The following is a 230,686-nucleotide window of genomic DNA, read 5'->3' on the forward strand; positions in this document are numbered from 1 at the left end:
CCGGAAAACTGTCGGCAATAATCCGTGATCGCCTCAATTCGTTGGCTGGTGTTTTCAGAGTGTTTTATTTTCCACAAAGGAAAGCGTATTTCGGCTGGTTGTTTGCCAATGTTATTAAACACTTCGTTCAGTACTGCTTTCATACCTTCTGAACAATGGGTGTCAAACCATGTTAATTCTTTTGCACGGGGCTCCGTTTTCCTGGGTTCTACGACATAATCCACTTTAATATTCTGTTTGGCTTCGGCCTCAGGAATAGAGAGTGTGTGAAGCCCGGTATATTTGTCCCTGACCAGGGCAAAGGGTAACTCGGGTTCCAGACGCAGTGCCACAATATAGTCGTCTGGCGTCATGCTGGGCAATGCATGATGACTGTTGCCCGGTTTTAAGTCGAGGGCCCCCATCGTCTGACCCTTGGCTACTGTCACTGGCTGGTTCTGCTTTAACAGGGTCGGCCTGAGTATTTCGACCCCCAGCGTGCGGTTATCACTAAGATCGATTCGTTTGACATCACCCTCGACGGTCACATGAATATCTTTGGCCCAATAACGATACATGTGGCAAGGAACATTCCTGGTATTAAAAACTATATAATCGTAATGGTGTTGTACTTCCTGATGGTCTTCGTCAGTGTTCCGGTCTAATGCCTCTGTCTCTTTCTCGATGACTTCCGGATTGTATTGTCCGGCTTTGTTATCAGCGTCAACAGCCAAGGCTTCGTTAATATGGTCCAGCGTATCCTTCAACCGGTGCCAGAACGCAGGCCAACATTGAACTGCATTGGCGTTCCATGCCGCTATTTGCCGATCAGCTTCCTTGAGACAAGGCTCGTAAGCCGATAATTTCAGCATTTGTTCCTGTGCTTGCCAAAGATGAAATACTTGGTTGGCGTCCACGCCCGTCTTGTGAAACTCACGAGCAAACCAGCAATGCTGCCAGCGTCGGTATATTGACTGGGTGAGCATATTGTCTGACTTGTCTGGCTTCAGGGAAAGACCGGATGCCTGCCACCGGGCCTGGGCCACCCTCCTGATGATTTCTGTTTTGGCTGCCTCTTCGCTTAATTGAGTGTTAATACAAATTTCATGGTTTTTTTCATCCGTACTGTTGCGATGACTGAGTCGTATCAACCACGGGCGTCCTATCTTAGGTACTGTTTCGTTGAGCCAGTGGCACAAATCAGGAGCCAGCGCCCCTTCAGCCATGGCAAGCGTTGATAACCCGGGCAGTTCCTCCAGCGACAGGTTGGCGGCCATCAGATAAAGCCGGTAGTGCTGATTGAGGCATTGATGAAGGCTATCTTCAGAAAAATCGCGCCCTCTGGTAACAGCTTTTGCGACATTCTGTAAATCAAGGCTGGTGGGCTGTAACGGCAGGTTTTTCCGTTTCAGGTCAGCCCTCAATCGACAATGTAGCTGAGCCAGCTTTTCAGCCGCAAATTTCCCTTCCGTGGTCTGTGGCAACACTTTTTCGGCAATGGTCTGCAATTCGGTTGGGTTATACTGGCGGATCGGTAAATGTCTGAAACGACCTTTCAGCGCCGGTGATAAGGGTTTTCGCCCGCTGTATTCAGGTGGGTTGATGGTGGCGAAAAGGTGAAAACCCGGATGAGCGTCACCGGCCAGAATATCGTTTAACTCACCTTCCAGATGCTGGCTGTCGATCAGATTCATTTCCGAAATGACCAGGATACCGCCATCGACTTTTGCCTTCTGGATCGCTTCACACACTTTGTCCCAGGAACAATCACAGGCATTCAGGAGAAAAACTTCCGGCATGGACTCTCCCTGTTGCTTAGCCTGCTTTCTGACGCTTTCAATCACCAGGTTCAGCGTGGCATCTTTACCCCGTCCAGCCGGGCCTTCAATCAGCGTTGCCTGACGACCGCCGTGTTTTCTGTTGTGATGATAAGCCTGCTGACTGCGGCTTAAATCCTGCCCAAGCTGCTGCACCAGTTCACAGACTGCCGATCCGGAGGTATCAAACTCAGGCCGGATTTCTTTGCTGAATGTACTGAAGGCCTGCTGAATAGCTGGCAGGGTGTAGTTGTGAACTCTGTCGCGCAGAGTGTTGTCCGGGTGGTAACGGGCAGCAAACCAGATTTCCAGTGCCAGCTGTGTATCCTGATGAGTCTCGGTGATTTCGGGACCCAGTACATCCCGAAAACTTTGCTGGATCAAACTGTTTATTTGCTGAGGGGTAACATTGTCACCTTCGGGCAGCGCACGATCCAGATACCAGCCCACCCAGCTGCAGATATCCGTTAAATCCCTCGGGGTAAACTCATGGTCTGGCAAGAGTTCCGGATAATATTGCCAGAGTGTCATCACACTCTCGGTAGCACTTTTTACAATGTCGTTTATTGGTTGCCCTGACAGATGCCGTTGTAACTGATTGACGAGAGCCGGTTCCACCACTCTGTCCCGAAGGAATGCCCGGTCTAACCGAGGGTAGTAAGTCCCGGGCAATTTCTCTTTCAGGGCCGGGTCCATTTGGCGTCCGGAGTAATGATCGGGGTTGCCGGTGAGAATCACCCGGTGTTTTTCGCTGACCTTGACAGGATGACCATTCACATAGATGCAGGGTTCCGGTTCCCATAAGCCGTTCAGTGACGCCAGCAGTCCGACCTGGGCCAGGTTAGCCTCATCCAGCACCAGAGTGATGTAGTTACCTCCAACATAGCCATTGTCTTTATCGGGTTCGGTCTTGGCCCATTCCATCAATGTCCGGTTTTGTTGCGCCATAGAGCGGTCGCCATCGGCGTGTTGTTGCCACTGCCAGCGTTTCATCAGGGTCTGTTCGCTGTCAGAAGGTCCGATGGAAATGACTGAAGCTTGTCCTGAAGCCCTGGCTATTTTGGCAGAAAAGTAACTTTTTCCGGTGCCGGTTTCTCCCTGCAGAAAGATAACGGGAGAGTCGCTAAGCCGGTCATGGAGTCGGGATAAGCGACGGCTTTCACGATCCTTTTGATTCATCTCACCGTGATAAAGATCCCGGGCCAGTGCTGACAGGGGCTCATCAGCGGAACCCGCCCATTTGAGTGATTCAGACAGTCGATGTTCTATGCGTTCTGCCTCAGAATTCGCTGTTCTGGCAATATGAAAACAATCACTGGCGAGGCCGTGGATGGCATCGGCTCGGGTCTGCCCTGATGACAAAGCTAACTGCCAGCCAGAAGCCAGTGCATCCTGCAAACGTTTAATCTGTCTTGCTGGTCTGATGGCTAAGGATTGCCAGGGCTCTGCTGCCGCCAGATCGACTTTCAACTGGTACGCTATAGCATCTCGTTGTTCTTCAGCTGCATGGGCCACGATCATGGCACAGAACCTGTTGAGAAGGTCTTCGTTACCCCATAGTGGAAATGGGCTTCCATAGGACAGTTGTAATTCTCCATTAAATACTGCCGGGTCAAAGGCTCGGGCCAGTGCCCAAAAGTTGTGTTCTACAACCGTTCTATCCAACTGCGAGACACTATTGAGGATGCCATTCAAGTGATCCGGGTCTACCGAGGCGGCTTGATCCGGCTTCCTGTGAGCATCAGGTGTTTTATCCGGTAACAAGTGCCAACAAGCCACTTTCATAAAATCCCGCACGGGCCGATGCTGACGGGTGCCATGAGTGATAACGCTATCAATGGCCTTGCGCCAGTGGCAGGGCAGGATTTGTGGGGACTGGTCCACCTTTTGTGCCCGCCGGGCGGCCAGTATCAGGTTATTCAACAAACCTTCGGTCACTTCAGGCAGAGGGTTACAAAGGTCTTCAGGTACGGTTTTAAATGCCTCGTAAAGTTCATTAAGTGCTCGTTTTGGTAGTTCATTCCGAGGGATTTCATGTCTGCGGGCATTGATGTCCCAGAGGTTGATTACAGGGCACGGCTTACCCGCAGCAACCAATGAAGTGAATACTGAAGATGGGGTTTTCGCAGACCCAGGCCAGAGCATTGTGACATGAGCGTGCGGGAAGGCCTGTAACTGGCCATTGACCAACAGCGGTTGCCCGACAACCAGGGGTTCCAGGAGCTGCTGAAGACCTGGATTAGTTTCCAGCCCCCGAAATACCACCGGTTTGCCAGCGATCAATGCCTCCTGCAACTGACTCAGACGTCGTCCGAAATGCGCCTTTTGTTCCGAGGTAATATGGATATTATCAAATAGCTGGCTGAAGCCAGTCTGTTCATTGACCTGAATGACCAGAGGGGTTTGTGGCTGATGATTAATCCAATGACTGGCCTGGGCATGTTGCTGATAAGTGAAGGTATTAAAGGTGGCGTGACCTGTGACTTTTTTATGTGGGTTGGACAGAAAGCGCCCATCGTTTTCTGCCAATCCCAGGGCTTTCGGCTGCCGTCTTGAATGGGCCACCTGGAGTCGGGGCTCCAGACCGGTGGTCTCGCGAAGGGTTTGCAATGAACCCAGCAAATGAAACCAGAGAGCTTCAGTAAGTGGAGACGTTACGGTGACGACACCCCCCGCCCTGATCTGTTCCAACAGGCAGGTGTTAGGGATTGCATAGCCTTCAGGCGTAATGGCAATGGGGCTCAGCCATTCTGTGATATTCCCCTGGTTAATGATGATCGGGTTTTCTGCGGCGTGCTCTTTAGGCTGGCTTTGGAACAGCGAATGAAGCTCGTCCTTCCCCACCGGCATCTGATAAAACTGAACATCGTCGGGTAACGGACAGACTTCCCCATTGCTCTCAAAGCACTGTTGCGCCAGCATCTGTCGTATGGTCTGTTCAAAGGTCAGATTCTGCCAGTCGGCGCCTTTCAGTATCACCCGTTGTCCGGATGTCAACTGTTCAAGCCTGCCAGGAATGTGCTGGATTCGCCCCTGTTGATCGACACCGGGACCACCCAGCAGTAACTGCCGCCAGTTGTTGTGCAAGTGGCAGTCAATAACAACAGTAGTGTCGTCGTCCATAGCATTTTCGGCACTGGGGAATTCAGGCAATAGCGGGGGAGCTCCGTCAATGTCCATCGATGGGTCGTTGCCAGTCTCAGCCTGGAACTGCCAGCTATTGCCCGGTCGGTTAATTCGCCGCCAGAAATCAGCTCCCGGTGCGCCGACCGCGGGCGCGTCGTCACACTGGCCTACCGCTGCCAGCTGTGCAGGGGCTGCCAGAACCAGCAGAGAAACATGCTCTCCCAGAGGGCGTTTCTTCTGGCTGACCTTGTCGTATAGACAGGGGTTATCCGGGTCCAGCAGATCGTTAAATTTTGGCAGATCCTCACTGGTGAGTTTTCGGATATCTATCACCAGGGTCAATGGCAGTGAACCTTCAAAGAGCTTGCCTGGGCGCAAAGCGTGGCGACCATTGTCGGCAATGGTCAACCGGCTCACCAGGTTAGCCTGTGCAAGGTCATCGGGTTGGGAAATAAGCGTGACATCGCGATTTTTATCGCGGGTCTGGTCAGCCAAAAGCTGTCGAACCTTATCATCACTGGCGACAAAACGGAAATCGAAGGCGTGAGGGTTATTTTGGAGCGGGGAATCCGTTAAGGATACGGCTCTCGCCCTGTCAGGTGTCATAATCTGAGATGACGATAGATTCAGTTGGTAAGCGAAACCAGAGCAGACAGCTTCAACTTTTGGCGGTAAATCTAAATCCAGCCTTGGCCTCTTGGCTGGCATGCCAGTATAAGACGGGTTACTATCACGCGCGCCACGATCAGGCATGCTACCAGCCGGAACGGGTTTGTTAATTTCTCCAACCATCTGACCATCCACTGTTAATCTCCCTATTAGCATCTGAAGGACTGAATTGAAACTCTTTTGTAATGAGACTTTCAGAGCCCGGGAAAGTTCAATTTGGATATTGGTCCGTTGCCATTGTGGGGAGTCAACGGTCTCGAAAAACTCATCAGGAGCTAACGGTTATCAGCTGTCCAATGAGTCAGACTTCAGGTGCATGGGCCACGATCATGGCACAGAGCCTGAATACAGTTCAAATCGTAAACTCACCATCAATATTCATGAAAGGACAACCAAAGCCAACGAATGAACTAGCCAAAAAACCAGCAACATGAGAAGCAGCAATGTAGCCATAAGTTTCAAAAGCTATAGGCACACCGTAAAAGCAAATAGCCCCACCAAAGAACGCGAGAGGTCTTAAGTCAGCCAGGCTATTTCCCAATCCAAAAAAAGCTCCAGATACAATAGCTGTATGTACACCAGCAGCCAAAGCAGTCATGACATTATCAGTCCCAGCCAAGCCACGGCCAACATTAATAATGCCATAGGAACCAATAAGAGTTGCCGCAGTTAGAGCAGAGGCAGCAGCACCGACAATAGTATTAGTAACGATTCTGACTACCCGATCACGCAAAAAAGGAGCAGAAAAAGATAACGGCATTTTAGACCTGCAAACAGGACAGGTCATGGATTGCTCAAACCATCTGACAATACATTTTCTTCCAAAGACATGAGTTTCATGACACGGGAGAACTACTTTATCATTACATCGAAGAGCTTCATTATCATCAAAAGATCTGTAACAGATTAGACACTCATCCACAACACCTATTGTCATAAAGTAAACTCCACCCTTGTTAATAGTTAATAATGAGATAAAAAACCGGCAAAGAAGTTCCCCAAATTTTATAACTCACCCTGTGAAAAGCTATTACGATGCCATTCAAGTATGATGGGACTTTCAAAGGCCGGGAAAGTTCAATTTGGATACTGGCTGGTTGCTATTGTGGGAAGTCAACGGTCTCGAAAACAAACGTTTATCAGGTATCCAATGATTCACACAACGAATTCAAATTCACAGTGTTCAAAAACTCTTCGGCAATGGTTGTCAGCTCGTCGGATTTGAGCACCAGAGCGTCACTGGCATTGAGTGCCTGCCGTAAGTAAGAATTCTCAATAGATTTCTCAAAACTATCAGGACCTATGATTCTGGACATCATTGCATACAGTTCATGGGGTGAAGATGGATCATGAGCGCCATAGTCCTTATGAGGGTTAGCATGTATGGAAATATTGCCCCAACAATGTGTTAAACGACCACCTTTTGAGTGTGTCACTCCATACAGGTAATGACTGAAGGCCTGCTCAATCGCCTCGCAGCATTTCATATGTAAATCACAGAAAGACAAATAGTCCCTCGGTGACAACTTAAGGGACTTTATAATGGGCTGGTACTTGCTTTCGATATCATGCTTTTTTTGCTTACGTTCTTCTTGAGTCAGGCATTGCTCATCCAATGCCTTCAGAGCGTCCCGGAGTTGTTTTTCCATCGCCTCATATTGCTTGTATTGTTCCCATAACCGCTTCAAGTCCGGGCTATTCTCTGCTTTTACTTCCATCAGGGCTCTGTGTTTTTTATTGAAGACTGTGACTCCCCACGAAGGCCGCCCCAGGGTAATCACCGGACGGTGGTTTGCGTTGACCGAGGTTAACTGCATAAATGCAGGTTCTTGCAGCAACATTCGTTCTATATTCGGAACTCCCTCAGGTACGTCTGTCCAGTTGTAGTCCAGGATTGAGCGGGCAATTTTATCTTCAAGGAATCGCGAAAACCCACCATGAGAATGAGTGACTAACAGGGCACTATTTTCTTCCCTCATGAAAAGCTCATAACTTAACTGCCATCTCTGGCTGATTTTTTCCCCGGACAACACAGTCCGATACCACTTTTTCAGGCAATTAGTGGCTTGAGCCTTCAGTTCATCGATGTCTCTCAGGCGCATTAATAACTGATAATGTTCATCGGCTCCCATAATCGCGTTATCATAAACCGGCACTGGGTCCAGCCAACCCGATGCCAGGGCCTCACGGGCAAAGTGAATAACCGATGGTTTGGCCAAGTGACTGTTTTTCAGTATTTTTACCATTGAACACGACCATTCGAGATGGCTTGCATTGGTGTGATTAATCATTATTGGATGGAGTAACTTAAGTTGTTTGGTGACCTGATCTTCATCGCTGTTGGACAATATTTGCACGACTGCCTCTGACATCGAATTGCGGTGAGGGTGGTTGCCAGAGCGCTCAGTACGAACCAACTCCCTCATTTGATACTGATGTGCCTGTCTCGACGTTATAACTGAGACGCCCATGGAAAAACTGGCTAAATCTTTTTCTTTCCAAAGGTTCTTTACAATGTTGAAAGGATGTAGATCTTTGTTTGCCAATGCCCCGAATGTCTCAATGGCTTTGTTCAGTGCTTCAAGGTTGATGCCAATGGCTTTAGACAGAGCTTGCTGTTGTGTTAAATCAGCTTCTTTCAGAAGACTCTTCAGGAGTTTCTTAATCTTGTTTGACTGAGTATTAAGATCAATGCCCCTGCTGATGGGCTGGAATTCAGATTTGATTTCTGTTACCCGTGCAGGCCCCCCGCCCAAATTTGCTGACTTCCAGGTTTGGCCCCCATCTTCGGAATACTCAGCAAAGCTGTGGATAAAGTTTGTTATGCTCCGACATGGAATCCCAAAATAACGACAAAAAGCGACAAAAACAGGTGTACGATGTTTACAGTAACCTTGCCGCTGTGTTACCAGAAAGTGAAAGAAATTTTCGTCTCTCTCTGGTTTGGTTTTACCGGAAAACTGTTTGCAATAGTCCTTGATCGCCTCAATGCGTTGCGACCTGTTTTCAGCCTTTATGATTTTCAGCAAAGGCACCTGTATTTCCGTTGGCTGCTGCTCGATGTTTTCAAACAGTTTGTCCAGTACGGCTTTCATCCCTTCTGAACAGCGGGTGTCAAAACCTGCTGGTTGGACTTTTTGGCCCGGTTCCCTGGACTCTACGACATAGGCAACCTTTATACTCTGGTTGGTTCTGTCCCCGGTAATAAACAGTTTGTGCAGCCCGGTATATCGATCCCTGACCAGGGTGTATGGCCAATCAGGTTCTATGCGCAAGGCCACGATATAGTCGTCAGGCGTCAGGCTTGGCAATGCACATTGACCGTACTTTAATTGCATCTCAAAGGTTGCCAGGGTTTGATTTTTAGCTAATGTCACTGGCTGGTCATGCTCTGGTAACAGCTCAGGTGTGAGCAGTTCCATCCCCTGAAGGTACTTATCACCAATTTCGATCCTCTTGATATTGCCCCCAGCCGTTACAAATATATCCTGTACTCTAAGTCGATACATCTGGGAAGGAAGTTTCTCCGTTTTAAAAACTTTATAATCCCTAAGTTTTGACCCCGCCAGAGAGTCGTAGTTCGTTATCTGGTCCAATGCCCTGGTCTTTTTCTCTTCGACTTCCGGATCGTATTGTTCAAAAGCACTATCAGCTGATGCTTCCTTAATAAATTCGTACAGCGAATGGTTCGGCAGATTACTTATCTCATGCCAGAACGCTGGCCACCATTGAACTGCCTTGGCGTTCCATAACCTTATTCGCTTATCGGCCTCCTGAAGATAAGGCAGGGAAGCCGGCGTCTTCAGTGCCTGCTCCTCTTCTTTCGTCATGGAGAATACACTATTGGCGTCCACGCCTGTCTGGCCAAACTCACGATTAAACCAGCTTTTCTGCCAGTGTCGGTACAGTGCCCGGGTGAGAACATTGTCAGACTCATCCGGCCTTAGGGAAAGTCCGGACGCCTGCCATTGGGCCTGAGCGACCCTTTTGATGATTTCTGTTTTGGCATCCTCTTTACTCGGGTCAGCCTTAAAACAAATTTCATGGTTTTTTTCATCAATGCTGTTGTTATCACTGCTTCGTATCAACCAGGGACGACCAATGTCCGGTAACGTTTCGTTGAACCAACGGCTCAGTTTATCAGCAAGGACTCCTTCGCCCATGGCGGAACCGGATGACTTTGGCAGTTTCTGCAACGATATTTTGGCTGCCATCAGATAAAGCCGGTAGTGCTGATTGAGGTATTGATGAAGTGTTTTTTCGGTAAAATCACCCCCTCTGTCAACCGCCCTGGCGACATTCTGTAAGTCAAGGCTGGTGGGCTGCAACGGCAGGTTTTTCCGTTGCAGGTAAGCCCTTAAACGACAATGTTTCTCAGTCAGCTGTTTAGCCGCGTTTTTTCCTTGCGGGGTCTGAGGCAACACTTTATCGGCAATGGTCTGCAATTCTTTCTGGTTATACTGCCGGATCGGCAAATGTCGGAAACGTCCTTTTAGCGCCGGTGACAAGGTTTTTCGCCCGCTGTATTCAGGCGGGTTGACGGTAGCAAACAGGTGGAAGCCCGGATGGGCGTCACCGGCCAGAATATCGTTCAACTCACCTTCCAGATGCTGGCTGTCGATCAGATTCATTTCCGAAATAACTACGATGCCGCCCTCTACTTTTGCTTTCTGGATAGCCTCACACAGTCTGTCCCAGGAACAATCACAGGCATTCAGGGGAAAGACTTCCGGCATGGATTCTCCCCGTTGCCTGGCCTGCTGTCTGACACTTTCAATCATCAGGTTCAGCGTGGCATCTTTACCCCGCCCGGCCGGACCTTCAATCAGCGTTGCCTGACGACCGCCGTGTTTTATGTCGTGATGATAAGCCTGCTGAGCGCGGCTTAAATCCTGTCCCAGCCCTTGTACCAGTTGAATGACTGCCGATCCGGAGGTATCAAACTCGGGTCGGATTTCTTTGGTCAATGTTCTGAAGTCCTGCAGCATATCGGGCAGGGTGTGGTTATGAACTTTGTCGCGCAGGGTGTTGTCCGGGTGGTAACGGGCTGCAAACCAGATTTCCAATGCCAAGAGGGCATCCTGGTGAGTCTCGCTGATTTCGGGACCCAGTAGATCCCGGAAACTTTGCTGGATCAAACTGTTGATTTGCTCAGGAGTCACACTGCCAACTGCGGGCTGCGCACGACCAAGATACCAGCCCACCCAACTGCAGATATCGGTTAAATCCCTGGGAGTAAACTCATGCTCGGGCAACAGCTCCTGGTAATATTGCCAGAGTGCCATCACACTCTTGGTGGCAATGTGTGCAATGTCGTTTATTTGATGCCGTTGTAACTGATTGAGTAGGGCTGGTTCGACCACTCTGTCCCGAAGGAAAGCCTGATCCAGACGTGGGTAGTAAGCCCTGGGCAATTTCTCTTTCAGGGCCGGGTCCATTTGGCGCCCGGCGTAATGATCGGGGTTGCCGGTGAGAATCACCCGGTGTTTTTCGCTGACCCTGACAGGATGTCCATTCACATAGATGCAGGGTTGCGGCTCCCATAAGCCATTCAATGACGCCAGCAATCCGGCTTGGGTCAGGTTGGCTTCATCCAGAATCAGGGTGATATATTTTCCTCCAACATTGTCGGAAGGGGTACTGGCCCATTCCATCAGCGCCCGGTTTTGCTGCTCCATAGAACGGTCGCCATCGGCGTGTTTTTGCCACTGCCAGCGTTTCATCAGTGTCTGTTCACTGTCAGAAGGTCCAAGAGAAATGATTGAAGCCTGTCCGGAAGCCTCTGCCATCCGGGCGGAAAAATAGCTTTTCCCGGTGCCGGTTTCCCCCTGCAGGAATAGGACGGGAGAGTCCGCAAAGCGTTCATGGAGTCGGGATAATCGACGGCTTTCACGATCCTGCTGACTCATCTCGCCGTAATAAAGATCCCGGGCCAGTGCTGACAGGGGCATATCAGAGGAACCTTGCCATTGCAGTGATTCAGACAGTCGATGTTCTATGCGCTCAATACCTGCTGCCTCAGAATTCGCTATTTTGGCACTATGAAAACAATCGGTGGCCAGAGAGTGAATGACATCGGATCGGGTCTGCTCTGATGGCACATATAACTGCCAGCCAGACGTCAGTGCATCCTGCAAACGTTTAATCTGCCGTGTTGGTCTTATGGTTAACGGATGATATGGCCTGACTTTCGACTCTGTGACTTCCAACTGATACGCCATTGCAGGTCGTTGTTTTTCAGGCGTATGGGCCAGAATCATGTTACAGAGCCTGTCCAGGGCTTCTTTTTCACTATGTTTTGGAAATGGTCTTTTATAGGACAGTTGTAGTCCTTCAAATGGTTGTTCCGCAGAGAACGAAAATTGCCCGTCGTTAAAGAATGCCGGGTCAAAGGCTCTGGCCAGTTGCCACAGGTTCTGCTGCAAAAATGCTCTATCCAAGCGCTGGGAGCTATTGATGATGGCATTTAACCGGTCCGGGTCTACCCAGGCGGCTTGATGCTTATCCGGTTTCTCATGAGCATGCGGCAGTAGCTGCCAACAGGCCACCTTGACAAAATCACGCACTGACGGATTCTGTCTGGCACCATGGGTGATGACGCTGTCGATGGCTTTGCGCCAGTGCCGAGGCAGGAGCTGTGGAGACCGGTCAACCTGCTGTGTCCGCCGGGCAGCCTGTATCAGGTTATTTAACAGCCCTTCGGTCATTTCAGGCAAAGGGTTACAAAGGTCGTCAGGTACGGTTTTAAACGCTTTGTAGAGTTCATGAAGCGCTTTTTCTGGTAGCTCAGTCCGGGGGATACCATGTTTGGAGGCAGTGATAGTCCAAAGATCGACTTCAGGACACGGACTGCCCGTGGCAACCATTGAACGAAATATGGGAGATGGGCTTTCTGTAAACTCAGGCCAGAGAATTGTGATATGAGCCTTTGGGTACTCCTGTAATTGGCCATTGACCAACAGAGTTTGCTCAACAAACAGGGATTCCAACTGTTGCTGAACTGTTGGATTGCTTTCCAGCCCCCGGAAGACAACCGGCTTGCCAGCGATTAATGCCTCCTGCAATTCACTTTGGTGACGTCCAAAATACGCCTTTTGTTCCGAGGTGATACGGATATTATCAAACAACTGGCTGCAACGGGTCTGCCCATTGACCTGAATGACCAAAGGAGCTTCCTCTTGATGATTGAGCCAATAACTTGCCTCAGCAGGTTGCTGATAAGTGACGGTATTGATGGTATTAAGGGTGGCGTGATGACTAATTTTTTCTTGTAGTCCGGACAGTGATGTGTGCTCATCTTTTTTTGTCAATCCCAGGGCTTTTGGCTGCTTGATTGGATGAGCTACCTGAAGTTGCGGCTTCAGGCCTGTGGTCTCGCGAATAGTCTGCAACGAACCCAGCAAACGAAACCAAAGAACTTCAGTGAGTGGAGAGGTTACGGTGACCGTATCACCTGCCTGAACTTGTTCCAACAGGGAGGTATTAGGGACTGCATAGCCTTCCGGGGCAATGGCAATCGGGTTCAGCCAATCGCTGATATTACTCTGGTTGATGATGATCGGATTTCCTGGTGCATCACCAGAGCAGGACAGACTTTGGAACAGTGAATAAAGCTCGTCCTTCCCTACCGGCGTCTGATAAAACTGAACATTGTTGGGTAACTGACAGATCTTCCCGTTGCTTTCAAAACATTGTTGCGTCAGCATCTGACGAATCGTCTGTTCAAAGGCCAGGTCCTGCCAGTTGGCTCCTTTCAAAATCACACGTTGTCCGGCTCGCAGAGACTCAAGTTTGCCGGGGATGTGCTGGATTTGCCCTTGTTGATTCACGCCAGGACCGCCCAGTAGCAACTGTCGCCAGTGACTGTGTAAGTGGCAGTCGATAAGAACGGTATTGTCGTCATCCATAGCACTTTCGGCAGAGGGGAGTTCAGCCAATAACGGAGGAACCTTGTCGATCTCCGCTGGGTCGTCGCCGGTCTGTGCGTCGAACTGCCAGGTATTGCCCGGTCGATTGATTCGCCGCCAGAAATCAGCGCCCGGAGCGCCGACCGCAGGTGCCTCGTCATGTTGGCCAACCGAGGCCAATTGTCCAGGGGCCGCCAGGACCAGCAGAGAAACATGCGCTCCCAGGGGGCGTTTCTTCCGGCTGACTTTGTCATAAAGGCAGGGGTTATCCGGGTCCAGCAGATCGTTAAATTTTGGCAGATCCTCGCTGGTGAGTTTTCGGATATCCATCACCAGGGTCAATGGCTGCGATCCTTCAAAGAGCTTGCCTGAGCGCAAAGTGTGGCGACCATCGCCGGAAATGCTCAAGCGGCTCACCAGGTTAGCTTGTGAGAGGTCATTGGGGTGGGAAATAAGGGTAACATCGCGATTTTCATCGCAGGTCTGGGCAACTAAAAGTTGTCGAATCTCATCATCACTGGTGACAAAACGAAAATCGAAGGCATGAGCGGCCTTTTGGAGCGGGGAATCTGTTGAGGATACCCTTCTCGCCTTGTCAGGCAAAGCAATGGCAGGTGACGATAGGCTGAGTTGGGCTGTTACGTCACAGACCTCTGCTACCGAAGGTGAATCCTGTCTTGCTTTTTTGGCTGGCACGCTGCGATCAGGCTCTGCGCTCTTAAAAAAAGGCCTCTTTATTTTCCCATCAATCCGACCATCCATAGTCAATCTCTCTCCCTACTGCTATTTGAAGGACTGCATTGAAATTAATTGTTTGATGATTGGACTTTAGAACGGGCTTAAAGTTCCATTTGGAGAATTATTCGTTGCCATTGAGGGAAGTCACGAACCTCGAAAAAATCACCATGACCAAACCATGATCAGGTATCCAGTGACTCGTAAATCGAATTCAAATTCACGCTGCTCAAAAACTCTCTGGCAATGGTTGTCAGCTCATCGGATTTGAGCACCAGCGCATGACTGGCGTAACATGCCTCCTGCAAGTAGTCAGCCTGAAGCGATTTCTGAAACTCGCAAGAGCTTTCAATGACAGTCATCATGGCATGGAGCTCTTCCGGTGAGGATGGGTCATGAGCGCCGTAGTTGTTTTCCTCCGAGTATCCATATACTCGGGCATTACCCCAGCAATAGGTTAAGCAACCGCCTTTCGAGTGTGTTATTCCATAAAGATAATGACTGAAGGCTTGCCGAAGAGCTTCCCTGCATTTGTTTTTTAAATTTCTCACTTTTATGTTCCACTCAGGCGCCCCGACGATAATCACCGGAAGGTGGTTAGCCTTGCCCGGGATGAACTTTGGGAATGCAGGATGATGCACCAGCATTCGTTCTATATTCGGAATGCCCTCAGGTTCGTCCGTCCAGGCTTTCTGCATAGATAAGCTGAGAATGTTCTTTTCCAGAGATGGCGAGAAACCATCATGGCCATGAGTGACAAAAAAGCTATTAGCATTGACTGCCTGGAAGCTTCTATAAGGCATCCGCCATATCTGGCTATTGTTTCCTCTGGACAAAAATTGCTTATACCACTTTTTCAGGCAGTGGCTGGCTTTAACCTTGAGTTCATCAACAGCGTGCAGAATCACCAGTAGCTGATGGTGTTCATGGGCCTCTATAATATGGCCTGCATAGCTCGGCAGTGGATCCAGCCAACCCAGTGACAGGGCTTCCCGGGCAAAGTGAATCACCGAAGGTTTGGCCAGGTTACTGTTTTGCAGAATATGCACTGTTGAACTCAACCACTCGAGAGGGTTTGCGCCACCCTGAACAACCGCTCTTGAGTGCAATAACTTGAGTTGTTCAGTGACCTGACCTCCATCACTGTCAGACAGGATTTGTCGGACAGCCTCCGACATCGGTTTATATTTCTGTCCACTGTCGTCATAGACATCACCCACCATTTGCATCTCACCAGCGCCCAATGCTTTTGTCTCCAGTGATTCCAATATTGAGGACTCCAATATTGAGACACCCATGGAAAATCCCGTTAAATCTTTTCTTCCCCAAAGGTTCTTTACCATTTCGAGAGTGCTTAGATGGATTTCTGGCAATTCACAGTCTGTCTTGAGGGTTTGGTTCAGTTCCTCAAGATTCATACCAAAGGCTTCAGCCAGAGTTTGCTGTTGTGCTAAATCAGCACCTTCCAGGAGCCCCTGCAAGATATCCCTGGTCTTTCTTAACTCAGTGCCAGAACCACCGACCCTTTTTGTCAGCTGAAAACCAGAGGAGACTTCTTTTGCCTCGAAGGGTGCCCCGCCCAAATCCACTGACTTCCAGGTTTGGCCTCCATCCATGGAGCACTCTGCAAAGGCGTGGATACGGTTAGTGATTTGCCGACATGGAATCCCGAAGTAACGACAAAAAGCGATAAAAACAGGCACACGATGACGACAGCTACCCTGCCGCTCTGTTACCAGGAATTGAAAGAAGTTTTCATTCTCTTCTGGTATTGCAGTACCGGAAAACTCCAGACAATAGTCTCTGATCGCCTCAATGCGTTGCGTTGTTTTTGTAGCGTTTTTTATTCTCTGCAAAGGTACCTGTACTTTGGATGGTTGTTGATTAATATGCGTTAACACTTCCTTCAGTACTTGTTCCATACCTTCTGAACAGCGGGCGTCAAAACGTCCTGATGCTTCTGACCGTGCTTCTGCAGCAGATGTTTTTTCGCCCGGTTCCCGGTGTTCTACGATATAAGCAAATTGAATGTTCTGACTGGCTTCGGCCTCTGCAACAGACAGCGTATGAAGCCCGGTATATCGGTCCCTGACCAGGGTAAATCGTAATTCGGGCTCTGTGCGCAGGGCCACGATATAGTCGTCAGGCGTCAGGCTGGGTAAGGCATATCGACTATTGTTTGATGACATCTCAAAGGTTGCCAGCGTTTGGTTTCTGGCTAATGTCACTGGCTGGTCACGCCCTGGTAAACGCGCCGGTAAAAGGACTTCGGCCCCCTGCAGTTGTTGATCATTAATACTGATCTTTTTGACATCGCCCTCAGCAGACACGCAAATATCTTCTGCCCACCATCGATAAATCCCGGGGAAATGGTTCGGCCTGTCAAAAATAATTTGATATTCACGTTGTGGCTCCCCCTCGTTCTCGTAGTTCGTTATCTGGTCCAATGCCGGAGCCTTTTTCTCGTGGGCTTCCGGTATGTACTTTTCAGGTGCCTTATCACTGCCAGTAAAAACGGATGTCTGGTTGATAAAATCGCCTACCAGATGGTTCAGCAGGTCACTGATCTGATGCCAGAACGCCGGCCACCATTGGACTTTATCGGCTTTCCACGCCTTTATCCGTTGATCAACCGCCTGAAGATAGGGCTGGTTAGTCAACATTTTCAGCGTTTGTTGCTGTTCTTCCGTCAGGGGAAATACGCTGTTAGCGTCCACGCCCGTCCGGCCAAAATCACCAGCAAACCAGCGTTGCTGCCAGTGCCGGTAAAGTGCCCCGGTGAGAATATCGTCCGACTCGTCCGGCTTCAGGGAAAGACCGGATGATTGCCACCTGGCCTGAGCCACCTCCCTGATGATCTCCGTTTTTGCTTGCTCTTCAGTTGGACAAGCCTTAAAACGAATTTCATGGTGTTTTTCATCAATAGCGCTGCGATCACTGCGTCGTATTAACCACGGCCGATCAATGCCCGATACCGTTTCATTGAACCAATGGCAAAGTCCGGAATCAAATTCACTTTTCCCCATGGCAATAGCCGAAGACTCGGGCAGTTCCTCCAGCGCCAGGTTGACGGCCATCAGATAAAGCCGGTAGTGCTGATTAAGACATTGATGAACGGCTTTTTCGGTAAAATCGCCTCCTCTGAAGACAGCCCTGGCAACATTCTGTAAATCAAGGCTGGTGGGCTGCAAGGGCAGGTTTTTCTGTTGCAGGTGAGCCCTTAAAAGACAATGTTTTTCTGTTAGCTTGTTGGCGACGAATGTCCCTTCTGAGGACTTTGGCAACACTTTTTCGGCAATGGTCTGCAATTCGGTCGGGTTATACTGTCGGATCGGCAAATGTCGAAAACGTCCTTTCAGCGCTGGTGATAAGGGTTTTCGCCCGCTGTACTCAGGTGGGTTGATGGTGGCAAACAGGTGGAAACCCGGATAGGCGTCACCAGCCAGAATATCGTTTAACTCGCCTTCCAGATGCTGGCTATCGATCAGATTCATTTCCGAAATCACCACGATGGCGCCCTGGATTCTTGCCGTCTGGATCTTTTCACACAGTTTCTCCCAGGAACAATCACAGGCATTCAGGAGCAAGACTTCCGGCATGGATTCTTGCTGTTGTTTAGCCTGCCGTTTGACGCTTTCAATCACTAGGTTGAGAGTGACATCCTTGCCCCGACCCGCCGGGCCTTGAATCAGGGTCGCCTGACGGCCGTCGTGTTTTCTGTCGTGATGATAAGCTTGCTGACAGCGGCTTAAATCCTGCCAAAGCCGTTGCACCAGATCAATGACTGCCGATCCGCAGGTATCAAACTCAGGTCGGATTTCTTTGGTCAGTGTTCTGAAGCCCTGCAGCATATCTGGCAGGGTGTGGTTATGAACCCTGTCGCGTAGGGTATGGTCCGGGTGGTAGCGGGCAGCAAACCAGATTTCCAGTGCCGAGAGGGCATCCTGCTGAGTCTCGTTGATTTCGGGACCCAACACATCCCGAAAACTTTGTTGGATCAAACTGTTCACTTGCTCGCAGCTGGCACTTTCGTCTTCGGATAACACACGATCCAGATACCAACCCACCCAGCTGCAGATGTCGGTTAAATCCCTGGGGGTAAACTCATGGTCTGGCAACAGCTCCTGATAATATTGCCAGAGTGCCATCACACTCTTGGTGGCACTGTGGGCAATGTCGTTTATTTGATGCCGTTGCAACTGATTGAGCAAAGCTGGTTCCACTACTCTGTCTCGAAGGAAAGCCTGATCCAGGCGTGGGTAATAAGCTCTGGGCAGTTTCTCTTTCAGGGCCGGGTCCATTTGGCGCCCGGTGTAATGATCCGGGTTGCCGGTGAGAATCACCCGGTGTTTTTCGCTGACCCTGACAGGATGACCATTCACATAGATGCAGGGTTGCGGTTCCCATAAGCCGTTCAATGATGCCAGTAATCCGGTTTTGGTCAGGTTAGCCTCATCCAGAACCAGGGTGATGTATTCTCCGTCTTTTTTGTCAGGTTCGGTATTGGCCCATTCCATCAACGCCCGGTTTTGCTGCACCATAGAGCGGTCGCCGTCGGCGTGTTGTTGCCACTGCCAGCGTTTCATCAGGGTCTGTTCGCTATCAGAAGGTCCAAGGGAAATGACTGAAGCTTGTCCCGAAGCCCTGGCCATTTTGGCAGAAAAGTAACTTTTCCCGGTGCCGGTTTCTCCCTGCAGTAATATAACGGGAGAATCCTTAAGCCGGTCGTGGAGTCGGGACAATCGACGGCTTTCACGATCCCGCTGACTCATCTCGCCGTGATAAAGATCCAGGGCCAGTGCTGACCAGGACGTATCAGCGGAACCTCGCCATTTCAGTGATTCAGCCAGCCGATGTTCAATGCGTTCAATGCCTTCTGCCTCAGAATTCGCTGTTCTGGCTATATGAAAACAATCGCTGGCTAGCGCGTGAATGACATCGGATCGCGTCTGCACTAATGGCAAAAGTAACTGCCAGCCAGAAGCCAGTGCATCTTGCAAACGTCTAATTTGTCTTGATGGCCTGATGGCCAACGGTGGATGTTGTTTCGCTGTCTCCGGATCGACTTTCAACTGATACGCCATGGCCTGACGATGCTCCTCAGGCCCGTGGGCCACGATCAGGGCGCAGAGTTTGTCGAGAGCTTCTTTTTTACCCCACCTTGGAAGTGGATTTTCATAGGATAGTAGTAACCCTTTAGATTTAGTGCCCTTGAAAATTGTCGGGTCAGTGGCTCTGGCCAGTGGCCACAGGTTCTGCTCCAAAAACGCTCTATCTAACTGCGGGGCACTGTTGATGATGGCCGTTATCTGATCCGGGTCTACCGAGGGAGGGTGATCCTTATTCGGCTTCTTATCCGGTAACAAATACCAGCAAGCCACTTTCATAAAGTCCCTGACGAGCGGATTCTGCCGGGTGCCATGGGTGATGACGCTATTAACGGCCCTGCGCCAGTGGCGGGGTAAAAGCGTTGAGGACTGATCAACCTGTTGTGCCCGACGGGCAGCCAGTATCAGGTTATTCAACAACTCTTCGGTCATTTCAGGCAGAGGATTACAAAGGCCGGCAGGGACGGTTTTAAACGCTTGGTAAAGTTTATTAAGCGCTTGTTTAGGCAGCTCAGCCCGGGGGATTTCATGCCTGTCGGCATTGATAGCCCAGAGATCAACCTCAGGACAGGGTTTACCCTTGGCGACCAGCGAATGCAAGACCGGAGACGTACTTTTCGCAGACTCAGGCCAGAGTAAGGTGACATCAGCCTGTGGGTAGGCTTGCAATTGACCGTTCACCAACAGAGGTTGCCCAATAACCAGTGGCTCCAGAAGCTGCTGAAGCCTTGGATTACGCTCGAGTCCCCGGAATACAACCGGTTTGCCAGCGGTCAATGCCTCCTGCAATTTACTCTGACGTCGTCCAAAATGCGCCTGTTGTTCCGAGGTGATATGGGTATTATCAAATAGCTGGCTGAAGCCGGTCTGTTCGCTGACCTGAATGACCAAAGGGGATCTCTGCTGATTATTTAGCCAATGACTTGTTTGGGCATGTCGCCGATAAGTGACGGCATTGAAGGTAGCGTGATCTGTGATTGGATGTTCATCGCTTTCTGCCAATCCAAGTGCTTTTGGCTGCCGTCTTGAATCAGCCACCTGAAGTCGGGGCTCCAGATCTGTCGTCTCGCAAATCGTCTGCAGTGAACCCAGCAAACGAAACCAGAGTGCCTCAGTGAGGGGGGACGTTACGGTGACTACACCACCTGCCCGAATTTGTTCCAACAGACAGGTATTTGGGACTGAATAGCCTCCAGGGGTAATGGCAATCGGGCTAAGCCACTCCCTGATATTATTCTGGTTAATGATGATCGGGTTTCCTGGTGTTTGCTCTTTATCATCTTCTTTATTGTTCGAATGAGACAGACTTTGGAACAGTGAATGAAGCTCTTCATTCCCTAACGGCATCCGATAAAACTGAACATCGTCGGGTAATGGACAGATCTTCCCGTTGCTCTCAAAGCACTGTTGCTGGAGCATCTGTCGAACCGTCTGCTCGAAGGCCAGATCCTGCCAGTCGGCCCCTTTCAGAATCACCCGTTGTCCGGCCTTCAATAACTCAAGCTTGCCGGGGATGTGTCGGATTCGCCCTTGTTGGTCCACTCCAGGGCCACCCAGCAGCAACTGCCGGCAGTTGGTGTGCAAGTGGCAGTTAATAAGAAGGGTATTTTCGTCATCCGTAGCACCTTCAGCAGCCGGGAGTTCAGCCAATACCTGAACCTCGTTGATATCCATCAATGAGGCATTGCCGGTCTTTTCGTTGAGCTGCCAGGTATTGCCCGGTCGATTAATTCGCCGCCAGAAATCAGCGCCCGGTGCGTCGGCCGCCGGAGCGCCGACCGCCGGTGCCTCTTCATGCTGGCCAACCGATGCCAACTGTGCGCGATCTGCCAGAACCAGCAGAGCAACATGCTTGCCCAGAGGACGTTTTTTCTGGCTGACTTTGTCGTATAGACAGGGATTATCCGGGTCCAGCAGATCGTTCAATTTGGGCAGTTCTTCGCCGGTAAGCTTTCGGATATCGATCACCAGGGTCAATGGCTGCGAGCCTTCAAAAAGCTTGCCTGAATGCAGAGTGTGGCGACCATCACCGGACAGGCTCAACCGGCTCACCAGATTAGCCTGTAAGAGGTCATCAGGATGGGAAATAAGAGAGACATCCCGGCCTTCATCACAGGTCTGGGTGATTAAAAGCTGTCGAACCTCATCATCATTGGCGACAAAACGAAAATCGAAGGAATAAGGGGACTTTAGCAGCGAGGAGTCCGTTAAGGATACAGTTCTTGCTTTGTCAGGCAATATCTCCGAAGATGGCGATATCTTCAGTTTGGATTCTATTTCGGAGCAGATTCCTACACCCTTTTCCTTCGACGACAAATCCCGCGTTGCTCTCTTGGCTGTTACACGACTATCAGGCTCTTGACTCTCAAGAACCGGTTTGGGTAGTTTCCCATCAATCCGGGCATCCATAGTCCATCTCTCTCCTGACATCTGAAAGACTGTATTTAAAATGTTTTAAGTACTCAGGCATACGGAATCGAATATTTCTGGCTTATTGGGCAGGTGCTCTGCAAGGCGCAACGACGGGAACATAGGAGGCTGACCGAGAATAGTCTGCCCTACGCGGCAACTGCTCCTGCGTTGCTCTAGCTCCTGCATCCATGCAGTCGTGTGGCGGCAGCAAATTGGTCTGAAAATCCGCTTTTGTTCGTCAAATAGCTCGCTATTCTCCTCACAAAACCGAATTTTCATCCTCAATTTTCTGCCCTCCTCGCTACGGGCGCTATTCTCGGTCAGCCTCCTAGCAAGCTATGTGACCAGAGTTGCAACACAGCACGACTGCATGGATGCAGGAGCTAGAGCAACGCAGGAGCAGTTGCCGCGAGTGCCTGAACAATGAGTCAGAAAATATGATTTCGTATGGTTGAGTACTTATGATATGACCTTCGAAGTGGACGAAAGTTTCATTCGGAAATTTAGTCTTGGCTATTGAAGATGCCGGAGCGGTGACTCAAAACGTGAATGTCACCGGTTTCCGGATTCTTTGTGAGAAGTGGGAAAACGGTCTTGTAAGCTTTGTTCTTGGTTAAATAATATTTCTTCAGTGCAGTTGATTAATAAATAAATCGCAACTACTTTAGAGTGCATATTGATTGAATGTTTGTACAATTGAACGTAAAAAAGAACAGTAGTACTTACAGTGGATATCTTTTTAGTACTGGGATATTGAAGGATTAATGACTCTTAGAACGTTAAATTTCGGGTATTGAAAATGCACTTTTAGCAGCATGGCATCAGGAAAAACTGAACAAAAATTATTCGAATTTTATAGTATGGAAAATGGATTAACACTCAATTTTATAACTGGCTATGAAATCATTAGTATTTTTCTCATCCTTATTCTTGGTTGCTTTGCACTTTCAAGCTTTTGGTTCTACTTCTCTTCATTATCAGGCAGCTCTTATTCCGGGTTTTACTGGAAAATTATTTTCTCCAATACTTCCTCTTGAAAGAGATAGCGCTGAAAAAACGCTATTGAATGCTTTTAAGAAAAAAGTTATAGCGAATCTTAAAGACTGGAAAGACCCCTTTCTTGAAAGCAAGACAAATAAAGTGACAAAAGAGTACCAGGAACTTGATCGCAAAAAAAGTACAGGTCTTTCTAAAAAAGAAAAGGATAACTTTTACCAGTTGGTCTATGACAAAAATGAGGCTGGCAATAGTGCTCATGTCTTGAGTGCTTTTTTATCTTTATTAATTGATACTGCTAACAATGTTTCTTTGAGAGGTAATACAGATGATATACACGGAATTGTCAGCCTCGGTAATTCAAATGAAAACGGAGCAGCGGGTGGCAAAGGTGATCGGTTGCCTGAAAAAAACGGAAGATCGGCCAAGGATCAAAGCCAAGAAGCATCAATGCAATTTAAACCAGGCAAGCGCAAGAGGAAAAAGGAAAAAGAACTTGATTTTGAGGTGCTGGACTTATCACCTCGAGATGCAGCCAAGCACTTCCTGAATACCGTTAATCAACTTGCGAGGGAACATAATATATCCATCAAAAGAATAATCGGGAATAATAAGTGTAAGGGTTCTGGTTATATATATTTCAGCGATGGTAGTTACATTACTAGCAGTGCGAATGTTGAAGAGATATTTGTAGATTTTATATTATTTACGGAAGGGTTGTTAAGAGATCAGAAGTTTGTTTATAGTGATGATGCCGATAAATATCGTTCCGGTCAAAAGATTACTAATAACCAAGTTGAACTAATAGATTCAACTTTTTCAGAAATGTTTGCTCGGAAAGATAAACAGTTGTCAGATAGAAATCATTCATATCGTCGCTATTATCTTCGTGAATTACTATCCGATTACCTTTATGAGAATTACAGAGGCTTTGGTGATGTTGATGGCTATCAGGCAGTTGGGCATGCGACATTTCCATTCTTTGAAAAGATGCTTTTTGGGGAAGGCTATTTTTCAGAATTTGCTGGTTTTATGAGTTTTACTGATCAATATAAGGTAGAAATTATTACAGAGTTAAATAAGAGTTTCAGCTTTATAGATTGCAAGAATGAAATTATCGCTGTCCTTAGAGGTAATGACAAACTCAGAATGGCTTTTAATGAAGAGGTCATGGCGGGGGAGTTTAATAGACGCTGGTTAGATATTCTTGATGATATGTTTCAAGAAAAACCAGACTCAGTCGGACAGGCTCTTCTACCTGATAATCCCATTAATCTCAAATTTGGTGAAGAGTTGGAATATGATTTGGTTTCTAAAGAAGAAGATCAATGGGGCGGGCCAAGTTACTATTATCTTACGAAAGTAGATAAATATATGAAAAAATTAGGAGCCAATAAGGAAACTGCTTATGATCCTAAGAGGTACACTTTTGATGGTCATTTCTATGTAGCCCCTTTTGTAGATTTTAAAAAATGGCTTGAGGTGAATTGTACGCCTTACCATGATGGTGACGCTGGTGCGGAAAAATGCTTTAAAAAAGTATTTAAAGTCGTTGACTTAATGATTAAAGATGGCTTTATAGATCATGCCTCCGGTCACAAGCATGTAGATGCACTCTCTGCTACCCATGGCAACCCCGGCGTTCTACTGGAATTACAGAGGGAGATTGAGAGCAATCCTTATCTAACCAGAGCATTCGGTAATAATGACCGAATTGTTAAAAAAGATGAGGGTCAATGGTACAAATTGTTTTCTGACTATGCTGCTTTGAGAAGCCTGGCAATTGAACGGATGAATTGGATGATTGCTACGTACAATGAGAAGTTGGCTGGTGTAAATTATGGAGAGGGGAGTGCTTATTGGCTAACGGATTCAGAGAAATTGGAAAAGCTTAAACAGTTCTCAAAATTATACAGTCATTTTGTGCAATTGGCGCCTTTGCAAAAAATGTTTGGTGCAGTTGGTAATGTGTTTTTAGATAAATATATGGCTGTATCTTTGTTGCACATTCCAGGAACTGAGATAATTGATCCTTATGGCACAATAGAGTTTCGCTTTTTCCGTTGTCCAGAAAGTATGCAGGAATTAAAATTGATTAATCAGTTTTTAAAAGCCTTGTTCGAATATATCCATGAGCGTCGAATGCGAAATGAGCCGATTGAGTCTGTACCTGACGACATTAAAGCCAGCAAAGATTACACTCCTGAAGAAGTTCTTCATCATACTGTTGAATACTTGCAAAAACTGGGACTGAACCCCGCTGACTATCAAAGCTTTCTGAATAAAGTATCCAAGGATATGTGATCATAAAATGGCGGGTTTGATAGCCCAGCGCAGTTATTATCGGCTCGACCCGTGCGATGGTTTCGATACACACTGGGTGACCGATTAATGACAAGAGAGCCTGTGGTTGTTGATACTCCCTGTTTTTACTTGTTGCTAATCGAAGCTGGTCATCCTCTCGCAGCCCTAACCTCTATGCAAGCTTCCTGATAATGCGAAATGTTAGCTTTTTTTGGAGTACAGCCACCACATTCAAGTAATGATTGGCATTTTATTCTAAGCTCTCCCCTGCGCCAGTTAATGCGATCCGGGAATGTCTGGGCATACCTGGTGTTCAATTATCGTAACCGCAGCAGGACCATTTTAAGTACGACAGCTTCCCAGTATCTAAGTACCAGGCCTGTTGGTCTCGCATATTCTGGCGAGTGGATTTTTTCATCCTTCAAGGCGTAACGACGGGCGCGTAGCCATAGCTATGCAACCAGAGTTGGAACGCAAAAGGATGGAGAAAGCCGCCGTCCAGAATATGCGAAACCAACTGGTTAGGTACTTATATTGGGTATCTTTTAATGGGTCATGGAGTGGAAGTTGTTGAGTATAAAAACCGGTATATCTTTCTTGTGCTTGGCCTGGCTATTTCTGGCCGTGTTCTGTGCGTATTCTACTGATTTGTACGGTGATACCATTCCAGATAGCTCATCTTATTGTACACAGTTTTCTGTTCCCGGTGTCTCTGTAAGTTTTTCGTTTAACCTCGAAGATGTCGGGGCTGCGGCGGTTGTGCAGCTGGCGGTATCGTCTGCAATCGTGTTATCAGCGTTAGTTTGTCAGGGTCATGCCGTGCCCTGTAGTTCGGTTATCTATCCTCTTTTGCAGGTTTACATTATTTCGGCTGGTCTGCTGCACCGTTTTCTTTTGATTGATGCTTTCAGGCAATGGGCTTCGTGGCTTGTATTTTCTGGTTCGCAGTGGAACCCCGTGAGAATACCCGATTCTGCCACTGCTGAGGCTGGCACCTTGAATCCGGTGCTTGGCTACTCGACTCTGGCAGAAGCTGATCCAAACTATCAGCTACGGCACGATAATTTTGCCAGCCTGCACAGCCTTGTGGCCTATGTTACCGAGCTTAATAAGCAGATCACACCCGGTCAGTCGGTCGTGAAAAGTCGTGATGGAAAAGCCCAACTGCAGGTTGTGCAACAGGATACCACTGCAACTGTATTCTCGATCATTCTACCCAACAGTGACAACACGACCAGCACTTATCAGGTGGGGAGTAATCAGGGCATTTTCTGGATAAAAAAATTTAATGACATCAATGTAGAGCGGTATCAACAGGTTGTTTGGAGCGAACCGAAAGAAGGAAGTACTACTGCTTGTTTAACCGCCCAGCTTATTGCTCCAGAGAAAGCAAATGAGTCTGGCTTGCAACTCGCACTAAGGGTGCCATCCTGGCTGACTCACCGGCTTCTGGCGGTCAGCACTGAAAAGACTATAGCTAAGTTCAGCCGGTTGTTTCTGAATTGGTATTGGTCGGCTTATTTAATGTCTGAACCGGTGAAGGCTATGATGTCCCGGCGACATCAAAAACCAGGCTTGCAAGGGCTGTCTCCTGTGGTTCCTGCCTGCTACTCCGACAATCAGCATTGTTTTGGCTGGATGACCACGCAAGGTTTTTCTGCTGGTGTTGTTCCACAGTCACATATGATGGATGCACCTGCAGAGGAAAATAGTTTTTCCAGCAGCGGAGAAAGCTTCACTCTCAACAAACCTGAAGAAAGGGAGCCAGAGGGTTCCGGGGTGGGTGAGGGTGAGGGAGCCGAAGGTGGAAAAGATAAGGACAAAGGTGAAGGCTCCCCATTTTCTGAAAAGCCACGTTTGTCACCCGTCGCGTTACCTGAGAGTCTTCTGTGGCAGGCGACAGAGCAGTTTTTTTTAAACAGTGGATTGAGTGTGGGGCAGTCACCCGAAGTCGATCTTCAGGATGCCTACGACTTAATGCGCAAGATGAGCCATGCAGGCATGCTGCAGGTTTTACCTGTTGAAGGTCAGCCGATGAAAGACTGGGCAATGGTTGTGAGTAAGCGTCTTGCTCGTTATATCAATCACCCCATAAGTCCAGCAGGTGATACAGATCAGCCTGCTTTTTCTGATCACAGTCGTAGTCGTTATGATGAGTATGTTGTACCCATGACGCAAGATATGTTTAATCGTGTCGTTGATAGCCTTGATAAATATGACCAGTTTGCTCAGACTATTATTAATCTGCGCGATGGCCTCAAGGATATTATCGAAGCCTTTTGTGTAGAGAAAGAAACGGGTAGCTGCTTGTATGGAGGAGAGTCTGTAAGAGCGTACATAACCAAATACGGGTTTGGACATCAGCTTAAATTCAAGGATAACGAGCCTGTTACGGATGATATTGATGTGCTGCTTGGGTACGACAAAGTAGACGATTTAAAACAGTGGCTGGACACAAAACTGGTTGGTTTTAAAGTATCAGAACCCCGTAAAAAAATGTTGTTTTCTTTTCCCGGACAGAGGCCTGATCCTGAAGCCTATAACCTGTATGTGTTTGATTTCGAGGTTGATAGCGGGTCAATCAACGCCTTCCTCCCAAGCCTGGATGTCGCTATGGCGATTCCTGGATCAAAGGCGACTTTTCAGTCAGAGGAACTGGTTATTTATGAGAGCATCGTCAGGGGGCTAAACGCTGATGCCTTGGTTCGCAATACCTCTGTTCGTAAGCAGGGCAAGCATTGGGACCGTGCCCTCTATTTGAAATCGGTTTTTTCACAGAATTATTTCTTCAGTATGCTTTTAGACGACATAGATCGGCAGACAGGTGAATTACCATTACAGCCAACTCACAGGAGTACTCATTCCAAGTCAGCCACGATTGAAGTGATGAAGGAGCGCATTGATGAACTGACCTGTGAATTAAATAATAAGGAACAACAATTAAAAATTTTGAAACAAAAAGTTTTGGATGCTTTAAAAGCTAATGAAATCAGTCTTGCCAAAAAGGAAGAGGAGCGAAAGCAATTATTTCATGAATTTCAGCAGAAGCTGGCGAAGGAAGGTAAAGAGATAGCTGACAGGAAGTCTGCTAATAAGAAAATGAGTGAAAAAATATTGTTATTAAATAAACTGAATAAAAGCTATGAGGAAAAAAATGTAAATCTTGATAAAGAAATAAAAAGTCTTGAGCAACAACTAAAAAAAATAAAGCAAGATCTGGTTCAAGCTCAAGATAAAAGAAAGGGGATTGATAGGTATAAAGAAAAAATCAGTCAGCTTGATCTTGAAGTACTCAATATTAAAAAAAAGTTGGAAGTATCAAATATCAGGTGTGACGAATTTCAGGCAGATAATGAAAGGCTTAAAAAAGAAGTTTCAGAGTATAAAAAAACACATGAAAAATGCCTTGAAGTCGATAATGAAACCTCGAAAAATTTAAAAAATCCAATTAATAATGTTAGCCACCGACTAGACCAGAATAATAAGCTAACCGGCAAAAAAAACAGACGTAAAGCTAAATTAAAAAGCTCAGAACGATATGAGTATGAACCGACTAAAAGGTCATGGCTCAGAGCTTTTTTGGTAGGTATTTCAGTTTTTATAGGCTACAAGCTAAGCGGTTACGTGGCGCGACAATACATGCAGGAGTCCGGTAGTGATGGCATAGAAAATCCTTGCCTTAATTTAGATGATTACACAGGATTAAATAGGTATATACTGCAGACATTGTGCGATCTCGATAAAAATTACAGAGTTGTTGATTATCAGATTTTCTCGTTCATTCGTAAAAAAGCAGCTTTTGAATTTATGAATAAAAAAACTTTCTTCGAGAACCAAAGAGCACAAAAAATACAGAAGGGAAGCAAGGTTATATTAGCTCATGCCAGGTACTACCTGCTATCTCAAATGACAACAAAGCAACTGCTGCAGGTTGTAGGTGGCATCAGAGCTGGCAAGGAATCGGTGGGTGATAAACTTTTATTGAATGAAATTATCCCTGGTGTTGTTGATTATTGTGGCTTGATGCCTGATAAAAAATGGCAGTACGACTGTGGTCGTATGGCAGTGCAAAGAATGCTTTCTAAGCAATTTGAGAATGAGTATTATGTTGTTGTCAATGGAAGAAGAGATATCAAACTTGGAGATTCACACAGGGTTATCAATTTCCTTCCTGTGTGGGACATAACTTCAGAAAAACTGCGCTGGTACGATGTTTGGCCCTATCGTCTTGACAACGAAGGATATGCCATTCTGGGCAATATAGCTGAAAAACAAAATGCTGTATTTTTACTGTCAGAATGCAAAAATAGAAATATTAAAAAAGAAATTAAGTTAAAAGTATTCTCTAATTATAAGTGGCACGACAAAGTTTTTAAATGTGCTGTGAAAACTGAAATAAGTGCGAATCTTGATGCAGTCTTCTGGTGGAATCATTATTATCCGGAGGCGCATCGCAGTACAGCTGGTTGTGATGATGGACATGGGCCGTACTACGGGGCATGGACATATATCGATAAGTAGTTACCCGGAGCTGTCACGCCAGCTTCTGAGCCTGGGCAAAACTGGGCCGACTTTTGCCCTGCTACCACTCAAGCAGTTTTTCGGGCTTCTGTTTTAGCTTTCTCGCCAGATCAGCAGGAACCATCCCGGCACGTTCCCGCGCCCAATGGACAATCTCCGCAGAAAAAATAAGACACCCATAAGAAAAAAAATAAGACACCCATAAAAATAAAAACAAGACATTCAAAAATTGTATTCCCAAAAAGGATCAGAAAATCTATCTTCAAGTAGCGTATCATCGAACTACACATTGCCATCCAACGAACAGAGGCTGTTCAAGCCATAATTCAGACAATGCAAATTCATTCCGACATGAGTCGAAGAGAGATAAAGAGAGGGTCTTTGACGTCTTAACTGACTTCTACGCTAACCTATCATATACAAACGACTACAGACATTTAAACCTCGAAGCCACTTCTGTCCGGCTTCAATTGCATAAGCCTTCATCGCCTCCAGACGGCCAACTGCCCGATAAAAACGATTATTCCATTGCATGGTTTTCAGCCACTCATCCGGATCAATTTCCAGTCTTTGAAGAATAGGAGGGGTACACGACGGGATGGAACCTTTCTTGTCTGTCCTGACAATGCGGCCACTCCAGTCAACCAGTTCCAGATAGTCGTGAAGAAGGTAGGGAAGGGCAACGTCCGCTTCCTGTCCCTGCAAACAGAAAGGTTTCAGGGTCAGCGGCTGTTTTTTAGTCTCAGAATGTTTAACCTGCTCCACTCGTTCCTGAATCGACGTGTAGTTCGACTCTTCCGGTATTTCTGCCTTTCCTGCCCGAATCGGATTCAAGTCAACATAGGCCATGCAGGTCAGTAACGCTGCTTCGTCCAGCAATGCCTGGCTTTTAAAGCGACCTTCCCAGAAGCGTCCTTTACACTCATCTTCTTTATTGGCCTCACGAGCAAGATGTTCATTCAGGCAGCGCATAAACCAGCTGATATCCGTTAAACGACGCCGGTATTCCTCAGCATATTCATCAATACGGGCCAATTCAGCGCTGCCCAGTTTGTCAGCGGCCAGATGCCTTTGCACCAGAGGTGGACCTCTGAACAAGGTCGTCCAACGATGCAGCACTTCATTCCGTGACCAGCTCCTGGCAGATGACTGATTGATGTGCAAAACCACATGATAATGATTCGACATGACAGCGTAAGCGCAAACTTCGATAGCAAAGACTGCAACCAGTTCCTGAAGTTTATCCACCACCCATTGGCGGCGATGCTCGTAGTTCTTGCCAGTCAGGTGGTTCTCTCCACAGAGGTAAGCCTGACGAACACATCTTGCCATGCAGTGGTAATAAGGCGTTGAGCCGGGGTCAATCAGAGTATTGCGGGCCTGAGCCATGAACTCACCTGTCTGGGTAAAAAATCAGTGGTGGGTGAAAAAGTAGACCAGGTGGATGGGAAAGCAAATTTATGGGTGTCTTTTTTTCTCTTTTTTTTTTCTCTTTTTTCTTCTCGCCAGATCAGCAGGAGCCATCCCGGCACGCTCCCGGGCCCAATGGACGATCTCCGGATTGATCATGGCTTCGTTCATTATTGGCGTCCATCGTGTAATGGTTGGAACGGTATCATTATGAATATTTCATCGGTAGGTGTTATTAGAGGTTGACTGCCAACCTCCAAAACAGATCTCAAGCACACTCTGGTTGTTTAAGTAATCTTTACCTAAAAATCCACACTCAGGAAATCTCCACCAAATCCCCCTTAGCCTCCAGCCAGCTCTTGCGATCGCCAGCCCGTTTTTTGGCCAGTAGCATGTCCATCTCTTCATGGGTCAGCTCAAAGTCTTCCAGCGTTAACTGAACCAAACGACGAGTGTCGGCAGACATGGTGGTTTCACGAAGCTGTAACGGGTTCATTTCACCCAGACCCTTGAAACGCTGTACGTTGACTTTGCCCCGTTTCTTTTCGGCCCTGATTCGTTCCAGAACGCCTTCTTTTTCTGCTTCATCGAGAGCGTAGTAAACTTCTTTGGCGACATCGATTCGGTAAAGGGGAGGCATGGCTACATAGATATGTCCCTGTTCTACCAAAGCTCTGAAGTGTTGTACAAACAGTGCACAGAGTAGCGTGGCAATGTGCAGACCATCAGAGTCGGCATCCGCCAGGATGCAGATTTTACCGTAGCGCAGACCGTCGAGTTTGTCTGAACCCGGGTCAACGCCCAGGGCTACAGAAATATCATGAATTTCACGAGAGGCCAGTACTTCGCTCGAATCCACTTCCCAGGTGTTCAGGATTTTACCGCGCAGTGGCAGAATCGCCTGATATTCACGATCCCTGGCCTGTTTTGCAGAGCCCCCTGCAGAATCACCCTCGACCAGGAACAATTCGGTGTAATTCAAATCCTGGCTTGAACAGTCTGCCAGCTTTCCGGGCAGGGCAGGTCCCTGAGTGATTTTTTTACGGGCTACTTTTTTGGACTTGCGCATCCGCTTCTGGGCGTTATTGATGCACAGTTCTGCCAGCAGCTCACCCTCTGCATGGTGCTGGTTGAGCCAGAGACTGAAAGCATCTTTGGCAACGCCGGAAATAAAGGTAGCGCATTCTCTTGAGGACAGACGTTCTTTGGTTTGACCTGAGAATTGCGGGTCAGCCAGTTTGGCTGAGAGAACGTAGGAGCAGTTTTCCCAGATATCGTCCGGGCCCAGTTTGATGCTTTTAGGTAAGAGGTTACGGAATTCACAGAATTCGCGAATCGCTTCCAGCAAGCCGGTTCTTAAACCATTGACGTGTGTCCCGCCCAGGGGAGTTGGAATCAGGTTGACGTAACTTTCTGTCAGCAATTCACCACCTTCAGGAAGCCATTGTACTGCCCAGTCTACCGCTTCTTTTTCACCCTGCAGTGAACCTGTGAAAGGTTCCTGTGGCAGGGTTTCGTATTCCCGGGTCGAACCTTTCAGGTAGTCGGTGAGGCCATCTTCGTAGTACCACTCATCGGTATCGCCGGTGTGGTGATCGACAAACTCGATGTTCAGGCCGGGGCAGAGTACGGCTTTGGCACGCAGTACGTGCTTGAGTTTGTTGACCGAGAATTTGGCTGAATCAAAGTAGCTGGCATCGGGCCAGAAACGAACTGTCGTGCCGGTATTGCGACGTCCACAGGTGTCGATCTCGTGCAGATCCTGGTCTTTGTAGCCATCCCTGAAGGTAATCAGGGAGACTTTTGCATCTCTGCGAACAGTGACTTCAAGACGTGTCGACAGTGCGTTAACAACCGATACCCCCACTCCGTGCAGACCACCAGAGAACTGGTAGTTCTTGTTGGAGAATTTACCACCGGCGTGCAGCCGGGTCAGGATCAGCTCTATGCCGGTTATTCCGTGTTCCGGATGAATATCCGTGGGCATACCCCGGCCATCATCAGTGACTTCCAGAGAGTTATCCTTGTGCAGGATAACCTTGATCTTGCTGGCAAACCCGGCCAGCGCCTCGTCGACACTGTTGTCGATGATTTCCTGAGCCAAATGGTTGGGCCGGGTTGTGTCTGTGTACATGCCCGGACGTTTGCGAACCGGGTCCAGGCCACTGAGTACCTCAATGGCTTCCGCTGTATAGTCGTTACGCATGAAATCCTTGTTGGGTCTGATTGCGCGTTAACTCATAAGTGTACCTAAAGCCTTGGCGTTAGTCAGTGTTGAGAGCACCTTATCATTGTTATGGGTATTTGTTCTCGGGATTTTAGTTCAGGGAAGACCTTTTTTATTTTGATGAAAGGGTCATGGATTGCGGTGTGGTCGGGCTGAACTCGAACGTAGGGTCAGGGTGCCTGTTTTCCCATAGCCAGAGCAGTAAAAGCAATAGCAGAGCCAGGAAGCTGGCACCGGCTAGCAGTTGGAAGCAGGCATCCCAGCCGTAGAGGTCGAGTACTTTTCCAAGTAACAGGTTGGCGGAAGTGGCTCCGAAAATATAGCCAAAGAGACCACAGAAACCGGCCGCAGTGGCTGCAAAGGGCAAAGGTACCAGATCAATAATATGAACGTGTACCAGCATGACCGGGCCGTAGATTAAAAAGCCGGTGGAGATCAGCGAGAGTACGGCGTGAGTGGTGTCGCCCGGTGGTGAGTTCCAGTATGCAATGACCGAAATGAGTACCAGTGCCATAAAAAGTGCATTCATGGGAGCACGCTTGCCTTTGAAGTGCTTATCGCTCACGTAGCCGCAAATAAGGGTTCCGGGAATAGCGGCGTACTCAAAAGCGAAGAAAGCCCAGCTGGAGGCGTTGAAGCTAAAGCCTTTGGTTTCTGTCAGGTAGACTGGAGCCCAATCAATAACACCGTAACGAATGAAATAAGTGCAGGCGTTCACGACGGCCAGAATCCAGAGCGGTGGCAGAGTCAGGCAATGCTGGCTGAACAGCTGAAGCGTTCGGACAAAGGACGTCTTGTGTCGTTCTATCTCCAGTTCTTCCGGCAATTCCGCAGAAGGCGACGGTAGCTGACATTGAGAAGGTCTGTCCCGTAAGAGCAGATACCCCAGTATGGCAATAATGATGGCTATAAAAGCTGGAACGAAGAACTTGCTTTGCCAGCTACCGAAGAGTGTTACTGCCAATATGGCAATGGGCCCCAGCAGGCCGCAGCCGACATTATGCGACAGGTTCCAAATGCTCATGGCTGTGCCACGCTCTTGCCTGACGAACCAGTGAGCAATCAGTTTGGCACTGCATGGCCATCCTGAACCCTGTATACAGCCATTGAGGGCCAGGGTGATCACTATCATTATCAGCGGGAACTGAAGCAATGGTGAAAAGCCAAGAACCAGAGAGAGTATCGCCGAGCCCAGAAGGCACAAAGGCATTAACTTACGGACATCAATACGGTCTGCCAGATATCCCATGGCCAGATTGCTGATTCCATAACTGAGGGCCAGCGCTGATAGCGCCATTCCGAGTTCAGATTTGCTGTAGCCTTCTGAAATCAGGTCGGGCATGACCATGACAAAGTTTTTCCGAACCAGGTAATAGGCCGAATAAGATAGAAAAGCCCCGAGCAGAATCTGCAATCTTAATCTTGAATAGCGTTCGTGCTGCTCTTTGGAGTAGCCATCAGGGACAACAGAGCATTTAAGGAAAGATCTCATGAAAACTTCCATGAACTTTTAAGAAAAAGTGGAACACGTCAGGATAGAAGGGGCCGAAAAAACAAAGGTGGCAGTGTTTTTACGGAAAAAAAATCTTTTACCAGCGGAGGAGACGAAAGATTATCTTTGTCGTTCATCTGTTCAGACTCAAAGTCAACTTAGGGAATAATGTAGCACCATTCAGAAAAAACGCCTGTCGAATTAAAGTCTTATAAGGGTGATGTCATGAAAACCAGATATAAGACCACTGTGGTTGAGCAGGGAGGCTGCGTCAATGCAGCCTTATCTTAATGAGGGCTCAGTCACGTTCGCGAAGGTGAACAAACCAGTAGCTCAGACCTACCATGACACCACCACCAATAATGTTGCCGATGGTTGCAGGGATGATATTCATGACAATCATGTTGAAGGCAGTGATATTGCTGAAAGAGTCAGCACTATAGCCTGTGGCTGCCCAGAATTCAGGCGCGGCAATGTTTTTGATCAGCAAGCCCATAGGCAGCAGGAACATGTTGGCAATGGAGTGCTCAAATCCGGCTGCCAGGAAGCAGGCGACGGGTAATGTGCAAGCGAGCATTTTTCCGGCTGCAGAACGTGCGCTCAGAGTCATCCAGTAAGTGAGACAGACAACAAGATTACAGAGGATACCCAGCATCATGGCCTGAATGAAATTGTGACCCATTTTGGCATTGGCAATGTACATGTAGTTGATGCCTACCTCACCATGAGCGCCCTGGTATTGACTCACTCCCATGAGCATGACCACCATGAAAAAGGCACCGGTCATGTTACCGAAGTAGACCAGTGTCCAGTTCCTGGTGATCTGGGCTATGTTGAGACGACGGGTGGCGCGACCCATCAGCAACAGGGTATTACTGGTAAACAGTTCGGCTCCACAGAGTACGACCATCATCAGACCCATGCTGAAAGTCAGTCCACCGACCAGCTTGGTCATACCATAGGGCAGGCCCTCTGTTCCTGTGGTGACGATGGTGTAAAACATGCCCGCCAGAGAGATAAAAATACCGGCCAGAACGGCAAGGACAAAGGTCACTTCAGGGTGCTTTTGAGTTTTACCCACAGCGGCGTCTTCTGCCAGACGGGCAATTTCAGAAGGAGGTACGCAGCCAGATTGTGGGTTGTTGTCGGTTTGCATGTCGGGGTCCAGAAGGGAAAGAACGGCCAAACTTAATGACCATGAGCGATTGAAGCTATTTCTCGTAAAGCTATTTCTCGTAAAACTATTTCGAGTAAAACTATTTCTCGTCACCCATCGTTGATGAAAATGGTGAGAAGTTTTTTCATTAAGAAAAGATAGTTTATCAATATGGGAGTCAGATGATCAGAAGGAGAATTCGTGAGTTGCTTTCAGGATTCACTCGTTGAATGGTTGACTTGCTTCGGCTTTTCCGGAGAGGATAGGGGAAAGATCCCTGTTCCAAATCGTGATTCCCGGAGAAAGGATAATGAACGGCGGTCCTTCAATCTTCGCAGTCTGCATCATGCTTTCCGTAAATACTCTGGCAGATGATGCCGACTTTATCCCTGTAGAAACCGGCGGTGAGGTTTTGAGCAGCCAACAACCAGCAAGCAGCCACACTTTTGGTCTTCGTGCTTATTCGTTGATCGGTGATGGTCTTTCTGTTCCCGATACTCACAGCTCTGCTTCAAAAAACGGTCTGTTGATTGATTACTACCCCTTTGAAAGTGGCTTCAGGGTCTCTGCAGGAGCATTTTCGGGCGACTCGAAGAAACTGGGGAAGGCCTATTTTTCTGGTGAAGGGCAGCAAGCCTATGTCGGTGTCGGTTGGAAAAAACTTCTTGATGATGCAAAACGAGTCGATCTCAGTGTTGACTTAGGTACTTTTCTGGACACAGGGCCTGAAGCGGTAGAGAGCACTGTTTCGGAGTCTACAGCCAACACGTTATTGCAACGTACCAGGTCTGACAGTAGAGATCAGCCTGTCATCAGTCTGGGGATTGAATTCAGGTTCTGAAATGCAGTGAAAGCATCTGGCTTTCTGTTTTTTAATGGCTTGTAAAAAAACCGTCTGAACGGTTCCAGACGGTTTTTTTACGAAGCTTAAAGAGTCGTTGCTGTTTTTATAGTCTCTTTGGGTTCTTCGGCCAATGCAGAGGGCTTTTTCTTGTCCCGGGTAGCATTTATATGAATGCCCTTAAGAACATTAAGAGCCTGGCTTAACTGATAATCTTGCTCGGCCAGAGAACCCGACTCGTCCTTCTGCTTGTCTTTGAGCTGTTTGCTTTTCTTGTGTTTGCCTTTTTCAGTCTTTTTATTGCCGTTGGTAAGATGACCCTGCAAGTCCGCCTCCTTGTAATCGGATACGTCTTCTTCAGGTGTCACTTTAGCCCTTGGTACAAAAATATCAGGCTTTATACCCTCGGCCTGAATTGAACGACCATTGGGCGTGTAATAGAGAGCCGTAGTAAGTTTCAGACCTTTCTCTTTATTATTTCTCAGAGGTAGTACGGTTTGAACGGAGCCTTTGCCGAAAGATTCGGTGCCGACCAGAACGGCTCTGTGATGGTCTTGCAGGGCTCCAGCGACGATTTCAGAAGCCGATGCTGAACCACCATTGATCAGCACTACCAGGGGCATACCTTCGGAAGGATCATCTTTGCTGGCTTTAAAGCTGAGCTGAGAGTTGGGGATATTTCCTTTGGTGTAGACGATCAGTCCTTCTTTGATAAAGGCGTCTACAACTCCCACTGCTGACTGAAGAACTCCGCCGGGGTTATTTCGAAGATCCAGTACCAGACCTTTCAGTTTCCCGTTCTGAGATTTTTTGAGTTTGTTAAGGTGTTCAACCAGCTCCTTGTCAGACTCAGACTGGAACTGGCTCAGGCGAATGTAACCATAGCCATCCTCCAGAACCCGGGACTTGACACTCTGTACTTTGATGATGTCGCGTTTGACAACCAGGTTAATGGGTTTGGGCGCCCCTTCACGAACTATCGTTAACTTGATAGGCTCTCCGGGCTTGCCACGCATCTTATCGACAGACTCCATCAGAGTCATACCTTTCACGGAAGTGTCATCCAGCTTGATGATCAGGTCGCCTGCCTTTACACCGGCTTTCTGGGCCGGGGTGTCATCAATAGGAGCGATGACCTTGATAAAACCATTTTCCATTCCGACTTCGATACCCAGTCCGCCAAACTTGCCGGAGGTATTGATTTCAAGTTCTTTAAATTCGTCTGGTTTCAGGTAAGAGGAATGGGGGTCCAGGCCTGAAACCATACCCTGGATGGCATTATCCAGAAGCGTCTTGTCATCTATATCTTCAACATAGGCACTTTTGATAAGTTGCAGGGCCTCGGTGAAGGTACGCAATTCTTCCAGTGGCAGTGCGCCTTTCTTCTCTTCCTTTGCCGCTTTGTCATCGGCTTCTGACTCGGCGGGTTCAACCGCTGCCGGGGCGGGCTTATCTCCCCGGTCAACAGGGGCTGACCAGCCTTGCAGGGCAAACCCGGATGCCAATGCCAGCACAGCGGCTTTTATCCATTGTGGCATCGGCTGCCGGGAAGTAGAAAAAGATGTTGTCATGAATTCTCCCTGCACATTTATGGTGAAAATGCCGCTATTTCTGATCCTGCGGCAATGTTCGTGGTTTGGATGGTCCGGCATCCCGGTGGTCCGGCATCCCGGTGGTCCGGCATTCCGGTGGTCCGGCATTCTGGTGGTCCGATTCCGGTGGCCGACATCCCGGTGGCCGACATCCCGGTGGTCCGGTACTGAAGTATAGGCAGCTTTATTTAACAGACTGCGCTGTGCACTGTCTTTCAAGCTTCAGGTTCAGCCGGAAAAATAAGGGATAAGAAAACCCAAAGCTCTCTGTTTTATCGGTTCAACCCACCGTTTCTGCAATCTTTTATGGGACGATTTTTTATGATTCCTCTGTTACAATTTTGATAACCATGGAACTGGATTCTGCGGTTTTCCCCTGTGTCGGATTTCCAGATAGACTCCGGGTTCGTTCTGCCCCCCTGACTGACCGCTGAGTGCCAGTTCCTCTCCGGCCAGAACTGTCTCACCTTCTTTCTTCAGTAGCCATTGGTTGTGTGCGTAAAGCGACAGGTAGTGATTACCATGGTCTACAATAATCAGCTGACCGTAACCTCTTAGCCAGTTAGAAAAAATGACAGTGCCGTCGTGTATGGCATTGACTTTGGTTCCGGCTTTTACCGAAATAAGAATCCCCTTCCAGCGAATTCGAGTATCTGGTCGCTGCTGGTTGAAACCGTACAAAACCCGACCTTTAACCGGCCAGGAAAGTTTTCCCCTGGACTGCTGAATAGGAGAACTGGCTGGTTTTCTGGCAGCCAGTTGGGCCAGAAGTGCCTGCAGCTGTTGCTTTTGTCGATTGAGGGAGTCCAGCTCCCGGTCATTGCTTTTGAATTGATCATTGATTCTGGAAATTAACTGCTTCCGGTCATTTCTGGATTTAATCAACCGGTCCTGTTTTTGGGTAAGGTCCGCTTGCTGTTTTTCCAGTCTGTCGTTCAGAGCCTGCTGCTGTTGTCTGTTGTCTTCTATGTCGGTCAGCGTTTTCTCGAAAGCTTCGATAGCCTCCAGCTGAGCTTTCTGAAGATGCTTCAGGTAGGTCAGGTGTCTGGATACTTCTTCCGGATCTTCCTGATTCAATAGTAACTTCAGCCGATTGTCGCGGCTGGCAAAATAAATGGAGCGTACACTGTTGGCGATGCGACTTTTTTCTTTATTTTTCTGCGCCGTCAGAGCCTGCTGACGGCTTTCGAGCTTTTTTATGTCGGCTTGCCCCTGCTCAAGAGCTTTTTCTATTTTACGAATAGAGTTTTGCAGCTGGCTTATTTCTGTTTCGGTAGATTGCAAGTGCCTCTCGGCAGATGAGCGTTCGTTGTTGAGCTTGTCCAGCAGCTTTTTCAGATGTTTAATGTCCCCGTTGATCGCCTCCAGCTGAGTCTGGGGTGATTCTTTTTCCACGGATTCTGCGTGGGCCGTTCCGCTGTTCATAAAATTGAACAGAGTCAGGACTACGGCGAACATCAGGTTTGCAGCCGTGATTCTCATACTCAAATGCCATTGATTTTTTTAGTAGATGTTTCAGTATGCCCTGAATGATCGGGCTTTCACATACTTATATGCAGGTTGCTTCCGATTTGTTTTCCGCTCCCTGTAACGTGTTATGCTGTTTCAAAAGCAGAAAGACGGCATAACCCATCTGGGAATACTGTGCAGGTAAACGACGATTTTATGAGATTTACTTTTCTCGGAACCTCGGCAGGGTCTCCTACCGCAGACAGAAATGTGACCGCAATGGCCCTGGCTCTGGATGAAAGTCGAGACTGGTATCTGGTTGATTGTGGTGAAGGAACTCAGCAGCGACTGTTGATAAAGAGCCCTCAGCAGATAGAAAGCCCTCAGCGAACAAAGAACCGTTACACGCTGTCCAATCTTGCAGGTATTTTCATTACCCACGTTCATGGTGACCATATTTTTGGATTGCCAGGCTTGATCACCAGTGCCAGTATGCAGGGCAGGAGAGCCCCCTTAACAATCTGTGCACCAGAAGGCGTGGAAAGTTTTGTCAGACACTCACTCAAATGTGCTGCCGTTCGCAATATGCCCTTTGAACTGAATTTTATTCGCAGTGATCAATCGGGTTTTCACTTTCAGGATAAGAATTTTAAAGTGACTTCCCATGAGCTGTCCCATCGCGTTCCCAGCTATGCCTATCGCTTCGCAGAGAAGCCTGTTATTCAATCAATGGATCAGGACAAACTGGAAGCGTTGGGCGTGCCAAGGGGAGCGCTTTGGGGTGCATTGCAAAATGGCAATAGTGTCACCTCACCGGATGGCAGGGTTATTCATCCTCGAGATGTAAGGCAGCCGCCCCGGTCAGGCAGGGTGGCTATTATTGGTGGCGATAATGACCAGCCTGATCTGCTGATAGACGCCATGAAAGGTGTTGATGTGCTGGTGCATGAAGCCACCTTTACGGAACCTGTTCTGAAAAAAGTCGGACCCCAATATATGCACAGTACCGCCAGAATGGTGGGTGAAGCAGCGGAAAAAGGTGGAGTCAGTCATATCATCCTGACTCACATCAGTGGTCGTTATCGAAAACATGCGTCTGACTTTGCCTCATCGGTTGAAGCACTCAGAAGCGAAGCTCAATCGGTTTTCAGTGGGCAGATTGAGTTGGCTGAAGATTTTGCCTGTTGGGCTTTGGACAGGGAAAGAAAACTGACTCGAATGGAATAACGCGGAAGAGCTTTATAGCACCTCTCCCGCTTATCGGTCTCAGTGATTAGCCTGACGGAGTGAGTGCATAACCCTCAGGGCCCCAGCCGCTATCAATTGATCAGTCTCCTGCTTGTTGATGTAGGAGTAAGTCAGCCCCCATTCCTTAAAGCGTTCTCTGAATAAGGCATTGACAAAATCAATCTCGTTGATTTCGGCGTACTCTCCCAGAAAGTAAACATGGGGCGGATTGGATTTTCCCTTTTCTTCCGCTTTGGCGATCATGCCTGCAGCACGTTTCTGGATCTCTCTCAGAGTGGGTTCCATGGTGGCTTTCATATGGTCAACATACCACTCTTTGAGAGCCACTGGTGCTTCTGAATCCTGTAGTCTGAGTAACAGGATTCTATGGCCCAGCTCATTTTTTCTCTTGCGTTGGGAATAGCGGTCAAAGAACTCAGAGGTTGATGCCTCTGAATCAATATTTTGCTTCAGATAGAAGTAGGCAGCGATCTTGTCTGCTTGCAGTTTCAGCTCTTCCATACAGGTTTTTGTTCCTTCAAGACAAGCATATGCATCTGAAGTAATCTCCTGGAACTGTTGGTCAGACTTGTATTCTTCCCATCGTTTCATCTTTGCCCGACATGTCTGTAAATTGTCTTTGCAATCTGTTTCGGTATTGATAAAAAACTCGTCACTGGCGAAGGCGCCAATGCTGTGAACGCTGCCACTGGGAATGGATTTGGGGGGCTTGCGTGGCTTGGGAACCCTCATTACTGGCATCTTGAAACTATCTCTGAAATCCTCTTTGCTATCTCTATAGAACATTTTCATATCAACGGTTTTTAAGGTTCCCTGCTCCATGGAGCACACCAGATCGTAGGTGGTTTTAAAAACGAACAGCTCATCTTCAGCGTTCATCAGTTTCATAGCTTCCCCGATCAATGCGGTATCGCGGGTAGTCCTGATGTCTGTCAGAGCTATTCCGCTATCCTGAAAGGTTTCCTTAATGGCAGTTTCTGCCTGTTTCTGAATGTCGATAACATCTTGTGGGTTAAAGAAGATGTGTAGTACATCTCCTTCTTTGGCCGTGGCGGCATCAAGGCCAGCCACTGCATAGAGGAACGAAGCGGGTGTTTTTGCAGGATTTATCCCCTTTTGGGCCAATACCGGCTTCTGCTCTGCAAGCATTTCCCGGGCCATTTTTCTGGCCACAGCCACGGCGTTTCGGGAGGGGTCATAATCACCGCTCTTCATGTCGGTGCGGGTTCGTTTGGAAGCAATGTTCCCAACATGATCCAGATACGCTTCGTCGATACTCATGTCCCGCTTGATCGAGACCAGAACTCTGGGTTTGTCATTGTCCAGACGCTGAACCAGATACATTTCGGCACGGGAATTCAAGCTCCAGAGTACATAGACCAGCTCTTCCTGAGCCTGGAGGATGGCACTGAAGCTTATGGAAAACAGGGCCACGAACAGAATAGGTACTTTTCTGATAATCATGAATTACTCCTTACAAATTCATAAAGACTCAAAGTTTAGACAGGAATTTCAGGCTTTTAGTTCCTTTGTTGTCGATATTCTTGTTTTATCAATACCTATGGTGTTAAGTCTGAAGTCGGGCAGGTTCGTGGTACAACCCATCGGGGGGGGGGTAGTGAACAAAAGCATTAAGACTCAGATTATGGGCTCTGGACAGGGAAAGAAAACTGACTCAAATGGAATAACGCGGAAGGGCGTTATAGCACCTCTCCCGCTTATCGGGCTCAGCGATTAGCCTGACGGAGTGAGTCGATAATCCTCAGAGCTCCAGCCGCTATCAATTGATCAGTCTCCTGCTTGTTGATGTAAGAGTACTTCAGCCCCAAATTCTCAAGGAACTCTCTGAACAAGGCATTGACAAAATCAATCTCGATGATTTCGGCGTACTCCCCAAGAAAGTAGACATTGGGCGGATTGGATATTCCCTTTTCTGCCGCTTTGGCAATCATGTTTGCAGCGCGTTTCTTTATCTGTCTCAGAGTGGGTATCATGTTGTCTTTCATTTGAGCAACATACCACATTTTGAGAGCTGTTGGCGCTTTTGCATCCTGCAGTCTGAGCATCAGGATTTTGTAGCCCAGCTCATTATTTCTCTTGCGTTGCGAATAGCGGTCAAAGAACTCAGTGTCTGACGCCTCTGGATCAATTTGTTGTTTCAGATACTGGCGGCTTAGTATCAGTCGCTGTTCTATCAGACAGGCCTTTAAATCGGTGTCGCAGGCAGATAATTCTGAATCCATCTCCCGGTACTGTTGGAGAGAGATAGATTCTTCTGATTGTGCCAGTTTCTCTTTCCATTGTGTCTGCTTTGCCTTACATGCCGTATAAGTGTCTTCGCAATATGTTGTTTCGGCATTGGCAAAAAACTCGTCACTGGCGAAGGCCCCGATACTGTGAACGCTGCCACTTGGAAGGGGCAGTTTGGCAGCGATCATTGGCATGCTAAGGGTTTTAGCGGCACGCTCTATGTCATCCCTGTACAGCATTTTCATATCAACGGTTTTTAACTCGCCCTGTTCCATAGAACACAACACATCGTGGGTGGTTTTAAAAACGAACAGCTCATCTTCTGCGTTCATCAGTTTCATAGCTTCCCCGATCAATGCGGTATGGTGGGTAGTCCTGATGTCTGTCAGAGCTATTCCGCTACTCCGAAAGGTTTCCTTAATGGCTTTTTCTGCATGTTCCTGAACGACGATAACATCCTGTGGGTCATAGAAGACCTGCAGTAAATCTCCTTCTTTGGACGTGGCGGCATCAAAGCCAGCCACAGCATAGAGGAGCGAAGCGGGTGTTTTTGCAGGGTCTATCCCCTTTTGGGCCAATACCGGCTTCTGCTGTGCAAGCATTTCCCGAGCCATTTTTCTGGCCACAGCCACAGCGTTTCTAGAGGGGTCATAATTACCGCTCTCCATGTCGCTGCGGGTTCGTTTGGAAGCAATGTTTCCATCATGGTCCAGATACGCATCGTCGATGCTCATGTCCCGCTTGATCGAGACCAGAATTCTGGGTTTGTCATTGTCCAGACGCTGAACCAGATACATTTCGGCACGGGAATCCAGGCTCCAGAGTACATAGACCAGCTCTTCCTGAGCCTGGAGGATGGCACTGAAGCTTATGGATAACACGGCCACGAACAAAATAGTCACTTTCCTGATAATCATGAGTTACTCCTTATAAAATTGTTAAAGACTCGAAGATTGGACAGGAGTTTCAGGCTTTTAGTTCCGCTGTTGTCGACATTCTTGTTTTATGGTTTTAAGTCTTAAGTCGGGCAGGTTCGTGGTACAATGGCTTCCTTTCGCCGTAAGAATACTGAAAAGGCAGGCTTGTGGCGTCAGCTTGAGCGATGTGAATCGCTTACACCTGTTTCACCCAAAGTGAATAATTCAATGTCCGAATATACAAGTGTCGAAGAGCGCGTAAGTGGATGACTGTGCAGAATTCGTTTCAGCCGGTAGCCAGTTTTCCGACGGCCTGATAGCACTCATCATCACTGTTTTCCATTTCCCAAATATCCAGAGCATTTTGCATTCCGAGCCATACATCTACAGAGGTACCCAGAGCAATAGCCAGGCGCTTAGCCATATCCTTGCTGCATGGTATTCGTTCGTTCACGAAAGCGGATAAATGCTTTCTGGAAACATTCAGAACTTTTGCCGCTTCAGTGACCGAAAGATTCAAAGGCTCAAGCACATCCATTTTTACAATCTGTCCGGGATGGGTCGGCTTTCTGCTTCTGATTCTCTTGGACATAATTTCTTCCTCAGTGGTACTGCTCATAATCAACTCTGATTGCATCCTGCCCTTCAAACTCAAAGGTGATGCACCAAGGCCCGTTTACATGGACCAAGCGATTAAGACTCAGATTATGGGCTTTGGACAGGGAAAGAAAACTAACTCAAATGGAATAACGCGGAAGAGCTTTATAGCACCTCTCCCGCTTATCGGGCTTAGTGATTAGCCTGACGGAGTGAGTCGATAATCCTCAGAGCTCCAGCCACTATCAATTGATCAGTCTCCTGCTTGTTGATGTAGGAGTATGTCAGCCCCAAATTCTCAAGGAACTCTCTGAACAAGGCATTGACAAAATTAATCTCGATGATTTCGGCGTACTCCCCAAGAAAGTAGACATTGGGCGGATTGGATTTTCCCTTTTCTGCCGCTTTGGCAATCATGCTTGTAGCAAGTTTCTCTATCTGACTCAGAGTGGGTATCATGTTGTCTTTCATTTGATCAACGTACCACATTTTGAGAGCTGTTGGCGCTTCTGCATCCTGCAGTCTGAGCATCAGGATTTTGTAGCCCAGCTCATTATTTCTCTTGCGTTGCGAATAGCGGTCAAAGAACTCAGTGTCTGACGCCTCTGGATCAATGTGTAGTTTTAGATACTTGTGGCCTAGCAGCAGATCCACTTCTCCCAGACAGGTCTCTACATCGGCGTCGCAGGCAGATAATTCTGAATCCATCTCCTGATACTGTTGGGGAGAGATAGGTTCTTCCGATTGTGCCAGTTTCTCTTTCCATTGTGCCAGTTTCTCTTTCCATTGTGTCTGCTTTGCCTTACATGCCGTTAGAGTGTCTTTGCAAGATGTTATTGTTGTTTCGGTATTGGCAAAAAGCTCGTCACTGGCGAAGGCCCCGATGCTGTGAACGCTGCCACTGGGAACGGGTTTGGGAATCATCATTGGCATGCCAGGGGTTTCAGCGGCACGCTCCAAGTCATCACTGTACAGCATTTTCATATCGAGGGCTTCTAACTCGCCCTGCTCCATAGAACAGACCACATCGTAGGTGGTTTTAAAAACGAACAGCTCATCTTCTGCGTTCATCAGTTTCATAGCTTCCCCGATCAATGCGGTATGGTAGGTAGTCCTGATGTCTGTCAGAGCTATTCCGCTACTCTGAAAGGTTTCCTTAATGGCTTTTTCTGCATGTTCCTGAACGACGATAGCATCCTGTGGGTCATAGAAGATGTGTCGTAGATCTCCTTCTTTGGCCGTAGCGGCATCAAAGCCAGCCACTGCATAGAGGAACGAAATGGGTGTTTTTGCAGGGTCTATCCCCTTTTGGGCCAATACCGGCTTCTGCTCTGCAAGCATTTCCCGGGCCATTTTTCTGGCCACAGCCACAGCGTTTCGGGAGGGGTCATAATCCCCCCTCATCATGTCGGTGCGGCTTCGTTTGTAAGCAATGTTCCCAACATGGTCCAGATACGCATCGTCGATGTACATGTCCCGCTTGATCGAGACCAGAACTCTGGGTTTTTCATTGTCCAGACGCTGAACCAGATACATTTCGGCACGGGAATCCAGGCTCCAGAGTACATAGACCAGCTCTTCCTGAGCCTGGAGGATGGCACTGAAGCTTATGGAAAACAGGGCCACGAACAAAATAGGCACTTTCCTGATAATCATGAGTTACTCCTTATAAAATTGTTAAAGACTCGAAGTTTTGACAGGAGTTTCAGGCTTTTAGTTCCGCTGTTGTCGACATTCTTGTTTTATGGTTTTAAGTCTGAAGTCGGGCAGGTTCGTGGTACAATGGCTTCCTTTCGCCGTAAGAATACTGAAAAGGCAGGCTTGTGGCGTCAGCTTGAGCGATGTGAATCGCTTACACCTGTTTCACCCAAAGTGAATAATTCAATGTCCGAATATACAAGTGTCGAAGAGCGCGTAAGCTATGGTATTGGCCGTCAAATGGGCGACCAGCTGGCTAGCAATCCTGTTGAAGGTCTGTCCATCGATGCCGTTCTGGCCGGTCTGGCTGACTCCCTGAATGGGGCTCCAAGTGCCGTTGAGCATTCTGCTCTGCAGGAAGCGTTCAATGAAATGCATCAGCGCATCCAGGCCAGGGAAGCCGAGAAAGCCAAGGAGCTGTCTGCTGAGGGTGAAAAGTTCCTGGCTGAAAATGCCAAGCGTGAGGAGGTTAGTGTTACTGAATCAGGCCTGCAGTACGAAGTGCTGGTAGCCGGTGATGAGAATGGCGAAAAGCCGGGACCCAACTCCACTGTTCGCACTCACTATCATGGTACTTTGCTCAACGGTTCTGTGTTTGACAGTTCTGTTGATCGCGGTGAGCCTATCGAATTCCCCGTTAACGGCGTTATTGCAGGCTGGACAGAAGCCCTGCAGCTGATGACCGTCGGCTCCAAATGGAAACTGTTTATTCCATACAATCTGGCTTACGGTGCCCAGGGTGCAGGTGGTGCTATTGGCCCTTATGCAACTCTGGTCTTTGAAGTTGAGCTGCTGGCTGTCTCCTGACAACAGCTCTGGACTGGCAGCGTCCTGCTCCCAGTCCTGTTTTGCCAATATTCTGGAAGCATCAGCCCACCAGCGACTTACCGGTCATCTCTTCAGGTTGCTCGAGACCCATCAGGTCCAGCAGGGTAGGGGCAATGTCAGATAAAATACCGTCTTTCAAGTCAATGGCTTTGGGTCCAAAGTAAACGAGAGGGACCAGCTCGCAGGTGTGGGCTGTGTGAGCCTGACCGGTTTTAGGGTTAACCATCTGCTCAGCGTTACCGTGGTCGGCGGTAATCAGACACTGACCACCGGTTTCATCCAGCGCGGCAATAACTCTGCCAATGGCTTGATCGACGGCTTCCACAGCTTTCACAGCGGCATCAAAAACGCCGGTATGACCCACCATGTCGCAGTTAGCGTAATTGCAGACAATCAGGTCATGCTTGCCGCTCTTGATTTCAGCGACCAGTTTTTCAGTCACTTCCGGAGCGCTCATTTCAGGCTTGAGGTCGTAGGTGGCTACTTTGGGTGAAGCAACCAGAACTCTTTCTTCTCCTTTGTAAGGCTCTTCCCTGCCGCCACTGAAGAAGAAGGTGACGTGGGCATATTTTTCAGTCTCGGCAATACGCAGCTGTGTTTTACCCAGCTTTTCTATGTATTCACCCAAAGTATTAGGGAGTTCTGACGGTGGGTAGGCACAGATCGTATCGATGTTGGCAGCATACTGAGTCAGCATCACGAATCCGGCCATTGCGGGCTGTTTGGAGCGTGGGAAACCGTCAAAATCTTTTTCTACAAAGGCGCGGGTGATTTCACGGGCCCTGTCGGCACGGAAGTTCATGAACAGAACCGCATCACCGTCATTGATGGTGGCCGGGCTTTCACCAAGGGTGGTAGCTTTTACAAATTCGTCGTTCTCATCACGCTCATAAGCCGCATGCAGTCCTTCTACAGCAGTTTTGGCAGAAAAGTCTGCTTTGCCCAGAGTCATCAGGTCATAGGCTTCCCGGACTCGTTCCCAGCGGTTATCACGATCCATTGCGTAATAGCGACCGATCAGGCTGGCCACTCTGCCAATACCTTTTTCCTTCAGGAGAGCGTCGGCTTTTGCCAGAGAAGCTTCGGCGCTGCGTGGTGGCGTATCGCGGCCATCCAGAAATGCGTGAACATAGACTTCTTTGGCGCCTCGTTTGGCAGCCAGTTCCACCATGGCGTTGATATGATCTTCGTGACTGTGAACACCGCCAGGAGATAACAGTCCCATGATGTGAACCGCTTTTCCTGCTGAGACAGCTTTGTCGATAGTGTCTGTAAATGCTTTATTCTCGAAGAAGTCACCGTCCTTAATGGACTTTGTAATACGGGTAAAGTCCTGATAAACCACCCGACCGGCACCGAGGTTCATGTGGCCGACTTCGCTGTTACCCATCTGACCATCGGGCAGGCCCACATCCATACCGGAGCCTGAGACAAAACTGAAAGGATGCTCCTTCTGGAGTCGGTCCATGACCGGTGTATTGGCAGCCAGGATAGCGTTGGAATCAGGTTCTTTTCGGTAACCGTAACCATCGAGGATGATCAGGGCGGTGGTTTTGCGCTTGTCAGTCATGGATCAAACCTTGGGCATAAAGGCCAAAATGGTGGTCAAAATAGTGTCTTTGAAATACTGCTTTTGCGAACATTGCAGCTATTCTCAGAAACCGGGTTGAGCAGCATTTTTGGCTCAGGACTGTTTTGAGAGGTGAAGGCCATGAATTCTACCTGCTTTACGGCTGGTTTCCAGAGACAGATAGATAGAAATTCACAATTTGCAGAATAGAACAATTGTTTTCGCCAAAGCCTGATTTTCTCTGCTTTCAGAGGGGTATACATAACCTGTTATGCTGACATTTACTAGCGAGCACTTTTAGTTCACACAGTCGTAACTCTATTTAGCAGCCTGTATACTTGTCGCCTCAAGGAAAATAATTACGAAAACTGGCGCGGTTCTCTCCTTAAATAGAGAGACAGTAAGCTGTTTTCCCCTCGTTAAGGCATATTAGTACTGGTTCGGTATGGAACAGATTATTGAATTTATAGGCAACCACCCTCTGCTGGTGGGTTCTCTGGTGGCTTTGGTGTGTGCACTGCTCTTTACCGAGATGCGTAAGGGCGGACAGAGCGTCGGTTCTCAGGAAGTGACTCAGCTGATTAACCACCAGGGGGCTATAGTACTTGACGTCAGGGAAAAAACCGACTTTAGCAAAGGTCATATCGTTGATGCCGTGAGCATGCCCTATGGCAAAGTGGCTGAGCGTATCGGCGAGCTGAACAAACACAAAGACAAGCCGATTGTTATCGTCGATGCCATGGGGCAGCATGCTGGTACCGTTGGCAAGCAATTGAAAGACGCCGGGTTTGAGCAGGTTGTCCGACTGAAAGGTGGTATTGGCACCTGGACGGCCGATAGTCTCCCTCTGGTTAAGAAGTAGATTAACAGAGAATGATTCACTCCCGGATAGACGAGTGAATCATTGTCAGCAACAATGGAAAACAGATGGCTCAGGTTACCCTTTATATTTCTGCTTATTGCCCCTTTTGCCATCAGGCGCTCAGGCTGCTGGACAGCAAAGGGGTCAGCTACCAGACTATCAGCGTCGACGGTAAGCCCGATGTCCGTCAGGAAATGACACGCAAGGCAGGTGCGCGCACAGTTCCCCAGATATGGATCGGAGACACCCACGTGGGGGGTTGTGATGACCTGTATGCTCTGGAATCTGCTGGCAGACTGGACGACTTGCTGAAGTAAAATGGACTCGTATCCTGAAGCTTCATGGGATCGAGCCCGTTTTTGAAAGTAGCTGGTTACCAGACTTGATACTGGTATTTTTATCCCCACTAATAAGTGGGAAGCGAATTTAGAACCGATGTTTTTAAGGAAAAGATAATGGCTGAGAATCAGCAGCAAGATCAGGCGCAGTTTGCGCTGCAGCGTATTTACGTAAAGGACCTGTCCTTTGAATCGCCAAAGTCTCCGGAAATGTTTCAGGCGCAGTGGCAGCCAGAAGTTAAGCTGGATCTGAACACCACTAACCGTCTGCTGCACGATGACATGTATGAAGTCGTGCTGTCTCTGACCATTACTGTCCAGAACGGCACTGAAGAAGAGAAAGAAACGGCTTTCCTGGCTGAAGTTCAGCAGGCGGGAGTTTTCCTCATCAAAGGATTGGGTGATGAGGAATTGCACCGCACTCTGGGTGCTTTCTGCCCGAACATTCTGTTTCCATACGCACGTGAAGCCATTGATAACCTGGTTCTGCGTGGCAGCTTCCCTCCGCTGATGCTGGCACCTGTCAATTTTGACGCCCTCTACCTGCAGGCGCGTGAACAGCAGGAAGCTACCGTTAACTGACGGACTGATAGCTTATAAATAGATAGCTCATAAATAGATAGCTCATAAATAGATAGCTCATAAATAGAGTGTGCCGGGCGTTGACCGGCACACTCTTCTCTCACTCACCCCCAATAAATTCCAGCTGCTTCCAGGCCTCGTAAACCATAACGGCCACAGTATTGGATAAGTTCAGGCTTCTGCTTTCAGGCAACATCGGTAAACGCAGTACCTGATCCTTTGGCAGGCTATTCAAAATATCGGCTGGCAGGCCTCTGGTTTCCGGGCCGAACATCAAGGCATCTCCGGGTTCAAAGGCATGTTTCGAGTAGCGGGTGGTACCTTTGGTGCTCAAAGCCAGAACTCTTTTGGGTTTCACTGTTTGAAGAAAGTCCTGATAGTGATCATGAATCTGCAAATTGGCGTACTCATGGTAATCCAGCCCGGCCCTTTTCAGACGCTGATCATCAAGATCAAAACCCAAAGGCCTGATCAGATGCAGGCGAAAACCTGTATTGGCACAGAGTCGGATGATATTCCCTGTATTGGGAGGAATTTCTGGCTGGTAGAGAACGATATCAAGCATGCTGGAGGGAACTGATTCAGTACATCGAGGTGGAATTATAAGGCTTTTAGCTTGGGTTGTGAGTGAATCTATACCCATCACTACATCTTTAAAGGCGATGGATACAGAAACGGTTGTTAACCTTTCAGACAGAAGCCTGAGCCAGACCTGAGATCAGAACCATGGTTAACAGGAGAGCAACAATGTTACAGCTGCGTCCGACGCTACATTGTTTTTCATCGCAGCGGCATTGGTCGTAAGGTGACAGATTCATCTTCAGAAGCCTCTTTAAATTTCCTGAGGGTTTGCTGATACACGCTTCGAATACTGCTCTGCCTTGGAAGCTACACAATTTAATACTAGTAAAGCTTGTCAGGGCCGAAAGAAAATTTCTTGCCCCAATAAATCTGTCGGGATAATACTATTTTTTCAGGGGTTTTTCAGGATTATCTTGATGGCTGTTGCTTTTCTGGCGTGTTCGATGAAATGTATGCTCAATCCATCTCACCTCACCCCGGAGGAAGTGCGGACTTAGGTTTCATCTTTCGAAGCGTAATATTCAGCAACCTTTTCATGGGTAGCAGTCAGTGCCTGAAGAGTGCCGCTCCACATCAGATTGGAGACACCTCCCATGGCCGTTGCATAAGCTAACTGGGCAACAAAAACCTTAGGGTTTTTAGCGGCAGTAGCAGCCAGTTGTCTGAAAATTTCCTGATGGGTTTTGCCCAGTATCCGGCCATTGGCGTGGGTTTTGAGAATATTATTGATAAAACCCACTGTTGCACCCACACCAAACTGTGTTGCCCTCATTTCAAAATCACCAAGCTTCCCTTCATCCCGTCGTTTTACCTGCTGCCTGTCCATTGAATCCATCGAAAACATCAGCAGAGCGGAAAGGCAATTGCTTGTAACTCCTCGAAAATGCGATGTTAGCGTTCTTTTGAAGCCTCGTTGCAGAATAGTTTTAGATTCCTGAGCTTTTTTTACATTGCGATCTCTCATCTGCTGTTTAATTTGCATCGCTGCAAAAGGCTGGCTGGCTACTGTCATTAGTGTGGCAGTAGTGCCGTTGACTGCAAAATTAGCTTTACCCTGGGTGCCTTCAGGCAGCTCCATTGTAGAAGACACGCCATAAAGCAATTGCGCAGATATTGTTCGAACCGTATCGGCAATCGCGTAACGAGTAACAGTGCGGGCAATGGCTGGAGCCCAGCCGGCCGTAGATAAAGCCGCTGTCAACTTAGGCAGCTGACCGGTTTGCTGTGACTGAACCAGTGGCCTGAGTAAGGAGGAAGTCGCAGGTGTGTTCAATACAGCAGGAAGCAGCATATTGTTTTTAGCAAACTTACTTACGTACAAAGGTAAAGGAGCACCCTTCAACAGGCTTTCAGGAGCCAGCTCTGTTTTTCGGCTTACAAGAGATGTTTCACTGCCTGTTTCTGCGTTACTGGCGTCAGGAAGGTACTTTGACGATTCAATGTCAGCAGAGGGCTTGTTTTCAGGTGAGACAGTACTCAGGCCCGGTTGTTGCTGTGTGGTGGTTAGTGGATCCATTATCGACTCCCTTTAAATAAATCATATTCATTCTGAGTTCCTCGCTGGGAAAAAGTTCATTTTATAGTGTGTTTGTGCTCATCTTCCTCACTTACCGCGAAGGACAATCTCAAGTCCGACAGGCTGCCAGCTGCTTGGTAGCAGAAATCAGATCACCGTAAGCTCGTTTGGCGTCTTGTGCGTTCAACCCAACAAAAGAATAGAAAGCTGAATCGCCAGAATGTAGTAATATGTGTTAATTATTAACACAAATGGTGCGGAGCTATGGCAAGAACAACATCGGTAACATTAGGCCAGCATTACGAAGACTTCATCAATGATCTTATAGAAAAGGGTCGTTTTCAGTCTGTTAGTGAGGCGGTTAGGGCAGCGCTCAGGGTCTTTGAAAAAGAAGAGCAAGAATATGAAGCCAGGTTACAGGTTCTGAAGGACAAAATAGAAGCCGGTCGTAACAGCCCGATTGTAAAAGACTTTGATATGGATCGTTTGCTTGATGAATTAAACGGGAGGCGTGATGTCGGGTAGTTACACTGTTCGCCAGAGAGCAAAAGACGATGTAATGAGCATCTGGTTTTATACATTGGAGCGCTGGGGGACTGAACAGGCCAACAGGTATCTGCGTAAAATCAGGGACAAGTTTGAATAGCTGGCTGAGAACCCCAGAGCGGGCACACAGAGAAAAGACGTAGACCCTGAACTGTATGCTACACCGGTAGGGATGCACATCGTTCTTTACGATATTGTTAATAACCAGCCTGACATTGTGGCGGTTATTCACCAGTCTGCAGACATAAAACGCAAACTGCGGGAATAAGAATAAATATTTAACAAAACGACTGCGGGTGTTTTTTTGCTTTAACAACTAACATTCAAAAGTCGGCTTCATACAGTTTTTTTATGCCCGAAAAAAGGTGAGTCATGGAAGACATTGCTCACATTCTCAATCTCTCAGGTGGCAAGGATTCAACTGCACTGGCGTCACTGGCAAAGGAACGACTGTAAGCAGGAGCGATTAGTAACGTTCAGCTGTTTTTGCGGATACAGGCAACGAGCATCAGGACACTTACGATTAAGTTGACGACCTGAAAACAAATCTTTATCTAAAAAAATCTGCTCAAAGTTTAAAATATAAATTTATATTGATGAATCCGCTTACATTTGTGCGGGAAGTACCTGTTTTCAAAATCTTTGAATATGAGGTGTTGACATGGATCAATATATCTCCAATAGATGTTTTTGTGAGCAATTATTTATGTTAGCCTTATCGGAAAATACGTACATTAGTCAGCCTTGGGCTAACTAAAGCGTGTAGAGAAAATAAGAAGTATCGGTTTCAGGTAAAGTCAGTCATAAGAATAATAAAAAGACAGTGGTTGTTTAGTTCTTTTTGTCATTCTCCATGTCTGCCTTGATGTTCCGAAAGAAGCCTGAAAAGTGGCTTCGAGATCAGGTGTCGGAAAACACCTGAAGCTTTGAAGAAAAATAGACAACGGACTAGTTCTAGATATTGGAGAAAGTGATGGAATTTAAAAAAGTAGCTGTGGCTTTAGCACTGTCTGCAGGGCTGGCCTCTTTTGGGCTTCAGGCTGCAACCAATCCCGGGAGTCCAAGTGACACTACCTCTTCTGGTGATTTTGATATAACTCTATACAACAGTACCCAGATTCAGATATACGGCCTTGATGATGTTGAGATCGTAGATACTGGAACTGCAGATGCTACTGGTACTACGCCAGTTTGTGTGGCTGCTAATGTCGATAATTTCAATATTTCAATGAGTTCTACAAGCGCGTTTAATCTTACCAATGCTGGTGGAGCTTCTAATATTCCCTACACACTGACTTTGCAAGATAGTGGTGGAACAGCAATTGCTGACGGCGTTTGGGGCGTAGGTCAAAACTCTAATGGCGAGCAAAGTTCAACTGATTTGGCAAGAACAACTGGTAATTTCGCTGATGTGGCTTCAGGATGTTCTGGCTCTTATAGCATTCTTGTAACTCCTGACTACACTGGTGCTGCTGATGGTTTATATGCCGATACAGTTACTGTAGAAGTAGCTCCAATTTAATCTCAAATAAGCCAGCGAAGTTGTCTCCGGTATCTTCGCTGGCTCTCCAAAAAAAATAAAAAACAGCCGTGAGTAATAGCCCTGAGCCAACCCACGGTAGAAGAATCAGAGCAGTACAAAAAGGACTTTCCCGGGTCATGACTAGGCGGAAATGCATTGACATTCTATGTATTGCATTGCCCATGGTTTTTATTTTTTCGAAAGCTGTGGCCAGTCAGCCGCTTTTCCTTGCCCAGAATAAAGTCCCCGAAGGTTTTGAGACGCTCAGCGAGCCCCAGCAGTCGCTGATGGATATCTATTATGGCAACCGCTATCTAACTTCCCAGCTGGCCACCTTTCAACCCGGTAAAATTACCCTTTCCAATGTTAATGAAGTGGTTCGCCTGATTGGTTCGGTGAATGATCCTGCTTTTTTGACGACAGCTTTATCGGGCGAGTTGAATACCCATGCCGAGGCGATCTGTCCGCCCAATGTCACGAAGGATTGTGGTGTTCTTAATCCTCCCATTGCCGGTGTGATTTTTGATGAGTCCCGCTTCCGGGTCGATGTGTTTGTTAATCCCCGCTTTCTGTTAACCCGGGCTGCAGATGTCAGAAAATATTTGCCGCCATCCGATGCAGGCTTTGCCATGATGCAGAACTTTTCGGCAGCGGCCACGGGTAACACTGAAGACGCTAATGGCAATGACTACACTCTGAATGGTCTGACACTGTTGTCTTATTATGAAAACAGTGTGCTGTGGAGCTGGGACTATTCAAAGTCACAGCAGTTCTCGGTCAATCAGCTATATGGTCAGAGGGAGTATGAAGGTTTTGAATACAATCTTGGCTTGCTCTCAAGTCAGGGGTTTGGCCTGAATTTCACGTCCGACCAGCCCCTTGTGGGAGCCCGCTTTCAGAGTTCTGATAATACCCGGAACGACACCGATTTCAGCGGTGGTATGCCGGTTGAAATCTTTATGCCCCTCAGAGGCAGGGTTGAAATCAGAAAAGATGGACGACTGATTGCCTCTTATTTCCACGAAGCGGGTCTTCAGGCTCTGGATACCACTAATTTTCCCAGTGGTGCCTACGATATAGAAATCAGTATTCTGGATGAACAGGGTAACCTGCAGTCTCAGGAAACCCGTTTCTTTTCAAAACAGTACCAAATACCCCCTGAAGGTGAATGGCAGCTCTTTGCCGAAACAGGGCGTGTGATGACATCGGTTTTTGATGGCGCCCTGCCTCAAAGTACCGAGCAGTGGCTGACCCGGGCCGGTGTGAGTCGGAGAATTTTTGATACTATGGCAGGTACTCTCTCTGCTGCCGCTACTCTGGACACTGCATTGCTTGAGCTGGGTCTGTTTAACCTGGGGTATCGTTATGAGTTATCACCGTCGGTGATGGTAGCAGATAACGGCAGCTATGGTATGACCCTGACTGGCAGAACCTGGTTGGGCGACGTCTCTCTCAACGGCAGTTATCGCCGACTCTGGAGAGATGACAGTGAAGAGGAAAACACGGATCGCCCGGCACTGATCGGTGATGCTTTTGAGCAAAGCAGTTTTTCTGTTTCTGCACCCCTCTGGAGAGGTAACGCCAATTACCGATTCAGCAGCAACAGAAATAATAGCGACGGTAGAACAGAAACCCACGGAGTGAGTTACACCGCTAACGTTTTCAGAACACTGGATTACGACACCAGTGCGACCTTCAGTTTGAGTGAATCAGAAGGTAACACGGTAGCTCTGTTCAGTTTTGAGTGGCGATTCCGTCAGGACCGTTGGAATTTCCGGGTTAACCCCCGGGCTGAGGTTCAAGACAATAACGGTGTTAGAGACAGAACAGAAAAAATGAGGCTGTCAGCCTCCTGGGACGATGGTGATCTTTTTGATGGCCAGTTGACTTCCAGTGTCTCCGCAGAAGCGGGCAGCGGCGAACGCAGACTCGATGGTACTTTGCAGTATGGTAACCGGTTTGGCAGAGCGGCATTGTCGGTAAACCACAGTTCAACAGAAGCTAACCGGATTACTAACTATAACGGCAGTTTCAGTACCAGCTTCCTGACCGATGGCAATGTTGTTGCCATGGGGGGAGAGCAAAGAGCTGAAAGTGCTCTGGTGGTCAATCTGGAAGGTCGTGAAGGCGACGTTTTTGATGTGAGAATTGATGGCCAGAGAAGAGGTTATGCCGTGGCGGGCAGACCGTCGGTGATCACACTGTCGCCTTTTGAACAATATACCGTTACCCTGTCGCCTTCAGGAGATACCCTTTACAGTTTTGATGAGCGGGAGCGCCGTTTTACCCTGTATCCGGGAAACGTGGTGACACTGGACTATGAAGCTATCCCCCTGCAACTGCTCTTTGGTCGTCTGTTAATGAATGGTGAACCTCTGGACAGAGCCCGGATAACCGGAGGGCTTTATCCTTCCAGCTCAGACGACATTGGCATGTTCCAGATAGAAGCTCGCTCAGATATTAACGAATTGAGGATTGAGCTGGAGAATGGTTGGCAATGCTCAGTGCCCGTGGAACCGGATGATGAGCAATACATACTTAGAATGGGAACCGTTGATCTTGCCGAGTCTGATTGTGTTCCCGAGCTGGAAGGTCAGTTGGCCATTGGCAAACGGGAGGATTCCTGAAGAGGATTTTCAGGAAGAAATAGGTAAAACAATAATGGTGTGTTGCCATGTTAGGGTCATTGATTACAAGAAGGTCTGTTGTATAAAGGCCCAAGGTTGTTGATATTGATGTATTTCACCAAGGTGTTTTTTGCGGTACTGATAGTCTTCTCGTCAGGGGCACGAGCTTTCTTTGATTTTTCTGGTTATGTCGCTGATCCGCTTAACGTCTCCTCAGGAAATGTAAACCCCACCTACACTTTTACAGTCTCATTCAGTGCATATTGTAGATCGGGCTGCGTGGGTCAGGATTATCGGTTGGCTCTTTCTGATTCTGATCCCGGCAGCCAGAGCCCTTCGAGCAATGTTCCTGACAGCTATCAGGCGGATGAGTTGACAGAGTTTTTGGTCAGTGCTCAATATAGTCAGCTGGGAAATCAGGGGAGTTTGGTGCCCGGAGAATGGACACACTCTGAAAGCTCTTCCTCATTTTTCGAGACCACTACCAACGGCTCAGTAACGGGCTCGTTTACTTTTACCTTTAATCAGAGTCGACTGCAACAGCTTGAGGCTGGCACATACGACTTTAGCTTTTATATTGCCGGCGAAGATATGTACCAAACACGCCATTTGGACAGTATTCTGGTGACTATTCCAATCGTTGTACCCGAGCTAGTGCAAATATCAGGTCTTGAAGATGTCGCTCTGGATACTAATGACCTGTCTGGTAATAATCTGGATGCTCAATTTGGTGTCTGTGTATTCAGTAATACCGGTGGCGTCTCTATAGACTTCGATAGCAGCAGTAACTCGGGCGGTAACTTTATGCTGAGCAAACAGGGACAATGTGTGAACTCATCGGATTGCGTTGATTATCGTATGAGGGTCAGGACCTCCAGCCAAGACTGGCGGAACTATCGCAGGCAGGGGCAACGACCTAACAAGGTCTGGACTGCCAGTGCTCAGCAGGATTGCGGCGGTCAGGATAACATGACATTGCTGGTCAGAATCAATCAGGGGGCTCTTAATAATATCGATTCTGGTGTTTATAGCGATACCATGACGGTTACAGTCAGGGCACGATAAAAATAACTATGGATATTGTTTTCTGATGATATACGTCAGATGGATACTTGCGCTAATTACACTGACATTAGCTAATACGGCTTCAGGCTTTTTCGTTTTTGGCCAGCAGCAATATACTGCGCCGCCTGTTGTCTGGACCGGTGGCGATGTTGATATCGATCTGCCTATTCAGTTGCGGTCGTGCAATGGTATCGGTACTGGATCAAGTTTTCTCCGCTGTGGCTGGTTTCGACAAGCTGAAGATTACACTATTGAAGCGACTGATTTTGATTTCATTGCTTCAGGGAGTGTCCCTTCTATAGAAATGTCCCGGGTGATCTTTGAGCAGGGGAGCAATTCATTGTTGCTAAAAGATGGCAGCAATGTTCCTGATACGGGTTCGACATTTTTAGATCCGGGGACTTGGAGGCAGGTAGATGGGAACGTATCGGTTACGGTGAATGCTATCGAGTTACAGGGTCGTCAACCCGGAAATTATCAGGCTGTAATAAAGCTCACAGGCATGGAGAGCGGTGGTTTTATACCTTATACCGATAACAGCGATCTTATCTTTGATCTGAACATTCCTGATCGCATCCAGATCAGCGGCCTGAGCGACCTGGCGCTCACTGACCAGAGTCTTCAGGGTGATATAGATTTTTGTGTTTACACTCAAAGTGGATCTGACTTCACTGTCCGGGCTACCGGGCTGAATAATGATTTTCTTTTATCGGGTCAGGTGGGTTATCAGTTAAGAGTAGGGCAAGGAGGCTCTATGGAAACTCTGGTGCCGGGAGTGGATGGGCAGCCCTGGAACGGTTCCACTCAGCAGTATTGTGGCGGCGGCTCCAATATGGATCTTGAGGTTACAGTACCTCCATCGGAAATATCCGGACTTCAGCCCGGCGTTTATAAAGATACGGTAACGGTGACAGTGTCGGTTCAATAAGTTAAAACGTCTTTCTTTGCTGCCATTGAACAAACCTTACGTGACTTCGGTGTCGTTGCCGGGGGATTTTCAATGTCTAGCTCTTTCGCGGTCAGAGTCGTTTGATATCATCAATATTATAACAATGACGTTTTTTGTACTGGCCTCAGCATAGCTTTCTTTGGCAATACAACACTTCCCAATGATTGAGGTAAACGACTTAGTTTAAGTCATGTCCGAATCTTTTGAGCCCACCTGTGTTTTTATTTGTTTGCTACACTGTCGCAATCAAAGCTTGAAAAGAGGCACTGAGGTCGGGGTGCCACAAAGTACTTGAAGCGCAGAAACAAGACAGATCACGAACTGGCTAGATAAAGGAGAAGGTAATGGAGTTAAAGAAGTAGCTATGATTGTCGCTTTCTCTGCAGGACTGGTCTCATCGGGGCTTCAGGCGGCTGTAAACCCAGCGGGGCCCGCTGCAGACTCATCTACCGGCAACTTCGAGATCGTCTATAGAAGGAAGGTTCAAATACAACTCTTTGGTCTGGAAGACGTTGTTTTTGATAAATCCTCTGCTTCTATGGGTGATCTCAAAGGTTCAACCCCTTCTTGTGTTGATTCTAACATTGAACGTTACGAAGTCAGTCTGGATAGCAGGAATGATTTCAAATTGACTGCAAGGCGTGGTCCAAGATCAAACGAGATCCCTTATTCACTAACTTATTCTCAGAAAAAGGGTGCAAAAGATCAGGTTTGGGGGCAAGGCAATCTGGGGCCAGGTGTTGCAGCAGGTGATTTTGCAAGAGATGGTCCTATTGATAGTAAGACTTGCGACCCCGCTCTGGACTCTAAAATTACTGTGGATATTAAAGAAGCTGATTACACCGGTAAACCTGAAGGCGTGTATTCAGACACAGTTACAGTGGTGGTTTCATCTATATAATCCCTATTAGCCAACGAAGTTAACTCCGCTATCTTTGCTAACGGGGGAAAAATATAAAAGTGGCTTTAAGTAAGACCCCTGAGCCAACCCACTGCATAGATTTCCAACGTCATTTGTCGTTCTGGCCTGAGCAGAATAGTTCCTTGCGAAATATCAGATTGGCGAATGATTAAAATAAACGACAAAGGTTAATTCATGGTCGGCATTTTTTGAGCCCATCTGCGTTTCTATATCTCTGCTACAATGTCCAAGGTCGATCCTGAAAGGGGGTTTCGAAGTCTGAGTGTCGCGAAGAGCACCTGTAGCATAGAAGGAAAACAGGATACGTACTAGGTTAGATTAAGGAGGAAGAGATGAAGTTAAAGAAGTTGTCACAGCCGTTGTGCTATCTTCAGGGCTGGCCTTTCCCGAGATCAAGGCAGCTGAAAACCCAACAGGGCCTACCGCAGACTCGTCAACCGGCAAATTCGACATCGTTCTTAGAAATAATGTTCAAATGCAGCTCTTTGGTTTGGAGGACGTAACTTTCAATGCCGCCTCTGGCGGTGATCTCAAAGGTTCTACTCCTTCTTGCGTTAATTCAAACGTTGAGCGATACCAAGTCAGCTTGGAAAGCAGCAATGATTTCGCATTGATGGCAGGATCGGGTACGACAACGGGCAATATCCCTTATTTGTTAACCTATTCTCAGGAGCTGGGTGCAAAAGATCAGGTCTGGGGGGCTGGCCACTTGGGGTCAGGTGCTACTGCGGGAGATTTTCAAAGAGATGGCCCTATACTTACTGATCTCATTTGCAGTGTTGTAGACTCTAAAATTACTGTGGACATTAAAGAAGTGAATTACACCGGTAAACCTGAAGGCGTTTATACAGACACAGTTACAGTGGTGGTTTCATCAATCTAGTCACAAATTGTCGCGAATTGGCCTCGATATCTTCACTGGCTTTCCAGATAATATTTAAAGCGGCTGTGGTTAAAGTCCTGTGCCGACACGCATTAGGATTGCTGCGGTCTGTTGTTGTTCTGGCTCGAGCAGAATTGCACATTGCGAAAAAACACATTAGCCGAAGATGAAGATTAAGTTAAACGACAGACTTAAGTGATATTGGCACCTGTTGAGCACGTGTTCTTCTGTATGTCTGCTATACTTTCCACCTGATTAGAGTTTGGGCTGAGGCTCGAATGTCTGAGGTGTCATAAAACTCCCTAAACATAGAAGCAAAACAGTTTACAAACTGATTAGGTAAAGGAGAAATAGATGAAATTAAAGAAGTAATTGTGGCTGCTGTTCTATCAATAGGATTGGCCACTTATGGGCTTCATGCGGCTGAAAACCCAACAGGACCCACAGCAGACTCGTCTACCGGCAAGTTTGACATCATTCTCAGAAACGATGTTTTAATAAAGCTTTTTGGTTTGGAAGACGTAACTTTCAATACCGTTTCTGCCACTACCGGTGATCTCACCGGTTTCACTCCCTCTTGTGTTGATTCAAACGTTGAAAAATACGAAGTCAGTCTGACGAGCAGCAATTCCTTCGCATTATCGCCGGGGTCGGGTGCAGCAATAGGTAATATCCCTTACACTTTGACCTATTCTCAGAAAAGGGGTGCGGCAGATCAGGTCTGGGGAGAAGGCCACTTGGCGTCAGGTGTTGCAGCGGGTGAATTTGCAAGAGATGGCATCATTGGTGGTGACACTTGTGACGCGGCTCTGGACTCTAAAATTACTGTAGACATTAAAGAAGCGGATTATAAAGGTAAAAGTGTAGGTGTTTATTCAGATACAGTGACAGTGACAGTTTCATCTATCTAATTCCCAGATACCCAGCGGAGTTGACTCGGGTATTTTCGCTGGCTTTCCAAAATATATAAGTCGCTGTGAGTAAGCGTCCTGCGCGAACCCCATGGTATAGATTTTCATTTTCTTAAGCACCAGAGCATCAACAAAAGGATTGTTCCGGGCCATGATAAGGTGGAAATGCATTGACATTTTGTGTATTGCATTGCCCATGGTTTTTATCTGCTCGAAAGCTATGGCCAGTCAGACGTTATTTCTTGCCCAGAATAAAGTCCCAGCGGGTTTTGAGACGCTGAGTGAGCCCCAGAATTCAGTAGTAGATATCTATTATGGTAAGCGCTATTTAACTTCCCAGCTGGCCACCTTCCAACCCGGTAAAATTGCCCTATCTAATGTTAATGAAGTGGTTCGTCTGATCGGTTCGGTGAATGATCCTGCTTTTTTGGCTTCGGCTTTATCGGGCGAGCTCAATACCCATACTGAGGCAATCTGTCCGCCCAATGTCACCAGGGATTGCGGTGTTCTTAATCCTCCCGTTGCCGGTGTGATTTTTGATGAATCCCGCTTCCGGGTCGATGTTTTTGTGAATCCCCGCTTCCTGTTAACTCGAGGTGCGGATGTCAGAAAATACCTGCCGCCTTCCGACTCTGGTTTTGCCATGATGCAAAACTTTGCAGCAGTAGCCACCGGTACATCTGATGACGTTAATAGCAGTGACTACACTTTATATGGTCTGACGCTGTTGTCCTATTACGAAAACAATGTTCTGTGGAGTTGGGACTATTCAAAGTCTCAAGACTTCTCGGTCAATCAGCTTTACGGCCAGAGGGACTTTGAAGGCCTTGAATACGATTTTGGCTTGCTTTCGAGTCAGGGGTTTGGCTTAAATTTCACGTCCGATCAGCGCCTTGTCGGAGCTCGCTTTCAAAGTTCTGATAACACCAGAGACGATACCGATTTTAGTGGTGGCATGCCCGTTGAAATCTTTATGCCGACGAGGGGTAGGGTTGAAGTCAGAAAAGATGGACGACTGATTGCATCTTATTTCCTTGAAGCCGGTCTTCAAGCTCTTAATACTACCACTTTTCCGTCGGGTGCCTATGATATAGACATTCGGATTCTGGATGAGCAGGGCAACCTTGAGTCTCAGGAAACCCGTTTCTTTGCTAAGCAGTTTCAACTGCCCCCTGAAGGTGAATGGCTGCTTTTTGCTGAGACGGGACGTGTAATGACATCCGTTTTTGATGGGGTATTTCCTGATAGTACCCAGCAGTGGTTGACCCGGGCCGGTGTCAGTCGAAGAATTCTTGATACTGTGGCGGTTACTCTCTCTGGCGCTGCTACCTTAGACACTTCATTGCTTGAGCTGGGTCTGTTTCATCTGGGCTATCGTTATCAGTTATCACCTTCGGTGATGCTGGCGGATAACGGAAGCTATGGTATGACACTGATTGGACAGGCCTGGCTGGGCAACGTCTCCCTGTATGGCAACTATCGTCGACTCTGGAGAGATGATAATGAAGTGGACAATGCTGATCGCCCAGCACTGATTGGTGATGCTTTTGAGCAAAGCAGTTTTTCTGTTTCTGTACCCCTCTGGAGAGGTAGCGCCAATTATCGATTCAGCAGCAACAGAAATAATAACAGTGACAGAACGGAAACCCACGGAATAAGTTACACCGCCACTGTTTTCAGAACGCTGGATTGCGATACAAACGTTACTTTCAGTTTTAGTGAGTCGCAAGGCAACTCCGTGGCTCTGTTGAGTTTGGAGTGGCGATTGCGTCAGGATCGATGGACTTTCCGGGTTAACCCCCGGGCTGAAGTTCAAAACACTGACGGCACAGAAGACAGAACAGAAAAATTGAGGCTTTCAACAACCTGGGATGATGGTGATCTTTATGATGGTCAACTGATTTCCACTGTCACCGCAGAAGCCGGCAGCGGTGAACGCAGACTCGATGGTGTTTTGCAATACGGCAACCGGTTTGGCAAAGCCGCATTGACAGTTAACCATAGCTCAACAGAGGATAACCAGGTTACTAACTATAACGGCAGTTTCAGTACCAGCTTCCTGACCGATGGCAATGTTGTGGCTATGGGAGGAGAGCAGTTGGCAGAGAGTGCTCTGGTGGTCAATCTGGAAGGTCGTGAAGGCGACGTGTTTGATGTAACCATTGATGGTCATAAAAGGGGTTATGCCGTAGCGGACAGACCTTCGGTGATCCCGCTGGCGCCTTTTGAGCAATATACCGTTACCCTGTCGCCTTCAGGGGATACCCTTTACAGCTTTGATGAGCGTGAGCGCCGGGTCACCCTGTATCCCGGAAATGTCGTGACACTCGACTATAAGGCTATCCCCCTGAAACTGCTCTTTGGTCGTTTGTTAATGAAGGGTGAGCCTCTGGACAGAGCCCGGATTATCGGAGGACTTTATCCCTCCAGCACTGACGATATTGGCATGTTCCAGATAGAAGCCCGTTCAGATATTCATGAGTTGAGGGTTGAACTGGAGAATGGTTTGCAATGCACAGTGCCCGTTGAAACGGATGATAAGCAATACATACTAAGAATGGGAACCGTGGATCTTTCCGAGTATGACTGCGTTCCCAAGCTGTCAGGCAGTTGACCAATGGCGAACAGGACAGCGGCTGAGCATCAGTAATACTCGGTCATACGGAGATATTATGATGGTTAGAGTTAAGGTCCAGTCAAGATAAGAACAGATGTTGTTTTCTTATGATATGTCTCAGAGGAATACTTGTGCTAATTGCACTGACATTAGCTAACACAGCTTCAGGTTTTTTCGTTTTTGGTCAGCCGCAATATGTTGCGCTGCCTGTTACCTGGACCGGTGGAGATGTTGATATCGACCTGCCTTTGCAGCTGCAGTCGTGCAATGGCACCGGTCTTGGGCCACGCTTTCCTCGTTGTGGCTGGTATCGGCGAGCTGAAGATTACACCATTGAAGCTACCGATTTTGATTTCGTCTCTTCAGGGAGCGCTCCTTCTATAGAAATGTCTCGTGTGGTCTTTGAGCAGGGGATAAATTCATTGTTGCTAAAAGATGGCAGTAATATTCCGGATACGAGTTCGACATTCCTGACTCCAAGGACTTGGAGACAGGTAGGAGGGAAAGTATCGGTTAAGGTGAATGCGATTGATTTAGAAGGGCGTCAACCCGGAAGTTATAAGGCGACATTAAAGCTCAAAGGTATGGAAAGTGGTGGTTTAATCCCTTACACAGATAATAGTGACCTTGTCTTTGATGTGAAAATTCCTGATCGTATCCAGATCAGTGGCTTGAAAGACATGTCACTCAGTGACAAGAGTCTTAAGGGGGATATGGACTTTTGTGTTTACACTCAAAGTGGATCTGACTTCAAGGTCAGAGCGATGGGACTCAGCAGTACTTTTCTACTATCAGGTCGGGTGGGCTATCAGTTAAGAGTAGGGCAGGGGGGCTCTCTGGAAACCCTGACGCCGGGAGTGGATGGGCAGCCCTGGAAAGGTTCTACTCAGCAGTATTGTGGCGGTGGCTCCAATATGAATCTTGAGGTAACCGTACCTCCATCAGAAGTATCAGGACTTGAGCCCGGCATCTATAAAGATACGGTAACGGTAACAGTAACCGTTCTGTAAGTTAGAACTTTTTCCTTTCCTCTGTGCTGCCATTGAACAAACCGTATTCCACTTGGGTTTTGCTGCTGGGAATTTTCAATGTCCAACTCTGACCAGCATACAGTCGTTTAATCTCATCAATATCAGAACACTGACGTTTGCCTTTCTGGTCTGAGCAAAATTGTCCATTGCGCAATACCACATTAACGTTGCCACTGTTGGTGAAAGTGATTGAGTCTTTCTCTCGTCTGGCTGTCACTTTGTATTCCGGATTTTCCGGGCGAACAAAGACCAGAGCCTGGTAGGCAATCAGCAGTTTAATGGCATTCTGGGTGGCTTCCAGATCACCGACGACGGGTTTGAAGGTTACTCTGTAGACTGACTCAATTGTTTTTGGTGTCTCAAGGCTGACCAGTCGAACGGTTTTTCGACTGTTGGGGGCGACAATGGTTTTCTGTGGCGTGCTGAGTAATTTCAGCTCGGAAGGGTCGGTAATACGAACCCTTTCTTCCTGTTTGGTGCCGGGATTAACGACTTTGTAGACCTCAGTCTGCAGATACAGGTTTTCCTTATCCGGATTGGTAACGACTATGTCCTGACGAGGGGATTTGTTCGGCTCGAAATAAACAATCATTTTATCCAGTGACATGGCGCCGAAAGCATTGAGGGTTATAGCCAGAGGTGCCAAAGCCAATAATATCGATAGACGACAAAGTTTAAGCCACGACCGCATCTGTTGGGCTCTTGTGTTTCTGTAATCTGATCCAGTCACTGAAGTGATCTCTTTTTCATCACGACTGGTTCCCGGTTTTGACCCAGTGGGTCTAAAAGCACGGGAACCAGAGTTTGAATATCAGGCAATAGTCTTCGGCCTTCATTCTACGGGTACTATCGCCTGTGGTAAACAGCCTTTGATAAAGCGTCTTATTCGGCATTGATGATCAAGTTTAGCTCACCTTCAAGAGGCTGCTGAGCCACATCTTGAGGTAGTTTCACCATAAAACCCGTTTCACTGTTATTACAGTCTGAGCTGCGTGGCAGTGCATTGATCGGGTTACTGTTCTGTCCACTGTTAAGGGCCTGGGCTTCGCGATTAGAAGACCAGAGGTCGACTTCATAGTTATAGGAACTTTGATCATTTCTGAGCGCATAGGAGCCACCTGTTCCTGAACCTTCTGTGACAACAGAGTACTGATTAATTCCCGTACCCTTGATGCAAATAGGCTCCACCTCATTGAATTTAGCAACAGTTGATGTTGCGTCATTGAGGTTGGCAGCGTTTGAATTCGTGTCATCCGTTTGTGATGTGGAGGGAGTTGCTATGGAGGCTTGCAAGTTAGGCTTTATAACCAGGCGAATACCGAAAGAACCTGTGGATGTTTTTCCAATATTGCCCTGCTGCGCAGAATAACTCGAAGACGTGATGAGAATAACTAATGAGGCGACTAAGCCTCTGCAGACCATTGCTGAGAGTTTCATATTACACCTACTTCCTGTCTGGTGTTACCTAAGTGGAGTATAGAAATTCTCAGAGACTTGTTTGGCAGGACAGTTTATCGGGTAGTAGCGGAAGATATTCGGGCATGTTGATGTGTCCAATGGAGGGATACCGTCAGAGAAACGGCTCCCCCCGATTCCATAAGCGTTATTCTGTCAAAGCTTTGTCGGACATTTCCAGCTCTTTTATTTTACGGGTGAGAGTGTTTCTGCCCCAGCCTAGTAGCTCGGAAGCATCTCTTTTTCGACCTCCTGTGTGTTGCAGAGCTGATTCAATCATGATCTTTTCAAAAGCCGGGATAGCTTTGTCCAGAATGCCGCTGTGTCCTGCTGCAAGCTCTCTGTCTGCCCAGAGACGAAGCTGCTGCTCCCAGTTGCCTGACTGGGGAGTGACCGGGCCACTGTCGGGCTGGCTCAACAGTTCAGGTGGAAGGTCAGAGATCAGTACTTCCCGGCCTGAAGCCATCACCGTCAGCCAGCGACAAGTGTTCTCTAGCTGTCTGACATTACCGGGCCATTCCAGACTGGCAATAAATTTCGCTGTTTCCTGGGTGAGTACTTTGGGCTCAACGTTCAGTTCTTTGGCGGCCCTGTCCAGGAAATGTCTGGCCAGAACAGGGATATCTTCTGAGCGTTCTCTGAGTCTTGGCAGGTGAACACGAATCACATTGAGTCGATGGAATAAGTCTTCACGAAATGAGCCTTCCTCAACTAGTTTTTCGAGATTCTGGTGAGTGGCTGCAATAATGCGGACATCGACTTTTACCGGAGTATGACCACCCACCCGATAGAACTCACCGTCTGCAAGTACCCGAAGTAGACGGGTTTGTGTTTCTGCGGGCATATCTCCTATTTCGTCAAGAAACAGTGTGCCGTTCTGAGACTGTTCAAAGCGCCCCTTGCGCATGGCACCGGCACCGGTGAATGCCCCTTTTTCATGGCCAAAGAGTTCTGATTCAATCAGGTCCCTGGGTATGGCTGCCATATTCAGGGCAATAAAAGGATTATTGGCTCTGGGGCTGTGCTTGTGCAGTGCCTGGGCAACCAGTTCTTTACCTGTGCCAGATTCACCATTGATGAGTACAGTAATATTGGACTGCGATAGCCTGCCAATGGCACGGAAGACTTCCTGCATGGCAGGTGCCTCACCGATAATCTCTGTACCGTTATCAACCGCCTCAATCACCTGTTCTGTCTTTTTCTGGCAGCTGTGCTCAATGGCACGTTTGGCCAATGAAACGGCATCGTCTATATCAAAGGGTTTGGGAAGATATTCAAAAGCGCCACCCTGATAGGAGGAGACAGCGCTTTCAAGATCTGAGTGGGCGGTCATAATGATGACAGGCAGATCCGGGTAGGTTTCGTGAACTTCCTTGAGGAATTCCAGCCCATTGGTACCGGGCATTCTGACATCGCTGATTATGGCTTCAGGCTGAGAGTATTGCAGTTCCCGCAGAGCCTTGTCGGCAGAGTCAAACACATCGACTGCGATCTGCTCTCCGGCCAGTGCCTTTTCTAGCACCCAGCGGATAGAGCGATCATCATCAATAATCCAGACTTTAGAGTCCATACTCATTAATTACTCCTGTTGTTTATCCGCTGAAGACTGTCTGATGTAAGACGGTTGGGATGAAGGCTGATTAATCGTTAGCGGGAGATAGACGTGAAAGCATGTCTGCCCCGGTTTACTGTCACATTCAATTAACCCCTGATGCTGGCTGATAATGTACTGGGCCATGGGTAGCCCGAGGCCGGTTCCTTCTGCTCTGCCACTAATCATGGGGTAAAAAATATTTTCCTTAAGGTGCTCAGGAATACCGGGACCATTGTCAATAATGGATAGACGACAAACGAGCTTCCGTCGTTGATTGCCAATCGTGAACTGTCTGGATATACGGCTTTGAATGGCTATTTGACCATCACTTAAAGGCATGTGCTGTTCTATGGCCTGCATGGCGTTACGCACCAGGTTGAGAATGGCTTGAATCAGCCGCTCCCTGTCAGCAGGAAGATCAGGAATACTGGGATCATAATCTTTCACAATAGACAGCTGACCACCGGTCTCTGCATGTATCAGCTGGATAACCCTTTCCAGCACCTCGTGAATATTCAGACTGTTCATGCTCGGGGGTTTGATGGGGCCGAGCATCTGGTCAACCAGGTCTCTGAGTCTATCCGCTTCCTCAATGATGATCTGTGTGAACTCACTGAGTTCTTTGTCATCCAGTTGTTTATCCAATAGTTGGGCTGCGCCTCTTATACCTCCCAGTGGATTCTTGATTTCATGAGCGAGTCCACGGGCGAGAATACGTGAGGTTTCCTGCTTGGCAATCAGAGATTCTTCACGAGTGATGCGTTGCAACCTGTCTCTTGGGTGAATCTCTACCAGCAGGCAGGCGTGCTGGTTTTCCACGGGAGTAATCGTGTAATCAACCAGTACTGGGGCTCCATGAATCACTATTTCTGACTCTCTGCGGGTAAATTGCTGGTTCTGCTCCAGGGCTCGCTGCAGGTCTTTCATCATGGAGCCATGGTCAAGCGACTGCGGCGGGGGCAATTGCAGACCGCTCTTTTCGCTGATATCCAGGAGTGCTTCAGCAGCATGGTTGATGAAGGAGACACGAAGCTCCTGATCCAGAGCAATAATGGCCGTGTTTAGATTTTCCAGTACAAATTCATTGATCACCGACTGACACCCGGATAAGTGGTGGTTGTTATTTCATGGTCTGGTAAAACATTACGCAAGAATTGAACCAACTGTTGCCAATCTCTTTCAGTGTGTGACCTTTTTGCATCAGGTCGCACTACTGAAAAGAGTCGAGAGGCTCCGAATTATAAGTCAGTTTATCAAAGCGCACTAACATAGTGCGATCAGTAGTTTCAGAGGGCTGGTGTTGGAACCGGTGTGGGAGGTCTGAAAACCGTTCTCTGCACATGCACAGTGCTTTTGGCGGTTTTTAAGGTTTTGCCTTTAGGGTCAAGAATGGTCACTGACAGCTGGTGAGTACCTCGATCGACATTTTTCAGCTTGAATTGAGGGTTTCTCTGGGGGGGGCCCTGCTGAACGCCATCAACTGACAAGGACAAAGTGTGACCTTTTACCAGTCTTGGTTTCAGGCTGACTTTAACGGTGAAGTTGCCATTATCTCTGACGGTTGAATCATTGGCAGGTTCGGTAATCGTGAAGACTGGATAAATGCCCTCTTTATGGTTATTCAACGGCTTGATGGACGAGCGACCTGTTGTCTGGGTAGAGGGTATGCTGGTAATGGGAGTGAGTTCTACCGGCTCAGCCTTTTCACGGGCGCCAGGGCTGTCAGTGAATGTGACATTGCCATTCTTGTCGACCGTTTTATAAATTTCAGAGGCTTGTCCAGGCAGGGGTAGGGCCAGCAATAACATAAATATTATTCTTTTCATGGTGATCTAAGGCTGATTCCGGGTTCTCCTAGAGTACTGTAGAGCGCACCTGTTTGCATCCGTGCGGTCAAGAAAGGACAAAAAAAGGCGATGAAAGGACTTTAAAGCGAGTATTGGGGATATGAAATAGAGGGGACTTGAATAACAGCCGGAGTGCTATCTGTGGCGATAGACACTCCAGCATTTGGGCTTTTGATAACAGGAGTAGTAGTTACTGCCCTATTCGTTTACACACTGTAGTAGAGATCGAACTCAGCAGGATGAGTGGTCTGGCTTACCTGTACACACTCTTCTTTCTTCAGTTCGATGTAAGCGTCGATCATGTCGTCAGTGAATACACCGCCGGTAGTCAGGAATTCACGGTCGGCATCCAGAGCGGCCAGAGCTTCTTCGAAGCTTTCTGCAACGGTCGGGATTTCAGCCGCTTCTTCTGCAGGCAGGTCGTAAAGATCCTTGTCAGCAGCGTCGCCAGGGTGGATCTTGTTCTTGATGCCGTCCAGGCCAGCCATCAACAGAGCAGCAAACGCCAGGTATGGGTTAGCTGTTGGGTCAGGGAAGCGAACTTCTACACGACGGGCCTTGGGGCTGTTTACGTAAGGAATACGGATGGAAGCAGAACGGTTACGGGCAGAGTAAGCCAGCATAACAGGTGCTTCAAAGCCCGGGATCAGTCGCTTGTAGGAGTTGGTGGAAGCATTGGCAAAAGCGTTAATCGCTTTAGCGTGTTTAATGACACCACCAATGTAGTACAAAGCGTTTTCGCTCAGACCGGCATAGCCATCGCCAGCAAACAGGTTTTCACCATCTTTGCTCAGGGACATGTGAACGTGCATACCGCTGCCGTTATCACCCACCAGAGGCTTGGGCATGAAGGTGGCAGTTTTACCGTAAGCGTGAGCAACATTGTGTACGGCGTATTTCAGGATCTGAACTTCATCAGCCTTGGCTACCATGGTGTTGAATTTAACACCGATTTCACACTGGCCCGCAGTACCTACTTCGTGGTGATGTACTTCAACGCCTAGGCCCTGAGCTTCCATCGCTGTGCACATGGCAGCACGAATATCGTGCAGTGAATCGACGGGAGGAACCGGGAAGTAACCGCCTTTAACTTTTGGTCGGTGGCCGATATTGCCACCTTCGAAAGACTTGCTGGAAGACCAGGCCGCTTCTTCAGAGTTGATTTGGTATGAAGCACCGGAAATGTCAACGTTCCACTTAACATCGTCAAATACGAAGAATTCCGGCTCCGGACCAAAGAAAGCCGTGTCAGCAATACCAGTAGACTTCAGGTACTCTTCAGCACGCTTGGCAACAGAACGTGGGTCACGCTCGTAGCCCTGCATGGTTGAAGGCTCGATGATGTCGCAACGAATGTTCAGAGTAGTTTCGTCAGTAAAAGGATCGATGACTGAGCTGTTGTCATCAGGCATCAGGATCATGTCGGATTCATTGATGCCTTTCCAGCCAGCAATGGAGGAACCGTCGAACATTTTACCCAGCTCGAAGAATTCGGCATCGACTTCGCCGACCGGCAGGGAAACATGCTGTTCTTTACCACGGGTATCGGTAAAACGAAGGTCAACCCATTTTACATCGTGATCCTTGATCAAATTCAGGGTCTTGGACATTTATTATTCCTCCAAAGGACTATAGCTCTCGTTGAGCACCGCAGGTCGATTGTAGGAGCCTGACCGAGAATAGACTGCCCTACTGCGGCGACAGCAAATTGGTCTGAAAATCCGCTTTTGTTCGTCAAATAGCTCGCTATTCTCCTCACAAAACCGAATTTTCATCCTCAATTTTCTGCCGTCCTCGCTACGGGCGCTACCCTCGGTCAGGCTCCTAGGAGGCCGACCGAGAATAGACTGCCCTACTGCGGCGACAGCAAATTGGTCTGAAAATCCGCTTTTGTTCGTCAAATAGCTCGCTATTCTCCTCACAAAACCGAATTTTCATCCTCAATTTTCTGCCGTCCTCGCTACGGGCGCTACCCTCGGTCAGGCTCCTAGAGACTTGTCAATCGTTATGGCGGTTTACCAACATTTAGTCGTATTGTGCCGCATTGGCGGCTGTGCCGACACCGTCTCAGCAATTGCTGTGCCAGTATCGAAAACCGGTTGATTTTGCTGAGTTCTAAAACGTGAACATGCCTGAGTATAAGCCGAATGCAGGTGGTTGCACCGAAAAGAATCTCATTAAATCGAATAAGTGCACAAAAAAAGTGCGCCAGACTTTGAGAGTGTTTCGGTTTGGTGCATTTGCCCGTTAAATATCCGCAAAACCATTCCCAGGCGGTGCCCAGTGTAGCGTGAATCTGCAGGGACTACTAACAACCATGTGGCCTTTACGAGGTGTCTAAGCGAATTGTCTGCTACCAGCCGGGGTTACCGGTGTCTGGGAGTCTTCTGTATAATCGTGTGGATTCGTTTCTTAATTTTCCTAACTGGCATCTGGACCGGGTTCTCTTCCTGACTTGTAGTGGCACTTTTCTGTGGTGACATTTTTCCGATGGGAGAGCACCGGACATACAATTCTATGAAGTTCATCATCAAGCTGTTTCCTGAAATTACCATTAAGACGCCTCCGGTGAGAAAGCGTTTTATTAAGCAGCTGCGCAAGAATATTCGTACCATTCTCAAACGGGTTGATGAAGACATTGAGGTGGCTGGCACCTGGGATTTTATCGAGCTGGCCACTGGTCATGATGATTCTCAGCTGGTGGCTCAGGTCTCCGATCTGTTGAGCCATATTCCCGGTATAGCGTACTGGCAACAGGTGGTTGAGTATCCGCTGACTGACCTGGATGACATTATGCATAATGCTCTGGCAGTGAATCGTGAATTGCTGGCCGGGAAAACCTTCCGGGTTACCTGTCAACGCTCAGGTAAACATGACTTTCAGTCTATTGATGTGGAGCGATACGTGGGTGGTGGCCTGAATGCCCGAACTGAAGCGGCGGGTGTCAAGCTCAAAAATCCGGACGTTGTCGTAAAAATTGAGATCAGGGGCGACCGTTATTTCCTGGTCACGAACCGTGGTAATGGGTTGGGTGGCTACCCACTGGGCTCTATGGAGCCCGTATTATCGCTAATCTCTGGTGGCTTTGACTCGACAGTTTCAAGTTTCCTGACCATGAAACGGGGTATCAGAACCCACTTCTGTTTCTTCAATCTGGGTGGCCATGCCCATGAGCTGGCGGTGAAAGAGGTGGCTTATTATCTCTGGAGCCGCTTTGGCTCGTCCCATAACGTCAACTTTGTTACGGTTCCTTTTGAAGGGGTTGTCGAAGAGATTCTGACCAAGGTAGATAACTCCCAGATGGGTGTTGTTCTCAAGCGGATGATGTTGAGAGCTGCAACCCGGGTCGCAAAAGAGATGTATGTTGAAGCCGTAGTCACCGGAGAAGCCGTTGCCCAGGTTTCCAGCCAGACACTCACCAACCTGGCGGTTATTGATTCGGCTACCGATCATCTGGTCTTGCGTCCGCTTATTGCCATGGATAAGCAGGACATCATTGATATCTCAGTCAGGATCGGTTCAGAGGAATTGGTAAAAAATATTCCCGAGTATTGTGCGGTGATCTCGAAAAATCCGACCACCAGGGCCAAGCCGGAAAAAATTGCAGCGCAAGAAGCCCGTTTTGATTTCTCCATTCTGGATGCGGCGGTTGTCGATCGTCGTAAGGTTTCCGTTTCTGATATCATTGCCGATGACCTGACCCGTGAAGAAGTTGAGGTGTTCGAGACCGCAGAACAAGACGACATTGTTGTTGATATCCGCCATCCGGATGAAGAAGAGATCAAGCCTTTTGATCTCAATGACCGAGAAGTGCTGACGATTCCTTTCTATCAGCTCAGGACAAAATTTGCTGAACTGGATAAAGATAAGCACTACCTGCTCTACTGCGAAAAAGGGGTGATGAGTCAGTTGCACGCCATGCACCTTCGTGACGAAGGGCATGAGAATGTCGGCGTCTACAACCCAGGGAAAAAGTAACCGATAAGATGATGAAAATTGCCATGATTGCCGCCGTTGCCAAAAACCATGCCATCGGCATCAATAATAAAATGCCCTGGTACTTGCCCGGAGATCTCCGCTATTTCAAGGCTGTCACCATGGGCAAGCCTGTAATTATGGGACGCAAGACGTTTGATTCACTGCGCAAGCCTCTGCCGGGTCGTACCAATATTGTCATTACCCGTGACAAAGACTGGCATCATGAAGGGGTCAGGGTGGTGCACAGTCTTGAGGATGCCATTTCTTTGGCGGAAGATGTATCCATGATCAATGGCAATGAAGAAATCATGGTGATTGGTGGTGAGCAGATTTATCGTCAGGCCCTGGACAGAGCTGATCGGCTTTATCTGACCAAAGTCTTCAAATCGTTTGATGGTGACGCATTTTTTCCGGAAATCGATGACAGTGAATGGGATATTACCGCCAGGGAAGATCAGGTCTCTGAAGATGAGCAGGCTCTGGAGTTCAGTTATCAGGTGCTCGATCGCAAGTCCGTCTGAGGTCTTGGTCTCCCTGCCGTATAAGCCAGCTAAATCAAGTTGGCTTTTCTTATTTACAGCTGTTTTTAGTCAGTACAAGCGTAAAACAAAACCACAGCAGCCCTGAGGCGGCTATAGTTTAAATATTGTTGCTTTTGTATTTTTTAATCATCTTATCTAATAAAAAACGTTTCGATTCATCATCTATTTCTCAGGGATTGAGAGGCATGCCATCAGAGATCAGGAACCAAAGAGGTTCTCCTCTCTCTGCTACAGAGCGAAAAGAGACCGTTAGAACTTCAGAAGATTCCAGCCTGGGTCAGATTGATTACGGTCGGTGGCGGGGTCGCTTTGTTTTCTCGCGCATAGGCGGTTTTATCAAGCGTCTATTTGGCGGAGGTCCCTCAGCAGCAAAGGCACTCAGGGTTTACGACTCATTCCGTTATGCTGCCCACGAAGAACTCTCTTCTCCTATCCAGCGCAGTCTGCGTGACTACCATATTGCCTGTGCCATGGCCTATCACCATGTTTGTGTGCTGGGTGAAGAGAAAAAAGGTGAAGCAATGAAACTGGTGCTGTCAGGGGGCAGTGAAAAAATCAGTGAACAGGTTCTCACTGAAGTCAGAAAAACCGTTTCTTGTTCTACCGTTGAGTTGACTTATAAATACCTTGCAGAAGATCGAACTCTGCCCGTTGGCTTTTTGAAAAGGGCTCTGATACCGGACTTAATTCAGAGCACCGTGAGAGACTTCAATGTGGATGCTGACACAGCGGAAGCTACGATTGTCAAACTGGCACAGGATACAGGGCTGCTCAACGATACGGATATCACCTTTGAACGTATTCTTGAAATCAAGAATGCGCTGCGCTGGCGGTTTGCACCAGAGACTCGCACACCGGTCGAGCAGTTACCGGGCAGAAGAGGTAAAGGTCCCGTCAGCAGGTTTGACCCTTCTATTCCTGCAGCAACTCCTCCCGGACTTGAAAGACCCAAAGCGACTCGTTACCACCTGGATAAAGTCGACAGGACCCATATTCAGAATGTTGTAGATAAAGGGGGGGGTATCAAGCTAAAGAATACGGATACCCGTGACAGGATCAAACGCCATTTTCTCAGGAATAAAAGGTACTTTAGTCTTAATTCTGCTGCCATAGTGGTCAGTACCGTGCTGATAGGTCTGGTGTCAGGGGGGATTGCCGCTGCAGCGGCTCTATTCAGTTATATTGCCTGGTACGGTGTATGGAGTGGTGGTACAGAGCTGATTCGGATGACCAAAGCGATCAGGGCTTTACAGAGGGCAGAAGCATCCGCTGATTACAAACTGGAGGTGAATGATCTGGGTGTCTTGTCAGAGATGGATGACAAGAAATTTCGGGTCTTCCTGAAAAGCCTGAGATACATCTGCAGTCATGAAACCTTAACCCGCATCTTCACTGCCTATTCTGCGCTGGAAAAAGACGCTCAGATGAGATTGGAGATGGAAAGAGAGAAAGATGAGAGCAATCTTGAAGCCGTGATACGTCTGGAGGAAGGCAAAGCTCGATACCTGTATCGCAGACGCAACCTGCAAGATGCTTTCAAACTTTACAGACGTTTCTACACAGCAGCCGTCAGCGACGTTGAGAGAATGGATCAAGAGTGGGAGCCGGTTCTGGATCAGCTGTGGAACGGTAAATTCAAAAACATGGACCCGGAGAAAAGAGAACGCTTGTTCAGCCATGCGGCCAATGATCCTCGAGTGATTGGCAAGTCATATCATTTCAAGACCAAGCAGACGGGATGGCTGCAAAAAGTGTTCCCGAAAATGACCGATGATTTAACCAGTGACGGCTCTATTGCTTCCAAAGAGGCTGTGGAAGAGCTGGAGCGGATACTGGCAGAAGAAATGCCCGATATAGAGCTGAGCGAAGAAGAAAAGAGTCGCTTTAACACTCACGCCGACAGGGTGGCCAATGCCCTGATACTGGCTGAGAATGGCGTCAGAAGTTATTTGAATGTCTGGTTGAAGGGAGCCATTAAATCAACCATGCTCCATGGCTTTAAAGTGGTCTGGCATGCTTCTGAAAGGAGACCAGCATTGGAAATCTCACCTCACGTGCCCAAGCCCACTGTGGATGGATTAATTATCTTTGGTTTTTTCTTTCTGGCAGATCTTTTTGTTGATCGTTACAACGAGGCAGTCAATAAAGAGCGATTTGAACGCATTACCGGAAAGAAGACAGGCAAAAGTATGGTCTGGGATTGGCAGGGTCAGAGAAAAAGAACCGGACGGGAAGAAATGAATACCATGAGAAGGTTGGCTAAAGATCAGCTGGAAGACTTTGTTGATCGTATGCTGAAACTGCATGATTCCCATAAAGACATTATGAAAGAAGTCAGGCTCCAACAGCAGCTGAGCCAGGTTAACCCTGGCTCTCCCATGTTTGATCATATGGATGATCGGGAGGCAGCTGTGTTAATTCTACGACGGCAATATCACCATCAAATCATTTCTGAAATGATGATGGGAGCTATTGGTAAATACTATGAGAGCGTTATGACCAAAACCGCTTCCTGGGATCAGAAAATGAGCCATATTATTCCCCCACAGACCCCTATTTGAGCGCAATAAGCTTTTCTATGCCTCAAAGCTTCTTGACCAGAACTTTGGATTGTCTCTCCTCATTGTACTGATTGCGCTTCTCCATAGGCAAAGACTTCTGGGTGGATTCAGAAAAACCTCGTTCCAGAAACCAATGGCTGGTCTGGGTCGTTAATACAAACAGCGTATCCATTCCCTGTTGGGCAGCCTGTTCTTCTATAGCACTGAGAAGAAGGTCGCCTCGGTTTTTCTTCTGGTAATCAGGGTGTACGACGAGACAGGCCAGCTCCGCGACCTTTTCTCCCGAAAACAAATGGATAGCTGCACAACCAATAATCATGCCGTCCAGGGAAATGACCCGGAACAGCCGAATCTCACGCTCCAGCTCTTTTCTTGAACGCCTTCTGAGGATGCCTTTTTGTTCCAGAGGCCTGATAAGCGCCAGGATTCCCCCCACATCCTCAATGCTGGCCACACGAATTTCTTCATAACGATCACGAGAAACCATCGTGCCAGATCCATCACGGGTAAAAAGCTCCATTAGCAGAGAACCGTCCTGCTCGAAGCTGATCAGCTGTGAGCGTTCCACACCACCGTGACAGGCGGTAATGGCTGAGGAAAGCAGTCTTCTGTCCTCCCCATGAAGGTGCTTGAGGACTTTTTCAGCTTCCTGGGGGGAAAGACGGCTGATCTGTTGCCCCTGCTGATCCTTTACACCTTCAAACCTTGAGTACAAAAGTAGTTTTTCGGCTTCAAGGTGGATGGCTGTGTGGGTAGCGACTTCTTCCACCTCCATGTTGAAAAGCTCGCCAGTCGGTGAATGACCGAGGCAGGAGAGAAGAACTATGTAGCCACTGTCGAGCTGCTGCTGGATTGCTTCTTTATCTATTTTGCGAATAGCACCGGTGTGGAGAAAATTCTGCCCATCGATCACACCCAGAGGTTTTGCAGTGACGAAATTGCCACTAATAACTCGAATGCTGGCCCCGTGCATGGGAGAGTTAACCAGACCGAGTGAAAGCTTGGATTCAATTCGTGCGCGAAGATTACCCACAGCGTCCATCACGCATTCAAGGCACTGACGATCCGTAATCCGTATTTCGTTGTGAAATCTGGACTCAAGGCCTCTGGCTCTGAGACGCTCCTCGATCTGAGGTCGGGCACCGTGGACAAGAACCAGTCGAACGCCCAGGCTGTTGAGCAGGGCAATATCGTTGATGATATTGTTCAGATTAAGGCTTGCCAGAGCCTCACCGCCCAGAGTAATGACAAACGTTTTGCCGTGGTGGGCATGAATGTAGGGCGAACTCTGGCGGAAAAATTTTACGTAGTTCTTGTTCAAGTTCATGGCTGTTTGTTTATCTTCATTCTGATGTTACGTTGCTGAATCAAACTCAATAGTGATAGCGTAAACTGGCTATCAAAATAGAATCGTCTTCAAACTTGTATACAACCCTGTGCTCATCATTGATGCGTCTTGACCAATAACCTGATAGTCCATGTTTTAGCGGCTCTGGCTTCCCGGTTCCTTCATAGGGCGTTCTCTTGATTTCTTTAATTAATGAATTGACCCGTTTAGCAATTTTTTTATCTGTTTTTTGCCAGTAAAGGTAATCTTCCCACGCTCGTTCTGAGAAAGTGAGCTTCATTCTATGAGCTCTCTTTCAGTACCTTTTCCACTTTCTAACTCAGCAATAGACTCAAGCAAACGGCGAGCATTTTTCGGGCTGCGCAGTAAATATGCTGTCTCTTGCAGTGATTTATAGTCTTCCATTGACATCATAACGACGGGTTGTTCCCCTTTTCTGGTAATAATGACCGGAGCATGATCGGAACACACCTGTTGCATGGTTTTTGCCAGATTATTTCTTGCTGATGTATAACTAATCGTATCCATAGTTCACCTATATCGTACATGTTCATTATTCTGTACAATAAGTTAGCGCAGCATAACGAATTTATCCAGTCGATTCGTTTCGCTGAAGGCTGATAGAAGGGTTAATCAGAGGCAGAATTGCCGTATCAGAGATCTCAGTAGCTCAATGGTTGGATGAATTCTGTCCATAGAAAGGTATTCATCAGGTTGATGAGCCTGATCGATATCACCCGGACCCAGCACGACTGTATCCATCCCCATTCGGCTGAAGAAAGGCGCTTCCGTAGTGAAAGCAACGGATTTCGCTGAATAGCCGGTTAGATTTTCACAGCTTTTCAGCAGGGGAGAGTCGGCAGAGCCTGCAAATGGATCAATACTCTCGTGAATAGCGTCCAGAGAAAGTTTTACATTATCGGCTCTGGCGATGGGGAGAAGACGCTGTTTCAGGCTTTCTCTCAGCTCCCGGCTGTCCATACCAGGCAGAAGGCGCACGTCGAAGTCCAGATCACAGTGGCCACAGATTCTGTTAGGGTTGTCGCCACCATGAATGCAACCGAGGTTGATGGTAGGGGTAGGCACAGCAAATCCGGGATTATTGTATTTACCGGCCAGTTCTTCCCGGAACGCCATGATTTCAGTGATTACTTTATGGGCTGTTTCCATGGCATTCCTGCCAAGGGCCGGGTTGCTCGAATGACCGGACTGTCCGAGAATCCGAATGCGTTCCATCATGATACCTTTATGCATATAGACTGGTTGCATACCGGTAGGCTCACCCACCACCGCATAACGCCCCCTGGGTTTACCTGCAGCAGCCAGGGCCCGGGCACCACTCATGGAGGATTCTTCGTCTGCTGTTGCCAGAATAATCAAGGGGGCCTTCAGAGGCACTTTCAGATAATCTTTTACTGCTTCCATGACGAGACCAAAGAATCCCTTCATATCGCAGATGCCCAGACCGTAAAACCGGTTATCGGATTCATTGAGTGAGAAAGGGTCGAATTGCCAGAGATTTTCATTGTATGGCACGGTATCGGTATGGCCTGCCAGAACTAATCCACCAGGACCTGAGCCCAGAGTGGCAATCAGGTTGGCTTTCAGCGGTGCTTCCGGAATGGGTATGATCTCACAGCAAAAGCCCATGGTTTCAAGCCAGCCTGCCAGTTCATGAATCACCTGCATATTGCCCATATCCAGCTCAGGCTGTGTGGAACTGACAGAGGGAATCTCTATCAACCGCGACAGGACTGCTTTCAGATCAGGTTGCTGGATTCCAGACATTATCAGGCCCCAGGTTCTAATTGTTGGAAAATTGGATAGGCATAAATCAAATCTGCCAGATCATCTGACTGTCAACCTTCCAGTGCCGAAATTAACAGCCTTTTTCAGCATGATAACAGCCCTGCCTCGGGATAGGTACGAGAGACTGAAACGAAAATGCTGGAAGAGGGTGCGTAGAAGAGCCCTCTAGTTAACCAAAAATAAGCCTCAAAATATGGAAGAAGACGATAGCAAGGAAGGCACCGGCGGGCAGTGTGATTAACCAGGACATAAAAATAGTGCCGATGACTCTCAAGTTAAGTGCACCAATTCCTCTGGCAAGGCCAACCCCTAACACGGCACCCACCAGAGTGTGTGTGGTGGAAATAGGAAGCCCGGTCCCTGAGGCCAGAACGACGGTGGTCGCTGCTGCCAGTTCTGCTGCAAAACCTCTGCTGGGGGTTAGCTCAGTAATCGCTGTGCCTATGGTCGCCATGACTCTATATCCATAGGTAGCCAGACCCACCACTATGCCTCCAGCCCCCAGAAGCAAAACCCAGCTTGGCATGGCTGCCTTGCCTGCGATTTCTCCGCCACTGAGAACAATACTGGCCACTGCTGCCAGAGGACCTACTGCATTGGCAACATCGTTGGAACCGTGGGCAAAAGCCATCGAGCAGGCGGTGAAGATCATCATTACGCCAAAGACTCGCTCGACACTGGAGAAATGGAAAGCTTTGTCGGCCTGTGCATCTTCCTTGATTTTGGAAAGCGCTATTTTTCCGGCCAGCATGACCAGCAGGCCAATCAGTAGCGAGATCAGGCTGCTTTCCTGATAATCCAGCGGCAGGCCAATATGCTTGAGCCCCTTAGTCAGGGTCACCATAGCCATCATGAAGCCAACCAGAAACATATAAATGGGCACGTAAACTTTGGCATTTCTAAAAGGGTTGTCGGTATCCAGTATTAGTTTCTGGACGCTCATGAAAATCATGAAAGAAATAAAGCCGGACATGATGGGAGAGACGATCCAGCTGGCTACGATTGAGCTGACTTTCCCCCAGTTCACGGCATCTGCCGAGACGTTGACAACGGCAAAACCGACAATTGCCCCGACAATAGAGTGTGTTGTCGACACAGGCCAGCCATAATGGGTGGCAACTAACAGCCAGGTGCCCGCAGCCAGCAGGGCTGCCATCATTCCGTAAACCAGCAGCTGTGGATGCTCCAGCAGTAATGGCATGTCGGGATCGATGATCCCTTTTCTGATCGTATCGGTAACCGATCCACCGGCCAGGTAGGCACCCATAAACTCCAGGCAGACAGCAATGACAATGGCCTGTCTGATGGTCAGAGCTTTGGAACCGACCGAGGTTCCCATGGCGTTGGCGACATCATTTGCTCCCACGCCCCAGGCCATGAAAAAGCCAAAGAGGCAGGCGAGAATCAGCAGTATCGTTCCATACTCAGCGATAATGCTCATGGATGTTATTTCCAATCATTAGAGTTAACGGGCAAGCAGCAATTGAAGATAACTGCCAACTCTTGAGGCGCGATCTGCCAGGTCACCGACCCAGTCGATAATTTTGTAGAGAAAAATGACTTCCACAGGGGGGAGGTCCTTTTCCAGTTTGAACAGAATTTTTCTGACTTCAATCTGGTGCTTGTCGGTATCGCTTTCTATCTGGTCGAGCTCTTCAATGAGCTCTTCCACCAGATTGACTTCTCTTCCCCTGAAGCCTGTTTCCAGCAGTTCATCCAGTTCATCCATGGCCCTGACTGCTTGCGCTGAAGTGGCAATGGAGCGTTTCAGGTAGTCCATAAAAGCCTCCCTCATCTCCTGGGGGATCATCATTTGTCTGCCCAGCACAATGCCGGCAATATCCTTGGTCCTGTTTGCTACTTTATCTTGCACCGTCACTATCTCCAGAAGATCATTTCTGGGCACTGGCAAAAACAGGCTTTTGGGAAGGGAGAGTCGAACGTTCTTTTTGATGAGATCAGCCTCGTGCTCCAGCTCTACGATGGTTTGCTGAATACTTTCAACTTCCAGCCAGTCGCCATCAAATGCTGCTTTGAAAAATGGTTCCAGCTGTATGGCACATTCGTGTGCCTTGGCTATGTGTTTTTGTATCGGACCAATAGGAGATCGGCCAAATACACTCGATAGTAGATTGCTGGTTGGCATAGTCGCAGACCTGTCGGATTAAATTTCTAGGGGTCAGACTCCTCGTCGTTTGCGGCGAACGACTTACAGAACTAACATCGCATCCCGTTCCCTGGAAGAGGGCGGCTGACCAAAAATTATAGGAGCTGGCTGAAAATTATGCATTGAAACGCCACCTGCACTGGAAGTGCTGTGGCCATTCTGACGCTCATTTTTCATAACAAGCCCTTGTTGTTACAGGTAAAATGACCCTTTTAAGCCGTCGGTCAGATAACCCATGAATACTGAAACAGAGTTAAAGTTGTCGCTGCCAAAAGAGCAGATACCTCTTCTTAAGACACTGACTTTCTGGAAAAAGTTCGCCAGCTCGTCACCTGAAACCTTTCATTTGGGCAATACCTACTTTGACACGGCCTCTCTGACACTAAATCAGGCTCGGGTTGCCTTGCGTATCAGAGAGAAAAATGGTCAGCTTTTTCAAACGCTTAAAACCAAAGGTGAGAGTCTTGACGGACTGACTCGCCGGGGGGAGTGGGAGTGGTCAATAGAGCGACCGGAACTGGATATGGAAGGGTTAAAAAAAGTCTGGCCAGAATCATTGGGAGCTTTTCCTCCAGAGTCCCTGATACCGCTTTTCTCGACCGATTTTGATCGTACCTGCTGGCTGGTGGAGTGGTCTGAGCCAGATGCCAGGGTTGAAGTTGCTCTGGATTACGGGTTTGTCCGCTCAGGAGATGAGAGCAGTGTCATCTGTGAGTTGGAGCTCGAGCTGGTGAAGGGTGATGAAAATGCACTGCAAATGATTGCCGATGAACTGGCAAAAACCATTGATTTGAAGCCTGCAGACAAGAGCAAGGCCGAGAGAGGATTTGAACTGCTTCAGATCTTCAGGAATCCAGCCAGCACTAGCACGGTTGCCAGCCCAGTAAAAGCCTGAAGCAGGGTGGCCAGGGTGAATGACTTAAAGCCTGTGGCCGGGCTGATTCCTGAAAACTGGGTGACTACCCAGAAATAGCTGTCATTGGCATGGGTAACCATCATGGAGCCACATCCCGCCGACAAAAAGGTCAACAGTCGACCATTTTGGGAGTCCAGACCCAAGCCAGGCAGCAAGGGGTCCATCATCGAAGCCGCACTGATTAAGGCCACGGTGCTAGAACCCTGGGCGGTTTTGAAGAGAGCGGCTACGAGAAAAGGCAAAATCAGTCCAAGGCTCTCTGGCAGTCCTTGAGCAATTCTGGCTATATGTCCGGTCTGAGCCAGCATTCCCGCAAGCGCCCCACCGGCTGTAATGATCAAGATAATCATCGCGCATGAGTGAATACTCTCACTGAACATCTCAGTCAGTCCGGTCTTACAGTGTCGAATCAAAGGCAGGCTGGCCAGCAAACCCAGGAACAGAGCATTGGCAGGTTGTGAAAGGAAAGCAGTCCAGCTTTGCTCTTTATTGCCTGTTTGAAAGTTAGCCATGGACATCAGTAGCAAAGGCAGAAGGATAGGGATAATCGCTGTCCAGACATTCTTTTGATGAGCAGGGGGGGATTGAGGAGGGTCACTGACCACTTGGCTCTCATCATTCAGCCAGCGGGTGACCCATTTACCCCAGAGAATAGCTACAAAAGTGACCAGGAGAGCCACTCCCAGCGCCCAGGGAATTGTCAGGCTCGGAGATATTTCCAAAATCAGGGTTGCCGCTGCGGGCCCGGGTGTGGGAGGGACCAGAGAATGGGTTGCAAACAGGCCTCCACCCAGAGCAACGCTGAGAGAGATCGGGTTGCACTGCACTCTCCGGGCAATAGACTGCCTGATACTGTTGAGCAGGATAAATCCAGAGTCACAGTAAACGGGAATAGAAATAATATATCCGGCTATACCCATGGCTAACGCAGGAAAGCGCCTGGCGATAGAGAGAATCAGCTTCTCTGCGAGAAGGACGGCTCCGCCCGACTTCTCCAGAATATTTCCCAGTAATCCCCCAAAAATGATGAGCAGAGCGACGTCGCCGAACGTCTTGCCCATATCACGGGATATGAGGGGAGTCAGTTCAGAGATCGGCAGGCCTGAAAAAAAACCTGTGGCGTAAGCACTGAGCAGCAAGACGATGAATGGCGAAAACCTGAGACGACCAATCAATATCAGAATGAGGGCTGTCAGTGAAAGGATGAACAGAAAACTATGCAGTATTGATGGGGCCACAGCGGAGTGTCTTGAGAGAATGGTATTGAGTAAAAGTCAGTATAGAGGGGAATGGGTCACCTCGTATCCAGAAAGCCATTTATAACAGACATCAGTCGCGGTTTATTCTGGCGATATACTTAGTTGAGCCATTGCTGAATTGAACTTCTGCTTAAAAGCCTGAATTTTCTTATAGGCATAAGCTGACGGTTTAGTGGAGAATAGCGAGATGGAAAGCTTTTCAAGGTAAAAGGAAACGACAGTGTCCAGTGTCCGTGAGCCGAAGTCAAACGCCAATAAATTCAGGGCCTCACTCAACAACAGAGAACTCCTTCTGGATCTGCAGACAGTGGTCTCTGATCTGATTCAGACGGGTCGGATCAGGCAATCGGAAGCCAATGAAATATTGGCTCGTCATCGAAATGCTGATCAACTTAAGCTTCACCCTCTGGAGTACATTGCCTCACAGGATCTGAAGGACGCCCGCAGTGGCGGCTCTCTCGATCTCGATACCCTGATGCATTGGTTGGCAGATCTGTCAGGCCAGGAGTATTTTCACATTGACCCTCTGAAAATTGATGCTACTGCCATTACTCCGGTCATGTCTCACGCTTATGCCATACGTCATCAGATTCTGGCAGTAGAAGTCTCGGCTGACGAGCTCGTGATCGCTTCAGCACAGCCGTGGCACATTGGCTGGGAGGATAATCTCAGACATATTAACCGCAAGGAAATCCGGCGGGTGGTCGCCAATCCAACCGATATTCGAAGATACACTTCGGAATTTTATCGACTGGCAAAGTCTGTCCTGGGTGCTAATGAACACAACGGCGTCCAGTCCACTCAGTTGAACAGCTTTGAGCAGATGCTTGAGCTGGGCAATATGAAGGCTCCGGACGCCAATGACCAGCACATAGTTAATATTGTCGACTGGTTGCTCCAGTATGCCTTTGAACAAAGGGCCAGTGATATTCATGTTGAGCCCAGACGAGAGCAGACTCACCTGCGTTTTCGAATTGATGGGGTGCTACACCTGATCTACCAGATGCCTGCCAAGGTGGCGGCTGCCGTAACCAGTCGCCTTAAGATTCTGGGTCGTATGAATGTGGCAGAGAAAAGAAAGCCACAGGATGGCCGACTTAAAACCCGCAACCCGGATGGCAATGAAGTTGAACTGCGACTTTCAACCCTGCCGACCGCCTTCGGGGAAAAGCTGGTGATGCGGATTTTTGATCCGGATGTTCTGGTCAAGGGATTTGGCGAGTTGGGTTTTTCCAGAGAAGACGAACGTCGCTGGACTCATATGACCGCGCAGCCCAACGGGATTGTTCTGGTCACGGGCCCTACTGGTTCAGGTAAAACTACTACGCTCTATTCGACGCTGAAAAGTCTGGCTTCTGATCAGGTGAATGTTTGTACTATTGAAGATCCTATTGAAATGGTGGAGTCCAGCTTCAATCAGATGCAGGTTCAGCATAATATTGATCTGACATTTGCCAGCGGCCTGCGTGCGCTGCTTCGTCAGGATCCGGATATCATTATGGTGGGTGAGATTCGGGATTTGGAAACCGCTGAAATGGCGATTCAGGCGGCGCTGACCGGGCATCTGGTGCTTTCCACTTTACACACCAACGACGCGCCGTCTGCCATAACCCGTCTGCTGGAACTCGGTGTTCCCCACTATCTGATCAAAGCAACGGTTCTGGGAGTTATGGCACAGAGGTTGGTCAGAACACTGTGTCCTTCTTGCAAACAGCCTGTAAAACTCGATAAGTCTGGTTGGAAATCCCTGACTCGTCCCTGGACAGCCCCCGCGCCTTCGCAGATCTTTCAACCTGTGGGTTGTCTGGAATGCAGGGATACCGGATACAGGGGGCGAGCGGGTGTTTATGAGTTAATGCCTATGTCTCAATCTCTTAAGGACATGCTGGCAGAGACTTCTGATATAGAAAGCCTTCGTCGTCAATCCATCAAAGAAGGTATGTACAGTCTTCGCCTTTCCGGAGCTCAGAAAGTAGCAACAGGATTAACAACCATCGAAGAAGTGATGAGAGTGACACCAGACCAGCAGCATTGATTGACTCAGCTTTAAGAAGAAATGGTTGCAGTCTCCCACTGACTATTCGATATTAATATGTGAAGTGGCAGTGGAACAGTCAGATAATAATGAAAACACTTATCCTTACAGGCTTGCTGCTATTACCCTTTGCAATACAAGCGCAGAAGGTAATGGAACTGAAGCCTGCCGAAAAACCCCAATCATTTGTTGAGCAGATGCAGCAGAATTTTGATCCGGCTGTGGCTGATCTCGTGCTGGAGTCTTATTTGAACAGCCTGCTCAAGGCTAACGCAATTAAAGGTGGAGCCAGAAACTCATCCATAGAGTATTCTGTAAGAGCCAACCGGGAAGGGGAGTTGGTGGTGACTCGGCATCAGCAACTGGAGCGGGGGCTGGTCCGAAACAATAACACCCTGACAGTGTTCGGCGTTGGCCATACTTTGGAGTCAGACTGTTCCAGTATTGAGCAGCGTTGCTGGATTTTATATCCCGATAAGGATGAACGTTGGGTTGAAATAGAATATGCACCCAAAGCCGTGAAGGAACTGGCTAAAGGAATGGGGTTACTGATTAAGGAGCTGCAAAGGTAATTTCAGGCGGCAGACCTTGAAACACAGAGACTAAGCATCTCTTTTGCGTGGTTGAGTGTGGACTCGGTCATTTCTACACCGCCCAACATTCGGGCCACCTCTTTAACACGACAATCGCCTTTCAGGCCGACGATCTCAGTGGAGGTTTTAGCATTGCGAACCTTCTTGCTGACATGCAAATGCTGATGCCCCTGGGATGCTACCTGAGGCTGGTGGGTGACACAAATTACCTGACTTCTTTCTCCCAGCTCCCTGAGCATGGCTCCGACAATTTCTGCGGTGCCACCGCCAATGCCGACATCCACTTCGTCAAAGATCATGCTGGGAATGTGAGAGGTTTGAGCGGTTATCACCTGAATGGCCAGACTGATTCTCGATAGTTCACCACCAGAGGCCACTTTAGCCAGTGCTCTGGGTGGTTGACCCGGGTTAGTCGTCACCAGGAATTCGACCTCTTCAGCACCATTGGCTGAGAGCATGCTGCCCTCTATCGGTGTCAGGGCAATGATGAACTCTCCGTGGGGCAGGCCGAGCAAAGCCATGCGTCTAGTGATTTTTTTTTCAAGTTGTCTGGCAGCAGACTGACGTTTTCTGGAGAGTTTTTCGCATTGGTTCTGAAACTCGGATTTTAGTTCGATCAGCTTTTGTTGTAATGCTTCAACCCGTTCATCGCTGAACTGGATGCTCTCCAGCTCAGAGCCAAGCGTGCTTTGCTTTTCCAATAACGCTTCGGGTTGAACCCTGTGCTTTCTCGCAAGGTCGTAAATAGCACTGAGGCGTTCATCCACATCCCGCATTCTGGCGGGATCGGCATCAAAATGATCGATAAAGTGATTGATTTCTCCTACCGCTTCCTCGACCTGAATTTGGGCAGAGGACATCATTTCAATTGTGTTGTTGATGGCTGGGTGATCTATTTGCAGATCGCTCAGGCGCTGCAGGCAGGTGGAGAGTTTCTGGAGAATGTTACCTGCCTCGTTGTCTGAGCAGATAGCATTGATTTCGTGACACACGGAAAGAGTGCCTTCAGCATGGGATAACTGTTTGAGTTCCTGCTCAAGTTGTTCCAGCTCTCCTTCCTGAAGCGATAGCTGTTCCAGCTCCTGAAGCTGATAGCTGAGCAGTTGCACTCGTTCATCCTGCTCCCTGCGATTATGGCTGAGAGTGGTCAGTTCATCATGTGTCTGGTTGAACTGATGGGCAGTGCGAGCCACTTCGGAGGCCAGTTTTTGTATGTCGGCATAATCATCCAGAAGCAGTCGATGGTTGCTTTTTTTCAGTAACGACTGGCTTTCATGCTGGCCATGGATATCAATTAACCGTTCACCAATGGCCCGAAGATCCGCAAGGGGAGAAAGAGTCCCATTGATATAGGCACGGGACCGTCCCTCTTTGGTAATGACTCTTCGGAGAATGCACTCATCATCACTGGCCAGATCTTTTTCTTGCAGCCATGCTTTTGCCGCAGTGCACTGGCTGATATCAAAAGAAGCGTGAATCTCAGCTTTGTCAGTACCCTGACGAACACAGTGACTATCGGTTCTGTCACCCGTTGCCAGACCGAGAGCATCCAGCATGATGGACTTACCGGCACCGGTCTCGCCGGTAATGACAGTCATTCCACAATGGATGTCCAGATCCAGCTGGTCAACGATGGCGAAGTTGCTGATGGACAGTTGGGTCAGCATGATAAATACCCGCTACTGTAGCTTTACTGTTTATATATACAGTAACCTGAAGTGTGCGATTCGTAAAGTCAGAGCTGAAAAAATCCACTGATCCTGAACTGAATGAGATGGGGGGGCGTTGTGATTTTGTTTTGCGGCCCGGTGTTTTGCGAAATGATCGCTTGCGTTAAAAAAACTGTTTTTCAGGTCTTGAATCCGGAATTCGTGACCCAATATACGTTTCATCTAAATGATTGCCTCCCGGTCGGAGATTCTGGAATGACAGTAGAAAGCAGCAAACCTGAAGAGCAGGTAACGGAAGAAGCCACAGAGCAGCAGGCAGAAGAAAGCCTGCTGAACGAAGAGGGTGGTGTTGAACTCGACAGTGAAGGTAATCTGACCGACGGCCTTGAGAGTCAGCTGGAAGCACTCAACGAAGAACTTGCCAGGGCGAAAGATCAGACTCTGCGTACTGCTGCTGAAATGCAGAACATTAAGCGTCGTGCCGAGCAGGATGTTGAAAAGGCTCACAAATTTGCTCTGGAAAAATTTGTTGACGCACTGATTCCAGTGGTTGATAGCCTGGAAAAAGGCATTGAAAGTGCCGAACAGGCAGAAGGGTCTCACGAAGCCCTGGTAGAAGGTATGAAGCTGACTCTGAAGCAGTTCCTGGATGCATTGGGACGCTTCGCGGTAGTTCAGGAAGACCCCAGTGGTCAGCCTTTTGACCCGAACTTCCATCAGGCCATGTCGATGGTTCCGAATCCCGATGTTGAAGCCAACACCGTGATTGATGTTTTCCAGAAAGGATACAAGCTGAATGGTCGTTTGATTCGTCCGGCTATGGTTGTTGTTTCCAAATAAGTGATTTTGCTGAGGAATATTCAAAAAAGAATATTTCAACAGCCTTGAAATCAAATCGATTGATCCCATATTGATTTCAAAGGCCAAAAACAGCTGCTCACCAGACACTGGCAAGCAGCCCTCAGCTGAAGAATTAAAGAATTGAACTAAAGAATTTCGTCCTGGAATCAGGGCAATGGAGAGATTGAACAATGGGTAAAATAATCGGTATTGATCTGGGTACCACTAACTCTTGTGTATCTATTCTGGATGGTGAAAAAGCCAAGGTTCTGGAAAATGCTGAAGGCGGTCGTACAACGCCTTCTATCATCGCCTTCACTGACGATGGTGAGACTCTGGTAGGTCAGCCAGCCAAGCGTCAGGCCGTTACCAATCCTGACAATACCCTGTTTGCCATCAAGCGTCTGATTGGCCGTCGTTTCAAAGACGATGTGGTTCAGAAAGACATCCAGATGGTTCCTTACAAGATTGTTGAAGCTGACAATGGCGACGCCTGGGTTGAAGTTAAAGGTGACAAAAAAGCGCCGCCTCAGATTTCTGCTGAAATCCTGAAGAAAATGAAGAAGACCGCTGAAGACTACCTGGGCGAGTCTGTTACTGAAGCGGTGGTTACCGTACCTGCATACTTCAACGATGCTCAGCGTCAGGCAACCAAAGATGCTGGCCGTATTGCCGGTCTGGATGTCAAGCGTATCATTAACGAGCCAACTGCTGCTGCTCTGGCCTACGGCATGGACAAGAGGCAGGGTGACCAGACCATCGCTGTATACGACCTGGGTGGTGGTACTTTTGATATCTCAATCATCGAGATTGCCGATGTTGACGGCGAGCACCAGTTCGAAGTACTGGCCACCAACGGTGACACTTTCCTGGGTGGCGAAGACTTTGACATGCGTTTGATCGATTACCTGGCAGAAGAGTTCAAAAAAGACCAGGGTATCGACCTTAAAGGTGACCCTCTGGCCATGCAGCGTCTGAAAGAAGCTGCTGAAAAAGCCAAGATTGAGCTGTCTTCTGCTCAGCAGACTGATGTTAACCTGCCTTACATCACTGCCGATGCAACCGGTCCTAAACATCTGAACGTTAAAGTCACCCGCTCTAAACTGGAGTCTCTGGTTGAAGACCTGGTTCAGCGTTCTCTGGAGCCATGTCGTCTGGCGGTTAAGGACTCCGACCTGGATCTGTCTGACATCGACGAAGTCATTCTGGTGGGTGGTCAAACCCGTATGCCAATGGTTCAGGAAAAAGTTGCTGCTTTCTTCGGCAAGGAACCTCGTAAAGATGTGAACCCTGACGAAGCGGTAGCCATGGGTGCATCCATCCAGGGTGCGGTTCTGGCGGGTGACGTTAAAGACGTGCTGCTGCTGGACGTCACTCCACTGACTCTGGGTATCGAAACCATGGGTGGAGTTATGACTGCCCTGATTGAAAAGAACACCACGATTCCGACCAAGAAGTCTCAGGTGTTCTCTACTGCTGATGACAACCAGAGTGCTGTAACCATTCACGTTTGTCAGGGTGAGCGCAAGCAGGCTTCTGCCAACAAGTCTCTGGGACGTTTTGACCTGTCTGACATTCCACCGGCTCCACGTGGCATGCCTCAGATTGAAGTCAGCTTCGACCTGGATGCCAACGGTATCCTGAATGTTTCTGCCAAGGACAAGGCTACTGGCAAAGAGCAGTCCATTGTGATCAAGGCTTCTTCCGGCCTGTCTGACGATGAAATTGATCAAATGGTTCAGGACGCTGAAGCTAACGCGGCTGAAGACAAGAAGTTTGAAGAGCTGGCGGCTGTCCGTAATACGGGCGATGGTCTGGTACATGCTACCCGCAAGACTCTGGAAGAAGCCGGTGATAAGGCCACTGAAGAAGAGAAGAGTGCGATCAACGAAGCTCTGACTGCTCTGGAAGAAGCGCTGAAGGGTGACGACAAGGATCTGATTGAAGAGAAGTCCAAGGCACTCTCTGAAGCTTCTTCCGGTCTGGTTCAGAAGATGTACGCTGAAGCCCAGCAGCCGGGTGCTGAGAGTGCTCAGGAAGCTGAATCTTCTTCCGCTGCTGCGGACGACGCCGTAGATGCCGAGTTCGAAGAAGTGAAAGATGACAAGAAGTAAACCCATTCCGCGCTGCGGTATGAGTTGATTTGGCGGCGCGGGAGCTTTCTCCCGCGCTCTTGTGTTTAAGAGGCTGTCTGAAAAGTTTCGCTGATTTTCCAAACAGTCTCTGATTCAATAAATCGGGATCGATCCCGATGTATGAAAGCGATTTGGATTATTTCGGTCAGGTGATCTGACGGAACCTGACCACAGGGTGTTACTGATGGCAAAACGTGATTTTTACGAAGTACTGGGCGTAGAAAAGGGGGCCTCTGACAAGGAGATCAAGAAGGCCTACCGCCGCATGGCTATGAAGTTCCACCCTGACCGTAACCCTGATGACAAAGAGGCAGAAGAGAATTTCAAGGAAGTAAACGAGGCTTTCGAAATCCTCTCTGATGATCAGAAGCGTGCCGCCTACGACCAATACGGTCACGCCGGTGTCGATCCCAATATGGGCGGCAGTGGAGCTGGCGGCTTCGGTGGAGCTGGCGGTTTCGGTGACGTCTTCGGTGATGTTTTTGGAGACATCTTTGGTGGCGGCGGCCACTCCCGCAGCTCTGTTCAGCGAGGTGCTGATCTGCGCTACCAGCTGGAGCTGAGTCTGGAAGAAGCGGTTAAGGGGACTACCAAGAAAATCAAGATTCCTTCCCTGGTAGTCTGTCAGTCCTGCGACGGTTCTGGTGCCAGGAAAGGCACTTCTCCGGTTACCTGTACCACCTGTGGAGGCATGGGTCAGGTGCGTATGCAGCAGGGTTTCTTCTCTGTTCAGCAAACCTGTCCTGATTGTCACGGCACCGGCAAGATGATAAAAGACCCTTGTCGTGAGTGTCATGGTGAAGGTCGGGTTCAGGAATATAAGACTCTGTCTGTAAAAATTCCTGCCGGCGTCGATACCGGTGACCGTATTCGTCTGGCTGGTGAAGGTGAAGCGGGCGTCAATGGTGGTCCAGCCGGTGATCTCTACGTTCAGGTCAGCGTAGCAGACCATCGGATCTTCCAGCGTGATGGCAAGCACCTCTACTGTGAAGTGCCTATTACCTTTGTTGATGCAGCCCTCGGTGGCGAACTGGAAGTTCCGACCCTCGACGGCCGGGTAAAACTCAAGATTCCAAAAGAAACCCAGACTGGCAAGTTGTTCCGTCTGCGCGATAAAGGTGTCACACCGGTGCGTGGCGGTAGTCGTGGAGACCTGATGTGTCGTGTTGTGGTAGAAACGCCGGTGCATCTGACTGAACGCCAGAAAGAGCTGATGGAAGAGTTGAAGGAAACCTTTGCTGCCGAAGGTGAGCATCGTCAGTCGCCTAAGAAAACCTCTTTCTTTGAAGGGGTTAAAAAGTTCTTCGACGATATGGGCAAGTGATCGGTCAGTCAGAATGGAAAATAAAAAAAGTGGCTTCAGTGCCACTTTTTTTATGTCCAGCGTTGTTCAATTAATGCGTAGGCTTACAGAAATATTTATCGTACTCGGTAAGAAAGTATTGATGATTGAAGTACTTTGTGGTCATGGCTCCCAGCGCTTCGTTTCTGTCTCTGAACGGGTTTTTGTAAGCTAGTTCTTTCTGTTCCAGAAAATCCCGGTAATCAGAGTTTGGAGTATCGGCATCATTGTCGAAGTTTGTTATATCAATGTAGGAGAAAATCAGGCGATCTTCTTCTGCAATAACGACAGTATTCCAGGCATGTGTTTTGTAGGGTGAAAACAATGCCCTGGTCAGGTAAACATTTGCCAGTACGTCAGGAAACAGCTGTTTCAGTTGGGCAAAAACAACCATTCCCAGTACCGTGTATTTATCACAGTCGCCAATCTCCCTTCGCCAATATTCAGCGATTGAACACTCCTCCGGGAAAGTCATTGCCAGCTCGCCTTCATCCACAGTCTCGTAGTGAAGCTTTTGTGAAACAATATGAGCTGTCAGATAGAGCAAATTATAGATCGTTGGTTTTTTTACATAGTTAGCTATGTTTTCAACGTACTTGAAAATTTCCGCCTGGTCGTCTGTCGAAAAAAGGTTCATGCTGTTATAAACATGTATTGAGTTAAGCTGGGAAAATAAATCTTTTGGTAGAGGGATGGGCTCTTTCTTACTCTGGTAGCCCGCCAGATTACCGATGTACTCAAATTCAAGATGATTAGCGGGGTATACACTGCAGGTTGGCTGGTCTGAGATTAGAGAAGGGTAAGTGTCCAGGTCAATGCCATGGAAGTAGAGGGAAGTTGCATCACTCAGCGTTATGTTTTTGCTCATGGCTTCATGAATAAAAGCTGTAGGCACTTTTGAAGAGTAGAGTTTTTTTAATTCAAAGGGTGTGCGGGCGAGCCCGATGTATCTGGGCAGGTCTTTTGTTGTTAAGCCTTTTTCGAATGTTTCATGAAAATCTCTCTGTTCAGTATCCGTAGCGATATACAAGCCGTTCTTGTTTAGGGAGTCTGCAAGATTGGGAGGTATTCCATGTTTAACATAAGCGATAATAGACCTGGCACGATAAACACCTGCCTCGATGTAGCTGTTAGCCGTTTGGGGAGTTAGTCCTGCCTCGAGAATATCTGCAATAAAAAATGGTTTGGAAATGACTCTGGGATGAAACATTGCGGCAACGCCCGGAGTAATGTTGAAGTGAGTATAATAGTAAATAATGTCTGGACTGATTGTTGGGGCATCTTGAGCAAAAAGAAGGACTTCTTCTGGCGTGGTTCCTACTTCTATGAGGCTCTCAATATCATAATCGACTAGCCCGGCGTTCAAGAAAGCCTGTTTTTTTTGTTCTGTAATATCAGCTTCGGCGCAGAAGCTCGTCGTTATGAGCAGCGCAGTTGTCAGTATTATGGCACGTTTTGCAATGTTCATAGGCGTACTCCTTTACTGGCAGATTTAATGGTCCTCTATTTATTAGAGTTTCTGGAGAGCGAGAAGTTCCCCCAGGGGTATAGATGATTTACAGGTAAAGCCGACCTTGCAGGCTCCTGGTTTGACGCCCAGCCTACTTCGATTGCGTCGTACAGAAGTATTCTTCGTATTTGCTAAGAAAGTTTCGCATCTCGAAGTACTCTGGGTACATTGCTCCCAGTTCTTCATTTTTGTTTCTGAGTGGGCTCGGGATGCAGCCAGCTGCCTCATACAGATTGTGCAAGGCGTCATGCAGTTGTATAAGAAACTGAAGAATAAGGCGCAGAACATTGGAATCAGTGTCGTATCTTATGATGTCAATGTACGTAACAATCAGGTGATTCTCTTCTGCAATGACGACGGTATTCCAGGAATGTCTTTTGTATGTCGAAAACCATTCCTTGCTTAGGTAAACATTGGTCAGTACGTCAGGAAACAGTTGTTTTAGTTGGGCAAAAACAACCGCACCCAATGCCATATATTTATCACAGTCACCCATGCCCCTTCGCCAATATTCAGCTATTGAACAGCCTTCCGGGAAGGTAAGACTCAGCTCGCCATCCACTAATGCGTAGTGAAGCTTGTCTGAAACAATTTTTGCGGTCAGGTAGAGCAAACTATAGATCGTGGGGGTTTTTACATCTTTTGCAGCCTTTTCAACGTACTTGAAAATTTCCGCTTGATCGTCTGTTGAAAAGTGGTACATATCGTATTGGATATATATGGAATTTAGCTCGGAAAATAGAGCTTTTGGTAGAGGAATGGGCTCTTTTTTACTCTGGTAGTTTACAAGATTACCCAAGTGTTCAAATTTAAGATGAGAAATGGGATACACAGTGCAGGTATTTTGGTCAGAGATTAAAGACGGGTAGGTGTCCAAGTCAATGCTGAGAAAGTAAAGAGACATTGCATCATACAGTTTTATACCCTTACTTTTAGCTTCATGAAGAAAATCTGGGGGCACTTTGGAAAAGTAGAGATCTTGTAACTGATCGATTGATGTGGTGAGCCCTCTGTATTTAGACAGGTTTTCTGCCGTTATCCACTGTTTAAATTCATCTTGAATAGGGATACGATCACTGCTCATGATTACGAAAAAGAGGTTTTTGTATAGAGAATTTGCAAGATCAGGGGATATTCGTTTTTTGGCGTACCCGATGATAAAGAAGGCCGCATTAATGCCGACGTCGAGGTAGCTATTTGCCGTTTGGGGGCTTAACCCTGCCCGTAGAACCTTATCTATAAAAAACGAATCACTGGCCACTTCAGGACGAAATGATGCAACGACTTCCGGAGTAATGTTGCGCCGTGTAAAACTGTGAATGTCATACGGGCTGACCATTGGGGCTTTTTGAGAAAAAAGAAAGACTTCTTCTGCCGTAGTCCCCACCTCTGTAAGGTACTCAATATCATAACCGGCCAGTGCGTCTTTCAGGCAATGTCCTTCTTGTTCTGTAATATCAGCGTCGGCACTAAAACTCATCAATATGAGTAATGCAGAGATCAGTTTGATGGCATTTGTAATGTACATTGGCATACTCCTTTATTGCCGGGTTTCAGTTATCCGGAAGATTACTTTCTAATACTTCCAACATCATGTTGTTATCAGGATGCAATGCCTTTTTTTGTAATTCTCTGGCCAGTTCATAAAAACTATCTCCTGGCTTAGTTGTTTGAGACATATAATCAAGCATTATTTCACTTGATTTATCACAGACGTACTGGCAAAACTCGGGTAATCTACCTTTGTCTAATAACCGGGTAAAGTAACTTTGCCGATCATCAACTGAGAGATCAGTGTATTCATGGATTTTTGAGGTATCCGTTCCATTAAAAAAATGCGGAATTAACGTTGGGATTAGCCCAGGATATCTCAGGATATCGTCGGTGACTGCTCTGCATATCTTATCGAGTTCTAAATGGGCATTCTCAGGGTCATACCAGAAATCATGTTTATTTTTTCTGTCACATAATTCTATTTGCTCTTTGCTCATTGTTAACAGAGCCGATTTAACCTCTTGCATAAGGAATGGATTTAAATGGAATGCACTATTAGCTACTTTCCAGCGGCCTAATAGTTTCGGGTTGCCTGTTTTTGGTACTCTATGACCACATCTGCCCAGTCCAAGGTAGGGTTTATTTAAGCATTGTGCAATATTAGCGGTGCTGGCTCCCGGTGCATAAATGGGGATGTTGGAAAAATAACAAACCAACTCAAACAGTCGCTTCGGTAAAAAAGTAAATTCAAATACGGTGACCTTATCTATAAGTGATTTCTCAGTGGTAAAGTCCAGGGAGTAATTAGTTGAAAACTGTATATTACCAGTATCACTGAGTTCTTTTTTTCCTTTCTCAGACAGACTGATATTCTCGCTGTGTGGTGCAATAATAATGATAGGCTTATCACCAAAACACGCTTTAGCAGCATTTGTGTAATTGTAATACTCATGTTTTAACATTCCCCAAGCATGATAAGAAAGGGCTAAATATATTTTATTTTCTTTGGCCGATTGCAATAATTCGGTAAAAAATTGAGCTAATTTTTCAGTATCATAACCTTGTATTACTGGCTTTTGTAAGCTGTTAGCTATATCCCTTTTCATTAACTCTGGTGTTGACGTATCTTTATTGACCTCGTACGGATAAATGGGTAGATGATTTTCTCGGTTTTTCAGGGGTATTTCCTTCGTACATTCAGTGAACCATCTATAGTTAGTTATTTGAAATAATGGAGCTTTTGTTGATGTTTTATACGAGTCCCAAACGGTGTAAATTTGTAGTGTGTTTTTTGATAAAAGATGGGTTGGTATTGTCTGTTCTATGATGTATGGAATACCAAATATTTTATCTGGTCTTATTTTTGGTGACGATAATTTGTGATCCCCGTGAATGATAGACTCATCAATGTCACGCGCAGGTAAACCAGAAAGAAGATTTGGTAATTTGTTGCTAAGAGTAGGTTCATAGCCAGAAAAGCGAACCAGATTTAAAGTGCCAGGGGAAAGTCTGACAAAATTCCTTAAGAATTCTATATACAGGTTTAAATTTCCATAGCCCTGAGTGGGGGAGCTAGCTTCTACCAGAAAAACTATTTCTTTAACTTTCCCAGCTTTACTTTGCAAAGAGGTGATTCTATTCATAGATGATGCATGAATCGGTATCTGCCTGAAAAAATCCTGAAGAAAAGATATCCATTGCTTGTCCTTTGGTATCAAACAACCAACTTGTTGGAGATCACTACTTTCGATAATAGAAGACTCTTTAGTGTTTTTTAACTTTTTTGGAAGTACCTCTGCGGACGAACTTTCACAAGCTGTTCTTTTTTCATCATGCCAGGTAATTCCTTCATTAGTTGAAACATAATAATGCTCCAGTTTAGTCGGGGGCTCAGGAAAAGATTTTTCCAAGGTATTTTCCGGTTTGTGTACTTGGTTTATGGCAGAAGTTGCACAAACATCATTCTTAAAGATTTTGTTTATATTATGGTGTTCCTGACTGGCAAAGGTATCAGTAGTAGTCTGGTCACCATCTTCTACTTTAATTGTTTTTTCTTGTGTTAACAGTTCACTGGTAAGTCTGGGCTGAACTGGAAAATGACTATTAATCATAATGAACCTCCGAACCAATTTCCCGTTACTGGCTGAGAAAGCGTGAATAGGTGTATTTCGCTCTGTCGTGTTGATAACTGTCCAATTAGCCAGAAATATACGATTCCATACGGCCAACTACTTAGCATTGAATGGGTGAGTCCTTTGTATTTAGGTTCTAAGCTCCAGTTTAAATGCGTCATGAAGGTCGGTCCATTCAAAGTCAGTGATTGTACTAAAGCCGTTTCGTTTTAAGGTGCCTGCAATATCTGCCGTGGTCTCCACCTCTATGTGGCGGCCAATATCATAATTGGCCAACGAGGCGTTCAGGAAGCGTTCTTTTTCTTGTTCTGTAATATCAGCGTTGACACAAAAACTCATCGTTATGAGTAATACAGATATCAGCTTGATGGCATGGCTTGTAATGTTCATTGGCGTAATCCTTTACTATCGGGTTCAATAGTCCATGGAACTTAGAGTCTCGGGAGAGTGATTAGTTCCCCCAGGAGGGAAATATAGTAGCGTTACAGGTAAAGAAGCCGGAAAAGATTGGGGGGATTTTCTCAGCTCATCTATCATTCATCTGTCTGAGCAGTTGTTATGTCCGGATTGCTCTGATCGTGTGGACAGAAATATTTCTTGTATTCGCTAAGAAAGTATTCCTTGTTGAAGTTCTCGGGGTACATCGCTCCCAAGGCTTCGTTTTTGTTTCTGTATGGATTCGGGGTGTAGCCAGCTGCCTCACGCAGATTCTCAAGAACTTCATACAGTTGTAGATAAAACCGATAAATAAGCTTTAGATAATAGTAATCTCCGGGGTCGTAGTTTGTTATGTCAATGTAGCTGAATATCAGGCGATCTTCTTCTGCAATGACGACGGTATTCCAGGAATGTCTGTTGTATTTTGCAAACAGTTCATTGATTAGGTAAACATTTGCCATTACGTCAGGAAACAATTGTTTCAGTTGAGCAAAAACAACCGTTCCCAATGCCGAGTATTTATCACAGTCGCCAATTCCCCTTCGCCAATATTCAGCTATTGAACAATCTATCGGGAAAGTCTGCTCCAGTTCTCCTTCATCCACTAATTCGTAGTGAAGCTTTTCAGAAACAATCTCCGCTGTCAGGTAGAGTAAATTATAGATCGTTGGGTTTTTTACACGTTTGGCTTTGTTTTCAACGTACTTGAAAATCTCTTCCTGATCGTCGGTTGAAAAATGTCCCATAAATTCTTGCGTAAAATCCCTGCCAGAAAATACTGTGTTAAGCCGGAAAAATAAAGCTTTTGGTAGAGGAATAGGCTCTTTTTTGCTCTGGTAGCCCGCAAGATTACCAAGGTGTTCAAACTCAAGATGGGTTGTGGGATATGCTGTGCAGGTCCGTTCGTCAGAGATTAGAGATGGATAGGTGTCCAGGTCAATGCCACGGAAGTAAAGAGATTTTGCATCTTCCGTGTCCAGGGTTATATCCATACTCAGGATTCTATGAAGAAAATCAGTAGGTACTTTTGAAACGTAGAGTCTTTTTAATTCATTGGTTGTTGAGGCGAGTCCCTTGTATCTGGGCAGATCTTCCATGGTTAGCCCCTTTTCCATTGTTTCTTGAAGCCAAACCTTCGAATAGTCAGAGTCAGTGTAGAAATAGTAGCCACTTTTGTATAAGGCGCCTGCAAGATCAGGAGCTATTCCATTTTTGAAGTAACTGGTCAAAATGTTGGCCTGATCAACGCCGACTTCTAGGTAGCTATTTGCCTTTTGGGGGCTTAACCCTGCCTGTAGAATTTTATCTATAAAAGCCGGTTCACCAGCCACTTCAGGATGAAACGATGCAACGACTTCCGGAGTAATGTTGCGCCGGGTAAAACGGTGAATGTCATACGGGCTGATCATTGGGGCTTTTTGAGAAAAAAGAAAGACTTCTTCTGCCGTGGTTCCCACCGCTGTGAGGCGCTCAATATCATAACCGGCCAGTGCGTCGTTCAGGCAATGTTCTTCTTGTTCTGTAATATCAGCGTTGACACAAAAACTCATCGTTATGAGTAATGCAAATATCAGCTTGATGGCATGGCTTGAAATGTTCATTGGCGTAATCCTCTACTCTCGGGCTCAATAGTCCATAGAACTTAGAGTCTCGGGAGAGTGATTAGTTCCACCGGGAGAGAAATATAGAAGAATTACGGGTAAAGAAGCCGGGAGAGATTACAAGCAGCAGGCTCTGCCCGGAATGCTACGTGGGGGTGCCGCTTTATTCGCAGTGGGGGGCCTGACCATTCGCCTACTCTCTTCAGTCTCCGTTCAATTCAGCCCTTTTTGGCTATTCCATAGGCTTCTGTCAGTATTTCATCAGTCTTGCAGTCAAGGCTCGGATTCCTTTTTATGTGCTGCTCGTTATCATACTTTGATCTTCCTTTGGGGCACCATTCCCGCAGCAGGTGTGCTATACCGTTTTTAGCAACGCTGGCGAAAAATCAAACGGGTTCGAGGGCAGGAAGAAGTTAACCGGAGAAAATTATGTCTCAACAACGAGTCTTAATGGCAATTCTTGTATTGAATGGATCTATTGCCACAACACTCAGGAAGACGCTTGAAAAGGATTGTACCAGGCTTTACCAGAATCACTTCGGCAAACATTACAAGCTCTTTCCGATCTGGGTGGAAGTGCCGCGTTCACAGGCTTTTTTAGCAGCTCGCCCGAGCAATGCGACCACCATTTCCATTGGCGTGGAAAACGATCTTCCCAACGACATTCGTCATGCATTTATGAGTGAATTCAGTGAACTTTGGATGAACTATACCGGGTGCAATAAAAACGAGATCATGCTGACGGCGATGGATTTTCAGGCACAACAAGATTTATTGAAGCTGACTCAGACCCGAATCCGTCCCTCCAGAAGACCTCTGGTTACACTTCAGATGTTGGGCCGATTGGCAAAGTCGAAAATCATTACACGACACTTTTCCACGTCCATTAACTTTTAAACCTTAGCCCGCAGGAGAACAGCCATGCCCCTGTACAATGTTTCAACCCCGGGTGCGGTAGAGATGTCAAAAAGACAACCCTTGTCAAAACTCATTATGGATACCCACTGTGGTTTAACGAGTGCTCCTGAGAGTCTTGTAAATGTGCTCTTTAATCAAAATATTCCATTGCAAAAAGGTATTGCCATTCACGTACAAGCTAACGTCCGCAAAGGCAGGACATCAGACGTCAACGACCGACTTAGTCTGGAAATGCAGAATAATATTGCTGATTTTTTTGGGATCGATGTTTCCGGGGTATCAGTAACCCTGTTTGAAGTGCCAGCATCCTGGGTGATGGAAGGCGGTGAGTTGTTACCAGAACCCGGAGAAGAAGCTTCTTGTGAATGGCTTCAAAAAGATCTCAAAGAATGCGAAGAGAAGAAAAAGCATGCTACTTTGGAAACGATGACATAGGTACTTTGTATCTGGACAGTTGCTCTGTCGATAGCCCTTGTTCGAATGCAGCTTGAAACGTTCAAGGGCATGCTCCTTTCCTGTCAGGTTTAATAGCTCGCTGGAGAATGGAGTTTCGGGAGAGCCTGTAGTTCCCCCAAGAGAAATATAAAACAGTTACAGCAAAATAAGCCGGGAAAGAGTGGGGAGATTTTTACCGCTCATCTATTCTTCATGTACGGCTAAGTGACTGCTTTTGTCGTGTTAATAACATTCAAAAAACATTTTTTGCGGGTAGCTTGAGCAGTGATGAAACTACCTTTGGTGTTAAAATCCGAGCCTGGCCTTTATTCAGGTTTTGCTGCATCAATATTATTCTATTCGTTGTGCAACTGCTTTTTGACGACAGGATCTCCCAACTGGGTCAGTGCGGCTCTGTTTCTGATTTTGTTCGTTGTTATGCTCTGGTCTTCCTTCGGCGTGGTTCGCCATGCTGATGGTCTGGCTGAACAGTTGGGTGAGCCATACGGCACTCTGATATTGACCCTGTCAGTGATCAGTATCGAAGTCATTGTGATTTCAGCCGTGATGCTCACCGGAAGTCATAATCCAACGCTGGGTCGGGATGTGATGTTTTCTGTCCTGATGATTGTACTGAATGGATTGGTCGGGCTGTCGCTGCTTCTGGGAGGGGTCAGACATGTTGAGCAGACGTTTAATTTGCAGGGAGCCAACTCCTTTCTGGGAATTCTTGTTCCTCTCTCTGTGCTGGGTTTGATTCTGCCGAATTTTACAGAATCAACGTCCATAGGTACTTTCTCCCTTGAGCAAATAGTCTTTCTTGTTGTTATGAATGTTGTCCTCTACCTGGCTTTTCTGGGAATGCAGGCCATGAGACACCGGCACTATTTTGTGGGTGACAATGAGGGTTCTGATCACAGTGATGAAAAGAGGTTGTCTGTCCCGTCACATACCCTGCTTTTGCTCTGCTACATGGTTCCCATTGTTTTGCTGTCGAAGAAGCTGGCAGTGATTGTGGATTATGGGATTTCTGAACTGGGAGCACCCACAGACCTGGGCGGAATGATTGTGGCAATTCTGGTGCTGTCGCCGGAAGGGATGGCGGCGATCAAAGCAGCAAGAGCTAATAATCTTCAGCGCTCTATCAATATTTGTCTGGGGTCGGCTCTGGCCACTATAGGTATGACCATACCTGCCGTGCTACTGATCGGGGTTCTGACCTCCAAAATCATTGTTCTGGGTTTGAACAATGTCGATGCACTATTGCTGGTTCTGACGCTGCTGGTTTCCATCGTGAACTTTTCTTCAGGTAAAAGTAACCTGTTCCAGGGGGTGACTCATCTGACACTGTTTTTCTGCTACATTATTCTGATTTTTGACTGATCCTGGTTCATAAGCACTCAACCATACGAAATCATATTTTCTGACTTATTGTTCAGGCACTCGCGGCAACTGCTCCTGCGTTGCTCTAGCTCCTGCATCCATGCAGTCGTGATGCGTTGCAATTCTGGTCACATAGCTTGCTATGTTTCCGTCGTTGCGCCTTGCAGAGCACCTGCCCAATAAGCCAGAAATATTCGATTCCGTACGGCTGAGTACTTAACTGCTTTTCTTTTCGATTCATTGGCTCTTGATCTCTCATAAGAAAACCGGTTCAGAAATGCCCTGAATTCAGGTGTTTTTTGGAAGAAAAATATTGTCTTTTTATAAATGTTGTGTTTGAATGCGAAAAATTTGCATTAGATTTGTTGAGGCAGCTGGCGTGCCCCCGAGACTCCTTATAAAAGTCGGATAAAAAAAGCGAGACGGTGATTCAATTTACCTCTCGCTTTTTTTGAGCGTGCTCTCTAAGGAAACAGGGTTATAACATTGCTGTCTTGCGTACTTCACCCATCAGGTTTTACCCTTGCTGACCTGATTGGGAACAGGTCGAACAGCCTTAAGCGTAGAAAATCATTTTGCCCATGAATAAGATGATTTTCATGAGGTGAATGTGGGAGGAATCATTGACTAAGTCAGCCGTACTGGCTCTGGAAGACGGAAGTCTTTTTCGGGGCATTGCCATTGGATCCGACGGAGAGACCAGTGGTGAGGTCGTTTTCAATACAGCCATGACTGGCTATCAGGAAATACTCACCGATCCTTCTTATTCTCGTCAAATTGTGACTCTCACCTACCCCCATATTGGTAATACCGGCATTACTCCCATAGACGAAGAGTCTACTGAAATTCATGCCGCTGGCCTTGTTATCCGTGATCTTCCTCTTCTCGCCAGCAACTGGCGGAACAGGATGCCTCTTGATGAGTACCTTCGTACTAATCAAATCGTAGCCATTGCTGATATTGATACCCGTCGCCTGACTCGTATCCTGCGAGAGAAGGGTGCCCAGAATGGTTGTATCCTGGTGGCCGATGAAAACGGTCATATTGATGAAGCGGCAGCTTTGGAAAAGGCTCGGGCATTCCCCGGCCTGAAAGGTATGGACCTTGCCAGAGAGGTGACAGTTTCGGAGTCTTATGAATGGAAAGAAGGTGTCTGGTCTCTGGAGTCCGATGATCACCAGACTGTTGATGAGCAGCCCTTCCACGTTGTGGCTTATGATTTTGGTGTCAAGCGCAACATACTCAGAATGCTGGCCCAGCGTGGTTGTCGTTTGACGGTTGTGCCCGCTGAAACTCCTGCACAAGAGGTTCTGGCCATGAACCCGGACGGTGTTTTCCTGTCCAACGGTCCTGGTGATCCGGAGCCCTGTGATTATGCCATCAAGGCCATTCAGGATATTCTGGCAACCCGTATCCCGGTCTTTGGTATCTGTCTGGGTCATCAGCTGCTGGGTTTGGCCAGTGGTGCTGCCACCATAAAGATGAAGTTTGGACACCACGGGGCCAACCATCCAGTGCAGGATCTGGATTCCGGTGTCGTAATGATTACCAGTCAGAATCACGGTTTTGCCGTGGCTGAAGAGAATCTGCCTGAAAATATCCGGGTCACTCACAAATCCCTGTTTGATAGCAGTCTTCAGGGTATTGAGCTGACAGACCGGCCCGCCTTCAGTTTCCAGGGACACCCTGAAGCCAGCCCGGGGCCGCATGATGTCGCAGTGCTGTTTGACCGGTTTATCACTATGCTGGAAAAGCACACAGCCGCTTCCAAATCCTGATCAGGTCGCTTGAAAGAGAGACATACAGTACAGACTCAACAGGCTTTCGTGAGCGAAGAACTCCGCAAGCCTGAGACAAGTTACGAGAGCAACGATGCCGAAACGTACAGATATTGAAAGCATCCTGATCCTGGGTGCGGGTCCTATCATCATCGGTCAGGCCTGTGAATTTGACTATTCCGGAGCCCAGGCCTGTAAAGCCCTCAAAGAAGAGGGTTATCGTGTCATTCTGGTGAACTCTAACCCGGCCACCATCATGACCGACCCCAGTATGGCAGACGCGACTTACATTGAACCCATTCGCTGGGAAACCGTCGCCAAGATCATTGAGAAAGAACGTCCGGATGCGGTACTGCCTACCATGGGCGGTCAGACCGCTCTGAACTGTGCCCTGGATCTGTTCCATAAGGGCGTTCTGGAAAAATATAATGTCCAGATGATCGGCGCCAGCCGTGATGCCATCGATAAGGCTGAAGATCGTGAAATGTTTGACAGGGCAATGAAGAACATTGGTCTGGAAACACCTCGTTCCGGCATTGCTCACACCATGGAAGAAGCTCAGGCTGTGCTGGATCAGGTGGGCTTCCCCTGTATTATCCGTCCTTCTTTCACTATGGGTGGATCCGGTGGTGGCATTGCTTATAACAAGGATGAATTTGAAGAGATCTGCAAGCGTGGTCTGGATTTGTCACCCACCAGTGAGCTATTGATCGATGAATCCCTGATTGGCTGGAAAGAGTATGAGATGGAAGTGGTCCGTGACCGTAATGACAACTGCATCATTGTCTGCTCTATCGAGAACTTTGACCCAATGGGCGTTCACACCGGCGACTCGATCACAGTCGCTCCTTCCCAGACGCTGACCGATAAAGAATATCAGATCATGCGTAATGCCTCTGTTGCTGTGCTGCGAGAGATTGGCGTTGAAACCGGTGGTTCCAATGTTCAGTTCGGTATTTGCCCGGACACCGGCCGTATGGTCGTAATCGAGATGAACCCCCGGGTATCCCGTTCTTCCGCTCTGGCTTCCAAAGCGACTGGCTTCCCCATTGCCAAAGTGGCCGCCAAGTTGGCCGTAGGGTATACCCTGGATGAACTGCGAAACGAAATTACCGGTGGTGTGGTCCCGGCTTCTTTCGAGCCTACCATCGATTACGTCGTTACCAAGATTCCCCGTTTTGCTTTTGAAAAATTCCCTCAGGCTGACGACCGCCTCACTACCCAGATGAAATCGGTGGGTGAGGTCATGGCTATTGGTCGTACTTTCCAGGAGTCCATGCAAAAAGCCCTTCGTGGTCTGGAAACCGGAGTTACTGGTTTCAATCCAATGCTGGATGTTTCTGATGAAGGTGCTATCGACAAGATCAAGGCAGAGCTGGTTGTTCCAAAAGCGGATCGACCTTACTACGTGGCAGATGCTTTTCGTGCCGGTATGACACGTGAGGAAGTCTTTAACAGCTGCATGATCGATCATTGGTTCCTTGTCCAGATTGAAGACATTGTTAAAGAAGAGCAAAACCTGGTTGGTAAAGATCTGTCTGCACTGGATGCCGACACTCTGTTCAGACTCAAGCGCAAGGGTTTCAGTGATGCACGTCTGGCTGAAGTGATGGCCGTCGCTGAAACAGAAGTGCGTAACCATCGTCGTCAGCTGAACATAAAGCCGGTATTCAAACGTGTGGACACCTGTGCGGCCGAGTTTGCCTCCACGACAGCTTACATGTACTCCACCTACGAGGAAGAGTGTGAAGCTGTGCCAACCGATAATGAAAAGATCATGGTTATCGGTGGTGGTCCAAACCGTATCGGTCAGGGTATCGAATTCGATTATTGCTGTGTGCATGCCGCCATGGCTGCCCGTGAAGACGGTTACGAAACCATCATGGTTAACTGTAACCCCGAAACGGTTTCTACAGACTATGACACTTCTGACCGACTGTACTTTGAGCCAGTTACTCTGGAAGACGTTCTCGCCATTATTGATGTTGAAAAGCCCAAGGGTGTGATTGTTCACTACGGTGGTCAGACTCCTCTTAAGCTGGCTCGTGCTCTGGAAGCTGAGGGTGTGCCAATTATCGGTACCAGTCCGGACGCAATTGACCGTGCCGAAGACCGTGAACGTTTCCAGGGCATGATCCAGAAGCTGGGTCTGCTGCAGCCTGCAAACGCTACCGTGCGCAGTGCTGAAGAAGCTGTAACTAAAGCCAAGGAAATTGGTTATCCGCTGGTTGTGCGTCCGTCTTACGTCCTGGGTGGTCGTGCCATGGAAATCGTGGCAGGCGAAGATGAACTTCAAAAGTACATGAAGGAAGCCGTTCAGGTTTCCAATGACAGTCCGGTACTGCTGGACCTGTTCCTGAGCCGTGCCGTAGAGGTGGATGTCGATGCAGTATGCGACGGCGAGCGTGTGGTCATTGGTGCCATCATGCAACACATTGAGCAGGCAGGTATTCACTCGGGTGATTCCGGTTGCTCTCTGCCTCCCTACAGTCTGAGTCCCCGTATCCAGAACAAGATCCGTGGGCAGGTGAAAGCCATGGCTATGGAACTGGGTGTTGTTGGTCTGATGAATGTTCAGATGGCGTTGCAGGACGGTGAACTCTATGTGATCGAGGTTAACCCTCGTGCATCCCGTACAGTGCCTTTTGTGTCCAAGTGCATTGGTCACTCCCTGGCCAAGATTGCCGCTCGTGTCATGATGGGCAAGACTCTGGAAGAGCTGGAGTTTACCAAAGAGATCGTGCCTCCATACTTCTGCGTGAAAGAAGCCATCTTCCCATTCAACAAGTTCCCGGGTGTGGACCCGATTCTTGGCCCTGAAATGAAGTCTACTGGAGAAGTGATGGGTGTTGGTGCTTCTTTCCCTGAAGCCTATTACAAGGCTCAGCTGGCTGAAAATATGGCACTGCCGGAAGGTGGCCGTGTCATCATCAGTGTCCGTGATCAGGACAAGCCCATGGTGCCTGGTATCGCCCGTCTGTTAATGGATACCGGTTTTGAACTGGTGGCTACCAGTGGTACTGCCCAGGTGATCGAAGATGCCGGTCTGCCCGTGACCCGGGTCAAAAAGGTGATGGAAGGTCGACCAAATATGGTGGACAGCATCGTCAATGGTGATATAGCCTTTGTGGTCAATACTACCGAAGGTCGTCAGGCCATTGCAGACTCCTATAAAATTCGCCGATCTTCCCTGACCAATAAGGTTCTCTACACCACTACCATGGCAGGTGCGGAAGCCATTGCCCGGGCCATTGCTTTTGGTTCGGAGAAAACAGTCAGAAGACTTCAGGATTTACACGAAGGTAAGACTGGATGAATCGATATCCAATGACAGTGGAGGGCGAAAAAGCTCTCCGAGAAGAGTTGGCTCAACTGAAAACCGTGGAAAGACCACGCATTTCCCAGGCAATTGCCGAGGCCCGGGAATTGGGGGACTTGAAAGAGAACGCTGAATATCACGCAGCCCGTGAACAGCAGAGTTTTACTGAGGGTCGTATTAACGATATTGAGGGCAAGTTATCCAACGCTCAGGTTATCGATATTACTACGATCAAGAAAACCGGTAAGGTTGTCTTTGGTACTACGGTTGTACTGGTTAATCTGGATACGGACGATGAAGTTGAGTACAAGATCGTGGGTGATGATGAAGCAGAGATCAAGGATAACAAGATTTCTGTAAACTCACCGATTGCCCGTGCCCTGGTTGGTAAAGAAGAAGGTGACGTGGTGGTTGTGAATACACCATCTGGCAATGTTGAATATGAGATCGATGAGGTTAAGCACATCTGAAGATCTCGATTCTCTGCATGGGTCAAGGCCTGTGCAGAGAAGCTGGTTTCCCCCTCTGCGCTCCCTGAAGCTCTCATCCTCTGTGTATAAGTACCTGGCCAGTGGGTTTTCATAGCTATGTCAGCATAACTGACATGCCTGTTAGTGACCTTTCCTGCCATTGATTGCATTCTTGTGTCCAGAAAAACAATACAACAAGGATTCATGGAGGGAGTGTTATGATGAATTTTCTGGAAACAGGCTCAGTGCCATTCAGTAAGAAAACGATTGCCGTAAAATTGGAGCAATTTGGAAGCGCTGTCTCCAAGCTTGGACGCCATACGGTCGGTAAGCTCAAAAACGCTTATGGCCATATGAAGAGCGGCGACTTTTCGCACACCCACTACTCTGAGCAAAGCTCAATCAGCTCAGACGGCACCATACAGGTTTCAGAGCGTGCTATTGCCAGACCGCCTTCAGAAAGAGGTGTTATCAGGCCGGTTTCAAAACCTGCCCAGTCGGGCAGTGACAATGGCAACGATCTGGCAACCAGACTTGAGAGTCTCAAAAGTGACTGCTCTCGGGCACATTCCGGGCAGGATCTGGTGGCTATGAAGCAGAAAACCACAGATCTGCTAAACGATGCCAGAAAAAAGCTTCAGGATCATCCAGAGGCGGGCAAAATTCTTGAGAAACTGAACACAGCGGCCAATCTGCTTGATGCGTCATCTGCAGCTGATAACCATGTCCACGAGGCTGCCAACAGTCTTCAGAAGGTGTTGCTGGACATTAAATTTGATGAATTGGGCCAGCTACGCAATCGACATCAGCAGATGATCCAAATAGAAAAAGATGTTGCTGATGTGTGCAGGATGATGCATACACTGCAAGATCTGGTTCATAAACAGGGTGAGGAAGTGAGCCGGATTGAAGATAATATCACTCGAAGCAGTGAGAATGTCAAAGATGCCGGGGATTCTCTGGATTCAGCGCAAAAGTCCGCTAAAAAAGCTCGTAAACTGAAGATTGTTTTAGGTATTGTGCTTGCCGTTGTCGGCATCACCCTTCTGGCCTGCTTGCTCTGATTGACACTCAGAACTTGAAGGTGTGAGATGATCAGCTGCTCACACCTTCAAATTCTCCAGTTTCATAACGGTAAGAGTATCGAATATTTGACTGATAAGTCTTCTCTCATTTCTCTGAATAGCTCTTGTGGAACCTTATCCTTGAGCGGGCTCAAAAGCTTTTATTGCTTCAATAGTTCAAAGCACCTTCAGGACACTGCTGCTGCCACGAATAACATCAACGAAATCAGGCTTTTCCTTTGACTGATATTGCAACATTCTTTCTTCGACTTCCGATAAATAATCAGAGGTCAGAGTTATGTCTATACTGTTGGCTTTGAATTCGGTGTATTTGTAAAGTGAAGACAGTCAGAAGCGTACTTTTTTATTTTTAAAATAATCCGATACCTCATGTCAGCTTTGCTATCTTGTAGCTGAAAATTCAAAATTTTTGGAAACTTGGATTATGAGAAAAATAGCTGCCTTGATATTTTCATTACTTTGTGTTGAATCTGCCCTTTCTGATGAAATTTCAGTTCACTGGTTATACAGTTGGATGCCTTTTACATATACGGTACCAGAAGGAAGTGTTGGTATTTTTTTCAGAGGTGGATTTTATAAGGAGGTTTATGAGCCGGGAATACACAGATTATTCACATGGCCTGTTACCAAAGGAATGCGAATAAATGTAAGACCACAGATAGATATTATTGAGGATATAGCATGTGGTACTATGGACGGTCTCACAATCCATTTTCCTAGAATTGCCGTTTATAATCAGCTCCATAAAGAAGAGGTATTAAATATTGTCTCAAATTTTGGAGAAGATTATGATCATTACTTAATAACAGAACCTACAATTCAGGCTGTAACAGAGCTGTGTACGACTATGACAGCACAGGAAATATATATTGATAAGTTTCCTACTATAAACGATTTTTTGTTACAACATCTGGTTGAAGAGCAAGCAAAAAGTAATTCTAAATTAAAAATAAATAAAGTAGTTGTTTCTAAGCCCGTTCTTCCGGGAAACATAAGAAAAAACTACGAAGTTATTGTGGAAGAGAAAAGCAAGCTTGTAGCTGTTTCACAAATTCAAGCCAGGAAATTAAAGGAAGCTGAAACCGAACAATTGGGACGGTCAAAAAAGGCTCAAACAGATAAAATGGTAGCTGAAATAGAGAATGAAAAAAAACTTGCTGAAGAAAAAAATAAAATGGAATTAGAGAAGATTCGAGTGGCTGTTAGAATTCATCAGTTACGTGAAGACGCTGAAGCAGAAGCGCTTATACTCAGGCAAAAGGGTGAAGCTGAAGCCTATGTAATACAAGTTAGTGGTGAAGCTCGTGCCAATGCTACGCTGCAAGAAGCAATAGCCAATGAAAGGCTCATTACACCTTTATATGTTGATCTAAAACAGGCAGAGGCATTTTGGAGAAATAACAACTCTAAACTGATATATTTTGGCGAAAATATTCCTAAAACTGTATATCCAAGCTTTATCGACTCAGAAGAAGTAAGAAAGTTTGCAAATTAACGCAAGTATCTTTTAGAGTCAGCTAACGCTGGCAGACGGGGTGGAGAGCGAAATGAGCTACCCATTTACTAACTTCGAAGCCCTGTCAGCTTGGACAAGGTTGATTGATACACAGAACTTGCAGATATCCTTTTCTTTGCTCTTTTCTGGTTATGGATTTTGCCAATTTAAGCCTTACTGGCAACATCAATGCTTATGCAACTTTTAAATGCTGTAGAGCTGCAGGGAATATGATCATGAAAATCGGTAAAGCTGCAGAACTGATGATTTTCCAAGTAGTAGAGTATTGAATATGAAAAAACATTACTTCTTTTTTTTTGCTCTATGTTTTTGTCATGTCGCACTTTCAAATGAACGGTTTATAAACCCCAAGCTTGTATATAAATCTGGTTGGCTTGAATTCAATATTCCTGAATGGATCAATTTTCTTGATTATGAAGGTGGAAAAAAAGTTCAAACGAGTGAGGGGCGCACATTTTATATTGCAAACAAAGATGGCTGGCAGTCTAATTTTGGCCGAATGGTTAAAGTTTTCTTAAGAAATGAAATTGAATTGAACAAAGGGTTGCTTTATTTAACTGGTTCTGAAATGAGTGCAGGTGTTTTTGAAAATTTTAAAGACTGGATACAAGGTAAGAATGCTATTTGTACATGCAGTAACCCAGCTTGCGAAGCGGGATTTACAACAACAGTTCCGGATAGAACCTACCGTTCGACTATTAAAGTAAACAATGAAATGACTTACTCAATAACATTTATTATCGAAAATAATGCACTTACCCTGACAGTTGTGGATGATACGGCGCCTTCAAATAGTGTGAAAATAATATACGAATGCGCAGTCAATTCAAGCAGTTAACCTATTGAGTCAGTTTATGGGGACAGGTGATGCCGGATTCATTGTCAGGTGGCATGTATCTTGAGGTAGTTCACAAGGATTCTATTATCTTATTGATATATTAAACAAGGGAACTTTTTACAAGAGTTTTGGTCAAAGGATGTATGATCAAAGAAATTGAAAGGATGCTAATCCATGAAAAATAAAGCTTACTTATTATTATTTCTTTCTCTGGCGTTCTCACGTTATTCATACCCGTGTCTTGTAAGTGATAATTACAAAGGCTACAGGTCAGAGGCCATTTGTACTGAGGAACCTCTGTCTATCGAAGAAAAAGCTAAAAAGATTCTGGCTAATATCGAAAAACGTCCATTGAAACAGAAGAAAATAAACGCCTCCATAAAATCAGCTTACTTAGAGATCAGATCTTTGACCAATAGGCTAAGTAATGGCAAATCTACAGAAAGGTTATTTTTAGTTGTACGCGATCAAAATAGAACGTTTTCAAAGGATATAACTGAGTATTCACTCGTACTCTTTAATGATGGGATGGTCCTGTTCCCGAATGCATATGATCTTATGCATGTAATGGAAGATTCAGGATTTTCAATTTCATATATTAATAAAATTAAAGATAAATTAAAGAATAAGCATTTGACAATGGCTTTTCCAGAAGTCCTTTCAGATCTTGGCATTCCTATGGATCAAATTTTTATAAAAGATGGATTTTCAAAGTATATATCGAGAATTAAAGTAATGATTGACGCTTCTAAAAAAGAAGCATCGCTTTCTGGAATGTTGCATAGGAATACGCCTCATGTTATTGCTTTATTGCGATGTCATTTTCCTGATATCAAACAACTACATTTGGATATAATACCCGGTACTAATAACGCGGTTTTTGTGTACGAAGCAGCTTTACTTGTACGTTATTTCTCTTTAGACACATACATAGGAAAAGACAGTCAGGTTTATTCTGGGGGTGTTATATTGTTTTTCTCAGGTGCGAAGAAATTTTTTCACAGTGGAGCAATATTAAAAGATCACGGTTGGCAGGCAAAAATTATTGAACAGGGTCAACCTGGGAGTGAATTTAGTGACCAACAATTAATGCTCAACGATTTAAGAGAAACTCTTGGTTACCCTGTTTTGCTTAAGGAATTGACAAAAAGTTTAACACCTGACGTCTTTCATCGATTTACACCTGATGAGTTATCATCTATGGGGGCTGTTCTCGTTAATGATGAGCTTTGAGGCATAAACCTTCAAATCGCCGGTTGACGAAATGTAATGATTTTCTCAGGATAAATAGACATAGGTTTACTAGCTAAGTTAACCATCTCGTGTTCTACTTTAGGTCGGTCATTGCAACACACATAATCAAAGATATATGATCAAAATTAAAAGGATGTTTACCTATGAAAAATAAAACTTACTTATTATTAATTCTTTCTCTGGCGTTCTCAAGTTATTCATACCCGTGTCTTGTAAGTGATAACTACAAAGGCTACAGGTCAGAGGCCATTTGTACTAAGGAACCTCTGTCTATCGAAGAAAAAGCTAAAAAGATTCTGTCCAATATCGAAAAACGCCCATTGAAAGAGAAGAAAATAAACGCCTCTATAAAATCATCTTTCTTAGAGATTAGATCTTTGTCCAAAAGGCTAAGTAATGGCAAATCTACAGAAAGATTATTTGTAGTCGTGCGTGATCAAAATAGAACGTTTTCAAAAGATATAACTGAGTATTCAGCTGTAGTCTTTAATGATGGATTGATCGTGTTCCCAGATGTTTATGATCTTATTCTTGTAATGAAAGATTCAGGATTTTCAAGCTCATATATTAATAAGCTCGAAGATAAATTAAAGAATAAGCATTTGGCAATGGCTTTTCCAGAAGTCCTTTCAGAACTTGGCATTCCTATGGATCAAGTTTTTATAAAAAATAGATTTTCAAAGTATTTATCGAGAATTAGAGTAAAGGTAGATGCTTCTGAAAAAGTAGCATCGCTTTCTGGAAAACTGCATAAGAATACACCTCATCTTATTGCCTTATTGCGACAATATTTTCCTGTTATCGAACAATTGTATTTAGATAAAATACCCGGAACTAACGACGCAGTTTTTGTGTTCGAGGCAGCTTTACTTGTTCGATATTTCTCTTTAGATACATACATAGGAAAAGACAGTCTCGTTTATTCTGGCGGGGTAATATTGTTTTTGTCAGGTGCAAACAAATTTTTTCACAGTGGAGCAATATTAGAAGATCACGGTTGGCAGGCAGATACTATTGAACAGGGCCAACCAGGAAGTGAATTTAGTGACCAGCAATTAATGTTCAACGATTTAAGAGAAACTCTTGGTTACCCCGTTTTGCTAAAGGAATTGACAAAAAATTTAACACCTAAAGACTTTCATCGATTCACACCTGATGAGTTATCATCTATGGGGGCTGTTCTCGTCGATGATAAGCTTTGAAGCATAAACCTTTAAAGCGCTAGTTGCCGAACGTAATGATTTTCTCGAGATAAAATGGACATGTAGCAAAGTTGTCCATCTCGTGTTCTACTGGAGGCCTGTCATTTAAGATCAAAACTATTAACTCTCTGCGGCTCTGATTATCTGCATAAATTTTATTCTGTCTTGATCATTATAAACAGTATTTTCACTCAAGCTGCGATCAATATCACTGGATCGGGAAGATAGAATTATAGATTCCTCCTTAGTAATGTGTGCCAAAATCAACCTTAAAAAGTCTATGGCTGTCTCAGCATTTATCAATCTGACTTTGGTTAAATGTTCACAAGCAGAGATTGTATCTTTTACATCTGATCTGGATTGACGAGCATAGCGTGCAATTTTACGAAAAGTCTTGGATTTATTTAATTGATACAAACGCTCAAATAATTCGTTTCTTGTGCAAGTCCCGGTGTGATCTTGGCTTGAAATGAGAGATGAATAAGCACAAATTGCATCTTCAGCCAGTGGAATAGCTCTAATGTATCTAGTGTTTTCCACGCCTTGAACTAAACCATTGAAAGGGTTCATCGAATAGAAGTTACCAAAGTATTCAATTACATTAGATATGTTAAAATAAGAGACTTCTAGATTTTCCTCTACCAGTATTTTAATTAGACTATCCATGTCATCTTTTGAGAAATAGTTTGCCTCTATGGCTTGTATACGGCATTCACTTAAAGCTGATTTGAATTCCTCTAATCTGCTTTGCGATGAGAGACAGTGTAGCTCTCCCATTGCTTCTTTATACATTGCCGCTGATTCTAAAATTTCTGATTCTACTTCGTCTGCTATACATCCTGATTTCTTTAAAAGCTCTAAAGATGACTGGACTAACTCATCAAAAATTTCGGGATTGATTAAAGTTAAGAAGGTCAATTTTTCCAATATTTTTTCAATGAATTTTAAAAGAACAGGGTCGCAGTCAACTTGTATGATCAATTTTGATATTCTTGAAAGCTCTGGTATACAAGATAGTAAACCTGACTCACCCGTTACAATGGATACTCTTCTTTCATTTACTGGGGGTGAGTTACGAATCCCAGCAATAGTTGATGCTAACGAAACATGTTCGCATGCATAAACTGATGAAATTTCATTTGTAAACCAGAAATGACTTTTCAGGGAATGATTTTCTAATTTTGAAATTGGAAATCGGTTTGCAAGTCTGTCAGCAACTCTGGAAACATTAAACCCAGCAAACTTACAAGGAGGCCTGGTTTCAGGCTCCAGATTATAACTTGCTTGTACGTTCTCTGTTGATAATGATAAAGACGAAATATGGTTCATTTTATTAACATCCCTGTTATCCATTTATCATTTAGACAATTTTTTTATTCTTTAGTTCAAAGTTGTAAGCGTTATCTTGTGTCTAAGACTTGCAGCAAAGGAGGCGAATACAATGAACTATCATCTTCCCCGATAAAATAGACCCCGAAAAAATCGACATAGGTCTATAGCTAAGTTGTCAACTCGTATTCTACCGGCGATCGCTTATTGAAGCTTGAATGACATTGAACTCGATTATAAAAATGCTGTCTGTATCCCGCTATAGCATATCAAAGATGCTGGATTATCCGTAACGTCTTTACGAACACGAGCTTCACCTTCAAGGTTTCGAAGAAGAGGACCATTTCAGCGTTTCTGACGAGCTTTAGGAATATGGCTCTCGTTTCAGTTGGATTTAATGCCGGAATTTTTTTTTAGATGCTAAACTTCCTGATTTGTATATGAATAGCTGCCAATGAAAACTTTTCTACTTATTACACTTTTGCTGTGCCCATTAATCGCAAGCTCTGTCTATGAAGAGAAACCAGAGTCTTCAGTAAGGATCATAAGCAGACAGATAATGATTGGTGTGATCTGTGGTACCATTGAATTTACTTTTTCAACTTGCATTGTAGTCCCGATAGCTTCTATATTCCTTCCTGAAGGTCAAAGGATATGCGATGATTGTGCAACCAGTCGGCCTGTTTTTATCAGGGGTTTAGCGCTTGTTGTTGGGTCAGCCATGGAAGAAGTCTTTTTTCGCTTTTATTTGCAGCCAATGCTGAATTATGTCCTGTGCCGAAGATTGTGCCGTCCCCGATCATTCATTGATACTTTATTTGTCAGCCAACGTTGTATTGCCAGTGATCTCTCTTTATGTTTTAGCAACATTTTTTTTGGATTTTGTCATTTATTAGGTCCAAACTGGTCAACTGTCCAAGCTTTTAGTGCTACAGTAGCAGGTTTTTACTTTTCATATATATATAACCATCATGGTCCAATCGCTGTAATCACCTGTCATGCCACACACAATCTTATCTGGCTTGCTCTGAGACCCTACCTTAAAAGATAAAAGGCAACTGACGCTTGTGAAAGCAAGATAGTTAAGTACTCAACCATACGAAATGATATTTTCTGACTTATTGTTCAGGCACTCGCGGCAACTGCTCCTGCGTTGCTCTAGCTCCTGCATCCATGCAGTCGTGATGCGTTGTAACTCTGGTCACATAGCTTTCTATGTTCCCGTCGTTGCGCCTTGTAGAGCACCTGTCCAATAAGCCAGAAATATTCGATTCTGTATGGCTGAGTACTTACTATCGTAAATGCCATGTAGAATGTGTTAAAAACACAACTAAAAAAAGCATAGTCGTTGAAGCCTTTGATGTTGATGAGGCAGTTGAAGCCGGTGGGCATTCTAAAGAAATCCACTCGATTTGGGGTTGAAATTGAGCTGCATCTTCAGAGTTTTGGAAGTGGCTTGTTGCATTTTGTATGAAATCAACATTATGCATCATAGTTTCATAAATGTTACCACAGTTATTGCAAAACAAACTTTGAATTGCTACGCCTAAAACATGGTAAGAATTATTTTCCCAATAGAATAATGGCGAGCCTGAATCGCCTCTTTCAGAGTAGCCATCATAGGATAAATAGTATTTATAAGGACCATTAGGCTCAGCACATTCTTGATTTGTTTCCCATGTTAAATTAGCTTCTCTCAGAGAAGTTCGCATTGCATATCCTGAACCAATGAGACTCTGAAAACTGTATAGCTCTTTACATGTATAGGGTTGAAAGTCAATAGCAGGGGTTGATGATAGTATTAGTTTTTCTTCAACAGGAGTTGATAATTCAAGAACAGCGATGTCATTAAATATATTTTTATTGTGATTATATAAAGGGGATAATGCGATTCTATTTATCTGTATGAAGAATGGGTTTTGATAATTAAGAAAGTGTATAGATAAGCATCTCCTTTTCTCAATATTATCAACTACGTGTGCCGCTGTTAATACATATCGTTTGTTGATTAAAAATCCGCTGGACTGACGACCCCTTTGATTGATTGTCTGGATTATCCAAGGGTATTTATTAATTGGTACTTTAATACTTGTATGAGAGTAGCTTTTTACAATTCCCTGAGCCTGTAAAATTGATGAAAGAGCTACAAGGACAAAAATTTTACACGCTGCTTTCATGAAAAATCAATCCATCAACTTGCAAAATTTCAAGATTAGCTGTTTTCCCTGATTTGGCAATATAACGAATTCTTAGAAAAAATCACCATAAAAGCTGTTATCTTCAAGAGAGGCTGAAACGAATTTTGCGTTTGAAACACTCTCTCTCAGAAGTCAGGAAACCCTGATAATCCCTCACACCGTACTCTGCTTTCAATACTTCCAGATCCACTTGATGGGCATACGGTTTTCTGAGAGAGAAGTTTACAAGTGCTTAATCTGATAGAGCGGCTTTGATATAATTGGATGACTGCAAAAGGATTAAATTAATATTCAAAGTGAGTGTCTTGGAGAGAGTAGCCTTAGAAATGTTTTTTCTACAGGCCCGTTATATTGATTCAGAAAGGTATCAACAATGTATTACTTTTTCTTTTTATTATTTTTTGCAGTGGTCAGCGCAGTTAAGGCTTCTCCTGACCAATGTGAAAAAGGTTATCTGATTTTAAAGCTAAGCGAAACGACAAGACAAGAAATCAGACAACAAGGTAATAAATCTGAGAATAAATTTTATTTGGAAGATGATGCGGGAAGCAGAATAGATCTTCACCTTATAAAGCAGTTGCCTGAAGAATTATCTAACGACTTTTTTGAATATAGCTATTTGGAAATTAATTCTGTCTCAGAAATAAATTCTGCATACGGAGGAGGTTGCATGTTTTTTAGTTTTGATTTGCCTGAAAATCTTTATTTGAACGGATTTTTTGGTTCCTTCCCTATATTCAATACAATAAAACATGAATGTTTAAAATTTTCAATACATGTGTGCTTGGATGATGATTTGTACTGGGCTACAGGCCGTTGGTTTGGATTTACAAAGGAGGCGGGAGACTTCTTGTCACTTATATTGCCAAGGTATGAAATTAAGTGGAAAAGAAAAAACAATGAAGTTTTACGAGAGCTTTTACTATTACCCCCAGACAAAAACAAAGGCTTCCCTGGAGGTATGGAATATCTAAAAGCTAAAGCTCATTTTGAAAGTTATACGAAAAAGAACTGATCAGGGCGCCTGAAACATACAGGCACCCTCAAAAGTCAGAAGCTTTTGATATTAGACAGGTTGGGCTTGGCGTCTTTATTCTCTTTGAAGATAAGAGCAATGTTACCAATGGTCTGAATCAGTTCTGCCTGAGTCTGGTTGCACAGCTCGTTAATAGCTTCTTTCTTGACTTCACGGTCACCTACTGCAAACTTCACCTTGATCAGCTCGTGATCGTGCAAGGCGCGCTGTGTTTCTTCAATAACGCCGTCACTCAAACCGTTGCCCGCTACCATGACAACAGGCTTCAGTTTATGGCCGAGGGAACGGTAGTGTCTCTTTTTTTCAGAACTAATGCTCATGATTTCAGAATCCTGAGGCTGCTTATCCAGTAAGCCGATTGCCTACAGCCATGGCAATCGGGCAACAGATTCCTGATGAGCGATTAAACAAGGTTGTATTTTACAGACCTGAATCGGGGCTCGTTTCCCGGTTTTTATAAGATTGGGAAAAACCGGGTTGGAAACTGTTGATCAAAAGTTCATCATTGTACTTTATTCTCTGTGGCTCACAAGTCCAGTAGTCATGAATAATGCTTTTTAAGCTAGGTAATGTAAGGTAGAAATGGCCAGATCCAAAAGCAGTGCCCGCTGGCTGCAGGAGCACTTTGAAGACAAATACGTAAAGCGTTCACAGGAAGACGGCTATCGATCCAGGGCCAGCTATAAGCTGATTGAAATCCAGGAGAAGGACAAGCTGATCAGGCCGGGGATGAAGGTCGTTGATCTGGGGGCGGCTCCTGGCGGCTGGTCTCAGGTGGCTATCGAAATGGTAGGGGATAACGGTCGTGTGGTGGCTTCAGACATTCTTCCCATGAACCCCATTGCCGGAGTCGATTTTATTCAGGGCGATTTTACCGAGGACGCTGTACTGGAAAAAATCCTCGAGACGATCGGAAGTGATAAAGTAGACCTTGTAATTTCAGATATGGCCCCCAATATGAGTGGTACACTGGCGGTTGATCAGCCCAGAGCTATGTATCTGGCTGAGCTGGCTCTGGATCTGGCCAGACAGGTGCTGAAAAAAAATGGCTCTTTTCTGACCAAAACATTTCAGGGTGAAGGGTATCAGGAGTATCACAAGGATATGAAAACCTCATTCCAAAAAGTGATTACCCGAAAACCGGGCTCCTCAAGAGCACGATCCAGAGAGGTGTTTCTGCTGGCCAGAAATTTTGTATCTTGAGAACATTGCTTTAACCTGGACGTTGCAATGTTTTGTCTGTTCAAGGGTGATGGTTAAACGCTATCGAATCTTGACAGAAACCTGACAACCCGTTAGGTAAACGCGAAAAACCTTGTCGCAGCGCAGTTTCAAGCAGACCTGTCGGCATTATAGATTTTTTCTATCTGCCCAATAGCCAGCTGATGACTGTCACCCTCACTGCCATTCGTGTATGGTAGAAGCTGCGGATTAACCATAAGAGAGAGCAGAGCCGGTAATTATGCCCTTTAAAACCGTTAGCCACAGGCTTCAGTACGCTCAAGTGAGGGTAGCCCTTTGAATGATATGGCAAAAAACTTGATTTTATGGGTCATCATTGCCTTGGTGCTGTTGACCGTATTCAAAAACTTCGATGGTATGCAGTCTTCTACTCAGAAGCTCAGTTATTCAGATTTCATCAGTGCAGTAGAAAACCGTCAGGTCAGCAAGGTAGTGATTGACGGGTTTACCATTACTGGACTCATGAACAACAGTGAGCGTTTTGAGACCAACCTGCCCCCGGCAGTGCCCGATAATCAGCTGATGGACGAGCTATTGCGCGGCAATGTTCAAATTGAGTCCAAACCTATTGAAAAGCAGAGCATCTGGACACAGTTGCTGGTTGCCAGTTTCCCGATTCTGGTGATTCTTGCCGTCTTCATGTTCTTTATGCGACAGATGCAGGGCGGCGGCGGTGGCCGTGGTGGCCCAATGAGCTTTGGCAAGAGCAAAGCCCGATTGTTGTCGGAAGATCAGATCAAGACGACTTTTGCTGATGTAGCGGGTGTTGAAGAAGCCAAGGAAGACGTACAGGAACTGGTGGATTTCCTGAAAGACCCGGGCAAGTTCCAGCGTCTGGGTGGCCGCATTCCCCGTGGTGTCCTGATGGTAGGTCCTCCGGGTACTGGTAAAACTCTGCTGGCCAAGGCTATTGCAGGTGAAGCCAAGGTTCCGTTCTTCACCATCTCTGGTTCTGATTTTGTTGAAATGTTCGTGGGTGTGGGTGCTTCCCGTGTCCGTGACATGTTCGAACAAGCTAAAAAGCAGGCACCCTGCATTATCTTCATCGATGAGATTGATGCTGTAGGTCGTCACCGTGGTGCTGGTATGGGTGGTGGTCATGATGAGCGTGAGCAAACACTTAACCAGTTACTGGTAGAAATGGATGGCTTCGAAGCAAACGACGGTATTATCGTAATTGCGGCAACGAACCGTCCCGACGTACTGGATCCGGCGCTGCTGCGTCCCGGCCGTTTTGACCGTCAGGTTGTGGTAGGTCTGCCAGACATCCGTGGTCGTGAACAGATCCTGAAAGTTCATATGCGCAAGGTGCCTATTGGAGATGACGTTGAGCCGGCAGTGATTGCCCGTGGTACTCCCGGTTTCTCCGGTGCAGATCTTTCCAACCTGGTCAATGAAGCGGCACTTTTCTCTGCCCGCGCCGACAAGCGCACGGTAGGTATGCATGAGTTCGATCTTGCCAAAGATAAAATCATGATGGGTGCCGAGCGCAAATCCATGGTGATGAGTGAGAAAGAGAAACGAAATACGGCCTATCATGAAGCCGGTCACGCTATTGTTGGCCGTCTGGTGCCTGATCATGATCCTGTATACAAGGTCAGCATTATTCCTCGTGGTCGAGCACTGGGTGTCACCATGTTCCTGCCCGAGGAAGACCGTTACAGTCAGAGCAAAGAGGCTCTGATGAGTCAGATCTGTTCACTGTTCGGTGGTCGTATCGCCGAAGAAATGACCCTGGGTAAATCGGGTGTCACCACTGGTGCTTCCAATGACATTCAGCGTGCAACCCAGATTGCCAGGAATATGGTGACCAAGTGGGGTCTATCCGAGAAGCTGGGTCCTCTTCAGTATGATGATGAAGAAGGAGAAGTGTTTCTGGGCAAGAACTACGGCAGTGGTGGCGGACGCATGAATGTGTCTGGCGAAACTGCCAAGATGATCGACGAAGAAGTGCGCAGCATCATTGATGAGTGCTATGACACTGCTGAGAGACTTCTAAAGGAAAACCGCGACAAGCTGGATCTGATGTCTGATGCATTGATGCAATACGAAACCATTGATACTGATCAGATTGATGACATTATGGAAGGCAAGAAGCCTCGGCCACCCAAGGAATCTTCCGGCTCTTCATCCAACGGTGATGGTGGTGCGGGTATCAAGGCAGAAGAGACTCCTGAAGCATCCAAGTCAAAAGGTGCTGACGGTGATAATAATGCCAACAGCGACAATGATGATAAGAAAGGACCTATTGGTGGGCCGGCTGGCGAACATTGATCCCTTCTTATGAAACAAAAAAGGCAGGATTGTTATCCTGCCTTTTTTGTATGGCTTGAGAAGAGGCTAAGTTTGTTGGCTGGTTTGTGCTGAGTCCGACTTTTTTTGGGGCAAAAAATGACAGTAATGCATGAAGTTGCTGTAGATTGACCTTAAATAAGTGTTGAAGCTATACTTCTTGCTACCAGTGACTAGGAGTAGCTCCAGTCGTAAAGCTGGTCCCTAGTGGCCTTCATGTCATTTCTTCCACGACCCTCTTTTGAGAGGGTTGATGGTTGAAAATACTGCTACCCTCTCTGGCTAGTTTGTCTTTAATCTATTCTGACTGTCGTCCCTGTACTCTATCGTTTCTTTTTGCATTTTGTATATATCAATACTGATATGTTGTAGCTTATTGTTATTAGGGAGAATGTGTTTTTGCATATTGTCGGGAGGTTGCGTGAACAAAAGAACGCTGGAGCAGGCATTTAATGCAGTGTTTCATGAGAAAGAATCTTTCAATGACTTTTGTGTAATGAGTCAGAGTCAGGAGGTGCTAGCCTTTTCTGCGAATTCTCGGGATCTTTTCCGCCCATCGGTAAAACTCAAAAAGTATCTCAGATTTATTGATAAAGTTATCTTGAGGTATCTCAAGAGGGCTGATGATGTTGTCCATTCATATGTCAAAGGTAAAAGTGCTCTTACGGCTGTTCAGGCTCATGCAGGCAACTCTCATTTTTTTATGACGGATCTTAAGGCTTTTTTCTCGAATATTTCAAACGTCGATGTCAGAGAAATATTAGCCAGAAATGAAGCTAATGTACCGATATCAGACATAAAAGAGTATATACCTCTGTTAGTGGGCATGATGACATGGCAGGGGTCTTTACCAGTAGGGTTTCCTACGTCGCCTCAACTAAGTAATGCTTTCTTATTGAGTTTTGATCAAAAATTGAGTGTTTATTGTGCTGGTAGGGGTTATACCTATACTCGATACTCTGACGATATTGTTATCTCTGCTAAGACTTTCGATGGTTTTGAACATTTATCTGAAACTATTCAGCTTCTACTGGATTCTAATGCTTCACCGTTACTGACGTTGAATGATGATAAAACTCGTTTCACACATACAGGGAATAAAGTTAAAGTTTTAGGGCTTGTTGTGACTCAAGGAGGGAAAGTCACAATCGATTCTAAGTATAAAAGACAGCTTGAAATGTTATTACATTTTTATGTGACTGATAGAAAACGTTTTAACCGGGTTTTAGATGAGACGTTGACTGGAAAGGAACATTCTTTATTTGGTTTGTTACACTATGCCAGATCCATTGATCCAGGCTATCTGGAAAAATTGCAAAGAAAATATGGTGCTTATGCCTTACGTTCTTTGATGGAGGATAAGTGGCATGGCTGATGTTGTTGTAATTCGAAACATTAAAAATGTCTCGGAGTTGCGAGTTAGTTTTGACTTTCCTGACTCGAATATAATAGTTGTTACTGGAAAGAATGGTGTAGGTAAAACAACTTTGGTTAAAGCATTTAAAACTATCGTAAATCCAAAGGTTTTTGAAAGCTCTACCGTGCATAAAGCAATAAGCGAAGGAAGTGAAATTAAATTTGATCTAGATGGTTTTTCTCCCTTTTCTTATGCCTATCAAAGTAAATTGGGTGTAATTGACACTAAAGATTTTCTGCCTGAAGAGGGAGCGATTTTAGCGGAGTTACCTATTCCTGATGGGCAAAGGTTTCAGCATTTTTCAGCAATAGCAGCTCAGAACTCTGAAATATCTGTTCGTAATGCAACTCAAGATTATGAGAGGGCTGAAGAGTTAATCAAGTTTCTTCATGAGGTTTATGGGGATGATAAGTTTGATAACCTGAAAATGATTAATATAGGGAAAAAGAATTATTATTTCATTCCAAAAGACGATGCTACCTATATACGCGAAGATCACTTAAGCTCTGGAGAGTATTTTCTTATACAGATATTCAGGCTTGTGACATCAAAGGCAAAGCTCATTATTGTTGATGAGTTGGATGTAGCTCTGGATGCGGCTGCACAGGTGAAATTATTCCATGCTTTAAAGTCTTTGTTACGACAACGCGATTCACGCTTGATTGTTATTTCTCATTCGTTAGCTTTTATGAATACTGTAGATGATGGAGGGCTGTATTACCTTGAGAGTAACAATGATCAAGTGAGCTTGGAGCAGCGTTCATTTGGCTATATCAAGGCTGACCTATACGGATTTAAAGGGTTTGATCGTTACATCTTAACAGAAGATTCCGTATTGGAAGGTTTTATAGAGTTCATTATCAGACATTTCTCAATAATTCCATATTATCAGCATAAAACGATTGGTTTGGGTGGTGTCAACCAGTTGAGAATGATTGTTGAAAAAAATGATAGTGATCAAATTTTTTCAGATTCTAAGAATGTTTTAGCTATTGTGGACAGGGATGTGTTTTCTGAAATGTGCAAAGGTTACAGTGGTGAGTCAAGAATACTTTGTTCTCCTGTTCAGGATCTAGAGCTATTTATCTATGAGAATCGAGATGAGTTGTTTCCAGAAGTCAAGCTCCCTTCCTATAAGGAGTCGAGTCAGGCCAAGAAAGCTTCAAAATCGTATTGGAAGTATTTGGTAGCGGATAAAGGTCTAAATCTCAATAAGTTATACCTATTAATCGTTGAGCATAATGAAATAGAGACTAGAAAGTTAGTCAACGAAATTGACTTGTTCTTGAACTTGGGTGGTGCTTAGCGTTTTTTAAAAAAGTAAGTTGAATTGTTCCAGAAAAACTCTGACCTTTGACCAAGCGCTGGTCATGGGAATATTGAATACTATTCCAGAATCCTTTTGTCAAAGCTGTCGTTACCAGGATCTGGATCAGGGACTGAGTCTTGCTTTGTAGATGGTTCGGGATGGTGTTATCCGTGAACCCGCTGGCTAACATTGATCCCTTTTTTTTATGATGTGTCCCGTCCTGAAATAAGTTGACAACTTGTAGACTTATTATGAATATCCCTTTATTGGCCCGTGATTTTCACGTTACCAACCCAGCCCTCCCCGCAAATGCCTTACTGACCTGCTGGATAAGTATTTTTAAGGTGAAGAGGTCGGTCTACGGAAGCTTTTTTGGCACATGGCAATCATATCCATATAGCGATTCAGAAATTCTTGGCTATTCTCTCTCTGTACTTCGAATAATGAAATTAGCCAATGGCGTTCCTTTATTTTTCCAGAGCAGAAAGTCAACACAGATTGAATTGGTTTTCTATCAGACAAAAAGGGCGGATTTGGTATTATTGACCAAATTGTACAGAGAGACTTTAGTGCATTTTTACCGCTCATTGGTAGCCTTAATAGCGTTTGTTCTTTCATTAATAACAACGGTGGTTGCACAGTTATGCTATTCCTCAACCGTTATTGATCGGCATAGTCCTGATGGGTACAAGGTTCGGATTGAAATCAATGATGATGCAGATCCGCAGGATAAGGTTCAGTGGCAATTGATTTTGCTGCTCCTCGAAGGCTTCAATGACCGAAACAGCATTCTTTGCTTTAATGCACCTGTGGCGCCAGCAGATTCGAACAGTATCGCAATATTAGTCACGAACGACTTGAGCAACTATTGCTATCAGCTAACGATACTGTCAGAGGGACAAATACCCATTTTCCAGCATGTATCAAAAGGAGTCTCGGAAAATGGCATAACTGTTCGTTTGAAATCCACGACGGCAGACAGACCTGAGCTTACTTCAGTAAACACCGATCCGCTTCTGAATAACAAACCCCATGCTACCTCACTTATTCTTCTGGCCTATTCCGACAACATGACTGTCAGTGGGCTGGAAACGCAGCAAGCCCTGAATAACACAATGACATTGACAGGAGGCAAGCTCACTGGCATTGCTGATTTTTCCAGTGACGGGGGTGGTGGCTTTTTCTATTCGCTCCCACCCCCGCCTCCGCCCGGAGGCGGCGGCAGGCCGTCGGGGTTATTCGAAATAGACCTGCTTATCCTGAAACCCGTCATCACATGGTTGATGTCCATTGGCAAGGATTCTATTTCGTTTGACCAGCAGTCATCCCCGGCACACCTGAAAATTACACGCGTTAATGGCGATGGTTCTTCCAGCGAAGTCACAATACCCGTTAGCTGGCTTGACTTTCTCGATATTGAACAATTGATCGATGTTGATTTCTGGAATACTCTTCTTCGGCGTGCAGCCAATACCTGTCCTGCCAGCGAAAGTCTTCAGTGGCAGCTTGGCTGTTTCAAACTATTTCTTGAGAGTGCTGTCTTGAAGGCAGGTAATGGGGATGGACAACCCTCTTATAGCGTGTCCGATGCAGGACCTGAGAACGGAAATAACGACCATCAAGAGGAGGAAAGAGAAGAACCTGAAGATCAGGAGGGCCAATCATCTGGAGAAGACAGTGATGGTAGCGGAAATGAAAATAACAGAAAAGACGATGATGGTGACAAGAGTGAAAAAAATGCGACGACTCAAGACCTTCAGGAACTTGCTGACCAGCTTATTGCCATTATTGAGGGCAGCGATCGCAATGCAGTTTATAAGCTGAGGCAAATACTGGATGAACTGGACAGGCCTCAACGTTTACAGGTTTTGGAAACAAAAGGCACGAACATCAGGGGGAATACTGTCACTCCTCTTGAGGCGGTACTGGCACTGCCGCGTTCTTGCAAAGAGAATTCATTGCGCAACCGTTTTATCGAGCAGCTGATAGAAGCCACGAGCGATACAAAACAGACTTTGAATGACCTTGGTATTCTGTCTTCACTGCAACCGATCATTCCAACTGACGAGACACTGCTCAAGGTCGGCGAAAACAACCTGATGATTTTGCATAAGATTGTTCAGGACATCATTCATAGGGTCAATCAACCTGATCAACAGCCACCTATAGGACAATTTGAAAAATGTTGCTTTACTGAGTACTTCGTTCACTTGTTCCTGAACTATTCAAACCCCATTGAACTTATTCGTAATCTGTTAGGGAAAATATCAGATGTCGCTATAAGTCACGATATCATGATTTATGCACAATCATTTACATTTTCCACCTCTTTTCTGGATACCCTTATACGATTTGATCAGCACCCGTCATCCCATGAATTAATAAGCTTCTCAGAGAAACTGTACATGCAGTTGCAATCTTGCTCTACACCACAAGAGCCTCTGATCAGTAACAGTGATAATATTGCCAACGAAATAATTGCCATCAATGCAAATACATTCACAGATCCCATCCAGCAGGTTGATAGCTACCAGAGTACCTCGGGCTCTGTGGGCAGTTCCTCTAATCTAACAGCTGATAGATACTTACAGCAGGGAGCAAGGCCAAAACAGCCCGGGTTTGCTGATCGGCAAAATGACTCTTCCCAAAAGAGAGCCAGCCTTGGACAACCTCCAGACTTCCCGACGATTACTCCGGGAAATGCAGTGAATGCTGACAATAGCCCCGACGATCATCGGGCTAAAAATTTGAAACATAAATTGAATAAGTTAGAAGGTGTTGTAAGTAATTACCTCAGGCTTAGAAAAGCAATTGATCTGAAAAGAATCGCTAAGGAAAAAGAAGAGCAAAAAAGACAACAGATAGAAAGACAACAGACTGAAAAGTTAACAGTAGAGGTTCAAAGGTTAACAATAGAAAATCAAGGATTAACTCAGGAGGTTCAGGGGGTAAGAGCAGAGAATCAGGAGTTGGCTATAAAGAATCAAAATCTTACTGCAGTAGCTCAAAGGCTCTGGAAACGGGTGACCCAGTCAGACACTGAGAACCAACGTTTGAGGGAAAATATCGAAAAGTTGGAGGGAGAGCTCGGGAAACAACAAGAATTAATAGACTTAATGATCCAGCAAGCCCTCCAACAGGTGGCAGCAGCCAGTCCAGCGATGTCAGCCAGTGACCCGAAGAGTTCTGCTTCTTGCCCGCAGTCGAGCCTCCCTGATGTGAAGGCAAACCGGTCGGGTGGGGAGTTACCGCTATCTCGGCAAGAAAGCATAAAGCCAATGTGCGAACACTACCACAGGCGCTGCCTTGTGAAATTCAAGTGCTGTGGCCTTTATTTCCCCTGCCATAGATGTCATAACGCAAGCCCCCGCTGTCAAGCTGAAAATTGCAAGGCTTCTGACGCAACACACCTTCAATGTACAGTCTGTGAATATGAAGGTGAAATTACGGATGGTTCCCAGACATGCCCGGGATGCAACGAGCGGATGTCTGACTTTTTCTGTGCAAAGTGTAAACACTTCATCAGTGCAGAACTAAATCCGTACCACTGTGATAAATGCGGCATTTGTCGAGTATATGAGGAGAAAAACTATCACTGTGATGTTTGCAACATCTGCCTGAATAAAAAGTTAAAAGGTGATCACATATGCCGACCCGATTCAGGGCACGATGAATGCTGTATCTGTCTGGAAGACGCCTTCGGCGGCTGCCAGATACTACCCTGCTCCCACAGAGTCCATAGGGAATGCGCTGATGCGATGATTCAAAACGGAGTGACAAGCTGCCCAGTGTGCAGGGATCCCTTCCGGTTAAGGTGAATACCACATCTTCGTCACCCCTGGCCTGGAGATTGAATGCAGTGGTGGAAATATTAACCTTGCCAGGCTGTATTTGTGGATTAATGGCCTGAGGTTTGAGTGTGGAAACGGTCTGTTGTGGAAAATCTTCGCTTCGGCTATAAGCTTCTATTCTCAGGTGTTTGAGAGTTTCCAGACGGGCGCTGTAAAGCCTGATTGATGGGCAGAATGAAAGAGAGTCTCAACAATTGGCCTGTAAAATCAGGCAGTAGCTGAGTCTGGATGATTTTTAGTGGTATTCGTAGATTGGGTATATGAAAAAAATGAAGACGTTAAATTGTGCCGGAAAGTCTCTGACTTTTGACCGAACGCTGGTCATGGGAGTATTGAATATTACCCCGGACTCCTTTTATGAAAGCAGTCGTTATCAGAGTCTGGATCAGGTGCTGAGTAGTGCTGAGCAAATGGTTCGCGATGGGGTCGATATTCTGGATGTGGGTGGTGAATCCACAAGGCCAGGAGCAGACGGAACAGTCACCAGTGAGCAGGAGCTTGAGAGGGTTGTGCCTGTTGTGGAAGCTTTGAGAACGAACTTTGATCAGGTGGTCTCTGTGGATACCAGTTCTGCCCTGGTTATTTCTGAAGCCAGCAAAGCCGGTGCAGGCATGATTAATGATGTGCGTGCTCTGTTGAGGCCCGGAGCTCTTGAGGCGGCGGCCGCCACCGACCTTCCTGTCGTTTTGATGCATTCGCTGGTTGAACAGACAGAACCAGGCTTTGTGCCTCAATACGATGATCTGGTCAGCGAAGTGAATGAGTATCTGCTTGAGCGTGTCAGTGCCTGTGAAACGGCGGGTATTACCAGAGATCGACTGATACTTGATCCGGGATTTGGTGGCGGCATGTTTGGAAAAACACCTGCCCATGATCTGCAGTTACTCAAACATCTGGATCGTGTGCTTGCTCTTAACTTCCCGGTGTTGGCAGGAATGTCCAGAAAGTCATTCATTGGTGCTGTGTTGAATAAGCCTGCAGAGCAGAGGTTAAGTGCAAGTCTTGCCGTTGCTACTCTGGCTGCCCGGGCAGGGGCTCAAATTATTCGAGTTCATGATGTTGCTGAAACCGTTGATGCAGTTCGTATGGTAGATGCAGTCAGGAATGCTTAAGGTGTTTTAATCGCCTGCTCTTGTGGGCAGGCATTGGCTCTGATTCTTTTTTCTATTTCTCCCTTTTTTCGCAGCGTTGGCTCTAAGCGCAGGTAGGGAGAATTTTGTCATTTGTAAGACAATCATTTCTATTAAGTCTGTATGACAGTCATGTCATAATTCAGAGTATATCTTCAGTATTTTTTGTTCTGCGACGCCATCATGGCAAAGCAGAATATCGCCTGTTTTCACCTGTCACTCCTTTTTGTCTAGCCATTTGAGAGTGCTGTCTGACAGCGGATTCAGGCGCCAGATTATTGCATAAGGGTTGCTTTATGGGTCGCAAATTTTTCGGCACCGATGGTATTCGAGGCAAGGTGGGTGAGTTTCCTATTACCCCGGATTTCGTTCTCAAGCTGGGCTGGGCTGCGGGTAAGGTTCTGGCAGCAGAGGGCGAGGGTAAAGTCGTTATTGGTAAGGATACCCGTATCTCCGGCTACATGTTTGAGTCTGCTCTGGAGGCCGGTCTGTCTGCGGCGGGTATTGACGTATGTTTGACCGGCCCTATGCCGACACCTGCTATCGCTTATCTGACCCGCACTTTTAATGGTCAGGCCGGAATTGTAATCAGTGCCTCTCATAATCCTTTCTACGACAACGGTATCAAGTTCTTTACCGGTAATGGCAGCAAATTGCCAGACGATGTTGAAGCAAAAATCGAGGCTCTGATAGAAGGTGTTATTGAGGTCGTTGACTCTGGTGAGCTGGGTAAAGTGACCCGACTGGATGATGCTTCCGGTCGTTATATCGAATATTGCAAAGCCAGTACTGTCTACCCTCTCGACTTGCGTGGCATGAATATCGTGATTGATGCCGGTCATGGTGCTACCTATCAGGTGGGTCCTGCTGTGTTCAGAGAGCTGGGTGCCAATGTTCAAGCCATTGGAATTAACCCGAACGGTTTGAATATCAATGAGGGTTGTGGTTCTACCCAGCCTGACAATCTGGCTGAAATTGTCAAAGAACGTGAAGCTGATCTGGGAATTGCTTTTGATGGTGATGGCGATCGAGTCATCATGGTGGATGACAATGGTGAGATTGTTGATGGTGATGAGCTGCTGTTCGCTATTGCTCTGGATCGTCGTCAACATAATGAGCTGAAGGGAGGGGTTGTCGGCACTCTGATGACAAACCTGGGAATGGAGAAAGCTCTGGAAGCCAACAATATTCCTTTTGCCCGAGCCAAAGTCGGTGATCGTTATGTCAATGAGTTACTGCTGGAGCATGATTGGCAGATAGGTGGTGAGTCCTCCGGTCATATCATCTGTAGAGATGTGTCCACCACCGGTGATGGTATTGTCTCTGCGCTGCAAGTTTTGAAGGCCGTAGTTCGTTCAGGTAAAAAACTGTCTGAGCTGCGTAGAGGAATGAGCAAGTACCCGCAGACCATGATTAATGTCCGGGTAAAAGAGAAAAAAGACACTGATAAAGTACCGGGTATTGTTGCCGCTGTGCAACAGTCTGAAACTGAACTGACAGGTCGTGGTCGTGTGCTCTTGAGGCCTTCCGGCACTGAGCCTGTTATCCGTGTCATGGTAGAGGGTGAGAATGCCGAAGAAGTTCGTGCTCACACCGAAAGACTGGCCATGGTGGTTGAACGGGAAATGTCCTGATTCTCGTTTTACAGGCTGGCTGGATGATTTCCAGTCAGTCTGTTGCTTTTGAAGTTTATTATTGATCTACGACAGTTTTAAGCAACCTCTTGCTTCTCTGAATTACTTTCCTTAGGTAGGATAAAAAACCGGCGTGTCAAATTTGTACGGGTCAGTCTACCCGGACTTGACTGCTGTTGCTCGAAAGAAAAATAAAAAATATTTTACAGGGGAAATATCATGCGTTTTGTCGCTGCCCTCTTTATGCTGATCCTGCCAGCGTTCTCTTTTGCACAGAACTACTCCATTGGTACCGGTGGTCAAAGTGGTATTTATTATCCGCTCGGTGGTGCACTGGCAAAAGTTTGGTCTGATAAGGTTCATGGGGTTAATGTAAAAGCAGAAGTTACTGCCGCTTCTGTTGAAAATACTATCAAGGTTGTTCGTGGCGATATGCTGGCTGGCATTGCCATGGGGAATGTGGTTCTCGATGCATACAGGGGTGAAGGCAAGTTTCCCGGTGAGATGCCGGTAAAGGTGTTGTTTGCCCTCTATCCAAATCTGGTTCACGCTTTGACCCTTCAAAGTTCTGACATCGCCAAACTGTCTGACCTCAAAGGTAAGCGGGTTTCTTTGGGTGCACCGGGTTCCGGGACCGCTGTTACCTCTGCTGCACTGTTGGAGAGTGTGGGTGTTGATCCCAAAAAAGATATCCGCGCTGTTTACCTGAATTATTCTGAAACCACCAATGCACTGGCTAATGGTCAGGTTGATGCGGGCTTTATTGTCGGTGGTCAGGGAGTAGGCGCTGTAACCCAAGTCGCTCTGACTCACCCGATTCGTGTCCTGCCAGTCTCTGAAAAAGAGCGTGAGAAATTCATTGCTGAAAACCCTGCTTACAGCAGTTATACCATTCCGGGTGATGTATACAACGGCGTTGAGGCGGTTGATACCCTGAGTATCTGGAATGTCCTCGTCGTGCGAGCTGATATGTCTGACGACATGGCTTTCAGCCTTACTAAAGCAGCTTTTGAAAACATGGATGATGTTCGCAAGGTGGTAAAAGTGGCCGAAGCCACTACCAAAGGCAATGCCACTCGCCTGTCCGGTGTGCCTTTGCATCCGGGTGCTGAAAAATACCTGAATTCCATCAATTGAGTTTTCGGGTGGCCGAATGAATAAAGTCGTGATCAAAGCGCTGGGTTATCTGGTTCTTGTCTGTGCAGTACTTCTGTCTGTGTTTCAGATCTGGCAGGGGATTACCTCGACGATTTCTGCCACCTATTTCAGGCCGGTTCATCTGGCCTGGGTCATGGTGCTGATATTTCTTCATTATCCTTTGCTGAAAAACGAAGAGAGTCGTTTTTTTGTGCCAGTCAGGCTGTTTGATTTGATTCTGGCCCTGGCTACTGTGGTGGCGGGCTTTCGAATTATTAACTTTGACTACAACGATGTTAACTATCTTCTGTATGGTCTTTCCGATTATGACCTTTATGCTGGTGTCGTCTATGTGGTGCTGATGATGGAGGCCTGTCGTCGGGCTGTAGGCTGGGTGATGGTGTTCATAGCATTGTTGTTCCTGGCTTATAGTGGTTTTGGGGATATGCTGCCAGGTGCTCTGGCAACCAAGAGTTACAGTGTTCAGGAATGGGTGCAGTTTCAGATCTTTTCCAGTAATGGCGTGTTTGGTTCTGCGCTGGGCATTGCGGCCACCACTGTCTTTATCTTTGTTCTGTTTGGAGCCTTCCTTGAGGTAACAGGCGCAGGCAAGTTCTTTATTGATCTGGCATTTGCTATTGCCGGTAAATACCGGGGAGGGCCTGCCAAGGCAGCCGTTATTGCTTCCGCTGGTCTGGGTTCTATTTCCGGATCTGCTATTGCCAATACGGTGACCACTGGCTCCATCACCATACCGATGATGAAAAAACTGGGTTATAAGCCAGAACAGGCTGCAGGTATCGAAGCCGCTGCATCAACCGGTGGGCAAATAATGCCACCTATTATGGGGGCAGGTGCTTTTGTGATGGCGCAATTTACCGGTGTGCCCTACAGCGACATCATGATTGCCTCCATTGCGCCTGCACTGCTCTACTTCTTCTGTACACTGTTGTACGTCCATATCATGGCCTGCAAACTTGAATTGCCAACAGTCAGTCGGACTGAAGCGGTATGGAGTGTCATGAAGCAGGGTGCTCACTTCCTTCTTCCCCTGGCCCTGATTACTAGCCTGCTGATGATCGGGTACTCGCCTCTTCTGGTGGGCGTGGCCGGTTGTGCGGCTATTCTGGTGGCGGCGTCACTGAGAAGTCATAGTCGTATAGGTGTCAGCAAGATCATTGAAGGGCTTAAGTCGGGTGCGCTGCTGGCCTTGCCTATCTCTGTTGCCTGTGCAGCGGCAGGAATTATTGTTGGGGTAGTAGGACAGACCGGTATTGGGTTGCAGTTTACGCAGTTCGTTATGGCACTTTCCGGTGGGTATATGTTTACTGCGCTGATTCTCATCAGTCTTGTTGCCCTGGTGCTTGGAATGGGATTGCCTGTCACTGCTGCCTATATAGTATTGGCGGTAATGGCTGTACCTTTGTTGGGTGATTTTGGATTGCCTCTGTTGACATCGCATCTGATGGTTTTCTGGTTGTCTCAGACTTCCAATGTAACGCCTCCTATCGCTCTGGCAGCGTTTGCGGGAGCGGGTGTTGCTAATGCCAGTCCAATTAAATCTTCCGTTGAGGCGTTCAAGTTGGCGGCGGGCTTATTTTTGATTCCGATTATGATGGCCTATACCGGTTTAATTAATACTGGAGAGGATTTTGCCGGATTGGTTATCGCGGTTGCCCGGACAATAGCCATCATTATTAGCATGGCTGTTGTTGTCGAAGGTTACCTGATTAGAAGATTAAGCCTGTTGGAAAGAGGTTTGGCCTTCAGCAGTTTACCAGTTCTACTGTTTAATCCTGCGGGTTTAGGCTTTTTGGGTATTTTTCTTGTAATGATGCTGTTGTTAATGCAGTGGCGAGCAATTGGGGCTGTGTTGCGTTCTCATTCGAGTTGAGTGATATGGGCCGGTCGCGCTCTCATTCATCAGCTAATGTGCAGTACTCTGATATAAAGTTAACGTTCTTGAAGGCTATTCATGCACTGGCCTTGAATGAGCAGGAGTGATTCTCTAAGTGCTTGACTGGTTATGAGTTTATTGATTTTCATCCGCTGTTGGAAAATTGCCAGTGAAAGGTGTCAGCACAGTTGTATAACAAAGGAACTTGGGTTAGTATGCCGACCTCGCGAATGTTGAGGTGAGCAGTATGCGCCAGCCACTGGTTGCCGGTAATTGGAAGATGAATGGATCTCTCGAAGAGAACCGTCAATTACTGGGTAAACTTGTTTCCGGTCTTGATACTAAAGCTGAAGTCCTGGTTTGTCCTCCTTCGATTTATGCTCAAGGCATTTGCGAAATATTGGCTGTTAGTGCTATAAAAGTTGGCTTGCAGAATGTCTCTGACAAGACATCTGGCGCTTATACTGGCGAGGTTTCGCCTCTGATGGTCAAAGATCTTGGTATTGAATACGTGATCATTGGTCATTCTGAGCGTCGCTCTCTGTTTGGAGAGGGTGATGAGGAAGTTGCTGCGAAATTCTGTGCTCTGGCTGATCAGGGTTTGGTGCCTATCCTTTGTGTGGGTGAAACTCTGCAAGAGCGAGAAGCTGGCAGCACCATGAAGGTGGTGACAGCTCAGGTCGAAGCTGTGCTGCGGACTGCTGGTCCGGAGCGTTTGGCAAATTTTGTGATCGCTTATGAGCCTGTATGGGCTATTGGAACCGGGCTGACTGCAACACCGGAACAGGCGCAGGAAGTGCATGCTGTGATTCGCAGCTTGCTGGCAGAACATGATCAGGCTATGGCTGGCAGAACTCGTATTCTGTACGGTGGTAGCATGAAAGCAGCTAATGCTGCAGACCTGATCGCTTTGCCGGATGTTGACGGTGGTCTTGTGGGGGGAGCCTCATTGGTTGCTGAAGAGTTCCAGGCGATCTGTCGCGCTGCAGGATAGTGATGGAAACCATAATTCTTATTGTTCATGTTCTTGCCTCTGCTGCCGTAGTCGGTCTGATTTTGTTGCAGCAGGGTAAGGGTGCGGAAGCCGGTGCCAGTTTTGGGTCCGGTGCGTCACAAACAGTGTTTGGTAGTCAGGGTACTGGCAACTTTATGAGTCGTACTACGGCGATTCTGGCAACGGTGTTTTTTGTGACCAGTTTTGCTCTGGCTATGGTGGCCAGGCAAAAGGCAGACAGTATCGGTGATGCAGGTGTGCCAGCTGTAGTTGTTGAGGAGTCCGTTCCGGCCGGTGATGCACCGATCGCTCCGGAAGCCGCTTCAGAAACGAGCTCAGGTATAGGCTCAGAAAAGGGTGTCGAGAGCGATGCTCCTGTGATAGAATCACAACCCGTCGAAAGCGACGAGCAGAATAAAGATCTGTCTCTGCCTCCAGTCCAGTAAGGACTAGCTTTAAGCAGGATGTAGTGGTGGTGTTTGCCCAGGTGGTGGAATTGGTAGACACGCCGTCTTGAGGGGGCGGTGGCCTAACGGTCGTGCGGGTTCAAGTCCCGCCCTGGGCACCAAATTGCCATTAACTTTTTCAGTAAATGGAAGAAAAGAATTTGGTTTAGTGTTGTAATGATTAAAAGGCGTATCTACAGTTATGGCTTGTGAAGCAGGTTTTTAGCTGGCAGTATACTGGAGTAGGTTTGATGCGGGGTGGAGCAGCCTGGTAGCTCGTCGGGCTCATAACCCGAAGGTCGTCAGTTCGAATCTGGCCCCCGCTACCAAATAATTAAACCCCATTATGGGGTTTTTTATTAGGTGCGTCAGAGTCTTTTGTTGGGCTTGAGGTGTCGGTCTCGACAGGGCTCTGGGAGTCTATTGAATTCATGTCTGATGGCGTGACTTTGGTAGGTTAATTAGTTGCGTCCAGCTGGAAAACTGGGTGCATAGAAGAGACAGGGCTTTTAAGCCCTTTTTTTGTTTTTGCAGACAGGTGTTTCCAACGTGGCAGGCAAGCAGTCGCAGCTGGAAGCATTGATTGGACCCGTGGTTGAATCCCTTGGCTATCAGCTTTGGGGAGTTGAGTTCAAATCTCAGGGTAAGCAGTCAATGCTTCGCATTTATATTGATTCCCTTGATAAAGAAAAGGGAATTCAACTGGATGACTGTGAGGTCGTCAGTCGCCAGGTCAGTGGGGTTCTCGATGTGGAAGATCCCATTACGGAAGAATATACCCTCGAAGTCTCATCGCCCGGAGTGGACAGGCAGCTGTTTACTCTTGAGCACTTTGTAGCCTGGGCGGGGGCAGAAGTTAATGTGCGTTTGAGGGTGCCTTTTGAAGGGCGTCGCAAGTACAGGGGTATTGTAAGAGGGGTTGAAGATCAGGACGTGGTGTTAGTTGTCGATGATCACGAACTGCTTCTTCCCATTGAGAGCATAGACAAGGCTCAGGTGATACCGAGATTCGACTAACTTCAGACTCAAAACTGGTAATGACCAGATAAAAGATTGAGAACAAGGTTCAGGCCGGGTTGTTAGCCGTTGTCTGCAATAACAAAGTTGATTACAGGCAGGGGTCTTCCCGGTTAACGGCCAGGGAAGTGTTGGCAAAGGCATGGACTGGTTCAGCATAGGCGAGGCAGAGCATGAGTAAAGAAATTCTGTTGGTCGTTGAGTCCGTTTCCAACGAGAAGGGCGTTCCACCCGAAGTGATCTTCGAGGCTATGGAAATTGCTCTGGCGACCGCGACCAAAAAGCGTTACGAAACCGAAGTTGATATCCGGGTGGCGATTGACCGCAGCAGTGGTGAATACGATACCTTCCGTCGTTGGACTGTAGTTGCTGACGAAGATTTCGAGTTTCCTGGCATGCACTTTACCCTGGATGAGGGTAAGGAAAAGGATGAGTCACTGGAAATCGGTGGTGTCTGGGAAGAGCAGGTTGAGTCTGTAGCATTTGGACGGATAGCAGCCCAGACTGCCAAACAGGTTATTGTTCAGAAAGTGCGTGAAGCTGAACGTGCCCAAATGGTTGAGCAATATCGTGACAAGCTGGGCGATCTGATTAATGGAACCGTAAAGAAAACGACTCGTGACAGTATTATTGTTGACCTTGGCAACAATGCTGAAGCAGTCATGCGTAAGGATAGCGTCTTGCCACGTGAGAACTTCCGTATGGGAAGTCATGTAAGGGCACTGCTCAGTGAAATTTCCACGGAAGGTCGTGGACCGCAGCTGATGCTGTCCCGAACTGCGCCTGAAATGCTGATTGAATTGTTCCGCATTGAAGTGCCAGAAATTGCTGAAGAGGTTCTGGAGATCAGGGCGGCTGCCCGTGACCCGGGCTCAAGGGCAAAGATTGCCGTTAAAACCAATGACGGTCGCATTGATCCGGTAGGTGCTTGCGTAGGTATGCGCGGTGCTCGTGTACAGGCGGTATCCGGCGAGTTGGGTAATGAACGTATCGACATTGTTCTGTTCGACGAAAACCCTGTCCAGTATGTGATTAATGCCATGCAGCCTGCAGAGGTTGCCTCCATCATCGTTGACGAAGATTCCGGAACTATGGATATCGCAGTCAGTGAAGATAATCTGGCCCAGGCCATTGGTCGTAGTGGTCAGAATGTTCGACTGGCCAGTGAGCTGACTGGCTGGAAATTGAACGTTATGACAGAAGCTGAAGCCGCTGCCAAACAGGAAAAGGAAGCGGACAGGTTTAAACAGAGTTTTATTGATCTGCTCGACATTGATGAAGAACTGGCGCAGCTGCTGGTCGACGAAGGATTCACCACCGTTGAAGAAATTGCCTATGTCCCACTGGAAGAGATGGTGGCAATTGAAGGCATGGATGAAGACATCGTGGAAGAGCTTCGCACTCGTGCGAAAGACAAGCTGCTGACCCAGGCCATTGCTCGAGAAGAAAAGCTAGATGGCGCACAGCCAGCTGAAGACCTTCTGACTATGGACGGTATGGATGAGGAGCTGGCACTGGAGCTGGCCAGCCTGGGTGTCATTACTATGGAAGATCTGGCGGAGCAGTCCATTGACGACCTTCTCGAAATTGAAGGTATGGACGAGACGCGTGCGGGTGAATTGATTATGACGGCGCGTGCTCCCTGGTTCGAGGAAGCTGGTAACTGAGCGGGCCACTGAGAGGAGAAGTGTTAATGGCAGAAGTAACCGTAGAACAACTCGCGAAGGTGGTCGGCGCTCCGGTCGAAAGGTTGCTGCAGCAGATGCAGGATGCGGGCCTGAAGCAGACAAAGGCTTCGGAAGCCGTGTCGGATGCAGAAAAGAAGCAGTTGCTGGCTCACCTGAAAAGCATTCACGGTGATCATACAGGTACTGCTGAGCCAACCAAGATCACCCTCAAGCGCAAAACTGTCAGTCAGATGAAAGTATCTGGCGGTGGTGGCGCTGGTAAGAAAAAAGTTGTCAATGTAGAAGTTCGCAAGAAGCGTACCTACGTCAAGAACGAAAAAGCGGAAGAGCAGAAGCCGGAAGAAAAGCGGGCTCGTGGTGACTCACGCCGTGATGGTGATCGTCCTCAGCGTCGTGACGGCGATCGTCCTCAGCAGCGTCGTGACGGCGATCGCCCACCGCGTCGTGATGGTGATCGTCCTCAGCGTCGTGATGGTGATCGCCCACCACGTCGTGATGGCGACCGCCCACCGCGCCGTGACGGAGATCGTCCGGCTCGTCGTGATGGTCCTTCTGCACCTGGCTTTGATCCAGCAGCAGCGCCAATGCCGACTCCGGAAGGTGATAAGCGAGGTCGTAATCGTAAAGCCAAAGATCGCCGTGATGAGCCCCGTGAAGAGCGCGGTCGTCGTGGTGAGAAGCGTGGCGGACGTAGCGCCGGTCGTAAAGACGATCGTCGTGGGGGCCGTAAGGCAGCTCGAACTATCACGCCTGAATCCATGGCCGCTCACGGCTTCACCAAGCCAACCGCTCCGGTGATACGTGAAGTCTCAATTCCTGAGACCATCACTGTTGCTGAACTGGCGCAAAAAATGGCCGTGAAGGCCGCTGACGTCATCAAGGCAATGTTCAAGATGGGCTCCATGGTGACCATCAACCAGGTGATCGACCAGGATACAGCGTCCATCGTGGTTGAAGAGATGGGTCACACCTTCAAGTTGGCTAAGGCTGACAGCATTGAAGACTCCCTGACTGAAAATCAGGAAGGTAGCGTAACCGAGTTTGAAGAGAGGCCTCGTGCACCGGTTGTCACGGTAATGGGTCACGTTGACCACGGTAAGACCTCCCTGCTGGACTATATCCGCAAGAGTCGTGTGCAAGCTGGCGAGGCCGGTGGTATTACTCAACACATTGGTGCTTATCATGTAGATACGCCACGCGGTATGGTGTCCTTCCTGGATACTCCTGGACACGCGGCCTTTACCGCTATGCGTGCTCGTGGTGCCAAGGCAACGGATATCGTCATTCTGGTGGTTGCAGCTGACGATGGTGTTATGCCTCAGACCGAAGAAGCGGTTCAGCACGCCAAGGCTGCCGGTGTTCCTGTGGTTGTTGCTGTGAACAAGATCGATAAGGAAGCTGCAGATCCTGATCGTGTGAAGAATGAACTGGCTGCGAGGGAAGTCATTCCTGAAGAGTGGGGTGGTGACACCCAGTTTATTCATGTATCGGCTCTGACCGGTCAGGGTATTGACGAGCTGCTGGAAGCGGTGCTTCTTCAGGCTGAGGTTCTTGAACTGTCTGCTGCTGACGAAGGTCCGGCTAAAGGCGTGGTGGTTGAATCCCGTCTGGATAAAGGTCGTGGCCCTGTCGCTACGGTTCTGGTTCAGTCCGGTAACCTGCAACAGGGTGACAACATTCTGGTAGGTCAGCAGTACGGTCGTGTTCGTGCGATGCTGGATGAAGACGGTAAGGCGATCAAGGATGCAGGTCCTTCCATCCCGGTTGAAATTCTGGGCTTGGACGGTACGCCTGATGCCGGTGATGAGCTGATTGTGGTTAAGGATGAGCGTAAGGCTCGTGAAATCGCACTGTTCCGTCAGGGTAAATACCGTGAAGTCAAACTGGCTCGTCAGCAGGCTTCCAAGCTGGAAAATATCTTCTCCAGCATGGGCTCTGAAGAGAAGAAAACTCTCAATATCGTTCTGAAAGCAGACGTACGAGGTTCTCTGGAAGCTCTGACGACTTCTCTGGAAGAGCAGGGTAATGATGAAGTACAGGTTAAGGTTATTTCTGGCGGCGTAGGTGGTATCACTGAAACCGACGCTAACCTCGCTCTGGCTTCCAACGCTGTTATTGTCGGCTTTAATGTTCGTGCTGATGCCTCTGCCCGCAGGGTGATTGAGGCAGAAGAACTGGATCTCCGCTACTACAGCGTCATCTACGACATCATCGAAGATGTTAAGAAGGCTCTGGGCGGTATGCTGGGCTCCGACACCCGTGAGCAGATTGTTGGTACCGCAGAAGTGCGTGACGTCTTCCGTTCTCCGAAGTTCGGTGCGGTGGCTGGCTGTATGGTTATTGAAGGTACTGTTTACCGCAACGACCGTATCCGTGTTCTGCGTGACAACGTGGTTATCTTTGAAGGCGAACTGGAATCCCTGCGTCGCTTCAAGGATGACGTGCAGGATGTGCGCGAAGGCATGGAGTGTGGTATCGCGGTTAAGTCCTACAACGACGTTAAGCCAGGCGATAAGATCGAAGTGTACAAGACTGTTGAGGTCAAGCGTACTCTTTAATCAGGCTCGGCCGATCTCATTCGGTTGCCCGTCAAAGAAGCCCGCAGAAATGATTGCGGGCTTTCTCATATCAGCAGGATTGAATCCCCAATGGCTAAAGAATACAGTCGAACCCAGCGGGTGGCGGACCAGATTCAGAAAGAACTGGCACAGCTGATCCAGCTGGAGATGAAAGATCCCCGTCTGGGTATGGTCACTGTCAGTGCGGTAGAAGTTTCCCGCGACCTGGCTTTTGCCGATGTTTTTGTTTCTTTCCTGGGTGTAGACGACCAGAAAGGCGTCAGTAACCAGAAAAGCGCTGATGAGGACCTTGAGGTGCTGCAGAGTGCTGCCGGATTCCTGCGCAGCCAGCTGGCCCGTTCCATCAAGTTACGTAGCATTCCCCAGTTGCGTTTCCGCTATGACAATAGCCTGAGGCGTGGGGCGTATATGAGTGAGCTGATTGCAAAAGCTCGTTCTGGTGACAGTGATCATCAGGGTGAGTCTGAGGAGTAATGGATGTCTAAACGCAGACGTAGCCGTGGCCGCAGGGTGGACGGTATTGTTGTTGTGAATAAGCCCAAAGGTGCCAGTTCCAATGACGTTCTGCAACGCGTCAAGGGGCTTTATGGTGCAGCCAAGGCCGGTCATACCGGCAGTCTTGACCCTCTGGCCACAGGCGTTTTGCCGATCTGTCTGGGTGAGGCGACCAAGTTTTCACAGTATCTGCTGGAGTCCGATAAGTCCTACAGGACGGAAGTAAAGCTGGGTATCCAGACGGAGACCGGTGACCGTGAAGGTGAGATTGTTGAGCAGCGTGCGGTGAATGTTACCCGCTCTGATATCGAGACTGTCCTTGATCGTTTCCGTGGTGAGGTTGATCAGGTTCCCAGTATGTATTCAGCGTTGAAGTACAATGGTGAGCCCCTTTATAAGCTGGCTCGTCAGGGGATTGTTGTTGAGCGTCCGTCTCGCCGAATCACTATCTATCGTCTTGAACTGCTGGATTTTGAAGGTGACAGGTTAATCCTTGAAGTGGACTGTTCCAAGGGCACCTATATCCGTACACTGGCTGAAGATGTTGGTGCGGCTCTTGGTTGTCTGGGGCATGTTGCCGAACTTCACAGAATTAAAGCCGGTCCATATACTGAACACCAGTCTCACACTTTGGAAGAGCTCGAAGACATTCGTGACGGCGGTGGTCACAGGGCTCTGGATGAGCTCTTATTACCGTTGGATACTTCCGTCAGTGACTGGCCTCAGATCCGTCTGGGGGCAACCAGCAGCTACTACATCAGTCAGGGGCAGCCTGTTCAGGTACCTCAGGCGCCAACCAAAGGGAATGTCCGTATTTATGGCCAGGAAGAGGTTGAAGGGCAGGAAGTCTTTCGATTCCTGGGGATTGGTGAGATTGATGAAGACGGTCGTGTCGCTCCCAGGCGGCTGATCAATTCTGGAAACTGAGGCAGATTTTCTGGCGTGGTGGTTTTAACAGACTGGCTTCCGGTTGGAAGTTGGTGTTAGAATGCCCCGCTTGGTTGACAGCAGGTGCTGTTAAACTTTGAAGGCTGGCTGTAAATATGCACGGTCTTGCCTGATTGTGAATGCATATTAACTGGAGTACAAAACAATGGCTTTGACTGCCAAAAAGAAAGCGGAAATCATCAAGAAATTCGGTCGCACTGAAGGCGACAGCGGTAGCCCTGAAGTTCAGGTTGCTCTGCTGACTGCAAACATCGAAGGTCTGCAGGGGCACTTCAAGGCAAACCACAAGGATCACCACTCCCGTCGTGGTCTGATTCGCATGGTAAACCAGCGTCGCAGCATGCTGAACTATCTGAAGGGTAAAGACGTTGAGCGTTACCGTTCCCTGATCGAGCGTCTGGGTCTGCGTCGCTAATAGCGCCTGTCTCGCTATTGACCTGGATTCAGGATTCTACTTTGGGTTGTTCTGTCATGTTCAACTCAGGGTTGAACAGGATACATTGAACAGTTTTGTGTCTGATAAATGTATTTCTGTGCAGCTAAAGCACCGCCGGCTTCCGTTGTGAGGCAGGCGGTGTTTTTGCATTGTTGATCACAGGAAAAAAGAAAAATCAGTGTGTTGTAAAAAGCAGCAAGGTGTTGCTGATAAGCTGTGAAATCTTTATTGCAAATAAGTGTATAATAAGGTTCTGACTTTTCTTGTGGTTAAAAAAACCATAAAGACGACATTGCTTTTACGGTTTTAAAGAGAGGGATTACCCCTCTCAAGTGCCTGACCAGGTACTTATACCAATCGTATTTTCTAACTCCCGCAATGAGCATGGAGATTTGAGCCTTAAGACAAGGCGGCGTGAGGAGTCATAGCCTTAGCTATGGCGACGATCGCCAACGCAGGATTAAGGCTCAAATCTTCAGCGCAATAGGGAGTTAGAAAGTTCGATTGGTATTACATGTCAGCACTCTGGTCGTCAGTAGAGGGTGCAATTCCAAGTCTGTCTGGATAGGCGGGGTCTGTACATTATCCAGAAGGTTTAGAATTGCATCTGTCACGCCACTATGACCGGGTACTGTATTGGTTCATTCACACTCAATAGGAAAACGTTGTGAATCCGGTAATTAAAACATTTCAGTTCGGTGATCAGACCATCACTCTGGAAACTGGCCGTGTTGCTCGTCAGGCTTCAGGTGCCGTCCTGGCCAAGATGGGCGATATTGCTGTTTTGGCAACCGTAGTGGGTGCCAAGCAGGCAAACGAAGGTCAGGATTTCTTTCCGCTTTCTGTGCACTATCAGGAAAAAACATACGCTGCTGGTAAAATACCGGGTGGTTTCCTGAAGCGCGAATCCCGTCCAAGCGAAAAAGAAACTCTGACCTCCCGTTTGATCGATCGTCCTATTCGTCCTCTGTTCCCTAAGGGGTTCATGAATGAAGTGCAGGTTGTCTGTACTGTCATGTCTACTGACAAAAAGAACGACCCGGACATTCTCGCCATGGTCGCTACTTCTGCGGCTCTGGCTGTATCAGGTATTCCTTTCGATGGCCCTATTGGTGCTGCGCGCGTTGGTTTCAATGAAGAGAAAGGCTATCTGCTGAACCCTGACTATGAAGAGCTGAAGACTTCAGAGCTGGACATGGTAGTAGCGGGTACCAACGACGCTGTTCTGATGGTTGAATCTGAAGCCCAGGAGCTGACAGAAGACGAAATGCTGGGAGCAGTCTTATTTGCTCATCAGGAATACCAGACCGTCATCCAGGCCGTTAAAGAGCTGGCTGCAGAAGCTGGCAAGGCTCGCTGGGAGTGGGAAGCGCCAGCTGAGAACACTGAGCTGAAAGAAAAAGTAGCGTCCTTCGAAGGCAAAATGCGTGAAGCTTACCAGATCACCATCAAGCAGGATCGTACTGCTGCCGTAAAATCGCTGCGCCAGGAAGTGCTGGAAGCCATTGCTGGTGAAAACAGTGCTTTCGACACTTCTGATGTTGAAAAAGCCTTCGGCAAGCTGGAGAAAAATGTTGTACGTGGCAACATCATCAGCGGTATGCCTCGTATCGATGGCCGTGATACCAGGACGGTCCGTAACATTGGTGTCGAGATCGGCGTTCTGCAGAAGACCCATGGTTCATCCCTGTTCACCCGCGGTGAAACTCAGGCCATCGTTACCGCCACTCTGGGGACGACTCGCGACGCTCAGATCGTTGACAATCTGGAAGGTGAAGTCAAAGATCCATTCATGCTGCACTACAACTTTCCTTCATACTCTGTAGGCGAGTGTGGTCGTATGGGAGCGCCTGGTCGTCGTGAAATTGGTCATGGTCGTCTGGCTCGTCGTGGTGTTCAGGCGGTTCTGCCTACTCAGGAAGATTTTCCGTACACCATCCGTGTTGTTTCCGAGATCACAGAATCCAACGGTTCCAGCTCCATGGCTTCGGTTTGCGGTTCCTCCCTGGCCCTGATGGATGCAGGTGTGCCTCTGAAAGCACCTGTAGCCGGTATCGCCATGGGTCTGGTTAAAGAAGGTGATCAGTTCGCTGTTCTGACCGACATTCTGGGTGATGAAGACCACTTGGGTGATATGGACTTTAAAGTAGCGGGTACTTCTGAAGGTATTACTGCCCTGCAGATGGATATCAAGATTGCCGGTATTACGGAAGAGATCATGGAGATTGCCCTGGAGCAGGCTATGCAGGCCCGCCTGCACATTCTGGGCGAGATGAACAAGGTCATCAGTTCTGCTCGTACGGAACTGAACCCGAATGCGCCTATGACCATGTCTCTGAAAATTGACCCGGACAAGATTCGTGACGTGATCGGTAAAGGGGGTTCTACTATTCGCAGCATCTGCGATAAAACGGGTGCGTCCGTTGATATCGACGACAGCGGTATGGTACAGATCTTTGCCGAGAACAGCGAGAAAGCCAAGGCTGCCTATGACATGGTCTATGGCATAACTGCCGAAGCCGAGATTGGTAAGATCTATACCGGTGAAGTGACTCGTATTCTTGACTTTGGCGCATTCGTCAGTGTTTTGCCCGGTAAAGACGGTCTTGTGCACATTTCTCAAATCGCCAATGAGCGTGTTGAGAATGTGACCGACTACTTGAAAGTTGGCCAGACTATCGACGTTGTGGTGCTGGATATTGACTCCCGTGGTCGTATTAAGCTCAGCATTAAAGAAGTTGAGCGTGCAAGAGAACAGCAGGGCTGATCTTGAGTGCGTAACTTTCTAATAAAACAGGAGCCAGTGGCCCCTGTTTTATTATCTCCCTATCACACCGCTAAATCGCTGAACTCCCAAGCTGTAAGTCAGACTTCATTAGAACCAGTTTTTATAAATCATTTATATAATTTGCTATTAAACCCACAAACTCAGAGCCAGATCTCATAAGAATCGGTTTTTATAAGTCATTTATATTCTATTTATCATTGAAATAAAAACTATACTGTCGTCTTGTTGAGTGTTACGAACAGGCTTTTAACCGGGTTTTACCGTAACTATGGTCGAGGAGCTTAAGCATGAAACGAGTTTTAGGGGCTCTACCCGTGCTGGTCTTATCCATCGCTGTGAATCACAGTGCAATTGCTTTTGCCGTTGAGCAGCGCCAGGGAGGGCTTACGCACTCAGATTCAAAGCAATCAAAAAATGAAACGCTTCTTCCATCCGTTTCGGGTCCGACACCTCCGCCGGGCGACTCAAAAGCTGAGAAAAGGGATTCTGTTGATACCTCGTCAGGTCAAATTGATATTAACAACAGCTCCAGTGCGCTATTGCAGGGCACACAGGATCCAGTGGATTATCAGAAAGCGATCATCGATGAGAACAACCTGATTCCTTTTGGTGTTGATGAGGATAACTACACTGACGCTAAGAAAAAGCCAACACTTCTTTGGGCAAGGGCGACTTTTCTTAAAAAAAAGCACCCCCCTCACCTTAATGAAGGTGATCTCCGGCCGGCACTATTTCCGTTAAACACTTCCTCCTATAACTGGGCCGATCCCTTCGGGACTGCGGTCGTAAAGTGTGGTTCCCCACTGCCGGCACCTTTAACCAAAAAGGGTCGCTGCAATGATCAGCAAGCGACCGGATTCTGTCGAGTCAAGTTAGAGTGGGACGGAGGGGTCTATACCCTCGTTGGTATGCTGGCCAACACACCCGATGATTTCAGCGGATGCCTTTTATCGGGTAGAATAACAGATAATTTCCTGGTATCCTTGGGGGTTGAGGCTCTGCTACCCAGAGACATTCTGGTCACTGACGAAGAATATTATCAGATCAATGTTACTTATCGCAGAGGCTCCTACCGATTTCGGAAAGAGCCTAGGCATCCGGTACTCTTTGCATCGACAGTACTCTTGTCTGGGAGTCTGCGTCATGAAACTTTGTGTAAAAATGATGCCAGCCCCGGAACCCAATGGTACAGCGATTACAGCGATGGGGTTCGTGAAAGCGGAGATGGATGTGCAGGACTGATAGCTGGTGCTAACCCATCAGGCTCTATGCTCCATTTTATCCCTATACGAAAGAAGGCCCTTCCAGTCAAGCAGTCTCCTGTTGTATGGCAAGCAATGGAATCTGAACAAGATATCAGAGGAGTCAATCTTGATGTTTATGAATACTTTTGCTCCCCCAGAAGGCCTTACAAAGAGTTTATCCTGGGCTCACTGGCAGGGCAGGGATCTGATAAGTATTGTGGATATATAGGTACCAGTGGAAAAAGTGGCTACGTCGCTACCAATCAGGATGGCAGTATTGCTACTGATTACCTGAAACCTGTGATTAATGGTAGGATTGGCTGGAAGGCTTTTGAGGATAATCTGCCTGACGAGGCTATTATTGCCGGTTACAGCGTTGCAGGTTTTAGCAGAAGAATAGACAGGGTACCGGTATATTTTTGTCGTTTTATGAATAACGGTTTCAAAACCTTCGGCCAGTATTTTAAGGAGGGCAAAGTCTGTAAAGCATCATTTGCAACGCCCTGCGGAGACTCCAACGCCCTGGTTACTTCAGATACCTTTGAAATTCTAGTCAGGAAGTGACGGGCAGAACCAGGAAGGCTGCAGACGGAATGTCAATTGTCGTTATTTGGGCAATGGTACGGCCCGCACTGGCTAATGAACAAGTCATTAAACGTTTCAATGAACTGCCCTATGTTCATTTCAATGATGCCGGTACTGGCAGGGCTTCTCTCAGAAGTAGACCTGAGTCCTTCGATGTTAAGTGGGATTGTGTCTTTGGTTATGTCGAATATGTACGGTACAGCATGTTTCAGGAGGTCCTTCACTTGCGGCCTTGTCAGGCCATAGGCGACTCCATAGCTGAAATGCCCCGGATTACTCCTCATGACTTCAAATATTACCCTATTTTCCGAGGAAAGAGGCTGAGTATGTTGATTAATGGTAATCAGATTTTCAACTGCATCAGACTCACCTTCAGGGTCTCGGATGTAAACGATATCTTTTTCTTTGTCATAGCCAATCAGGCTGTAGGCGTGTTCGGTTCTAATTTCTGCGAACGGTCTCAGCCCCAAGAGAGCTGAATGGGGTGGGCTAATGGAAACAGTGGCTGCTTTTTCATTATCGACAAAAGAATTAAGTTGCTTCTTCAATCGCTCCTGAGTTTGAAGTTGCGGGTTGACGAAATCGGTAAGCGATCCCATCAGTACAGTCAAAACTGATTCTTCATCTAACCCGTCCAGTTCTGAGTATTGATGATACTTGAATCTTGCCGGGCGATTATATCGATTTGCATTAATGAAACGTTTCGACAGGTGGGCGTAAGCGGCTTCCAGAATAGCCAGCCAAACACCACCATCACGTGTTTCGGCAAAGTGTGAGTAGCGCTCAACTTCTCTGAATTGGATCAGCGTGCCATCATCAATCCCCGGAAAAACAATGTCAAATGTTCGTTCATCCGTCGTCGTATGGAAGTAATTGAATATTAGTCTTTTTCCGGTTTCAGAGCTGGCAATTGAGGCCAGTGAGGCAATCAGAACACAATCTGGAAAATGTTTTTGCAGTAGATTGTCGGGAGTAATACTGGTCAAGCCGTGGGGGAAAAGCCGTTTATAGGCGTTGTTAAACGGTTGCCGTTCTGGCCTGGCAAGCCAGGTATCCCAAAATCCGTTGTCCTGCTCGTAGTGATACTTTGCGGCCTGCCCCGACAGTTCAGCCAGCTCAATACTATCCCTGCTTAATAAAGCGGTAACAGGGTTTTGCCATTGCTCGAAATTAACAAGGTAAAGCCTGATGGTCTGGTAAAGGTCTTTGTTCAAATAGGGAGCATGATAACCCTCAATCAGTTCATCTTGGGAGAGCAGGCCATCAGAGTCTTTATCAAGTGCACCTGCCAGCTCCGGAAAGTAGCGGTATGCCGAAGGGTAACCGGGTGAAAATTCGCCACTAAATACCTGGACAGTAAAAAAGAGCAGACTGGTCAATAATAAAGTACGTAAATGGTCCATCCTGTTAATTCCTGTAATAAGCATCCTGCTGTTAAGCCATGCCCTCTGGTTTTGTCATGGGTTGTGACACGGCTTCTTAACCATTAAGTGCCTGGTTAGGTACTTAGATGACAGGAAGTTCAAAAAGTTCATTTACAGGTGAGAGAAATGGAGATTCCTGTTAGCAGAATGAGCAACTGGCCAGGTCCTTAGTTATGGTTTATAGGGCATTGATACGGCCCGTCCTGACTAATGTGCATGATATTAAAGGTGCTAATAAGCTGGTCTATGCTCATTTCGATGATGCCGGTATTGGCGGGGCTTTTCTCAGACCAAGACCTGAGTCGTTCAATATTGATTATGTCTTTCTCCATTTTAATCGTCTTAGGGTCATTTAGTTTAAGGAAGTTGTTTACTTCAGACTCTGTCAAGATATAGGCGACTCCGTAGTCAGGATGGCTGGGATAGTTCATCATGGCTTCAAATATTACGTTATCTCCTATGGAAAGATGCTGATTATGTCGAATAATGGTAATGAGATTTTCAACCGCAGCAGAATAACCATGAGGGTCACGAATATAGACAACTTCTTTTTCCCTGACATAGCCAATCAGGCTGTAGGCGTGATTGTTTATAATTTTTGCGAACGGCTTTAGCCCGAGGGGAGCTGAATAAGATGGGATAATAGCAATAGTTGCTGCTTTTTCATTATCAACAAAAGTGTTGAGCAGTTCCTTTAATCGCCCCTGAGTCACAGATTGCAGATTGATGAGATTGCTATGCGATCCCATTAGTATGTGAAAAGCATCTGACTCCCTGATTGTATCCAGTTCTGAGTATTGATGATATCTGGATTGTGCCCGGTCATTATGTCGATTTTTATTAATGAAACGTTTCGACAGGTGGGCGTATGCGGCTTCCAGCACAGCCAGCCAGATACCACCATCCCGTGTTTTGGCAAAGTATGAATGGTGCTCAACTTCTCTGAATTCAATCTGGGCGCCCTCACTAATACCTTCAAAAAGAATACTTAATGCCTGTTCATCAATGGGATAGAAGTAATTGAATATTAACCTTTTTCCGGTTTCACAACTGGCTAATGAGGCCAGAGTAGCGATCAGAACACAATCTGGAAAATCTTTCTGCAGGAGGTTATCCGGGGTGATACTGGTAAGACCATGGGGGAAAAGTCGTCTATAAACGTCGGCAAACGCTTTCTGTTTCGGCTTTGCTAGCCAGGTATCCCAGAAGGTGTTGTCCTGCTCGTGATGATACTTTGCGACTTGCCCCGACAGTTCAGCCAGTTCAATGCTCTTCCTGCTTAATGAAGCAGTAACAGGGTTTTGCCATGACTCGAAATTAACAAGGTAAAGCCTGATGGTTTGGTAAAGGTCTTTGTGCAGATACGGGGCATGGTAGCCCTCAATCAGTTCATCGTAGGAGAGCAGACCATCAGAGTCTTTATCAAGTGCGCCTGCCAGCTCCGGGAAGTAGCGGTATGCCGACGAGTAGCCGGGTGCGAATTGCCCGCTAAAAACCTGGACAGAAAAAAACAGCAGACTGGCCATTAATAGAGTGCGTAATCGATCTAGCATATTCATTGGTGGTCAAAGATTCGCGTCATTCTCTTGATTTGTGGTCAGGGATTCGCGTCATCTTTGCCGTCGATGGCGCGTCATCATAATGCCATGCCGTGGGGCGAGGGTGATCAGGGGCTCGAGGGCGATGGGATGGCCAGCTACGAGGTCAAGGCGGTATTGCTGGCAGAGGGTGGCGAGGATGAGGCTGCCTTCCATCATGGCCATCTGGTTGCCAATGCACTGACGTGGGCCGCCGCCAAAGGGAAAGTAGGCAAAGCGCTTGATTTCGCGTTCTTTTTCAAAGCGCTCTGGCTCAAAGCCTTCAGGGTTTGGCCAAAAGGTGGCATGGCGGTGCGTGACGTAGGGGCTGGTGAATATCATCGTGCCGGCGGGGATGTGGTAGCCCGCGATTTCATCATCGGCGACGGCGCGGCGCGAGATGAGCCAGGCGGGTGGAAAGAGGCGCATCGCTTCGAGAAAGACCATGCGCGTGTAACTAAGCTTTGGCAAATCATCCAGCGTGGCACGTCGCCCCCCTGACACCTCATCTATTTCAGCCCAAAGGCGGCGGCGCACGGTGGGATGTGTTGAAAGCAGATAAGAGCACCACGCCAGGGCATTGGCTGTCGTCTCAGTCCCGGCGGTAAAAAAAATCAGCACTTCGTCGCGTAGTTGCTGATCGGTCATCTGTTCGTTCGTTTCTTCATCACGGGCGTGCATTAGCATCGAGAGCAAGTTGCCGCGTTCTGTATTGTCTTGGCGATGCCTGCTGATCATTTGTTCCACGGCGTCATTCAGCTCTTTTTGTGCCGCTCGGAAACGACGGTCACGCGGCGTGGGCAGCACGGGCGGCAGTGGCAAAAGCGCCCGGAATCGTTCGCCAATCTCAGAATTAATGAGCAAGGTTTGGCGATGGATCGCCTCGGCTTGCTCTTCAACGTCTACTCCAAAGAGGGTTGTGCTGACAATGCGGGCTGTCAAGTGTCCCATTTCCGCAGCCATATCGAACGCCGCTTCCTCTTCCTCCTGATCTTTTTGCACCCAGGCCGCAAGCATCTTGACCGTTTCCTCAACCATCAGCTCCGCAAAGGTCGCGATACGCTTATGATGAAAGGCGGGTTGCGCCAAACGACGCTGCCGTCGCCAAAACTCCCCTTCGCTCGTCAGCAAGCCCTCACGAAAAAACCAGCGTGACATATCCCAGAGGGGATTGCCTTTGTCATAGTTACGATTATTTGTTTGAAGCACATGACGAACATGGTCTGGGTGCGTCACCAAACAGGCTGGCCAAAGCCCATAGCGGAAACGCACAATATCACCGTACTGATTGCTCAAGCTCATCAGCGTGCTGAGGATATCGCGCTGCCCCTCCTTCATCACCTTGAGCATTTCAAGCCCAGTCGGCCCAGGGACTTGAGGCGCGGACGACATGCTTTCTTTGCGGCCAAATAACTTTAAACGGGTCATGACCCCTCCTTTTTTACTCATTGATTTCGATCAGCGATTTCCCGACCCATTCGTACGGGCATCGATGCCAAAGAGGTGCAAAAGCGTCGGCGCGACTTAACCCCTGTAAAAAGCAGCTTGTTACACGTGACACCTTCTGGTCTGATGGTGATTTTCGACAAGGCTAATTAGCCATTAGATAACAGCAAGTCCAAAGAGTAGTTTATATCCGGCTGGCCAGGCTCCTAGTTATTGATATTAGGGCATTGATAGGGGCCGCACTGGCTGATGAACAGGACATTAAATGTATCAATGAACTGTTCTACGGTCATTTCAATGATGCCGGTCCTGGCAGGGCTTCTCTCAGAAGTAGATATGGGTAATGAAATATCGGAAAGGATTTCGCCTTTGGCTATGATGTCCAGCGCCTGTGGTGCGGTTTGGTTGAGGAAGTCGTTTAGTTCAGGATCCGTCAGTCCATAAGCGCGTTTATAGTCAGGGTCCCAAGGGTGGCTCTTTATGACTTCAAATATTGCACTGTTGCCTGAGGAAAGAGGCTGAATATGTTGGTTAATGGTATAGAGGTTTGTATGCGTAGCAGACCAGCCATGAGGGTCACGAATATAAACAATATCTTTTTCTTTGTCATAGCCGATCAGACTATAGGCGTGATAGCTTTTGATTCTAGCGAATGGCCTTAACTTCAGTAAAGTTGAAATTGATGGGTTAACAGAAAAAATCGCAACTTTTTCATTATCAACAAAAGAGTTGAGTAGCTCCTTCAACTGCTCCTGACTTTGAAGTTGCGGGTTGATGTAATCGGAATAGGATCCCATAAGTACATCAATAGCTTGCATCTGGTCTACCCCGTCCAGCTTTGAATATTTGCGATAGTCAAACCGTGACCAGTCGGCTTGTCGATATTTTTTAACGAAACTTTTTGACGATTCTGCGTAAGCAGCTTCCAGCATAGCCAGCCAGATACCGCCATCACGTGTTTCGGCAAATTTGTAGTGCTCAACTTCTCTGAATCGAATCGGTATACTTGCATTACTGCCGCGAAAAACGATGCTAAATACCTGTTCATCAGCCGTATTATAGAAGTAATTGAATATCAGTCTTTTTCCGGTTTCGGAGCTGGCTATTGAGGCCAGCGAGGCAATCAGAACACAGTCTGGAAAATACTTTTGCACAAGATTATCCGGAGTAATACTGGTCAGACCATGAGGGAAAAGTCGTCTATAAGCGTCTGCATAAGGTTGCCGTTCCGGTTGTGCAAGCCAGGCATCCCAAAAAGTGTTGTCCCGCTCGTGGTGATACTTTGCCACTTGTCCCGACAGTTCGGCCAACTCAATGCTATCCCTGCTTAATGAGACGGCAACAGGGTTTTGCCACGACTCGAAATTAACGAGGTAAAGCCTGATGGTTTGATAAAGGTCTTTGTTCAGATACGGTGCATGGTAGCCATCAATGAGTTCATCGTAGGAGAGCAGGCCATCAAAGTTTTTATCAAGTGCAGTTACCAGCTCTGGAAAGTGGCGGTATGCCGTCGAGTAGCCGGGTGAAAATTCTCCAGCAGAAGCCTGGACAGGAAAAAAGATCAGAATGGTCAGTAATAAAGCGCGTAATGGGTCCATAATGTTATCCCCCTTTTAAAGAACATTATTGGTGTTACGCAACTCCCTCTGGAGAGATCAGAGGTTGCGATACAACCCGTCTAATTATTAGGGGCAAAAAAGCTCCAAAGAGTTCATATATAGGTCAGTAAAATGGACACACCTGTTATTGAAGCGACCCACGATGGGTCACCTGTCTTGACCAGTTGGTGGCAGCCAGATACAAAAAAACCGTGCTTTCAAAAGTGAAAAGCACGGCTTTATTGGTACTTTGGAACTGGAAGATATTACTCGTCCAGGAAGCTCCTCAGGTGATCCGAGCGCGTCGGGTGACGCAGCTTTCTCAGAGCCTTGGCTTCGATCTGACGGATACGTTCACGGGTAACGTCGAACTGCTTGCCCACCTCTTCCAGAGTGTGGTCAGTGTTCATGTCGATACCGAAACGCATGCGTAGTACCTTCGCTTCCCGAGCCGTCAGGCCAGAGAGTACGTTGCGGGTAGATTCTTTCAGACCAGTGCCGGTAGCCCGATCGATAGGTGACTGAATGGTCGCGTCTTCGATAAAATCACCCAAATGGGAGTCTTCATCGTCGCCGATGGGTGTCTCCATGGAGATAGGCTCTTTGGAGATTTTCAGTACCTTGCGGATCTTGTCTTCTGGCATTTCCATGCGAACAGCCAGTTCTTCAGGAGTCGGTTCACGCCCCATCTCCTGGAGCATCTGTCTGGAAATACGGTTCAGTTTGTTGATCGTTTCAATCATGTGAACCGGGATACGAATCGTTCTGGCCTGGTCCGCAATGGAGCGGGTGATAGCCTGACGGATCCACCAGGTAGCGTAGGTCGAAAACTTGTATCCGCGACGGTATTCGAATTTGTCTACCGCTTTCATCAGACCGATGTTGCCTTCCTGAATCAGATCCAGGAACTGCAGACCACGGTTGGTGTATTTTTTGGCGATAGAAATAACCAGACGCAGGTTGGCTTCGACCATTTCTTTCTTGGCACGACGGGCGCGGGCCTCGCCCAGAGACATTCTGCGATTGATGTCCTTGATCTGGACCAGCGTACAGCCGAACTCTTTCTCAATAGTGATCAGCTTCTTCTGGGCACGTATGATTTCATCCCGGTAGTGATTGATGGCTTCAGCATAGCCGGCGCTGCCAGAAGTGATGTCATCAATCCATTTCAGGCTGGTCTCGTTGCCCGGGAAAGTACTGAGGAAGATCTTGCGAGGCATTTTCGCGCGGCGTACGCAGAATTGCATGATCGCGCGCTCATTGCCCCGAATGGTGTCCAGAGTATTCCTGATGCGGAAAACCAGCATGTCAAAAACACGGGGAACCAGTTTCAGAGGCATGAAAGCTGTGGTCAGTTCATCCATTGCAGCTTTGGCTTCTTTGGAACCAAAGTCATGCTTTGCCAAAGTGCTCAGTACCTTCTCATGACCAGCGCGAAGGAGATCAAAGCGCTCTTTGGCTTCTTCCGGATCAAGACCGCCAGCGTCGTCATCGTCATCGTCATCAGAGTCATCGTCGTCAAAGTCTTCTTCGATGTTCTCGACAGCAGGAGAGGGGGGGGCGACAGGCTCATCAGAATCAGGATCGATATAGCCGCTGATCAGATCAGTCAGGCGGCCTTCTTCTTCTATAATCCGGTCATATTCGTCCAGAACAATCTGAACCGAGCCAGGAAATCTGGCCAGGGCTGACATGACTTCACGCAGCCCTTCTTCAATGCGTTTGGCGATCTGGATTTCGCCTTCGCGAGTCAGCAGTTCGACCGTGCCCATTTCACGCATGTACATGCGCACAGGGTCAGTGGTTCGGCCTGCTTCCTGTTCAACAGCTGCAAGAGCTGCTGCTGCCTCTTCGGCAGCAGCTTCATCAGTGTCCGCTTCTGACAACAACAGGGTATCGGCGTCCGGCGCTGTTTCGTAGACGGTGATACCCATGTCATTGATCATGCGAATGATATCTTCAACCTGGTCAGGGTCGGAGATGTCTTCAGGAAGATGGTCATTTACCTCAGCGTAAGTCAGGTATCCCTGTTCCTTACCGCGAGAGATAAGCTCTTTCAGTCGGGATTGTTGTTGCGAGTTAGCTGACATATCAACCCTTTAACAGCGAAAGTGGAGTGCCGGACGAAAAAAAACGTAAGCAGGCAATTATAGCTCAAAAAACATGAGGTTTTCCACAATAAAGTGTAAAAGAGTACACTCTCGCGGATCTGCACGATGTTCAGTGGATGGGGCACCGGAAAAACGGTCCATGAAAAACTACGCATGGTGAGGGTCCCCTTCCTTGGCTTTTTACCGTAAAAGCACCCTCTCACAACAGGTGAGTCAGTAAGATGCCTTCTTCGCTCATGGCTGTTTCAGACCGGTTTCAGAATCAGGTGTGTGGTTAATAACGGCTTCCCACATAGCACAGTGAAGTTCAAGTATATACCTAAAAATATGTGCGTCGCCATAAATAAAGTGATAAAAAACAATTTACATTTTACTTACAGTTATTGCTAAAAAATAAGGCGTTTGTCGTTCAGTCCGGGATTTTTCCGGGTTTTCAGAACGTTATTTCTTGGTACTGGTGTTCGTGGACTCGATACCGAGTTTTTTCTTTTTCTTTTCAAGCAGGGCTTCCAGAACACTGCGTTGTGCCGAGTCTATCTGACCGGGTTTTTTCTGTGAAAAAGTTTGTTTAAGAGAGTTGGCCGTCTGTTTGTGCTCAAGCTCCCGGACCGTATCCCTGATTCGTTCTATAGCTTCATGGAATTCTTGGTCGTTGGGCTGATGCCCAAGTTCCAACGATGCGATTTCCTGAAGTCGAATGCCGTGGTGAGTACCATGCCATTGTGCGATCAGGGCAATAGTGGCCAGTTTAGGTTGTTCCTGAAGCGTTTTTATCAGAGCAATTAACAGTTGTGTATCAGGATGCCCGTCACCTTCCAGTTCATTGATTGCTTTTACGCTGGTCGCTAATTCAGGATTACAAAGCAGGTGCCGGATGGCATATAGAGATCGACCCACTTTTAACGGCGCAGGAACGGGCGGTTCGTTCTTTTCCTTAAAACCCTTTTTAAAGGGTTTGCGCTCAAAACTATACGTCTGAGGTTGGAAGTGCTGGGCAGACTCAGGCTCATAGTGCGCTTGCGGATAATAGTCGGTTTCAGCAGGTATAGGGTAATCGTCGTATGCGTTATCAGCGGCAGGTTCAGGCTCACTCTTTTTGTTTAAATAATTTTCAAGAGTATCGGTATTCAAACCAGTGATCTCTGACAGTTTCTGCATCAACATCTGTTTGAACAGACCGTCGGGAATCTTGTGGAGGTGAGGTTGTGCATCGGTGGCCAGTCGTGAACGTCCGTCCATGGTATTCAGGTCGATACCGTTACTGAGTTCCTGAAACAGGAAAGTGTCGAGGCTGAGGGCGGTGGTTTTTATTCTTTCCAGAAAGGCATCGGCACCTTCTTGTCTGACCATGCTGTCCGGATCTTCGCTCTGGGGTAAAAACAGAAAACGTGCCTGATTGCCATCTTTCATATGGGGAAGAGTGGATTCAAGGGCTCGCCAGGCTGCGCGTCCGCCAGCATTATCGCCGTCAAAGCAGAACACAACTTCTGATACGGTTTTAAAAAGTCTCTGTATGTGGTCCGGGGTTGTTGCTGTACCCAGGGTGGCGACAGCATTGTTAATGCCCTGTTGGGCCAGGGCAACAACATCCATATAGCCTTCGACAACAAGAATGCGTTCAAGGTGGCGATTATGCTTTTTGGCTTCATACAGTCCATATAACTCCCGTCCCTTCTGGAAAATGGGGGATTCCGGTGAGTTGAGGTATTTGGGTTTGGCGTCGCCCAGTACCCGGCCACCAAAAGCGATGATTCGGCCTCGGGTATCATGAATGGGAAACATGATTCGGTCGCGGAAGCGGTCATAGCGGCTTTTGGTTTCTTCTTTTTCCACCAGCATGCCGGTGGTAACTAACTGGTCTTCTTTCTCCTGGTTCTCTGCCAGATGATTCTTCAGGTTGTCCCAGCCAGGCGGGGCAAAGCCGATACCGAAACGTTTGCAGGTCTGGCCATCCAGTCCTCTCTGCTTAAGGTATTCAATGGCTTTGGGTGCATCAGAAGCTTTAATCAGTTGTTCGTTGAAAAAAACGTTGGCTTTGGTCATCAGCTCATAAAGCGGGCTGTGATCCGGGCCGCGTTTTTGACTGTGCTGTTCTCTGGGAACTTCCAGTCCAACCTGGCTGGCCAGAGAATCAACTGCTGTCGGGAAGTCCAGGTGGTCAAAATCCATGACAAAGCCCAGGGCGTTGCCGCTGGCACCGCAGCCAAAGCAATAGTAAAACTGCTTGTCCGGGCTGACAGTGAATGATGGGGTTTTTTCCTGATGGAAAGGGCAGCAAGCGGAGTAATTTCGACCGGTCTTCTTAAGCTTTACCCGGCTATCGACAACGTCCACGATGTCCAGCCGGTTCAGCAGGTCATCAATAAATGTCTGGGGGATGCGTCCGGCCATAAATGCCCATAAATGTGAGTGCCAGCCATTGAAGTGAAAAGGCCGCTGCCAGAAATCTTAACAGAGTGCTGATGTTATCATCGCTAATGGACGGTTGTCAGTGATTGTTGCCAATGTTGATGGCAGACTTGCGCAGAGCTGACTCAGTTAAGCAGTTGTCTGATGGTCTGGCTGACCTGACTCATGTCTGCCCGGCCTTGAACTTTAGGCTTGATAATGCCCATGACCTTTCCCATGTCGCGCATGCTTTGTGCCTCGGTTTCGCGAATGGCTTCCGAGACGAGTTGGCTGATTTCTTCGGTGCTGAGCTGCGAGGGCAGGAAGCCCTGAAGAATGGTCAGTTCCAGTTTCTCCTGATCAGCCAGATCAGTGCGCCCTGCAGACTCGAACTGGTTGATGGCATCGCGGCGTTGCTTGGCCATCTTGTCAAGTGCTGCAAGGGCGCGGGTGTCGTCAATCGACTTTTCGTCTACTTCTATTCGCTTAAGCTCGGAAAGAGCCAGGCGAATCGTTCCCAATCGAACCTTGTCGCGGCTGCGCATGGCATCCTTCATTGCAGCAGTCAGTTGTTCCCTGACCTGGCATTCGCTCATGTTCTTACCTCAATACGATTCTTTCCCGAAAGAAAGTTTCGAGCAGAAATTTGGGAATCGAAGTTATTAAAGCCGGAAATCCGTTCTTAATACAGACGCTCGCGACGACGCTGTTCGCGCTGCAGTTTTTTCAAATGACGCTTGACAGCAGCAGCGGCCTTGCGCTTGCGAACGGAGGTAGGCTTTTCGTAGTGTTCACGACGACGTACTTCAGCCAGTACCCCAGCCTTTTCGCAAGAGCGCTTAAAGCGGCGCAGTGCTACATCAAACGGTTCATTTTCTTTAACTTTAACAGCAGGCATGCAGAGATCACCTTCCTATAAAAATAGTGAGTACATTAATAAAGGTTTGCAGCCCGGCATCACAACATCTGCTATTAGTACCATCTACTCTCTTTCAGAAAATTCTGCCCTGTTGTTCACAAGCCAGGGATGGCTTGGCAAGGATTTATTTTCGACCTGACGATTTTCATATCAATGAATCACGCCAAACGAGAGCAGGCGGTTGAGCATTCACACTTTTTTCCGGAGTACAGTTAACCTGATGCCCTGAAAGCCGTGGGAAGAAGCTAATTCCGACCCGCAAAATAAGCCTGAACAAATGTTCAGACTAGCCGCGTATTTTTAAGGGTGGGAATTTTATAGACTATTTTCAATAAATGCAAAAACCTGACTTGCTTTCATTCCTTTAAGAGTCCCCGGGGTTGCGGTGTCTGGCATTTCCTGTAAAGGCCGCTTTGCAGTATCATCCCGAGATCCTGCAGCAGGTAGCGAATAATAGCCTTATAGGCAGATTCTTATTATCAGGGTGCCTGTTATTTGTGCTGAGGTTGATGAGCTGAAAAGCTGTCTGAATGACGGTAATCCACAGTTTCTTTCAGAAACCAGCGGGAAGTGTCAGCTGTATCTGACAGGCCAATGCTAACGGATCGTGGCATTGCCTTAATGAAAACAGCTTTTTTTTGAAAACAGTAGTGGGTCTAACAGATGATAGTCCTCGGGATTGAAACATCCTGTGATGAGTCAGGCATTGCACTTTATGACAGCGAGAGAGGGTTGCTGGCGGATGCTCTGTACAGTCAGATTGAAATGCATACCGAGTATGGCGGTGTCGTGCCTGAACTGGCCTCCAGAGACCATATCCAAAGGGTTCTCCCACTGATCAGCCAGGTGCTGGAAAAAGCCGACATCACACGCAAACAGATTGATGCCCTGGCCTACACCAGAGGCCCGGGTCTGATTGGTGCCCTGATGGTGGGAGCCAGTATAGGTCGTTCCATGGCCTGGGCGCTGGGTGTTCCTTGTGTGGGTGTCCATCATATGGAGGGTCATTTGCTGGCTCCTATGCTGGAAGAAAATCCACCTGATTTTCCTTTCCTTGCCTTACTGGTGTCGGGTGGTCATACCCAATTGGTGCGGGTTGATGGTATTGGGCAATATCAGCTGTTGGGCGAGTCTATTGATGATGCTGCTGGTGAGGCTTTTGACAAAGTAGCCGCTATGTTGGAATTAGGGTATCCCGGTGGTCCAAGGGTTTCCAATCTTGCACAGAAGGGGACTGAAGGGCGTTTCCGCTTCCCACGGCCTATGTGCGATCGTCCCGGTCTGGATTTCAGCTTCAGTGGTTTGAAAACCTTTACACTCAATACCATAGCAGCCTGTAAAGAAGAAGGTGGGCTGAGCGAGCAGGATCGAGCGGATATTGCCTGGGCTTTTGAAGATGCCGTGGTTGATACTCTTGCATTCAAGTGTCGTCGGGCTCTCAGGCAGACCGGTTTGAAACAGTTGGTGATTGCCGGAGGTGTCAGTGCCAATCGCCGGTTGAGAAATCAGCTTGAAGCCATGGCGGCAAAAGAAGGTGGCAGCCTTCGTTATGCCAGACCTGAGTTTTGTACAGATAATGGTGCAATGATCGCCTATGCCGGTTGCCAGCGTCTGCTTGCCGGTCAGACGGAGCCCCTTGAAGTGGCCCCGATGCCACGCTGGAACATGGAAACACTGGAAGCCGTTAACCTGAAACCAGAGGGCAGGGTGAATGGATAAGGTTCGAATTGAACAGCTGGAAACCCAGGCTGTGATTGGTGTTTACGAATTTGAGCACGAAGCGGCCCAGCCTTTGATCATTGATTTAGAGCTGGAAACTGATTTTTCCCGGGCATTTCGATCTGACGACCTGAACGATGCCTTGGATTACGATGCTATCAGCCAGACCGTTCGTGCTTTTTGCGAAGCATCCCGATATGCTTTGCTCGAAGCCCTGGCAGGTGGCATCATTCAGTTAATTCAGGCGAATTTCAATGTTGACAGGGTCGGAGTACTGATCCGAAAACCACAGGCATTGAAAGGTGCTTTAGCCTCCGTGTGGTGCGAACGAACCAGGGAAGAGATGCGTCAGCCATGACACTTTTTTACATTGGCGTAGGGTCCAATGATGAGGCCGAGCAAAACTGTTGGCAAATGATACAGACTCTCCGTCAGCAGTTTGGTACCTTATTGGTCAGTAGTCTGATTCAAACGTCTGCCGAGGGTGGTGCTGTGGCTAAGGAGAGAGCGGCTGATTACTATAATGCTGTCGCCTGCTTTGAGAGCGAAGTGTCATCCGCATCGATTAATGGCTGGTGCAAGCAGGTAGAAGACCGGCTAGGAAGAGTCAGAGGCAGTCTTGAATGCCGGGCTGATCTCGATATTTTACAGGTGGTTGATGATGTTCGCGATGTGAGGATCAGCAGCATCGAAGAAGTTTACTATCGACCCCTGGTAAAGCAGTTATGGAATTTTCAGATGGGCAGGCCAGTCAGTGTTTTTACCGGCGCTATTAATCTGGTATTTGAACCAGGCGTTAAGCTGGGTAGTCAACCTCGTCTTCTGCCTGAGCTGGAGTTCGAAGCCATCTGATCAGCAGCCCGTTCATGGGCTGAATAATTCTAGTGATCCAGTTGTTCCTGCATTCGTAATACTCTCGTTTTTCTCAGTTCTTCACCTATCGCCTTGCCCTTAAAGCCCCGGGCAACAATCTCTTTGGCATTGGTCGAAAGGCAAAGAGAAAGCAAGGATTTTATCTGGCTCTGATGGCTTTCAGAAAGTGTTTTTTTCTGAGCTACGGCAATGCAGCGGCTGGCTTTCAGAAAGGCGTCAAAACGTTCTGACCGCCTGAATGCATCGGTGTTTTCAAACAGAATCATTAGCTGTTCTGCTTCTAGGGCTTCGGCGTGCTCGATTAAATAAGCACTGTGCTGAAAAGTCAGGCTGGACAGCTCTGAAAACTGGGAAGGTGTTTTCAGTCGTTTACTCAGTGCAGTCAGTAAGTCTCTGGAGAGTTCTTTTTCAGAAGCGAAGGTGACTGCAAATCGAACGTCACAAGACGCCTGTTGAATGGCTGCCGTGCGAAGTGCTTTTATGCCTGTCGAATTCTCTCTCAGGAAAGGAGCCCATTCCGGCATAACGGCGTTTATGGCGTGACACTCAGATAATACTTCAAAAAATATCTCAGGGTCAGGTTCAGACAGGGCGCGTGTGGTTTCTTGCCAGATTCGCTCGGGAACCAGATAGGAGGCTTCACCTCTGTCGATCATAGAGGACATCAATTCGAGAGTCTCGGGAGCCACCCTGAACCCCAGGTGATGGAAGCGGGCGGCAAATCGAGCTACACGAAGAATGCGCAGGGGGTCTTCCTGGAATGCCGGGGAAACATGGCGAAGCAGTTTTTGTTCGAGGTCTTTCTGACCACCGTAGGGATCATAGATATTGCCAAGATCATCCTGGGCCATGGCATTAATGGTCAGGTCTCTGCGGATCAGGTCTTCTTCCAGAGTGACATCGGGGGCGGTATGAAAAACAAAGCCAGTGTAACCATGACCGGACTTTCTTTCGGTACGAGCCAGCGCATATTCTTCTTTGGTATCCGGATGAAGGAAGACAGGGAAGTCCTGGCCAACAGGCTGAAAGCCCTGTTCAGTCATTTGCTCAGGACTGCTACCAACCACTACCCAGTCGTGATCTTTGAGTGGAAGGCCTAATAACCTGTCTCGAACGGCACCGCCGACCAGAAAAATGTCCATGTCATCTCAATCTATTTCGTTGAATAAAATACATTAACTGCAAGGAAGCTGTTATAGAACCTTCTTTCATCAGGTGATCTATCCTTCCTTCCTTCCTGTAAACCAGAAATCAAGGATAGAATTATTAAACACTCACTCTTTGCAGTACCCTTGTCGATGCTACTGGCGTTGTTGATCGCCTGCCAGACCGAAGCACTGACAAGACATTATATTATCGAGCTTGGACAAGATGCAGGTTCTCCGAAACAGAACTCTATCATAGAACGTGAGCCGCCTGCGTTGTCACGCAAGCCATCAGATATTGCCGACACAAACGCCTATGCAGGACCCGCTTTAGCACCTCATGAAAAACGACACAGATCTGACAGTTATGGGTTACAAATGACCTTTGTTGAGTCGATTCCATGGCAGTTGCTTTACACCGCTCACCTGCAGGTTGTTTACGAACTGATCCTGCCCTCCAGCCTCACCGCTCGTGGTGCAAGCTTTTATCCACAGCTACCTCTGGAAGCAATTCTTCTTGTCGGCTGGCTTTTAAAAAGCTATCTGAACACTAGTTCAAAGTGGTTTGATTGGGCTCAACAGCAGGCGAGCCGGGATTACCCGTTTACGGCTATTACCGGGACGACTGGCTCCGGACACGGACAGACACAATACTCGCCATCAGCATCATCCACTCAGCAAGTATCGGCAGCCACTCCCCTCCTTGCTGGCTATGTTACTGAGGTCTCTTATTCTGACTTTGGTGATGGTAACGGTGAGCCTGAACAACACCCGCACACTTTAGGTTTAAATTGTTTCCTCCATCCCTGTAATGGCGTTTGTCAATTCAGACCATCATCCAATATCAGAGAGCCTGCAGTTTGGTCGCAGTATTGCGAAGAGCGTTCGACAGACCAGACAGATGATGTTCCTGACATTCCGGTCCTATTGAATTCTGATGTCGTATTTGGACCTCAGGCCCATGAGTTTGATTGCAACCCTATCGATGGGGGCGCTTCAGGTTCGATGAGCACAGGTACAACCTTTACAGCTGGCGATAGCGGGTTATTCAATGATGATTTAACAATGCCAGGAGACTGGTTTTACACTGCTAATGATTTGGCAGCTAATAACGAGTTGCCCGGTCGAGAGAGTCTTCTCGTAGATGAACCGATTTTCTTTACTCCTGCCGATTCAGAAAGACAACAAATAATCACCGAGCCATCCCGATCAGGTCAGGGCCAACCACCCCTTTTCCGGGCAGACACAGTAGAAGCCACAGACCATACAGGACAAAAAAAACCTAACCTGGCAGTGCTCGCGGAAGGTCACCAGCCGCAGACATTGAGAACAGTTTGCAAGAATGCCAAAGGACTGTCGAATCTTAGAAGCAGAGTTCACATCGGGCAACGAATCTGTGAGGTGATCGTGATCGGGGAAGATGGTCAGCAGCGACCATGCGGGAAAATCTGCAAGAATGCCCGAGTCATGTCTTCTCACAAAAGCGCAAGACACAGCGGACAAAAAACCTGCGACCTGACAGTGGTTGGAGAGGATGGCCAGCAGCGGTCATGCGGCAAGGTCTTCAAGAATCTTTACGCTCTTTATCTTCACAAAAACAATTTCCACATCCGACACAGAACTTGTTTGGTGGCTGTGGTCAGGGAGGATGGTCAGCGACGGATATGCGGGGTGACCTGCATGACTGCTCGCGAACTGAGGGATCACAAACAAAAAGAGCACAGCGGGCAAAAAGCCTGTGGCCTGACAATAGCCGGTCTGAATCAGCAGTGCCCATGCAAGGTAGTTTGCAAGAACGCTAAAGCCTTGACCGGGCACAAAAGAATGCATCGAAAGCGCAAGCCTGAAGATCTCGACCAGGACAAGGACAATCGTTCTCGGGAGATAAAGTGAATAACTAATAATCAGGTCCGCAATCAAACCTTTTAGGGGGTCTTGATCTATCCTTCCTCTCTGTAAAAGAGAATGCAAGGACAGAATTATTAAACACTCAATCTGTGCCGTAATGCTGTTGCTGCTATTCTCGTTGTCTGTCGTCTGTCAGGTCGAAGCGGTGACAGGGCGTTTTATTGTCGATCTTGGACAGGATACAGCTTCACTAAAACAGGGCTTTTCGATCAAACATGATCGGCCTGAATTGCCGGTCAACCCATCAGATATTGCTGTTACCAACGGCAATGCAGAATCTGATTCGCCGCCCGATGACAAACGACATAGATCTTACAGTTACAGTGTAAAAACCACCCTCATCGAATTGATTTCGTGGCAGTTGCTCTGTGCCACTGACTTGCTGGTCGCTTATGAATTGAAACTGACTGGCAAAGATGTCCCTCTTTATTCATGGCTACCTTTAGAAGCGGTCGTCGTTATCGGTTGGCTTATAAAAAGTTATTGGAACCCCGATTCATTGCTCTTAAACTCAATTGAACAACAAAAAATGCGTCCGGATTATCCACTCAGGGCCATCACCATGATGTTCGGCTCCGGACAAAACCCGGAAAAATACCCACCATCAGAATCATCCAGCCAGCCAGCGATTCGGGCAGCCGTCCATCATACAGGCTATCTCACCAACCTCCTGTATTCTGACTCTGGCGGCGGTAACGGTGGCCCTCGACAATATGCACATACTTTAGGTTTAAATTGTTTCGTCCACCCGTGTTATGGCGTTTGTAGATACCAACTGTCACCCGATAGCAGGGAGTTCGTTGAATCGCCGCTGAACTCGGTAGAACATTCGACAGGCAGCAGAGGGCAACTCAGTGATGATGTGCCAATGCCGAGTTATTTTCCTGTCAACAGTAATGACTGGTTTATAGCCAGTGTTTTACTCAATCTGGGTGGTCATTGTCTTCAGGAAGAACGCCGGATTTCATCTACGCAAAGTTATTTCACACCTCCAATGGAAACTTCAGAAACACAACAAACAGCAAGAGGATCATCCCAATCAGGTCAATATCCACCCCGTATTTCCAGGGCACGCAGGTTAAAAACTGCAGATCGCAGTAGTCATCGGACTTGTGAAGTTATCCTGGTCGGAGAGGATGGCAGACAGAGACGGTGCGATAAGGTCTGCAAGAATGCCAGCGCCCTGTCGAGTCACAAAAGCAGCTTTCACTCTGGCCAAAAGACCTGTAAAGAGATTCTGGTTGCAGAGGATGGTCAGCGACGGCCTTGCAGGAAGATTTGCAAGCATGCTCAAGCCCTGTCGGTTCACAAAAAAAGAGAGCACAGTGTTCAACAAATCTGTAAAGTGAAAGTGGTCGCAAAAGATCGCCAGCAACGGCCATGCGGGAAGGCTTGCAAGAATACTGCGGCCCTGTCGATTCATAAAAGCAATTATCACACCGGGCAAAAAACCTGTGACGTGCCCGTGTTTGCAAGGGATGGTCAGCAGAAGCCGTGTGGGAAAGTCTGCCAGCATGCTCAGGCCCTGTCGACGCACAAAAAAAAAGACCACGGTGTGCAAAAAAGCTGTGTCGTGACAGTGGCCGGTGAGGACGGTCAGCAACGGCCATGCGGGAAAGTCTGCAAGAATGCTCTTGCCTTGTCGCAACATAAAAGTAGCGTCCACAGCGAGCCAAAAACCTGCGACGTATCGGTCGTCGGAGAGGATGGCCAGCAGTGGCGATGCGGAAGAGTCTTCAAGAATGCTCATACCCTTTCGGTACACAAAGGATTACATCGAAAACGCAAGCCTGTTGAAGTGCACCAGGATCATGGCCCCGAACCTCACGAAAGTAAATAAGTGACTGCTCCCCGCCCTGTCGAGGGTGTCGCAAAACTCTGGTTCCCGCCTTCACCCCCGTCATTCCCAACTTGATTCTCGTCATTCCCGATTTCATTCTCGTCATTCCCGCGAAGGCGGGAATCCACACTGACTCACCACCAGAACCATAATGCCCGGTGCTCCCCTGGCTTTGTCATCCCCGAGAAGGCAGAGATCCACCGTTGGCGCTGGATTCCCGCCTTCGCGGGAATGACGAACTCAGAGCATGGGAACGAGCTGTTGGAGTTTTGCGACACCCTCGATTGGGCGAGGGTTTACGACGATTTTGCTAATGATCGGGTCTGGCAGCAGATCTTTCATATGGTTTTGCCCGGGGCAACCTTTGGCTTTTTTAATAGAAGGTTTTTAAAAGAAAAGCATACTTGTTTTCCTGATCTATCCTTCCTTTCTGTATGCCAGAACTCAAGGATAGAATTATTAAACACTCACTCTTTGCGTTATCGCTATTGCTGCTTCTGACGTTTTCTGTCATCTGTCAGGCCGAAGTGCAGACAAGACGTTTTGTTGTTGAGTTTAAACAGAATGCAAGCTTTCCAAAACAAAGCTTTTCTATAAAGTCTGATCTGCTCTCAAAGTCGGGCAACCCGTCAGACATTGCTGATACAAACGGCTGTACAGGGTCAGATTCACTGCCCGATGAAAAACGACACAAATTGAGCAGTTACGAGCTCAAAATGAATCTTATTGAGTCGATTTCATGGCAGTTACTTTACGCCACTCAACTGCTGGTTGCTTACGAACTGATCCTGACCACCAATCACGCTCCTGTATGCTGCAAACGATATTCATGGCTGCCTGTAAAAGTGGTTGTCGCTGCCGGTTGGCTTGTAAAAAGCTATTGGAACTCTGAATCATCACTTTTTAACCCGATTGAACAGCATGAGGCGACATCCATGCTGACACAGGGGGATCTCCCGTTTGTAACCGTCACTGCGGCGTTTGGCTCCGGACATAACCAGCAACAATATTCGCCATCAGCATCATCCGGCCAGCAAAGTCCGGGAACAGTCACCTGCCCTGCAAGCTCATTCACCAGCTTCCTGTATTCCGAGTTTGATGACGGTGACAGAGACCCTCAACAACACCAGCATACTTTTGGTTTAAATTGTTTCGTACATCCCTGCCAGGGTTTTTGCAGACTCCGATCATTATCCGATAGCAGAAGGCCTGCTGAATGGTTGCTGAATGCCATTGAACCTTCGACAGGCCAGACCGGAGTAGCAAATACAGATTATAACGGGCCACTTAATGATGATCTGACAATGCCCCGACGTTGGCCTGCCACCGCTGATGACCTGATCATAATTAGTGGTTTACTTAATCTGGGGCGTCAAAGTCTTCACGAAAAAAACGGGATGCCCTCTACTCTGAACCATTTCAGACCTCGAATGGAAGCTCCGGAAACACTACAAACAAAAACAGAATCATCGCAACTGGTTCAGGGCCCACACCGTCTTTCCAAGGCAGTTAGAGTACAAACGAAAGACCAGAGCGAACAGGAAACCTCTGGTGTGACCATGGTCAGGGAAGATGGCCAGCCGCAGCTATGTGGTAAGGCCCGCAAGAATGCTCAAGCCCTGTCGCATCAAAAAATAAAAGACGACACTAGGCAACGAATTTGTGAGGTGAGTGTGATCGGCGAGGATAGCCAGTCGCGGCCATGCGGAATGGTCTGCAAGAATCGTCAAGCTCTCTCTTATCACAGAATAAGAGATCACTCTGGCAAACAAACTTGTAGCGCAGCGGTGGTTGGCGACGATGGCCAGCTGAGGAAATGCGGGACAGTCTGCAACAATCCTATAACCCTGTCGGAACACAGAAGAAGAAGCCACAGCGGGCAACAAACCTGTAAGCTTACCGTGATTGGCGAGGATGGTCAGCTGCGGCCATGCGGGATGGTCTGCAGGAATGTTCTGGCCCTGTCGGCTCATAAAAGCGGATACCACAGAGGCCAGTCAATCTGTAACCTGGCTGTGGTTGGGGAGGATGCTCAACCGCAGCCATGCGGGAAGATCTGCAAGAATGCTAAAGCTCTGTCGAATCATAAAAGCAACTTCCATGGCAGGCAACAAACTTGCAAAGTGGCTGTGATCGGGGAGGGTGGTCAACCGCGATCGTGCGGGAAGGTCTTCAAGAATGTTCAAGTACTGTCGCATCACAAAAAATCAAGTCACAGCGGACAGCAAGTTTGCAGCGCGACCCTGTTCACAGAGTGTGGCCAGCAACGGCCATGTGGGAGGGTCTTCAAGAATGGTAGAGCACTGTTGCATCACAATAGAATACATCGAAAACGCAAGCTTGTTGATGTGGGTCAGGACGGTGGTCCGGGTTCTTGATCTCATACCCGTCTTTTCATGTGGTGATCTATCCTTCCTTTCTGTCGAACAGAATGCAAGGATGGAATTATTAAACACACATTCTTTGCTGCATCGCTGTTGCTGCTGATGTCGCTATCTGACATCTGTCAGGCCGAAGCGTTGATACGAAGTTTTATTGTCGAGCTTGAACAGGATGCAAATTCTCTAAAGCAGAACTTTTCTGTGAAGCGTGACCGGCGTAAATTGTCGGGCATCCCATCAGGCATTGTCGTCGCCAGAGGCTATGATGCAGCACCCGATTTGCCTGATAATAAACGGCAAAGATTATATAGTTACAGGGTCAAAATACCCCTTGTTGAGTCGATTTCATGGCATTTGCTCCACGCTACTCATTTGCTGGTTCTTTACGAGCTCATCCAGACCACCAGAGACACATCTCAGGGTTTAACCCTATATTCATGGCTATCTATGGAAGCTGCCGTCGCTGTTGGTTGGCTCTTAAAAAGTTATTGGAATCCTGATTCGACGTTGTTTAACTCGCTTGAACAACCGTCGACTTCTATGCTGCTAAAGGGGTCTTGCCCGTTTTCAGCCATCACTGCGATGTTTGGTTCTGAACATAACGCACCGCAACACACGCCATCAGAAACACCCGGCCAGCAAGCTCCACAAACCACCACCCAACCGACAGGCGCTCCAATCAGGCTGGTGAATTCTGATTCTGGCGGCGGTAACGGAGGTCATCAACAACACCTGCATACGTTGGGTTTAAATTGTTTCATCCATCCTTGTCATGGTGTTTGTCAATTCCAGCTCTTATCCAATAACACGGGACTTGCTGAATGGCCACTGAAATTCGGAGAAAGCTCATGCCCGCATCTGGCTTATGGGCACTGCATGGGTTGCATAGGTTATTTTGACTCTGAAAACGTTAAATATTCCCTGGGAAATGTGCCTCTCGAAACAATGAATGGTTTGCCTGACATTAAAACCCAATTCATTGCAGACCAACTATTTGAGCCCTGGGCCCATGGCATTGACGTTAACTCTATAGACGGAGTCACTTATAAAACTGAAACTGCCGGATTATTCAATCATGAAGATCCAGTGCTTGGGAATGCATTTTCGGCCGCTCATGACTCCGTGCTTTTTGATCGGTCCGTTGATCTGCAGATTCCTCATGAAGAAACAGGTTTTTCTATGCCGTTTACCCATCCGGAAACACTACAAACAACTGCTGCATCAAGCCAATTGGATCAGGGTCAACATCATCGTTACCGGACGGTGGCAATACAAGCGACAAACAACAGTAGTCAAACAATATGCTACGCGACTGTGGCAGGGGAAGATAGCCAGCAGCGTCTGCCTGGGAAGGCCTGCAAGAGTGCTCTGGTTCTATCAAATCACATAAGCAAATACCGCACTGGGGTACAGATCTGTAGTGAGACTGTCATCGGGACGGATGGTCAGCAACAGCCATGCGGAAAGATCATCAAGAATTATGAAACCCTGTCGGATCACATAAAAAGATTACACAGCGGGCCACAAACCTGTGACTTAGCCTTTTTCGGGGAGCACGGCTTGCAGAGGCCATGCAGGTCAGTCTGCAAGAATGCTCGCGCTATGTCAGTTCACAAAAGCAGATACCACTCCGGGCAAAGAACCTGTGCAGTGATAGTGGTCGGAAAGGATAGTCAGGTGCAGCCATGCGGAAAGGTCTGCAACAATGCTCAAGCCCTGTCGGATCACAAAAAAAGAGCTCATACCAAGCAACAAATCTGTGACCTGGTTCTGCCCGATGGCCGTCAACACTTGTGTGGGAGGGCATACAAGAATTCTAATGCCCTGTTGGATCATAAAAGAAAATATCACTCCGGACAAAAAAGCTGTAACTTGCCACTGGTGGGAAAAGATGGGCAGTCGCGACCATGCGGTAAGGTCTGCAAGAATGCTCAAGCTCTGATCTATCACAAAAAAATGCATCGAATGCGCAAGCCTGTTGATGTCGAGCAGGACGCTGATCCCCGTCCTTGATCTGGCACCCGTTCTTTCGCAAGGTTTTCTTGATCTATCCTTCTTCTCTGTAATTCAGGATGCAAGGATAGAATTATTAAACACTCACTCTCTGCAGCATCGCTGTTGCTGCTACTGTTGTTTTCTGGTGTCTGCCAGACCGAAGCCTTGACAAGATCTTTTATTGTCGAGCCTGAAGAGGATGCAGATTCACCAAAACAGAACGTTTCGAAAAATCGCGATATGCATACATTGCCCGGCAACTGGTCTGGCATTGCCGCTACCAAAGCCTATGCAGAATCCGATTCTTTGCCTGATGACAAAAGACACAAATCTGATGGTTACCGAGTAAATACCAACATCATTGCATTGTTTTCATGGCAGTTGCTTCACGCCTCTGGACTTGCGGTTGCTTACGAAATGATTCTGACCACCAGAGACGCTCCCCTGAGCTACGATTCCCACTCATGGGTACGTTTAGGATGGGTTGTTGCAGTCGGTTGGCTTTTAAACCGCTATTGGTATCCAGACTTACCTCTGTCTAAACCGATTGAACAACAGGCGAGCCAGGAACTACCGTTTGCGACCATCACTGTGATGTTTGACTCCGGACATAACCCACCAAAATACCCGCTATCTAAATCATATGGGCAGCAAACTTCACAAGCCACCAACCAAGGTTCAGGCTCTCTGTACAGCTTTCTGAATTCTGGCTCTGGCGAAGGTAACCGGGGCCCTCATCGACGCCAGCATACTTTGAGCCTGAATTGTTTCCTCTATCCCTGTCATGGCGTTTGTCGATTCAGGCCCTCAAGCAATAGCGAAGCACCTGCTGACTGGCCACTGAACTTCTCAGAAGACTCATGTACCCATTTGACCAATGGACACTGCATAAGTTGCAAAGATCGATTTGAGCCTGTATGTCCTGCATACTCCCGAGAAGGCTCGCTTTTAAAAACATTGAATGATCTTTCCGGGACTCAAAGCCTTTTCGATTCTGGCCAGTTCTTTCAGCCACGGACAGATGATATTGGTGGCAGCTCTTTAGACGGGGTCGCCCTAGACGGGGTCGCCCTAGACGGGGTCGCCCTAGACGGGGTCGCCTCAGATGATTTTGACTTAGACGAGTTTGACTTAGACGAAGCCACCCTGAACATTATGAGTGCAGTGACCGCCAATAAAACTGATGCTAACGCGCCACTCAATGATGATGTACCAATGTTCGACACTTTTACTTTCACCACTGGTGATTTTGAGGGCATTAATGGGGCGCTCGATCTAAACAGTCCTCCCGAAGAAGGCGAGATTTCTTTTCCCCTTACCCAGACAAATACAGTACAAGTCCCGGCAGCACCTGATAATGTTATATTCACAGCCACACATTGTCAGCAGGCCCTGTTGGATCACAAAAAAAAAGCCCACTGCGGGCAAAAAATCTGTAATGAAATGTTGGTCGGAGTGAATGGCCAGCGACAGGTATGCGGAAAAGTTTACAAGAATTCCAAAGCCATGTTCAATCACAAAAGAAGAAGCCACAGTGAGCAACAAACCTGTGAAGTAAACGTGTTCGGGGAGAATGGTCAACTGCGGCCATGTGGAGTGGTCTGCAAGAATGTAAAAGCCCTGTCGGATCACAAAGGAAGAAACCACGTAAAGCATCAAGCCTGTGACGAAACCATGATTGGGGTCGATGGCCAGCTGCTGCCATGCGGGACGGTCTGCAAGAATCCTCGTGCCCTATCGGATCACAAAAGAAGAAAACACACCGGGCAACAAAGCTGTGACGAAACGGTGGTCACAGACGATGGCTTGCAGCGACCATGCGGGAAGGTCTCCAAGAATCTCCAAGCCCTGATGGAGCACAAAAGAAACAACCATAGCGGACAACAAACCTGTAACGTAAGTGTGATCCGGGAGGGTGGTCAGTGGGGACCATGCGGAAAAGTCTGTCAGAGTATTGTCGCTCTGAAAAGTCACAAAAGAAATGCCCACACAGGCCAACAAACCTGTGACAGAATGGTGATAACAAAGGATGGCCAACAGTATCCATGTGGTAGGGTCTGCAACGGTGCTTTGGCCCTGACGATTCACAAAAGCAACTACCATACCGGACAAAAGACCTGCGGCTTGCCCGTGCTCGGAAATGATGGTCAGTTGCAGCCATGCGGGAAAGTCTGCAGTAATGCCCGAAGCCTGTCGGAACATAAAAGAAAGGACCACACCGGGCAAAAAATCTGTGACGCAGTCATGGTTGGGAAAGATGGTCGGCAACGGCTATGCGGGCGAGTCTGTGAGAATACTCAAAATCTGTCACAACACAAAATCAGATCCCATACCAATGAAAAAAGCTGTGACGTGATCGTGGTCGGTGATTTTGGCCAGCAGCGGCCATGTGGGAAGGTCTGTATGAATACAGGCGTTCTTTATAATCACAAAAGAAGTCATCGAAAACGCAAGTCTGCTGCCCTGGACCAGGACAATGACCTCAGCCCTCAAGAAGGTAAATGAATAAGTAACAATCTGGTTGTATGGGGATCAGGTTTTTACGACACGCTTGTTTATAAGCTAATCTACCCTCCCTCCCTGTAAACGAGAAAGCAGGGATAGAATGATTAGACAATCACTCTTTGCTGCATCGCTGTCGCTGCTAGTGTCGTTTTCTTTTATCAGTCAGACCAAAGCGCTGACAAGATGTTTTATTGTCGAGTTTGAACAGGGTGCTGGTTCTCAAAAACAGAGCTTTTCGATAAAACCAGCCCGGCATTCATTTCCGGTCGACCCAACAGTTATTCCTGAAACTAACGACTATGCAGTATCTGGTTTACCGCCTGATGAAAAACGACAAAGAGCTGTCAGTTACGGATTAAAAATGCCTCTTATTGAGTCGATTTCATGGCAGTTGCTTTATGCCTATCAGCTGCTGGCTGTTTACCAACTGATCCTGACCACCAGAGACGCACCTCCGGGCCCAGCCCCCTATTCATGGCTATCTGTAGAAGCGGTTGTCGCTGTCGGCGTACTTTTAAAAAACTACTGGAAACGCGATTCACTTCTGTTTAATCCAATTAAACAACAGTCGGCATCTATGTTGATACAGAAGTATTTCCCATTTGCAACCTTCACTGCAATGTTTGGTTCTGGAGATGACTTATCACAATACCCGGCCCCGGAATCATCTGGCCAGCAGGCTTCACAAACCGGTATCCAACATAAAGGCAGTTTAACCAGTCCACTGGATTCTGGCTCTGGCGACGGTAACGGAGGTTCCCAACAACACCAACATACGTGGGGTTTAAATTGTTTCGTCTATCCCTGTCACGGTGTTTGTCAATTCCGACCATTGATCGAGAAAAGAGAGCCCGTTGATTGGCCGCTGAATTTCGAAGAAATCTTTTGCCCTCATTTGGCTAATGGACACTGTCTGGGTTGCATAGGTCGTTTTGATCCTGAAAACGCCACTGATTCCCGGAAAGACTTTTTTTACAAAACAGTGAATGATCCTTCTGCCATTCAACTTTCATTCGATTCTGCCCTATTCTTTGATGACAACTCAGAAGACGGGACCACTCAGGAAGAGTTAATCCTGGACTTATTGAGTTCAGGAAGCGCCAATACAACCTATCCTGCCGGGCCTCTCAATGACGATGTCCAAATGCCCGGGGATTTGGACATCGCTAATGGTTTTGAGATCATTAATGGGTCAATCAATTTAAATGATCTGCTCGAAGAAAACGGTTTTTGCCTAACGCTTTCCCATTCAGAAACACCACAAAGAACCACTGAATCATCCCGATTGGATCAGAGCCAACCTTACCCATCCCGGGCAGAGGCAACACCAGCCACAGACAGCAGAGGGCAATTAATATGTGAATACTACACAGGGCAAAAAATCTGTGAACTGGCAGTATTGGGGCAGGATGGGCAGCAGCCATGCGGGAAGGTTTTTGACAATATCATGGCCCTGAGGAATCACAAAAAAAAGGACCACTCAGGGGAAAAAAATTGTGACCTGACATCACTCGGGCAGGATGGTCAGCAGCAACTATGCAGGGTGGTCTGCAAGAATGCTCAAGCCCTGTCATATCACAAAAACAAATGCCATAGCGGGCAACAAACCTGTGACATCAGTGTGGTTGGGCAGGGCGGCCAGCAGCAGCCATGTGGGAAGGTCTTCAAAAATATTCGATCCCTGACGGATCACAAAAGCAAATACCACACAGGGCAAAAAATCTGTGAGCGAGCAGTAGTAGGGAAGGATGGACAGCAGCGGCCATGCGGGGAGGTCTGCAAAAATGCTCGAGCTTTTTTACTTCACAAAAGCAACTATCACTCAGAGCAAAAAACCTGTGTCGTGACCGTGGTAGGAGAAGATGGCCAGCAGCGGCCATGTGGGGAAGTCTTCAGAAATCTTCAATCCCTCTCGGGGCACAAAAGCAGATGCCACTCAAGGAAACAGAACTGTGACTTTGTCGTGGTCGGGCAGGATGGGCAGCAGCGACCATGCGGAAAGGTCTGCAAGAATATCAGAGCCTTGTCGGATCACAAAAGAAAATACCATACAGGAAAAAAAAACTGTGAATTGGCAGTGGTCGATCAGAATGGGCAGCAGCAACCATGCGAGACCGTCTGCAAGAATGCCATTGCCCTGTTGGGTCACAAAAAAAGATACCACAGCAAACAAAGAGTCTATCGAAAACGCAAGCCTGTTGATGTGGGTCAGGGTGATGAATCAGTCTCCAAGAAGTTAAAGTGAAGAAGTAGCGAACTGATCTAACCTCATTTCACGAGGTTTTGCCTGTACAATCTTTATTTTTAACAGAGGCTCTCTGAAATAAAAGCACGCTTGTTTTCTTGAACTATTCTTCCTCTCTGTATATCAGGAAGCAAGGATAAAATTATTAAACACTCACTCAATGCGGTACTGCTATTGCTGCTGTCGTTTTCTGTCGTCTGCCAGGCCGAATTGTTAACAAGACGTTTTATTGTTGAGCTTGAACAGAATGCAGGCTCTCTAAAACAGAGCTTCTCCATAAAGCCTGACCCGCATATGTTTACGGGTAGCTCGTCAGAAATTTCTGAAACAAACGACCGTGCAGGATCCTGTTTACTCCCTGATAAAAAACGACACAGACATGACAGTTACGGGATCAAAACAACCCTTGTTGATTCGATTTCATGGCCGTTACTTTACGCTACTCAACTGCTGGTTGTTAACGAACTGATTCTGACCACCAAAGATGCCCATTTAAGCTCCAATCTCTATTTATGGGTACCTGGAGAAGTGATTGTGGCTGTCAGTTGGCTTTTAAAAAGCTATTGGAACCCTGTTTTACCTTCGTTTAGCTCAATCGAACATTATGAGGTGACTCAGAACCTCACGTTTGCCACCATCACTGTGATGCCAGGTTCCGGGCATAACCCTCCAAAAGGCCAGTTACCTGAGTCGCTTGGTCAGCTACCCTCAGCAGCAAACACCAATTTTGCAGGCTCTTTCAGCAGCCCCCCGAATACTAATGACAATGGTGACGGTAACAGAGGCCCTCAACAGCATTTGCATACTTTGGATCTAAACTGTTTTGTCTTTCCCTGTCGTGGTGTTTGTCAATTGTGCAATTTTGATCAACCACCACAGACTCTTTCCGAAGAAATTCGAATTTCCACAATGCTTACCTCTTCAGAAAGACAAGAAAAAGCCACTGAATCATCTCAATTGGGTCAGAGCCAACCTCAACTTTCACAGTCAGGCGAAATAAAAGTCACAGATATCAGCGGACAAGAAAGCTGTCACCTGACAGTGATCAGACATAATGGCCAGCAGCGGCTATGCAGGAAAGTTTTCAAGAGTGCTCAAGGCCTGTTGGATCACAAAAAAAAGTGTCACCTCGGGCCACAATCGTGTGCCACGATGGTGGTCGGTCGAGATGGTCAGCTAGAGCCATGCGGGGTCGCCTGCAGCAGTGAAAATACTCTGTGGCATCACAAAAGAAGAGACCACTCCGGGCAACAAATCTGTAACCTGACCGTGGTCGGGGAAGATGGCCAGCAGCGGCCATGCGGGATGGCCTGCAAGAATGATAATGTTCTGTGGCGTCACAGGAGAAGAGACCACTCCGGACAATTAATCTGTAGTCTGAACCTGGTTGGTGAGGATGGTCAGCAGCGCCCATGTGGCAAGGTCTGCAACAATGCTATAGCCCTGTCATCGCACAAATCCAGATTCCATAGCGGGCAACGAATCTGTGATGTGTTACTCGTCGGGGAAGATGGCCAACAGTGGCCATGCGAGAAGGTCTGCAAGAACGCTCAAGACCTGTCGGTTCACAGAGCAAGAGACCACACCGGGCAACAAGTCTGTAAAGTGGTCGTGGTTGGAGAAGATGGCCAGCGGCGACCATGCAGCATTGCCTTCAGAAATGTTCTGGCTCTGTCATCTCACAAAAGCAAATTCCACAGAGGGCAACAAAACTGTGACCTGGTGGTTGCCGGGGAAGAAGGTCAGCAGCGGCCATGCGGGAGAGTCTTCAAGAATAAAAATGCCCTGTTAAGTCACAAAAGAAGAGACCACACCGGACAACAAACCTGTAACATGACAGTGGTCAGGGCAAATGGTCAGCCGCGCTCATGCGGCAAGGTCTGCAAAAATGTTTTAGCGCTATTATTTCACAAAAGCAAATACCACAGTGGACAACGATCCTGTGAACAGGATGTCGCCGGTGAGGATGGTCAACAGCGACCATGCGGGAAGGTTTGCGATAACGCTCAAGCCTTGGCGGATCACAAAAGAAAAGACCACAGCGGGCAACAAATCTGTAACCTTACCCAGGTCGGGGAAGATGGCCAGCAGCGCCCATGCGGTAGGGTCTGCAAAAATGCTTCAGCTCTATCAACTCACAAAGGCAGCTACCACAGCGGACAAAGAACCTGTGACTTGGTCATTATCGGTGAGGATAGCCAGCAGCGCCCATGCGGGAAAGTCTGCAAGAATAATCGAGACCTGAGGGATCACAAAATCATAGATCATACCGGGAAACAAGTCTGTGATGTGATGGTGACAGGGGAGGATGGCCAGCGACGGCCATGCGGGAAGATCTATAAGAATACTAAATGCCTGAAGGAGCATAAGAGAAAACACCAAAAACGCAAGCTCGCTGAGGTGGATCAGGGTAATGACTGAATCAGAGAGCAAGGACAGAATTATTAAACACTCAGTCTTTACGGCACTGCTCTTGCTAATGTCGTTGTCTGTTGCCTTTCAAACTAAAGCGTTCACACAAAGTTTTATTGTCGAGCTTGAACAGAATTCCGGACTTCCAAATAAGAACTTTTCTATAAAACCTGACCAGCATACCTTGCCGGGCAATCCGTCAGACATTGCCGATATAAGCGGCTATGCAGGATCAGATTTATTTTCTGATAAAAAACGACACAGGCTTGGCAGTTACCGGTTAAAAACGACCCTTATTGAGTCGATTTCATGGCGGTTGTTTTATGCCACACAGTTGCTGGTTGTTTATAAACTGATCCTGAGCAGCAAAGATTTCTCTTCAGGCACCAGCCTTTATTCACGGCAACCTTTGGATCTGGTCGTCGCTGTCGGTTGGTTTTTAAAAAACTATTGGAACCTTGATTCACCGCTATTTAAATCGATTGCACAACAGGAACTGAATCATTGCCATCCGTTTGCTATCATCACTGCGATGTTTGGTTCTGGAGAAAATTCCCCACAATACTCACCATCAAAATCATCAGGCCAGCGAGCCTCCCAAGCCACCCTCCAAAGTACAGGGTCTATAACCAGCCTTCTGAATTCTGGCTCTGGCGGTGATAACAGCGATCCTCAACAACATCGGCATAGTCTGGGTTTAAATTGTCTTGTCTATCCCTGTCACGGCGTTTGTCGATTCCGAACATTATTTGATAGCAGTGGATCTTCTGAATGGACGCTGGACTCCCTAAAGGGTTTATGCCCCCATTTGGTCAGTGGACATTGCTTTATTTGCTCATATCATTTTGCTCCTTTAAACACTGAAGATTGCCAACAAAACCCGCTTTTTGACACGTCGATCGGTCTTCCTACGATTCAAAGCCGATTCGATCTTGATCCACTTTTACAGACACAGGGAAATAGTATTGATGGCAATACAGCCAATGGTTGCATCTTTTTAGGCGGGGTCGCCTCAGACGGGGTCGCCTTAGACGGGGTCGCCTTAGACGGGGTCGCCTTAGACGGGGTCGCCTTAGACGGGGTCGCCGAGACAACTGACTTTATCGGGTCAATGGGTGATGATTTGCCAATGTCCGGGAGTTTGCCTTGTACTGTCAATGATTTTGAAGTTATTAACGGGCCACTCGATCCAGTAAGTCTTTTAGAAGAAATGGGAATTTCCTCAACGCTAAATCATTCTGAAGCACAGCAAACAATCACTGGATCACCCAAGTTGGGTCAGAGACAGTCTCATCTTTCGCAAACCGGCGCAATACCGGCCAGAAACAAAAGCAGGCAAAAAACCTGTAAACTGACAATGTTGGATGAGTATGGCCAGTCGCAGCCATGTGGGAAGGTCTGCGATAATACTAAAGCCCTTTCAATTCACAAAAGACGATATCACACCGGGCAAAAAACCTGTGACTTAACCATGGTCGATAAAGGAGGTCAGAAGCGGCCATGTGGAAAAATCTGCAAGAATTCCATGAGCCTGGCGGTTCACAAAAGAATACACCACAGCGGACAACAAATCTGTGGCTATTCCGTGTCAGGGGAGGATGGCCAGCTGCGCTCATGCGGGATGGTCTGCAGGAATATAAAAGCCTTGTTGGAGCACAGAAGCCAATACCATAGTGAGCAAATAAACTGTGAGCTAACCGTGGTCGGTGAGGATGGCCAGCAGCGATCATGTGGGAAAGTCTGCAAGAATGCAAAAGCCTTTTCGGATCACAAAAGAAGAGAGCACAGTGGACAAAAAACCTGTGAACTGATCCTGGTCGGAGAAGATGGTCAGCGGCGGCCATGCGGGATGGTCTGCAATAGTGCTCAAGCCTTTTCATCTCACAAAAGCCGATATCACACCGGGCAAAAAACCTGTGATGTAACAATACTAGGTAACACTGGTCAGAAGCGGCCATGTGGAAAAGTCTGCAGGGGTGCTCAAGCCCTGAGCGACCATATAAAAATAAACCATATCCTTGACCAAACCTGTGATGTAAAAGTGGCAGGGGAAGATGGCCAGCCTCGGCCATGCGGAAAGGTCTGCAAGAATGCCAAAACACTGTTAGATCACAAAAGAAACTCCCATACTGAACAGAAAACCTGTGCTGTAACCCTGGTCGGAGACGATGGCCAGCGGCGGCGATGTGGGTTTGTCTGCAGGAGTCAAACAGCCTTGAAGGGGCACAAACAAAGACACCACAGCGGGCAGAAAACCTGTAACCTGAGCGTGATGGGGAAGGATGGCCTGCAGCGGCCATGTGGGGAGGTCTGCAACAGTGTCAGAAGCCTGGCGGATCACAAAAGAAGAAACCACAGCGGGCAAAAAACCTGTGATGTGATCGAGTTCGGGGAGAATGGCCTGCAGCAGCGATGTGGGAAGCTCTGCAAAAATGCTATAGCCCTGACCAGGCACAAAAGAATGCACCGAAAACGTAAGCCTGCTGAGGTGGACAAGAACGATGACTTCAGTCATCAAAAAGGTATAGTGAATAAATAATGATCTGACTGCCGCCCTTTTATTGGGTTAGCGGTTATGCGACAGTCCATGGGCAAATAAATCAGATCAGCAGCGGGAAGTGTACAGGGATTGTACAAAAATCTGTCTTCTGTATCTGGGAATTCTGTTTGATTTTGTGCATGATTGCGGGCTGGCCAAAAGCCACTGGAGGCTGCTCATTTGCCTTAATTGGAGATGCCATCGTCATAGGCATTTCCCGATTAGATTGATCATACGGCACAGGATCAGGTTTGCCGTCATTGGGGGAGACACCGCATGTTTGAGGCTAAGGCCTTATTTGAGCCTGAATTCATCCAGCAGAGCCCAACCAGGCTCTGGAAGACTATCTCTCCACAATACAGTGTGGATGAGTCAGCCTTACTGGCACAGCTGGCCGATTTGGCCAGACCCAGTCCGCAGCAGCTGGCTGTGGTAACCCGACGAGCTACCGATCTGGTCGAGCAGGTTCGAGCCCGGGAAGATTCCATTCATATGATTGACTCTATGTTGTTGCAATACAGCCTGGATACCCGTGAAGGTATTCTGCTGATGTGTCTGGCAGAAGCCCTGATGAGAATTCCTGACTCTGAAACCGCCGATGCCCTGATTCGTGACAAACTCAGTGTCGCTGAGTGGGAAAGGCATCTCAAACAGAGCGATTCGCTATTGGTGAATGCCTCCACCTGGGGTCTGATGTTGACCGGTAAAGTGGTGACATTAGGCAAATCGGAAGACGGTCGCCCGGCTAGCGTGATTGGTCGACTGGTTAAAAAAATGGGTGAACCCTTGATTCGTCAGGCTGTGAACCAGGCGATGAAAATTATGGGTGAGCATTTTGTACTGGGTCGCACTATTGCAGAAGCACTCAGGAATGGTCGAAAGCCAAGAGAGAAAGGTTACACCTATTCTTTCGATATGCTGGGTGAAGCGGCACTGACCGAAAGCGATGCTCAGAAATATCTCGCTTCCTACCTGGCGGCTGTCAGTTCCGTTGGTCAGGAGCAGAAGGGTGGCTACAAAGGCCCTCGTCCTACCGTTTCGATCAAACTGTCTGCCCTGCATCCCCGTTATGAAGTGGCCAATGAAACCCGTGTCTTGAAAGAACTGTTCGACAGCGTGCTGGAACTGATTCGCACTGCCAGAAGCCTGAATGTGGGAATCACCATTGATGCCGAAGAGCAGGACCGCCTTGAGTTGTCTCTGAAACTGTTCGAGAAACTCTACCGTCATCCTGATTGTCAGGGATGGGGTGCTTTCGGACTGGTTGTACAGGCTTACGGTAAAAGAGCACTCCCCGTTCTTGCCTGGCTGGCAGCTCTGGCAAAAGAGCAGGGTGATGAAATTCCTGTGCGTCTGGTAAAAGGTGCCTACTGGGACAGTGAAATAAAACTGTGTCAGCAATCCGGCTATTCCGGCTACCCGGTATACACGCGCAAAGAAGCAACAGACGTTGCTTATCTGGTGTGTGCCCGTTTTCTGCTGAGTGATCCTGTTAAAGGGGCTATTTACCCTCAGTTTGCTACCCACAATGCTCATACTGTTGCCAGCATTCTGAGCATCGCAGAACATAAACATTATGAATTCCAGCGTCTGCATGGAATGGGTGATGCGCTCTATAACACGGTACTGGATCAGGAAAAACCGGACGTTCGCATTTATGCACCTGTGGGTAGTCACAAAGATTTGCTGCCCTATCTGGTGCGTCGACTTTTGGAAAATGGTGCTAACTCCTCTTTTGTTCATCGTCTGGTGGATGCCAGGACACCCGTAAAGGACCTGGTTCATCATCCTGTCACTGTGCTCGAGAAGCATAGTTCTCTGGCCAATGACAGAATTCCTTTACCGGTAGCTATTTTTGGAAAAGACAGAGTTAATTCCATAGGTGTCAATATCGATATTGAGTCACAGTGGCAGCCGTTTTCTGAATCTGTACAGAAGTTTATGGGCCAAACGTGGCACAAAGGTCCCGTGATTTCCGGCCAAAAGGTTGAAACTGAAAAAGTGGTTGATGTGCAGTGTCCTTACCAGCTCAGCGAGCTCGCAGGTCGTCTGCACTTCGCCGGAGAAAAGGAAGTGGACCAGGCTATTTCAGTGGCTCACAAAGCGTTTGACCGTTGGCACAAGATACCAGTAGAAACCCGTGCCCAGAGTCTGGAGAAGTTGGCCGACCTGCTGGAGGCCAACCTTGAAGAGCTGGTGGCACTCTGTCATAAAGAAGCGGGTAAAACGATTCACGACAGTATCGATGAAGTGCGTGAAGCGGTAGATTTCTGTCGTTATTATGCCAACCAGGCGCGTGAAAAATTCTCAGCACCTCAGGTTATGCCAGGACCTACCGGTGAATCCAATGAGCTTTACCTGACCGGTCAAGGCGTCTTTCTGTGCATCAGTCCCTGGAACTTCCCTCTGGCTATTTTCCTGGGTCAGGTGGTTGCCGCGCTGGCCTGTGGTAACACGGTTGTAGCCAAGCCCGCCGAGCAAACCACTCTGATTGCTGCACGAGCTGTTGAGATGATGCTGGAAGCCGGCGTGCCTGCCGATGTGATTCAACTGGTACCGGGTGAAGGTAAGGATATTGGTCATCAGTTGACCGCTGATCCTCGTATTGCCGGTGTTGCTTTCACAGGTTCAACCCAGACTGCAAGATTAATAAACCAGACTCTGGCTGCGCGAGAGGGCGCTATTATCCCTCTGATTGCCGAGACCGGTGGTCAGAATGCCATGATCGCAGACTCTACTGCTCTCCCTGAGCAGGTCGTTAATGACGTTGTTCAGTCTGCTTTTGCCAGTGCCGGGCAACGTTGTTCAGCGTTGCGAGTGCTCTATGTTCAGGAAGATATTGCTGATCGTATTGAAGACTTGCTGGTCGGTGCGATGGCAGAACTGAAGGTGGGTCACCCAGCCCTGCAGGAAACAGACCTTGGCCCTGTCATCAGTGAAATCGCCCTTAAAGGACTCCAGGCTCATATTGATCGCATGAAGCAGGAAGCCCGCCTGATTGCCGAAGTGGATTTGGGGGCTGAATGCAATGAAGGTTACTTTATTGCGCCGGTTGCCTTTGAGATTGAGAGCATCAGCCAACTGGAAAAAGAACACTTTGGCCCGATTCTTCACCTGATTCGCTACAAGGCTTCTGAGCTGGATAAAGTGATTCAGGAAATCAACGGCACAGGTTACGGTCTGACTCTGGGAGTGCATAGCCGCAACGAAGCGACCTCCTCCTACATTGAGCAAAGCCTTAAAGTGGGTAATGCCTACATAAACCGTAATCAGATCGGTGCGGTGGTCGGTGTTCAGCCATTTGGTGGACAGGGACTCTCCGGTACCGGTCCAAAAGCCGGTGGGCCTCACTACCTGTATCGCTTTGCTACTGAACGTACCCGCACCATCAATACGACGGCTGTCGGAGGCAATGCCACACTGTTGTCCCTTGGGGCTGGTCACTGATCGTCATTGCCTGCTCTTTAACTCTGGTTCCCATGCAGAGCGAGGGTGTCGCAAAACTCCAACAGCTCGTTCTCACGCTCTGAAGTCTTCATTCCCGCGAAGGCGGGAATCCAGCGCCAACGGTGGATCTCTGCCTTCTCGGGGATGACAAGGCCAGGGGGACACCGGGCAGTATGGTTCTGGTGGAGAGTCAGTGTGGATTGCCGCCTTCGCGGGAATGACGAGAATGAAGCCGGCAATGATGGGAGTCAACGCGTTCCCACGCCGGAGAGAGTTTTGCGACACCCTCTCAGAGCGTGGGAACGAGTTGACAGGAGGTTGGGAAATCAATTACTCAAGCGTTACCCGGTTAGCTTCTTCGAGACTGGTCACACCCTCCAAAACCTTTAACAGTCCAGACTGGCGAAGGTTATTAAATCCTTCTTTCTGTGCAATTTCGGCAATCTGGAGGGAGTTGCCCTCTTCCATAATGATTTGCTGCAGAGCCGGTGTGATCTTTACGACTTCATAGATACCCACACGGCCTTTGTAGCCCTTGCTGCATTGATCACATCCCTTGGGGCCATAAATTTTGGCATACTTGATCTGCTCTTCGGTAAAACCTTCTTCCAGCAGTGTTTCTTTTGGGATGTCTTTTATTTCCTTACAGTGGTTGCATAAGCGTCTGGCCAGACGCTGGGCAATGATCAGGCTGACAGAGGTGGCAATGTTGAAGGAAGGAACCCCCATGTTTTGCAGACGTGTCAGTGTTTCCGGAGCGCTGTTGGTGTGTAGCGTGGACATGACCATGTGGCCTGTCTGGGCCGCTTTGATGGCGATGTTGGCCGTTTCAAGATCTCGAATCTCCCCCACCATAATGATGTCAGGATCCTGACGAAGGAAGGCTCTCAGAGCTTGAGAGAAATCCATCCCCTGCTTCGGATTAACGTTCACCTGGTTGATACCTTCCAGGTTGATTTCTACAGGGTCCTCGGCGGTGGAAATGTTTCTTTCCGGAGTATTCAGAATATTCAGCCCCGTATAGAGAGAGACGGTCTTACCTGAACCGGTGGGTCCTGTGACCAGAATCATACCCTGGGGTTGGTGCAAGGCTTCCATGTACATTTCTTTTTGGGTTTTTTCATAACCCAGGGCATCAATGCCCATTTTGGCACTGGAAGGATCGAGAATCCGAAGTACGATTTTTTCACCCCAAAGGGTAGGCAGGGTATTGACCCGGAAGTCGATGGATTTGCTTTTGGACAGGCGCATTTTAATACGACCATCCTGGGGCTTACGTCGTTCTGAAATATCCATGGCAGACATTATCTTTAGACGGGATGCAATTCTGGGTGCCAGGCCAGCAGGTGGTTTGGCGGTTTCATGAAGAACGCCGTCGGTGCGAAATCGAACCCGATAGGTTTTTTCATAAGGTTCAAAGTGAAGATCCGATGCGCCTGATTTGATGGCAATGAGCAGCATTTTATTCACGAATTTTACGACAGGGGCATCGTCATCTTCCCCTGCTACTTCCTCATCGTTGTCTTCGACGGCACCCACTTCCAGCTCTTCAAGGTTATCAAATTCCTCATCATCGAAATTCGACAGGGCATCAACATTGCTATCCAGCAGTTGATCAATGAATCTGTCCAGCTTGTCTTCTTCAACCAGTACCGAATCCACCATAAGACCGCTGCTGAATCGGATTTCATCAATAGCTGTATGATCACTGGGATCAATTACCCCGACAAACAGTCTGGTCCCCCTCTTTATTAACGGGATCAGTTTATGCTTGCGAATCAGCTTTTCCTGAATCAGTTCCTTCGGGATGTTTTCAGGGTCAAAGGCATCAAGATCCATAACTGGCATGCCAAATTCTTCTGCGGTAGCCAGGGATATGTCTTTGGCGCTGAGTAAATTCTCCTGGACCAGGTAGCTGGCAAGGGGCTGCTTTGTTTTTTCTGCCTGTGAAAGTGCGGAGCGGAGTGTCTTTTCATCGATCAGCTGGTCGACAACCAGTCGAGCAGCCAGTCCTGTCAAAGGTTTATCGACCATGCCTTGTCTATCCGTTTATTGTTCTTGGGTCTGTTCTCTGATTTCTACTATATCAGCACTGAGACGAGAGCATAAACAGGATATTTCATAAAGTGTTGAAGAAGGTGTGGCGTTCAAAGAGTATACGGTCTGGTAGAAGGAAGCTGAATTTTATAATGTCGGAGTCTGACAATGAACAAAGCCATTACCAGGGGGATAATGGCTTTTGTGGCACTCTTGTACATTTTTTACATGCTTTTCCAGATGCCAAGTGTCGGATTTTATTTACTGGCTGGCAAGGTAAAATACATGAGGCGGGTTGGGGTGCCCCGTTTACTATCTTCACCGTCATAGTAACTGACCAGCATAAATGTTTTGCCCCCTTGTACCGTTTCAGGACCCCGAGCAATCGCCTCAAAAGAGGTTTCGTGAATATCAAAGCCTATTCCATCTTCGAATAATTTCAGGGAGTCCTCTTGAAGGCTGTCAAAGATAAGGGTCTTGGACATAAAGTAGTCTGGTGCATCCATGAATGCCTTGTTCAGCTCGTTGTCAGCAAACATTTCACTGCCTTTGACATTCTTGCCACTGCTCAGGTCGACCAGATAAACCCGGGTAATAAAATTGGATTCAGAACTTCGATAAGGGAGCACTGTTTTCTCAAGGAACAGAGCCTCTTTCTTATTGAGAACCGCAATATCGCTGACTGTACGAATCGGGCTGCTCTTCAGCTGTTTCATTGCAGAAGGGCTTAAACCCAGAAGAGAAAAGTTATAGAGCTTCTCTGACAGAATTGTTACTTCACCCTTGGCAGGAAGCTGTTGGCTGTTCAGGTATTTTCCTGGCAGCGGTTCGCCATTGTTAGACAGTTGTTCTGTAGTAAAGGTCACCACCCTGACAGGTGGGACATGTTCATTGATATTCCATTGTTTGGCATCCTGAACCAGAGCTCCGGCGGTTGCTGCAACGTAATGGTTGCTCTTGGGAATACGGTCAAGACTTTTCACACCTAATCCCTGTTGAATACCCTTCAATCCCATGTGGAAAGGAATCCAGTTGTTGTTTTCAAAATGTTTAGGCAGTTTGAATGCGCTATCTACCTGACCGGGTCTGTGATCATTTTCTGTGAGCAGGAATTTTGATGACAGTCCGATATCGACGTGGTGAACACCTTTGGAGAGTTGCAGGGGAATTTCCCTGAAGGTATGCAGGAAGGCTGCCGGAATCAGATCAAGCACAGGTACAGGGAAGAACTCATGGGCATCATACCAGGCTTTCAGAAAACCATTGTTTCGGGTGGCCAGACTGGTTTCGTCACGATTCGCGTGCCTGTAGCCGTAGCCTGCATAGGCGGGGATGTCGATTGCTCTGTAGTCAATAACGCCGGTAACGCCTCTATCACTCTGACTGGAGGAAATCATCAGCTCACCGTCTTTGGTCAGAGTGATGGCGCTGGGGGCAATATGACCATCGTTCAGCCAGAGGGGATGGGTTTTGGCATTCTTGCCTTCGGTGATAGGGTATTCGAACACTTCACTGGGTAAAGGTCCGCCGTGATTAGGATTCTGACGATCCAAAACCACCTTGCTCATATCCAGCTCGTAGTAGTGGGGCTTGGAAAAGACCCCCCAGCCATGACGACCGGTGAAGCCTGCTCCGGCATCTCCAGAAAGCAGGTAGAGTGTCCCTGTTGAACCATTTCCGACATGAGCGAAGTGAGCACCAGTAATATGAGTGACCCTTTTCTGGTCGTCCGGGCGCAACAGGTGACTTCCCAGATACCTGACGCTTTTATGAGGGGCTAATTTCCCTGGGGATTCTGCTGACCATCCGGGAGTCGAAAGAGTCAAGCAAAGCGTTAAGCCAACCAGGGCACTTCTTCTTTTCATCATTGATAAAAACACCTGAAATGAAACAACCCCATAAAGATAGCCATAATTTTTCATTGCAGGTGTATTTTTGACTGAAGTCGCTTCTAAAGCACCAGAGACGGGAAGGGAGTACCTGAAAGTCTGATAGTCAGGGTTTGATTGGGTTGCTTGGGCAAGTGAGCCATCGATCACAAAGCTCTCGGTTATAGAGATGCGATATAATGCGGCAGTCGCCTGCATGAATGCAGATGAAGAGCACGATAACACAGGGAAGAAGATCCGGTGGTCAGACAAGAGCTCCCACCGCTTCAGGCAGAAAGTCCTCAAACTGATCAGCTGTAGCCAGGGAGTCTCAATGAGCCTCCGCTTGCGAAAGCTTAACAGGTCTATCCTTAGCTGGGCTTCTTCAGAATAAACGGACATTACCGTCTGATGCAGCAGCTGGATCAATGGATACGTCGGCGCAAGCCGAAAACGCGGCACTGAAACGTGATCGGACCAGGTGCGGACCCGCTTAAGGAGTTGATGTGGAAGCCGGAGGTTAGAAACGTCCGACTGTCCGATTTAGCAGGTTTAAGTACCTGGTTAGGTACTTATCTACCGGCTTATTCGATTCAGTTACAATCAAAATAAGTCAAAGCCTGCTCTAAAAATAATTTAAAGCTGTTTGGAAAAGACTTTGTAAGAGTCGTTAATTCATTTAATAGCTTATTTATTTCTTCCAGATAACTCCAAGTCTCGGATACGTCAATTGTGTCGTTCTGGTCAAGATATTCTTTTAGCTTGTTGTTTAAAATCTGGTATGACAAGGCTTTCTGTGAAAATTCAGAACTATCTTTATCCGCCTTATCAGCTAATTCCGTTAGGGTGCCACACTTGTGCTCTTGAAAAGTGCCTGAAAAACTTGCGTCCCCAGAGACGCCAGCAACACTAAACAGCCTGCCCATTGCTACTGATTGCCCTGGATTGCCAGCTGAAACTTTCATCCGCTCAAAAGCCTTTTTTGCTAGCAATTCAGAATCATTCGTGACTGTTTTTGTGAGTGTGGCTAAATAAGCTTTGCTCATTGATAACGATGAAAAAACTCTCTCTAAAGATTCGTTCATAGATACTAAGTGAGGAATGATGGTGAAAATGGACTGAGACCCAAAGGTTGTTATGATAGTTTGAACTCTTTCAGCCAGTTCCAGAAACTCACTTCCTCTCCTGTCCATGTCATCTATAAGCTGTCGTCCTTGCTTTAAGTGTTCTTCGCTTATTTTAATCGCAAAGACAAAGGGAGATGAAACGATCAATATAACCGAAATAAAAACTGTGGTAAAAGTTTGCATAGGTGTTTCAACTTCTTTTCGGTTTGCATTTTTGCTCATGTTCTGCCAGCTAACCCCTGCTTCACCACGCGGGCAAAGCACGTCGGGAAGAGAGGTGAAGCCTCGGGATAGAATTGGCAGAATTACGCGATAACTATAGTGTAATCAGTGATAGCTGGGTGGTGATGTGCTGGCAGTGAGGCCCTGATACGCCAGGTAAATCTCCGGGAACCTCTGATGCGTCGGCAGCTACAGCGAAATTGTGAGATTGAGTAATGAACTTAAGGAGCTGGCCGGTCACAGCAGCTGATATTTAATGGAGAGAATCACCGTAACCGATTTCTTGTGAGGTGTCGGTAAGGGCAGGGAGCGCTCAATGGCTTTCAGACTACTGGCTTCGAATGCCTTTTTACCGGCCAGTACAGTCGCCTTTTCCAGTGTTCCGTCAGAGTTGATTTCAATTTTGATTTTTACTTCTCCTTCCAGTCGCCTTCTTTTAGCCTGGTAGGGATACACTTTGTAGCGATTGATCCGGTATTGAAGTTGAGCCACCCATTTCTGAAATTCATCAGGCTCCAAATGCCCGGCTTTTGAAGTGATGAGTTCTTCGACGGGCTCTCCCGATGTCTGCTGGTTGAGAGCAGATACCGGAGGCTCACCCGGTTTTGCGTGCCTGTGTTTGTTTTCTTCCTGATTGGCCGACTCTTGCTGAATCTTTTTCTTTTCGGCTCTGGTCGTTATGACTTTCTTGTTCTCTGCTTTTTCAGCCTGTTCTGTTTTTTCAGTGCTTTGAATGTGTTCAGTGTTTTCAATCTGAGAATCTGGCTTTGTCAATTCCGAGCCGGTCATTGCTTCTGTAGCGGTCAGGTTTTTTTCAATGGCAGGTGTTATGTCGGGTTGATGAGACACCAGTTTGATTTGAATGCCGGGTGATTTTGCAGCAGTCAACCAACTACTCCCGCTATAGCCCAAAAGTAAGGTGTGAAAGACAACTGACAACGTCAGGGGGATGACCAGATGCCTGATGGTGGTTTCCTGTTCCATGATTGGCAACCCACAGAGCATAGCAATTTAAACAGGAATTAAAGAAACAGGTCTGTAGAGGAAACCCCGACATGGTCAGGGCTTCTTAAGAATATCAGGAAGGCTTTACCGGGCTACCAAAATCCCGAGGCCCGGTATGACAAAGAAGGCCAGCAAAAGATACAGGAATGCATAAGCGCGGTTTTTTATAGCCAGATCAGACAATTTTTCTGCAGCGTAGAGAGGAATCTCACGGAGCCACCTGATGCCATAGATAAGGGCTACGGCAAACACGTTGAAGAACAAGTGTACCAGAGCAATGGTCATTGCGTGCTCTGCGTCTGCACCGACGATGGCCGTTGCTGAAAGCAGCGCTGTGATGGTTGTACCGATGTTGGCACCCAGAGTAACAGGGTACATCTGACGAACGGTGAAGACGCCACTGCCTACCAGAGGAACCATAAGACTGGTGGTAGTAGAAGAGGATTGCACCATTACGGTCATAACAGTACCGGAGGCAATACCGGAAATCGGACCACGACCAATAGACTTGTGCAGAATGTCCCTGGCACGTCCCACCATAACTTTTTTCAGCAGCTTGCCCAGTCTTACGACCGAGCTGAAGATAAGGAAGATACCGAAGGCGATCATGGTCAGGCCAGCCAGTGTGCTGTCGGGCAGGAGGCCTGCAAAATCCTTGACAATATTCACGGCCGGCTTGGTCAGGGGTTTGACGAAATTCAGGCTGCCCATATCAATAGCAGAGCCACCCACCAACAGTGCGGCTACGTGCTGTGAAATATCGCTCAGGAAGCCGGTCATCAATTCCAGAGGCAACAGAATCAGAACCGCCAGATAGTTAAAGAAGTCGTGAACTGTCGAAGCAGCAAAAGCTCGCTTAAAGGATTTGTCGCAACCCATGTGACCCAGACTGACCAGAGTATTTGTGATGGTGGTACCAATATTGGCTCCCATTATCATGGGGATCGCCATCTCTACCGGCAGGCCGCCAGCCACGAGGCCAACGATAACAGAGGTTACTGTACTGGAAGACTGAACCAGAGCTGTGGCGAGGGTACCGGCTATCAGTGCCAGCATAGTGTTGTTGGCAAAGCTGAACAGCTCTGCAGCTGCTTCTGCGCCACCTACGGCCATTTTAAAACCAGAGCCCACTACGCTGACGGCAACCAGGAGAGCATAGATCCAGAGGATAACTCTCAGCCAGATACGGCCATAGTGCCTGCTGGTGTATTTATAGTCAGCTTTGGTGCTGGCTTGACTTGTTGCTTCAGACATTTTCTGCACCTTGGTGCTGTGTGGATAGAGATGATGGCGAAAATATAGGTGTTCTGTTTCAGAAATATTACAGTTATGACATTTTTTTGAAATATTTAAAAAGCCCTCCAGGACCAGAGGGTGTCGCAAAAGGTCAATTAAAACGCTTCAAGCTTCAAACCGTCATCTCCGCGAAGGCGGAGATCCACTGTTCGTGGTGGGTTCCCGCCTACGCGGGAACGACGATCTTGATATATCCTGCTGACCATACCCTTTTGCGACACCCTCACCAGGGCAAACATACCCTTTTGCGACACCCTCACCAGGGCAAAGACTGCAGAAATATGACAGTGCTCGTTTTCGGGGCAACCCTTTTCCATGTCGGAACCCGGAGGTCCCAAAAGCATGGGAGCCAGAGTGATGCGACAGCCTGCAGAACAGGGAGTAGTTACCTGAGAAGTTTATCGAACAACTGCACTCTAACCGTTTCTCCTGCCTCAATATTTCCCTGGGAAGCGGGCAAAATGATGTAACAATTAGCCATACTCATGGATCGGAGAATCCCCGACCCCTGACTGCCCGATGTGACTACCTCGGCTTCTCCTCTCTCGTTGGTTGAGAGAATGCCCCTCTGGAATTCCAGGCGACCGGGTTGTTTCTTCAGGGGAGTGAGGCACGTTGCTGGTAGTTCAGCAGCAGGAGTTGGTTCTGCTCCCATCATATGTTGCAATGCGGGCGCTGCCAATTGTTGGAAAGTTACCGTAGCGGAAACCGGATTGCCGGGTAGCCCAAAGAAAACACTGTTGGGAAGTTTACCAAAGGCAAAGGGTTTGCCGGGTTTAATGGCCAACCTCCAGAACGAAGTATGGCCTATTTCACTGAGAATATCTTTGACAAAGTCGACGTCACCTACGGATACCCCACCAGAGGTGACAACTGCATCAGCCTGCTGATCAGCTTTCAGAAAAGCTTTCCGGATCTCGTCGCGGTCATCATGGAGTTTTCCAAGGTCAATCACTTCTGCACCCAGTCGCTTGAGCATCGCTGATACTGCAAACCTATTGCTGTCGTATATATTACCTTGTCCGAGAGTCTCGCCGGGCAGCTTCAGTTCATCACCCGTGGAAAAGAGCGCTACTTTTATTCTGCGAATGACTGGAACTTCAGGGATTCCCAATGAAGCCAGCAGACCTATATCCTGGGCTTTGATGATGTGTCCCTTTTCAAAAACCTGACAACCTTGAGGAATATCTTCACCGGCACGGCGAACATTATTGCCTGACTGAGAGGGTAGCTTGCTGAAAGCAATACCCTGTGCGGTTATCTCGGCCTGCTCCTGCATGATGACCGTATCGGCACCTACAGGAATGGAAGCACCTGTCATGATTCTTATACAGTGGCCAGCGGGCATAGAACCCTGATAGGGATGTCCGGCCAGAGATTTTCCGGCCAGCGGCAGTATTGAATGTGGTGCCAGGTCACTGAAACGGACTGCATACCCGTCCATGGCTGAATTATCATGGGACGGAACGTTAACCGGCGAAATAATTGCCTCAGAGATAACCCTGTCCAGGGAGTCAGCCAGAGCCACTGTTTCAGTTTCAGTGACGACCGGTGTTTCTGTCATCAGTTTCTCAAGCCCTTCGTGCAGGGGCATGAGCCCCGGGGCAGAACAGCAGTCAGTCATTGAAAGGTCTCCTCGATACAGTTTTTGAAACTGCTCTTAAAGTAAAAGCTATAAATGAATTCAGCAATCTGTTTCTTGTTATTTGTATCACTCGATATTGTCCTTTAAGGCATGGCTATTTTATCGGGTTAGGGTTAGGATGAGCCCCTAATTAATTTTAATAAAGCGCCGAGCTTCGCAACCTAACCCTCACCATGAAGGTACGGTTGTCTGGCCGTGACCTGATGCGTGTTACACGCAGGGTTGCCAGGGTTCACACAGAAATGTCTGGGCCTCCCGTGTTTGGAAAGGTGTGAAATGCGACCATTACAAGACCAACAGGGACGAACGTTTCCCTATCTCAGACTGTCTCTGACTGATCTGTGCAACTTCACTTGCAACTATTGCCTGCCTGATGGCTGTGATGAGCATCGTCACAAGCAGTCGCTGGATGTTGCCGAAATTAAACGTCTGGTGACCGCTTTTTCGGCGGTGGGTGTTGAGAAGGTTCGCCTCACTGGCGGTGAGCCTACCCTGCGCTCTGACTTCATGGATATTGTCAGTACTCTTAAGTCCATTCCGGGGATTCAGAAAGTGGCTATGACCACAAATGGTTACAAAATGGACCAGAGAGTTGAGTCCTGGCTGGCTGCTGGTGTTGATCAGATTAATGTCAGTATCGACAGTCTGGACCCCCGAGCCTTTGCAGCAATAACCGGGCACGACCGCCTTCAGGAAATACTGGTGGGTATTGACAAGGCCTTCGCAAAAGGTCTTCCTTCTATCAAGGTCAATGCGGTTTTGATGAAAGGGGTCAACGACATCCAGCTGGAGGCGTTTCTGAAATGGATTAAGCACCAGCCTGTTACCATGCGTTTCATTGAGTTGATGCAGACGGGTGATAATAGTCGCTTTTTCAATCAATACCATGTCCCCGGAAAACAAATAAGGGATCAGCTTCTGGAGCAGGGCTGGGTCAGAATGGCCAGAAATAAAGATGCGGGTCCGGCTTACGAATATTGTCATCCTGAGTATCAGGGGCGCATTGGACTGATTACCCCCTACTCAAGAGATTTCTGTAAAGACTGCAATCGTCTGAGGGTTAGCAGTCAGGGGCATCTGCAACTTTGCCTGTTCTCGGAATCAGGCCATGACCTTCGACATTTCTTACAGGACGACAGCCAGCAGGATGAATTGATTCAGGAAATTCGATCAGCACTGAGGTTGAAAGTAGACGGTCATTTTCTGGAACAGGGGTATACCGGAGGTACTCGCAATCTTGCCCAGATTGGAGGCTGATATAGCTCGGCCTTCGCTTTAGGTGACTGGGGGTTATTGTCGGCACACAGGGCACAAAGGTGATTGTGTCGTCCATGCGTGAATGCATGCTGCACAGTAGAAGTGCTTTAAACACTCCCCAGCGGCGATAGGGGATCTTATGGGGTCCATACAAATAGAGCATAATCCGCCAAAGAGTTTTACTGCCAGATAGTCAGTAATTCTTGCTGACAATGCGTGCTCTGTTACTCGGGCAACGAGACTGCAAAAGGCTAGTGGTAAGTTTTCATCACTACTGAAAAATGCTATCAGGTCGTAGATGAAGTTAAAATAAAAGCATGATATTAAGCTTATTGAAAAAGCAAAAGCTAACTCTTGACGAAAAACATTACCCGATTTAAGTAGATGGTAAATTAAAAAAGAAGCACTTGTTGATTCAACTAAGCGTAAAGGTAGCCTGATTTCATCATAATATAACGAGAGAGAAGTTAATAAATTTAACAGGTCCCTGAGAAAGCTCTGTTCGTAATCTTTATGTGAAATAGTCAGGTCGGAATTTACATATTCATCATTATAAGTATTATCTTCAGATCCGTAAGAAGTGCCACAAGATATTAGCAAGACAAATATCACTAATTTGCATAAATAGAGCATATCTGTTGTGTATGGATTTTAGGGAACACTCAGTCAAGATAGATTACGAAGGGTCATGTTACAAATATCGAGCAGGTTTTACCTGCGAGCACCCGCTGAAAATGGCTGGAGCAAAAGGTGCTTCAGCCAAAATCCATTCAGTTTTCGAAATGGATATTTATTGAACGGGTTGATCGCTATTCTATTTATTTTATCGGGAGGTTACTGTCGGCATACAGGGCACAAAAGTGATTGCGCCTCCCATGTGCGAAGGCATGCACTGCAATACCAGTGCCTTCTGCAGCCTGCACAGTTGATAAAGGTACTCATTTGTTCCAGACAAATAGGACATATTCCTGAAAAAAGTTTTACTGACAAATAATAGGTAATAAATAGAGACAATGCGTGCTCCATCCTTTGTGCGATGAGTGTAAATATGAATAATGATAGATCTTCGTAATTATGCTGATTAGTTCTTAGGTCATATGAAAAGTTAACGACAGCGCTTAATAAATAAACAAAAAGATACTCATGATGAAAAGTACTGCCCAGCTTAAGTAGACAGAAATTCAACAAACACTGAGATGTTATCTCAGTTAAACGTAAAGGTAGCCTGAATTCATCATAATGTGACGAGAGAAAGGTTAATAAATTTAAGAGGCCAGTCGAAAGGCTCTGTTTGTAATCTTCATAGGAAATGGTGTGATTGGAATTTATAGATTCATCATCATACATATTATCTTGAGAGCCATAAGAAACACCATAAGATAGCATTAAGATGAATACCACTAAATTGCGAAAATGTAACATATTTATTGTGTAGGAATTTTAGGGGACACTCGGTCATGTTAGCTTACGAAAAGCTATATCACAAAAAATCAGCACACTGCACCTGCTAGCAACCGCTTAATATAGCTGGGTCAAAAGATGCTTCAGCAAAAAGCCGTTCCGTTTCCGAAATGAGCATTTATTGAACAGGAAGACCGCTATTATTCTTTCTCATCAGTGGGTTACTGCCGACATACAGGGCAAAAAGGTGAATGTGCCAGCCATTGATTAAGGCAGTCTGCACAAAACAAATGTCTTCTACAACGTGCATATCGGAAAGGTAATCTTAAGGGCTCTAAACAAATAGGACATGATTCTGTGTAAATTTTTACTAAAAATATTAAGGGCTTTAAACAAAAAGAACATGATCCTGCGACAATGACTACAAATGATATGTGCTCCGTTGTTTGTGCAATGAATCTAGGTAAGAATAATAAGAATGATCTTCCATGATTTTTAATATTCATGCTTATGTCGTATATTGTATGAAACAAAAAACTTGATCCAAAACTATATGTTAAAATTTCAGTACATATATTACGAGGAGGCTCTCTACCTATTTCAAATAGATAGAAATCAAATAAAAAAAGACTTACTATTTCAACCGCACGTAGAGATAGTCTGACTCCATCATAATATAAAGAGGGGGCGCTTAATAAATTTGACAGGGTGCTCAAAACACTCTTTTTGTAATGTTCATATGAAATAGTTTGGTTGGAATTTATAGATTCATCATTATAAGTATTATCTTGAGAGCCGAAGGAAGCGCCATAAGATATCAGTAAGATAAACATCACCAATTTACATAAATAAAGCATATCTATTGTCTGGGAAGTTTAGGAACACTTGGTCATGGTAGATTACTAAAAGTCATATCACAAAAATCCAGCACGCTGCACCTGCGAGCAACGGCTGAATATGGCTGGATAAAAAGATGCTCCAGCCAAAAGTCGTTCCGTTTCCGAAATAGGCATTTATTGTACAGGCTGACCGCTATTCTCTTTAGTTCATTGGCGGCTTACTGACGACATACAGGGCAAAAAGGTGAATGCGCCCGCCATTGACCAATGCAGGCCGCACAAAACAAATGTCTTGCACAAGTTGCAAATTGGACAGGAAATCTTAAGGACTCTAAACAAATAGGACATGGTTCTGTGAAAAGTATTACTAACAAATGTTCGGCAATTGCTAAAGACATTATGTGCTCTATTCTTTGTGCAATGAATTTGGCTAAGGATAATAATGAGATTCCATGATTTTTAACATTCATTCTCGTGTCGTATATACCATTAGCAAGATGGCTTGATGCAAGGCTATATGAAAAAATCATACGACATGTTTCAGTAGTTGCTCTACGCATTTTAAATATATATAAATCAAAAAAAACAACAGCTGCTATTTCAGTCGCACGTAGAGGCAGCCTGAACCCATCATAATATAAAGAGAGAGTGCTTAATAAATTTAACAGGTTACTCGAAAAACTCCCTTCGTAATCTTTATATGAAATAGTTTGGTTGGAATTTACATGTTCATCATTATAAGTATTATCTTGAGACCCATAAGAAGCACCATAAGATATGAGCAAGATAAATATTACTGATTTGTATAAACAGAGCATATTAATTGTGTGGTAATTTTACGGAGTACTCGGTCATGGTAGACTGTGGGAGGTTGTGCAACAAACAATCCAGCATGCTGCACCTGCGAATATCCACTGAATGAACAGTCCTCCGGACTGATCCCTTACATCAATGCCTGCAGGGCCTGGCCCGGCTGGGCAATATTTTTCGCGAAATTGGCTAAACATAAAAATGTTTACTGGCGTGTACATTCTGTTTAAGGCAGGTATAATCACGTTCCAAGGCTGGTCGGGCGAATATAATTTTTAAAGACATTTATTTGTTATGGACACTGAGTCAGTCTTGATCTCGACTGCCTGTGGTAACCTTCTTGATGACTCATACGATCTTTGATACTCCCATTATTAATACTCTCTTTCGTTTAATCTCTACTCTGGGTCTGAAGCTGGCGGGCTGGAAGTTGTCGGGTAAAAAGCCGGATGCTCGAAAGTACGTCCTTATTGCTGCTCCCCATACCAGTAACTGGGACTTTATTCTGGTGATTGCCATTGCCTTTAAATTCGGTCTCAAGATTTCCTGGATGGGCAAGAGCAATCTTTTTAAAGGCCCCATGGGCCCCATAATGCGCTGGATGGGCGGCATACCTGTGGAGCGAAGCCGTAATACCGGACTGGTGCAGCAAGTTGTCAACCGGTTTAATGCTTCCGAGGATCTTATCGTTACCATTCCTCCCGAGGGAACGCGCAGCAAGGTGGGCCAATGGAAAAGTGGTTTTTACCATGTTGCGGTTGGAGCCGGTGTCCCCATTGCTCTGGGATTTCTGGATTTTAAAACCAGAGTGGGAGGTTTCGGCCCCATGTTCTTCCCTTCGGATCACTATGAGAGTGACCTGAAAAAAATTCAGCACTTCTACCAAGGGATGACGGGCAAAAGGCCTCACAGGTTCTGAAAGGAGCCCGCAGTGTTCTTCGCGCGTTTTGCGTAGCTGAGGTCAATGGCCGCAAATAAATAACGAGTAGTTGTAAATCCTGCTGTCGTATCGGCTAAATACAGGGAGGTTGCTTGAAATACAGCTATCTATGTTGAGCGAATAGCGATAGAATAACCGACCTTTTGTGGAAGGGCTGTTAATAAGACCTTCCAGGGAGACTGGCTGAGAATGCTCTGCAGGCGTTCCCGGGCTGCCTCCCAGATGTCCTGGTACTCCGTTTACCTCTGTGATCGGTTTGCATATTGAACTCTCATCGGATGCCGATCCTGTCAGTTCTTTCGAGATCTTCAACGAAGTCATGGACACCCAACTGCCATGAGTGAAAAGGCCACCGCCTGTTTGTGAACCCGGTGGCCGGAACATGGTTAATAATCACTGCGCGTTACGAAAAGGACCGTGCGGTGGATCAGTGTACATGGGAGCCTGTTTGCAGGCTCAGGTCGCAAGGTCCGAAAAGAACGATCAACGCTTTCATTGAATTATTCAAGCTAAGCAATCACTTGTCTGACTCTCTGAAATCTGTCCTGTTCCACAGAACATGGTGACCGACTTTCTACCCGCGACTGGCCCATGGGTGATTCTCACGGCTTAAGACCGGCGCTACCCCGTCGGCTGCCTGTCAGAGTATCTAAAGGGAGAACACTGATTGTATCAATGCCTAATTTATTGGAGTACTTGATGTCTGACGACACAACCCCTGCTGAGTCAATAATTACCTTCGCTGAACTGCCTCTTTCCCCGGCAGTAATCAAGGCGGTAAAGGATGTCGGTTATGAAACACCTTCTCCTATCCAGGCTCAGAGTATTCCCCGGATTCTTGAGGGCAGAGACCTGCTGGGTCTGGCTCAGACCGGTACTGGCAAAACTGCCGCGTTTGCCCTGCCTATGCTTTCCAGTCTGGATATGAAGGCCAGTGATCCTCAGGTTCTGGTGCTGACACCTACGCGCGAGCTGGCCATTCAGGTGGCTGAAGCTTTTCAGCGTTACGCGCGTCACATGAAGGGCTTTCACGTGCTGCCGGTTTACGGTGGGCAGGATATGCGTGGTCAGCTGAGAGGCCTCAAGCGTGGTGCTCATGTTATTGTGGGCACGCCGGGTCGTGTCATGGACCATATTCGCAGAGAGAGCCTCAAGCTGGATGCTTTGAAAGCAGTTGTTCTGGATGAAGCCGATGAAATGCTGCGCATGGGCTTTGTCGATGACATTGAATGGATCATGGAACAGACACCGGAAGAGCGTCAGGTGGCCCTGTTCTCTGCCACTATGCCCAGACAGATTCGCAAGATAGCGGATACGCACCTGAAAAATCCTGCCACTGTTGAGATTAAGGCGAAAACCGCCACTGTTGATACCATCACCCAGAAAGTCTGCATGGTCAGCGGTTTCCACAAGCTGGACGCACTGACACGAATCCTTGAAGTCGAACCTTTTGATGCCATGATAATCTTCGTGCGCACCAAAACTGCAACCGTAGAGCTGGCTGAAAAGCTCGAGGCCAGAGGCTTTGCTGCTGCTGCATTGAATGGTGACATGAGCCAGGGGTTGCGTGAAAAAGTAGTAGATCGACTGAAGAAAGGCTCTCTCGATATTCTGATCGCTACAGATGTAGCGGCCCGTGGTCTTGACGTTGAGCGAATGTCTCACGTTGTAAACTACGACATTCCTTATGATACAGAAGCTTATGTTCACCGTATTGGTCGTACTGGCCGTGCAGGTCGTCAGGGTGTAGCTATTCTTTTTGCTACGCACCGTGAGCGTCGTATGTTGCGAGCTATTGAACACGCCACTCGCCAGCGCATTGAGACTATGCGTCTGCCGTCTATGCGTGATGTTCGTGATATGCGCATTCGTGCCTTCAAGGAAGAAGTGGTGAAATCTCTGGAAATGGGCGAAGAGCTGGATGTATTCCGTGAAATCATTGCTGAGCTGGAAACCGAACATGCTCTGAGCCACGAAGATATGGCCGCTGTTCTCTGCTTTATGGCCCAGAAGGAACGTCCGTTCCCGGATGGTAAAGAGCCTGAGCGTCCACAGCGTGAGCGACGTGATCGTGGAGACAGAGGCGATCGTGGTGAGCGCGGTGCGCGTCCACGTCGTGATCGTAAAGAAGACAATGAAGGTATGGTTCGTTACCGTGTTGATGTAGGTCGCGATCAGGGCATTACCCCCGGAGACCTGGTCGGTGCGATTGCCAACGAAAGTAATATTTCAGGCAAGAATATCGGTCACATTCGCCTGTTTGACACCTGCTCTTCCGTCTACCTGCCAGAAGGTGTGGATGCTTCCATTCTGGATGCTCTGAAAAACGTCAAGGTCCGCAACAAGGCTCTGGATCTGAAAATCTGGGCTGATGACGGTCGTCGTGATCACAATCGTCCCCGACGTGGCCGTGGTCGTGATGGCGAAGGTTTCAGAAGAGATCGTGACAATCGTGGTGGGGACCGGCGTCAGGGTTCTCGCAGGCCTCGCCGTGAAGCATAAGTCAATCATCTTTCATTGATTATGAAAAAGCAGAAGTCTGGTACTTCTGCTTTTTTTTGGGTGGAGCACTGCAAAAAGACAATTAACAGACCGCTAAAGGGCAGGTAGACTGTCAGGAAACAAAAATTAAAGAGGTCTCGCTTATGCTGTACGTAGCATTTTCTGGTTCGAAAGGGCGAGGAGTCTTTACACGTAAAAAGATTGAGCGAGATACAGTCATCGAGCGTTGCCCTGTTCTTGAATTGCCTCCTGAAGATCTTGAACACATTGATCAAACGACGATATACAACTACTACTTTTCCTGGGGTGAGGCAATGGATTCAGCCGCTATTGCTTTGGGGCTGGGTTCAATTTACAACCACTCTTATACACCCAATGCACTCTACCGATATGATATGGAAGATCGGGTGATTGAATTCATTGCCATTAAAAAAATTCGACCCAATGAAGAGATAACAATTAATTACAACGGCTCACCGAACGATCAATCACCTCTTTGGCAAGGAATTCAATGGGAGCCCTGAAAACCCAGCAGCCTGTCGGACTTAAGCATCCGTAGCGAGGATTGCAAGAAACAGGGATTTTCAGACCAATTTGCTGCCGTCCTCGCTACGGGCGCTATTCTCGGTCAGGCTCCTAGGAGGCCGACCGAGAATAGCGCCCGTAGCGAGGACGGCAGAAAATTGAGGATGAAAATTCGGTTTTGTGAGGAGAATAGCGAGCTATTTGACGAACAAAAGCGGATTTTCAGACCAATTTGCTGCCGCCGCAGTAGGGCAGTCTATTCTCGGTCGGCCTCCTAGACACCTGAATTCAGGTGTCGTCAGTTAGCGTGATTGATTTATATCGCGAATCATTTGGCTGCTACACTTAGTGATGTTTTACCTTGAGGTGGTCAGCCAGACGAGTATCGGTCGATGTTCTACTGTTTGCTACTTCTTTGTCGTGTATAGGTGGCGCTTCTATCCGGGTTAATGATGTCACTTCATTCGTGGGTTTCATTAGGATGCTGTATCTTTGTATCGATCCGCATTCCGTATATAGCTCCGTATATAGCTCCGTATTTTGTGTCAGACCTTGGTAATAAAGGTTTCTGGCGGTTTTCAATGAGCAGCTTCAGGGTTTATGCTCAGGCTTTTCTGCCGGGGCAGAAATCAAGAACCGTCTCACGTGAGGTATAAGGTAAAATCATGAGAACCATGGGCCGTTATGTTCTGGTGCTGGCAGCAGGAGGTTTTCTTGTTGCCTGTAGTACACCGGACAAGAGTGTGGTGGTAACACCCACCGACGTTGAGGGTAAGACCTGGGTGCTGCGTTCCCTGAATGGCGTGCCACCGGTTAATGGCAAAAGAGTCACTCTTGAGTTTCAATCTGCTTCTGGCAAGGATGGTCAAATCAGTGGTCGTGGCCCTTGTAACGGTTACTTTGGCAGCTATACGATGCAACAGGATGAGTTGCAGTTTGGCAGAGTAGGTTCCACTATGATGGCCTGCCCGGAACCTTACATGAAACAGGAAATGGCTTATTTCAAAGGGCTTCAGCAGGTTGACACCATGATGTCCAACGGCCTGGTAATGACTCTGAAGGGGCGTCACAATGATGAGACGATGACGTTCTTTGCAGAGAGTGCCAAAGTGAGAGGGATCATCAAATCATCCACAGGCAGTTTCCCGGCTGGCGCAGATGTTCTGATTTTGATGAAAGATATTAGCAATAAGGATAAGCATTCGAACCTGATTGGTGAGAAAAAAATCAAGCTGAATCAGCGTGTTGATGGACCCTTAAAATTTGATGTTCCTTATGCGCCTTCACTGATTCAGCCAAACCGTACGTATTCTGTCTCTGTAGAAGTCAGACAAAATGGAAAACTGGTTTCCCACACTACTTCTAACAAAATAATTGATTTCTCCAGACCTCTGGAATTCAAAGGTCAGTGATCACGGGCTGAAAGTCAGGTTCAGAATTTCAGCCAGACAATAACCTGAACTCGCCCTCCTTTCTTTTGCAACCCTCTATCCCCTCCAGCAAATTCACTTTGCTGGAGGGGACTGCAAATATGATCTTATGAAGTCACTGCTCGCTCCTTAGGAGCCTGTCGCGAAACTCTGGTTCTCATGCTTTCAGGTCCTCTGGGTCCCAGCGTGGGAACGAGTTGCAAAGCAACATTAAAGCTATCCTGCTGCTGATCCTTTAGTCCGGGTCTGGCTGAAAACAGGCTTGCCAACCAGAAGAGTCTTTCTTTTCACATGACAGCGCAAAGCAGGAAACGCTCTCTTAATTGACCTTAAATGTGATAGGTTTAGCGCTTTCATTTCACTGTTAAAGCACATCAAGGAGGTTCCATTATGCAGTTTCGTCCCTGTATTGACCTGCACGAAGGCAAGGTAAAACAGATAGTGGGAAGCTCTCTGCGTGATGGTGATAATTCGGCTCTGGTGAATTTTGAAAGTGACCGCTCTGCGGCTGATTTTGCGGATCTTTATCGGCAGAAACAATTAACGGGTGGTCATGTCATAAAACTCGGGCCCGGCAATGAGGATGCCGCCGCTTCTGCCCTGTCAGCATGGCCCGGAGGTCTTCAGATTGGCGGCGGTATTACAGCAGACAATGCTGTTCGGTATCTGGATATGGGAGCCTCACATGTCATCGTGACCTCCTACGTTTTCAAAGATGGTCAGATAGATTTTGATAATCTGGATAAATTACTCGCTGCAATAGGCCGTGAGCGTCTGGTGCTGGATCTTTCCTGTAAGAAAAAAGATGATGAGTATTTTATTGTGACGGATCGCTGGCAGAGGTTTACCGATACCCGGATCAATGCTGAGACATTGAATAGGCTGGCTCATTATTGTGATGAGTTTCTTGTTCATGCGGCATCGGTTGAAGGTTTGATGGCAGGGCCTGACCTGGAACTGGTTTCGCTGCTGGCTCAATATTCACCTGTTCCTGTGACCTATGCGGGAGGCATTGCCACTCTGGAAGACATTGAAGCAGTCAGAAAAGCCGGTAACGATCAGGTACACATTACCATAGGCAGCGCCCTGGATATTTTTGGTGGTTCGCTGGCATTTATGGATGTAGTCGCGCGCTGTAAAACCGATTAAGCCGCAGGTTTGACATTCATGCCGGGTGGTTCTGAATTATCCGTTTTGGATATTTCTGCTCAACGTTTCAAGAGTACTCGATAATGCAGTGAGGCATGTTAAATTGTTTTTTTTGGGAAAATGAGTCGAAGAAGCTTATCAAAGGCTCTTAACAGAAAAAGAGAGAAAGATCACTCTATAAATTCTTGTTAATTCTTGTCTATCCTTGGTGTTTGGAAAGGAAACGATGAATTAACACATGAACAGTCAAACACTGGGAAGCACTCTGCTGGTAGCAGGTACATCAATTGGAGCAGGTATGCTGGCCTTGCCTCTGGTTTCTGCTGCTACGGGTATCTGGTCAGGAATTCTGCTGATGATGTTAATGGCCTCACTGGCATGCTATGGAGGTTTGCTGATCGCCGAGGCCTGCCGTGCCGTGCCAGAGGCTGATAATCTTCATGGTGTGGTGGGACGGCTGCTGGGGAAACCCGGTCAGGCTGTCGCTATTCTGGCCATGCTGTTTCTGTATTACTCACTCTGTTCAGCCTATATCACAGCCGGCGCAGGGCAAGCGGTCGCCATCACTCAAAAAATGGGGCTGGCTCTCAGTTTTTCTCAGTCAGCTACGTTAGTGGCAGTGATTATTGCTGTAATGGTGGTTGTCGGGACGGTCGTGGTGGACTACGCCAATCGAGCAATGTTCTTTCTGATGATGATGTTAATGATGTTCATCATGGTGCTTTTATTGCCAGAAGCTGAAGCCAAAAATCTCACCCTTGGGGTCGGTCAACCCGGTATGCTCTTTGCTGCTTTGCCAGTACTTTACACCTCATTCGGATATCATTGTGCAGTACCTACAGTCGTGCGGTATGTAAAAGGCAAGCCTGGAGATTTTCGTATGGCACTGGTGTTGGGCAGTATCGTGCCCCTTCTGGTCTATTCACTCTGGCAGTTTGCCACCAACGGCACTTTGTCATCCAGTCTGATCAACAACCTGCAGGGCAGTCCGGATGCTGTCGACCAGCTTATCAACAGCATTGGTGAAGCCAGCCATTATTCCGGCTTTAACCATCTTATCAGTGCTTTTACAGCCTGTGCGCTGGGCACTTCGTTTCTGGGGGTAGCCATTGGTCTCTTTGATTATCTGGCTGAAGTCAGTAAGAGACCTGATACCATCATCGGTCGTATTCAAACTGTCTGCCTGACTCTGGGGCTGCCGTTGCTGGTGGCGGTTTTTTTTCCGGGAGGCTTTGTGACGACTTTGGGTTATGCTGCAGTAGCTTTGGTGATTCTGGCGGTCTTTCTTCCCGTCATGCTGGTCTGGGAAGTGCGGAAGGAGCATCTTGAAGAGCCCTATCAGGTTGCCGGAGGCAATCCGTTGCTGGTCATCATGTGTTTGATCGGGCTGGCCGTGATTCTTGCCCAGGCAGGTATTGTTTCCGGCTGGCTGCCAGCCCTCGATTCCTGATCCGTTTATGAGAATCCGGAGTCTTGATGACTCAAATGTTTTTAGCTGGTTCTTTAGCATTGATCCGATTACTATCGTTTCGTCAAACGAGAAATGTAGGAACTCCTCATGTTACGAAAAACTCTTCTGGCAGCTTCTGCACTGCTTATCCCGGTTCTGTCTTTTGCCAATGGATACGTTGGTGAGTGGTACACCGTTAACGAAGAAACCAATAAAAAGGAATCTCTGGTGACTATCTGGCAAGAAGGTGATCAGCTGAAAGGTAAGATTGTGGAGATCCTTGATCCTGCTTCCAGAGATGCGGTCTGTGAAAAATGCAAAGGCGACAAAAAGAACCAAAAGATAGAAGGGATGACTTTTCTTTGGGGAATGAAAAAAGATGGTTCTAAATACGACAACGGAAATGTTCTCGATCCGAAGTCAGGTAGAGTATACAGCGGCAGCATGAAGTTGATTGACGGGGGTCAAAAACTTGAGCTGAGGGGGTATCTGGGCTTTTCATTGTTGGGTCGAACTTCGGTTTGGGTGAAGGCTGATTAGTCGCAATTGCCTTAAGGCTCAGAGGCTCCGGTTACCCGGCAGAAATGACTGCCGGGTAGAAGTTGTATCATTTGTACTGACTGAAGAGTTCGGCTTTGTCTTCTTTTTCCTGCTTCAGAGTCATTGCCAGAAACAGAATCGCCATGACGCAGGCAGCCAGAATCAGCATAAAGCCACCACTCCAGCCCATCGCATCAACAATAACTCCCATAGCCAGGTTGGCAAAGAGAGCGCCACCGAGATAACCAAACAGGCCGGTCAGGCCAGTGGCGGTTCCGGTTGCCTTCTTGGGGGCTGAATCAGCGGCCTGGAGACCTACCAGCACAACGGGGCCATAGATCAGGAAGCCCACAAATATCAGGCAGAGGTTATCAATCATCGGGTGTCCAGCCGGGTTCTGCCAGTAAATGACAATGGCAACACAGACCAGTGCCATCATCCACATACTGACAGGGGCACGACAGCCTCTGAAGAAACGGTCACTGGCCCAGCCACAGAGCAGGATGCCGGGAATGCCGGCAAACTCATAGAGGAAATAGGCCAGACCGCTCTGAGCCATTGAGAAACCTTTCACTTCTTTCAGGTAAGTTGGCGCCCAATCCAGTACTCCGTAACGAACCAGATAAACGAAGACATTAGCCAGCGAGAGATACCAGAGCAATTTATTGTTAAATACATATTTGAAAAAGATATCTTTGGCCGACATCTCCTGCTCATGGTGGTGCTCGTCATAGGATTTAAGCTTGTCACCAGTCCATGCTTCGATACTGGGCAGGCCACAGGACTGGGGAGTATCTCTTAATAAGGTCCAGGTGATACCGGCCAGGACGAGGGCTACGACTCCGTGGAACCAGAGCTGTGATTGCCAGTCACCAAACAGATAGACCGCAAAAATAGCCATGGGACCTACCAGACCGGCTCCCAGGTTGTGAGAAGTATTCCAGTAAGCCCATTTAACGCCCCTCTCTCTCACAGAGAACCAGTGTGTCATGACTCTGCTGCCAGCCGGATAGCCCATACCCTGAAACCAGCCATTGAGAAACAGCAGGGCAAACATGGAAGTGACTGTGGTGGTGGCAAAAGGAACGGTTCCCATAAATATCATGGTCAGGGCCGAGAGAATCAGGCCAATACTCATGAATTTCCGAGCGTCACTGCGATCAGAGAGGTTGCCCATAAGAAACTTGCTGAAGCCGTAGGCAAAAGAGACCGCTGAGAGAGCCAGACCCAGTTCGGACTTGGTAAAACCCTGCTCAATCAGGTCGGGCATGGCCAGAGAGAAATTTTTGCGAATCAGGTAATAAGCGGCATAGCCAACAATGATGCCTAACAAAACCTGTATACGAAGTTTTTTATAAGTTTCATCAACTTCTTTGGACGCAATCTGCTCTTGATGAGCAGGAGGACTGAGAAAGCTCAACATAGGAAGTACTCCCGAATTTATTCGTTATAGCCATTTGTCCCGAACAAGAGCTCGTTCGGGCGGCCAAGAGCTTCGGCAAACATTCCTTTGGCCGGCAATTGGGTTCACGGCTGAATGATCGAACAGCTTTGCTCTCATTTCAGTGAGCATCATTTTTACAGGTAACTGGCAAAACGATGGTTAGACTCACCGGTATCAAAAAACAAAAGCCGCTTTATTAAGTCCCACAAACTCTGTGCAAAGATGTTCCTGTGGGAGGGTAGCAACTGTTAATTCCAGTTCAGATTTGTGATTTAGCAAGTCGAAAGCCAAAAAAAACTTAATATCACAATGATGTTCTTTAAATAGAACTTTCGTTTTGTTTTATAGTGCTAACCTGCCCAGTGCGGTAAACTGCTGTTGTTTATCTTTTTTGTGCAGGTTTCATGAACTGGTTCGTTTATATCATTCTGGCAAGCAACAACAGTCTGTATACCGGCATTACCACCAATGTCGAGCGGCGCTGGAAAGAACACTCAGGCAAAAAGAAAGGCGGCGCCCGATTTTTTAATGGTAAAAAACCTGCTGCCCTGATGTATCTGGAAGCAGGTCATAACCGTTCAACCGCAGGCAGGCGGGAAGCCGCCATTAAAAAAATGACTCGCACTCAGAAGGAGGCTCTGCTGAAAGAAAAGCAAAACATTGCTTCCAACTATGCTGAAGTCCTTCCGGTCGAAACAAGGCTTTGATCCGCAGAAATTTCTCACCCTGTCAGAATGCGCCTAAACCAATAAAATACATCGACATCAAAAGCGTCAATGCCGGTAAGTCATAAAGTGAGCTTGCCTTACTGATGTATTCATACTTAAAGCTACCCACATTGATAGACAGTTTTGATTTCCATAACCGCGCAGGACTGTACTCCGGTGATGCCTCAAATCGATAAACGTCGCCATTTTGGTATTCGGGTTTCAGTATCGTCAGGCGCTCACCGACTTTCTGACATAACCAGCTATCGACAATGTTTCCTTTGTCGTTCAGAAGACTGATTTTTGTGTTGGGTTCTTTACACAGTGCAACCACCGGGTAATTCTCCTCTTCAAAGAGAGTTTCAGTCTGGGTCTGGTTAAAGCCCATTTCCCACATTAACTGAACGGAGTCTGCCTGTGTAACATCATAGTCAGTGGGTACCGTTTCAGTGGCCTTTGTTGTTACCGCATCGGTATAGATGTCAGTAATAACAGCAGCCGCTTTTTCAGTCGTATTAGTCATGACCGTCTCGGTATTGTTTCCAGTATCAGTATGATCAGTAATGGCAGGAATAGTTGTCGTTAAAGGATTTGTTAAACGAGCTTTTACACGGTTTGTTATAGGAGCAGGAGTAAAAGGGTAAGTTCCTGGAAGCCAGTTTAACTGAGGGTTTGTTTTTTTGCAGAGCGGGCTGGTGTCACCCTTTGCTTTACAGACATAAATCTTGATGCGCATGTTGTGTGTCAGACAATGCCCACCTTTTCTGTTATAGAGTGTACTCGCACGGCCATCTGAAGTGGAGAATAGATAGTAATATTTCCCACCTTCAAAGGTTTTGTCGTTCATTCCGGCAGCATTTTCAAGAAACAGTAAACTAAGGTGAATCAGGCGAGTAGGGTCGTCGCAAATAAATAAATCTTGCCGGGTAATGGGAAAATCTTCCGGTATCTCACAGTTTTCATAGTAGGTCTCGTTGTTCGTGAGCCATATATTTTCTTTCATGTCTGAGGTTTGCCTATCGTGGCTGCGTACCCTTGCTACAGTAGGAAGGTTGGGGCAAAGAAACTGTATCTGCGAGTTTAGCCTTACCCCTATGGTTTTGTTCTCAGCTTTGGAATATAAATCATATTCCCACAATACACTTGTGTAAACATCACGAGCATCAGATGTCTGCAAGAGATGGAATAACAACAGGAGCGAAAATAAGAAAACTTGCATTATATTTCTCTAATGTAAAGTTAGAATAAAAGTAGTAGCCCTATATGCACACCTTTATCTGGTCAGAATGCGTTTGTCACAATAAAGTACATTGAGATCAAAAGCGCCAATGTTGGTGAGTGGTAGAGAGGGTTTTCTTCATTGGTCATGTGATGTCTGAAGCTAGCCACATTAACAGACAGTTTTGATTTCCATACCCGGGTATGGCTATATTCGGGTGATGCCTCAAATAGATAAATGTCGCCATTGTAGTATTCGGGTTTAAGTATCGTCAGACGCTCGCCGACCTTCTGACATAACCAGCTATCGACAATCGCTCCTTTATTGTTCACCAGGCTGATGCTGATGTTGGGCTCTTTACAAAGTGCAACCACTGGGTAACTCTTTTCTTCAAAGAGCTGTGCAGTTCGGGTTTGGTTATAGCCCATTTGCCAAATTAACTGAAAGCGCCGCGACAGTGAATGACCATCATAGTCGGCAGTGGCCTTTGCTATCACCGTTTCTGTATCAGTCATAATGACAGGAGCCACACCAGTGGTTTTTGGCACCATTGTTTCAGTTTCATCATCAATATCGGAATCTGTGTCGTTAATAATGATGTGCAAAGTCGTCGTTACAGGGTTTGTTACAGGATTTGTTAAAGGGGTGGTTAAAGGGCTTTTCAAAGGAGCATAAATAAAAGCATCCGTTGGACTGTAAAAGTTTGGCTGAGGATCTGTAATGCCTCTGCATTCGGGATTTGTTTCATTGATAAGCTTTTTTTTACAGACATAAATCTTGAGGCGCATGTTATGGGTTAGACAATGTCCGCCTTTTCTGTTGTTAACTGATGACTCAGTCCCGTTTGATGTGGACAATAAATAGTAATGTTTCCCGCCTTTAAAGGTTCTGTCGTTCGGCCCTGCCGCATGTTCAAGAAACAGTAGACTTAGGAAATCCAGCTCAACGGGATCGTCGCAAATAAAGTGATTCTTTTTAGTTGAGGGAAGATCTTCAGGTATCTCACAGTTCTCATAGTGGGTTTCATTGTCCGTTAACCATATATTTTCATACATGGTTGAAGTTTGTCTATCGTGGCCCCGTAGCTTTATTACGGTGGGGAAATTGGGACAAATAAAATATATCTGTGAGTTTAACTTTACTGTTATGCTCTTGTTCTCAGCATCAGAAAATAATTCGTCCCACCACCAGAGGCTCTGGTAGATATCACGAGCATTGCAGGTCTGAAACAGATGGAATAACAACAGGAATAACAACAGAAAACCAAATAAGATAACTCGCATACTTTTTTCCCAACAACTAGTCAGGATAAAAGTAGCAGATGTATCCGTATGCTTCAGAAAAATCTATGGAAAGGTTCTTAAACCTTTCAGAATCGGTTTGCAGCGATAAGATACATTGAAATAAGAAGCGCTAATGCCGATGAGTCATAGAGAGCGTTTGCGTTATTGTTATTGATTGTTTGATGCCTTATAGTACGCACATTAACAGACAGCTTTGATTTCCATAGCTGTTTAAGGCTGTAATCGGGCGATGCTTCAAATAAATAAAACGCATCATTGCGGTTTTCGTATTTAAGTATCGTCAGACGCTGATCTGTTTTGTTACATAACCAGCTATCGAGAATTTTGTTTTTATCATTTAGCAGGCTGATCTTGATGTTGGGTTCATGACACAATGCAACCACGGGGTAATGCTCTTCTTTAGAGATAGTTGTTGTTTGGGTCTGGTTGTGGCCGATCTCCCATATTAACTCAATGGGGTCATCCAGTGAATCATTATCCCCGATGGGAGCTGCTTCGTTAGACTCTGTCGTAACTGCTTCAGTAGCCTTTGTAATATCCGCTTCAGTAGTCACTTTCATAGCAGTTTTGGTATTAGCATCGTCATAGGGATCAGTAGTAATAGCAGGAACAGCGGGAATTACAGGATTTATAAAACTGTATATGGAATGAGAATTCGTAGCAGGATCACTTGGAGGAATAATGTTTAACTTAGGGTCTATGTTTTTGCACAGCGGATGAGGGTCGTTATTCCTTTTACAGACATAAAACTTGACGCGCATGTTGTGTGTCCGACAATGACCGCCTTTTCGGTTGTTAAGTGAACTCAGGTCGCCATCTGATGTGGACAATGCATAGTAATATTTCCCCCCTTCAAAAGTCATATCGTCTCTACCGGCAGAGAATTCAAGAAACTGTAGATTTACAAAAAACAGTTTATTGGCATCATTGCAAACAAAATGGTAAACCCTGCTTGAGGGATTTTCCGGTATCTCACAGTTTTCGTAGAAGGTTTCGTTTCTTACTAACCATAGATTTTCATTCATATCTGAGATTTGTTTATCAAATCTGCGTTGCCTTGTCACAGTGGGAAGGTTGGGGCAAATAAAGTATATTTTTCCGTTTAACCGTACGCCTACGGTTTTGTTCTCTGCGTGTGAATATAAATCTTTCACCCATAGAGCGCTTGTGTAGGTATCACCGGCATCACATGTCTGAAATAGACATAACAACAAGATGAACCCGAATAAGACCAGTTGCATAATTGTTCTCTAGTACAAATTCAGATTAAGAAATAGCAGACAACTCTGCAGATTTTCAGTAAATAAGACAATAAAAAGACATTCATAGAGTTTACTCATCATTTGTTGAAACAAAGAAGTTGTGCCTGGTTCTTGCTAATCCGCTTAAATCATCTGGTTCTTAACCCTGTCAGAGTGCGCTTGTAATAATAAGATACACAGAGATCAAAAGCGCCAATACCTGTGGGTTATAAAAGGTGTCTGCGTTATTGTTATGATAATCTCTGGAGCTAACCACATTGACAGACAGCTTCGATTTCGGTGCCAGTATACGGCGATATTCCGGTGAAGCCTCAAATAGATAAACGTCGCCATACCGGTATTTGGGTTTAAGTATCGTCAGGCGCTCACCGACTTTCTGGCATAGCCAGCTATTGACAATGGTTCCTTTGTCGTTCAGCAGATTGATCCTGGTGCTGGGCTCTTTACACTTTGCAATCACCGGATAATGCTCTTCTTCAAAGATATTTGCAGTTCGGGTCTGGTTGTAGCCCATCATCCAAACTAAACGAATGGGCTGTGCCTGTGAATGTTCATATCTGGTTGTAGTTGTTTCGGAATCGGTTTGAGTATTGTTGACAGTCATAGTGACAGGAGCCGTTCCCGAAGCGGTTGCCGTAACTATTGCAGTACTCTTGTCAGTGGTAGTGACGGGAGCCGTTCCCGAAGCGGTTGTCATAACTGTAGCGGTACTCTTGTCAGTGGCAGAGACGGGAGCCGTTCCGGAAGCGGTTGTCATAACGATTGCTGTCTCGTTGTCGGCCATAGTCACCGGAGCCGTTTCGGAAGCGGTTGTCATAACGATTGCTGTCTCGTTGTCGGCCATAGTGACGTGAGTCGTTCCGGGAGCGGTTGTCATAACGATTGCTGTTTCGTTGTCGGCCATAGTGACGGGAGCTGTTCCGGGAGCGGTTGTCATAACGATTGCTGTTTCGTTGTCGGCCATAGTGACGGGAGCCGTTCCTGAAGCGGTTGTCATAACAATTGCTGTTTCGTTGTCGGCCATAGTCACCGGAGTCGTTCCGGGAGCGGTTGTCATAACGATTGCTGTCTCGTTGTCGGCCATAGTGACGGGAGCCGTTCCGGGAGCGGTTGTCATAACGATTGCTGTCTCGTTGTCGGCGATAGTAACAGGAGCCATTCCAGTGGCGGTTGTCACAACTATTGCAGTGTCGTTGTCAGCCATAGTGACAGGGACCGTTCCATTAGCGGTTGTGTTAATTATTGCGGTACCGTTGTCAGTGGCAGTTGCAGGGACAGCTGTCGTTACAGGATTTGTTAAAGGTGTCTTTATGGGAGCAGAAAGAAAAGCACCCGTTGCACTATACCAGTTTAACTGAGGGTCCGGATAACTGCAGCTGGGGTCCGTTTCATTATAATTTTTACAGATATAAACCTTGAGGCGCATGTTGTGTGTTCGACAATGTCCGTCTTTTTTACTCTCAAGTGAGTCCTTAAAACCGGTTGACGTGGACATAAAGTAGTAATGTTGCCCGCCTTTAAACGTTCTGTCGTCCCTTCCGGCAGCATGCTCAAGAAACAGTATACTCAGAAAGCCCAGGCGAAGGGGATCGCGACATAGATGGACAGATGTTTCATCTGAGGTGATTTTCGGTATCTCACAATTCTCATAGTAGGTCTTGTTATCCGTCAACCATATATTTTCATACATGCTGGAGGTTTGTCTGATGGAAGTACGCATCTTTACCACGGTGGCAATATTGGGACAGACAAAATACATATGTGAGTTTAACTTTACCGATACGCTCTTATTTTCGTCGCGGGAATATAACTCGTCAATCCACCAGGTGCTCTGGTAGACTTGGCGACTAGCATGGCAGGTCAGGGGCAAATGGGATAACAACAAGAATACGATTAAGACAAATTGCATAATTGATCTCTGACAAGATGTCAGTGTTAAAGTAGCAGACAGGCCAGTGCATCTTTCGAAAGCCCGGAGATTTTTAACTTTGCCTGCAAATATCCGGGCTTAACGGGCAGAAAATAGAAACCACAGTGTAACGTTACGTCCACTTTTCATGAGACGGCAATACCTCTGAAGCCTGCTGCTGCCTTAACTTTACCCGATAAAAACAGCAGTTTTCTGATGCTGAAAACTTCCCGCCAATTAACAAAATCTTACAAAAATAATTCAAGACTGACGGTGAAGCGAGTATAATGCGCACCCGATTAAGGTTTGAACAATCTGTATGTATATGTAACCGGTGGCAGCCCGGACGACATTCACAACAATAAGACGAGGAGCTCTCCATGGAAGTAGCTTTTTGGGATGGCAAACGCGCACCCGGTATTTCTGATCATATTGACCTCGGAGCTTTCTCTAATCTTGGGGAAGTGATTGCAGATGCTGTCGATAGACATGGAGACAAGCCCGCCTTCACAGGACTGGGATTAACGCTCAGCTTTAATGAGGTGGATCGCCTGAGCGATCAGTTTGCAGCCTACCTTCAGCAGCACACCGGATTGCAGCCCGGCGATCGCATTGCTCTGCAAATGCCTAACATTTTGCAGTATCCAGTGGTGGCCTTTGGTGCCATCAAAGCGGGTTTGGTCATTGTTAATACGAATCCTCTCTATACTGCCAGAGAGATTAAACATCAGTTCAATGACGCAGGTGTGAAAGCACTGGTCTGCGTCAATATCGTTGGACATCTGGTCGAAGAAGTCTTATCGGAGACTGGTGTTGAGCACCTGATTGTGACTGATCTGGCGGATCTGTTGCCCTGGCCGAAACGCTCCTTAATCAACTTTGCCGTTAAGCACGTCAAGAAAATGGTGCCGTCTTACAGCCTTCCAACGGCCATAACTTTCAGGAAGGCCCTGGCACTGGGTAGCAAGGGAACCTATAAGCCACCCAAGCCAGCACAAAGAGAAGATCTGGCTGCTCTGCAGTACACTGGGGGGACTACCGGTGTCGCCAAGGGTGCGATGTTGACTCATGCCAATCTGGTCGGCAATGTTCTCCAGACAGTTGAGTTGAGAAGACAGGTGAATGCTGATGGTAGTCCGGTTTGCAATCCTGAAGGTGATACTGTGGTAGCGCCATTGCCTCTTTATCACATCTATGCCTTCTCGGTTCACTTGTTGTCATACTTCTCTCTGGGAGGGCACAGTATCCTGATTGCTAACCCCAGGGATATTGATACCTTTATCAAAACCATCAAGCCATGGCGTATCAATGCATTCATTGGCCTCAACACTCTGTTTGTCGGCCTGATGAATCATCCCGAGTTCAAGAACATTGACTTCTCTGACCTGAGGGTGACCAATTCGGGGGGGACAGCGCTTCAGCAGGCGACAGCAGATCGCTGGCTCGAACTGACTGGCTGCCGAATTGGTGAAGGCTATGGTTTGTCCGAAACCTCTCCTATTTTGACCGCCAACCCTGCGGGTGACTTTGTTCAGGATGGCACAGTGGGTATTGCCCTACCGGGTACTGCTCTGAAAGTCATTGATGATGAAGGCAACGAGTTACCATTCGGTGAACGCGGCGAACTCTGTGCAAAAGGTCCCCAGGTCATGGCAGGTTATTGGCAACGCCCTGAAGCGACTGCCGAAGTGCTGGACAACGAAGGCTGGTTCCGTACGGGTGATGTAGCCATTATTGGTGAAGACGGTTATATACGTATCGTAGACCGTCTGAAAGATATGGTGCTGGTATCCGGTTTTAATGTCTATCCTAACGAGATTGAGGATGTCGTGGCCAGGCATGAAAAAGTGCAAAACTGTGCGGTGATCGGAGTACCTGATGAAAAAACAGGAGAGGCAGTAAAACTGTTTGTTATTCCACAGGATGACAGTATTACCGAGCAGGAGTTGAAGGATTACTGTCGTAAAAATATGACGGCTTACAAAGTGCCCAGACAGGTGGAGTTCAGGGTAGAGCTTCCGATGACCCCCGTCGGTAAGGTTTTAAGAAAAGATCTCCGTGCGCAGGAACTGAAGAAGCTGGAAACAGCCTGATTATAATTGCAGCGATCTGTTTTATGGAGCATGGCATAGACTCGTAATGAGTCTATGCCACTATCTGGTAATAAAAACGATGACAGCCAGTCGTATGATTTAATTAGACTGTTCGTAGGATTGGCTATTGAAAAAGAAATGATTATTTTTTTCTTAATTCGTTAGTCGTTATTTAGTTTTGCATCATAATTTATGTACGACACTGTTTACAGTTAGTCAGTGCAATGGTACTTTTGATGCTTTCCAAATATTGCCCACCCTGGTTCTATAATGAATATTTTTGAAGAGTCCCTGAATATCCTGAAATCAAAAGTACAGTTACGTAAACTGTTTCAGGGCATGCATGTTGAAGATATAGAAAACGTTATCAGACGTGTAGAAGCGATCCATGCAGAAAAAGTGCGTGAGCACAATGAGCAGAAGGAACAACAAGGTCGCAAAAGAGAAGCTGTTGAAAGCATTCTTGGTCAGATGCAGGAGAAAGGTCTGACCATTGAAGATCTGATGGCTTCTACTGTTGTAGAGAAAACCAGAAAAGGAAAGCCAAGACAGCGCTATCAATTTCAATACGAAAAAGAAGACGGCTCTGTGGTTAACTGGGAAGGCGCTACCATGGGTCGTATTCCATCGGAGTTTACTGAATATCTGTCAAAGACAGGAAAAGAACGTAAAGACTGTATTGTGGCTGAGCTTTAATACTCATCAGCGCAAAAGTTATTACTAAATGGCCTGAGAAATGTAATAGGCAGCAAGTCAAATAAAAAACCGGATGATTCCGGTTTTTTATTAGTTGAATTGCAGGTCAGAGACGCTGCTTGATTTTTTCTTTCAGTACGCCTTCTTCGGTGTAGCCTCTCAACACTTCATCGGGGAATACCAGTGCAGGTGTTCCGCGAATGCCAAGCTCCTGTGCCAGACGCAGGTTCTCGTCAAGCTGCTGAGTTACAGACTCGTCTACTTTCAGTTTGTCGGAGTCTACTCCCTCTGCTTTCAGCGCCGCTTTAATGGAGCTGCTGGTGTGTCTGCCGGGTCTGGACATCAGACGCTGGTTAACAGACAGGTATTTATCCTTGTCCAGCTTGAAGGTGGCCAGAGCCATTTCCGCAGCTTCACGAGATTCCGGGCCAAGAACGGGGAGTTCCTTGACAACAATTTTTACATCAGGGTTCTCTTCAACAATTTTCTTCAGGATAGGATCCTGACGCTTGCAGAAACCACAGTTGTAATCACCAAAGTAGGCAATAGTTACCTTGGCTTCAGGGTTGCCCATAATGGGGTTCTCAGGGTTTTCGAATAGCTGCTTTTGACGGTCTTCCAGCATCTGCGTTTCGGCACTTTGCTGGGCAGCTATTTCTCGCTTTCTCAGTTCGTTCATAGCTTCAACCAGGATGTCAGGGTTTTCTACCAGTGTTTTACGAACCAGCTCTCTGACTTCCTGCTTCTGCTGATCATCCAGAGACTGTGCCTGAATGTTGAGCGAGCCCATCAATAGGGTAGTGGCGAGAATAAAAGTTTTTTTCATCGTGCTCATCTTTGAGTCAGTATTTGTTTCCCTGAGTTGTTGCTGAAGCTCATGGGAGTGAGATTCACTTCAGGGGCGAAATAGCTTTGACTGCCACTTTGTCATGATTAAATGGCAATGGCAAAGACTTATAGGCCAGGCTGTCTGGCTATGGAGCCCATCTGTTGGTGAAACTTCAGGGCTCAGGTTGGTCGGTAAACAGCGAAAAAGCATTCCATTATGATTCTATGAGAAGCTTTTCGGGCTGATTTCCCGGGTTTACCTGGACGATGCCTTCTCAATAGCCGCTGCAACACTGTCATGGTCGAGAATAACCGGCAGTGGTATTCCTTCAGGAGCACCCGGACCATAGACGATATTGAAAGGTACACCAAATCGCCCGTTCTTCTGAAGGTAGGCATTAATTTCTTCTGAAGGCCGGGTCCAGTCTCCTTTCATAGTTATCATAGAGTTTTTTTGCAGGCGACTGTTGGTTGGATCCCTGTCGATGACCCTGATCTTGTTTGCTTTACAAGTGATACACCAGTCAGCTGTGACATCGACAAAGACGACTTTGCCTTCAGCCACCGAGCTGGCAATTTCCTGCTCATTCAGGGGGTTCCAGATCAGATTGTCTGATGTCGATTGTTCCGGACTGAACAAACCGGTCGACCAAGCTCCGAAGAGCACTATCGCCATTGACAGGAACAGTGAGGGCAGTAGCAATAGTCTTTTTCCAGCTTGAGGCATCAAGCTGATCAACAGGCGATGCAGGACCAGTACAGTAGGAATCAGGGCAATCATCAGAAGCAGATAGACTGGCAGGAATGCCTGAAGCAGGCTGGTTAGCCACAACGAAGTCACCAGCAGCATCAGTGCCAGTAAACGACGAAGGTTGATCATCCACTGACCGGGTTTTGGCATCCACTTCAAAAGAGAGGGTCTGGCTGCAATCAGCAGATACGGAAGGGCAAGACCTATGCCTAAAGCCGTGAATATGGCAAACAGGTTGAAGCTGTTGGTGGACAGGGCAAAGGCGACGGCGGTTCCCAGAAATGGCGCTGAACAGGGCGTTGCCAGAAGCGTTGCGAACATACCCTGAACAAAGTGGCCTGCTGTACTGTTATCACCTGCTGTAGCCAGCCTGGTCGACAGGAATGAGGGCAGATGGATTTCAAACAGGCCTATCAGGTTTGCAGCAAAAAGGGCAGTTACCGCCACCATGAAACCGATAAACCAGGGGCTTTGAAACTGGATGCCCCAACCAATACTGTTGCCGGTCAGCTTGAGTATCCAGAGAAACGTCGCCAGTAACCAGAAGGAGAAAACAATGCCTGCCGCAGAGCTCAGAAACTGCTTGCGGGTGACTTTGGCTTCCTGGCCTGAAGCATGGAGTACGGAAGAAAGCTTCATACCGAGGACGGGCAGAACGCAGGGCATCAGGTTGAGGATAAGGCCGCCCAGAAGTGCCAGACCCAGTAACACCATCAGGCTTGCTGAACGGGTGTCTGCTGGCAGTGAACTGGCAGCGACTTCCTTGACGGACAGGGTTTTTTCAAGGCCATTGTCGCCATTAAGAAGGGTAACGGTGACAGGTTCATCTGACAGGTTGTATTCACCCAGCCAGCTTGATGCATTCATGACGGCCTGAAGCTGGTTGCCCTCAATGGTAAATTCCGGCAGTCCGAAGGTAATCTCTTCCTGACCATCGATGATGACGTCAACGGCCTTTTCCCAGCCAGTCTCAGAGTGGGCAGTGGCAACAACCTTGTTGTTTTCCTTGTTCCATACAACAGATTCCACGCTCAGCCCTGAGTCCGGCATAGTCGTCGGAACCCGGGAAAGGGCTTTATCAATCAGGAATGACGCTTGCGGGTCTGCTTTCAGATCAGAGGGTGTGAAATCCAGTTGAATCTCGTAATCTGTCAGTACGCATACCGTGGTGCAGGAAGACAACCTCAGTTTGGCATCGATGGAGACCGGCTGATTCAAATCTTTAACCTGAATCAGAAGAGGAAAAACCGTACCATTTTTATAGCCAAGGGTATGCAGTCCCAGCATTTCTATACGCTCTGGAGCGGGCCAGAGCCACTCAACCGTTTCTATATTACTGCTGCCTTGTGGCTGTTCTATACGCCAGTCGATTTCAGGTGGAATACCAGCCTCACCGGGTGATCGCCAGTAAGTCTTCCAGTCACCTGATAATTGGACTTCCAGTGCCGCATAAAGTTGACGGGTGGTCGGGTCTGCTTCACCAGAAAAGTGTAGCCTGACCCTGGCCTCAGGCTGCTGAGGGTTCACTAACCATTCAGTTGAAAGAGCATGTGCAGGTCGATTGAGCGATAAAAGAAGGAATACCAGACATAAGCTGAATAGCACTAGCAGGGTATTCTGTCTGCTGTTTTTTGAAACTGTTGCAGTGCAGCTTATCTGAGAATGCAGATTAAGTGATCGTATCTTCATGTATATCCCGATAAATTCAGGCAGACCTTAAAAAGTCGATTATTGTCAAAGACTGCACAGCGCAAAAAAGCATGAGTCTATCTCGACATTGGCGAAACTTTGCCTGAAAAAACATTGTCAGGGTAAATGTGGCCGGTCAGTGACCGTTCTCTATTGATCCTGTGAATGATACGCTGGACTTCAGTACCTGGATTCAGGAAAAATGATTTTTCTTTGATATTTTCAACCCGTTCCCACGCTCTGAGGCTGTCGCAAAACTCACTCCAGCATGGGAACGAGTTGACTCCCGTCATTCCCGCTCATTCTCGTCATTCCCGCGAAGGCGGGAATCCACACTGACTCACCACCAGAACCATATTGCCCGGTGCCCCCCTGGCCTTGTCATCCCCGAGAAGGCAGAGATCCACAGTTGGCGCTGGATTCCCGCCTTCGCGGGAATGACGACCTCAGAGCATGGGAACGAGCTGTTGGAGTTTTGCAACACCCTCTTTAGCTTTGGGAGGCTGACAATGTATCCAGTAGTCAGAAATACTCCGTTGCGGTCAATTTTTTGAGTCCGGTTGGCTGTTTGGAGAAATGCACCCATTCGCTGGGGTCGATGTGTAGCTGGCACTCAATGGTAGAAAGGGTTGAGGTGTGTTTTCAACAAAATAACTGATTAACACACTGAATTACTTGTGGATAACTCATGAGGTGCCTGAAATTACAAGGCGTTTATGCATTGGTTGAAAAATAATCAGACGAGAGTCTCTTGAATATATTGGGCCTTTTGAAAGCCGTATTTATACGTTAATTGTTGTTTATAAGGCTACAAAATTTTGTGTATAACCTGCTTCAACAGTTGTTTTTTGAGAGCGTGTGTTTAAAGCAGGAGCCTGCTGAGAGCAAGCTCCAGACAGAGATATCATTGATTGCGATCCACATCAAAAGCTGCAAAAGCCTGCTGAACGGGCATGATTTCCATGGCGTTAATATTGACATGGGCTGGTCTGCTTGCGACCCAGTAGATGCTCTCTGCGATATCTTCTGCTGAAAGAGGCTTCATACCTTTATACACTGCATCGGCTTTTGATTGATCACCCTCGAAACGCACGAGCGAAAATTCAGTTTCAGCCATTCCGGGTTCGATATTGGTCACTCTGATGCCATTCCCCAGAAGGTCAGAACGAAGATTCAGGGAAAACTGTTTTACAAATGCTTTGGTGCCGCCATAAACATTGCCACCAGGGTAAGGATAATTACCGGCAACTGATCCCAGGTTAATAATACTGCCACTGTTGTTTTTCTTCAGGGCCGGTAAAAGCGCATGAGTGATCAGAACCAGCCCTTTAATGTTGGTGTCGATCATGTTTATCCACTGTTGTGTATCACACTGGTCAGCCGGTTTAGTGCCCAGAGCCAGACCGGCATTGTTGATCAGAGTATGAATGTCTGAAAAAGCTTCCGGGAGGCTGCTCAGCGCATCCTGAATGGCATCTTCATCTCTTATATCAAAAACAAGGCAGTGAACAGGACAGGATGCCGAGAGTTCTCTGGCCAGTGCTTCCAGACGTTCCTTTCTTCTGCCGGTAATTACCAGCTGCCAGCCTTGTTCACTGGCAAAACGACGGGCACAGGCTTCACCAAAACCGGAAGTGGCTCCGGTGATAAACACAGTTTTCAAGCTCAAGGGGGGGACTCCTGGTCAGAGTGGGTCTTTTCTCTTTCCTTATTATGTCAGATTCTCAGAGCTATTATTTTTTTAGTCTCAGTGAGGCTGCTGACTGACTTCCTGTGCATGAAAATATGCTTTCGAGTGCGGACAGAGTCAGATTGTTGGGCATTACTGTTGCGAACTCTGATCTTTTCTATAGTAAGTCAGATAAGTACCTGGCCAGTTGGTTTCGCATATTCTGGCGAGTGGATTTTTTCATCCTTCAAGGCGCAACGACGGGCGCGTAGCCGTAGCTACGCAACCAGAGTTGGAACGCAGAAGGGTGGAAAAAGCCGCCGTCCAGAATATGCGAAACCAACTGGTTAGGTACTCACTGTTTTCCTTCGGTGGGGTACTCTACTATGACTTTACCAGGCGGTAAGATAACGGAAGAACAAGTTCACAGGGGTCAGGCCGTTTATTCAAAGCGGGTTCTCAATATCTATGATATTGCCGTGCTGGGCATTTCCAACCGTTTTATCTGGCAGTGTCCGACACCTATAATCCTGGACTGGTTTAATCAGCACGTCAGCGACCAGCATCTGGATATAGGGGTTGGCACCGGTTATTTCCCTGACCGCTGCCAGTTCCCAACCGATCATCCATCGTTGACATTGCTAGACCTGAACGTAAACACACTTGAGTATGCCGGGCAGCGAGTAAACCGTTATCAACCCATTACCCTGGTGCATAACGTTTTCAAACCGTTTACCTCCTTGCCGGTCAATGCCTTCAACTCTATCAGCATGAACTATTTACTGCACTGCCTGCCAGGCAGCATCCATAGCAAAGCTGTCGTGTTCGATCACGTTAAGCCCTTGCTGAATGAAGGGGGAAAACTGTTTGGCTCCACCATTCTTAATGTACCTCGTACTCTGGTGGCAAAAGCTCTTATGGGCCTTTATAACCGAAAAGGGATCTTCAGCAATCAGAAAGATTATCTGGATGGGTTGGAGCAGGAATTGCGCTCAAGATTCACCGATGTGGACATTCTGGTGACCGGTTGTGTCGCTCGTTTTGTAGCCAGTAGCCAGTAGCCAGTAGCCAGTAAGTGCAGAAACAGAATTATAGCTCAATGAAAATACTCACTGGCCAGATGGGGGTTGATGATTCCTGTGTCACAGGGACTATTTAATATCGACGACCTTCAAATCCTGCTGTTTTTTCAGATCTAAATCGCGATAACGAATCCCGGGTTTATCAAAGTCTACCGATGCGAAATCAATCTCCCGAATACGGCTGTTAAACATGGTTTTGTAATAGTATTTCAGGTCTTTGGTATCCATAGCCGTCGTCCACTGAGTGGAGCCCAGTGTGTCGTCTTTGGGGAGTTCATCTCTGGCGAATACTGCACCAGAAGGAATATCAAAGTTGTTCAGGATGCGCAGTGATTCCATTGCGGCGGCATAGCCATTTTCGACGGGGCGTGCTGTGTTTCGAAGTGCCGCTGCGCGAACAAATCGAGATACGGGTGAGTAATCGCCAGGCAGGCCAATCATGCCCGAACCAGCACCGTGTGGCGTTAACTCCAGATCGCCTACTTTAATGTCTGGTTTGGCTTTAGCGGTAAGGCCGATGTAGTTTTTCAGGTTTTGCAGATGCCAGGGAAATTCAGGATTGTTAGTTAACACGCCGACGGGGTTGTCATAAATATTCAGCTGGCCGCCATGGGTGTACTCCACCACGATTGATGCTCCTGAGCGATCTGTGATCATGAAATGGATCGGAGGCACGATATTGCCTAAGCCTTTTTCCTTGACGGGGGCTACATCTATTTTTGGAAGATTTTGCTTTATATCTTTTATTGTCGACTGGGTAGAAAGTACCCAGTTGCTGATGTCTTGAGGGCCAATTGTGTTTGCTGCTTTGGCCGGGTCATAGGGTGGAAACTCGGCAGTGCCTGGCAAGTAAAGCACTGAAACGGCTAACCCTTTTTCGTTCATTCCATCAATAAGCGCTGGTTTATTCAGGCCATTGATGCCGACAACACCGTATTTGGCTTTCCACTTTAAGCCCGGTTTGCCATCAGGCGTGAGACCCGTGAAGGCGGTGTCTCGTGGTATCACCATAATTTTTGATTCCAGATCAAAGGATCCCCACTCTTCAGTGCGAGCCTGGATGACCGCATCGTCCTCTGAAACCAGTGTAATGCCCGTACAGGCCAGAGCGATTGGGATCTGAACAACGGCGGCAAGAGCCATGGCGCTGAGAAGAAAGGCTGCGATGACCGATACTTTTAATGAAGTAGTGTTCATAAAAAAGCGCTCTTTGTGATGAGTAAGGCGCGATCGAAGTATAGCGTCTTAAGTACTCAACCATACGAAATCATATTTTCTGACTCATTGTTCAGGCACTCGCGGCAACTGCTCCTGCGTTGCTCTAGCTCCTGCATCCATGCAGTCGTGATGCGTTGCAACTCTGGTCACATAGCTTGCTATGTTCCCGTCGTTGCGTCTTGCAGAGCACCTACCCAATAAGCCAGAAATATTCGATTCCGTATGGCTGAGTACTTATAAAAGATAGTTTAATCAAATGGGTTTCCTTGTCTTTTTTTTGCGTCGAACTCACGTTTTTTAAGCAGATCATCAGCGTCCTGTCTTCTTGTTAGTTGCGCTTACATCAATGTTATGAACTTTTATCCTGACGGCAACTCTGAGTTACCGAAGGACATCAATGTTGGATGATCTTCAAATCAATATCCTTGCAATCAACGATAAAACTAACTTAATGAAAGGAACTTTATATGAATAACGTAAATACACCCGCCGCTGTTGGGGTTTCAACCCCAGACTTGACAAAACCTGTTCAGCCACAGAGCAAACAAACAGGTGCTGGTTTCGGATGGGTTATTACTAAAGCTGACCAGGGTGAACTTTTAAGTCATCAAGGTTTACAACAGGCAGGCTCCCAGCTTCAGGGTGACAGAGCCAGTGACCGCCGTGTGGTGACCATCAATACCGATGGCATAGCGAATATCTACAATCGGAAGGCCGATGGGTCATTTGCAAAAGAGGCTAGCATTGCCTCTAAAGGTCATATCAACTCAGCCACCTTAAGCGGCGATAAGCTCCATGTGGTCACCGTCAGCGACGATCACATGGCGGGAATTCATGACCTGGGGGTCGACGGAGCATGGGTAACCAAAACTGCCATTTCCCATGACGGGCCGATTACATTAGCAACCTTCAGCGCTGATGAAATGCATGTGGTGACTGCCAGTGACGATCACACGGCAAAAGTCTGTGACAAGATGGTCGACGGATCATGGGTAGAAAAAACCACCGTTCAACATGATGGGCCGGTCAATTTCGTAGACTTCATCGACGATGGCTTCCGCCTGGTGACCAGCAGTGAGAATGGAACGAGGCAAGTCACTGAACTGAAGTGAAATGATTGATTGCCTGCGCTCACTCATGGTGTCAGGCAACAGTTCTTGACAACTCACCTTAATTAACGCAACCCGCCGAGTGGGCAGTGATGTACCCTGGTACTTTGACGCCACTGACAAACTCCCGGAACCTGCCGCAATTACCTGCTCTTAACTGTTTGTGCTCCAGAGACTCTGTTGGTGGGTCACGGCTAATTCATCAAAGTCGTGGCGAGATGGTCTGTTTCAAGCTCAGTGGCAAAGTGGCGATATAAAAAAAAACTCTCTGAGCATGGATGATGATATGGCAACTGGTGGCTCCAATCTACCTGTTAATGGCCCCGGGGGCAGGCAACAAACAGTTCAAAGTCAATCGCTACCTTATACTCAACCAACCAAGGCTAAAATGGGGCCTCGGGATGTCTCTGTTGACGAAACCACCGACTCGCTATTGCAGGGGGAAGCAGGTCTGCACCTCCAATATGTGCCTATCCACAAACGGGATGTTGTCATTGAGAATGTGGAGGGAGGCTTCTGGGCCACCCTCCTGACAGGATTTTCCAAGTTAGCGATGAAGTCTATCCGAGCCGGAGTCGGTAAGACTGGCAACAGGGCCGATGATAATTTAAAGAGAAATGAACAGTTTGCCAACGAGAACAAAAAGAAACTGAAGAAATTACAGTATGAGATGAAATCCATTCAGACTGAGCTGAAGGGATTGAGAAAAAAGCTTCCCCGTCTGGAAACTAAAAAGCAGGATAAATTTTCAAAACTCCAAAAAAGGCTTTTTGAATTAAGAGCTCAGCTGAGCAGGCTAGAGCGAAACTTAAATGAGATAGAGGAGACGAAGCCTCTCCTGAAAGTTTGGGATACGGCGATCAGGAAAGAGACACAGGACTTCCTGAAGTTGATCGAAAAGCAAATGGGTCCCGGACTTAAACTGATACATGGGCTTCAAGAGGTCTTTGGGAAGTCCAAAAAAGGACTGCCTGCTGGCAAGGTTTATCACCTCAACCTGGGGAACCTGTCGACCACACTGTCCTCCGGTGCTGAGCTGAAGGTACAAAACATCGGTGTCTTTATTGAGCAGTGTTATATGTCTCCCACGCAAGAGCTGATATTGGATATTGCCGATATCAGGGCAGACTTATCGTCAATGGGGGCCAGTGGCGAGGTTGAACCAATGACTTTGTCCGGAGGAATCAGTATCAAACTGAAGCCACCGATCAGTGAACACTTGCGCAAGGTGTTGACCGAGAACATCCTGAAAGCTCCCATATATATTAATGCCATGAGCAACGAGCTGAAGCCTGCCAATGTGGCTGATATGGCTGAAGTGTCGATTAAAAGCCTTCAGTTAGAAAAAAAAGATGGACAAACCCTGGCGCTGCAAGACGCTTCGTTTGCTCACTCGCTGCTTGATTTGATGATCCCGTTCATGTCGGGAAGCCCCGAGCTTCCTCTTGTTGCACTGCACGTTGAGAAGCAATGGAAGCATAAAGGGTTGGAAGTGGTTTGCGAAAGTTTGGGCAAAGAAGAAAAAGAGCGCAAAGACGATCTTCATCAACTGCTGGAAGATATAAAAAGCCTGCCTGGAGGTGAAGCAAAAGACTACTGTCAAGAATTGAGTATTCAAGCGACCAAAGCTCTGAAAGCGGTAGCGGAACTGAGAGAAGTCAAAATCCGTGAGTTAACCCACAGCAAACAGTTAAGAAGCGTACAGCAACAACGATCAAAGAATATTGACTCGTCATTTGATATGAACCGGGGGATGATCGATCTGGTCTACGGGCTGGCAGCTGTGGCTAATGGCAGCCAGACAGGCAGACAAAAGCATATTGCTATTCCGGGAATGAAGATTCCCGTATCGGATACCAGTTCTGTTGAATTGAGCCAGCTTAAGGTCAACGCGTCTGATTTTTCTTTCAGTCCATCCGGTGCTGCGGAGCTGACTATTCCGGAAATGGCCAGCCATATCACTCTTCAGAATGAAGTGACGGGAGAGAAAAAGTCGGTACCGGTCATCGTTAGAGGTGCATCGATCAAAATTCAGCCACCCTTTGGACCTCTGGTGAAGGAACTGTTGCAGCTGAAGTTTCCAGTGGACTCGAAAACGCTGAAAAAAGTCGTTCTGCCCATTTACAGGGAGGTGGAGAAAAAGAAGCACTCGGGTGGGACTCAAACCTCCGATTATTTAGAGATTGATCTGGGGAAGGTTGCCTGCCTGACCCGCGAGGGAGAGGTGGCTTTCTCAGGAGAGGAAGCCAGCCCGTATCAGCAGCACAGGCAGACGTTTGTCGAGAAAACCGGAGAACTTCTCTCGGCGAATGTTGATGCCGGGGCTATGGCGTCAGCACTGGCATCGGCAGGTTTAACCAAAGAGTCTCAGCAGAAGGTCTGGAAGCTTTGTGAGGAAGGTGTTTTTGCTGACAGTGCTGTTTTTGCACCTGAAAAACTGGAACATCTGGTCTTGCCATTCTCTGGACAAGAGCTACCAATACCACGGACTTCCCCACTGCCGGAGCAAGAGGGCACTCAGAGTTCGGAAGTGGCGACCCCTGTTCCAGAGACTGAGCCAGCAGAGAATACAACCCCGAATGCTGAGATCTCAGAGTCTGAACCTGTCTTACCCACTTCAACAGGCACAGCGGCGGTAAATCCTGAGTCTCCCCGGAATGTAACGGTGAATGCTTCCGTCGCTGAGCCGGAAAGGCTTAAGTCAATCCTGGTGAATTCTCGAAAAACCCAGGCAGTTACTCCATCCTCTTCATCGTTACCCGAAGAAGTCAAGCCGTCCGAAGTGGCAAACGCAGCGACCAATCGGCCCCTGTCCCGGGCCTCAGTTAAACCAGCCGTAGAAAAACCACCAGAAGGTTTAAAGTTCAAAGACCTGGACGAGTGCATCGGAGTGATTAATCCAAGGTTCCGGACAGAAAAAGGAAAAAGAGTCGCTGATTTTGAAATGCGTATTGCTCCTCGGAGTTTGATGAAAAAGCTGTCCTGGTGGATGGGCTTTTTCCTCGGCAAAAAAGAGGTGGCTGTAAAGGTAACTCTGCCCATTGACCGAAAAAGTTCAGAATTGCAACTGCAGTCACCTTTTGTTCAATTGAAGAAGCGAACTTCCTTAAACCCGGCTGTCTGGTTGGCGACTTTTCTGGTTAATCGCAGGCTCAGGAAGCAGCAGTATCAGCTGGAGCTGGACCGTGTTGAGCGGCAGAAGCGTTTGAATCTTGTTCAAAAGTCTCGGGTTAGGCCTGTCTGATGCCGGGAGTCCGGATCGCGGGGCAGAGCAGAAAGCGCTGGGATATATGGCAAACCTGACTAACTGGTTTGTAGAATGGGTGAGTGAAAATCAAGTGAAGGCATTCCTCAGAGTGTCGCACCAGACAACTGAGATGGGTTGGTCGTATAACTGAACAGACATTAGGCCAACAAAAAACGCTCAAGCCAGCCTTGAGCGTTTTTGGCAGGTGCAGTTAAGCCTCACTGCTTTGTAGTGGTCAAGTAAAAACGGACACCTGATTAAGCTGCTTTTTTCAATTTTTGCTTCTCGAAGTCTACTGGACTCATATAGTCCAGATAGGAATGCAATCTGTTATTGTTGTAGAACAAAATGTAATCAATAACATGTGCCTCTACTTCTGCCCGAGTATCATAAATATAATGATCCGTTCTTTCCCTTTTCAGGCTGCCAAAGAACTGCTCCATCACAGAGTTATCCCAGCAATTACCCTTGCGACTCATACTACAGACCATCCCATACTCCCTGAGTTGATTCTGATACTCCAGAGACGCGTACTGGCTGCCACGATCTGAATGGTGCATCACACCATCTCCAGGCTTTCTGCCCCAGTAAGCCATTCTCAAAGTTTCCAGGGGCAGCTCTGTCGTCATACGGTTACTCATCGACCAACCGACGACTTTCCGCGAAAACAGATCAACGACAGCCGCCAGATAAACCCAGCCTTCACGAGTCCAGAGGTAGCTGATATCAGCTACGCATACTCTGTCGGGTGCTGAAACTGAAAACTCACGATTCAAAAGGTTTGCCGCCACTGGCAGTTTGTGTTTGCTGTTGGTTGTCACCTTGAATTTTTTGACCGCCCGAACCCGCAGGCCAAGCCGTTGCATCAGGGTTTTGGCCTGATAACGCCCTATGCTGTAACCTTTTGAACGCAGGGCTTTCGCCATTCGACGACTTCCATAAGGGTCACCTGATTGAGCAAAAATCTCTCGGGCATCTGCCTCCAG

160 protein-coding genes, 2 tRNA genes, 1 pseudogene and 1 riboswitch (2 of these 164 cut by a window edge) are annotated in these 230,686 nt (G+C 47.3%); of the genes and pseudogenes, 91 read left to right on the forward strand and 72 right to left on the reverse strand.

Annotated elements, in window-relative coordinates:
- The 4 genes from ACO6V5_RS23415 to ACO6V5_RS23430 all read right to left on the reverse strand — a co-directional run.
- On the reverse strand, positions 1-5,726 hold the 5' portion of the coding sequence (locus ACO6V5_RS23415) for an AAA family ATPase (protein WP_422409568.1). 1,759 nt of this gene lie to the left of the window's left edge; the window shows 5,726 of its 7,485 coding nt (coding positions 1-5,726); its start codon is at positions 5,724-5,726; the stop codon falls past the left edge of the window.
- A gap of 217 nt (positions 5,727-5,943) precedes the next feature.
- Entirely contained in the window at positions 5,944-6,528 is a 585-nt protein-coding gene (locus tag ACO6V5_RS23420) for an RING finger domain-containing protein (protein WP_422135336.1), read from the reverse strand.
- 202 nt (positions 6,529-6,730) lie between these two features.
- Positions 6,731-14,260: an AAA family ATPase gene (locus tag ACO6V5_RS23425; protein ID WP_422409566.1), complete on the reverse strand. Its 7,530-nt coding sequence runs from the start codon at positions 14,258-14,260 to the stop codon at positions 6,731-6,733.
- A gap of 158 nt (positions 14,261-14,418) precedes the next feature.
- Positions 14,419-21,750, reverse strand: coding sequence for an AAA family ATPase (locus ACO6V5_RS23430; protein ID WP_422409564.1), 7,332 nt, complete (start codon positions 21,748-21,750; stop codon positions 14,419-14,421).
- Between the two features lie 900 nt (positions 21,751-22,650).
- Between ACO6V5_RS23430 and ACO6V5_RS23435 the strand changes: the two genes are divergently transcribed.
- Positions 22,651-25,053, forward strand: coding sequence for a hypothetical protein (locus ACO6V5_RS23435; RefSeq protein WP_422409562.1), 2,403 nt, complete (start codon positions 22,651-22,653; stop codon positions 25,051-25,053).
- Positions 25,054-25,623: 570 nt separating this feature from the next.
- Positions 25,624-29,574 carry a hypothetical protein gene (locus tag ACO6V5_RS23440; protein WP_422409560.1) on the forward strand — a complete coding sequence of 1,317 codons (3,951 nt, stop codon included), beginning with the start codon at positions 25,624-25,626 and terminating at the stop codon, positions 29,572-29,574.
- A gap of 405 nt (positions 29,575-29,979) precedes the next feature.
- On the opposite strand, the gene ACO6V5_RS23445 is transcribed toward ACO6V5_RS23440, so the two are convergent.
- The 5 genes from ACO6V5_RS23445 to focA form a co-directional block, all read right to left on the reverse strand.
- Positions 29,980-30,963 carry a transposase gene (locus tag ACO6V5_RS23445; protein ID WP_422442493.1) on the reverse strand — a complete coding sequence of 328 codons (984 nt, stop codon included), beginning with the start codon at positions 30,961-30,963 and terminating at the stop codon, positions 29,980-29,982.
- A 69-nt stretch (positions 30,964-31,032) separates the two neighbouring features.
- Positions 31,033-31,155 (reverse strand): hypothetical protein, encoded by a 123-nt coding sequence (locus ACO6V5_RS23450; RefSeq protein WP_422410925.1) that lies wholly within the window; start codon positions 31,153-31,155, stop codon positions 31,033-31,035.
- 145 nt (positions 31,156-31,300) lie between these two features.
- Positions 31,301-33,190: a DNA topoisomerase IV subunit B gene (gene parE, locus ACO6V5_RS23455; RefSeq protein WP_422410927.1), complete on the reverse strand. Its 1,890-nt coding sequence runs from the start codon at positions 33,188-33,190 to the stop codon at positions 31,301-31,303.
- A 133-nt stretch (positions 33,191-33,323) separates the two neighbouring features.
- Positions 33,324-34,703: an MFS transporter gene (locus ACO6V5_RS23460; RefSeq protein WP_422135328.1), complete on the reverse strand. Its 1,380-nt coding sequence runs from the start codon at positions 34,701-34,703 to the stop codon at positions 33,324-33,326.
- A gap of 298 nt (positions 34,704-35,001) precedes the next feature.
- A complete protein-coding gene (focA, locus tag ACO6V5_RS23465) occupies positions 35,002-35,889 on the reverse strand; it encodes a formate transporter FocA (RefSeq protein ID WP_422410929.1) in 888 nt (295 codons plus the stop codon).
- A 316-nt stretch (positions 35,890-36,205) separates the two neighbouring features.
- Between focA and ACO6V5_RS23470 the strand changes: the two genes are divergently transcribed.
- Positions 36,206-36,700, forward strand: coding sequence for a hypothetical protein (locus ACO6V5_RS23470; protein WP_422135326.1), 495 nt, complete (start codon positions 36,206-36,208; stop codon positions 36,698-36,700).
- An 86-nt stretch (positions 36,701-36,786) separates the two neighbouring features.
- Here ACO6V5_RS23470 and ACO6V5_RS23475 read toward each other — a convergent pair whose 3' ends face one another.
- Complete coding sequence (locus ACO6V5_RS23475; RefSeq protein ID WP_422135325.1) at positions 36,787-38,271, reverse strand: S41 family peptidase; 1,485 nt, start codon at positions 38,269-38,271, stop codon at positions 36,787-36,789.
- A gap of 354 nt (positions 38,272-38,625) precedes the next feature.
- Positions 38,626-39,774 carry a murein hydrolase activator EnvC family protein gene (locus ACO6V5_RS23480; protein WP_422135324.1) on the reverse strand — a complete coding sequence of 383 codons (1,149 nt, stop codon included), beginning with the start codon at positions 39,772-39,774 and terminating at the stop codon, positions 38,626-38,628.
- Positions 39,775-39,957: 183 nt separating this feature from the next.
- Here ACO6V5_RS23480 and ACO6V5_RS23485 point away from each other — a divergent pair, with 183 nt between their 5' ends.
- Positions 39,958-40,968: an MBL fold metallo-hydrolase gene (locus ACO6V5_RS23485; RefSeq protein ID WP_422410931.1), complete on the forward strand. Its 1,011-nt coding sequence runs from the start codon at positions 39,958-39,960 to the stop codon at positions 40,966-40,968.
- Positions 40,969-41,007: 39 nt separating this feature from the next.
- On the opposite strand, the gene ACO6V5_RS23490 is transcribed toward ACO6V5_RS23485, so the two are convergent.
- The 4 genes from ACO6V5_RS23490 to ACO6V5_RS23505 all read right to left on the reverse strand — a co-directional run bounded on the left by ACO6V5_RS23490 (position 41,008) and on the right by ACO6V5_RS23505 (position 46,409).
- Positions 41,008-42,453, reverse strand: a complete 1,446-nt coding sequence (locus ACO6V5_RS23490; RefSeq protein WP_422135323.1) for a hypothetical protein — start codon at positions 42,451-42,453, stop codon at positions 41,008-41,010.
- Positions 42,454-42,716: 263 nt separating this feature from the next.
- Entirely contained in the window at positions 42,717-44,156 is a 1,440-nt protein-coding gene (locus ACO6V5_RS23495; RefSeq protein ID WP_422410933.1) for a hypothetical protein, read from the reverse strand.
- Positions 44,157-44,442: 286 nt separating this feature from the next.
- Positions 44,443-44,748, reverse strand: a complete 306-nt coding sequence (locus ACO6V5_RS23500) for a HigA family addiction module antitoxin (RefSeq protein WP_422410935.1) — start codon at positions 44,746-44,748, stop codon at positions 44,443-44,445.
- 197 nt (positions 44,749-44,945) lie between these two features.
- Complete coding sequence (locus ACO6V5_RS23505; protein WP_422410937.1) at positions 44,946-46,409, reverse strand: hypothetical protein; 1,464 nt, start codon at positions 46,407-46,409, stop codon at positions 44,946-44,948.
- 228 nt (positions 46,410-46,637) lie between these two features.
- On the opposite strand from ACO6V5_RS23505, the gene ACO6V5_RS23510 reads away from it, so the two are divergent.
- Positions 46,638-47,258, forward strand: coding sequence for an FKBP-type peptidyl-prolyl cis-trans isomerase (locus tag ACO6V5_RS23510; protein ID WP_422410958.1), 621 nt, complete (start codon positions 46,638-46,640; stop codon positions 47,256-47,258).
- A 61-nt stretch (positions 47,259-47,319) separates the two neighbouring features.
- Here the strand turns inward: ACO6V5_RS23510 and gpmM are convergent, their stop codons facing one another.
- Positions 47,320-48,849 (reverse strand): 2,3-bisphosphoglycerate-independent phosphoglycerate mutase, encoded by a 1,530-nt coding sequence (gpmM, locus tag ACO6V5_RS23515; RefSeq protein ID WP_422135318.1) that lies wholly within the window; start codon positions 48,847-48,849, stop codon positions 47,320-47,322.
- 445 nt (positions 48,850-49,294) lie between these two features.
- Between gpmM and ACO6V5_RS23520 the strand changes: the two genes are divergently transcribed.
- The 3 genes from ACO6V5_RS23520 to secB all read left to right on the forward strand — a co-directional run bounded on the left by ACO6V5_RS23520 (position 49,295) and on the right by secB (position 50,631).
- A complete protein-coding gene (locus tag ACO6V5_RS23520; RefSeq protein WP_422135317.1) occupies positions 49,295-49,711 on the forward strand; it encodes a rhodanese-like domain-containing protein in 417 nt (138 codons plus the stop codon).
- A gap of 65 nt (positions 49,712-49,776) precedes the next feature.
- Positions 49,777-50,028, forward strand: a complete 252-nt coding sequence (gene grxC, locus ACO6V5_RS23525; RefSeq protein WP_422135316.1) for a glutaredoxin 3 — start codon at positions 49,777-49,779, stop codon at positions 50,026-50,028.
- 138 nt (positions 50,029-50,166) lie between these two features.
- Positions 50,167-50,631 carry a protein-export chaperone SecB gene (gene secB, locus ACO6V5_RS23530; protein WP_422135315.1) on the forward strand — a complete coding sequence of 155 codons (465 nt, stop codon included), beginning with the start codon at positions 50,167-50,169 and terminating at the stop codon, positions 50,629-50,631.
- Between the two features lie 100 nt (positions 50,632-50,731).
- Here the strand turns inward: secB and trmL are convergent, their stop codons facing one another.
- Together trmL and ACO6V5_RS23540 are read right to left on the reverse strand one after the other, a co-directional pair.
- Positions 50,732-51,196 carry a tRNA (uridine(34)/cytosine(34)/5-carboxymethylaminomethyluridine(34)-2'-O)-methyltransferase TrmL gene (gene trmL / locus ACO6V5_RS23535; RefSeq protein ID WP_422135314.1) on the reverse strand — a complete coding sequence of 155 codons (465 nt, stop codon included), beginning with the start codon at positions 51,194-51,196 and terminating at the stop codon, positions 50,732-50,734.
- Between the two features lie 510 nt (positions 51,197-51,706).
- Positions 51,707-52,729 carry a hypothetical protein gene (locus ACO6V5_RS23540; protein WP_422135313.1) on the reverse strand — a complete coding sequence of 341 codons (1,023 nt, stop codon included), beginning with the start codon at positions 52,727-52,729 and terminating at the stop codon, positions 51,707-51,709.
- A gap of 264 nt (positions 52,730-52,993) precedes the next feature.
- Here ACO6V5_RS23540 and ACO6V5_RS23545 point away from each other — a divergent pair, with 264 nt between their 5' ends.
- The 10 genes from ACO6V5_RS23545 (at position 52,994) to ACO6V5_RS23590 (ending at position 62,154) form a co-directional block, all read left to right on the forward strand.
- Positions 52,994-53,254 (forward strand): type II toxin-antitoxin system ParD family antitoxin, encoded by a 261-nt coding sequence (locus ACO6V5_RS23545; protein WP_422135312.1) that lies wholly within the window; start codon positions 52,994-52,996, stop codon positions 53,252-53,254.
- Positions 53,244-53,375, forward strand: coding sequence for a type II toxin-antitoxin system RelE/ParE family toxin (locus ACO6V5_RS23550; RefSeq protein ID WP_422410941.1), 132 nt, complete (start codon positions 53,244-53,246; stop codon positions 53,373-53,375). Before ACO6V5_RS23545 ends, ACO6V5_RS23550 begins: the two co-directional genes overlap by 11 nt.
- Complete coding sequence (locus tag ACO6V5_RS23555; RefSeq protein ID WP_422137039.1) at positions 53,376-53,543, forward strand: type II toxin-antitoxin system RelE/ParE family toxin; 168 nt, start codon at positions 53,376-53,378, stop codon at positions 53,541-53,543. It abuts the gene before it with no gap.
- A gap of 705 nt (positions 53,544-54,248) precedes the next feature.
- A complete protein-coding gene (locus ACO6V5_RS23560; RefSeq protein ID WP_422135310.1) occupies positions 54,249-54,797 on the forward strand; it encodes a hypothetical protein in 549 nt (182 codons plus the stop codon).
- A 287-nt stretch (positions 54,798-55,084) separates the two neighbouring features.
- On the forward strand, positions 55,085-57,424 hold the full coding sequence (locus ACO6V5_RS23565) for a TcfC E-set like domain-containing protein (protein WP_422410943.1): 2,340 nt from the start codon (positions 55,085-55,087) through the stop codon (positions 57,422-57,424).
- 297 nt (positions 57,425-57,721) lie between these two features.
- Complete coding sequence (locus tag ACO6V5_RS23570) at positions 57,722-58,489, forward strand: hypothetical protein (RefSeq protein ID WP_422442494.1); 768 nt, start codon at positions 57,722-57,724, stop codon at positions 58,487-58,489.
- A gap of 25 nt (positions 58,490-58,514) precedes the next feature.
- Positions 58,515-59,417 carry a hypothetical protein gene (locus ACO6V5_RS23575; protein WP_422410947.1) on the forward strand — a complete coding sequence of 301 codons (903 nt, stop codon included), beginning with the start codon at positions 58,515-58,517 and terminating at the stop codon, positions 59,415-59,417.
- A 385-nt stretch (positions 59,418-59,802) separates the two neighbouring features.
- Entirely contained in the window at positions 59,803-60,339 is a 537-nt protein-coding gene (locus tag ACO6V5_RS23580; RefSeq protein WP_422135306.1) for a hypothetical protein, read from the forward strand.
- A gap of 496 nt (positions 60,340-60,835) precedes the next feature.
- Positions 60,836-61,243 (forward strand): hypothetical protein, encoded by a 408-nt coding sequence (locus ACO6V5_RS23585; RefSeq protein ID WP_422135305.1) that lies wholly within the window; start codon positions 60,836-60,838, stop codon positions 61,241-61,243.
- A gap of 374 nt (positions 61,244-61,617) precedes the next feature.
- Positions 61,618-62,154: a hypothetical protein gene (locus tag ACO6V5_RS23590; RefSeq protein WP_422135304.1), complete on the forward strand. Its 537-nt coding sequence runs from the start codon at positions 61,618-61,620 to the stop codon at positions 62,152-62,154.
- Here the strand turns inward: ACO6V5_RS23590 and ACO6V5_RS23595 are convergent.
- The gene (locus tag ACO6V5_RS23595) at positions 62,143-62,352 is read right to left on the reverse strand and encodes a hypothetical protein (protein ID WP_422135303.1); all 210 of its coding nucleotides are present in this window, start codon (positions 62,350-62,352) and stop codon (positions 62,143-62,145) included. The two genes, ACO6V5_RS23590 and ACO6V5_RS23595, sit on opposite strands and share 12 nt — an antisense overlap.
- On the opposite strand from ACO6V5_RS23595, the gene ACO6V5_RS23600 reads away from it, so the two are divergent.
- Complete coding sequence (locus ACO6V5_RS23600; RefSeq protein ID WP_422135302.1) at positions 62,351-64,768, forward strand: TcfC E-set like domain-containing protein; 2,418 nt, start codon at positions 62,351-62,353, stop codon at positions 64,766-64,768. The genes ACO6V5_RS23595 and ACO6V5_RS23600 overlap by 2 nt on opposite strands.
- 134 nt (positions 64,769-64,902) lie before the next feature.
- Positions 64,903-65,781: a hypothetical protein gene (locus tag ACO6V5_RS23605; protein ID WP_422138878.1), complete on the forward strand. Its 879-nt coding sequence runs from the start codon at positions 64,903-64,905 to the stop codon at positions 65,779-65,781.
- A gap of 1 nt (position 65,782) precedes the next feature.
- Here the strand turns inward: ACO6V5_RS23605 and ACO6V5_RS23610 are convergent, their stop codons facing one another.
- The 6 genes from ACO6V5_RS23610 to glnA form a co-directional block, all read right to left on the reverse strand.
- Positions 65,783-66,493 carry a molecular chaperone gene (locus ACO6V5_RS23610; RefSeq protein WP_422138877.1) on the reverse strand — a complete coding sequence of 237 codons (711 nt, stop codon included), beginning with the start codon at positions 66,491-66,493 and terminating at the stop codon, positions 65,783-65,785.
- 191 nt (positions 66,494-66,684) lie between these two features.
- Positions 66,685-67,239, reverse strand: a complete 555-nt coding sequence (locus tag ACO6V5_RS23615) for a hypothetical protein (protein ID WP_422410953.1) — start codon at positions 67,237-67,239, stop codon at positions 66,685-66,687.
- A gap of 166 nt (positions 67,240-67,405) precedes the next feature.
- The gene (ntrC, locus tag ACO6V5_RS23620; protein WP_422138876.1) at positions 67,406-68,833 is read right to left on the reverse strand and encodes a nitrogen regulation protein NR(I); all 1,428 of its coding nucleotides are present in this window, start codon (positions 68,831-68,833) and stop codon (positions 67,406-67,408) included.
- A 3-nt stretch (positions 68,834-68,836) separates the two neighbouring features.
- On the reverse strand, positions 68,837-69,943 hold the full coding sequence (gene glnL / locus ACO6V5_RS23625) for a nitrogen regulation protein NR(II) (protein ID WP_422135297.1): 1,107 nt from the start codon (positions 69,941-69,943) through the stop codon (positions 68,837-68,839).
- A gap of 194 nt (positions 69,944-70,137) precedes the next feature.
- Positions 70,138-70,659 (reverse strand): DUF4124 domain-containing protein, encoded by a 522-nt coding sequence (locus ACO6V5_RS23630; protein ID WP_422135296.1) that lies wholly within the window; start codon positions 70,657-70,659, stop codon positions 70,138-70,140.
- A gap of 245 nt (positions 70,660-70,904) precedes the next feature.
- Complete coding sequence (gene glnA / locus ACO6V5_RS23635; protein WP_422135295.1) at positions 70,905-72,308, reverse strand: glutamate--ammonia ligase; 1,404 nt, start codon at positions 72,306-72,308, stop codon at positions 70,905-70,907.
- Between the two features lie 907 nt (positions 72,309-73,215).
- Between glnA and thiI the strand changes: the two genes are divergently transcribed.
- The 3 genes from thiI (at position 73,216) to ACO6V5_RS23650 (ending at position 77,779) form a co-directional block, all read left to right on the forward strand.
- Positions 73,216-74,676 carry a tRNA uracil 4-sulfurtransferase ThiI gene (thiI, locus tag ACO6V5_RS23640; protein ID WP_422442499.1) on the forward strand — a complete coding sequence of 487 codons (1,461 nt, stop codon included), beginning with the start codon at positions 73,216-73,218 and terminating at the stop codon, positions 74,674-74,676.
- A gap of 8 nt (positions 74,677-74,684) precedes the next feature.
- Positions 74,685-75,197: a dihydrofolate reductase gene (locus ACO6V5_RS23645; RefSeq protein WP_422135293.1), complete on the forward strand. Its 513-nt coding sequence runs from the start codon at positions 74,685-74,687 to the stop codon at positions 75,195-75,197.
- A gap of 206 nt (positions 75,198-75,403) precedes the next feature.
- A complete protein-coding gene (locus tag ACO6V5_RS23650; protein WP_422411058.1) occupies positions 75,404-77,779 on the forward strand; it encodes a hypothetical protein in 2,376 nt (791 codons plus the stop codon).
- Between the two features lie 22 nt (positions 77,780-77,801).
- Here the strand turns inward: ACO6V5_RS23650 and argA are convergent, their stop codons facing one another.
- The 6 genes from argA to ACO6V5_RS23680 all read right to left on the reverse strand — a co-directional run bounded on the left by argA (position 77,802) and on the right by ACO6V5_RS23680 (position 83,082).
- Positions 77,802-79,106, reverse strand: a complete 1,305-nt coding sequence (gene argA / locus ACO6V5_RS23655; RefSeq protein WP_422135291.1) for an amino-acid N-acetyltransferase — start codon at positions 79,104-79,106, stop codon at positions 77,802-77,804.
- A 46-nt stretch (positions 79,107-79,152) separates the two neighbouring features.
- Positions 79,153-79,407, reverse strand: a complete 255-nt coding sequence (locus ACO6V5_RS23660) for a Txe/YoeB family addiction module toxin (RefSeq protein ID WP_422135290.1) — start codon at positions 79,405-79,407, stop codon at positions 79,153-79,155.
- On the reverse strand, positions 79,404-79,655 hold the full coding sequence (gene yefM / locus ACO6V5_RS23665; RefSeq protein WP_422135289.1) for a YoeB-YefM toxin-antitoxin system antitoxin YefM: 252 nt from the start codon (positions 79,653-79,655) through the stop codon (positions 79,404-79,406). Before yefM ends, ACO6V5_RS23660 begins: the two co-directional genes overlap by 4 nt.
- 105 nt (positions 79,656-79,760) lie before the next feature.
- Positions 79,761-80,915, reverse strand: coding sequence for an acetylornithine deacetylase (gene argE / locus ACO6V5_RS23670; RefSeq protein ID WP_422411061.1), 1,155 nt, complete (start codon positions 80,913-80,915; stop codon positions 79,761-79,763).
- A 190-nt stretch (positions 80,916-81,105) separates the two neighbouring features.
- Positions 81,106-82,377 (reverse strand): inorganic phosphate transporter, encoded by a 1,272-nt coding sequence (locus ACO6V5_RS23675; protein ID WP_422135287.1) that lies wholly within the window; start codon positions 82,375-82,377, stop codon positions 81,106-81,108.
- 24 nt (positions 82,378-82,401) lie between these two features.
- The gene (locus ACO6V5_RS23680; protein ID WP_317145111.1) at positions 82,402-83,082 is read right to left on the reverse strand and encodes a TIGR00153 family protein; all 681 of its coding nucleotides are present in this window, start codon (positions 83,080-83,082) and stop codon (positions 82,402-82,404) included.
- Positions 83,083-83,338: 256 nt separating this feature from the next.
- Between ACO6V5_RS23680 and ACO6V5_RS23685 the strand changes: the two genes are divergently transcribed.
- Positions 83,339-83,998, forward strand: coding sequence for an inorganic triphosphatase (locus ACO6V5_RS23685; protein ID WP_422135286.1), 660 nt, complete (start codon positions 83,339-83,341; stop codon positions 83,996-83,998).
- On the opposite strand, the gene ACO6V5_RS23690 is transcribed toward ACO6V5_RS23685, so the two are convergent.
- The gene (locus ACO6V5_RS23690) at positions 83,941-85,257 is read right to left on the reverse strand and encodes a GntP family permease (protein ID WP_422411063.1); all 1,317 of its coding nucleotides are present in this window, start codon (positions 85,255-85,257) and stop codon (positions 83,941-83,943) included. The two genes, ACO6V5_RS23685 and ACO6V5_RS23690, sit on opposite strands and share 58 nt — an antisense overlap.
- Before the next feature lie 328 nt (positions 85,258-85,585).
- On the opposite strand from ACO6V5_RS23690, the gene ACO6V5_RS23695 reads away from it, so the two are divergent.
- Positions 85,586-87,313 (forward strand): GspE/PulE family protein, encoded by a 1,728-nt coding sequence (locus ACO6V5_RS23695; RefSeq protein WP_422411077.1) that lies wholly within the window; start codon positions 85,586-85,588, stop codon positions 87,311-87,313.
- Positions 87,314-87,402: 89 nt separating this feature from the next.
- Complete coding sequence (locus ACO6V5_RS23700) at positions 87,403-87,885, forward strand: hypothetical protein (protein ID WP_422135284.1); 483 nt, start codon at positions 87,403-87,405, stop codon at positions 87,883-87,885.
- Positions 87,886-87,887: 2 nt separating this feature from the next.
- On the opposite strand, the gene recN is transcribed toward ACO6V5_RS23700, so the two are convergent.
- Complete coding sequence (gene recN, locus ACO6V5_RS23705; protein WP_422135283.1) at positions 87,888-89,573, reverse strand: DNA repair protein RecN; 1,686 nt, start codon at positions 89,571-89,573, stop codon at positions 87,888-87,890.
- Positions 89,574-89,831: 258 nt separating this feature from the next.
- Between recN and grpE the strand changes: the two genes are divergently transcribed.
- From grpE to dnaJ, 3 genes are all read left to right on the forward strand, one after another.
- The gene (grpE, locus tag ACO6V5_RS23710) at positions 89,832-90,416 is read left to right on the forward strand and encodes a nucleotide exchange factor GrpE (RefSeq protein ID WP_422135282.1); all 585 of its coding nucleotides are present in this window, start codon (positions 89,832-89,834) and stop codon (positions 90,414-90,416) included.
- 191 nt (positions 90,417-90,607) lie between these two features.
- On the forward strand, positions 90,608-92,530 hold the full coding sequence (dnaK, locus tag ACO6V5_RS23715; RefSeq protein WP_422135281.1) for a molecular chaperone DnaK: 1,923 nt from the start codon (positions 90,608-90,610) through the stop codon (positions 92,528-92,530).
- Between the two features lie 205 nt (positions 92,531-92,735).
- Positions 92,736-93,875 carry a molecular chaperone DnaJ gene (gene dnaJ / locus ACO6V5_RS23720; RefSeq protein ID WP_422135280.1) on the forward strand — a complete coding sequence of 380 codons (1,140 nt, stop codon included), beginning with the start codon at positions 92,736-92,738 and terminating at the stop codon, positions 93,873-93,875.
- Between the two features lie 70 nt (positions 93,876-93,945).
- On the opposite strand, the gene ACO6V5_RS23725 is transcribed toward dnaJ, so the two are convergent.
- The 5 genes from ACO6V5_RS23725 to ACO6V5_RS23745 form a co-directional block, all read right to left on the reverse strand.
- The gene (locus ACO6V5_RS23725) at positions 93,946-95,361 is read right to left on the reverse strand and encodes a hypothetical protein (RefSeq protein ID WP_422135279.1); all 1,416 of its coding nucleotides are present in this window, start codon (positions 95,359-95,361) and stop codon (positions 93,946-93,948) included.
- Between the two features lie 133 nt (positions 95,362-95,494).
- Positions 95,495-96,931 (reverse strand): hypothetical protein, encoded by a 1,437-nt coding sequence (locus ACO6V5_RS23730; RefSeq protein WP_422135278.1) that lies wholly within the window; start codon positions 96,929-96,931, stop codon positions 95,495-95,497.
- A gap of 25 nt (positions 96,932-96,956) precedes the next feature.
- Positions 96,957-99,008, reverse strand: coding sequence for a hypothetical protein (locus ACO6V5_RS23735; protein ID WP_422411067.1), 2,052 nt, complete (start codon positions 99,006-99,008; stop codon positions 96,957-96,959).
- Between the two features lie 150 nt (positions 99,009-99,158).
- Positions 99,159-99,419 (reverse strand): hypothetical protein, encoded by a 261-nt coding sequence (locus ACO6V5_RS23740; RefSeq protein WP_422135276.1) that lies wholly within the window; start codon positions 99,417-99,419, stop codon positions 99,159-99,161.
- A gap of 143 nt (positions 99,420-99,562) precedes the next feature.
- Positions 99,563-101,068 carry a hypothetical protein gene (locus tag ACO6V5_RS23745; protein WP_422411069.1) on the reverse strand — a complete coding sequence of 502 codons (1,506 nt, stop codon included), beginning with the start codon at positions 101,066-101,068 and terminating at the stop codon, positions 99,563-99,565.
- Positions 101,069-101,497: 429 nt separating this feature from the next.
- Between ACO6V5_RS23745 and ACO6V5_RS23750 the strand changes: the two genes are divergently transcribed.
- From ACO6V5_RS23750 to ACO6V5_RS23800, 11 genes are all read left to right on the forward strand, one after another.
- Complete coding sequence (locus ACO6V5_RS23750; protein WP_422135274.1) at positions 101,498-101,965, forward strand: hypothetical protein; 468 nt, start codon at positions 101,498-101,500, stop codon at positions 101,963-101,965.
- Between the two features lie 24 nt (positions 101,966-101,989).
- Entirely contained in the window at positions 101,990-102,421 is a 432-nt protein-coding gene (locus ACO6V5_RS23755; RefSeq protein ID WP_422135273.1) for a hypothetical protein, read from the forward strand.
- Positions 102,422-102,799: 378 nt separating this feature from the next.
- Positions 102,800-103,804 (forward strand): calcium:proton antiporter, encoded by a 1,005-nt coding sequence (locus ACO6V5_RS23760; RefSeq protein ID WP_422135272.1) that lies wholly within the window; start codon positions 102,800-102,802, stop codon positions 103,802-103,804.
- Positions 103,805-104,427: 623 nt separating this feature from the next.
- On the forward strand, positions 104,428-105,582 hold the full coding sequence (gene carA / locus ACO6V5_RS23765; protein ID WP_422135271.1) for a glutamine-hydrolyzing carbamoyl-phosphate synthase small subunit: 1,155 nt from the start codon (positions 104,428-104,430) through the stop codon (positions 105,580-105,582).
- A gap of 94 nt (positions 105,583-105,676) precedes the next feature.
- Positions 105,677-108,898, forward strand: a complete 3,222-nt coding sequence (carB, locus tag ACO6V5_RS23770; protein ID WP_422135270.1) for a carbamoyl-phosphate synthase large subunit — start codon at positions 105,677-105,679, stop codon at positions 108,896-108,898.
- A complete protein-coding gene (greA, locus tag ACO6V5_RS23775; RefSeq protein WP_422135269.1) occupies positions 108,895-109,371 on the forward strand; it encodes a transcription elongation factor GreA in 477 nt (158 codons plus the stop codon). Before carB ends, greA begins: the two co-directional genes overlap by 4 nt.
- 218 nt (positions 109,372-109,589) lie before the next feature.
- Complete coding sequence (locus ACO6V5_RS23780) at positions 109,590-110,435, forward strand: hypothetical protein (RefSeq protein ID WP_422135268.1); 846 nt, start codon at positions 109,590-109,592, stop codon at positions 110,433-110,435.
- Between the two features lie 445 nt (positions 110,436-110,880).
- A complete protein-coding gene (locus ACO6V5_RS23785; RefSeq protein ID WP_422135267.1) occupies positions 110,881-111,951 on the forward strand; it encodes an SPFH domain-containing protein in 1,071 nt (356 codons plus the stop codon).
- Between the two features lie 292 nt (positions 111,952-112,243).
- The gene (locus tag ACO6V5_RS23790; protein ID WP_422135266.1) at positions 112,244-112,810 is read left to right on the forward strand and encodes a hypothetical protein; all 567 of its coding nucleotides are present in this window, start codon (positions 112,244-112,246) and stop codon (positions 112,808-112,810) included.
- 174 nt (positions 112,811-112,984) lie between these two features.
- A complete protein-coding gene (locus tag ACO6V5_RS23795) occupies positions 112,985-114,043 on the forward strand; it encodes a hypothetical protein (RefSeq protein WP_422138863.1) in 1,059 nt (352 codons plus the stop codon).
- A gap of 164 nt (positions 114,044-114,207) precedes the next feature.
- Positions 114,208-115,266, forward strand: a complete 1,059-nt coding sequence (locus ACO6V5_RS23800; protein WP_422135264.1) for a hypothetical protein — start codon at positions 114,208-114,210, stop codon at positions 115,264-115,266.
- A gap of 120 nt (positions 115,267-115,386) precedes the next feature.
- Here the strand turns inward: ACO6V5_RS23800 and ACO6V5_RS23805 are convergent, their stop codons facing one another.
- The gene (locus ACO6V5_RS23805) at positions 115,387-116,595 is read right to left on the reverse strand and encodes a hypothetical protein (protein WP_422452509.1); all 1,209 of its coding nucleotides are present in this window, start codon (positions 116,593-116,595) and stop codon (positions 115,387-115,389) included.
- A gap of 559 nt (positions 116,596-117,154) precedes the next feature.
- Between ACO6V5_RS23805 and ACO6V5_RS23810 the strand changes: the two genes are divergently transcribed.
- On the forward strand, positions 117,155-117,646 hold the full coding sequence (locus tag ACO6V5_RS23810) for a CPBP family intramembrane glutamic endopeptidase (RefSeq protein WP_422412822.1): 492 nt from the start codon (positions 117,155-117,157) through the stop codon (positions 117,644-117,646).
- Between the two features lie 241 nt (positions 117,647-117,887).
- Here ACO6V5_RS23810 and ACO6V5_RS23815 read toward each other — a convergent pair whose 3' ends face one another.
- Positions 117,888-118,772 carry a trypsin-like serine protease gene (locus ACO6V5_RS23815; RefSeq protein ID WP_422412824.1) on the reverse strand — a complete coding sequence of 295 codons (885 nt, stop codon included), beginning with the start codon at positions 118,770-118,772 and terminating at the stop codon, positions 117,888-117,890.
- Between the two features lie 394 nt (positions 118,773-119,166).
- Here ACO6V5_RS23815 and ACO6V5_RS23820 point away from each other — a divergent pair, with 394 nt between their 5' ends.
- A complete protein-coding gene (locus ACO6V5_RS23820) occupies positions 119,167-119,808 on the forward strand; it encodes a hypothetical protein (RefSeq protein WP_422412826.1) in 642 nt (213 codons plus the stop codon).
- A 35-nt stretch (positions 119,809-119,843) separates the two neighbouring features.
- On the opposite strand, the gene yhbY is transcribed toward ACO6V5_RS23820, so the two are convergent.
- Positions 119,844-120,149: a ribosome assembly RNA-binding protein YhbY gene (gene yhbY, locus ACO6V5_RS23825; RefSeq protein WP_422135259.1), complete on the reverse strand. Its 306-nt coding sequence runs from the start codon at positions 120,147-120,149 to the stop codon at positions 119,844-119,846.
- A 262-nt stretch (positions 120,150-120,411) separates the two neighbouring features.
- On the opposite strand from yhbY, the gene rlmE reads away from it, so the two are divergent.
- From rlmE to ACO6V5_RS23930, 21 genes are all read left to right on the forward strand, one after another.
- Positions 120,412-121,032, forward strand: coding sequence for a 23S rRNA (uridine(2552)-2'-O)-methyltransferase RlmE (gene rlmE, locus ACO6V5_RS23830; RefSeq protein ID WP_422135258.1), 621 nt, complete (start codon positions 120,412-120,414; stop codon positions 121,030-121,032).
- Between the two features lie 324 nt (positions 121,033-121,356).
- Positions 121,357-123,345, forward strand: a complete 1,989-nt coding sequence (ftsH, locus tag ACO6V5_RS23835) for an ATP-dependent zinc metalloprotease FtsH (protein WP_422137037.1) — start codon at positions 121,357-121,359, stop codon at positions 123,343-123,345.
- Between the two features lie 439 nt (positions 123,346-123,784).
- Positions 123,785-124,738 carry a reverse transcriptase domain-containing protein gene (locus ACO6V5_RS23840; protein WP_422135257.1) on the forward strand — a complete coding sequence of 318 codons (954 nt, stop codon included), beginning with the start codon at positions 123,785-123,787 and terminating at the stop codon, positions 124,736-124,738.
- Entirely contained in the window at positions 124,731-126,086 is a 1,356-nt protein-coding gene (locus ACO6V5_RS23845) for an AAA family ATPase (RefSeq protein ID WP_422135256.1), read from the forward strand. The genes ACO6V5_RS23840 and ACO6V5_RS23845 overlap by 8 nt, the downstream gene beginning before the upstream one ends.
- Before the next feature lie 572 nt (positions 126,087-126,658).
- Positions 126,659-129,907, forward strand: coding sequence for a CHY zinc finger protein (locus ACO6V5_RS23850; protein ID WP_422412830.1), 3,249 nt, complete (start codon positions 126,659-126,661; stop codon positions 129,905-129,907).
- Positions 129,908-130,200: 293 nt separating this feature from the next.
- A complete protein-coding gene (gene folP / locus ACO6V5_RS23855; RefSeq protein ID WP_422442501.1) occupies positions 130,201-131,052 on the forward strand; it encodes a dihydropteroate synthase in 852 nt (283 codons plus the stop codon).
- 314 nt (positions 131,053-131,366) lie between these two features.
- Positions 131,367-132,704: a phosphoglucosamine mutase gene (glmM, locus tag ACO6V5_RS23860; RefSeq protein WP_422135253.1), complete on the forward strand. Its 1,338-nt coding sequence runs from the start codon at positions 131,367-131,369 to the stop codon at positions 132,702-132,704.
- Positions 132,705-132,923: 219 nt separating this feature from the next.
- Positions 132,924-133,841: a TAXI family TRAP transporter solute-binding subunit gene (locus ACO6V5_RS23865; protein WP_422135252.1), complete on the forward strand. Its 918-nt coding sequence runs from the start codon at positions 132,924-132,926 to the stop codon at positions 133,839-133,841.
- Between the two features lie 16 nt (positions 133,842-133,857).
- Positions 133,858-135,735, forward strand: coding sequence for a TRAP transporter permease (locus ACO6V5_RS23870; protein WP_422135251.1), 1,878 nt, complete (start codon positions 133,858-133,860; stop codon positions 135,733-135,735).
- 250 nt (positions 135,736-135,985) lie between these two features.
- Positions 135,986-136,732, forward strand: coding sequence for a triose-phosphate isomerase (tpiA, locus tag ACO6V5_RS23875; RefSeq protein ID WP_422135250.1), 747 nt, complete (start codon positions 135,986-135,988; stop codon positions 136,730-136,732).
- A 2-nt stretch (positions 136,733-136,734) separates the two neighbouring features.
- Positions 136,735-137,178: a preprotein translocase subunit SecG gene (gene secG, locus ACO6V5_RS23880; RefSeq protein WP_422135249.1), complete on the forward strand. Its 444-nt coding sequence runs from the start codon at positions 136,735-136,737 to the stop codon at positions 137,176-137,178.
- Positions 137,179-137,213: 35 nt separating this feature from the next.
- Positions 137,214-137,300: transfer RNA gene (locus tag ACO6V5_RS23885), tRNA-Leu, on the forward strand.
- Positions 137,301-137,430: 130 nt separating this feature from the next.
- Positions 137,431-137,507: transfer RNA gene (locus ACO6V5_RS23890), tRNA-Met, on the forward strand.
- A 220-nt stretch (positions 137,508-137,727) separates the two neighbouring features.
- Entirely contained in the window at positions 137,728-138,195 is a 468-nt protein-coding gene (gene rimP / locus ACO6V5_RS23895; protein ID WP_422135248.1) for a ribosome maturation factor RimP, read from the forward strand.
- Positions 138,196-138,368: 173 nt separating this feature from the next.
- A complete protein-coding gene (nusA, locus tag ACO6V5_RS23900; protein WP_422135247.1) occupies positions 138,369-139,862 on the forward strand; it encodes a transcription termination factor NusA in 1,494 nt (497 codons plus the stop codon).
- A 26-nt stretch (positions 139,863-139,888) separates the two neighbouring features.
- Complete coding sequence (gene infB, locus ACO6V5_RS23905; protein WP_422413243.1) at positions 139,889-142,441, forward strand: translation initiation factor IF-2; 2,553 nt, start codon at positions 139,889-139,891, stop codon at positions 142,439-142,441.
- Positions 142,442-142,531: 90 nt separating this feature from the next.
- Entirely contained in the window at positions 142,532-142,936 is a 405-nt protein-coding gene (rbfA, locus tag ACO6V5_RS23910; RefSeq protein WP_422135245.1) for a 30S ribosome-binding factor RbfA, read from the forward strand.
- 3 nt (positions 142,937-142,939) lie between these two features.
- Positions 142,940-143,884: a tRNA pseudouridine(55) synthase TruB gene (gene truB / locus ACO6V5_RS23915; RefSeq protein ID WP_422135244.1), complete on the forward strand. Its 945-nt coding sequence runs from the start codon at positions 142,940-142,942 to the stop codon at positions 143,882-143,884.
- A gap of 166 nt (positions 143,885-144,050) precedes the next feature.
- Positions 144,051-144,320, forward strand: coding sequence for a 30S ribosomal protein S15 (gene rpsO, locus ACO6V5_RS23920; protein ID WP_422135243.1), 270 nt, complete (start codon positions 144,051-144,053; stop codon positions 144,318-144,320).
- 688 nt (positions 144,321-145,008) lie between these two features.
- Positions 145,009-147,108 (forward strand): polyribonucleotide nucleotidyltransferase, encoded by a 2,100-nt coding sequence (gene pnp, locus ACO6V5_RS23925; RefSeq protein WP_422135242.1) that lies wholly within the window; start codon positions 145,009-145,011, stop codon positions 147,106-147,108.
- Between the two features lie 308 nt (positions 147,109-147,416).
- Positions 147,417-148,937, forward strand: a complete 1,521-nt coding sequence (locus ACO6V5_RS23930; protein WP_422410228.1) for a hypothetical protein — start codon at positions 147,417-147,419, stop codon at positions 148,935-148,937.
- Between the two features lie 32 nt (positions 148,938-148,969).
- On the opposite strand, the gene ACO6V5_RS23935 is transcribed toward ACO6V5_RS23930, so the two are convergent.
- From ACO6V5_RS23935 to rpsU, 8 genes are all read right to left on the reverse strand, one after another.
- Positions 148,970-150,361, reverse strand: coding sequence for a hypothetical protein (locus ACO6V5_RS23935; protein ID WP_422410230.1), 1,392 nt, complete (start codon positions 150,359-150,361; stop codon positions 148,970-148,972).
- Between the two features lie 188 nt (positions 150,362-150,549).
- Positions 150,550-151,941: a hypothetical protein gene (locus tag ACO6V5_RS23940; protein WP_422135239.1), complete on the reverse strand. Its 1,392-nt coding sequence runs from the start codon at positions 151,939-151,941 to the stop codon at positions 150,550-150,552.
- 51 nt (positions 151,942-151,992) lie between these two features.
- On the reverse strand, positions 151,993-153,387 hold the full coding sequence (locus ACO6V5_RS23945) for a cytochrome P450 (protein ID WP_422135238.1): 1,395 nt from the start codon (positions 153,385-153,387) through the stop codon (positions 151,993-151,995).
- A 224-nt stretch (positions 153,388-153,611) separates the two neighbouring features.
- Positions 153,612-155,003 carry a hypothetical protein gene (locus tag ACO6V5_RS23950; protein ID WP_422410232.1) on the reverse strand — a complete coding sequence of 464 codons (1,392 nt, stop codon included), beginning with the start codon at positions 155,001-155,003 and terminating at the stop codon, positions 153,612-153,614.
- Between the two features lie 266 nt (positions 155,004-155,269).
- On the reverse strand, positions 155,270-157,093 hold the full coding sequence (gene rpoD, locus ACO6V5_RS23955) for an RNA polymerase sigma factor RpoD (protein WP_422135236.1): 1,824 nt from the start codon (positions 157,091-157,093) through the stop codon (positions 155,270-155,272).
- Between the two features lie 462 nt (positions 157,094-157,555).
- Positions 157,556-159,505, reverse strand: coding sequence for a DNA primase (gene dnaG, locus ACO6V5_RS23960; protein ID WP_422135235.1), 1,950 nt, complete (start codon positions 159,503-159,505; stop codon positions 157,556-157,558).
- A gap of 143 nt (positions 159,506-159,648) precedes the next feature.
- A complete protein-coding gene (locus tag ACO6V5_RS23965; protein ID WP_422135234.1) occupies positions 159,649-160,098 on the reverse strand; it encodes a GatB/YqeY domain-containing protein in 450 nt (149 codons plus the stop codon).
- Positions 160,099-160,184: 86 nt separating this feature from the next.
- The gene (gene rpsU, locus ACO6V5_RS23970) at positions 160,185-160,400 is read right to left on the reverse strand and encodes a 30S ribosomal protein S21 (protein ID WP_034839300.1); all 216 of its coding nucleotides are present in this window, start codon (positions 160,398-160,400) and stop codon (positions 160,185-160,187) included.
- A gap of 684 nt (positions 160,401-161,084) precedes the next feature.
- Between rpsU and tsaD the strand changes: the two genes are divergently transcribed.
- From tsaD to ACO6V5_RS23985, 3 genes are read left to right on the forward strand one after another with little or no spacing between them, the layout of a single operon-like run.
- Positions 161,085-162,140 (forward strand): tRNA (adenosine(37)-N6)-threonylcarbamoyltransferase complex transferase subunit TsaD, encoded by a 1,056-nt coding sequence (gene tsaD, locus ACO6V5_RS23975; protein WP_422138848.1) that lies wholly within the window; start codon positions 161,085-161,087, stop codon positions 162,138-162,140.
- Positions 162,133-162,498, forward strand: a complete 366-nt coding sequence (gene folB / locus ACO6V5_RS23980) for a dihydroneopterin aldolase (RefSeq protein WP_422135232.1) — start codon at positions 162,133-162,135, stop codon at positions 162,496-162,498. Before tsaD ends, folB begins: the two co-directional genes overlap by 8 nt.
- Entirely contained in the window at positions 162,495-162,992 is a 498-nt protein-coding gene (locus ACO6V5_RS23985) for a 2-amino-4-hydroxy-6-hydroxymethyldihydropteridine diphosphokinase (protein WP_422135231.1), read from the forward strand. Before folB ends, ACO6V5_RS23985 begins: the two co-directional genes overlap by 4 nt.
- A 29-nt stretch (positions 162,993-163,021) precedes the next feature.
- On the opposite strand, the gene ACO6V5_RS23990 is transcribed toward ACO6V5_RS23985, so the two are convergent.
- Positions 163,022-164,155, reverse strand: a complete 1,134-nt coding sequence (locus ACO6V5_RS23990; protein ID WP_422135230.1) for a hypothetical protein — start codon at positions 164,153-164,155, stop codon at positions 163,022-163,024.
- Between the two features lie 150 nt (positions 164,156-164,305).
- Here ACO6V5_RS23990 and ACO6V5_RS23995 point away from each other — a divergent pair, with 150 nt between their 5' ends.
- Both ACO6V5_RS23995 and ACO6V5_RS24000 read left to right on the forward strand, forming a co-directional pair.
- The gene (locus ACO6V5_RS23995) at positions 164,306-166,051 is read left to right on the forward strand and encodes a hypothetical protein (protein WP_422410237.1); all 1,746 of its coding nucleotides are present in this window, start codon (positions 164,306-164,308) and stop codon (positions 166,049-166,051) included.
- Between the two features lie 112 nt (positions 166,052-166,163).
- Positions 166,164-167,906, forward strand: a complete 1,743-nt coding sequence (locus ACO6V5_RS24000) for a hypothetical protein (RefSeq protein WP_422410239.1) — start codon at positions 166,164-166,166, stop codon at positions 167,904-167,906.
- Here the strand turns inward: ACO6V5_RS24000 and ACO6V5_RS24005 are convergent.
- Positions 167,891-168,034, reverse strand: coding sequence for a hypothetical protein (locus tag ACO6V5_RS24005; protein WP_422135227.1), 144 nt, complete (start codon positions 168,032-168,034; stop codon positions 167,891-167,893). The genes ACO6V5_RS24000 and ACO6V5_RS24005 overlap by 16 nt on opposite strands.
- Before the next feature lie 30 nt (positions 168,035-168,064).
- On the opposite strand from ACO6V5_RS24005, the gene ACO6V5_RS24010 reads away from it, so the two are divergent.
- The 8 genes from ACO6V5_RS24010 to putA all read left to right on the forward strand — a co-directional run bounded on the left by ACO6V5_RS24010 (position 168,065) and on the right by putA (position 185,430).
- Complete coding sequence (locus ACO6V5_RS24010) at positions 168,065-168,220, forward strand: hypothetical protein (protein ID WP_422442503.1); 156 nt, start codon at positions 168,065-168,067, stop codon at positions 168,218-168,220.
- 120 nt (positions 168,221-168,340) lie between these two features.
- Entirely contained in the window at positions 168,341-170,284 is a 1,944-nt protein-coding gene (locus ACO6V5_RS24015; protein ID WP_422410241.1) for a hypothetical protein, read from the forward strand.
- Positions 170,285-170,392: 108 nt separating this feature from the next.
- Positions 170,393-172,300, forward strand: a complete 1,908-nt coding sequence (locus ACO6V5_RS24020) for a hypothetical protein (protein WP_422135225.1) — start codon at positions 170,393-170,395, stop codon at positions 172,298-172,300.
- Between the two features lie 105 nt (positions 172,301-172,405).
- Entirely contained in the window at positions 172,406-174,787 is a 2,382-nt protein-coding gene (locus tag ACO6V5_RS24025; protein ID WP_422410243.1) for a hypothetical protein, read from the forward strand.
- A 100-nt stretch (positions 174,788-174,887) separates the two neighbouring features.
- A complete protein-coding gene (locus ACO6V5_RS24030; protein ID WP_422135223.1) occupies positions 174,888-177,032 on the forward strand; it encodes a hypothetical protein in 2,145 nt (714 codons plus the stop codon).
- A gap of 174 nt (positions 177,033-177,206) precedes the next feature.
- Positions 177,207-179,453 carry a hypothetical protein gene (locus ACO6V5_RS24035; RefSeq protein ID WP_422410245.1) on the forward strand — a complete coding sequence of 749 codons (2,247 nt, stop codon included), beginning with the start codon at positions 177,207-177,209 and terminating at the stop codon, positions 179,451-179,453.
- Positions 179,446-181,983, forward strand: coding sequence for a hypothetical protein (locus ACO6V5_RS24040; RefSeq protein WP_422410247.1), 2,538 nt, complete (start codon positions 179,446-179,448; stop codon positions 181,981-181,983). Before ACO6V5_RS24035 ends, ACO6V5_RS24040 begins: the two co-directional genes overlap by 8 nt.
- 276 nt (positions 181,984-182,259) lie before the next feature.
- Positions 182,260-185,430 (forward strand): bifunctional proline dehydrogenase/L-glutamate gamma-semialdehyde dehydrogenase PutA, encoded by a 3,171-nt coding sequence (putA, locus tag ACO6V5_RS24045; protein ID WP_422410249.1) that lies wholly within the window; start codon positions 182,260-182,262, stop codon positions 185,428-185,430.
- Between the two features lie 72 nt (positions 185,431-185,502).
- Here putA and ACO6V5_RS24050 read toward each other — a convergent pair whose 3' ends face one another.
- The 7 genes from ACO6V5_RS24050 to moeA form a co-directional block, all read right to left on the reverse strand.
- Entirely contained in the window at positions 185,503-185,682 is a 180-nt protein-coding gene (locus ACO6V5_RS24050; protein WP_422135219.1) for a hypothetical protein, read from the reverse strand.
- A gap of 78 nt (positions 185,683-185,760) precedes the next feature.
- Complete coding sequence (gene pilB, locus ACO6V5_RS24055) at positions 185,761-187,464, reverse strand: type IV-A pilus assembly ATPase PilB (protein WP_422135218.1); 1,704 nt, start codon at positions 187,462-187,464, stop codon at positions 185,761-185,763.
- Positions 187,465-187,724: 260 nt separating this feature from the next.
- Positions 187,725-189,335, reverse strand: coding sequence for an esterase-like activity of phytase family protein (locus ACO6V5_RS24060; RefSeq protein WP_422410251.1), 1,611 nt, complete (start codon positions 189,333-189,335; stop codon positions 187,725-187,727).
- Between the two features lie 593 nt (positions 189,336-189,928).
- Entirely contained in the window at positions 189,929-190,684 is a 756-nt protein-coding gene (locus ACO6V5_RS24065) for a hypothetical protein (RefSeq protein ID WP_422135216.1), read from the reverse strand.
- A gap of 237 nt (positions 190,685-190,921) precedes the next feature.
- Positions 190,922-191,668 carry a TonB family protein gene (locus ACO6V5_RS24070; RefSeq protein WP_422135215.1) on the reverse strand — a complete coding sequence of 249 codons (747 nt, stop codon included), beginning with the start codon at positions 191,666-191,668 and terminating at the stop codon, positions 190,922-190,924.
- 105 nt (positions 191,669-191,773) lie between these two features.
- Positions 191,774-192,943 carry a Na/Pi symporter gene (locus ACO6V5_RS24075; RefSeq protein WP_422135214.1) on the reverse strand — a complete coding sequence of 390 codons (1,170 nt, stop codon included), beginning with the start codon at positions 192,941-192,943 and terminating at the stop codon, positions 191,774-191,776.
- Positions 192,944-193,370: 427 nt separating this feature from the next.
- Entirely contained in the window at positions 193,371-194,609 is a 1,239-nt protein-coding gene (gene moeA / locus ACO6V5_RS24080) for a molybdopterin molybdotransferase MoeA (RefSeq protein WP_422410254.1), read from the reverse strand.
- A 154-nt stretch (positions 194,610-194,763) separates the two neighbouring features.
- Positions 194,764-194,918: riboswitch (molybdenum cofactor riboswitch) on the forward strand.
- On the opposite strand from moeA, the gene moaA reads away from it, so the two are divergent.
- Positions 194,907-195,887 (forward strand): GTP 3',8-cyclase MoaA, encoded by a 981-nt coding sequence (moaA, locus tag ACO6V5_RS24085; RefSeq protein ID WP_422410256.1) that lies wholly within the window; start codon positions 194,907-194,909, stop codon positions 195,885-195,887. It overlaps the preceding riboswitch by 12 nt.
- A gap of 33 nt (positions 195,888-195,920) precedes the next feature.
- Here moaA and ACO6V5_RS24090 read toward each other — a convergent pair whose 3' ends face one another.
- The 3 genes from ACO6V5_RS24090 to ACO6V5_RS24100 all read right to left on the reverse strand — a co-directional run bounded on the left by ACO6V5_RS24090 (position 195,921) and on the right by ACO6V5_RS24100 (position 198,912).
- On the reverse strand, positions 195,921-196,520 hold the full coding sequence (locus tag ACO6V5_RS24090; RefSeq protein WP_422138832.1) for an RING finger domain-containing protein: 600 nt from the start codon (positions 196,518-196,520) through the stop codon (positions 195,921-195,923).
- 989 nt (positions 196,521-197,509) lie between these two features.
- The gene (locus ACO6V5_RS24095; RefSeq protein ID WP_422410258.1) at positions 197,510-198,145 is read right to left on the reverse strand and encodes an RING finger domain-containing protein; all 636 of its coding nucleotides are present in this window, start codon (positions 198,143-198,145) and stop codon (positions 197,510-197,512) included.
- 200 nt (positions 198,146-198,345) lie between these two features.
- Entirely contained in the window at positions 198,346-198,912 is a 567-nt protein-coding gene (locus ACO6V5_RS24100; protein WP_422410260.1) for an RING finger domain-containing protein, read from the reverse strand.
- A gap of 368 nt (positions 198,913-199,280) precedes the next feature.
- On the opposite strand from ACO6V5_RS24100, the gene ACO6V5_RS24105 reads away from it, so the two are divergent.
- The 3 genes from ACO6V5_RS24105 to ACO6V5_RS24115 all read left to right on the forward strand — a co-directional run bounded on the left by ACO6V5_RS24105 (position 199,281) and on the right by ACO6V5_RS24115 (position 202,903).
- A complete protein-coding gene (locus ACO6V5_RS24105; protein ID WP_422135205.1) occupies positions 199,281-199,856 on the forward strand; it encodes a lysophospholipid acyltransferase family protein in 576 nt (191 codons plus the stop codon).
- Positions 199,857-200,576: 720 nt separating this feature from the next.
- The gene (locus ACO6V5_RS24110) at positions 200,577-202,379 is read left to right on the forward strand and encodes a DEAD/DEAH box helicase (RefSeq protein ID WP_422135204.1); all 1,803 of its coding nucleotides are present in this window, start codon (positions 200,577-200,579) and stop codon (positions 202,377-202,379) included.
- A 143-nt stretch (positions 202,380-202,522) separates the two neighbouring features.
- Positions 202,523-202,903 (forward strand): SET domain-containing protein, encoded by a 381-nt coding sequence (locus ACO6V5_RS24115; protein WP_422135203.1) that lies wholly within the window; start codon positions 202,523-202,525, stop codon positions 202,901-202,903.
- 346 nt (positions 202,904-203,249) lie between these two features.
- On the opposite strand, the gene ACO6V5_RS24120 is transcribed toward ACO6V5_RS24115, so the two are convergent.
- The gene (locus ACO6V5_RS24120; RefSeq protein WP_422135202.1) at positions 203,250-203,381 is read right to left on the reverse strand and encodes a hypothetical protein; all 132 of its coding nucleotides are present in this window, start codon (positions 203,379-203,381) and stop codon (positions 203,250-203,252) included.
- 188 nt (positions 203,382-203,569) lie between these two features.
- Here ACO6V5_RS24120 and ACO6V5_RS24125 point away from each other — a divergent pair, with 188 nt between their 5' ends.
- The 4 genes from ACO6V5_RS24125 (at position 203,570) to ACO6V5_RS24140 (ending at position 207,473) form a co-directional block, all read left to right on the forward strand.
- Positions 203,570-204,316 (forward strand): META domain-containing protein, encoded by a 747-nt coding sequence (locus tag ACO6V5_RS24125; RefSeq protein WP_422135201.1) that lies wholly within the window; start codon positions 203,570-203,572, stop codon positions 204,314-204,316.
- Between the two features lie 408 nt (positions 204,317-204,724).
- Positions 204,725-205,483 carry a phosphoribosylformimino-5-aminoimidazole carboxamide ribotide isomerase gene (gene hisA / locus ACO6V5_RS24130; RefSeq protein ID WP_422138830.1) on the forward strand — a complete coding sequence of 253 codons (759 nt, stop codon included), beginning with the start codon at positions 204,725-204,727 and terminating at the stop codon, positions 205,481-205,483.
- A gap of 238 nt (positions 205,484-205,721) precedes the next feature.
- The gene (locus ACO6V5_RS24135) at positions 205,722-206,933 is read left to right on the forward strand and encodes an aromatic amino acid transport family protein (RefSeq protein ID WP_422135199.1); all 1,212 of its coding nucleotides are present in this window, start codon (positions 205,722-205,724) and stop codon (positions 206,931-206,933) included.
- 108 nt (positions 206,934-207,041) lie between these two features.
- Positions 207,042-207,473 (forward strand): DUF2147 domain-containing protein, encoded by a 432-nt coding sequence (locus ACO6V5_RS24140; protein WP_422135198.1) that lies wholly within the window; start codon positions 207,042-207,044, stop codon positions 207,471-207,473.
- Positions 207,474-207,540: 67 nt separating this feature from the next.
- Here ACO6V5_RS24140 and pgtP read toward each other — a convergent pair whose 3' ends face one another.
- Positions 207,541-208,896 (reverse strand): phosphoglycerate transporter protein PgtP, encoded by a 1,356-nt coding sequence (gene pgtP / locus ACO6V5_RS24145; protein WP_422135197.1) that lies wholly within the window; start codon positions 208,894-208,896, stop codon positions 207,541-207,543.
- A gap of 425 nt (positions 208,897-209,321) precedes the next feature.
- On the opposite strand from pgtP, the gene ACO6V5_RS24150 reads away from it, so the two are divergent.
- Positions 209,322-209,624, forward strand: a complete 303-nt coding sequence (locus ACO6V5_RS24150) for a GIY-YIG nuclease family protein (protein WP_422135196.1) — start codon at positions 209,322-209,324, stop codon at positions 209,622-209,624.
- Between the two features lie 22 nt (positions 209,625-209,646).
- Here the strand turns inward: ACO6V5_RS24150 and ACO6V5_RS24155 are convergent, their stop codons facing one another.
- From ACO6V5_RS24155 to ACO6V5_RS24170, 4 genes are all read right to left on the reverse strand, one after another.
- Positions 209,647-210,627, reverse strand: coding sequence for a hypothetical protein (locus ACO6V5_RS24155; protein ID WP_422135195.1), 981 nt, complete (start codon positions 210,625-210,627; stop codon positions 209,647-209,649).
- Between the two features lie 278 nt (positions 210,628-210,905).
- Positions 210,906-211,898, reverse strand: coding sequence for a hypothetical protein (locus tag ACO6V5_RS24160; RefSeq protein WP_422135194.1), 993 nt, complete (start codon positions 211,896-211,898; stop codon positions 210,906-210,908).
- A gap of 314 nt (positions 211,899-212,212) precedes the next feature.
- Positions 212,213-213,388, reverse strand: coding sequence for a hypothetical protein (locus tag ACO6V5_RS24165; RefSeq protein ID WP_422412018.1), 1,176 nt, complete (start codon positions 213,386-213,388; stop codon positions 212,213-212,215).
- A 169-nt stretch (positions 213,389-213,557) separates the two neighbouring features.
- A complete protein-coding gene (locus ACO6V5_RS24170) occupies positions 213,558-215,318 on the reverse strand; it encodes a hypothetical protein (RefSeq protein ID WP_422412020.1) in 1,761 nt (586 codons plus the stop codon).
- 380 nt (positions 215,319-215,698) lie between these two features.
- On the opposite strand from ACO6V5_RS24170, the gene ACO6V5_RS24175 reads away from it, so the two are divergent.
- Positions 215,699-217,411: an AMP-binding protein gene (locus ACO6V5_RS24175; protein WP_422412022.1), complete on the forward strand. Its 1,713-nt coding sequence runs from the start codon at positions 215,699-215,701 to the stop codon at positions 217,409-217,411.
- 270 nt (positions 217,412-217,681) lie between these two features.
- On the forward strand, positions 217,682-218,107 hold the full coding sequence (locus ACO6V5_RS24180) for a hypothetical protein (RefSeq protein WP_422135190.1): 426 nt from the start codon (positions 217,682-217,684) through the stop codon (positions 218,105-218,107).
- Between the two features lie 106 nt (positions 218,108-218,213).
- Here ACO6V5_RS24180 and ACO6V5_RS24185 read toward each other — a convergent pair whose 3' ends face one another.
- Both ACO6V5_RS24185 and ACO6V5_RS24190 read right to left on the reverse strand, forming a co-directional pair.
- Positions 218,214-218,933: a DsbA family protein gene (locus ACO6V5_RS24185; protein ID WP_422135189.1), complete on the reverse strand. Its 720-nt coding sequence runs from the start codon at positions 218,931-218,933 to the stop codon at positions 218,214-218,216.
- 258 nt (positions 218,934-219,191) lie between these two features.
- Positions 219,192-221,213 (reverse strand): protein-disulfide reductase DsbD family protein, encoded by a 2,022-nt coding sequence (locus tag ACO6V5_RS24190; protein ID WP_422412025.1) that lies wholly within the window; start codon positions 221,211-221,213, stop codon positions 219,192-219,194.
- 526 nt (positions 221,214-221,739) lie between these two features.
- On the opposite strand from ACO6V5_RS24190, the gene ACO6V5_RS24195 reads away from it, so the two are divergent.
- The gene (locus tag ACO6V5_RS24195; RefSeq protein WP_422442506.1) at positions 221,740-221,868 is read left to right on the forward strand and encodes a hypothetical protein; all 129 of its coding nucleotides are present in this window, start codon (positions 221,740-221,742) and stop codon (positions 221,866-221,868) included.
- Positions 221,869-222,279: 411 nt separating this feature from the next.
- Here ACO6V5_RS24195 and ACO6V5_RS24200 read toward each other — a convergent pair whose 3' ends face one another.
- Positions 222,280-223,038: an SDR family oxidoreductase gene (locus ACO6V5_RS24200; protein ID WP_422412033.1), complete on the reverse strand. Its 759-nt coding sequence runs from the start codon at positions 223,036-223,038 to the stop codon at positions 222,280-222,282.
- Positions 223,039-223,430: 392 nt separating this feature from the next.
- Between ACO6V5_RS24200 and ACO6V5_RS24205 the strand changes: the two genes are divergently transcribed.
- Complete coding sequence (locus ACO6V5_RS24205) at positions 223,431-224,105, forward strand: class I SAM-dependent methyltransferase (RefSeq protein ID WP_422412027.1); 675 nt, start codon at positions 223,431-223,433, stop codon at positions 224,103-224,105.
- 90 nt (positions 224,106-224,195) lie between these two features.
- On the opposite strand, the gene ACO6V5_RS24210 is transcribed toward ACO6V5_RS24205, so the two are convergent.
- On the reverse strand, positions 224,196-225,323 hold the full coding sequence (locus tag ACO6V5_RS24210; RefSeq protein WP_422135185.1) for a linear amide C-N hydrolase: 1,128 nt from the start codon (positions 225,321-225,323) through the stop codon (positions 224,196-224,198).
- Between the two features lie 488 nt (positions 225,324-225,811).
- Here ACO6V5_RS24210 and ACO6V5_RS24215 point away from each other — a divergent pair, with 488 nt between their 5' ends.
- Together ACO6V5_RS24215 and ACO6V5_RS24220 are read left to right on the forward strand one after the other, a co-directional pair.
- A complete protein-coding gene (locus ACO6V5_RS24215; protein WP_422412029.1) occupies positions 225,812-226,456 on the forward strand; it encodes a WD40 repeat domain-containing protein in 645 nt (214 codons plus the stop codon).
- 283 nt (positions 226,457-226,739) lie between these two features.
- A complete protein-coding gene (locus ACO6V5_RS24220; protein WP_422412031.1) occupies positions 226,740-229,697 on the forward strand; it encodes a hypothetical protein in 2,958 nt (985 codons plus the stop codon).
- A 260-nt stretch (positions 229,698-229,957) separates the two neighbouring features.
- Here ACO6V5_RS24220 and ACO6V5_RS24225 read toward each other — a convergent pair.
- Positions 229,958-230,686 (reverse strand): annotated as a pseudogene (locus ACO6V5_RS24225) (IS3 family transposase) (it continues 440 nt past the right edge of the window).

The sequence above is a fragment of the Endozoicomonas sp. ALD068 genome, assembly GCF_049310145.1.
Lineage (GTDB): Bacteria > Pseudomonadota > Gammaproteobacteria > Pseudomonadales > Endozoicomonadaceae > Endozoicomonas_A.

Excerpts from the sequence above, each read along its gene's own strand:
- ACO6V5_RS24095 (WP_422410258.1), bottom strand. The coding sequence starts at position 198,145 with ATGCTTTATTTATGTAAATTGGTGATGTTTATCTTACTGATATCTTAT.
- ACO6V5_RS23500 (WP_422410935.1), bottom strand. The coding sequence starts at position 44,748 with ATGTCCAAGAGAATCAGAAGCAGAAAGCCGACCCATCCCGGACAGATT.
- ACO6V5_RS24070 (WP_422135215.1), bottom strand. The coding sequence starts at position 191,668 with ATGGAACAGGAAACCACCATCAGGCATCTGGTCATCCCCCTGACGTTG.
- dnaJ (WP_422135280.1), top strand. The coding sequence starts at position 92,736 with ATGGCAAAACGTGATTTTTACGAAGTACTGGGCGTAGAAAAGGGGGCC.
- ACO6V5_RS23680 (WP_317145111.1), bottom strand. The coding sequence starts at position 83,082 with ATGCCAACCAGCAATCTACTATCGAGTGTATTTGGCCGATCTCCTATT.
- grpE (WP_422135282.1), top strand. The coding sequence starts at position 89,832 with ATGACAGTAGAAAGCAGCAAACCTGAAGAGCAGGTAACGGAAGAAGCC.
- ACO6V5_RS23505 (WP_422410937.1), bottom strand. The coding sequence starts at position 46,409 with ATGATTATCAGGAAAGTGCCTATTTTGTTCGTGGCCCTGTTTTCCATA.
- ACO6V5_RS24040 (WP_422410247.1), top strand. The coding sequence starts at position 179,446 with ATGACTGAATCAGAGAGCAAGGACAGAATTATTAAACACTCAGTCTTT.
- thiI (WP_422442499.1), top strand. The coding sequence starts at position 73,216 with ATGAAGTTCATCATCAAGCTGTTTCCTGAAATTACCATTAAGACGCCT.
- ACO6V5_RS24175 (WP_422412022.1), top strand. The coding sequence starts at position 215,699 with ATGGAAGTAGCTTTTTGGGATGGCAAACGCGCACCCGGTATTTCTGAT.
- truB (WP_422135244.1), top strand. The coding sequence starts at position 142,940 with ATGTCTAAACGCAGACGTAGCCGTGGCCGCAGGGTGGACGGTATTGTT.
- tpiA (WP_422135250.1), top strand. The coding sequence starts at position 135,986 with ATGCGCCAGCCACTGGTTGCCGGTAATTGGAAGATGAATGGATCTCTC.
- ACO6V5_RS23940 (WP_422135239.1), bottom strand. The coding sequence starts at position 151,941 with ATGAATATGCTAGATCGATTACGCACTCTATTAATGGCCAGTCTGCTG.
- ACO6V5_RS23425 (WP_422409566.1), bottom strand. The coding sequence starts at position 14,260 with ATGGATGGTCGGATTGATGGGAAAATAAAGAGGCCTTTTTTTAAGAGC.
- ACO6V5_RS23545 (WP_422135312.1), top strand. The coding sequence starts at position 52,994 with ATGGCAAGAACAACATCGGTAACATTAGGCCAGCATTACGAAGACTTC.
- ACO6V5_RS23485 (WP_422410931.1), top strand. The coding sequence starts at position 39,958 with ATGAGATTTACTTTTCTCGGAACCTCGGCAGGGTCTCCTACCGCAGAC.
- ACO6V5_RS23600 (WP_422135302.1), top strand. The coding sequence starts at position 62,351 with ATGGTTTTTATCTGCTCGAAAGCTATGGCCAGTCAGACGTTATTTCTT.
- ACO6V5_RS23820 (WP_422412826.1), top strand. The coding sequence starts at position 119,167 with ATGTATTACTTTTTCTTTTTATTATTTTTTGCAGTGGTCAGCGCAGTT.
- argE (WP_422411061.1), bottom strand. The coding sequence starts at position 80,915 with ATGTCTGGAATCCAGCAACCTGATCTGAAAGCAGTCCTGTCGCGGTTG.
- ACO6V5_RS23450 (WP_422410925.1), bottom strand. The coding sequence starts at position 31,155 with ATGAACGAAGCCATGATCAATCCGGAGATCGTCCATTGGGCCCGGGAG.
- ACO6V5_RS23750 (WP_422135274.1), top strand. The coding sequence starts at position 101,498 with ATGTCTCAACAACGAGTCTTAATGGCAATTCTTGTATTGAATGGATCT.
- ACO6V5_RS23475 (WP_422135325.1), bottom strand. The coding sequence starts at position 38,271 with ATGACAACATCTTTTTCTACTTCCCGGCAGCCGATGCCACAATGGATA.
- ACO6V5_RS23990 (WP_422135230.1), bottom strand. The coding sequence starts at position 164,155 with ATGGACATTTTTCTGGTCGGCGGTGCCGTTCGAGACAGGTTATTAGGC.
- ACO6V5_RS23445 (WP_422442493.1), bottom strand. The coding sequence starts at position 30,963 with ATGGCTCAGGCCCGCAATACTCTGATTGACCCCGGCTCAACGCCTTAT.
- ACO6V5_RS24030 (WP_422135223.1), top strand. The coding sequence starts at position 174,888 with ATGATTAGACAATCACTCTTTGCTGCATCGCTGTCGCTGCTAGTGTCG.
- ACO6V5_RS23985 (WP_422135231.1), top strand. The coding sequence starts at position 162,495 with ATGACACTTTTTTACATTGGCGTAGGGTCCAATGATGAGGCCGAGCAA.
- ACO6V5_RS23700 (WP_422135284.1), top strand. The coding sequence starts at position 87,403 with ATGAAAACACTTATCCTTACAGGCTTGCTGCTATTACCCTTTGCAATA.
- ACO6V5_RS23560 (WP_422135310.1), top strand. The coding sequence starts at position 54,249 with ATGGAATTTAAAAAAGTAGCTGTGGCTTTAGCACTGTCTGCAGGGCTG.
- ACO6V5_RS23815 (WP_422412824.1), bottom strand. The coding sequence starts at position 118,772 with ATGAAAGCAGCGTGTAAAATTTTTGTCCTTGTAGCTCTTTCATCAATT.
- ACO6V5_RS23935 (WP_422410230.1), bottom strand. The coding sequence starts at position 150,361 with ATGGACCATTTACGTACTTTATTATTGACCAGTCTGCTCTTTTTTACT.
- ACO6V5_RS23845 (WP_422135256.1), top strand. The coding sequence starts at position 124,731 with ATGGCTGATGTTGTTGTAATTCGAAACATTAAAAATGTCTCGGAGTTG.
- glmM (WP_422135253.1), top strand. The coding sequence starts at position 131,367 with ATGGGTCGCAAATTTTTCGGCACCGATGGTATTCGAGGCAAGGTGGGT.
- rlmE (WP_422135258.1), top strand. The coding sequence starts at position 120,412 with ATGGCCAGATCCAAAAGCAGTGCCCGCTGGCTGCAGGAGCACTTTGAA.
- ACO6V5_RS24060 (WP_422410251.1), bottom strand. The coding sequence starts at position 189,335 with ATGATGAAAAGAAGAAGTGCCCTGGTTGGCTTAACGCTTTGCTTGACT.
- ACO6V5_RS23870 (WP_422135251.1), top strand. The coding sequence starts at position 133,858 with ATGAATAAAGTCGTGATCAAAGCGCTGGGTTATCTGGTTCTTGTCTGT.
- ACO6V5_RS23610 (WP_422138877.1), bottom strand. The coding sequence starts at position 66,493 with ATGCGGTCGTGGCTTAAACTTTGTCGTCTATCGATATTATTGGCTTTG.
- ftsH (WP_422137037.1), top strand. The coding sequence starts at position 121,357 with ATGGCAAAAAACTTGATTTTATGGGTCATCATTGCCTTGGTGCTGTTG.
- hisA (WP_422138830.1), top strand. The coding sequence starts at position 204,725 with ATGCAGTTTCGTCCCTGTATTGACCTGCACGAAGGCAAGGTAAAACAG.
- ACO6V5_RS23565 (WP_422410943.1), top strand. The coding sequence starts at position 55,085 with ATGGATATCTATTATGGCAACCGCTATCTAACTTCCCAGCTGGCCACC.
- ACO6V5_RS24120 (WP_422135202.1), bottom strand. The coding sequence starts at position 203,381 with ATGAAACCCACGAATGAAGTGACATCATTAACCCGGATAGAAGCGCCA.
- ACO6V5_RS23755 (WP_422135273.1), top strand. The coding sequence starts at position 101,990 with ATGCCCCTGTACAATGTTTCAACCCCGGGTGCGGTAGAGATGTCAAAA.
- rpsO (WP_422135243.1), top strand. The coding sequence starts at position 144,051 with ATGGCTTTGACTGCCAAAAAGAAAGCGGAAATCATCAAGAAATTCGGT.
- trmL (WP_422135314.1), bottom strand. The coding sequence starts at position 51,196 with ATGCTTGATATCGTTCTCTACCAGCCAGAAATTCCTCCCAATACAGGG.
- folB (WP_422135232.1), top strand. The coding sequence starts at position 162,133 with ATGGATAAGGTTCGAATTGAACAGCTGGAAACCCAGGCTGTGATTGGT.
- ACO6V5_RS23800 (WP_422135264.1), top strand. The coding sequence starts at position 114,208 with ATGAAAAATAAAACTTACTTATTATTAATTCTTTCTCTGGCGTTCTCA.
- rpsU (WP_034839300.1), bottom strand. The coding sequence starts at position 160,400 with ATGCCTGCTGTTAAAGTTAAAGAAAATGAACCGTTTGATGTAGCACTG.
- ACO6V5_RS24150 (WP_422135196.1), top strand. The coding sequence starts at position 209,322 with ATGAACTGGTTCGTTTATATCATTCTGGCAAGCAACAACAGTCTGTAT.
- gpmM (WP_422135318.1), bottom strand. The coding sequence starts at position 48,849 with ATGACTGACAAGCGCAAAACCACCGCCCTGATCATCCTCGATGGTTAC.
- secB (WP_422135315.1), top strand. The coding sequence starts at position 50,167 with ATGGCTGAGAATCAGCAGCAAGATCAGGCGCAGTTTGCGCTGCAGCGT.
- ntrC (WP_422138876.1), bottom strand. The coding sequence starts at position 68,833 with ATGAGTATGGACTCTAAAGTCTGGATTATTGATGATGATCGCTCTATC.
- dnaG (WP_422135235.1), bottom strand. The coding sequence starts at position 159,505 with ATGGCCGGACGCATCCCCCAGACATTTATTGATGACCTGCTGAACCGG.
- ACO6V5_RS23510 (WP_422410958.1), top strand. The coding sequence starts at position 46,638 with ATGTCCGAATATACAAGTGTCGAAGAGCGCGTAAGCTATGGTATTGGC.
- ACO6V5_RS24090 (WP_422138832.1), bottom strand. The coding sequence starts at position 196,520 with ATGCTCTATTTATGCAAATTAGTGATATTTGTCTTGCTAATATCTTGT.
- ACO6V5_RS23930 (WP_422410228.1), top strand. The coding sequence starts at position 147,417 with ATGAAACGAGTTTTAGGGGCTCTACCCGTGCTGGTCTTATCCATCGCT.
- ACO6V5_RS23730 (WP_422135278.1), bottom strand. The coding sequence starts at position 96,931 with ATGTACATTACAAATGCCATCAAACTGATCTCTGCATTACTCATATTG.
- grxC (WP_422135316.1), top strand. The coding sequence starts at position 49,777 with ATGGCTCAGGTTACCCTTTATATTTCTGCTTATTGCCCCTTTTGCCAT.
- ACO6V5_RS24180 (WP_422135190.1), top strand. The coding sequence starts at position 217,682 with ATGAATATTTTTGAAGAGTCCCTGAATATCCTGAAATCAAAAGTACAG.
- ACO6V5_RS24000 (WP_422410239.1), top strand. The coding sequence starts at position 166,164 with ATGCTGTTGCTGCTATTCTCGTTGTCTGTCGTCTGTCAGGTCGAAGCG.
- ACO6V5_RS24065 (WP_422135216.1), bottom strand. The coding sequence starts at position 190,684 with ATGAGCAAAAATGCAAACCGAAAAGAAGTTGAAACACCTATGCAAACT.
- ACO6V5_RS23650 (WP_422411058.1), top strand. The coding sequence starts at position 75,404 with ATGCCATCAGAGATCAGGAACCAAAGAGGTTCTCCTCTCTCTGCTACA.
- ACO6V5_RS24165 (WP_422412018.1), bottom strand. The coding sequence starts at position 213,388 with ATGCAACTGGTCTTATTCGGGTTCATCTTGTTGTTATGTCTATTTCAG.
- ACO6V5_RS24075 (WP_422135214.1), bottom strand. The coding sequence starts at position 192,943 with ATGTCTGAAGCAACAAGTCAAGCCAGCACCAAAGCTGACTATAAATAC.
- ACO6V5_RS23575 (WP_422410947.1), top strand. The coding sequence starts at position 58,515 with ATGATATACGTCAGATGGATACTTGCGCTAATTACACTGACATTAGCT.
- ACO6V5_RS23645 (WP_422135293.1), top strand. The coding sequence starts at position 74,685 with ATGATGAAAATTGCCATGATTGCCGCCGTTGCCAAAAACCATGCCATC.
- ACO6V5_RS23785 (WP_422135267.1), top strand. The coding sequence starts at position 110,881 with ATGAGAAAAATAGCTGCCTTGATATTTTCATTACTTTGTGTTGAATCT.
- ACO6V5_RS24185 (WP_422135189.1), bottom strand. The coding sequence starts at position 218,933 with ATGAAAAAAACTTTTATTCTCGCCACTACCCTATTGATGGGCTCGCTC.
- ACO6V5_RS23430 (WP_422409564.1), bottom strand. The coding sequence starts at position 21,750 with ATGGATGCCCGGATTGATGGGAAACTACCCAAACCGGTTCTTGAGAGT.
- ACO6V5_RS23595 (WP_422135303.1), bottom strand. The coding sequence starts at position 62,352 with ATGGGCAATGCAATACACAAAATGTCAATGCATTTCCACCTTATCATG.
- ACO6V5_RS23420 (WP_422135336.1), bottom strand. The coding sequence starts at position 6,528 with ATGACAATAGGTGTTGTGGATGAGTGTCTAATCTGTTACAGATCTTTT.
- ACO6V5_RS23435 (WP_422409562.1), top strand. The coding sequence starts at position 22,651 with ATGAAATCATTAGTATTTTTCTCATCCTTATTCTTGGTTGCTTTGCAC.
- rbfA (WP_422135245.1), top strand. The coding sequence starts at position 142,532 with ATGGCTAAAGAATACAGTCGAACCCAGCGGGTGGCGGACCAGATTCAG.
- ACO6V5_RS23865 (WP_422135252.1), top strand. The coding sequence starts at position 132,924 with ATGCGTTTTGTCGCTGCCCTCTTTATGCTGATCCTGCCAGCGTTCTCT.
- tsaD (WP_422138848.1), top strand. The coding sequence starts at position 161,085 with ATGATAGTCCTCGGGATTGAAACATCCTGTGATGAGTCAGGCATTGCA.
- ACO6V5_RS23540 (WP_422135313.1), bottom strand. The coding sequence starts at position 52,729 with ATGGATCCACTAACCACCACACAGCAACAACCGGGCCTGAGTACTGTC.
- ACO6V5_RS24135 (WP_422135199.1), top strand. The coding sequence starts at position 205,722 with ATGAACAGTCAAACACTGGGAAGCACTCTGCTGGTAGCAGGTACATCA.
- ACO6V5_RS23965 (WP_422135234.1), bottom strand. The coding sequence starts at position 160,098 with ATGAGCGAATGCCAGGTCAGGGAACAACTGACTGCTGCAATGAAGGAT.
- yefM (WP_422135289.1), bottom strand. The coding sequence starts at position 79,655 with ATGGATACGATTAGTTATACATCAGCAAGAAATAATCTGGCAAAAACC.
- ACO6V5_RS23490 (WP_422135323.1), bottom strand. The coding sequence starts at position 42,453 with ATGATTATCAGAAAAGTACCTATTCTGTTCGTGGCCCTGTTTTCCATA.
- ACO6V5_RS23790 (WP_422135266.1), top strand. The coding sequence starts at position 112,244 with ATGAAAAAACATTACTTCTTTTTTTTTGCTCTATGTTTTTGTCATGTC.
- glnA (WP_422135295.1), bottom strand. The coding sequence starts at position 72,308 with ATGTCCAAGACCCTGAATTTGATCAAGGATCACGATGTAAAATGGGTT.
- ACO6V5_RS23725 (WP_422135279.1), bottom strand. The coding sequence starts at position 95,361 with ATGAACATTGCAAAACGTGCCATAATACTGACAACTGCGCTGCTCATA.
- secG (WP_422135249.1), top strand. The coding sequence starts at position 136,735 with ATGGAAACCATAATTCTTATTGTTCATGTTCTTGCCTCTGCTGCCGTA.
- ACO6V5_RS23660 (WP_422135290.1), bottom strand. The coding sequence starts at position 79,407 with ATGAAGCTCACTTTCTCAGAACGAGCGTGGGAAGATTACCTTTACTGG.
- carB (WP_422135270.1), top strand. The coding sequence starts at position 105,677 with ATGCCGAAACGTACAGATATTGAAAGCATCCTGATCCTGGGTGCGGGT.
- ACO6V5_RS23950 (WP_422410232.1), bottom strand. The coding sequence starts at position 155,003 with ATGGACCCATTACGCGCTTTATTACTGACCATTCTGATCTTTTTTCCT.
- ACO6V5_RS23735 (WP_422411067.1), bottom strand. The coding sequence starts at position 99,008 with ATGATTAATAGTCATTTTCCAGTTCAGCCCAGACTTACCAGTGAACTG.
- ACO6V5_RS23470 (WP_422135326.1), top strand. The coding sequence starts at position 36,206 with ATGCTTTCCGTAAATACTCTGGCAGATGATGCCGACTTTATCCCTGTA.
- moeA (WP_422410254.1), bottom strand. The coding sequence starts at position 194,609 with ATGACTGACTGCTGTTCTGCCCCGGGGCTCATGCCCCTGCACGAAGGG.
- rpoD (WP_422135236.1), bottom strand. The coding sequence starts at position 157,093 with ATGTCAGCTAACTCGCAACAACAATCCCGACTGAAAGAGCTTATCTCT.
- ACO6V5_RS23615 (WP_422410953.1), bottom strand. The coding sequence starts at position 67,239 with ATGAAACTCTCAGCAATGGTCTGCAGAGGCTTAGTCGCCTCATTAGTT.
- ACO6V5_RS24220 (WP_422412031.1), top strand. The coding sequence starts at position 226,740 with ATGGCAACTGGTGGCTCCAATCTACCTGTTAATGGCCCCGGGGGCAGG.
- dnaK (WP_422135281.1), top strand. The coding sequence starts at position 90,608 with ATGGGTAAAATAATCGGTATTGATCTGGGTACCACTAACTCTTGTGTA.
- ACO6V5_RS24215 (WP_422412029.1), top strand. The coding sequence starts at position 225,812 with ATGAATAACGTAAATACACCCGCCGCTGTTGGGGTTTCAACCCCAGAC.
- ACO6V5_RS24115 (WP_422135203.1), top strand. The coding sequence starts at position 202,523 with ATGCTGTACGTAGCATTTTCTGGTTCGAAAGGGCGAGGAGTCTTTACA.
- argA (WP_422135291.1), bottom strand. The coding sequence starts at position 79,106 with ATGAACTTGAACAAGAACTACGTAAAATTTTTCCGCCAGAGTTCGCCC.
- ACO6V5_RS23795 (WP_422138863.1), top strand. The coding sequence starts at position 112,985 with ATGAAAAATAAAGCTTACTTATTATTATTTCTTTCTCTGGCGTTCTCA.
- ACO6V5_RS24210 (WP_422135185.1), bottom strand. The coding sequence starts at position 225,323 with ATGAACACTACTTCATTAAAAGTATCGGTCATCGCAGCCTTTCTTCTC.
- ACO6V5_RS23740 (WP_422135276.1), bottom strand. The coding sequence starts at position 99,419 with ATGAACATTACAAGCCATGCCATCAAGCTGATATCTGTATTACTCATA.
- ACO6V5_RS24170 (WP_422412020.1), bottom strand. The coding sequence starts at position 215,318 with ATGCAATTTGTCTTAATCGTATTCTTGTTGTTATCCCATTTGCCCCTG.
- recN (WP_422135283.1), bottom strand. The coding sequence starts at position 89,573 with ATGCTGACCCAACTGTCCATCAGCAACTTCGCCATCGTTGACCAGCTG.
- ACO6V5_RS23675 (WP_422135287.1), bottom strand. The coding sequence starts at position 82,377 with ATGAGCATTATCGCTGAGTATGGAACGATACTGCTGATTCTCGCCTGC.
- ACO6V5_RS23805 (WP_422452509.1), bottom strand. The coding sequence starts at position 116,595 with ATGAACCATATTTCGTCTTTATCATTATCAACAGAGAACGTACAAGCA.
- pilB (WP_422135218.1), bottom strand. The coding sequence starts at position 187,464 with ATGGTCGATAAACCTTTGACAGGACTGGCTGCTCGACTGGTTGTCGAC.
- ACO6V5_RS24140 (WP_422135198.1), top strand. The coding sequence starts at position 207,042 with ATGTTACGAAAAACTCTTCTGGCAGCTTCTGCACTGCTTATCCCGGTT.
- ACO6V5_RS23780 (WP_422135268.1), top strand. The coding sequence starts at position 109,590 with ATGATGAATTTTCTGGAAACAGGCTCAGTGCCATTCAGTAAGAAAACG.
- ACO6V5_RS23685 (WP_422135286.1), top strand. The coding sequence starts at position 83,339 with ATGAATACTGAAACAGAGTTAAAGTTGTCGCTGCCAAAAGAGCAGATA.
- ACO6V5_RS24125 (WP_422135201.1), top strand. The coding sequence starts at position 203,570 with ATGAGAACCATGGGCCGTTATGTTCTGGTGCTGGCAGCAGGAGGTTTT.
- ACO6V5_RS24160 (WP_422135194.1), bottom strand. The coding sequence starts at position 211,898 with ATGTATGAAAATATATGGTTAACGGACAATGAAACCCACTATGAGAAC.
- ACO6V5_RS24110 (WP_422135204.1), top strand. The coding sequence starts at position 200,577 with ATGTCTGACGACACAACCCCTGCTGAGTCAATAATTACCTTCGCTGAA.
- yhbY (WP_422135259.1), bottom strand. The coding sequence starts at position 120,149 with ATGAGCATTAGTTCTGAAAAAAAGAGACACTACCGTTCCCTCGGCCAT.
- ACO6V5_RS23520 (WP_422135317.1), top strand. The coding sequence starts at position 49,295 with ATGGAACAGATTATTGAATTTATAGGCAACCACCCTCTGCTGGTGGGT.
- parE (WP_422410927.1), bottom strand. The coding sequence starts at position 33,190 with ATGCGTAACGACTATACAGCGGAAGCCATTGAGGTACTCAGTGGCCTG.
- putA (WP_422410249.1), top strand. The coding sequence starts at position 182,260 with ATGTTTGAGGCTAAGGCCTTATTTGAGCCTGAATTCATCCAGCAGAGC.
- ACO6V5_RS24015 (WP_422410241.1), top strand. The coding sequence starts at position 168,341 with ATGCCAGAACTCAAGGATAGAATTATTAAACACTCACTCTTTGCGTTA.
- nusA (WP_422135247.1), top strand. The coding sequence starts at position 138,369 with ATGAGTAAAGAAATTCTGTTGGTCGTTGAGTCCGTTTCCAACGAGAAG.
- folP (WP_422442501.1), top strand. The coding sequence starts at position 130,201 with ATGAAAAAAATGAAGACGTTAAATTGTGCCGGAAAGTCTCTGACTTTT.
- ACO6V5_RS23480 (WP_422135324.1), bottom strand. The coding sequence starts at position 39,774 with ATGAGAATCACGGCTGCAAACCTGATGTTCGCCGTAGTCCTGACTCTG.
- pgtP (WP_422135197.1), bottom strand. The coding sequence starts at position 208,896 with ATGTTGAGCTTTCTCAGTCCTCCTGCTCATCAAGAGCAGATTGCGTCC.
- ACO6V5_RS23550 (WP_422410941.1), top strand. The coding sequence starts at position 53,244 with ATGTCGGGTAGTTACACTGTTCGCCAGAGAGCAAAAGACGATGTAATG.
- ACO6V5_RS23745 (WP_422411069.1), bottom strand. The coding sequence starts at position 101,068 with ATGAACATTTCAAGCCATGCCATCAAGCTGATATTTGCATTACTCATA.
- ACO6V5_RS24205 (WP_422412027.1), top strand. The coding sequence starts at position 223,431 with ATGACTTTACCAGGCGGTAAGATAACGGAAGAACAAGTTCACAGGGGT.
- ACO6V5_RS24105 (WP_422135205.1), top strand. The coding sequence starts at position 199,281 with ATGACTCATACGATCTTTGATACTCCCATTATTAATACTCTCTTTCGT.
- ACO6V5_RS23630 (WP_422135296.1), bottom strand. The coding sequence starts at position 70,659 with ATGTTATTGCTGGCCCTACCCCTGCCTGGACAAGCCTCTGAAATTTAT.
- ACO6V5_RS23495 (WP_422410933.1), bottom strand. The coding sequence starts at position 44,156 with ATGATTATCAGGAAAGTGACTATTTTGTTCGTGGCCGTGTTATCCATA.
- ACO6V5_RS23810 (WP_422412822.1), top strand. The coding sequence starts at position 117,155 with ATGATTGGTGTGATCTGTGGTACCATTGAATTTACTTTTTCAACTTGC.
- greA (WP_422135269.1), top strand. The coding sequence starts at position 108,895 with ATGAATCGATATCCAATGACAGTGGAGGGCGAAAAAGCTCTCCGAGAA.
- ACO6V5_RS23585 (WP_422135305.1), top strand. The coding sequence starts at position 60,836 with ATGCAGCTCTTTGGTTTGGAGGACGTAACTTTCAATGCCGCCTCTGGC.
- infB (WP_422413243.1), top strand. The coding sequence starts at position 139,889 with ATGGCAGAAGTAACCGTAGAACAACTCGCGAAGGTGGTCGGCGCTCCG.
- ACO6V5_RS23580 (WP_422135306.1), top strand. The coding sequence starts at position 59,803 with ATGATTGTCGCTTTCTCTGCAGGACTGGTCTCATCGGGGCTTCAGGCG.
- ACO6V5_RS24155 (WP_422135195.1), bottom strand. The coding sequence starts at position 210,627 with ATGAAAGAAAATATATGGCTCACGAACAACGAGACCTACTATGAAAAC.
- moaA (WP_422410256.1), top strand. The coding sequence starts at position 194,907 with ATGCGACCATTACAAGACCAACAGGGACGAACGTTTCCCTATCTCAGA.
- ACO6V5_RS23460 (WP_422135328.1), bottom strand. The coding sequence starts at position 34,703 with ATGAGATCTTTCCTTAAATGCTCTGTTGTCCCTGATGGCTACTCCAAA.
- ACO6V5_RS23945 (WP_422135238.1), bottom strand. The coding sequence starts at position 153,387 with ATGACCCGTTTAAAGTTATTTGGCCGCAAAGAAAGCATGTCGTCCGCG.
- ACO6V5_RS24020 (WP_422135225.1), top strand. The coding sequence starts at position 170,393 with ATGTCGCTATCTGACATCTGTCAGGCCGAAGCGTTGATACGAAGTTTT.